Raw genomic sequence first — 189818 nt, forward strand, 5'->3', positions numbered from 1 at the left:
GGGGGGACCCTGTGGGAGAGTAGGACGCCGCCGAACAATCTTTGACGGGAATGCCCTGCACCAGGATTTATTCTGGTGCAGGGCATTTCTGCGTTTCAGGGCCATTTCAAAGTCCTATGCGGTAGCCGACCGGTCTTCGTCGGCTACACGCAATCGGGCTCCTGGTCCGCTATCAGAGGCGTCCCGCTGCCTTCAGCGCGAGATATGCATCTGCGAGAGCTGGAGCCAGTTTCTCCGGGGTGGCATCCACAACGGTGACGCCATGCCTCTGCAATTGCTCCGCCGTACGACGTCGCTGTGCCTGTGCCTGAGTGCCGGCGGCGGCCTCGTAGACCGCGTCCACTGTGCCCCGTCGCGTACTCATGCTTTCGACATGGGGATCGGCGACGGAGGCGAGGAGGACCGTGTGGCGTTTGGTGAGCTGAGGGAGGACGGGAAGGAGTCCCTCCTCGATGGGGGCGGCGTCGAGACTGGTGAGAAGTACGACGAGCGATCTGCGCGGCGCGTTCCTCAGTGTGGCCGCGCTGAGACCGCGGGCATCCGTCTCGACGAGCTCTGGTTCGAGCGGGGCCAGCGCGTTGACCATTGTCGGCAGGACATCGCCCGCGGAACGGCCCTGGACCTGGGCGCGTACACGGCGGTCGTAGGCGAGGAGGTCCACGCGGTCGCCTGCTCGTGAGGCGAGCGCGGTGAGGAGGAGCGTGGCGTCCATGGCCGCGTCGAGGCGCGGGACGTCGCCGACCCGGCCGGCCGATGTGCGGCCGGTGTCGAGGACGACAAGGATGTGCCGGTCGCGTTCTGGGCGCCAGGTCCGTACAGCGACGGTTGACTGGCGGGCGGTGGCACGCCAGTCGATGGACCGGGTGTCGTCGCCGGGAACGTACTCGCGGAGGCTGTCGAATTCGGTGCCTTCGCCACGGGTCAGCACGCTGGTACGGCCGTCCAGCTCGCGCAGTCGGGCGAGCCTGGACGGCAGGTGCTTGCGGCTGGTGAAGGGCGGCAGCACTCGCACCGTCCACGGGACGTCATGGTTGCCCTGGCGGGCCGCCAGGCCCAAGGGACCGTACGAGCGCACGGTCACGCGTTCCGCGCGGCGGTCGCCGCGGCGGGTCGGGCGGAGGGACGTGGTGAGCCGTCGGCGTTCACCTGCCGGGACGGTCAGCTTGTGCCGGGACGCGGCCTGTTCGGTTCCGGCGAACCAGCTGCTGGGGGGCCAGGCGTCGCGCAGATGGGCGCGGAGCCTGCGGCCCGAAGGGTTGGTGACGGTGAGATGGACTTCGGCGCCTTCGCCGAGTCGAACAGACGTATCACCACTTCGGGTGAATCGGAGCGTTCGCACTGGTGCGGCCAGGGCGTAGTCGCACAGAATTGCTAGCGAGAGCGGCGCATTGACGGCAAGGATCCCCGCCCAGCCGGGGGCGTAGATACCGACGGGGAGAGTGCCAAGGGCCGCGAGGAGTGCGGTGCGTCCGGTGAGAGCCACGGTTCACCGCCTCATCGGGGAACGGGGACATTGGCGAGGATCGCGGTGATGACGGAGTCGGCGGTGACCCCTTCCATCTCGGCCTCGGGCCGCAGTTGGATGCGATGGCGGAGTGTGGGGAGAGCCAGGGCCTTCACATCGTCCGGGATGACATAGTCCCGGCCGGTGAGCCAGGCCCAGGCGCGGGCGGTGGAGAGCAGGGCAGTGGCGCCTCGCGGGGAGACGCCGAGTGAGAGCGAGGGGGATTCACGCGTGGCACGACAGATATCGACGACATAGCCCGCGATCTCGGGTGAGACGGATGTCTTGGCTACGGCGTCGCGTGCCGCGTCCAGGTCGGCCGGCCCGGCGGCGGGCCGTACCCCCGCGGCCTGGAGATCACGAGGGTTGAAGCCTTCCGCGTGGCGGGTCAGGACGCTGATCTCGTCGTCGCGGGACGGCAGCGGCACTGTCAGCTTGAGGAGGAAGCGGTCGAGCTGGGCCTCGGGGAGCGGATAGGTGCCCTCGTACTCGACGGGGTTCTGGGTGGCGGCGACAAGGAATGGATCGGGGAGCGGGCGCGGGGTGCCGTCGACCGTGACCTGGCGCTCCTCCATTGCTTCCAGGAGTGAGGACTGGGTCTTGGGCGGCGTGCGGTTGATCTCGTCGGCCAGCAGCAGATTGGTGAAGACAGGGCCGGGCTGGAAGGAGAACTCGGCGGTCCTGGCGTCATAGACAAGGGATCCGGTGATGTCGCTCGGCATCAGATCCGGGGTGAACTGGACGCGCTTGGTGTCGAGTTCCAGGGAAGCGGCAAGTGCCCGTACCAGAAGGGTCTTCGCGACGCCGGGGACTCCTTCGAGGAGGACATGGCCGCGGCAGAGAAGGGCGACGACAAGCCCGGTAACGGCGGGGTCCTGGCCGACCACCGCCTTCGCGATCTCGGCGCGTAGGGCCTCCAGGGAAGCGCGGGCGCTGTCCGTGTTCTCGGCCTTCTCGGAGTTCTGGGTGTTCCCGGCGTTCTGTGTGGTCGGAGCACTCATGAAGTGCGTACCTCTCTTTCGAGGGCGTCGAGTTGGTCCGCCAGGCGGACGAGAGCGGCGTCGTCGGCCGGGACCGGGCCGAAGAGCAGAGTGCGCGGGTCCTGGGCGGTGTCCGCGAGGTGCGAGGCGACGGCCGGGATCAGGGACTCGGGCGAGTGTGCCTCGGTGGCTGGGACGCCGAGGAGAGGTGCGAGGCGGTCGCGGGTCGCCGAGCGCAGGGCCGATGCCGCGTGGTCCCGGGCGTTCGCCTTGCGGTAGAGGCGGGCGCGGCCCTCGGTGGACTCGGAGGCCCGGATGGCGACGGGAAGCCGTTCGGCCACGAGAGGGCCCAGCCTGCGGGCGCGCCAGACGGCGGCGAGCACCGCGGCGAGGAAGAGCTGGAAGGTGCCCCAGAGCCAGCCTGACGGGATCAGATCGAGGAAGCCGCTGTCGCCGCCGTCCCCACTGTTGTCGCCGCTGCCCTGGGAGGCAGAGGCATCACTGAGTGAAGGGAGGTACCAGACGAGATGAGGCCGGGAGCCCAGGAGTTGCAGGGCGAGCGAGGCGTTGCCCTGCTTGTCGAGGCGGTCGTTGTAGAGAAGATCGGGGGAGCCGAGCAGGACGGTGTCACCGGCATCCGTATCCGTGTCCGTGCCTGCCCCTGTTTCCGTGTCCGTATCTGTTTCTGTGGCGGGGATCCTGAGCAGGGTGGGCACACCGTCACTGAGGTAGCAGCCGTCGGCGTCGGGCGAGTCGGTGACGTATCGCTCGCCGCCGATGTCGACGGTGCCCGCGCGGGCGGCGGTGGGCAGCGAGCAGCGCGGGGCTCGTGCGGAGACGGGCGCGGGTGCGCTGGTACGGACACCGGGGGCCAGTATGTCGACCGAGGGCGGGCCGGCGCCGAGGTGGACGGTGCGGCCTCCCGAGAGCGCGGTCGTGTCGTGCAGGAGCCACTGCTGGTGAGGGGTCAGCAGATCGGGATTGGTGACAAGGAGCGTGGTGTCAGGGCCGGTTGCGGCCGTGGCCTCGTCCAGTGTGGTGACGACATCGATGGACACGCCGCTGTTCCTGAGCAGCTCGGCGGCGGCGCGGCTGCCGTACTGGTCGGCGGAGCGGGGGTCGAGGCGGCCGTGCCGGTCTCCCGAGGTGAGTGCGGCCATCATGATTCCGGCCGTCAGAAGGATGGCGAGTGCGAGGAGCAGTCCGCGGGCTCGGGTCCAGATCTGGCCGGCGGTGAGGGAGAGCGATGTGGAGCCGGTCGGGGAGGTCACTCGGCGGTTCCTCCGGATGCGGTGCTCAACTGCGGCTTCGCTCGTTCCAGATCGAGATCGAGTTCACGCAGACGCAGATATGTCCGCTGGTCGGCGCTGCGGCCTCCGTATGTGACGTCGTCGAACTCGCCCGCGGCGGCGCGGAGTCGGTCGGCGTGGTCGGGGAGCGGGCGTCCGGCCTCGGCGGCGGCTTCGTCGGCGGTGCGGCTGGGGCGCGGGTCGAGCAGTGCTCGTTCCTCCAGGGACCGGACGATGGCGCGCATCCGCTCCTGGACGGCCTTGTTCCAGCGCTCGGCGGTTGCGTGTGTTTCGGCGGCGGCACGGTGTTCGGCGGCGCTGCGCGGTCCGTCCTCGAAGAGCGAGCCGGCCGAGCCGGGTATGCGGCGAGGTGTGCCCAGCCGCCACCACAGGGCGGCGAGGAGGGCCACCACGACCAGGACGACGACGGCCAGGCCGAGCGGACCGCCGGGAGCGACGCCTGACGCGGCGTTGAGGAGATCGCCGATCCACTCCCAGAAGCGGTTGATCGCGCGCTGGAGAAGGTTCGGGTCGTTCTCGTGGTACATCGGCTTGGACAGTTCGCGCTCCGCCGCTTCCCGGGCGGGGACGCGCGGGGTGTCCACCGGTATGTCGTTGCTCAGGCGTATCAGCAGCCGTGCCGATGTCGCTCCCCCCGTGATGGACACCGCATCAGCTCCTGGAAGGGCCGTGGCCCGGCTGCTGGGAGCCGTAGCCCGGTACGCCCGCGGCCCGCGCCAGTTCGAGGTCGAGGGCCTCGCGGCGGATGCGCTGGTCCACGTAGAGGAGAACGGTCACACCGGCGGAGATCGGATAGGTGATCGTGGTGGCGACCACGGTCCCGATGCCGGTGATGATCAGGAAGGGCCAGCCGAGATCCGTACCGGTGCCGGAGAGCAGGCCGTCGAGACCACCGCCGTCCACCGCGGCGGCGAGGATGCCGAAGGGCACGGCGATGACCAGCGTGACGAGGAAGGTCAGCACGAGAGTGAGCAGGAGGATGCCGAAGGTGCGCCACCAGGCGCCTGCCACGAGCTTGGCGGAGCGGCGCAAGGACGCCATCACGCCCCGGCGTTCCAGCATGAGCGCGGGCGAGGCGAGGTTGAAGCGGACCATCAGCCAGATGACGACGGCGACGCCCGGGAATCCGCCGAGCAGGGCGAGCGCGGCTCCCGCGGCCGATCCCAGCAGCACGCCGGGAAGGACGCTGATCGTCATGATGGCGGTGCTCATGAGGAGCAGCAGCACGGTCAGGCCGAGGAGCTGGGGGAGCCGGGGCCGGGCTTCGCGCCAGGCCTCGGAGAGTGTGACCGGACGTCCCAGCACGGAGCGGCTGATCACCACGGTGAGTATCGAGGTGGTGAAGAGGGTGCCGATCACGGTGAGGGCCAGCGACGGGACGAGCGAGACAAGGCTCTGCTGCACCGAGTCGGCGGCCTGGTTGAGGGCCTCCGAGGGGCTCGCGTCGGGGTCGATGGCCACCGGCTCGGGAAGGAGATAACGCTGGACGAGGATCTCGGCGATCTGGGAGACCACGGCGACGGCGAGGGTGACGCCCAGCACGGTCCGCCAGTGGGCGCGCAGCGTGGAGACGGCGCCGTCCAGGATCTCGCCGACGCCGAGCGGGCGCAGCGGGATCACGCCCGGCTTGGCGGCGGGCGGCGGGCCCCAGCCGTAACCGGGCCCGGGGCCTCCGCCGTAACCCGGTCCGCCGCCGTATGCGGGCCCGCCCCAGCCCGGCGTCGGCGCCGGCTGCTGCGGTGCGGGTCCAGTGCCGGGGGCGCTGGGCGGGGACCACTGCCCGGCCGGCGGCTGGTCGGGCGACCACTTCGGGGCGGAGCCGGTGTCGTCGGCGGGCCCGGCGGGCCTGGGCACGCTGGTGTCCTGGCCGTCGGACGGGGCGGATCCGGGCGAGGCCCAGCCCGGAGTGTCGTTCACGGTCGTCCACCTCGTGGATTGGTTGCGGGACCGGCTCGGCGAGCCGGCGTTTCGACGGTGCCTGTCCGCGGAGCGGGGTGGCGGGCTGGCAGCCATCGTGCCACGCGTTGGCTCTGGGCGGGTCGGGGGCCGTATCTCCTTCTCACGTCCGTGCTTGCCTTCATTGTCCGTGCCGTAGCGGGCAGACTGAGCGGATGGTTGATCAGTACGCACAAACCCCGGTCGGCGCGGAGCCGTCCATGCTCCCCTCGATCCGCTGGGACGAGCCGCCGGAAGGGCCCGTGCTGGTGCTTCTCGACCAGACGAGACTTCCGGTCGAGGAGGCCGAGCTGGTCTGTACGGATGTGCCCGCGCTGGTACGGGCGATCCGAACGCTGGCGGTGCGGGGGGCGCCGCTGCTGGGTATCGCGGGCGCCTACGGTGTGGCGCTGGCCGCGCTGCGGGGCTATGACGTGGAGGACGCGGCGACACAGCTCGCGCAGGCGCGGCCCACCGCGGTGAACCTCGGGTACGGAGTGCGGCGGGCGCGTGACGCGTACCGTTCGGTGGCCGAGAGCGGGGCCGGTCTGGAGCAGGCGGCAGCGGCCGCGCTCGCCGAGGCCAGGCTGCTGCACCGGGAGGATGCCGAGGCCAGCGCGCAGATGGCGGAGTTTGGGCTTACGCTCCTCGATGAACTGCTGCCGGGTGGCGGCCACCGGATTCTGACCCATTGCAACACCGGAGCGCTGGTCTCGGGCGGGGAGGGCACCGCGTTCGCCGTGGCACTGTCGGCCCACCGGGCCGGGCGGCTGCGGCGCCTGTGGGTGGACGAGACCCGTCCGCTCCTCCAGGGAGCCCGGCTGACGGCGTATGAGGCGGCTCGCAGCGGGATGGCGTACACATTGCTCACGGACAACGCGGCTGGTTCGCTGTTCGCGGCGGGGGAGGTGGACGCCGTTCTGATCGGGGCCGACCGGATCGCCGCCGACGGCTCGGTGGCGAACAAGGTGGGGAGTTATCCGCTCGCCGTGCTGGCCAAGTACCACCATGTGCCGTTCGTCGTGGTCGCCCCCACCACGACGATCGACCTCGACACCCCGGACGGGGCGTCGATCGAGGTCGAGCAGCGATCGGGACAGGAAGTGACGGAGGTCACGGCGCCGCAGACCGCGGTGGCGGGAGTGGAGGCGGGGAGTGGGATGCCGGTGGCGCCGCTGGGAACACAGGCGTACAACCCGGCCTTCGACATCACGCCACCGGAACTGGTGACGGCGATCGTCACCGAAAAAGGCGCGCTGTCCCCGGTGACCGGGGCCGGAATCGCGGAGCTGTGTGTCAGGTCACGCCAAGGTAACGATGAGCTAATGGGATGATGTCGATATGAAGGGACGCGTCCTTGTCGTCGATGACGACACCGCACTGGCCGAGATGCTCGGGATTGTGCTGCGTGGTGAGGGTTTCGAGCCGTCGTTCGTAGCGGACGGTGACAAGGCACTTGCCGCTTTCCGGGAGACCAAGCCGGATCTGGTGCTGCTGGATCTCATGCTGCCCGGTCGGGACGGTATTGAGGTGTGCCGGCTCATCAGGGCCGAGTCCGGGGTTCCGATCGTCATGCTGACGGCCAAGAGCGACACGGTCGATGTGGTGGTGGGGCTGGAGTCGGGGGCCGATGACTACATCGTCAAGCCGTTCAAGCCCAAGGAGCTGGTGGCCCGTATCAGGGCGCGGCTGCGCAGGTCCGAGGAGCCGGCGCCGGAACAGTTGGCGATAGGCGATCTTGTCATCGATGTGGCCGGTCACTCGGTGAAGCGGGACGGGCAGTCGATCGCCCTGACGCCGCTGGAGTTCGATCTGCTGGTCGCGCTGGCACGGAAGCCGTGGCAGGTGTTCACGCGTGAGGTGCTGCTGGAGCAGGTGTGGGGCTACCGGCACGCGGCGGACACCCGGCTGGTCAATGTGCATGTCCAGCGGTTGCGCTCCAAGGTCGAGAAGGACCCGGAGCGTCCGGAGATCGTGGTGACCGTCCGTGGTGTCGGTTACAAGGCAGGGCCGAGCTGACATGTCCGGCGGCAGCGCTGCTCCGAAGCCCGGGGAGCCGGGAGTCCGTGCGGGGCGCTCTGCCGGCCCGGGACGGGTGTTCTCGTGGTTCGGTCGGCTCTTCCAGAGCGGCCGGCTGCTTCAGGACGGCTCGCCGGGCGGACCGGTGCTGCGGCTGCTGGTGCGCTGGGTGAGACGGCCGCTGCTGCCCGCCGTACGGCTGTACCGGCGCAATATCCAGCTCCGGGTCGTCGCCGCCACACTGCTGATGTCGCTCGGCGTGGTGCTGCTGCTCGGCTTTGTCGTCATCGGCCAGGTGCGCAACGGTCTGCTCGAAGCCAAGGAGAAGGCGGCCCAGAGCCAGGCGGCGGGCGGGTTCACCGTGGCGAAGGAGAAGGCCGACGCACCGGCCGCGCCCGGTGGCCGGGACGGCGACGGGACGAGCGGCAAGTCGGGCAGGAACTCCGTCAACTGGCGCTCCGACCTGGTCGAACAGCTCGCCAGCGGCGGCCCCGGTGCCTTCAATGTGGTGGCGCTGAGTCCCGAAGCGCAGAATGTGGTCTCCACCAACCGCGCGCCCCGGGTCTCGGGTGGAGTGGATTTCGCCAGCGTTCCCGCGGATCTGCGCTCCGCCGTGGCGCGCGGAACCGGACCGTACGAGACATACGCGCAGATCAGATATACCGGTGCGACCGAGGACCGGGAGCCGGAGCCGGGGCTGATCGTCGGCAAGCGGCTGAACGATGTCGACGGCAACGCGTACGAGCTGTACTACCTCTTCCCGCTGACCCAGGAGGAGCAGTCGCTCAATCTGGTCAAGGGCACGCTCGCCACGGCAGGGCTCTTTGTGGTCGTGCTGCTCGGGGCCATCGCCTGGCTGGTGGTGCGGCAGGTCGTCACACCCGTACGGATGGCCGCGGGCATCGCCGAGCGGCTCTCCACCGGCCGTCTTCAGGAGCGGATGAAGGTTACGGGCGAGGACGACATCGCCCGGCTCGGCGAGGCGTTCAACAAGATGGCGCAGAACCTCCAGCTCAAGATCCAGCAACTGGAGGAGCTGTCCAGGATGCAGCGGCGGTTCGTCTCCGACGTCTCGCACGAGCTGCGTACGCCTCTGACGACCGTGCGGATGGCCGCCGATGTCATCCATGAGGCACGCAGTGACTTCGATCCCGTGACGGCGCGCTCGGCCGAGCTGCTCGGTGACCAGCTCGACCGTTTCGAGTCGCTCCTGTCGGATCTGCTGGAGATCAGCCGTTTCGACGCGGGCGCGGCGGCGCTGGAGGCCGAGCCGATAGATCTGCGGGTTGTCGTACGGCGGGTGATCGGCGGCGCCGAGCCGCTGGCGCAGGCCAAGGGCAGCAGGATCCGTGTGCTCGGGGACGAGCAGCCCGTCGTCGCCGAGGCCGACGCACGCCGTGTGGAGCGGGTGCTGCGCAATCTGGTCGTCAACGCCGTCGAGCACGGCGAAGGCCGGGATGTGATCGTACGGATGGGAGTCGCGGGCGGAGCCGTCGCGGTCGCCGTGCGTGACTACGGAGTGGGACTCAAGCCCGGTGAGGCGACCCGGGTGTTCAATCGCTTCTGGCGGGCCGATCCGGCGCGCGCCCGTACCACCGGAGGCACCGGCCTCGGCCTGTCGATCGCCGTCGAGGACGCGCGGCTGCACGGCGGCTGGCTCCAGGCATGGGGCGAGCCCGGCGGCGGCTCGCAGTTCCGGCTGACGCTGCCCCGTACGGCCGACGAGGCGCTGCGCGGCTCGCCCATACCGCTGGAGCCCGAGGACTCCCGGCGCAACCGCGAGCGGGCAGGCGCCCATGATCTCAAGGAGAGCGCGCACCGGCTGGCGAGCGTGCCCGTCCAGCAGCGCGTGGAACGTCCCGCGCTGCCCGGGGCGCCGGGTGTGCCGCCGCCCGTGCCCGCCGTGGCGGTGGACCCGGCGGCGATGCCGGGCAGCGGCGCGCGCGTGGTGGCGCGCCCCGCCGAGGAGCCGCTCTCCGGCAACGGTCCCGGCGCCGGGCACGGCCCTGGTGAGTCCGGCGATTCCACCCAGCAGGTTACGGAGCGGGAGGACACGATTCGTGGGCGCTGACCGCCGTCGGTACGGCCTGGGACGGGTGATGCGCGCGCCGGCCCTGCTGGCGACCGTCGCCGTGCTGCTGGCGGGATGCGCGTCGATCCCGGACAGCGGTGATGTGGAGCCGGTGAAGGCCTCGCCGCCCGGTGAGTCACAGGTGCGCGTGTACGCCGTGCCGCCTCGGGAGAAGGCCGGGCCCGACGAGATCGTCGACGGCTTCCTGGAGGCCATGACCAGTGACGATCCCGACTTCGCGATGGCCAGGAAGTATCTGACGAAGGAGGCGTCCAGGGACTGGAAGCCGGGCGAGAGCACGACCGTACTGCGCGCCGCGCCCGATCCCGCCCCGGTCAAGGAGCCGCCCGCCGGCGCCGGTGACACCGGTCGCACCTATCCGCTGTACGGAGACCGGATCGCCGATGTGGACTCCGCGCACGCCTATCAGCCGGTCGGGCCGACGCCGTACAACGGAACGATCCATCTCGTGCAGGAGAAGACCGGTGCGGACACCAAGGAGTGGCGCATCGACAGCCTGCCGCCGGGACTGGTGCTCGGTGAGTCGGACTTCCAGCGCAACTACCGCTCCATGAACAAGTATTACTTTGCCTCGGGAGAGAACTGGCTGGTCGCGGACCCGGTCTACATCCGGCAGCGAATAGACCCCACGACACGGATGGATCCGGTCACCCAGGCGGTGAAGGTCCTGCTCGACGGACCGACGCACTGGCTGAAGCCGGTGGTCGATTCGCCCTTCCCTGCCGGTACGGCCCTTCAGAAGGGCACCAGATCGCTGGAGTTCGACGACCGGAACGCGCTGAAGGTGCCGCTGAACGAGAAGGCGTCCAAGGCAGGACGCAGCCAGTGCCGCAAGATGGCGGCGCAGTTGCTCTTCACGCTGCGGGACCTGACCTCCACGCCGGTCAGTCAGGTCGAGTTGCTGGCGGACGGATCCTCGCTCTGTGTGCTCAGCGGCGACCAGGCCGAGGAGTTCGCGCCCGACCGCACCACAGGGCGTCCCGACAACCCGTACTTCGTCGACAGCGCCGGGCGGTTGTCGACGCTCCACATCGGCGCCGACGAGAGCGTCGACCCGGTTCGTGTCGTCGGGCCGTTCGGCAAGGACGGGCCGAAGCTCGGCTCGGTCGCGGTCGCGCGCGACGAGAAGCACGCGGCGGGCGTCTCGGAGGACGCCAAGACGCTCCATGTGGCTTCCATACTCTCGGACGGCGAGTTGGGCGATCCGCTCGTGGAGAGCAAGGGCGCACGCCCGCAGGACCGGCTGTCCGCGCCGAGTTGGGACGGACACGGAGATCTGTGGATCGCCGACCGGGATCCCGGGCAGCCGCGTCTGCTGAGGTTCGAGGAGGGCACGGGCGCGCCGCGGCCGGTCACCATCGACGGGCTGGGCGGCGCGCGTATCGAGGCGCTGCGCGTGTCGGCGGACGGTGTACGGATCGCGATGCTGCTGTCCGAGGACGGGCGGACCACCTTGCGGATCGGGCGGGTGGAGCGGGACGGCTCCGGGCCCGAGTCCGAGGTGTCCGTGAGAGGACTCCAGCCCGTGGCGCCGCAGATGGAGTCGGTGACGGCGGTGTCCTGGGCAGGGCCCAGCCGGCTGGTGGTGGTCGGCAAGGAGTCCGGCGGTGTGGAGCAGGTGCGCTACATCCAGACCGACGGTTCGACCTCGGCGGCCGGCGTGCTGCCGGGACTGTCCCCGGTGACGGCGATCGCGGCGGCCGACGACGACCGGCAGCCGCTGGTGGCCGACACCCAGGAGGCCGGGATCGTGGGGCTGCCCATGGGAGCGAACTGGCAGACGATGGTCGAGAGCGGCTCGTCACCGGTCTATCCCGGCTGACCGTGCCCATGAGGCCCGCCGGGAGCGGGCCGGTGCATACCTCCACGTCGGCGGGTGTGTACGGGCAGTGGCCGCCTCGGCCGGAGCGGATCGCCACGGCCCCGGGCTTTACCGAAACCAGTTATCCACAGGGGTGGCCGGGCGCCTCCGACATTGACACAGTGGGTCCCATGCGGGGGTGGTGGCGCGAGATCACCGGCCTGGTGCTGCCGGTCGCCTGTGGCGGATGCGGCAGCCCCAGGACGCCGTTGTGCGAGGAGTGCGGACGGGCGCTGTACGGGACGTGGCCGTGCCGGGTGCGGCCGGTTCCCGAGCCGGTGGGACTGCCGGTGGTGCACGCGGCGGCGCCGTACGAGGACGCCGTACGGGCCGTTGTGCTGGCGCACAAGGAACGGGGCGCGCTCGGGCTGGCCGCACCGCTGGGCCGTGCCCTGGCCGGAGCCGTGCGGGCCGCCGCGCCGTCCGGTACGGGAGTCGGACCGCTGCTGCTCGTGCCGATGCCGTCCGCGCGGCGTGCGGTCGGAGCGCGTGGCCATGACGCGACGCGCCGGATGGCGCTGGCCGCCGCGGCTGAGCTGAGGCGCGCGGGCCGGCCGTGCCGGGTGCTGCCGGTGCTGCGGCAGCGACGCGCGGTGGCGGACCAGGCGGGTCTCGACGCCCGTCGCAGACGGGTGAATCTCTCAGGCGCGCTGGAGGTGGCCGGCGGAGGCGCGCGGCTGCTGGCGGGCGGCCGGGTGGTGCTGGTGGACGATCTCATGACAACCGGTTCTTCGCTCGTCGAGGCGGCGCGGGCACTGCGTGCCGCAATGGGCTCCGGCATTCCGGGATACGTACAGGTGAGCGCGGCAGTTGTGGCCGCGCCGCCCCTGTCCTTCGAAATAAACCGGAACTGATCGGGATCTTGCATCGTTGCTGGTAAACAGGGAAGAAAAAGACCTGAACAGAGGTACATGCCGGTAGCGGGTGCCGACACCCGTCCGGGAGGGCTATGTTCGGTTATGAGGAATGGCGCAAGCCATGACTCACTGAATGCACTGGTCTGCTCGGCGTTTTCAGAACCTCGAAACTTCGGGGGGTGGGGATCATGCCGACGGGGGAGGAGGAGGTGAAAGTCGCCAAGTCCGAGGCTCCGGTGACTACTGGGGTCTGGTGCAACAGGGAGTAACTCCGCAATGAGGCGGAGTGATCCGGGAACGGAGTTCTGCGTGGACATCGTCGTCAAGGGCCGCAAGACCGAGGTGCCCGAGCGGTTCCGCAAGCACGTGGCCGAGAAGCTGAAGCTGGAGAAGATCCAGAAGCTCGACGGCAAGGTGATCAGCCTCGACGTCGAGGTGTCCAAGGAGCACAACCCGAGGCAGGCCGACCGGTGCGACAGGGTGGAGATCACGCTCCACTCCCGTGGCCCCGTGATCCGTGCGGAGGCGGCTGCGGCCGATCCGTACGCGGCGCTCGATCTGGCCACCGGCAAGCTGGAGGCCCGGCTGCGCAAGCAGCACGAGAAGCGTCACAACCGGCGTGGCAATGGGCGGCTTTCGGCCGCCGAGGTCGTCGAAGTCGTTCCTGACGTGGCTCAGTTGAACGCCAACGGCCAGACCGCCGCGGAACAGGCGGCTGCCGAGGCCGTCCCCACCACCAGGATCGGCACGCTGGAGGTACAGGGCGACGGACCTCTGGTGGTCCGGGAGAAGAACCATGTGGCGGCACCGATGACACTCGATCAGGCGCTCTACGAGATGGAGCTGGTCGGGCACGACTTCTATCTCTTCGTCGATTCCGACACCAAGGAACCCAGCGTCGTCTACCGGCGCCACGCATACGACTACGGTGTGATCCACCTCAGGACGGACCCGTTCGCCGGTTCGGAAGCCGGCGGCGCGGGCGGCGCCCTCGGCGGCTGAGCCGTCGCCCGCACGCGACTGACGGACGGGCCGGAGGCCGGCTGGGAGTCCGGCCGAAATATGTGCTCCGGTGGTGCCCCTGAGCGCCCCCCGCGCCTCAGGGGCACCGGCGTGCGGACCGAAGGGTCACCGCTCTGTCATCCAGGCATGAAATCATGGCGTCGCAAGCCAACAAGTGGTCTGCGAACTGCGGTTGGCCGGCTCTTATGAATTCGGGCCACGGCCTTCAGGGGGAGGAACGATGGCGGACAGCTTCGGACCGGTGCACAGCGCGGACGATGCCGACGACACGGTCGGCGGCGCCCGGTCCGACGCCGACACGGAACGGGGCGGCTCCCGCAAGGAGCCCATCCGGGTCCTTGTCGTGGACGACCATGCCCTTTTCCGCCGTGGACTGGAGATCGTCCTCGCCCAGGAGGAGGACATCCAGGTCATCGGCGAGGCCGGCGATGGCGCGGAGGCCGTGGACAAGGCCGCCGATCTGCTGCCGGACATCGTGCTGATGGATGTACGGATGCCCAAGCGCGGCGGTATCGAGGCCTGTACCTCCATCAAGGAGGTGGCCCCCAGCGCCAAGATCATCATGCTGACGATCAGCGATGAGGAGGCCGACCTCTACGACGCGATCAAGGCGGGCGCCACCGGCTATCTCCTCAAGGAGATCTCCACCGACGAGGTGGCCACCGCCATTCGCGCCGTGGCCGACGGACAGTCACAGATCAGCCCGTCCATGGCGTCCAAGCTGCTGACCGAGTTCAAGTCGATGATTCAGCGCACCGACGAGCGCAGACTCGTTCCCGCGCCGCGGCTGACCGACCGTGAACTGGAAGTCCTCAAGCTGGTGGCCACGGGAATGAACAACCGTGATATCGCCAAGGAGTTGTTCATCTCCGAGAACACCGTGAAGAACCATGTCCGCAACATCCTGGAGAAGCTGCAATTGCACTCCAGAATGGAGGCCGTGGTCTACGCGATGCGGGAGAAGATCCTGGAGATCCGCTGAGCGGTCACCGAGCGGCCACTTGAGCGGTCGGACGGCAACCGGACGGCGGTCAGACGGCGGTGAGCGCGTCGGCCAGAGGGCCGCGCAGCTCCGGCGCGTCCTCCTGCTCCACCCGTATCCGCTCCACCCGGACGTCCGAGCAGCCCACCCACTCCGCCGCTTCCCGCAGCGCCTGGGCCATGGGAAGCACGGCTTTGCCGGTCGCCAGGGACACCTGCTTGGCCACCAGCGTCTTTCCCTCGCGCGCCGGGTCGACACGCCCGAGCAGCCGGCCGCCGGAGAGCAGCGGCATCGCGAAGTAGCCGTAGACCCGCTTGGGCTTGGGCACATAGGCCTCCAGCCGGTGCGTGAAACCGAAGATCCGCTCCGTGCGCGCCCGCTCCCAGATCAGCGAGTCGAACGGCGACAGCAGCGTCGTACGGTGCCGTCCCCGGGGAGCGCTCGCCAGCGCCTCGGGATCGGCCCAGGCGGGCTTGCCCCAGCCCTCGACCGTCACCGGCACCAGCCCCGAATCCGCGACCACGGCGTCGAACTGCTCGCCCTTGAGCCGGTGGTAGTCCGCGATATCGGCACGCGTGCCGACACCGAGCGACTGGCCCGCGAGCCGGACGAGCCGGCGCAGGCACTCCCTGTCGTCCAGATCGTCATGGAGGAGCGCGTCGGGAACGGCACGCTCCGCCAGGTCGTACACCCGCTTCCAGCTGCGCCGGCCGGTGCACACGACCTCGCCGAACATCAGCGCGCGCTCGACGGCGACCTTGGCCTCCGACCAGTCCCACCACGGACCGCCGTTCTTGGCGCCGCCCAGCTCCGTGGCCGTCAGCGGGCCCTCCGCGCGCAACTGCTTGATCACCGCTTCGTACGCGCCGTCCGCCAGCTCGTGGTACCAGTGCGGGCGGGCGCGGTAGGCGCGGCGGCGGAAGGCGAAGTGCGGCCACTCCTCGATGGGCAGGATGCACGCCGCATGGGACCAGTACTCGAACGCGTGCGGGCTCGGTGACGGCCCTCCGGCGGGCGCGGGCGTCCAGTAGGCGTCCTCGACCGTCCTGCGGCCGACGGCGCCCAGCCGCGCGTACGGAATCAGCTCGTGCGACCGCGCCAGTACCGAGATGGTGTCGAGCTGGACGGCGCCGAGATGGCGCAGCACGCCCCGGACGCCGCCGCGCCGGTCGGGCGCGCCGAGGAATCCCTGGGCGCGCAGCGCTATACGGCGTGCGTCGTCGGCGGACAGCTCGGCGGGTGGTGCAGTCGTCATGGTCGGCACGATAGACGGCGCCACTGACACTCAGGGCCGGGCGGGTACGTCCGGAGCCTGGGCGGAACCATTTCCGGCCTCGGACGAGGCCCGTGCCGTATCGGCCGCCCGCACGGCCTGCGCGGGCAGATACGGATGCGCGCTCGGCAGCCCCACATCGGACGGCAACAGTGCGCCTATCCAGCAGTCACGCAGAGTGCCCTTGTTGAACAGCCCTGCGCGCAGCACGCCCTCCACCACGAAACCGGCCTTCTCCGCGACGGCGCGCGAGCCCGCGTTGCCGACCTCGGCACGCCACTCCACCCGGTCCACGCCCGCCTCCGTAAAGGCCCAGCGCGACAGCGCCGTCACCGTCTCCGCCGTGTAGCCGCGGCCCCGGTGCTCCTTGGCCGTCCAGAAGCCGATCTCCCAGGTGCCGGAGCGAGGGTGGTGCAGCGCGACCGCGCCGATCACCGGGCCGCCGCCACGCGGCTCCACGGCGAAGGTGTACTCGGTGTCGTGGAGCCAGCCCTCCGGGGCGAGCCGGCCGATGTAGTCCTCCGCGTGCCGGCGTTCGTACGGCGAAGGGACCGTCGTCCACCGCTGGATGTCCGGATCCTGGCAGGCCGCGAAGATGTCCTCGGTGTCGGCAGATGCCGGCGGGCGCAGCCGCAGCCGCTCCGTCGTGAGAGTGAGGGGTTTCATGCCGGAATTCTGCCGGGCTGGTACCACCTGTCGCGAGTACTTTTCTTCCCGCACCGGCACCTTCCACGGGTCCCGCGCGTTCTCGTTTCGGGCGACAACAGGTCCGCCCGACGGCGGCCCTCCCGGCACGGGCGGGTCCTCGCTTACGATGGCCGTTGCGGTGGGGCCCGCCTGCCGTGCCCGCGCCCGTGTCCGTATCCGACCCACGTGCCAGGCCCGACCGGCAAGGAGACCAACCTCAGTGTCCGTCTTCAACAAGCTCATGCGTGCAGGCGAAGGCAAGATCCTGCGCAAACTGCACCGCATCGCGGACCAGGTCAACTCCATCGAAGAGGACTTCGTGAGCCTCTCCGACGCCGAGTTGAGGGCGCTCACCGCCGAGTACAAAGAGCGCTACGCCGACGGCGAGAGCCTGGACGACCTGCTCCCCGAGGCCTTCGCGACCGTACGCGAGGCGGCCAAGCGCGTCCTCGGCCAGCGTCACTACGACGTCCAGATGATGGGCGGCGCCGCGCTGCACCTCGGCTATGTCGCCGAGATGAAGACCGGTGAGGGCAAGACCCTCGTCGGCACGCTGCCCGCCTATCTGAACGCGCTGTCCGGCAAGGGCGTCCACCTGATCACGGTGAACGACTATCTGGCCGAGCGCGACTCCGAGATGATGGGCCGCGTCCATAAGTTCCTGGGCCTCGAAGTCGGCTGCATCCTGGCGAACATGACGCCCGCGCAGCGCCGTGAGCAGTACGCCTGCGACATCACGTACGGCACGAACAACGAGTTCGGCTTCGACTACCTCCGCGACAACATGGCGTGGTCCCAGGAGGAGCTGGTCCAGCGCGGCCACAACTACGCGATCGTGGACGAGGTCGACTCGATCCTCGTGGACGAGGCCCGTACGCCGCTGATCATCTCCGGCCCCGCCGACCAGGCCACCAAGTGGTACGGCGACTTCGCCAAGCTGGTCACCCGGCTGACCCGGGGCGAGGCGGGCAATCCGCTCAAGGGCATCGAGGAGACCGGCGACTACGAGGTCGACGAGAAGAAGCGCACCGTCGCCATCCATGAGCCGGGCGTCTCGAAGGTCGAGGACTGGCTGGGCATCGACAATCTGTACGAGTCGGTGAACACCCCGCTGGTCGGTTATCTGAACAACGCCATCAAGGCCAAGGAACTCTTCAAGAACGACAAGGACTATGTCGTCATCGACGGCGAAGTCATGATCGTGGACGAGCACACCGGCCGTATCCTCGCCGGCCGCCGCTACAACGAGGGCATGCACCAGGCGATCGAGGCGAAGGAGGGAGTGGACATCAAGGACGAGAACCAGACCCTCGCCACGATCACCCTCCAGAACTTCTTCCGCCTCTACGGCAAGCTCTCCGGTATGACCGGTACGGCCATGACCGAGGCCGCCGAGTTCCACCAGATCTACAAGCTGGGCGTCGTGCCGATCCCGACGAACCGGCCGATGGTCCGGGTGGACCAGTCCGATCTGATCTACCGCACCGAGGTCGCCAAGTTCGCCGCGGTCGTGGACGACATCGCGGAGAAGCACGAGAAGGGCCAGCCGATCCTGGTCGGCACCACCTCGGTCGAGAAGTCCGAGTACCTCTCGCAGCAGCTCAACAAGCGCGGTGTCCAGCACGAAGTGCTCAACGCCAAGCAGCACGACCGGGAGGCGACGATCGTCGCGCAGGCCGGCCGCAAGGGCGCCGTCACCGTCGCCACGAACATGGCCGGCCGTGGTACGGACATCAAGCTCGGCGGCAACCCCGACGATCTGGCCGAGGCGGAGCTGCGCCAGCGTGGTCTGGACCCCGTCGAGCATGTCGAGGAGTGGGCCGCGGCCCTGCCCGCCGCGCGGGAGAAGGCCGAGCAGGCCGTCAAGGCGGAGTTCGAGGAGGTCAAGGACCTCGGCGGGCTCTATGTCCTCGGCACCGAGCGGCACGAGTCACGCCGTATCGACAACCAGCTCCGCGGCCGGTCCGGACGTCAGGGCGACCCGGGCGAGTCCCGGTTCTATCTGTCGCTCGGCGACGACCTGATGCGGCTGTTCAAGGCGCAGATGGTCGAACGCGTCATGGCCATGGCCAATGTGCCGGACGACGTGCCCATCGAGAACAAGATGGTGACGCGCGCCATCGCCTCCGCCCAGTCGCAGGTCGAGCAGCAGAACTTCGAGACGCGTAAGAACGTCCTGAAGTACGACGAGGTGCTCAACCGGCAGCGCGAGGTCATCTACGGCGAGCGCCGCCGCGTCCTGGAGGGCGAGGACCTGCATGAGCAGGTGCGCCACTTCATGGACGACACGATCGACGCGTACATCCAGGCCGAGACCGTCGAGGGCTTCGCCGAGGAGTGGGACCTGGACCGGCTGTGGGGCGCCTTCAAGCAGCTCTACCCGGTGAAGGCCACCATCGAGGAGCTGGAGGAGGCGGCCGGCGACCGCGCCGGGATCACCGCCGAGTTCATCGCGGAGTCCATCAAGGACGACGTCCACGCGCAGTACGAGGAGCGGGAGAACCAGCTCGGCTCGGACATCATGCGCGAGCTGGAGCGGCGCGTGGTGCTCTCCGTCCTGGACCGCAAGTGGCGCGAGCACCTCTATGAGATGGATTACCTCCAGGAGGGCATCGGGCTGCGCGCGATGGCCCAGAAGGACCCGCTGGTCGAGTACCAGCGCGAGGGCTTCGACATGTTCAACGCCATGATGGAGGGCATCAAGGAGGAGTCCGTCGGCTATCTGTTCAACCTGGAGGTCCAGGTCGAGCAGCAGGTCGAGGAGGTCCCGGTGCAGGACGCGGCCGAGCGTCCCTCGCTCTCCAAGCAGGACGCGGTGGCCGCGGGCACGGCCCGGCCGGAGATCCGCGCGAAGGGTCTCGACGCGCCGCAGCGGCCCGACCGGCTGCATTTCTCCGCTCCCACGGTGGACGGCGAGGGCGGCATCGTGGAGGGCGACTTCCAGAACGCGGAAGGGCCCACCCGGTCCACGACGGACGGGCTGACGCGTGCGGAGCGGCGTAAGGCGCAGAAGGGCGGCGGCAGCGGCGGCCGTCGTCGCAAGAAGTAACAAAAAGCGCAAGAAGTAAGAGCAGGCCGGAGCGACGGGCCAGGGCGCGCACGCACTGTGCGCCCCGGCCCGTCGTCGTACCCGTACCGCTTTACGTTGCTTCACGCCGTTCGGCTCAGTTCTGGCCGGTGCGTTCGCCGCCGAGTTCGACGGCGGCGCAGCGCCAGCGGAGATCGGCGCTCTGCTCCAGCCGGAAGGCCATGGCGCGGACCTGCTCGCCGGCGGCGACGCTGGCGCAGGCCTCGACCACACCGGGCCGAGGCTGGAACCCGTGGCAGGTACGGATGACGGGAAGTACGCCCCGGGCCCTGAGCGGCGTGCCGGGCGCGAGCCGGACGAGCTGCTCGTATGCCTCTCCGATGGTCTGGCCGAGCATCCAGTGCACCGGGCGACGGCCGCTGAGGACGGCGAGCAGGCGCTCCGCGAAGAGTTCGTGCGGGCTCACGTGCCGGCTCTGCTGTGGCCGTACGGTGCCGGGCCTGCGCTGGTCGCGCCTGCCCGGAGGCCGTGCCCCGGCGACGGTCCTGGCCGCGGCGCGGTCCGCCCTGGCGCCGCTGGGAGTGGTGGATGTCACGCGCGCGGTGGTGTCGGTCGTCTTCACGTTCACGCAGATCGCCCCCGTTCTGCCCGTCCGGTCCGATACCGGTCGGTAACTTCTGGTGTGGGATCTTTTACGGGGCCTGAGGTGACGCCCGCAAGGCGGGTACGCCGACGGCGCGCGCGACGCCGGAATCACCTATCCGAGTGATCCGGGCGCGCTCCTGGGCCTGCGAGCGGGACACGGCGCGGTCCTCGGTGGACGCCTGGGAGCTTGTGAGCGTCACCCCGAAGAGGGACTCCCGGACGTATCCTGAGTGCTCTCCCGACGATGAAAGCGGCCAACCTCATGCGCGTCTATGTCCCCCTGACCCTGTCCGGTCTCGCAGAGGCGCACAAGACGGGCGAGGTCGGACCCGGGCCGCTGCTCGCGTATGCCGTGACTCCGGGACTGCGCGAGTGGTACGTCTCCGACGACATCGAGGAGCTGGAGTACGCGGCCCTGAACCGGGCCGCCGCCGCCTCGCTCCGGCTGCTCGCCGCGGATCCGGGCGTGGGACGGCGGCGAGTGGTCCTCGCGGCCGACGTGCCCGACAGGGAGGCTGTGTCGGACCCGGACCGCGGACTGGACGCCGGCGCGCTGGGCGAGGTGCGGATCGCCTCGGCGATCACGCTGACGAAGGCGGCGGCGGTGCATGTCGACTCCGACGAGGCGGAGGAGGACGTGTCGGCCGCGGCGGCGGCGCTGGGCGCGGCGGACCACGGCGACGACGACGCCCAGTTCACGGTGGACGGCGCGGAGGACCACGAGCTGCTCTGGTACGGAGTCCAGGAGATCCCGAACCTCATCGGCTGAGTACCGGGCACCGCGCGCCGGGGCCGGTTATCCACAGGCAGGGCTCGGTCCGGGCCGTTGTCGGACCCGGCCGGTACGGTTTCTGCCATGGGGAAGCAGAACACGCATCTGGTCTGGGACTGGAACGGCACGATTCTCGACGACATCGACGCGGTCATCGGGGCGACCAACGCCGCCTTCGCGGACATAGGCCTGGAGCCCATCACGCTGGACCGCTACCGCGAGCTGTACTGCGTACCGATCCCGCGGTTCTACGAGCGACTGATGGGCCGCCTGCCGAGCGACGCGGAGTGGGTCGTCATGGACGAGGCCTTCCACCGGTACTACACGGAGCGGCGCGCGGCGTGCGCGCTGACGGAGGGTGTCGAGGAGCTGCTGACGCAGTGGCGGCTGGCCGGCCGCAGCCAGTCGCTGCTGAGCATGTACGGGCACGAGGAGCTCGTTCCGACCGTCCGTGGATACGGGATCGAGAGCCACTTCCTCCGGGTCGACGGGCGCAAAGGACCGTCCGGCGGCAGCAAGGCGCTGCACATGGAGCGCCATCTGACCGCGCTGGCGTCCGTCGGCGCGATATCCGCCGAGTACACGGTGGTCATCGGCGACGCGGTCGACGACGCGGTGGCGGCGGCACATGTGGGCGCCCGCGCCGTGCTCTACACCGGCGGGACGAACAGCAGGGCCAGTCTGGAGGCGGTGGGCGTTCCGGTGGTGGACACGCTGGCGGAGGCGGTCGCGACGGCACAGAGCCTGTGACGCGCTGAAGCGCCGCCGCCCGCGCCTGCCGGCTCGGCCCTGGTCCGTACCCCGGGTCCGTACCGCCCTGGTCCGGTCGGCGTGGCCCAGCCCAGGCCAAGCGGGCTCAGGTCACCGGCGCCTTCGCCCGGAGGATCGTGAGGAATTCCCGCATCCAGGCCGAGTGGTCCGGCCAGGCGCGGGCGGAGACGATATTGCCGTCCACGACCGCCTCGCTGTCCTGGAAGGTGGCGCCCGCCGCCTGCATGTCGAGCTCCAGCGCCGGATACGCGGTCACCCGGCGGCCGGCCAGCTCGCCCAGGGCGGCGGTCAGGAGCGGGCCGTGGCAGATCTGCGCGACGGGCTTGTCGGCGTCGAAGAAGGACTTGAGGATCTTGCGCAGCTCCGGATCGGCCCTGAGGTACTCGGGAGCGCGGCCACCTGGGATGACGACGGCGGCGTACTGTGTGGGATCGACCTCGGAGAAGGCCAGATCGGCGGGGAAGGTGTAGCCGGGCTTCTCGGTGTAGGTGTCGAAGCCGGGCTCGAAGTCATGGACCACGAACCGGAGCTTCTTGCGGGAGGGCGCCGCGATATGGACCTCGTACCCCTCCTCCCGCAGACGCTGGTAGGGATAGAGCACTTCGAGGGACTCGGCGGCGTCGCCGGTGACGATCAGAACCTTGGCTGCCATGACTGCTCCCGGAAAGGGTGGGTCGATCTGTCCATCTGTCGACCAGTGTCGTCCTGCCGACCGCTTCCCGTCCCGGTCGGCGCGGTCCGTGTCGCTGTCCAGAGTGTCAAACTTATTGGCCCTCTTTTGTACACATGCGGCTCATGACGGCTCCCCGGTGAGGAGCGATAACCTTGGGCGGTGATCAGCGCGATAAGCCGTGGGGGCAGTGAGGCCCTCCGCCCGTGCCCGGAGCGCCACAGCGTCCGGGTGATCGCTGATCACCAGGGTCCGGACCGGCCGCCAAAATTGGCCAATAACGCCCCGGACATCTCTCATCGCGGCATAACGTCGACCTCGACCGGAAACCCCGCGTCGTGGCGTTGCGTCGCTTCCTTCACCTACGTCACGCAACGGCGCGCGACAGGAGCCAGAGGACATGCAGACCAAGCTGGACGAAGCCAAGGCCGAGCTGCTGGAGCAGGCGGCTCGGGCCGCTGAGAACAGCCCGGCGGGGTGGACCGGGGGGCTGGGGGGCGGCCCCCGGAAGGACGAGGCAGCGGCCGGGCCTCATGGCGAGGGCCACGAGGGCGGTCCCGGCGGTCCCGGCGGCCTCCTCGGCGGCGGCAACGGTGCCGGTGCCACGGGAGCTCCCGCGGGTCTCGGCCAGGGCGCGCTGCGCGCGTACCTCCAGCGTTACTACCTGCACACCGCACCCGAGGACCTCACCGACCGCGACCCGGTCGACATCCTCGGCGCGGCGCTTTCCCACTACCGGCTGGCGGGACACCGTCCCCAGGGAACGGCCAGCGTCCGGGTGCACACCCCGACGGTCGAGGAGAACGGCTGGACGTGCAGCCACTCCGTGGTCGAGGTCGTCACCGACGACATGCCGTTCCTGGTCGACTCCGTCACCAATGAGCTCTCCCGGCAGGGCCGCGGTATCCACGCGGTGATCCACCCGCAGGTCGTCGTACGCCGTGATGTCACCGGCAAGCTGATCGAGGTGTTCCCCGAAGGGAGCGAGACCGCGGCGGGCCTCGCGCACGATGTGCTCGTCGAGTCCTGGATCCATGTCGAGATCGACCGCGAGACCGACCGCGCCGATCTCAAGCAGATGACCGCCGATCTGCTCCGCGTCCTGTCCGACGTCCGTGAGACCGTCGAGGACTGGGAGAAGATGCGCGACTCCGCGCTGCGCATCGCCGAGGAGCTGCCCACCGAGCCGACCGCCGACGATCTGCGCGACCAGGAGGTCGAGGAGGCCCGTGAGCTGCTGCGCTGGCTCGCCGCCGACCACTTCACCTTCCTCGGCTACCGCGAGTATCAGCTCACGGACGCGGACGCCCTGTCCGCCGTGGCGGGCACCGGCCTCGGCATCCTGCGCTCCGACCCACGGCAGAGCGAGGACGACGACCATCCGGTCAGTCCCTCCTTCAGCCGGCTGCCCGCCGACGCCCGCGCCAAGGCCCGTGAGCACAAGCTGCTCGTCCTCACCAAGGCCAACAGCCGCTCCACCGTGCACCGGTCGGGCTATCTCGACTATGTCGGTGTGAAGAAGTTCGACGACAAGGGCAATGTCGTCGGCGAGCGGCGTTTCCTCGGGCTCTTCTCCTCGGCCGCGTACACCGAGTCCGTACGGCGTGTCCCGGTGATCCGGCGCAAGGTCGCCGAAGTGCTGGAGGGCGCGGGCTTCTCGCCCGACAGCCACGACGGCCGCGATCTGCTCCAGATCCTGGAGACCTATCCGCGCGACGAGCTGTTCCAGACACCGGTCGACCAGCTCCGCTCGATCGTCACCAGCGTGCTCTATCTCCAGGAGCGCAGGCGGCTGCGGCTCTATCTGCGCCAGGACGAGTACGGGCGCTACTACTCGGCCCTCGTCTATCTGCCGCGCGACCGCTACACCACCGGTGTCCGGCTGCGGCTGGTCGACATCCTCAAGGAGGAACTGGGCGGCTCCAGCGTCGACTTCACCGCCTGGAACACAGAATCGATTCTTTCCAGGCTCCACTTCGTGATCCGGGTTCCCCGTGGCACCGAGCTGGCCAAGCTCACCGACGCCGACACCGACCGGATCGAAGCCCGGCTGGTCGAGGCCGCCCGTTCCTGGTCCGACGCCTTCGGCGAGGCGCTGAACGCCGAATGCGGCGAGGAGCGCGCCGCCGAGCTGCTGCGCCACTACGGCAACGCCTTCCCGGAGGGATACAAGGCCGACCATTCGCCGCGCGCCGCCGTCGCCGATCTGGTCCATCTGGAGGCCCTCGACAAGGAGGAGTCGGACTTCTCGCTCTCCCTGTACGAGCCGGTCGGCGCGGGCCCCGGCGAGCGCCGCTTCAAGATCTACCGCTCGGGCGAGCAGGTCTCCCTCTCCGCCGTCCTTCCCGTGCTCCAGCGGCTCGGTGTCGAGGTCGTCGACGAGCGGCCGTACGAGCTGCGCTGCGCGGACCGTTCGACGGCGTGGATCTACGACTTCGGTCTGCGGATGCCGCTGGGCGGCGCGGACGGCGACTATCTCGCCGATGACGCCCGCGAGCGCTTCCAGGACGCCTTCGCCGCGGTCTGGACGGGCGCGGCGGAGAACGACGGCTTCAACTCCCTCGTCCTGAGCGCCGGTCTGGACTGGCGGCAGGCGATGGTGCTGCGCGCGTACGCCAAGTATCTGCGCCAGTCCGGCTCGACCTTCAGCCAGGACTATATGGAGGACACCCTCCGCAGCAATGTCCACACCACCCGGCTGCTGGTCTCCCTCTTCGAGGCCCGGATGTCGCCGGAGCGCCAGCGCGCCGGTACGGAGCTGACCGAAGCGATGCTGGAGGAGCTCGACGGCGCCCTCGACCAGGTCGCGAGCCTGGACGAGGACCGGATCCTCCGATCCTTCCTGACTCTGGTCAAGGCCACTCTCCGTACGAACTTCTTCCAGAAGGCGAGCGCGGGCAGCGACAGGAGAGGCCGGAGGAACCAGGGCGCCGGCTACCACAGCTATGTGTCGATGAAGTTCGACCCGCAGGCCATCCCCGATCTGCCCGCGCCCCGGCCGGCGTTCGAGATCTGGGTGTACTCGCCGCGGGTCGAGGGCGTGCATCTGCGTTTCGGCAAGGTCGCCCGCGGTGGTCTGCGCTGGTCCGACCGGCGTGAGGACTTCCGTACGGAGGTCCTCGGCCTGGTCAAGGCGCAGATGGTCAAGAACACCGTGATCGTGCCGGTCGGCGCCAAGGGCGGCTTCGTCGCCAAGCAGCTCCCCGATCCGGCCGTGGACCGGGACGCCTGGCTGGCCGAGGGCATCGCCTCGTACAAGATCTTCATCTCGGCGCTGCTCGACATCACCGACAACCTGGTCGCGGGCGAGGTCGTGCCGCCGGCCGATGTGGTCCGCCACGACGAGGACGACACCTATCTGGTCGTCGCCGCCGACAAGGGCACCGCGAGCTTCTCCGACATCGCCAACGAGGTCGCGCTCGCCTATGACTTCTGGCTCGGGGACGCCTTCGCCTCCGGCGGCAGCGCGGGCTACGACCACAAGGGCATGGGCATCACGGCCCGTGGCGCCTGGGAGTCGGTGAAGCGGCAGTTCCGTGAGCTGGGCCATGACACGCAGTCCGAGGACTTCACCGTCGTCGGCGTCGGTGACATGTCCGGCGATGTGTTCGGCAACGGCATGCTGCTCTCCGAGCACATCCGGCTGGTCGCGGCCTTCGACCACCGGCATATCTTCCTCGATCCGCACCCGGACGCGGCCACCTCGTACGCCGAGCGCCACAGGCTGTTCGAGCTGCCGCGCTCCTCGTGGGCCGACTACGACAAGCGGCTGCTGTCGCAGGGCGGCGGTATCCATCCGCGTACGGCCAAGTCGATCCCGGTCAACGCGCATGTACGCGAGGCCCTGGGGATTCAGCCGGGTGTCACCAAGCTGACGCCCGCCGAGCTGATGAAGGCGATCCTCCACGCCCCGGTGGACCTGCTGTGGAACGGCGGGATCGGTACGTACGTCAAGGCCTCCACCGAGTCGAACGCCGATGTCGGCGACAAGGCCAACGACGCGATCCGTGTCAACGGCGAGGATCTGCGGGTCAAGGTCGTCGGCGAGGGCGGCAATCTCGGACTGACCCAGCTCGGCCGGATCGAGTTCGCACGGCGTGGCGCGGGCGGTGAGGGCGGCAAGGTCAACACCGACGCGATCGACAACAGCGCCGGTGTGGACACCTCCGACCACGAGGTGAACATCAAGATCCTGCTGAACGGGCTGGTGACGGAAGGCGACATGACCGTCAAGCAGCGCAACAAGCTGCTCGCCGAGATGACCGACGAGGTCGGTGCGCTGGTGCTGCGCAACAACTACGCGCAGAACACGGCCCTCGCCAACGCCGGCTCCCAGTCGCCCTCGCTCCTCCACGCGCACCAGCGGTTCATCCGCCGGCTGGAGCGGGACGGACATCTCGACCGGGCGCTGGAGTTCCTGCCGACCGACCGGCAGATCCGGGAACTGCTCAACACGGGCAAGGGCCTGTCCCAGCCGGAGCTGGCGGTGCTGCTCGCGTACACCAAGATCACGGTGGCCGACGAGCTGATCCACACCGACCTGCCGGACGATCCGCATCTGCGCAAGCTGCTGCACGCGTACTTCCCGTCGGAGCTGCGTGAGCAGTTCCCGGAGCGGATCGACGGGCACGCCCTGCGCCGGGAGATCGTGACGACGGTGCTGGTCAACGACACCGTCAACAGCGGTGGTTCGACCTTCTTGCACCGGCTGCGCGAGGAGACCGGCGCCTCGATCGAGGAGATCGTCCGGGCGCAGGCCTCGGCCAGGGACATCTTCGGTCTCGGCGCGGTCTGGGACGCCGTGGAGGCGCTGGACAACAAGGTCCCGGCCGCCGTCCAGACCCGGATCAGGCTGCACTCGCGCCGGCTGGTCGAGCGCGGTACGCGCTGGCTGCTGGGCAACCGGCCGCAGCCGCTGGAGATCACCGGCACCATCGAGTTCTTCGCGGCGGGAGTCGAGCGGGTCTGGGCGCAGCTGCCCACGATGCTGCGCGGCGCGGAGATGGAGTGGTACCAGCGCATTCTGGCAGAGCTGACCAACGCGGGCGTTCCCGAGGAGCTGGCCGTACGGGTCGCCGGATTCTCGTCCGCCTTCCCGACGCTCGACATCGTCGCGATCGCGGACCGTACCGGACAGGATCCGCTCTCCGTCGCCGAGGTGTACTACGACCTCGGTGAGCGGCTGCGGATCACCCAGCTCAGGGACCGGATCGTGGAGCTGCCGCGGGCCGACCGCTGGCAGTCGATGGCGCGGGCCGCGATCCGCGAGGACCTGTACGCGGCGCATGCCGCGCTGACCGCGGATGTGCTGACCGTGGGCAACGGGAACTCGACGCCCGAGGAGCGCTTCACCGCGTGGGAGCGGAAGAACGCGGCGATTCTCGCGCGTGCGCGGGCGACGCTGGAGGAGATCCAGAGCTCGGACGCGTTCGATCTGGCGAATCTGTCGGTCGCGATGAGGACGATGCGGACGCTGCTGCGGACGCATCGCTGACGGGACGGGTACGGCCTGTCGGCGGGGAGCCGTCCGGGCTGAGACGTTGGGGACGGCTGGGCGGGTGACGCCCGTTCGGGTGAATTCCGGTCCGGCCGTCCGGCGGTGCCCGGCCGAGGACAGAGGAGAGGCGCCCGGCGTCCGGCTCAAGCCGAGCCGGGCGCCTCTCTCCGTGTCCCGGTCCACAGCCGTCTGCAGGCCAGCAGCGCCGCTGCCAGCAGAAGTCCGTTTCTGAGCGCCATCACCACACAGCCCAGCGGTGTGACCGCCATGACGTCCAGATACAGCACCGGATAGCCCACGGCGCTGAGGACCGTCGCCGGGAGCAGCAGCAGCGCGACCGGACGCTGGCCGGTCGCGCGCGAGGTGAGACAGACCGCGGCCAGGCCCAGCAGCCAGATCAGATACTGCGGGCTGATCACCCGGCTGGTGACGGTGAAGAGCAGTACGGCCGTCAGCGCCGCGTCGAAGGGAGTGGCCGTCGTCCAGCGGACGGCGCGCACCCGCCACAGCAGCAGCCAGCAGAAGGCCGACGCGGTCAGCAGCAGGGCGGCCAGGGCCACGGTCCGCACATGCGGGCCGGTGAACTCGAAGGCGCCGTAACGGTATTCGACACTGCCCGACCAGCCCGCCAGCCGGGCCAGGGAGAGCGCGGTGCCGCCGAGCGACTCGATCTGGATGCCCCGGCCGCCCTGCTGGCGCAGAAAGTCCAGCGGGCGCGAGAGATTCAGCGCGAGAACGCCCAGCAGCGCGAGAGCGCCGACCGTGGCGGAGATCCAGGCGGCACGGGTGGTACGGCCGCGAGGCGTGCCCAGCAGAGTCAGCGCCGGCCAGACCTTCACCATCGCGCCCAGCCCGGCGAGCATCCCGCCGATCAGAGGATGGCGGCGGACGGTGAGCAGGGCGAGTACGGCGAGGGCGGTGGCCTGGACGTCGTACCGTACGAGCGGAGTGTGCAGCAGCAGCGGCAGTCCGCACACCCACAGCCAGACGCCGGCGGCCGACGATCCGGCGCCGCGCCCGGCCCGCCTCAGCGCGAGCGTGATGACCGCGTCGGAGAGCAGGGCCAGGGCGACGAACGCCTGGAAGTACGTCAGCCACGGCAGCAGCGCCGGAGAGAGCAGCACAGCTCCGGCGCCCGGCGGATACTGCCAGGTCACATCATCGAGCGGATACGAGCCCAGCTTGAGCTGCTCGTACCAGTGCCGGTAGACGCCGTACACCTCGCGGCCGACCGCGCCCACACCGAGCGTGTCATGCAGGATCAGCCAGAGCATCGCGAGCCGTGTCAGGGCCCAGACGGTCCAGACGGCCCAGATGGCGCGGGCGCGGTCGGTCCAGAGGAGGCGGGCGATCCGCGGGATACGGGCGAAGTCGCGGGCGCGGGCGGAAGCACGGTCGGAGCCGTGTGCGGACGGATGGAGAGGCGTACGGGCGGACGTGGGCTCGGGGGCGCCGGCCGTGCCGGTCGGACGGTTCGTCATCGACCGGCACATTAACCCGAATTGGCGCTGTTTCCGGTGTTATTTCTTCTTTCCGGTGAACTCCTCGTACGCCGCGACGACCTCCGCCGCCGGACCGTCCATCCGCAGCGTCCCCGACTCCAGCCAGAGCGCCCGGTCGCAGGTCTCGGTGATCGTCTTGTTGCTGTGGCTGACGAGGAAGACCGTGCCCGCCTCCTTGCGGAGTTCGGCGATGCGCTGCTGGCTGCGGCGCTGGAACTTGGCGTCGCCGGTGGAGAGCGCCTCGTCGATCAGCAGGACCTCATGGCTCTTGGCGGCGGCGATCGAGAAGCGCAGCCGGGCGCCCATGCCCGAGGAGTACGTCCGCATCGGCAGCGAGATGAAGTCGCCCTTCTCGTTGATCCCGGAGAACTCCACGATGTCGTCGTAACGCTCCCGTACCTGCTCGCGCGACATGCCCATCGCCAGCCCGCCGAGGATGACATTGCGCTCGCCCGTCAGATCGCTCATCAGCGCCGCGTTGACGCCGAGGAGCGAGGGCTGGCCTCGGGTGAAGATCCTGCCCTTCGTCGGCGGCAGCAGCCCGGCGACGGCCTTGAGCAGTGTCGATTTGCCCGATCCGTTGGAGCCGATCAGACCGATCGCCTCGCCCTTGTACGCGGCGAAGCTGACACCTCGTACGGCATGCACCTGGCGCGCGCCGGGCGTGCTCCGGCGCGAGACGATCCGGCTCAGGGCAGAGGTGGCACTGCCCCGGCCGCCCCGGGTGCCATGGACCGTATAGCTGATGTGGACCCCGTCGGCGACGACGGTGGGAACAGGTTCGGTGACGGTGGGTCCGGCGCCGTCAGGGATGCGTTCAGCCACGTCCGTACTCCTCCTCGGCCTTCCAGAAGAACAGGAATCCGCCGATCCCGGCGAGCAGAGCCCAGCCGAGGGCCACGGCCCAGATATGCGGCGGCAGCCGGTCGGCGGTGAAGCTGTCGATGAGCGCGAAGCGCATCAGATCGATATAGACGGCGGCGGGATTGCACTCCAGGGCCACCGTGACCCAGTGCGGCACCCGGTCGCCGCCGGCCACCTTGTCGACGCTCCACATCACACCCGACGCATACATCCAGGTGCGCAGGACGAACGGCATGAGCTGGGCGATGTCCGGAGTCCCGGCCGCCAGCCGCGCCACGGCCATCGAGATCCCGGTGTTGAAGAGCGACTGGAGCACCAGGACCGCCGGCACCAGCAGCCAGCTCGGCCTCGGGTACTGGCCGAAGCAGACCAGGATCACCGTGAGCGCGCCCATGGAGAAGAGCAGCTGCTGGAGCTGCTGGAGGGCGAGCGCGATCGGCAGGGCGGCGCGCGGGAAGTGCAGGGCCCGTACGAGACCGAGATTGCCGGAGATCGCACGGGTGCCCGCCATGATCGAGCTGGAGGTGAAGGTCCAGATGAAGACGCCCGTGACCAGGAACGGAACGAAGTCCGGCACACCGTCCTTGGTGCCGAGCAGCACACCGAAGATGAAGTAGTAGACCGCCGCGTTGAGCAGCGGAGTCATGATCTGCCAGATCTGGCCCAGCTTCGCCTGGCTGTACTGCGCGGTCAGCCGGGCGGTGGCGAAGGCGGCGATGAAGTGCCGCCGTGACCAGAGGCCGCGGAGATACTCGGGCAGCGTCGGCCGGGCGCCGCTCACGGTCAGTCCGTGGCGGCGGGCGAGGGCGGTGAGGTCGGTCTCGGTGCCGGTCACGGTGCCGGTCCCGGCATTGAGCCGGGGTTGGGTGCGAGGTGGAGGCGCGGAGTCCGGAGTCCGGTTCGGGCCCTGGACCGGTTCGGCTGGTGCGGTCGGTGTGATCGGCTGGCTCACAGAGGTCGGCTTTCGACGTCGGCTGGGACGGCGCTACAGCGCTGAGGGGGGCGCTCGGAGAGAGCTGAGACCGAGCTGCGACGGAGCTGCGACGGAACGAGTCCGTATCGTCGTGACGCCCAAGGTAGGACGGAGTACGTCGCGACGCAACCGTGTCGTCGTGACGCCGTGGTGACGCTATGCTCGGTGTCCATGACCACGGACCCCCGCACCTCACGCCGTGTCCCCGCGGGAGCCGCCGTGCTCCGGGAGGATGTGACCGACGCCATCCGCGCCGCCGTCTTCGAGGAGCTGGCCGCGGTCGGCTTCGCCCGGATGTCCATCGAGGGCATCGCGCGCCGGGCCGGTGTCGGCAAGACCGCCGTCTACCGCCGCTGGAAGTCGAAGCTCGCGCTCGTCCTCGATCTGGTCTCCGCCTTCGCGGCGCAAGGGCTGCCCGCTCCCGCGACCGGTTCGCTCTACGGTGATGTGCGCGCCCTGCTGGAAGTGGCCTCCCATGCCCTGCGCCATCCGGTCGCCTCGCAGGTCATCCCCGATCTGCTGGTGGAGGCGGCCCGTCATCCCGAGATCGCCGACGCGATCAAGACGGCGCTGCTGGACGGACAGCGCGGTATCGCCACGGTGATCGTCCGTGAGGCCGTCGAACGCGGCGAACTGCCCGAGGGCGCGGACGCCGACCGGGCCCTCGATCTGATCGTCGGACCGCTCTACTGGCGGCTGGTGGTGGTCCGCGGTGATCTGCCCAAGGGATATCTGGACGATCTGGCGGCCTCGGCGGTGGCGGCGGTCCGGCACGGCTGACGCGCTGCACGGCTGAGGCGCCGGGACGTGCTCGTACCTCTCTGTATGTATGCCCTATACGTGCCCGGGCAACGGCGCCGGAGCGCGCTCCTCCAGAGGGAGCGGCACCGGCAGGCCCGCCGGCTCGCCGAGGAAGACATGCCGTACGACACGCTCCGCCGCGTGCCCGTCGTCGTACGGGCAGAAGCGCGCCCGGAACGCGGTCCGCACCTGGGCGGAACGGGAGCCGCGCCAGTGGCCGGAGGTGAAGATGTCGATCAGCTCGTCCTCGTCGCGCGCGACCACGCCCGGCGGAAAGACCAGCGGATCGACATACAGACCTCGGGCCGCCTCGAACGCCTCGCGGTCGTCGCAGTGAAGGACGATCGGCCGGTCGAGAACGGCGTAGTCGCACATCAGCGACGAGTGGTCGGTGAGCAGCACGTCGGAGGCGAGACAGAGAGTCTCGACCGACGGATGGTCCGACACATCGAGGATCCTGGGATGCGGCGTGTGCGGCAGAGGCGCGCCGTACGCGGGATGGGCGCGGGCCAGCAGGACATGGCGCGGTCCCAGCGACCGCACCACCCGCTCCAGATCGAGCGCCGTGCGCTGGCTGTACCGGTAGTCGCGGTACGCCGGCGCGTACAGGACGGCGGTGAAGCCCTCCGGGATGCCCAGCGTTTCGCGCAGCCGGGCCACATCGGACGCCGTGGCCCGGTGGAAGACATCGGTGCGCGGACTGCCGTACTCCAGCGTGGTGGCCGTGGACGGCCGGGTCCGTTCGTGGATCAGGGTGGAGTGGCGGTTGGCCGAGAGCGAGTAGTCCCAGCGGGCGGCGTCGGCGAGCAGGAGGCCGAAGTCCGTGTCGCGCGCCGCCGCCGGGCGGTCCAGCAGATCGAGCCCGGTCGACGCGAGAGGTGTTCCCCGGTGCGTCTGAAGCAGGATCTGGCCTCGCCGTTTGATCAGCCGGGCATCGAAACCGCTGTCGCCGACGAGATAGCGGGAGCGGGCGAGCGCCGTCCAGTGGGCGAAGCTGCCGGGACGCAGTCGGCGGGTGCCGGTCGGGACGGTGTGCTGGTGTACGGGATCGGTGATCCAGGCGGTGCGGATGTGCGGCGCCAGCTCCCGCACCTTCTCCTCGATGGCGGCGGGATTGCCCGTGTAGCCGCCGTGGCCGCTGTGGCTGCTGGGACCGCCTCGGCTGCCGCGTGCGCCCGGCGCGTACGCCGTGAAGACCGCGCGGTCCGCACGGAGCGGAAGCCGTCGCTGGATGCCGTAGTGGAGCCGTAGCGCGACGGCTCGTACGGTACGGAACAGTCCGGCGGCGGCCCGGCCGAGGCGCCGGCGCAGCCGGTCCGCGAACCGAAGCATCCGGTAGGTACGGTGTGCGCCGAGTCGCAACAGCAGATGTTCCGTGCGCCGGTCGGCGCCCGGCACGCGGTAGCGACGGTGGTGAGCGCGGGCGCGCCGGAAGAACTCGGCCTGGTCGCCGTGCTTCCACGCACCACCCGTCCATGCGCCGTGCTTCAACGCGCCGTCCGTCGCCGCGCCGTTCATCGCCGCGAGATGCCCGAAGGCGTCGAGCATCCGCCGGTGGAGCACCGGCCGCCAGCGGGCCAGTTCGGGCCGCGTGTCGACCAGGGCGAAGAGCCGGTCGTACGGCTCGAAGAGATCCAACTGCCCGCGCCCATCAGGCAAGACGTCCGGAGAGACGCCCGGGAAGAGGCACTGCCCGGGAATCCGGTACGGCTCACGCTCACGCACACAGACCCGGTCCAGCGTGACGATCGACGCGGCCGTCATCAGCGCCGTACAGATCCACGCGGTGTCGCCGTGGCTTGCGGAGGGCCCGGAGGGAGAGGCGAAACCTTCCCGCACGAGGAACTCCCGCCGACAGGCCAAGTGCGGGCCCGCGAGCTCCCAGGTCAGCAGAGCGGGCCGGTCGGTCAGCCGGAAGGGCGCGGGCCCTTCCTCGGCGAGCGGAGAGCCCTGGCCCTGAGGCCGGCCCTGAGGTTGGGCGGGCAGGGTGGGCCGGGCGGTGTCGCGTACGGTCTCGCCCGACCAGCGCGTACGGACATGGCCGTACACCAGGACGTCCGGGCCGTCCGTCTCCTTGAGCCGGTCCGCGATCGACCGGAGCGCGTCGGGTACGAGCGTGTCCGTACCGTCGAGAAAGATCACATAATCGCCGGTGGCCCGGGCGACCCCGGCGCGACGGGCAGGGCCCGCGCCCGAGCGCTCGGGCAGCCGGACCGCGATGATCCGGTCGTCCCGGGCGGCGCTCTCGCCGATGAGCGTGCCGCAGGCGTCGGGCGAGCGGTCGTCCACCGCGATGAGTTCGAGATCGTCGTAGGACTGGGTCAGTACCGACTCCAGACACTCCGTCAGATACGCCTGGACCATGTACGCGGACACGATGACACTGAACCTGGGCATGGTCCGGGAACGGCCGGCAGGGTGACGGGGTTACGCCGGACGGGGCATACGGGCGAATCGCTGAACGCGTGTGCCGCGTCGCGCGCGGTGCTGGACGGAGGTGCTGGACGGCAGTCGGGGAGGGCCGGCCGTCCCGTGACCGGCCCTCCCCGGGCTTCTCCGTACGGTGACCGATGCCTGAGGCCGCCTACGGACATACAGCGACGGCTACTTGACGGCTCCCGCCATCACGCCCGTCACGAACTGCCGCTGGAACGCGAAGAACACGACCAGCGGAATCACCATTGAGACAAAGGCGCCGGGCGCCAGCACATCGATGTTGTTGCCGAACTGCCGTACCTGCTGCTGGAGCGCGACCGTGATCGGCGGGCTGTCCGAGTCCGCGAAGATCAGCGCGACCAGCATGTCGTTCCAGACCCAGAGGAACTGGAAGATGCCGAGCGAGGCGATCGCGGGACCGCCGAGCGGCATCACGACCCGGGTGAACAGCCGTATCTCGCCCGCTCCGTCGAGCCGGGCCGCCTCCAGCAGCTCCTTCGGGATCTCCGCGAAGAAGTTCCGCAGCAGGAAGATCGCGAAGGGAAGGCCGAAGGAGACATGGAAGATGACCACGCCGAAGGTCGTCTCGAAGATGCCGATGGCGCCGAACAGCTTCGAGACCGGCACCAGCGCGACCTGCACCGGGACCACCAGCAGTCCCACGACCACCAGGAACCACCAGTCGCGGCCCGGGAAGTCCAGCCAGGCGAAGGCGTATCCGGCCAGCGAGCCGATCACCACGACCAGGACGGTCGAAGGGACGGTGATCAGGATCGTGGAGAACAGCGAGTTGGTGATCGTGTCGTTGTCGAGGAGCCGCGAGTAGTTCTCGGTGGTGAGCTGCGCGGGCGCCGTGAAGACCTGCCACCAGCCGCTTCCGGCGATGTCCGCGGAGTCGCGCAGCGAGGAGAGCAGCAGTCCGATCGTCGGCATCAGCCAGAACAGGCCGACCAGGATCAGAAAGACCCGCATCGCGCCGCCGCCCGCACGGGCCGCGATCCGGCCGGCGAGAGGCTGCCGCGCCTTGACCGTCTCATTGTTCGTGGTCATCGGCGCGTCTCCTTCCGCATCCGCCGCACGTTGCTGTGCTGTCCCGGGGGACGACCCCCGGACCCCCGGCAGTGCGCCGAGGTGGGGAGACAGTCGGCGTTCATCGGCGTGTCTCCCTTCGCATCCGCCTGACGTTGAAGAGCATCACCGGGATCACCAGCAGGAGCAGCAGTACGGCGATGGCGCTGCCGACGCCGAGATCCGCGTCCGTGCCGAACGACGAGCGGTAGAGCTGGAGCGCCAGTACGTTCGCGTCGTCCTGGGACGAGCCCGGCGCGATGATGAAGACCAGGTCGAAGATCTTCAGCACATTGATCATCAGCGTGACCATGACGACCGCGAGGACCGGTGCCAGCAGCGGCACGGTGATCCGGCGGAAGACCTGCCACTCGTTGGCGCCGTCCACCCGGGCGGCCTCCATGAGCTCCCTGGGCACGCTCGCCAGTCCCGCCGCGATCAGCACCATCGCGAATCCGGCCCACATCCACAGATAGCTGCCGATGATGGCCGGAGTGACCAGCGAGGGACCGAGCCAGTCCACGCCGTTGTACGGCTCCCTGAAGTTGGCCTCGGGCAGTCTGAGCTGTGCTCCGTCGGCCGCCGCGGGCAGGCTGAACGTACCGTCCGCGCCGGCCGTCGCCGAGGCGACCACCTTGCCGTCCTTGACGGCCTCCACCTTGATGCCCTTGAGGCCCAGTTCCTGGGCGTCGATGACATTGGGTTTGCCGCCGCCGCCCCGGGTGAAGTCCAGCCAGACGGTACCGGTGACCTGGCCGTCCTGCGCCGTCGCCGCCTTGGCGGGCACCGCGTCGGAGGGCATCTTCGCCGGGGCCACACCCACCAGCGGCAGCTGGACCACGCTGCCCGCGCTCACCGGCTCCTTGGTGATGAACGCGCCGCCGCCCGCCGACTCCAGCGGATGGACCGGCAGCGGATGGGCGTTGGGGAAGCCCGCCGACTCGTTGAACGTGTCGTGCACGCCCACCCAGACCGCGTTCGCGACACCGCGGTCCGGATCCTGCTCGTACACCAGCCGGAAGATGATGCCCGCCGCGAGCATCGAGATCGCCATCGGCATGAAGACGATCAGCTTGAACGCCGTGCCCCAGCGCACGCGTTCGGTGAGTACGGCGAAGATCAGCCCGAGAGCCGTGGCGACGGTGGGCGCCACCACCACCCAGATCGCGTTGTTCTGGACCGCGGTCAGGATGGTGTCGTCGGTGAATATCTCCACATAGTTGTCGAGCCCGGCGAAGTTGTCGCCGGACTTGTCGAAGAAGGACCGGTAGACCGAGAACCCGATCGGGTAGACCACGAGCGCGCCCAGCAGCACCAGCGCGGGCAGCAGAAAGCCGGCCGCGACGAGTTTACGTGTGCCTGTCACGCTCTTGCGTTTACGTGTGCCGGGGGGCACCTGCACGGTGCCCCCCGTCGCCGCCGACGTCATCGCGTCAGCTCTGGTACGCCTTGGCCGCGTCCGACTCCAGCTTCTGCTGGGCCCCCGCGACGTCCTTCGGGTTCTTCAGGAAGTCCTGGAGGGCCTTCCACTCACCCTTGCCGGGCGTACCGCCGAACGACTGCGGCATCTGGTCCGACATGTCGAAGCGGACGTCGTCGCCCGCGGCGATCAGCGCCTTGGCGATGTCGCGCTGGACGTCGTTCGGGTACGCGGCCGTGTCCAGGGACTTGTTCGGCGAGACGAAGCCGCCCGACTCCGCCCAGATCTTCGCGGCGTCCGTAGAGGCCAGGAAGGTCAGCAGCGCCTGCGCGCCCTTGCTGTCCTTGAGCGCCACGGCCGCGTCGCCGCCGGTCACCACCGGCGCGTCGGGACCGACCGCCGGGAACGGGAAGACCTTGGCGTCCGTACCGATCTTGGCCTCGGTCTCGGCGATGTTGATACCGACGAAGTCGCCCTCGAAGACCATCGCGGCCTTGGGCTGGTCGCCGCCGGTGAAGGTCTGGGTGACGGAGGCCGGGAACTCGGTCTGGAGCGCGCCGTCCGCGCCGCCCGCGATCAGGGCCGGCTTGCCGAAGAGCTGGCCGAGCGTGGTCAGCGCGTCCCGTACGGAGCCGTCGGTCCACGGGATCTTGTGCTGGGCGAGCTGGTCGTACTTCTCCGGGCCCGCCTGGGAGAGATAGATGTTCTCGAACCAGTCGGTGAGCGTCCAGCCGTCGGCGCCGCCGACCGAGACCGGAGTGACACCGGAGGCGGAGATCGTCTCGGCCGTGGACAGGAACTCGGGCCAGGTCTTGGGCACCGACGCGCCCGCGTTCTCGAACGCGGCGTTGTTGTACCAGACCAGCGACTTGTTGGCGGCCTTGAAGTAGACGCCGTACTGCTCGCCGTCCACCGCGCCGAGGTCCTGCCAGACCTTGCTGTAGTTCTCGGTGAGCTGGGCCTTCGCCTCGGCGCCGACCGGCTTGGCCCACTTCTTCTCCACGGCCTGCTGGATCGCGCCGACCTGAGGCAGCATCGCCACGTCCGGAGGGCTGCCACCGGCGATCTTCGTACCGAGGAAGTTGACGATCGGGTCCTGCGCGGGCACGAAGGTGACCTTCGCGCCGGTGCGCTTCTCGAACTCCGTCAGAACCTTGGTGAAGTTCTCCTGCTCGGGTCCCGTCCAGACAGCCGCCACCTGGATGGTCTCGCCGTCGAGCTTGGGCAGTTGGACGCTTGCCGCGGCGGGCTCCTTGCTCGTGCCGCCGTCCGAGCCCTTGTCGTCGCCCGAATCGCCGCCGCAGCCGCTGAGGGCCACGGCACCGACCGCGACGATCGCCACCGCCGCCCTGCGGCTGTTCCAGCCGCCTCTGCCCGTGCCGAGTGCCTTGCGTGCCCTACGAGTTGTGCCCATCACTGCCCCGTCTCTGTCCTGGTGCGTACGGATCTACGCGTGTGGAACGGCGTCGCGGCCGTGACGTTGGCGGCGCTGCACTCGTCCCGTGCGCACAGTCCTACGCGCGGTGACCGGGCGCCGCAATACCGCTGTCGGTGCCAACTCGGTGATCGTGATGGGCTCGTGACGTCGGGCGATGTAGAACGACGGACGTAAAGGGATCTTCAGGGTTTCCCGGGTGAGCCGGGGACGGTCATGGGTGAGCCGGGGTCAGTGGGGCGACAGGGACGGCGTCGACCGAGCGCGCGGCCCGGTCGAGCGCGCTGGCGAGCAGCGCGAGATCCGTCGGTCCGTTGCCCAGCTCCCTGACCGGCCGACGGGCCGGTGGATCGCCCATCCGCTCCCACTCGACCAGCACCACCGTGGGCCTGAGCGTCGCCGTGCGCGGAATACGTCCGGTGACCCGGCCGCCCTGGAACGGAGTGACCCGGCCGTCCGGATGCCCGAGCCGGCCACGGCCCGGCGCCGGATCGTCGGGCGAGGGCGCGACGGGCGGCGCGTCCAGCACGACGCGCAGCCGCGCGCCCTGCGCCAGTTCCGTGTCGACCGTGCGCTCGGGACGCGCCGAGGCCGCCACGAGATGCACTCCGAGCCGCTCGCCGTCCCTGGCCACGGCCTCCAGGGCCCGTACGACGGAACCGGCCGCCGGCCGGCCCGGGCTGCCGAGCGCGGGCGCGACCAGGGCGTCGAAGTTGTCGACGAGCACCACGAGCCTGGGCAGCGGAGGCAACGGAGGCAGTGGCGCGGGCCGCTGTCCGGGAGCCGAACGGCCCATGGTGGTACGGAGTCTGAGCGTGCCCCGGGCGGGAGAATCCGGCTCGCCACGACCGTCGCCACGCGGCCCGTCACCGCGCTGTCCGGCGCCCTGAGATCCGGCGCCATGAGCGCCATGAGTCCCGTCCGCACGTGATCCGTCCGGCTGCTGTTCCGGCTGGTCGGCGCGTGACTCGCCGCGCCGTACGGTCCGTTGCTCGGCGGCGCTCGGCGCGCGCTGGCCGATCAGCCGCTCCGACACCTCGCGCGCGTCCTGCTCGCCGTGCCACTCGGCGAAGTGCGCGGAGCCCAGCAGCTCGGCCCGCCGCTTCAGCTCGGCGCCCAGCGCCTGGGCGAACTCCCGCATCCTGACCGGGTCGGAGGCGACGAGATGCTCGGTCACATGCGGCAGTTCCGTACAGACCGAGAGCCCTTCGCCGCGCTCGCCGCCCGCGCCGTCGACCAGCAGCAGTCCCAGCCGGTCGGGCCGGGCCGCCGCCGCGAGCGAGGCGGCGACGGAGCGCAGCAGCTCCGTACGGCCGCTGCCCGCCGGGCCCTCGATCAGCAGATGCGGGCCCTCCTCCGTGAGATCCACGCTCAGCGGGCCGCGCGGCCCGGCGCCGAGGACCGCCGTGCAGTCGCCCGTACGGTCCGCCGCGGACGCCCAACGGGCCATCAGCGACGCGGGAGTGGCCCGCGCGAGGCCCAACTCGTCGAGCAGCCGGGCCGATCGGGGCAGCGCGGCCGTGGGACGGCCCCGGCCGCCGGCCGCGGCGGCGCGCAGCGGCGCCAGCGCCCGGCCGAAGCGCTCCGCCCAGGCCGGTGAGACCGCGTCCACCACCGCGACCGTGCCATGTCCCGCGGGCTGGCCGACGGCCGTCCTGAGCACCCGCAGCGAGGTGGCCACATCGCCGCTCAGCAGGGCGACGGCCCCGCACTCCCGGAACGGGAGCGAGGCCGCGCACGCCATCTCGTACGTCGCGGAGACCGGAGAGTGCGGCGAGGCCACCGGAGTCTCGGCGAGACAGAGGACATGGACACCGGCCGCCGCTCCGGCGCCCGCGAGCTGCGCCGTGGACTCGCGCAGTGCGGCGGAGCCGGGATCGCCGTCCACGATCACCAGGGTGTACGGGCCGTCGTGGCGGGCCGCCGCCTCCGTGATGGTCCAGGGATCGGCCGAGGCCCAGCCGGGCCCGAGCGGGCCGTCGTCCAGCCGGCGGGTCAGCTCCGCCGTCCTCGCGCCCGCCTGGTCCCGGTCGAAGGCGAGCAGCAGCCGGCAGTCCTGGCCGTGCGCGGGCCGCACATGAGGGAGCCAGCCGAGCCAGCCCCAGTCCTGGACGCGCTCCTCGACGGTGCGGGCGCGGTCCGTGGAGATCAGCACGATCTCCAGATCGGCGGGGGAGTGCAGCGCGGCGAGCTGGGCCACGGTCCAGCGGGCCATACCGGTCAGCCGCTCCCGGGGGCCCGCGAGGGCGAGCGAACCGGCCTCGCGCAGCCCGACCGTCACCGGCGCGGCGGACAGCGGTCCCGCGGCGCCGGAGGCCGGGCGGTCCGCCGTGCCCAGCCGGACGACGAGCGCGTCCGGATGGCGGCAGTCGCGCTCCCAGAGCCGAGGTCCTGGCCCGAGCGCGGTCAGCAGCACGGCGGCCGGGTCCGGACAGGGCTCGGCGAGCGGCGCGCGCCCGGCGCCCGCAGCGGATCCTCCGGGGCCGCCGTGGGCGGCTTCCGGCAGCTCTTCGTCCCGGGCGCCGGTCAGCCGCCGCGCCCAGGCGCCTATGCCGCCACGGCGGCGGGCCGCCGCCTCGGGTGATTCGGTGCCGCGCGTGGGAGTGGGCTGCCGGCGCGCTCCGGACGTACGGCTGTGGGAGTGCGGGCCGTCCTCGGCCGGTCCCGCGCCCGGCTGCCAGGAGCCGCCCTCCGCCTGGTCCGGTGCGGTGGGCCTGCTGTGGGCGCCGTCCGGAGCGTCCTCCATACGGCCGCGGAAGCCGTAGTGCGTATCGGCGCTGCGCGGGTCGGGCACGCGCGGCGCGCCCGGCGGATTGCCGTACTGCGGGCCCAGGATCCGGCTGGAGGCGCCGGCCGGCACCGAGCCGCCGTAGCCACGGGCCGTATGACCTTCGCCACGCCCTTGGGCCTCCGCGTCCGCGTCGGCGGCCGGTCCCGGTCCTGCTCCCGGTCCCGCGCTGTCGCGGGCGCCGGGCGCCGGGCCGCCGTGCGCGGGAGCGGGCTCGCGCAGACCGCTGCCGTACTGCGGGCCCGGTGAGGCGCCCTCCGGGCCGTATCCCGAGCCGTCCGTGCCGAATCCGCCCGTGCCGTACGCGCCCGTCGCCGGACCGCTCCCGGTGGCCGAGCCGTACGGAAGCCCTCCCGGGCCGTCCGTACCGGCGGAGTCCTGAACGCCCGCCGCGCCGGGCCCGCCAGGGCCGCCCGGACGGACGATCCGCAGATGGCCCTCGCCGTCCGGCGCCGTGGGCAGCGCGGCCGGAGTCCCGCCCGAGGTGAGCCGGAGCACGGACTCGCCGAGCCGCAGCAGCGCGCCGGGCGCGAGCGGCACCGGGCGGTCGCCGACGGCGGCGCCCTCCAGCGTCGTGCCGTTCGTGGACCCGAGGTCGGCGACGGAGACCCGGCCGTCGTCGGCGACCGTCACCGCGCAGTGGATCCGTGACACGTCCGGGTCGTCCAGCGGGACGTCGGCATCGGCGGAGCGGCCGATCCTGATCCGTCCGCCATGGAGAAGATGCACTCCGCCCGCGTCCGGGCCCGCCACCACATGGAGCTGGGCCGGCGCGTCGTCCGCGGGCGCGTCGTCCTCACCGGGGACCTGGAGCGAGAGCACCGCGCCGTCGATCAGCGGCGGCTCGCCGAGCGTGCGGCGCTGGGCGTCGAGCCGCTCCCGGCCCGCGTACAGCACGACGGCGCCGGAGGCCTCCGGGCCCGAGACGGCGGTGGCGAGGGCGGAGGCGACGGCGGCCAGCGCCGTCCCGGCCGGGGCGGTGACGAGCACGTCGCACGCGCGTCCGGCGGCATGGCCGCCGCGCGGCGCGAGGACGGTCAGCCGGATCTGCATCGCCGTCAGCGGTCCCTTCTGCGCGGGGTGCCCGACAGGGGGACGCTCTGTGATTCCCCCCACCACGCACGGACGCGTCGCCCGGTACAGGTCGGCACGGACGGTGCGGCCCCCCAAACTCCACACCTTCGCGTGCTGGGGGCATCCTCGCATCTGCCAGTGACAACACGCCCGGCGACCGAGGGCAAGTGATCTTGAATGGTCGGCTGTTGGCGCAAAAGTGCCTGCCGGTTCATCGGTTCGGGACGGCTTGTGACCATCCGTGACGCCCTCCGACCTGCTGTTCGGCAACCATCCGCCGTATGTGAGCGTCTTTCCTCCGAACACGACCGGTGCGGGACAGGAAGATGACCGGCCGGTGATCCCTTCCGTGATCCGTTCGGCGACCCGTTCGGGCGGTCTAAAGTGGGTCGGAAGCCCGGGACGCCCGGAGCCACGGATGACCACGACCAGCAGGGAGCGCATGACGTGCGGCCGGTAGGCAGCAAGTACCTGCTCGAGGAGCCGATCGGACGCGGCGCCACGGGCACCGTCTGGCGCGCCCGTCAGCGGGAGACCGCGGGTGCCGAGGCGGCCGTGGCCGGCCAGCCCGGCGAGACTGTCGCGATCAAGGTCCTCAAGGAGGAGCTGGCGAACGACGCGGATGTCGTGATGCGCTTCCTGCGCGAGCGCTCCGTACTGCTCCGGCTCACCCATCCCAATATCGTCCGCACCCGCGATCTGGTCGTGGAGGGCGATCTCCTCGCGCTCGTCATGGACTTGGTCGACGGTCCCGATCTGCACCGCTATCTGCGGGACAACGGGCCCTTCTCACCGGTCGCGGCGGCCCTGCTGACCGCCCAGATCGCGGACGCGCTCGCCGCCAGCCACGCCGACGGCGTCGTGCACCGGGACCTCAAGCCCGCCAACGTCCTGCTCAAGGACGACGGCGCCGGAATGCACCCGATGCTCACGGACTTCGGCATCGCCCGGCTCGCCGACTCCCCGGGACTGACCCGTACGCACGAGTTCGTCGGCACTCCCGCCTATGTCGCGCCCGAGTCCGCCGAAGGCCGCCCGCAGACCTCCGCCGTCGACATCTACGGCGCGGGCATCCTGCTGTACGAGCTGGTCACGGGCCGTCCGCCGTTCGCCGGCGCGACCGCGCTGGAGGTGCTCCACCGCCATCTCAGCGAGGAGCCCCGCCGTCCCACCACCGTGCCCGAGCCGCTGTGGACGGTCATAGAGCGCTGTCTGCGCAAGGATCCGGCCCAGCGGCCCAGCGCCCAGAACCTCGCCCGCGCCCTGCGGACCGTCGCCGCCGGTGTCGGAGTGCACTCCACACCCGCCCAGGTCGACGCGGCGCTGGGAGTCGGCGCGCTGCTCGCGCCCGATCCGGCGCCCGCGCAGGTGCCGGATCTGCCCGGCGCAGCCGATCCGACACAGGTCCTGCCGAGCAACGCGGCCTCGTACGATCCGAACGCGGCGACCAGCGTCATGCCCTCCAGCGGCGCGGGCCCCGGCGGCCCCGGATTCGGCCGGCCGCCCGGCGCCGCCGATCCGACGGCGGTCATGCCGCCCGTACCGCCGCGTCCCGACGGGACACCCGAGCCCGAGAGCCCGCATCCCTGGCAGAGTCAGCTCCAGGCGGCGCGCGACCGCAACGAGCAGACGCAGGTGCAGTATCTGGACCCGGACCAGGACCCGCTGCGCCGCCGTCCGCAGCGCCCGCAGGCGCCCAGGCAGCAGCCGCCGCCAGCGCCGCCCGCGCGTCAGCAGCGGCCCCAGCGCCAGGCCCAGCCTCCGCAGCGGTACGCGCCTCAGCCGCCTCAGCCTCAGCAGCAGCGGTACGCGCCGCCTCAGCAACAGCAGTACGCTCCTCCCCAGCCGCCGCCTCAGCAGCCGGCACCGCGTCCGCCGCGCGAGCCGCGGCAGCGCGGCGCGAATCCGATGCGGATTCCCGGTCTGGGCTGCCTCAAGGGCTGTCTGTTCACGCTCGTCCTGCTCTTCGTCGCGGGCTGGCTGATCTGGGAGCTGACACCTCTTCAGGACTGGGTCGCCGAGGGCAAGAGCTACTGGACGGCGATAAGTGACGCGTTTTCGACGGTGACGGACTGGTTCTCGAAGCTGGGCGGTTCGGACCCGGGCTCCGGCTCGGGTTCGGTACCGGGGCAGTGATCCCAGGGGGGACAACCCCCGGGATCCCGTACGTAACGCCCCGATACCCGCGTACTTTGATGGGCAACGCCAGCCGCTGAGGGAGCAGTCTTGGCACGGAATATCGGCAGCCGGTACACCGCCCATCAGATTCTTGGGCGGGGCAGCGCGGGCACGGTGTGGCTCGGGGAAGGGCCCGAAGGGCCCGTGGCCATCAAGCTGTTGCGTGAGGACCTCGCCTCCGACCAGGAGCTGGTCGGACGCTTCGTACAGGAGCGCACCGCCCTGCTCGGGCTCGACCATCCCCGGGTGGTCGGCGTCCGCGATCTCGTCGTGGACGGCAACGATCTGGCGCTGGTCATGGAACTGGTCCGCGGCACGGATCTGCGTACCCGTCTCGACCGCGAGCGCCGGCTCGCGCCCGAGGCCGCGGTCGCGATCATCGCCGATGTCGCCGACGGTCTCGCCGCCGCGCACGCGGCCGGGATCGTCCACCGCGACGTCAAGCCGGAGAACATCCTGCTCGACATGGAGGGCCCGCTCGGCCCCGGCGGCGCGCACCCGGCGCTGCTGACCGACTTCGGCGTCGCGAAGCTGATCGACACCCCGCGGCGCACCAAGGCGACCAGGATCATCGGTACGCCCGACTATCTGGCGCCCGAGATCGTCGAGGGCCTGCCGCCGCGCGCCGCCGTCGACATCTACGCGCTGGCCACGGTCCTGTACGAGCTGCTCGCGGGCTTCACCCCGTTCGGCGGCGGCCACCCCGGGGCCGTACTGCGCCGGCATGTCACCGAGACCGTCGTCCCGCTGCCCGGTATCCCCGAGGAGCTCTGGCAGCTCCTCGTCCAGTGCCTGGCCAAGGCCCCGGCCTCCCGGCTGCGCGCCTCCGAGCTCGCGGCCCGGCTGCGCGAACAGCTCCCCATGCTCGCGGGCATTCCTCCGCTGGACGTGGACGAGCCCGACACGGAGCCCACCGAGCCGCCCTCGTACGAGGAGCCGGGCCCGACGGGCCCCGAGGAGCCGCGCCGCCGCGGCGCGGTCCCGCTGGTCCAGGGCGCGGCACCCGACTCCAACCGCGACACCCACACGAGCATGCGCGTCCCGGGCCCGGACGAACTGGCAGGCGGCGCCCGAGGCACAGCCCGCGCCCCTCGCTCCCCGGGCCAACGCCGCCCGGGCTCGGCCCGCCACAAGGCGGAGACGGTACGCAAACGCCGACTGACCTTGGGCGTGGTCTCGGTAGCGGTGGTCCTGCTGGTAGCCGCAGCCAGCTGGCTGGCTGTGTTTTTTTGAGGCTCGGTTCGCCTCCGGGCGCTTTATGCCACTGTCGACGGTCGACCGTGCTCGATTCGCTCGTACCTCGCGAACCTCCGCGCGCTCTCCCTTTCGACAGCGGCGCGCCCTTCGGCTCACTCGCCGGCGGGCGTGGGCGGCGGGGACGTGTCCGTATCCCAGGGCGGCCGGGGTGACCGGGACCCGGGGGAGGCCCACCCCGGTGGCGCGGGTTACGGAGGCGTGCCGGCCCAGCACGGACGCCGGCGAGTGAGCCGAAGGGGCGCGTCGGTGCCGAAAAGGAGAGCGCGCGGAGGCCCTGAGGAACGAAGGGTCGAGCACGGTCGACTGTCGGCACCGACATAAAGCGCCCCGGAGGCGAACCGAGCCTCAAATAAAGAGGAGCTACGCTGGGGGCGTGGCAGTCGTCGATGTATCCGAAGAGCTGAAGTCCCTCTCCTCGACCATGGGGTCGATCGAGGCCGTCCTGGACCTCGACAAATTGAGGGCCGACATCGCCGTGCTGGAGGAGCAGGCCGCGGTCCCGTCCCTCTGGGACGACCCGGAGGCGGCGCAGAAGATCACCAGCAAGCTCTCGCACCTCCAGGCCGAGGTCCGCAAGACGGAGGCGCTCCGCGGGCGGATCGACGACCTCGAAGTGCTGTTCGAGCTGGCCGAGGCCGAGGACGATCCGGACACCCGGGCCGAGGCCGAGTCCGAGCTGGAGTCGGTGCGCAAGGCGCTGGACGAGATGGAGGTCCGTACGCTCCTGTCCGGTGAGTACGACGAGCGCGAGGCGCTGGTGAACATCCGGGCCGAGGCGGGCGGCGTCGACGCCGCGGACTTCGCCGAGCAGCTCCAGCGTATGTATCTGCGCTGGGCCGAGCGGCACGGCTACGGCACCGAGGTCTACGAGACCTCGTACGCGGAGGAGGCCGGCATCAAGTCGACCACCTTCGTCGTCAAGGCGCCCTACGCGTACGGCACGCTCTCCGTGGAGCAGGGCACCCACCGGCTCGTCCGTATCTCGCCGTTCGACAACCAGGGCCGCCGGCAGACCTCCTTCGCCGGTGTCGAGGTGCTCCCGGTCGTGGAGTCCAGCGACCATGTCGAGATCGACGAGTCCGAGCTGCGCGTGGATGTCTACCGTGCCTCCGGTCCCGGCGGACAGGGCGTCAACACCACGGACTCCGCGGTCCGTATCACGCATCTCCCGACCGGCATCGTCGTCTCCTGCCAGAATGAGCGCTCCCAGATCCAGAACAAGGCGAGCGCCATGAATGTCCTCCAGGCGAAGCTGCTCGAACGCCGTCGCCAGGAGGAGCAGGCGAGGATGGACGCGCTCAAGGGCGACGGCGGCAACTCCTGGGGCAACCAGATGCGTTCGTACGTTCTGCATCCTTACCAGATGGTCAAGGACCTGCGGACGGAGTTCGAGGTCGGCAATCCGCAGGGCGTGCTCGACGGTGAGATCGACGGTTTCCTGGAAGCGGGAATTCGCTGGCGCAAGCAGCAGGACAAGTAGATTCGCGCTTTGTCGACAAGGGAACTGCCGCCTACAGGGCGGCAGTTCCCTTTTTCGTCACAGTTGGAGCCTTGCGCGCGGACAACTGACGCGATAACGGTCATCGCACGCGCAACCGCCTTGACGCGTATATGAAAACTCGGAAAGCTGGCGCGCGGCATGCGTATTCCGAGGCGCGTGCGACCGGGGACGGAGCACCTACAGCCCCCCATGGCCGCCGCGCCGGACGCTGCACCACTGACGAATGAGCTACTGGGGGTAGCAAGCAGATGACCAAGAAGACGCGGATCCGCGTGGCACGTGTGGCCGCCGGCGCGGTGATCGCCGCGGGCGCCTCACTGACCATCGCGGGCGCCGCTCAGGCCGTGGGTATCGGAGTCTCCGCCGATGTCGGCCTCATCGGTATCAACGAGGACCCGCCGCCGACCAGCGAGCCGCCGACCGTGATCCCGGACCCGCCCACGAGCGAGGAGCCGACCCCGCCCACGCAGGAGCCGGAGCCGCCCACGAGCGAGGAGCCGACCCCGCCCACGCAGGAGCCGGAGCCGCCCACCAGCGAGGAGCCCACTCCTCCCACCGAGGAGCCCGAGCCCTCCACCGACCCGACGTCCGACCCGTCCACGGACCCGACCGACGACCCGGGCAACGGGACCGTCACGGGCGGTAACGGTGGCGGCGACAACGGCGCGGGCACCTGCACCGTCGACCTCGACGGCGCCGAGTGCGTCGACAACACCGACACCGACAGCGCCGGCTCCCAGCCGGTGCAGCAGGGTGCGGCCAAGGAGGAGCTGGCGGAGACCGGCGCCGCCGAGACCTCGTTCCTGCTGATCGGCGCCGCGACGATGATCGCGGGCGGTATCGGCTTCCGGATGCTGCCGCGTCTGGTGGGCGGTGGCCGTACCGCCGTCTAGGCGCGTACGGAACGCACGGAACGCACGGACAGGACAGAAGCGCAACAGGACAAAGCCAGAGGGGCCCGGACGCCGGTCAAGGCGTCCGGGCCCCTCTGTGCGCCTTGAGTGGGCCCGTGCCGTCCGCGCCGCGCCCTGCCGTGCTCAGGCGGGCTGGTGCGCGGCGACCAGCGCCACCGCCGCCACCAGCAGGACGAGCAGCGTCAGCAGAGCCACCGGGCTCAGGCCGCCCAGGGGGCCCTGCTGCTGAAGCCGCTCCCTGTTGGCGCGGCAGACGCGGCATCGGCCCTCGCTGACGGGCCCCGCGCAGTTGGCGCACACCAATCGGTCGTAGGTCATGCGCATTCCTCCTCACCGCGCGGCGGAGCCGCAGCCAGTGTTCACTCCGCTCAACGCTCCGGGAAACACGACCGTTCCCCGACCCACTGTGCCAGTTCCCGGCGTTTTCGGCTCGGCCGACGGCATTCCGGCGGGCCCACCACTGCTGGCGGCCACGGCGCATCCGTGATAAAGCGCCGCAAGACCGGACGTACCACCACTGCCCCTCCTGTCCCAACCCCGGACGCGGACTGCGCGGCCCTGTCCGCTTCGCGTAAGGTCTCGCTCACCTACTCCCTCACTCCCCACACCCACTCCCGTACTCCCGTATCTCCCGGCCGACCGTGCGTGGTGCATCCCGTGATCCGATTCGACAATGTCTCCAAGACCTATCCGAAGCAGAACCGCCCGGCCCTGCGCGATGTCTCCCTCGAAATCGAGAAGGGAGAGTTCGTCTTCCTGGTCGGCTCGTCCGGTTCCGGCAAGTCGACCTTCCTGAGACTGCTCCTGCGCGAGGAGCGCACCAGCCACGGCATGGTGCATGTCCTCGGCAAGGACCTCGCGCGCCTGTCCAACTGGAAGGTGCCGCAGATGCGCCGCCAGCTCGGCACCGTGTTCCAGGACTTCCGGCTGTTGCCGAACAAGACCGTCGCCGAGAACGTGGCCTTCGCCCAGGAGGTCATCGGCAAGTCCCGCGGCGAGATCCGCAAGTCCGTCCCCCAGGTCCTCGACCTCGTCGGTCTCGGCGGCAAGGAGGACCGGATGCCCGGCGAGCTCTCCGGTGGTGAGCAGCAGCGCGTCGCGATCGCGCGGGCCTTCGTCAACCGTCCGCTGCTGCTGATCGCGGACGAGCCGACCGGCAACCTGGACCCGCAGACCTCCGTCGGCATCATGAAGCTGCTGGACCGTATCAACCGCACCGGCACCACTGTCGTGATGGCGACCCACGACCAGAACATCGTCGACCAGATGCGCAAGCGCGTCATCGAGCTGGAAAAGGGCCGGCTGGTGCGCGACCAGGCACGCGGCGTCTACGGCTACCAGCACTGAGTGGCTGCCAGCACGGGTGTCCGGCGGCACTGAGCGGCTGCCGGCACCGAGCACCGAAAGCTGAATCGAAAGCTGAAAGGACGCCATGCGCGCCCAGTTCGTCCTGTCGGAGATCGGCGTCGGTCTCCGTCGCAATCTCACGATGACCTTCGCCGTCATCGTCTCCGTAGCCCTCTCGCTGGCCCTGTTCGGCGGCGCGCTGCTCATGCGCGACCAGGTCAGCGTGATGAAGGACTACTGGTACGACAAGGTCAATGTCTCCATCTTCCTCTGCAACAAGAACGACGCGGCGACCGCGCCCAAGTGCGTCAAGGGCGCGGTCACGGGTGAGCAGCGGAAGCAGATCGAGACCGATCTGAAGAAGATGGACATCGTCGAGACGGTCCATTACGAGACGGCCGACGAGGCGTACAAGCACTACAAGGAGAAGTACGGCGACTCCCCGATCGCCGGCTCGATCACTCCGGACCAGATGCCCGAGTCCTTCCGGGTCAAGCTTGAGGATCCCGAGAAGTACAAGGTCGTCGCGACTGCCTTCGCGGGCCGGGACGGTGTGGAGTCCGTCCAGGACCAGCGGGACATCCTCCAGAATCTCTTCGACCTGATGAACGGTATGAACTGGGTCGCGATCTGGGTGATGCTGCTCATGCTGGTCATCGCCCTGATGCTGATCGTCAACACCGTACGGGTGTCGGCGTTCAGCCGCCGCCGTGAGACGGGAATCATGCGGCTGGTGGGCGCCTCCAGCTTCTACATCCAGATGCCGTTCATCATGGAGGCGGCGTTCGCCGGGCTGATCGGCGGGACGGTCGCCTGCGTCATGCTGCTGCTGGGCCGCTACTTCCTGATCGACAACGGTCTCGCGCTCGCCGAGAAGATGCAGCTCGTCAACTTCATCGGCTGGGACGCCGTGCTCGCCAAGCTTCCGCTGGTGCTCGCGATCGGTCTGCTGATGCCCGCCGTGGCCGCTTTCCTCGCGCTGCGCAAGTACCTCAGGGTGTGACAAGCGCCCCTGGCCGCGTCGGGGCAAGCTCCCTTGGACTGTCCGGTGTTGTCCTAGACTCAACGCCATGTCGGGTTCCGAGTCGCACCATAGATCCCGCGGTTTCCGCCGCGGGGCCGCCCTGACATTGCTGTTCGCGAGTGTCCTCGCCACGGCCGCCGCGACGGACTCGCTGCCGCGCGCCGAGGAGAAGACCGCCCGCGTGCCCACCAGGACCGTCGCCGCCACGGCCGACCGCGACGAGGTCGCCAGGGCGGCGGCCGAGGCCATGGCCGACGGGAAGTCCGCGACGGAGGCGGCCGAGGAGGTCGTCAGCCGCAGTGGCGACCGCTGGGGCGCGGTGTATGACAAGGAGCGGTACGAGGAGTTCGAGCAGGCCCTCGACGGTACGTACACCGGCGTCGGGATCGGCGCCAGGCGCACGGCCGACGGGCTGATCGAGGTGACCCGGGTCCAGCCCGGCGGCCCGGCCGCCAGGGCCGGTATCGGGCCCGGCGACATCATCAGGACCATCGACGGCGCCGGTGTCGCGCGGCGGCCGGTGACAGAGGTCATGGCGCTGCTGCGCGGCGGTACGAAGAGCCCGGGGGCCGGATCCACGGCCGGGACGAGATCCGGGTCCACGGCCGGGACAGGAGCCGGTACAGGATCCGGATCAGCCAAGGGATCCGGCTCGGACACCGAGGGATCCGCGTCCGCCGCCGTCGGGACCACCGTCGTCCTGGGACTGGAGCGGGACGGCCGCTCCTGGACGAAGAGCCTGCGCCGCGCCAGGCTCGCCACCGAGTCCGTCACGGTGGACCGTATCGCCGACGGTGTGCTGCGGATCACGGTCGAAGCGTTTACCAAGGGCTCAGGCAAGCAGGTACGGGACGCGGTCCTCGGTGCGCCGGAAGGCATCGGCATCCTGCTGGATCTGCGCGGCAACGCCGGAGGGCTGGTCACCGAGGCCGTCACGGCCGCCTCCGCCTTTCTCGACGGCGGTCTGGTCGCCACGTACGACATACGCGGTGAGCAGCGCGCCCTGTACGCGGCTTCCGGCGGTGACACCGGCCGGCCCGTGGTGGTGCTGGTCGACGGCGGCACGATGAGCGCCGCCGAGCTGGTCACCGGCGCCCTCCAGGACCGCGGCCGGTCCGTCACGGTCGGTTCGCGCACCTTCGGCAAGGGCTCGGTCCAGATGCCGAGCCGGTTGCCCGACGGCTCCGTCGCCGAGCTGACCGTGGGCCATTACCGCACTCCGGCCGGCCATGGCGTGGACGGCCGGGGCGTCACTCCGGATCTGCTGGTGAGCGAACGCGCCCAGGAGCGGGCCACGACCGTACTGAGCGGTCTCGGCGGCACGCAGTAAAGAAGTTGCGCCGAGGTGCGAAAATGGCGGGACTATGGCTAAGGAAACAGGGCGCAAACTGATCGCGCAGAACAAGAAGGCGCGGCACGATTACCACATTCTCGACACCTATGAGTGCGGTCTCGTGCTGACCGGCACCGAGGTGAAGTCCCTGCGCCAGGGACGGGCCTCACTGGTGGACGGTTTCGTCCAGATCGACGGGCACGAGGCCTGGCTGCACAACGTCCATGTGCCCGAGTACAGCCAGGGCACCTGGACCAACCACACCGCCCGGCGCAAGCGCAAGCTGCTGATGCACCGCGCCGAGATCGACAAGCTGGAGTCCAAGTCGCAGGAGTCGGGCCATACGGTCGTGCCGCTGGCCCTGTACTTCAAGGACGGCCGGGCCAAGGTCGAGATCGCGCTGGCGAAGGGCAAGAAGGAGTACGACAAGCGCCAGACGCTGCGCGAGAAGCAGGACCGCCGCGAGACGGACCGCGCGATCTCGGCGGTCAAGCGCCGCCAGCGGGCCTGAGCGCCCGGGCCGGACCGGGCCTGAGCGCCCGGCCGGGACTCCTCCGGCGCAATACGCTGGCACCGTCGCGCGCTGATCACGTACGATGGGGGCGCACCCCACAGCGGGTGTGTGCTCACGATTGAAAAATCAACATGGGGATGATCGGTTTCGACAGCGGATGTCGAAGCAGGGGAAGCGAGCCGAGGAAGCGGCAATGATCTCGTTAACCATATGTCGCAAACAATAATCGCCACTTCTAAGCGCGATTCCTCCGCCTTCGCCCTCGCTGCCTAATCAGCAGCTAGCGAAGACTCCGCGGAGTGTCAGCCCGGGGCTGTTCCCGACCCGGATCCTGGCATCAGCTAGGGAACTAAACCACTGAGCCCGGTCACGGGGAGCAGCGGGAAATCAAACAGTGACTGAGCCCGTCGGAGACTTGTCCGCGTGATCTCCGGGGCTGAGAAAAGCGAAGCGGACTGCGCTCGGAGAAGTCCTGGTTCCGCACCGTTGGACGCGGGTTCGATTCCCGCCATCTCCACAATTCCCATGTGAACACGGACTGAGGCCCCACTGCTCCGGCAGCGGGGCCTCAGTCATGCCCGGGAGCGTGCCCGGAGCCGCGCGACGAGATTGCGCGCGAAGGCGAAGGTACGGGCGCGTGGGCGGTGGCGTGGGCGGTGGCGCGAGTGGGGTGTTCTTGGGGGCGCGTACGGGGCGTAGCGCTGGGCCAGGACCAGGGTGTGGCCCGTCACGGTCAGCAGTGGTGGTTCGGGTTCGGGTGTGTGCGGCATGCGTTCAGCCTCGGGGCTCCCGGTGTTCCCGGTCCAACACCTGGTCAGCGGCTATTTACGCGGCTGTGTTGTGGATCGTGTGCCGGCCGCTGTTCAATGCGGTGTGTTCCGAGATATCGAGCCACGGTTGCTCCGGGCCTTCACCGTTGTCGCGGAGGAGTTGCACTTCACGCGCGCCGCCGCCCGTCTGTATGTCGCCCAGCAGGCGCTCAGCCGTGATGTGCGGCGGCTGGAGCGGGAGTTGGGGACCGAGCTGTTCGTACGGACGACTCGGCAGGTGACGCTGACGGCCGACGGCGAGCGGCTGTTGCCTTATGCCCGGCGGGTGTTGGACGCGCAGGAGGAGTTGCTCGCGGCTTGTGCGGGTGGCGCGCGGGCGCTGCTTGTCGATCTCAACAGTGAGGGCATGGTTTCCGGCCGGGTGCTGGAGCGGGCCCGTGAACTCGCCCCGGAACTCGATCTGATGGCCCGGTTTCTGAGCGGACTCACCGGCGCCGCCGCCGAGATGCTCGCCGGGCGGCTCGATGTCTCGTTCGGCCATGTCGGCGGGCTCACGCCCGGACTGCGCTCCGGTCTCTCGTATCAGCTCGTCCGGTACGAGCGGCTGGCCGTGCTGCTGCCGTACGATCATCCTCTCGCCGAGCGCGCGGAGGTGGCACTCGACGCGCTCAGCGGTGAGAACGTGTACGCGGGCGCGGGCAATCCGGGGACCCAGGAGTGGACGGAGCTGGCGCGGGAGCTCTTCGCCGGGCGCGCCGTCGGGATCGCGCCGCCGGCGCCGATGGCGGTGGGCGCCGAGGAGTTCCGGCGGGTGATGGCCAAGACCCGTGCGCCCGTGCTCACCGTGGTGGATTTTCCGGAGCTGCCGGGAGCCGTACTGCGTCCGCTGGTCGATCCCGTACCACTGTCGCCGCTGTCGCTGGTGTGGCGGAAGGGACTGAATCACCCGGGAGTGGACGCGCTGCGTGCCGCCGCCACCGAACTCGCTGAAGAGGAAAATTGGCTTGATCTGTTCCCTGGAAGCTGGCTTCCCGCCGGCTCGCCGCCACTGTCACCGGACTGATGCACGGCAACCTCCGAAGCTGAACTCCCGGGCCACCTCACTGCGCTACATTCGTGGCCCGGGTGCGGTGTGGTAGGGGGGTACTCGGTCCGAGTGGGGGCTCGGCCGCCGCAGTGATATCCAGCCAGCCGCGTGGGACACCCAAAAACATTCAGTGGTGGGGGATGTGCCTAGCACAGTGGACAAATGGCAAGAAGATGCCCGAACAGGGCATACGCATGAGCCGAACGATGTCACGATCGAGCTCGACGGCGTGGGCCGTCAGCTCTCCGAACTGCCCACGGGCACCCATCCCGCGCAGGAGTCAGGTCCCGCGCGGGAAGCCGGTCCCGAGCTCTCCGACGGCCCGGTGTTCGTCGACGCCAGCGGCCGTCGCAGCAAGACATTCCGCCGGGCGGGCTGGATCGTGGCCATCGCCTGTGCCTGCTACGCGGTGACGCTGGTCGTCGCTCTGATCGGCGGCAGTTCCAGCGCGCCCTGGCTTCAGATACCGGGCCTCGCCGACGAGAAGAAGTCCGACACCGTCGAGATACAGCCCACGCCGACGACCAGCGCGTCCGTCGGCGCGACGCCCGGCGCACCGGGTGTCACCACTCCCTCGCCGACCGACTCGAACGGCGAGTTCGTGCCACAGCCCTCGGAGAGCGTCAGCACCGACGCCTCGGGCAAGCCGGTACCCGGCACATCCGCTTCGTCGAAGCCGCCCGCCGATCCGGCCGGAGGTACGGGCGGCACCAAGCCCGATCCGGAGATACCGCCCGGCACCGGCGGCAACCCGGGCGGAGACAGCGGAGGCACCGGCGGCGGGCCGTCCACCGGGACATCCCCGGATCCGGACCCGCCGTCCACCGGGCCCAGTTCGCCGCCCGTCGAGACACCGCCGGTGGAAGGCGGTCAGCCGGAAGGCGGCCAGCCGATGGCCATGGAAGGCACGCGCTAGATGACCCACACCGGCAGACCCGCCGACGGATCCACCGGCAGCCGGCCCACGCGGAAGAGCGGCGGCCAGGCCCGTCACAACGCCCGCCACACCAAGGCCCCGCGCGTCAGACGCCATCGGCTGCCCATGCGCTATCTGCTCCCGTCGCTCATCCTCGTCGCGCTGTTCGCGATGCTGATGCTGCGCGGTTATGTGCACAGCGAGATCCTCGCCGACCACCGTGTACGCGAGTCGGTCGACGCCGATCAGGTGCCCGAGCGGATCCTCAAGGGCGGGCCGGTCATCGACGCCCGCGGCGCCGCTCCTCCCCGAGCGCTGAACATCCCGGACCACAGGCTCGTCCTCACCTTCGACGACGGCCCGGACCCGGTGTGGACTCCCAAGGTCCTCGACAAGCTGAAGGAGTACGACGCCCACGGCGTCTTCTTCGTCACCGGCACGATGGCCTCGCGCTATCCGGCGCTGGTGAAGCGGATGGTGGACGAGGGCCATGAGATCGGCCTGCACACCTTCAACCATCCCGACCTCTCCTTCCAGACGAAGTCGCGGATCGACTGGGAGCTCTCCCAGAACCAGCTCGCGCTCGCCGGCGCCGCCGACATCCGCACCTCGCTCTTCCGGCCGCCGTACTCCTCGTTCTCGTCCGCCATGGACAACAAGTCCTGGCCGGTCGCCGAGTACATCGGCAGCCTCGGCTACATCACCGTCCTCGACAGCACCGACAGTGAGGACTGGAAGCGTCCCGGCGCCGATGTGATCAGCCGTAACGCCACTCCGAAGGGCGGCAAGGGCGCGATCGTGCTGATGCACGACTCCGGCGGCGACCGCTCACAGACCGTCGAGGCGCTCGAGCACTTCCTGCCGAAGATGCAGGAGCGCGGATACGAGTTCACGACCGTCACCGAGGCCCTCGGCGCGCCCAGCGCCCATACGCAGGTCACCGGCATGGCCCTGTGGAAGGGCAAGGCCTGGGTCGCCGCCGTCGCCCTCTCGGACGACATCACCGGTGTGCTGGTCGTCGGGCTCTCCGTGATCGGTGTGCTGGTCTTCGCACGGTTCGGTCTGATGCTGGTGCTCTCCTTCGCGCACGCGCGCCGGGTGCGCCGCCGCGGCTTCACCTGGGGGCAGCCCGTCACCGAACCGGTGACCGTGCTGGTGCCCGCGTACAACGAACGCGAGTGCATAGCCAATACGGTGCGTTCGCTGATGGAGAGCGACCATCCCGTCGAGGTCATCGTCATCGACGACGGTTCGACCGACGGGACCGCGGACATCGTCGAGGCGCTCTGGCTGCCCAATGTCCATGTCGTACGGCAGGTGAACTCCGGCAAGCCGGCCGCCCTCAACAACGGCATCGCGCATGCCACCCACGATCTGATCGTGATGATGGACGGCGACACCGTCTTCGAGCCGTCCACCGTCCGTGAACTGGTCCAGCCCTTCGGTGATCCGCGCGTCGGCGCCGTCGCGGGCAACGCCAAGGTCGGCAACCGCGACAGTCTCATCGGCGCCTGGCAGCACATCGAGTATGTGATGGGCTTCAACCTCGACCGCCGTATGTACGACATGCTGCGCTGCATGCCCACCATCCCGGGCGCGGTCGGCGCCTTCCGGCGCGAGGCGCTGGAGCGGGTCGGCGGGATGAGCGAGGACACCCTCGCCGAGGACACCGACATCACCATGGCCATGCACCGCGACGGCTGGCGTGTGGTCTACGCCGAGCGCGCCCGTGCCTGGACCGAGGCGCCGGAGTCGGTGCAGCAGCTCTGGTCGCAGCGGTACCGCTGGAGTTACGGCACGATGCAGGCGATCTGGAAGCACCGCCGCGCCCTGGTCGAGCGCGGTCCCTCCGGGCGCTTCGGCCGCGTCGGACTACCGCTGGTCTCGCTCTTCATGGTGCTGGCACCGCTGCTGGCGCCGCTGATCGATGTGTTCCTGCTGTACGGCCTGGTCTTCGGCCCCACCCAGAAGACCGTCGTGGCCTGGCTCGGCGTACTGCTCATCCAGGCCGTCTGCGCCGCGTACGCCTTCCGGCTCGACCGGGAACGGATGACCCATCTGATCTCGCTGCCTCTCCAGCAGATCCTCTACCGGCAGCTCATGTATGTGGTGCTGCTCCAGTCCTGGATCACCGCGCTCACCGGTGGCCGGCTGCGGTGGCAGAAGCTGCGCCGTACCGGAGTGGTGGAGGCGCCGGGCTCGATCCCGGGCCCGCGCGGGCGCGGTGCCGATCGGAGGCCCGTCGCGTGAACGCTCATTCCGTCGGTACCCGAGCCCATGCGCGGGACCAGGCCGCTCCGGCGGCCGGCGGGCGGGACCGCTATCTGGACCTGCTGCGGGCGGTCGCGCTCGTCAGAGTCGTCGTCTTCCATGTCTTCGGCTGGGCCTGGCTGACGATCCTCTTCCCGTCCATGGGCGTGATGTTCGCGCTCGCCGGATCCTTGATGGCCCGGTCCCTCTCGAAGCGGCCTCCGTGGAGCGTCATCCGCGGCAGGCTGCGCCGGCTGCTCCCGCCGGTGTGGGCGTTCGCGCTGGTCGTCGTACCGCTGATGTTCGTGCTGGGCTGGCGGCTGGCCAGGGAGGAGGGACTGTGGTGGTTCCTCAGACTGGCCAACTACATCGTGCCGTTCGGCGCTCCGCCGTACCCGTACGAGAGCGGTTCCCCGAGCGGTCTGCTGGAGGAGACGTGGGCCGAGCAGGCGGCCGGTCCGCTCTGGTACATCCGCGCCTATCTCTGGTTCGTCCTCGCCTCGCCGCTGCTGCTGTGGGTGTTCCGCAAGGTGCCCTGGGCGGCGCTGCTCCTCCCGGTCGCGCTCACCGCAGTCCTCGGCTCGGGCCTGGTGGAGATTCCGGGCGAGACCGGTGAGGCACTCTCCGACTTCGCGGTCTACGGCGCCTGCTGGGTCCTCGGCTTCGCGCACAACGACGGCGCGTTCCGTAAGGTCCCGCGCTACATCACGGTCTCGCTGGCCGCCTTCACCATGGCCTTCGCCCTGTGGTGGGCCTCGGGCCATCTCACCGACGAGGGCTGGAACCTGGACGAGATCCCGCTCGCCCAGGCGATGTGGTCGCTGGGCTTCTGCGCGATCCTGCTCCAGTACTCACCGTCGTGGCGGGAGCTCCCGGGCAGGCTCGGACAGTTCGACACGGTGATCACGCTCGCCAACAACCGTGCGGTGACGATCTATCTCTGGCACAACCTGCTGATCATGGCGACGGTCCCGCTCATCGACCAGCTCTGGAACATCCCGGGGATCGACGCGTACTCCGCCGAGCTGGACTCCGCGTACACGGCCCTGATGCTGGTCCTGGTCTGGCCGCTGATCGCCCTGATGATCCTGGTGATCGGCTGGGTCGAGGACGTGGCGGCGCAACGCGCGCCACGGCTGTGGCCGAACGGAGCGAAGGAGGCCCGGGAGCGCGCAGCCCTGGACTGATGTCCGAGGCCGGCGTGCGGGGCCGGTCTGCGGGAGGCCTGTGCCCGGGGCCGGGCCCGGGCTCGGGCTGTCGGCTGTCCGGAGCCGGCATACGCCTGCCGGCTGTCCGGGGCCCGTGTACAGCTCCCGGCTGTCCGGGGTGGGCCGATGATTCGCCCTGTGTTCACCGTCCCAACATCCTGAGCTCATCAACTGTCGACAGCATCGCCCTACTCGACCGGTCGTTCCGTTGGAAGTTTCCCGAGGAGCACGTGTGAAGATCCTCCGCAAGATCTCGTCAAGTGTGAGTGCCACCGGGAAGCCGGGGTCCGGCCGGCCGGCCGCGTCGCTCGGGACCCGGATACGGGATCTCGACGAGGCGAACCGGCGGACCGCGAAGGAGGCCGTCCGCGTCCGGCCGACCACGACCACCGAGATCCTCAATACCCACCGCAAGGCGTTTCCCTACCAGGGATGGGTGGAGATCGACTCCGGCTTCTGTCCTCCGTTCGTCATGTTCTGCGCGAACGACGAGGCCGTAGCCCTCGACACCGTCTGGAACGGCCGCTTCGGCTACGAGATGGGCAGCCTGTACCACTGGAGCCGGCTGGCCGCCGCCAGCCGTACGGTGCTCGACGTCGGCGCGCACGTCGGCTACTACGCGATGATCGCGGCCCTCTCCAGCCCCAAGGCCACCGTGCACGCCTTCGAGCCGGTGCCTCCGATCCACGCCAGGCTGGCCATCAACCACCGGGCGAACGGTCTCAAGAATCTTGTGCTGCACCAGAAGGGCGTCTCGGACGAAGGCGGCCGGGCGGACATCAACATCCGCTTCCCGCTGGCGAATCTGCTCTCCACCGGCTCCTCGCTGGAGGAGTTCGCCAAGCCGCTGGCCAGCGCGTTCACCGCGCGTATCCAGCTCGTCACGCTGGACGAGACGCTCGGGGACACATCCGTCGACCTGATCAAGATCGACGTCGAAGGGCACGAGCCCAGCGTCCTGGAGGGAGCGCAGCAGCTCATCAAGCGCGACCGGCCCGTCATCATTCTCGAAGCCCTGGCGTCGACGCCGATGGACGAACTCACCGGGCCTTTCGCGGATCTCGACTACACGTTCCGCTGGATCTCGGAGGAGGACCAGCGGCTCGTCCCGATCGCCGAGGGACGTCCCGGCAAGAGCCGGAATCTGATCTTCGCGCCGCGGGAGAACGAGTACGCCTGACGGTCCGGGCGCACTTGGGCCCGCCCGTACCCGGGTCCGGCCGTAGCTGGGCGGTATACCTTCGCCGGGCGCGGGCAGAGGTGGGCCGTGGGAGCCCGGTCGTTCGTTACAGCGCGGAAATGCCCGTGAACCGGGCCTGTCACGCGCCGTTGACAGTCTCGGTCGCCCGGCGACCGGGAGGAGCGGCATGGACGGCCGACGGCACGGCCCTCTCGCGGGATTCACGATCGGCGTCACGGCCGCCCGGCGCGCCGGTGAACTGGGCGCGCTGCTGCGGCGGTACGGCGGTTCCGTCGTCCACGCGCCCGCGCTGCGGATCGTGCGGCCCGCCGACGACACCGAACTCCTCGCCGTCACCAAGGAACTGATCGACGGCGTCCCCGATGTGGTCGTGGCGACGACGGCGATCGGCTTCCGCGGCTGGATCGAGGCGGCGGACGGCTGGGGCCACGGCGAGGAGCTGCTGGCCTGTCTGCGCGCGGTCGAACTGCTCGCCCGCGGGCCCAAGGTGAGAGGCGCCATCAGGGCCGCCGGGCTGGTGGAGGCCTGGTCGCCCGGCGCCGAGTCGATGGCCGAGGTGCTCGCCCGGCTGCTCGGCGAGGGCGTCGAGGGCCGGCGGATCGCGCTGCAACTGCACGGCGAGCCGCTGCCCGGATTCGTGGAGTCGCTACGGGCCGGCGGCGCCGAGGTTGTCGTCGTACCGGTCCACCGCTGGATGCCGCCGGAGGATCTCGCGCCGGTCGACCGGCTCATCGACGCGACCGTCGCCCGCTCCCTGGACGCCGTCACCTTCACCAGCGCGCCGGCCGCCGCCTCGCTGCTGTCGCGCGCCGGCGAGCGCGGCCGGCTGGCCGCGCTGCTCGACGCCCTGCGCCACGATGTGCTGGCCGCCTGCGTCGGGCCCGTCACCGCGCTGCCGCTCCAGGCGTGCGGGATCGACACCGTACAGCCGGAGCGCTTCCGGCTCGGACCGCTCGTCCAGGTACTGAGCGCGGAGCTGCCCGCGCGTGCCCGCGCGCTGCCGGTCGCGGGCCGCCGAGTCGAGATCCGTGGCCATGCCGTGCTGGTCGACGGCGAGCTGCGGCCGGTGCAGCCCGCCGGGATGGCGCTGCTGAAGGCCCTGGCCCGTCGGCCCGGCTGGGTGGTCTCGCGGGCGGAGCTGCTGCGCGCGCTGCCGGGCGCGGGCCGTGACGAGCACGCCGTGGAGACCGCGATGGCCCGGCTGCGGACGGCGCTGGGCGAGCCCAAGCTGATCCACACCGTGGTCAAACGCGGCTACCGGCTGGCGCTGGACCCGGCGGCCGACGCGAAGTACGCGGACGCGTGAGCGGGCGTGGGAGCCGGCGTGTGAGCGGACAGGCGAGCGGACAGGCGAGCCGGGCCCGGTGACCGGCTGAGCGGGAGCGCGCGTACGGGCGGTGCCGGGACGCGCGACACGGCTGTGGTCCCGGGACACAGATGGCTACGGGTGTTGTCCGTGAGGCCTTCTGGTACTTCGCGGTGCCGTCGGTACCGTACGAAGAATGGCGCTCCACTCCTCCATCCGCCTCAGACCTTCGGGCCCGGACGACGCCGAACACGTCGTCGAGGCGCTGGTCCGCAATCGCGACCATCTGCGTCCCTGGGAGCCGTACCGTCCCGCGGACTACTTCACCGCGCGGTTCCAGGCCGACCGGCTCGCCGATCCCTCCGCGCGCCGCTGGCTGCTCGCCGACGGTACGCGCGTCGTCGGTGAGGCGACGCTGTCGAACATCGCCCTCGGCGCCTTCCGCAGCGCGATCCTCGGCTACTGGATCGACGCCGCGTATCTCAACCGCGGTCTCGCCACCCGCACCGTCGAGGAGGTCTGCCGCGCGGCCCGCGACGAGCTGGGCCTGCACCGCGTCGAGGCGGGCACGCTGCCCGCCAACGCGGCCTCGCAGCGGGTGCTGCGCAAATGCGGTTTCGAGCTGTTCGGGACCGCGCCGCTCTATCTTCATATCGACGGAGAGTGGCGGGACCATCATCTCTTCCAGCGCATCCTGCACAACGGCCCGCCGAACTGAGCTCCTTGGGTTCCCTGCCGGTAGCAGGGGTTCCGGCCGCGTTCGGGGGCAGGCACTCTGAGAGGGAACGCACCCGACCGGTGAACCCGAGGCGGTGACAGGCACATGACGGCGGGCATGAGCTCGTACGAGTGGCGGTTCGACTCCGGGCGCGTCTGCCTGGATCTGGTGGCCACGGCGGAGCCGACCTCCAGAGGATGGGAGCAGCTCGACGGCGCGGTGTCGCTGCGCAGATGGCTGGTCGGCGCCGGGCTGGTGCCGAAAGGAACTCCGCTGCGGGCCGTGGACGCCTGCTGGGTCCGGTCCTTCGCCGAACTGCGCGACGGCGTCGGGCAGTTGGTACGGGCCCAGATCGACGGCCGGGACGCGGCGGGCGCCCTGGAACAGGTCAACGCGCTGGCCGCGGTGGCGCCGCCCGGGATCAGGGCCGTACGGGACGAGGACGGCGCGCTCGTACGGGCGCTGAGCGCCGAGCCCGAGTGCGGCGCGCTGCTGGCGGCCGTGGCCAGGGACGCGGTGGAGCTGCTCACCGATCCCGCGGCACGGGCCAGGCTCCGGCAGTGCGAAGGTGACACCTGCGGGCGCGTCTATCTGGACACCTCACGAGGGCGGCGGCGCCGCTGGTGCTCCAGCGAGGTCTGCGGCAACCGCGAACGGGTGGCCAGGCACCGCCGCAGGGCGGCCCTCTCCCGGGCCTGAGCCCGCGCCTGAGCCGCTCCGTCCGGGCCGCCGAGCGGCTTCCGGTCCGCCAAACGCGATTTTCAGCCAACTCCGCACGGTGTGAACACAGGCAGCGCACAGATTCCATGCAGAGCCCACACACTTCCTGCGCGGCTTCTCCATGGATTCCGCATGGGTCCCGGACCGGGGCGAACCCGTCCCAGGTCGCCCAGCCTTCCCCGTAAAAGATCTTGAAAGTTTTTCCGGTCCCGTTGAGTGACCGCACGCGGGCGTCCGTAGTGATGAGGGAGAAGCAGCCATCAAGGTCTCGACCGGGAGGTTCAGGTGCGCAAGGATGCGGCCGTGGCCGAAGACCGACCTCACCGGGCCCGGCACCGGAGCGAGGTACCGCGCACCAATGTCTCCGTCCCCGACGAGGAGTTGATGCGAGCCCTCTACCGGGAGCACGCAGGACCGCTGCTCGCCTATGTACTGCGTCTGGTCGCGGGCGACCGTCAGCGGGCCGAGGATGTCGTGCAGGAAACGCTCATCCGTGCCTGGAAGAACGCCGGCCAGCTCAACCGGGCGACCGGCTCTGTCCGACCCTGGCTGGTGACGGTCGCCCGGCGTATCGTCATCGACGGTCACCGCAGCCGGCAGGCCCGGCCGCAGGAGGTCGACCCGTCGCCGCTGGAGGTCATGCCCGCGGAGGACGAGATCGACAAGGCGTTGTGGCTGATGACGCTCTCTGATGCGCTCGATGATTTGACCCCTGCTCACCGGGAAGTCCTGGTGGAGACGTACTTCAAGGGGCGCACGGTCAACGAGGCCGCCGAGACGCTCGGCATACCCAGCGGCACGGTGCGTTCACGGGTGTTCTACGCGCTGCGTTCCATGAAGCTCGCGCTGGAGGAGAGGGGGGTCTCGGCATGACCACGCATGAGCAGTACGGACTGGGCGACGAAAGTACTGTGCACGAAGCCGTCGGCGCGTATGTCCTCGGCATTCTCGACGACGCCGAGGCCACCGCCTTCGAGGCGCATCTGGCCGGCTGCCGCATCTGCGCCGTCAACCTGGAGGAGTTCTCCGGGATGGAGCCGATGCTGGCCATGCTGGCGGACAGCCCGGACCCGTTCGCCGGGCCCGGCTCGCTCGGCGCGCCCGGCACGCTCGGCTCACTGGCGCCCGTGGTGCCGCTGGCGGAGCTGCCGACACCGTCCGTCTCCGTACAGCCGAGCCCGCAGCTCCTCGGGCGGCTGGTGGACGAGGTCGCGGCCAAGCGCGCCCAGCGCAGGCGCCGGGGGATGTATCTGGTCGCCGCCGCGGCGGCGCTGATCATCGGCGGTCCCGTGGTGGCCGTCACCGCCGCCGGAGGCGACGGCGGGACGAGCAGTCAGGCCGGAGACCCGCATCCCACCAGCCCGGCCGAGGACGCCTTCTTCAACCACATGCCGGACAAGGTCTGGGCGACGGACGCCACGACCAAGGTCAGCGCGACGATCGGCATGGAGCCGAAGGGCTGGGGCACGCACACGGTCCTGGAGCTCAAGAATGTGAAGGGTCCGCTCAAGTGCAGTCTGGTCGCCGTGTCCAAGACGGGCGAGGAGGAGGTCGTCACCTCCTGGTCGGTGCCGAAGTGGGGATACGGCATCGCCGACAGCCCGAACAAGGTCTCCAAGAGCCCGCTGTACGTCCACGGCGGCACGGCCATGGACAGCAACGACATCGATCACTTCGAGGTCCGTACGTTCGACGGCGAGCGACTGGTGGAGGTCGACGCCTGACATACCGGCCCCCCTTCGCGTACGGTTGACGGCTGCCCGACGCACGTTATGAAGGGGGCCCCGGTGGCCGCGCAGGATGCCGCTGTTCAATCCGCTGGACCAGCCGTCGATCCGGTATGCGACACGGGGCACGACTCCGTACGCGACCGTGAGATCGACGGCGAACAGCGCCATCTGGACCAGGTGTACCGCCGCCTGGAGGAGAAGATCCACGAGGCGGAGTTCCTGATGCACGACGCCGCCAAACGGGGGCAGGTCGGCACACCGGGCGCGCTCGCCGAGCGCGACGCCCAGGTCTTCCGGGCCGGGATCCATCTCAACCGGCTCAACAACGAGTTCGAGGACTTCCTCTTCGGACGGATCGATCTGCTGCCCGGCAAGGACGGCCAGAAGGGCCCGGACGGCGCGTACACCTCGGTCGAACCGGCCGACGACGCGATCAGGTCGGACCGTACGGCCGATATCGCCGAGACGCTGCACATCGGCCGGATCGGTGTCCTGGACTCCGACTACTCGCCGCTGGTCATCGACTGGCGCGCGCCGGCCGCCGCGCCCTTCTACCGCTCCACACCGGTCGATCCCGGCCGGGTGGTACGGCGCAGGGTGATCCGGTCCAAGGGCCGCAGGGTGCTCGGTGTCGAGGACGATCTGATGCGTCCCGAGCTGACGGCGTCGCTGGACGGCGCGGCGCTGCCGGTCATCGGTGACGGTGCGCTGATGGCCGCGCTCGGACAGGCGCGCAGCCACACGATGCGGGACATCGTCTCCTCGATCCAGGCGGAGCAGGACCTTGTGATCCGGGCGCCGGCCGCGTCCGTCACCGAGGTGTCGGGCGGCCCTGGCACCGGCAAGACGGCGGTGGCGCTGCACCGCGCCGCGTATCTGCTCTACCAGGACCGGCGGCGGTACGCGGGCGGCATCCTGGTCGTCTCGCCGACGCCGCTGCTCGTCGCGTACACGGAGGGCGTGCTTCCGTCGCTGGGCGAGGAGGGCCAGGTTGCGATCCGCGCGGTCGGCTCGCTGGTCGACGGCGCGGAGGCCACGGCGTACGACGAACCGGCCGTCGCCCGGGTCAAGGGCTCGGCGCGGATGCTGAAGGTGCTGCGCAAGGCGGCGAGAGGAGCGCTGGAAGGCGCCACGGCGACGGCTCCCGGTGGCCGTGGCGGTGGCGGCCGTGGCGGACGGACCGGCCACGCGGTGAGCGCGGGCGCGGGTGCGCTCACGGGACAGCTCGCCTTCGGTGAGGTGGCCGAGGCGGCCGAGGACGCCACGGAGGCCGAGGACACCGCGTACGCCGACGGCGTCGGCGCGCGTGGCGGCCGTGGCGGCGCGCCGGTGCGGCTGCGTGTTGTCGCGTTCGGCCGTCGGCTGGAGCTCGAAGCCGACGAGCTGCGCCGTATCCGCGAGTCCGTGCTCGGCGGGACCGCGCCCGTCAATCTGCTGCGTCCGCGCGCCCGCAGACTGCTGCTGGACGCGCTGTGGACGAAGTCCGGCTCGGCCGGGCGCCACACCGATCCCGAGCTGGCCGCCGAACTGCGCTCCTCCTTCGACGAGGACGTCACCTCCGAGGACAGCTTCATCGCGTTCCTCGACGCGTGGTGGCCCGAGCTGACGCCGCGCGGAGTACTTGCCGCGATGGCCGACGAGCGGCGGCTCGCCCGCTGGTCGCGCCGGATCCTCAACCAGGGCGAGACCCGGCGTCTGGCGCGCTCGCTCAAGCGGCTGGGCGCCGACGGCAAGGGCCCGCTCTCGGTCCACGACGTGGCGCTGCTGGACGAGCTGGAGACACTGCTCGGCACGCCCGCGCGTCCCAGGAAGCGCCGTGAACTCGATCCGCTGGACCAGCTCACCGGTCTGGAGGAGCTGATGCCGCAGCGCGAGGAGTCCCAGCGCGAGCGGGCCGAGCGGCTGGCGGCGGAGCGTACGGAGTACGCGCATGTCATCGTCGACGAGGCGCAGGACCTCACGCCCATGCAGTGGCGGATGGTCGGCCGCCGCGGCCGGCACGCCACCTGGACGGTCGTCGGTGACGCGGCGCAGTCGTCCTGGTCGGATCCGGACGAGGCGGCGGAGGCCCGTGACGAGGCGCTCGGCACCCGGCCGCGCCGCCGCTTCACCCTGACCGTGAACTACCGCAACCCGGCCGAGATCGCCGAGCTGGCGGCGAAGGTCCTGGCCCTCGCGATGCCCGGGATGGAGTCCCCGAGGGCGGTGCGCTCCACCGGCGTGGAGCCGCGCTTCTCCGTCGTGCAGGACGGCGATCTCGCCGAGACCGTACGGGCCGAGGCACGGCGGCTGCTGGACCGCGTCGACGGCACGGTCGGCGTCGTCGTCGCCATGAACCGGCGCGAGCAGGCGGCGCGCTGGCTGGCCGGGCTCGGCGAGCGCGTGGTGGCGCTGGGCAGCCTGGAGGCCAAGGGACTGGAGTACGACGCGACGGTCGTGGTCTCGCCCGCGGAGATCGCCGACGAGTCACCGGCCGGGCTGCGGGTGCTGTACGTGGCACTCACCCGGGCGACCCAGCAGCTCACGGTCGTCTCGACGGCCCGCGACGAGCCGGACCCGGAAGGAGCACCGGACCTGCTCCGGGATTGATGACAAGTCAAGTCGCTCCGGAGGAATCACTTCCCGGGGTGGTTTGTTAGATTGGGTACGGCACCGGCTCGATCCAAGCCCCCGGGCCCAACCTTCGTCGCTTCGAGCGACCACTTGCCGCGAGGCGAGCATGGCGGGTCGGTGCCACCTAGTTCTTCACGTACTTCTTCTTCACGTACTTCTTCACATGAAGACGTTTCAGGATGTACTTCTTCGCGTTCGCACCACACTTCTGTCAGCGGGCCTTCACCAGCCATTGGTGGGGGCCTGCTTCTGTTGGGCGTGCCGCTGTTAGGGTCTCCCGCATCGTGGAAGGCGCCTTCCGGAGGTAGGGGTCTTTACCCGCTACCCGGTGGTAGGTGCGACCATCGGTACGCGCCGCCGGGACATCGGTCCGGGCGGAGCGGCACAGCGGCTAGGGAAAGCAGAGGAACTCGGTCATGGCAACGGCGCCCAGCGTCTCGTACTCGATGACGGTCAGGCTGGAGGTGCCCGCGAGCGGTACCGCGGTCTCCCAGCTCACCACGGCCGTGGAGTCCTCCGGCGGCTCTGTGACCGGTCTTGACGTGACCGCCTCCGGCCACGAGAAGCTGCGGATCGACGTCACGATCGCCGCGACCTCCACGGCACACGCGGACCAGATCGTCGCGCAGCTCCGCGGGATCGAGGGCGTTGTTCTGGGCAAGGTCTCCGACCGTACGTTCCTGATGCACCTCGGCGGCAAGATCGAGATGCAGTCGAAGCACCCGATCCGCAACCGTGACGATCTCTCCATGATCTACACACCGGGTGTGGCGCGTGTCTGCATGGCGATCGCCGAGAATCCCGAGGACGCCCGCCGGCTGACCATCAAGCGCAACTCCGTCGCGGTCGTGACCGACGGTTCCGCCGTGCTCGGCCTCGGCAACATCGGCCCCATGGCCGCGCTGCCGGTCATGGAGGGCAAGGCGGCCCTCTTCAAGCGCTTCGCCGGTATCGACGCCTGGCCGCTCTGCCTGGACACCCAGGACACCGACGCCATCGTCGAGATCGTCAAGGCGATCGCGCCCGGCTTCGCGGGCATCAATCTGGAGGACATCTCCGCGCCGCGCTGCTTCGAGATCGAGGCACGGCTGCGCGAGGCCCTGGACATTCCGGTCTTCCACGACGACCAGCACGGCACCGCGATCGTGGTGCTCGCGGCGCTGACCAACGCGCTGCGTGTGGTGGGCAAGGCCGTCGAGGACGTACGGATCGTGATGTCCGGCGCGGGCGCCGCCGGTACGGCCATCCTCAAGCTGCTGATCGCGGCGGGCGTCAAGCACGCAGTGGTCGCCGACATCCACGGTGTGGTGCACGCGGGCCGCGAGGATCTGGTGGAGGCGGCCCCGGAGTCACCACTGCGCTGGATCGCCGACAACACCAACCCCGAAGGCGTCACCGGCACACTGAAGCAGGCCGTGGTCGACGCGGACGTCTTCATCGGTGTCTCGGCCCCGAACGTGCTGGACGGCGACGATGTCGCGGCCATGGCGGACGGCGCGATCGTCTTCGCGCTCGCCAACCCGGATCCCGAGGTGGACCCGGCGATCGCGCGCGAGACGGCGGCCGTCGTGGCCACGGGCCGCTCCGACTTCCCGAACCAGATCAACAACGTGCTGGTCTTCCCCGGTGTCTTCCGCGGTCTGCTGGACGCCCAGTCCCGTACGGTCAACACGGAGATGATGCTGGCCGCGGCGTCCGCGCTGGCGGGTGTCGTCACCGAGGACGAGCTGAACCCGAACTACATCGTGCCCTCGGTCTTCAACGACAAGGTCGCGGGCGCGGTGGCGGGCGCGGTGCGCGACGCGGCCAGGGCAGCCGCGGGCGGTGTGACGACTCCCACGTCGGTCTGACCCGTACGCCGGCGCCCGCACTCCGGGACCGTACGCCGGGGTCGCACGTCGGGTCCGTACGCCGGGGCTCGCGCCCCGGGTCCCGGACGGACCGGCGGCGGCGAGCCCGTAACCGGGTATCCGCCCAGGTGGCGCACGGCTGTGGCGCTTCCCACGTACGCCCGCGCCCGGCGCGTCGCGATTCGCCGGGCCCCACGGGCCCCTCTAGGGTGGCGGACCATGAGCCCCGCCGCTCCAGGGAGGTTTTCAGGGCCTTCGGGGGGTTCAGGGCTCCAAGGCTCCAAGGAGTCTCCACAGAGTCCACGGAACGTCACGACGACGAGGCAGTGGCGCTTTTCGTGTGACTCCGGAGGGTGCCGGATTGGCTTTCCCGCCGCTGGTGGGGGCAGGATGCGTATTCGGGCGCGAGGGTCTGTCAGCAGACCCGGGTCCGGGGACTGTCCGAGGGCCCTGGCAGCATCGGCTTCGATCTCACGCCTCACAGGCAAGAAGAACACGGGAGTAACAACATGAACCGCAGTGAGCTGGTGGCCGCCCTGGCCGACCGCGCCGAGGTGACCCGCAAGGACGCCGACGCTGTGCTGGCCGCTCTCGCCGAGACGGTCGGCGAGGTCGTCGCCAAGGGCGACGAGAAGGTCACCATCCCCGGCTTTCTGACCTTCGAGCGCACCCACCGTGCCGCTCGCACCGCTCGTAACCCGCAGACCGGTGACCCGATCCAGATCCCGGCCGGTTACAGCGTGAAGGTCTCCGCGGGCTCCAAGCTCAAGGAAGCCGCCAAGGGCAAGTAAGACGCATCCACAGCATCCATAGGCAACGCTCAGGGGCGGCCACCCGGACCGGGTGGCCGCCCCTGGGTGTGCCGGACTTCTTCCCGCCGGGCCGGATCCGGTCCAGCCGGTCCGGTCCGGCCGGATCCGGCGAGGTCAGACGAGCGCGCCGCCCGGCAGCTCGACCTTCGCGCCCAGCTCCACCAGCTTCTCCATGAAGTTCTCGTAGCCGCGGTTGATCAGATCGATGCCGTGCACCCGGGAGGTGCCCTGGGCCGCCAGGGCCGCGATCAGATACGAGAAGCCGCCGCGCAGGTCGGGGATGACCAGATCGGCGCCCTGGAGCCGGGTGGGCCCCGAGACGACCGCGGAGTGCAGGAAGTTGCGCTGGCCGAAGCGGCAGTCGGAGCCGCCCAGGCACTCGCGGTAGAGCTGGATGTGCGCGCCCATCTGGTTGAGCGCGGAGGTGAAGCCGAGCCTCGACTCGTACACCGTCTCGTGGACGATGGAGAGACCGGAGGCCTGCGTCAGGGCCACCACCAGCGGCTGCTGCCAGTCGGTCTGGAAGCCGGGATGCACATCCGTCTCCAGCGCGATCGCGTTGAGCGAGCCGCCCGGATGCCAGAAGCGGATGCCCTCGTCGTCGATCTCGAAGGCGCCGCCGACCTTGCGGTAGGTGTTGAGGAAGGTCATCATCGACCGCTGCTGTGCGCCGCGCACGAAGATGTTGCCCTCGGTGGCCAGCGCCGCCGACGCCCAGGAGGCCGCCTCCAGACGGTCCGGGATGGCCCGGTGCGTATAGCCGTCGAGCCGGTCGACACCGGTGATCCGGATCGTCCGGTCGGTGTCCATCGAGATGATCGCGCCCATCTTCTGGAGCACACAGATCAGATCCTCGATCTCCGGCTCCACCGCGGCGTTCGACAGCTCCGTGACGCCCTCGGCCAGCACGGCCGTCAGCAGCACCTGCTCCGTCGAGCCGACCGACGGATAGGGCAGCCGGATCTTCGTACCGCGCAGCCGCTGCGGCGCCTCCAGATACTGGCCGTCCGCGCGCTTCTCGATCGTCGCGCCGAACCGGCGCAGTACGTCGAAGTGGAAGTCGATCGGCCGGCCGCCGATGTCACAGCCGCCGAGACCCGGGATGAAGGCATGGCCGAGCCGGTGCAGCAGCGGACCGCAGAAGAGGATCGGAATACGCGACGAACCCGCGTGGGCGTCGATGTCGGCGACATTGGCGCTCTCGACATGCGTCGGATCGAGGATCAGCTCGCCCGGTTCGTCGCCGGGACGCACGGTCACGCCGTGGAGCTGGAGCAGTCCGCGCACCACCCGTACATCGCGGATGTCCGGCACATTGCGCAGCCGGCTCGGGCCACTGCCGAGCAGTGCGGCGACCATCGCCTTCGGCACCAGGTTCTTCGCGCCTCGGACCCGGATCTCGCCCTCCAGCGGAGTTCCGCCGTGGACAAGCATTACATCGTCTGTGCCGGTCATGAATCTCGCGTTCCGGAGTGGGCGGGCAGGTGGCCAAGGAAAAGGGTAAGGGGCCGGGCCCCCTGTGCCGTAAGGCCCGGGACAGAGCCGGTGCGGAATGGAATCCGGTACGACACATACCGTTCCCGGTCCCTCGCGGACGGTCACCGGCCGCGACCTTTCCGGGCCGTGCGCTCCCGCTGCCGCCGTGCGCCCTGAGCTGCGCGCACGCGGACCGCGCCGGGCATACCCCGTGGAGCGCGAAGATGCGGGATCATGTGTCGCATGACGGAGGTGTCCTCGCTCACAGGGCGGTTGCTCGTCGCGACACCCGCCCTCACCGACCCGAATTTCGACCGCGCGGTGGTCCTCCTGCTCGATCACGACGAGGAGGGCTCACTCGGCGTGGTCCTCAACAGGCCGACGCCGGTGGACGTCGGAGACATTCTGGAGCCCTGGGGCGAGTTGGCGGGCGAGCCCGGTGTGGTCTTCCAGGGCGGTCCGGTCTCGCTCGACTCGGCGCTCGGGCTCGCCGTCATCCCGGGCGACGACGGACCGCTGGGCTGGCGCCGGGTGTACGGCGCGATCGGCCTGGTCGATCTGGAGACTCCGCCGGAGCTGGTCGCGCGGGCGCTCGGCTCGCTGCGGATCTTCGCCGGCTACGCGGGCTGGGGCCCGGGCCAGTTGGAGGCCGAACTGCGTGAAGGCGCCTGGTACGTCGTGGAGTCGGAGCCCGGCGATGTGTCGTCGCCGCGTCCCGAGCGGCTCTGGCGGGCGGTGCTGCGACGGCAGCGCAGTGAGCTGGCCATGGTCGCGACATACCCGGACGATCCCTCCCTCAACTGACTCTTCGTAAGGGCACCGGCCGAGGTGCGGTCGGCGTGTCGGCGCGATGTGTGAGCGTACGGATGCGGAGTGCATGGACCCGGAGCCTCCGATACCGGCCCTTCGTGGGTACCCTTGGCTCCCATGAGCACTCTTGAGCCCGAGCGCGGGGCAGGTACGGGCACCCTCGTGGAGCCGACACCACAGGTGTCGCACGGCGACGGCGACCACGAGCGCTTCGCCCACTACGTCCAGAAGGACAAGATCATGGCGAGTGCCCTCGACGGCACTCCGGTGGTCGCACTGTGCGGAAAGGTCTGGGTACCGGGGCGCGACCCCAAGAAGTATCCGGTCTGTCCGATGTGCAAGGAGATCTACGAGTCCATGGGTCCCGGCGGGGACAAGGACAAGGGCAAGGGCGGTAAGGACAAGAGCAAGAAGTAACGGCTGGTCCTCCGTCGCCGACGGCCCCCGGGGCGCGCACCTGTGTGCGTCCCGGGGGCCGTCGTGCGTTTCCGGCCGTCGCCGCCGCTGTTTCGCCGCCGTGTCCGCTGCAACGAAATGGTTGAGACCACTTGTCGGCGTGATCCAGCCATGCCTAGTCTCCTGCGTGTTGTGCAGCACGAAACGCGCGTTGCGCATGCTGCAACGCCAACTCGTAGGGACTCCGGATGAAGCTTTCTGCCCGTACAGCCGCCCGTACAGTGGCCACAGGTGCCCGCACAGTTGCCACGATCGCGGCTCTCGCGCTCGCCGGCCTCACCGCCACCGCCTGCGCGCCGCAGACCTCCGACACCAGCGCGACCAAGGACGAGAAGAGCGGCACCCTGCGCGTCTGGCTCTTCCAGGAGGTCAGCAACAAGCCCAAGGAGCAGGTCGTCGACGCGGCCGTCGCCGCCTTCGGCAAGGAGCACAAGGACACGAAGGTCGAGATCGAGTACATCCCGGTCGAGACCCGCGCCCAGCGCATCAAGGCCGCGTTCAACGACCCGAAGAGCGCGCCCGATCTGGTCGAGTACGGCAACACCGACACGGCCGGATATGTGAAGGACGGCGGACTCGCCGATGTCACCGCGGAGTTCAACGCCTGGGACGAGGCCAAGGACACCGATCCGACGGCCAAGCGGTCCGTCACGGTGGACGGCAAGATCTACGGCGCGCCGCTCTTCGTCGGTGTGCGCGCGCTCTACTACCGCACCGATGTCTTCAAGGAGTTGGGGATCGGGGTCCCGGACTCCCAGGCCGAGCTGATCTCCACGGCCAGGAAGATCCACAAGGCGAAGCCCGAGCTGTACGGGCTCGCGGTCGGCGGCGCGTACACCTACGGCGCCATGCCGTTCCTCTGGGCGAACGGCGGTGAACTCGCCGAGGAGAGCGGCGGTACGTACAAGGCCGCGGTCAACAGCCCGGCCGCCCGCAAAGGCATCGAGGCCTACACCTCCCTCTTCGGCGGCGACAACTGTCCGGCCGCCAAGTGCGCCTCGATGGGCGGCAACGCGACGGTGACGGCCTTCGCCTCGGGCCAGGCCGCGATGGCGATAGGCGGTGACTTCAGTCACGCGGCCGTCGAGGCGGGCTCGGTGAAGGGCAAGTACGCGGTCGTGCCGCTGCCCGGTGTCACGGCGGGCTCGGTCGCGCCGGCGTTCGCGGGCGGCAACAACATCGGTGTTCTCAAGAGCAGTTCGCACCGGACGCTCGCGGTGGATCTGCTGAAGTCGCTCACCGGCAAGGACACGCAGGCCAAGCTGTTCGACGCGATGGGCTTCCTGCCGACGTACACGGATGTGCTGGCGGACTCGGCGAAGAAGGAGCCGTTCGTCGAGCCCTTCGTGCGGACACTGGGCGCGGGCGCCAAGTTCGTTCCCGCGTCGCCGGGCTGGGCCCAGATCGACTCCTCGCTCGTGCTGCCGACCATGTTCCAGGAGATCGTCAGCGGCCGTAAGGACATCGCCACGGCGTCCGACGAGGCCGCGAAGAAGATGGACGCGGCCTTCGCGTCCGCGAGCTGAGCGCGATGACGAACCGCACCGACGGCCCGGCGGCGCTCATAGCCGCCGGCCGTAAGGGCTCACGGCCGGGCCCCCGGCGCGCTGGCGAGGGAGGCTGGACGCCCTGGCTGTATCTCGCGCCCGCCCTTGTCGTCCTCGGCGGGCTGCTGGTCTACCCGATCTACCAGCTCGGTCTGATCTCCTTTCTGGAGTACACCCAGGCCCAGGTCAGCGGTGGTGAACCCACCACCTTCAAGGGCTTCGGCAACTACGCGGAGCTCTTCGGCGACAGCCAGTTCTGGCAGGTGCTGCTGGCGACCGTGGTCTTCGCCGCCGCGTGCGTCCTCGCCACGCTCGCGGTGGGCTGCGCGCTCGCCGTGCTGCTGACCCGGGTCCGGGCCCTGCCCCGGCTCGCGCTGATGCTCGCCGCCCTCGGCGCCTGGGCCACTCCGGCGATCACCGGCTCCACGGTCTGGGTCTTTCTCTTCGACCCGGACTACGGCCCCGTCAACCGGCTGCTGGGGCTCGGTGACTTCTCCTGGACGTACGGCCGTTACAGCGCCTTCATGCTCGTGCTGCTCGAAGTTGTCTGGTGCTCCTTCCCGTTCGTGATGGTGACCGTCTACGCGGGCATCAAGGCGGTCCCGGGCGAGGTGCTGGAGGCGGCCTCCCTCGACGGCGCCTCGCAGTGGCGTATCTGGCGGTCCGTCACCGCGCCGATGCTGCGGCCGATCCTGCTGGTCGTCACCATTCAGTCGATCATCTGGGACTTCAAGGTCTTCACCCAGATCTATGTGATGACCAACGGCGGCGGAATCGCCGGCCAGAATCTCGTGCTCAATGTGTACGCCTATCAGAAGGCCTTCGCCTCCTCGCAGTACAGCCTGGGCTCGGCGATCGGTGTGGTCATGCTGCTGATTCTGCTGGCGGTCACACTCGGCTATCTGCGACTGATCCGGCGCCGGGGAGAAGAACTGTGAACCTGCTCCGTATTCGCCGTCCCTGGCGGCTGGCCGCCGAGGCATCGGCCCTTGTCATCGCCGTGATCGTGGCCTTTCCGCTGTACTGGATGGTCCTCTCGGCGGTCAAACCGGCGGGCGAGATCCAGTCCACCGAGGCCCGTCCCTGGACGCTCTCGCCGTCGCTCGACTCCTTCCGCCGCGTCTTCGAACAGCAGGAATTCGGGCGGTACTTCCTCAACAGCCTGGCGGTCGCGGGCACGGTCGTGATCGTCTCCGCGCTGATCGCGTTTCTGGCGGCCACGGCGGTGACCCGCTTCCGCTTCCGATTCCGTACGACGCTGCTGATCATGTTCCTCGTCGCGCAGATGGTGCCGGTCGAGGCGCTGACCATCCCGCTGTTCTTCCTGATGCGGGACGCCGGGCTGCTCAATACGCTCGGCTCGCTCGTCCTGCCGCATCTCGCCTTCTCACTGCCGTTCGCGGTGTGGATGCTGCGGGGATTCGTCAAGGCGGTGCCCGAAGCGCTGGAGGAGGCCGCGTACATCGACGGCGCGAGCCGCACGCGGTTCCTGTGGCAGATCCTTTTTCCGCTGGTCTTCCCCGGGCTTGTGGCGACGAGCGTCTTCTCCTTCATCTCGACCTGGAACGACTTCCTCTTCGCCAAGTCCTTCATCATCAGCGACACCTCCCGGTCGACGCTTCCCATGGCGCTGCTGGTCTTCTTCAAACCGGACGAGAACGACTGGGGCGGCATCATGGCCGCGTCCACCGTGATGACCATTCCGGTGCTGGTTTTTTTCGTACTCGTACAGCGGCGCCTGGTCTCCGGACTCGGCGGCGCGGTCAAGGATTGAGGACGCACGAGATGGATCCGATCCCGAGCCTGATCCCGAATCCCCGGCGGACCGCTCCCGCACCGCCGGGAGCCGGTCCTCTCCCGCTCGACGGCCGGACGGTGATCGAGGCGGCGCCCGGTACGGAGGGCACGGCCCGCTGGCTCCGTACGGCCGTGGGCGCCGCCACCGGGCTGGCGCTTCCCGACGGCCCCGGCACCGGCGGCTCAGGGCGCTCAGGCCGCTCCGGCCACGGCAGCCGGATCGTCCTCGGCATCAGCCCTGATATCGCACGGGAGTCGGGCCCCGAGGGCTACCGGATCGCCGTCGACACGGAGGCGGTCCGTATCGACGGCGGCGGGCCCGCCGGTGTCTTCTGGGCAGCGCAGACTCTCCGTCAGCTGCTCGGCCCCGACGCCTACCGCGCCGCGCCCATCGCTCCCGGGCGCGCGTGGACCGTGCCGCCGACCGTCATCGAGGACGCGCCTCGCTTCGCCTGGCGAGGGCTGATGCTCGATGTGTCACGGCACTTCATGCCCAAGGACGGCGTCCTGCGCTATCTCGACCTGCTCGCCGCCCACAAGCTGAATGTCTTCCACTTCCATCTCACCGACGACCAGGGCTGGCGCGTGGAGATCAAGCGCCATCCACGGCTGACGGAGGTCGGCGCCTGGCGCTCGCACACCAAATGGGGCCACCGCGCCTCGGAGTTGTGGGACGAGAAGCCGCACGGCGGTTACTACACCCAGGACGACATCCGCGAGATCGTCGCGTACGCCGCCGAGCGGCATATCACCGTCGTCCCCGAGATCGATATCCCGGGCCATTCGCAGGCGGCCATCGCCGCGTATCCGGAACTCGGCAACCCCGATGTCATCGACACGACCTCCCTCGCCGTCTGGGACACCTGGGGCATTACCGCAAACGTACTCGCCCCCACTGACAACACCCTCCGCTTCTACGAGGGCGTCTTCGAGGAACTCCTCGACCTCTTCCCGCTGTCCTCGTCGCCGTTCTCGCCGTTCATCCACATCGGCGGCGACGAGTGCCTCAAGGACCAGTGGCGGCGCTCCCCGGCCGCCCAGGCCCGGATGCGGGAGCTGGGACTGGCCGACGAGGACCGGCTCCAGTCCTGGATCGTCAGGCACTTCGACCGCTGGCTCGCCGACCGCGGCCGGCGGCTGATCGGCTGGGACGAGATCCTGGAGGGCGGGACGACGGAAACGGGCCTGACGCCGGGCGCCGCCGTGTCGTCGTGGCGCGGATACGCGGGCGGGATCGCCGCCGCCAAGGCGGGCCACGACGTGGTCATGTGTCCCGAGCAGCAGGTCTATCTGGACCACCGTCAGGCGGCGGGCGAGGACGAGCCGATGCCCATCGGATATGTCCGCACCCTGGAGGACGTCTACCGGTTCGAGCCCGTACCGCCGCAGCTCACCGCGGCGGAGGCGGCCCATGTGCTCGGCGCCCAGGCCAATGTCTGGACCGAGGTGATGCAGGACCGCTCACGCGTCGACTACCAGGTCTTCCCGCGGCTGGCCGCCTTCGCCGAGGCGGTATGGTCCTCGCTCCCGGCGCCCGTGGAGCGGGATTACGCCGATTTCGAACGGCGGATGGCCGGGCATTACCGGCGCCTTGACGCACTCGGAGTCGAATACCGCCCGCCCGGCGGCCCGTTGCCATGGCAGCGCCGGCCCGGTGTGCTCGGACGCCCGATCGAGGGGTCGCCGCCAAACGTGTGAGCACGGACGGCAGCCGGGCGTCCCGAGCCCTTGCCCCTGGGATCGTGGCCGTACGTGTGACCGTACGTGGGATAAGTCGTACAAGGAACGCCGAAGAGTGGCATTCCGTATGTGACGGCGAAGAGGTGTGAAACCGGACCTTCCCCCTGGTGAGGGACGGATCCGCCCTTCGCGGACCCTCGCGTCGGCGGGCCCGGAAGATGTGCCAGAGTTGCCACGTCCGGGCTGTGAGCACGTACGGTACGGCAACACAGGCGGGACACCGGGACACCGGAAAGGGGTAGCCGGGTTGACCACGCACGCACCGCAGACCGCGCAGTCCGTGACGCTGCCGTCCTCGCTCGACGAGGCCGTGGCGGCGCTCACGGAGATGCCCGCCGCCGTGCCCGTCGCGGGTGGCACCGATCTGATGGCGGCCGTCAACAAGGGCCAGCTCAGGCCCGCGGGCCTCGTCGGCCTCGGCCGGATCAGCGAGCTGCGCGGCTGGCATTACCAGGACGGTCATGCCCTGCTCGGTGCCGGTCTGACACACGCCCGGATGGGCCGGCCCGACTTCGCGGCCCTCATCCCCGCGCTCGCCGCGTCCTCGCGCGCGGCGGGCCCGCCGCAGATCCGTAACGCGGGCACGCTCGGCGGCAATATCGCCACCGCGGCCCCGACCGGCGACTCCCTGCCCGTGCTGGCCGCCCTGGAGGCGGACCTCGTGGTCGCGGGCCCCGGCGGCGCGCGCCGTGAGATCCCCATCTCGCATCTGCTGGCGGGCCGGGAGATGCTGGCGCCCGCCGAGCTGATCGGCTTCGTACGGGTGCCTCTGCTGCACGCTCCTCAGGTCTTTCTGAAGGCGACGGGACGGACCGGTCCCGGCCGGGCCACCGCGTCGGTCACCGTCGTGCTCGATCCGGCGCGGCGCGGAGTGCGCTGTGCGGTCGGCGCGATCGCGCCGATGCCGCTGCGCCCGCTGGAGGCCGAGCGCTGGATCGGCTCGCTGATCGACTGGGACGGCGCGCGCGGGCTCACGCAGGAGGCGCTCGCCGCCTTCGGCGAGTACGTCGCCGCCGCGTGCATCCCGGATCCGGCGCCACCGGCCGATGGCGGAGAGGCGCCGCCGGTGTCGCCCGCCGTGCAGCATCTGCGGCGTACGGTCGCCACGCTGGCCCGACGAGCACTGGGGAGGGCGCTGTCGTGACCACCAACGAGCACGCCGACAACGCCGCTAATTCCGGCAACGCCGGCAACGCCGCTTCCGACGGCGGGATCGCGCGTGGGCCGGGCGGCTGGCAGCCGGTCCCGCAGGGCGGCGAGTACGACGGCGAGTCGACCGCGTTCGTACAGCTCCCTCCGGAGGACGGCCAGGACGCGCCGCTGGCCGCGCCGGGGCACGGATACGTACCGCCTCAGATCACGCCGCTGACGCCCGCGGAGGACGCGGGAGGCGGCGTACGGTGGCCGGACCCGCGGCAGGACGGCGGAGGGCAGTTCCAGGCGTCGTACGGGCAGGGCGGCGGCTACGACCCGGGGCTGACCGGACAGTGGAACTTCACCGGGAACGGGAACGGCGCGGGCGCCGGGGAGAGCGGTGGAGTCCCCGCCGAGTCCGCCGGCTCCTCCGAGCTGACCGGCCAGTGGACGATTCCGGTCGCGAACGGTGATCTTCCGGATGAATCGGGCGAGTTCAGTACCTCGATGCTGGCCGCCCAGTGGGGCGGCGGCAGCCCGCCGGCGACTCTGCCGGGCGGCGCGGCGGCCCCGTGGGCGACGGAACAGGCCGACGCTCAGGGCGTGCCGCTCCCGAACGAGCAGCCTGTGTCCGCCGAGGGACATGACCCGTCGGCCCACGACCCGGGCCCGGGTATCGAGGCCGAGCACGAGCACGTAGCGCCGCCCGAGCCGGAGGCCCTGCCGGAACCGGAGCCCGAGCCCGAGCCGGAACCCGAGCCGCTGACCAGCAGCAGCGACAGCGCCGAACACCCTGCGGGCTCCTACGTCCTGCGCGTCAACGGCGCCGACCGTCCCGTCACCGACGCCTGGATCGGCGAGTCCCTCCTGTACGTGCTGCGCGAGCGCCTCGGCCTCGCGGGCGCCAAGGACGGCTGCTCCCAGGGCGAGTGCGGCGCCTGCAACGTCCAGGTCGACGGCCGGCTCGTCGCCTCCTGTCTCGTACCCGCCGCCACCGCGGCCGGATCCGAGGTCCGTACGGTCGAGGGACTCGCCGCGGACGGCGAGCCCTCCGACGTCCAGCGGGCGCTCGCCAAGTGCGGCGCGGTGCAGTGCGGTTTCTGTATCCCCGGCATGGCCATGACCGTCCACGATCTGCTGGAGGGCAATCACGCCCCCAGCGAACTGGAGACCCGCCAGGCGCTCTGCGGCAATCTCTGCCGCTGCTCCGGTTACCGCGGCGTGCTCGACGCGGTGAACGAAGTCGTCGCCGAACGGACCGCGAGCGCGGAGGCCGCAGCCGTGGCCTCCGAAGAAGCCCGCATCCCGCACCAGGCACCCCCAGGGGCCGGCAGCGCCCAGCCCCCGCACTCGCCCGACGGAGGCATGGCGTGAGCAACGACGCGGCCACCGGGGCCCAGGCGCTCGACGCTCCTCAGCAGGAGCCTCCGGCGCACGGCCTCGGAGCATCCCTCTCCCCGGCCGACGCGCGCGCGAAGACCGAGGGCACGTTCCCGTACGCCGCCGACCTATGGGCCGAGGGCCTGCTGTGGGCGGCGATCCTGCGCTCTCCGCACCCGCACGCGCGTATCGTCTCGGTCGACACCGCCGCCGCGGCCGAGATGCCGGGCGTACGGGCCGTCGTCACCCATGAGGACGTGCTCGGCGACTCCGCGTACGGCCGCCGTGTTGTCGACCGTCCCGTCTTCGCCTCGGACGTCGTACGCCACCACGGCGAGGCGATCGCCGCGGTCGCCGCCGACCATCCCGACACGGCACGGCTCGCCGCCGCCGCGATCGCCGTCGAGTACGAGGTGCTCGATCCGGTCACCGATCCGGAGAAGGCCTTCGCCGCCGAGCCGCTGCACCCGGACGGCAATCTGATCCGCCATATCCCGCTGCGCTACGGCGACCCGGAGATCACCGGCGAGGTGGTCGTGGAAGGGCTGTACCGCATCGGCCGCCAGGATCCGGCGCCGATCGGCGCGGAGGCGGGCCTCGCCGTACCGAGACCCGACGGCGGCGTCGAGATCTACACGGCCTCCACCGATCCGCACACCGACCGCGATCTGGCCGCCGCCTGCTTCGGTCTGGATCCGGAACGGGTGAAGGTCGTCGTCACCGGTGTGCCCGGCGCCACCGGCGACCGCGAGGACCCGGGCTTCCAGATCCCGCTGGGCCTGCTGGCGCTGCGTACCGGCTGCCCCGTCAAACTCGCCGCGACCCGCGAGGAGTCCTTCCTCGGCCACGCCCACCGCCATCCGACGCTGCTGCGCTACCGACACCACGCGGACGCCGAAGGCCGGCTGGTCAAGGTCGAGGCCCAGATCCTGCTGGACGCGGGCGCGTACGCGGACTCCTCGTCCGAGTCGCTCGCGGCGGCGGTGGCCTTCGCCTGCGGCCCGTATGTCGTACCGCACGCCTTCATCGAGGGCTGGGCCGTACGCACCAACAACCCGCCGTCGGGCCATGTGCGCGGCGAGGGCGCGATGCAGGTCTGTGCCGCGTACGAGGGCCAGATGGACAAACTGGCCGCCAAGCTGGGCATCGATCCGGCCGAGCTGCGGATGCGCAATGTCCTCGCCACCGGCGACATCCTGCCCACCGGACAGACCGTCACCTGCCCGGCCCCGGTGGCCGAACTGCTCGGCGCCGTACGGGACTTCCCGCTGCCCGCGCTGCCCAAGGATACTCCGGAGGCGGCCTGGCTGCTGCCCGGCGGCCCGGAGGGCGCGGGCGAACCGGGCGCGGTACGGCGCGGAGTGGGCTACGCCCTGGGTATGGTCCATATGCTCGGCGCCGAGGGCGCGGACGAGGTCTCCACGGCCACCGTCAAGGTCCATGACGGTGTCGCCACGGTGATCTGCGCGGCCGTCGAGACCGGACAGGGCTTCTCCACGCTCGCCCGGCAGATCGTCCAGGAGACGCTGGGCATCGAGGAGGTCCATGTCGCCTCGGTCGACACGGACCAGCCTCCGGCGGGCCCGGCCGCCCACGGCCGGCACACCTGGGTCTCGGGCGGCGCGGTCGAGCGGGCGGCGAAGATGGTCCGTACGCAGCTCCTCCAGCCGCTGGCCCACAAGTTCGGCATGTCCACCGAGCTGCTCCAGATCACCGACGGCAAGATCACCTCGTACGACGGTGTGCTCTCCACCACGGTCACGGAGGCGATGGACGGCAAGGAGCTCTGGGCGACGGCGCAGTGCCGTCCGCATCCCACCGAGCCGCTGGACGAGTCGGGCCAGGGCGACGCCTTCGTGGGACTGGCCTTCTGCGCGGTCCGCGCGGTCGTGGACGTCGACATCGAGCTGGGCTCGATCCGGGTGGTCGAGATGGCCGTGGCCCAGGATGTCGGACGGGTGCTCAATCCGGCGCAGTTGGCCACCCGTATCGAGGCCGGCATCACCCAGGGCATCGGTACGGCCCTGACGGAGAACCTCCGTACCAACAGAGGTCTGGTCCGCCGTCCCGACCTCACCGGCTACGCGCTTCCGACGTCCCTGGACGCACCGGACATTCGCATCGTGAAACTCGTGGAAGAACGCGACGTCGTGGCGCCCTTCGGCGCCAAACCGGCCAGCGCGGCGCCGGTGGTCACCTCCCCGGCCGCGGTGGCCTCAGCGGTGCGCGCCGCGACGGGCCGCCCGGTCAGCCGTCTGCCGATCCGCCCGCAGGCGGCGGTCGCGGTTCCCAACGCGTAGTGCCGTAATCCGCGTTGCAGCTGCAAGGCCGGGATGCGTACTGTCGTAAGCGCTCGCTACAGTGATCTCCGTAGGTGCGTTGGACGGGGCAGACGGGGCGACGGGGGAGACGTCGATGGCGGAGGACGACGGGACGGGACGGCCGGTGTATCCGGGGCTGCCCGTGGAGAGTGCGGCGAGCGGCGGGAGCGGCGGCGGAGGCGGGTCCGCGGACCTGAATGTCGACGCGTCGGAGCTGATCAAGTTCAAGAACCGGGTGGACGGGCTGCTGACCAGGCTTGACAACTCGTCGGCGGCGCCGACGGAGATGGCGGGCGGACGAGTCGCCAGGGCGGACCTCGGCACGGGCTTCGGCGAGGCCGACGAACTGTACGGGGTCTACCGCAAGGTGCACAGCGAGCTCCAGAATCTCTCCAAGGGCCTGGCCGGCCAGATCGAGGCCCTGGGTATCGCCGTCGACGGCTCCCGCAAGGGATACGAGAACATCGATGACGAGATCAAGCTGCGTATGCAGCGCATCAGCCAGGACGCGCAGCGGCAGTGGGAACGCCGCGAGCAGGAACGGCGCGAGGAGCGGGAACGGACCACGGACGATCAGTCCGCGGGAGGCGGCGGGGACTCGTCGGGCGGAGCTTCCTGACGTGATGCCGTCGGCTGTCGCGATGTGGGGAGCGCACGGAATACGGGGCACGCGGGGAGCACGGGGAAAGAGGGACCGGAGTCATGCTTGAGAACAGCGGGGGCGGGGGATCGCCCGCAGGGACCACCACCAACTTCGAGGCGCACACGCATCAGGAACTGCGGAACATGATCGCCGCCGCGAACCCTGACACCCTCAAGAGCCACGCCGATCTGCTGTCCGAAGCGGCGACGGTCATCAGCGACATCGGCGAAGATCTCAGGACATACATCACCTCGGTGGACTGGCGGGGCGAGGCGGGCGAGGCATTCGAGGAATGGGGCGACCAGACCTGGAAGGCCACCCTGCTGCTGGCGGACTACAGCGCGGTGGGCGCGACCTGGATGGGCGACGCGGCCCAGACCCTCAGGGAGGTCAAGGCCGGCCTGCCGCCTGTGGACACTTCGGCGCAGAGCAACCTCGAAGCGGCCAGGGAGTTCCACAACGATCCCGATTCGCGGACGATCGCCTCGGAGGCGCGGGCCAAGCTCAACGAGGACCATGCGGAAGCCGTTCAGCAGATGAACAAGCTCGCGCAGTCGTACTCGCTGTCGTCGTTCGTGATCGGGGCACAGGAACCGCCGGTGTTCCCGCCGCCGCCGGGGACGTTCGTGCCGACTGGACGGTACGACTTGAATGAGGACGCCTCCTGGTCCGGGGGGTCTGCGGGCGGTGGTGGCACGTCCGACGGTTCCGTCTCATCGGCTCGCCACGCCGCGACGGAGAGCCGGGGACCGACAATGCAGGGAGTGAACCCGGAGATCCGGACGTATCAGCCGACGCCGTCGCGGGACATTCCCGTGGGCATGGAGATCGACAGCGTTGCCACGCTGCCGCCGACCCAGCTTCCTCCGACCGGCACACCGAGTGTGGTCCCTCCGGCAGGTCGCCCCGACAGTACGGTCATGCCTCCGGTCGGAGTGATTCCGCCCGCGTTCGGCGGCTCTCCGTCACCGGCGCCCGGCGGAGGCCGGGTCGGCGGTGTCCGCCCGCCCTCGCTCTCCGGGCAGTCGCCGCTCGCCGGTTCCTCGGGCGCGCGGATGCCACGGGACAGCGGCATCGTCGGCGGCCGTCCCGTACCGCCGCAGGCTTCCGGCCGTCCCACGGGCGGAATCCCGCGCGGCACGGTCGTGGGCGGTGAGGCGATGCACGGCCGTCCGCCGATGGGCGGCGCGACCGGTGGCGCGATGGGCGGTGGCGCTGGCGCTTCCGGCGGTACGGCCGGTGGGCGGCGGCTGGCGGGCGAGACCGGTGGCATGGTCGCCGGCCGGTCGCAGCAGCCCGGGACGACCGGTGGCCGGCCCTTCACGCCTGGTGGCTCGGGCCTGGTCCGTGGTGCCGGAGCGGACGGCGGAGCCCGTTCCTCGCAGGCCGGACGCGGTGGCATGGTGCCGCATTCCACGCAGCGGCCCGGTCGCCGTCCCGAGGACGAGGACGGACAGCGCCCCGACTATCTGACAGAAGACGAAGAGACCTGGCAGCAGGGCGGCCGTCGTATCGTGCCGCCGGTCATCGACTGAACCGTCGCCATCCGCCCCTGCCCGAATCCGGTGAGAAGGACCGTACATGCGCGCCAGCAGCATCCGAACCACTCGGTGGAACGTGCTCATATCCGGCTCTCTGGGCCTGCTGCTGGCGGGCGTGGCGGCCACTCCGGCCCACGCCGAGACGGTCCGCTCCAGACAGTGGCACCTCGATGTCATGAAGGCCGAGGAGATGTGGCGGACCAGCACGGGCGAGGGCGTCACGGTCGCGGTCATCGACTCGGGCGTCGATCCCGAACCTGACCTCGACGGTCAGGTGCTGCCCGGCAAGGACTTCTCCGTGAAGCCGGGGGACGAGCGGGATGACTTCGGCAACCATGGCACGGGCATGGCGGCCCTGATCGCGGCCACGGGCAAGAGCCACGGCGGAGACGGTGCGTTCGGTCTCGCTCCCGGGGCGAAGATCCTTCCCATCAGAGTGGATCTCAGCGCTGGTAGGCGGGGCGACGAGAAGCAGGCCGAGGCCATTCGGTACGCGGCAGATTCGGCGGCGAAAGTCATCAATATCTCGCTCGGCAGTCCTTACGACGGCCCCGCTGTTCGTGAAGCCATCAAGTACGCGCTGGGCAAGGGCAAACTCATCTTCGCCGCCGTCGGCAACGACGGGCAGTACGGCGCCACCCAGTACCCCGCGGCAACACCGGGCGTCGTCGGTGTGGGAGCGGTGGACAAGGACATCAAGGCAACGGAGGCATCACAGGTCGGGCCCGAGGTGGACTTGGCCGCCCCCGGCATCAACATCATCACCGCCTGCGCGGGTGCGACCGGCCTCTGCAATGCCGGCGGCACCAGTGACGCCACCGCCCTCACCTCTGCCTCCGCCGCCCTCATCTGGTCCAAGTACCCGGACTGGACGAACAATCAGGTGCTGCGCGTCATGCTCAACACCGCCGGCGGCCCGACCAGCGGCGCCGAGCGGAACGACTACGTCGGGTACGGGATGGTCCGCCCCCGGATCGCCCTCACCGACCCAGGCGATCCCGGGCCGGCCGATGAGTATCCGCTGCCCGACCTCGCGGCAGCGGCCTCCAAGGCGCCTTCGCCCGAAGCCTCGGCGTCCCAGGAGGCGGGCAACGGTGACAAAACCGAGCAGCCCGCACCGGCCGCCGTGTCCGACGGCGGTGGCAACACCGGGCTCTGGATCGGTCTGGGCATCGGCGCGGCCCTGCTCATCGGCGCGGCCGTCGCCGTACCTCTCATCCGCTCCCGCCGCCGCGCCGCCGCACCTCCGCAGCAGCCTCCGGCCTTCGCGCCCGTCCCGCACCAGCAGCCTCCGTACCCGCCCCAGCAGCCGCCGCAGTACGGACCGCCGCAGTACGGACCGCCGCCCCAGCAGTATCCGCAGCAGCAGCCGAATCAGGCACCACAGCAGTACCCGCCGTACGGTCCACCGCGGCCATAACGGATTCGCGTCGCCGTCTCGGCTCTTTCAGTTCGGTCTCAACCTTTTCAGTTCATTCAACGGGGAAGCCATGTCGTTCGACGAGGAGTGGGCATCCGCCCGCACTGATGCCACAGCCAACACCGCCATGCGGCTGAACAGAGTTCCCGACGACGGGCCGGCCGGCGGGAGCAGCGCCGATCTGAGCGTCAGCCAGGACAAGCTCGGGGAGATTGGAAGCGCGGCGTATGCGCTGCACGGACGGCTCAAGTCCGACGGCAACCACGCCGCCGGCAGCACTTCCGACGCGGCGACGATGATGACCGTCAACAACTTCCGTACCGGCGCCGCGATGCGGACCGTCCATGACACCTGGAACTCGCAGCTCAGCACACTGCTCGACGCGTGCGCGAATATCTCCAACCACCTGGACTACAGCGCGGCGTCGCACGCGCGAGAAGAGCAAGAGATCACGGCCGCTCTCGCGGCGTCCAGGATAAACGAGTACTTCAAGTAGCTGCGGGGTAGTGATGCTGACCTTCAACGATGTGTACCACGCTCCGCTGGACAAGCTGAAGTCGGCGGCGGACGACTGGTCGGAGATGACCACCAAGCTGGAGACGCTCGCCGAGGACGCGCGTACGACCATGGCGGCCAAGGCCAAGGACGACTACTGGCGAGGCGTCAACGCCGAGGTCACCAAGCCGTTCGTGGACAAGACGGCCAAGGAGTTCGACGACGCGGCGAAGGCGGCCAAGGGCATCAAGCTGATCCTGGCGGACGGCTACGAGGCGTTCAAGAAGGCCAAGGACGACCTCAAGAAGCTCATGGACACGGACGCACCGGCCCAGGGCCTGGTCGTCACCGCCCACGGCCGGGTCGAGGCCCGGTATCCGCTGGAAAAGGACCAAGGCGCCCGCCACGATCCCGACTTCAGCGAGATGCTGCGCACGCAGAACAACAAGATCGACGCCATGCAGCGCCGTATCGACGCCGTCGTGGAGACGTGCGACGACGCCGATGTGGCCACGGCCAACGCGCTCACGGCGAACATCACCGCCGATCAGCACAACTTCAGCGCGCCCAGGTACGACAGCCTGGACGCCGAAGAGGCACAGCGCGCCGTCGACCTGGCGAAGAAGGGCCGTGATCTCACCCACGCCGAGCTCCAGCAGCTCAACGAACTGCTGGCGGACAATCACTCGTCACGCGAGTTCTCCCGGACCTTCTACAACGGTCTCGGCCCCGAGGGATCGCTGAAGTTCTTCGGCCAGTTGGCCACGGACACCTACGACTACTCCGAACTCGACGAGGAACGCCTCAAGGACGTCCAGGCGCTTCAGCGGAATCTGGGACTCAACCTGGCCACCGCCACCGGCCCTACGGGCGAGAACGACCCGTGGACGCAGAAGTGGTCCGAGGACATGCGACGGCTCGGCACCGAGCGCATTCCGCTGATCAGGAACGACATGAATCCGCCGTTCGGATATCAGCTCCTCGGCGGGATCATGCGGTACGGCAACTACGACCCGAAGTTCCTGAACCCGATAGCCGAGCATGTGGTCCAGCTGCACCAGAAGGACCCGTACATGTTCGCCGACACGAAGTCGATGGGCGGCTGGCAGAAGAACCTCTTCAATCCGTCCGGTGTGAACGGTTCCGGTTACGATCCGGTCGTCGGCATGCTGGAGGCGCTCGGGCACAGTCCGGAGGCGTCGAAGCAGTTCTTCTCCGCCATTCCCACGGCCTACAACGAGGACGGCACCGTCAACACGGGTGCTGACGCAAACCTCGGCAAGGGCAAAGATGGTTATCCCATCGAGAGCTACCTCGACTACTTCGCCAGCGAGGAGTACGAGTCGTTCCCCGACATCGACGGTCATGATCCCGACGACGCGGCCAAGTCCGTGGCGTACATGCCGGACGCACTGGGCCATGCCCTGGAGTCCGCCACACTCGGTTATTCCTGGGACAGCCCGGATCCGAACGCCGTCCGGGACGGGACGAATGCCACCATTATGGAAAAGGTTGCCGAAAAGTACGGTCAGGACCCAGGCCTGCTCAAGCACCAGGAGGCGCTGGCGGACAGCATGGGCCACATGGGAGCCGGCTACATCGACGACATCAACTGGGCGCTGGAAGAGAACTTGGACGGCAGTATCTTCGCGCCGGACAAAAACCCGGACGCCCATGCCGAGTTCGGCCGGGACGACGCCCGCCAATTTCTCAGCTCCCTGGGCCAGCACCCCGACGCGTACGCGTCCGTCACCACCGCCGAGCGGATCTACACCACCAGCATGCTGGAGGCACAGGTGGGCCCGGACGGCCGGCCCGACCAGGGCGCGGCGCGGGCAGCCGTGGGCGTCGGCGCCGAGGTCCAGGGAATGCTCGACCAGTCGCGTGCCGACCAGGTCGAGGCGGAGGGCCTGAAGCTGCACGAGGAGTACGAGAAGGCACAGCAGCAGCGGTCCGCCTGGGTCGAGTTCGGCGCGACCTCCGCGATCGCCGCCGGAGTCGCGTTTCTACCGGCCACCGCCGCCGTCGGAGCGGCGGCCATCCTGGTGCCGCTGGCCGTCGACACGGGCAGCGGGGCGCTGGAGCAGATCGCCGGTCAGGTCATCGGCGACTGGTCGGACGGTTCCATCGACAAGCACAAGGAAAAGATCGAAGAGCTGACCCGGGAGGAGAAGACGACAGTCTTCCGGGCCGGTGAGCACAGTGCGGAGGCGCCCATGAAGCATTTCCGCGACCAGCACGGCATCGATATGAACAGCGAATTCGGCAGGGATCTCCGGGACTCCGTCGATCTCGGTTATGCGAAGGGCAATGACCGGGAGAACCAGCAGGGAAATGATCCCGAGACCGGCTGAGACAAGAGAAAGAGCGAGATCTGTGAGGATACGGAACACCGCACGGACCGTGGGTGTCGTGCTGGCATTCGGCCTTGGTGTATCGGCGTGCGGCGGCGGCGAGAGCGAGGAGCCTCTCCACGTCGATGCCGGGAAGCTCTGTGATTCCGTGTTCTCCGATGATGCGGTGGCTTCCGTGGAGTCCGCGATCGGCGACACGACCTTCTGGCGCAACGGTGACGGCGCGCTGGACAGGGTTGCCGCCAAGCTCAAGGATCTCTACGCGGACGGGCAGAGCGTGTACACCAGTGCCGGCGAATTCTGCAAGATCAAGGGCAAGAAGCGTGGTTCCGGGAACATGAACATCAGCTTCGGCTTCTACAAACCGGAAGACGTCTTGGACAACCGCCACTCGGCGAGCCAGCGGCTCTACGAACTCGGTAAGCAAGCCGTGGCCGGAGCCAAGAATTCCTCGCTCCGCTTCGAGTGTGTGAGCCCCCAACTGGACGGCTCGGACAAGGATCCCGCACGCATCGTGGGCCTGATGAGCTTCAGGGAGCGTGACGTGCCGGAAAGTCAGGCCCTGCGCGAGGACAATCTCACCGTCCTCCACGCGGCCTCATTCGCCCTGGCGAAGAAGCTGGAGTGCGAGAACAACGGAGGGCTTCCGCAGAAGGCGGTACTCCAGCCGAAGCCCGAGCCCGATCCTTCCCAGGAGTCGCCGTCGGCGTACAGCTGAGGATCTCGCCGTTTTCCGCCCGGACGGGTTTCCCGTCCGGGCGGGACAGTGGAGGCCGTGGCGGGAATCGAACCCGCGTAACTCGCTTTGCAGGCGAGTCCCTGAACCACTCGGGCACACGGCCGGGTCTCCGGCATGTTCTTCGGTTTCTTGGATTTCTTCGCCGGTCTCCTGTTGCTTCACTCGACCGTAGAGCGGCGGCGGGCCGGGCTCAAGGCGGGTGGCGGTGGTGCAACGCGACTGCCACACTCCGTTCACGGTCGTACGACCAAGGGACCAGCCCGGATCCGTCGCCTGACAGGGATCAACCAGGGAATAGGCCCTTACTCTGTGCCTATGACCACCCTGGAACCAGGCGACGCCGATGTCGCTCCCGTCGACCGTGACGCCGTGCTCCCGACGTCCGACGAGGCCCATGGCAAGGGTGGTGTCCTGGGTCCCGTGCACCGGGCCCTCAGTATCGGCATCGTCTCCGTCGTCCTGCTGATCGCCTTCGAGGCGACCGCCGTCGGTACGGCCATGCCGGTGGCCGCGCGGGAGCTGCACGGGATCGCGCTGTACGCCTTCGCCTTCTCCGCGTACTTCACCACCAGCCTCTTCGCCATGGTGCTCTCCGGGCAGTGGGCCGACCGCAACGGGCCGCTCGCGCCGCTCGCCACCGGGATCAGCGCCTTCGGCGCCGGGCTGCTGCTCTCCGGTACGGCGGGCACGATGTGGCTGTTCATCGTCGGCCGCGCCGTCCAGGGACTCGGCGGCGGGCTGGTCATCGTCGCGCTGTACGTCGTCGTCAGCCGCGCCTATCCGGAGCGGCTGCGGCCCGCGATCATGGCCGCGTTCGCCGCGAGCTGGGTGATCCCGTCCGTCGTCGGGCCGCTCGCCTCCGGCACGGTCACCGAACATCTCGGCTGGCGCTGGGTCTTCCTCGGGATACCGGCCCTGATCGTGCTGCCGCTCGCGCTCGCCCTGCCCGCGATACGGCGCATGGCCTCCGGGCCCGCCGATCCCTCCGCGCCGCCCGTCGCACTCGACCGGCGCAGGATCCGGCTCGCGTTCGGGATCTCGCTGGGCGCCGGGCTGCTCCAGTACGCGGGCCAGGAGCTGCGCCCGCTCTCCCTGCTCCCGGCCGCCGCCGGCGCGGCGCTGCTCGTCCCCGCGGTCCTCGGGCTGCTGCCCGGCGGCACCTGGCGGGCGGCGCGCGGACTGCCGTCCGTCGTGCTGCTGCGCGGTGTGTCCGCGGGCTCCTTCATCGCCGCCGAGAGCTTCGTACCGCTGATGCTCGTCACCCAGCGCGGACTGTCGCCGACGATGGCCGGGCTCTCGCTCGCGCTCGGCGGCGCGACCTGGGCGCTCGGTTCGTACATCCAGTCCAGACCGCGTATGGAGCCGTACCGCGAACGGCTGATGGCGGGCGGCATGGTGCTGGTCGCCGTGGCCATCGCGACCGCGCCGAGCGTGCTGATCGAGGCCCTACCGGTCTGGATCGTCGCGATCGCCTGGGGCGTCGGCTGTCTCGGCATGGGCGCGGTGATCGCCTCCACGAGCGTGCTGCTGCTCAAGCTGTCCTCGCCGGAGGAGGCGGGCGCGAACTCCGCCGCGCTCCAGATCTCCGACGGACTGTCGAACGTCCTGCTGCTGGCGGCGGGCGGCGCGGCCTTCGCGGCCCTGGGCGGCGGCGCGGTGGGCGGCCACACCGCCTCGGCCGTGACCGACGCCGGCACGGCGGGCTCGCACCCGGCGGCCTTCGCGGCGGTGTTCCTGCCGATGGCGGTGGTGGCGCTGGCGGGGGTATGGGTAGCGGCGCGCGTACGGACGCGATAGCCGGTACCACACTGGCCCCATGGGGTAGTACCATTCTGGTATGGCAATGAACCTGCGTCTTCGTGACGATCAGACCGAGGCCCTCAAGCAGCGTGCCGAGCAGGAGGGCACCAGCATGCACGCCATACTGCTGAGGGCCGTGGACGACTACCTGGCCAGGACCGCCCACGAGGCGATGGTCAGGCAGACGGCCAAGGAGCAGGCGGCCAAGTGGAGTGAGCTGATGGAGCGGCTCAAGTGACGTATCTCTATCTGTCCGCGGAGGACGTCCTGGTTATCGCTGATCACGCTTGCGATGACATGCAGGTCGTGGTCCGGGACGCCGGACTGCTGGAGTCGGCGGTGCACCGCCCCTCGGCGGCCATGTTCGGCGAAGAGGCGTACCCGGATCTGCTCGACAAGGCCGCTGCGCTCTTGCAGTCTCTTGCCATCAACCACCCGCTGGTCGACGGCAACAAGCGCACCGCCTGGCTGTCTTGTGTCACGTTCCTGGCCATGAACGATGTGTCTCTGCGTCCGGACATCGACGCGGCGGAGCGGCTGGTCATCGCCGTGGCCACCGGGGAAATGGACGAGGTGAAGGCGATCTCGGAATCGCTCAGGGAGTTGCTCGCGCCCGAGGTGTGACAGGCGTCGCACCTGCCCGCGCGAGGCCTCGTGTGTACGAGGACCGGGCCATCCCGCCGGTAGGGTGGCCCGGTTGTCGTACGTAAGCCCACCGCCCACGTCCCGACCGGCGAACCGGAGACCGTGACTACTACCGCCTCCTCCCACCACCTCTCACCCGCCTTTCCCGGCCGCGCGCCCTGGGGTACCGCCAACAAGCTGCGTGCCTGGCAGGAGCGGGCTCTTGGCCGATACCTCCAGGAGCAGCCGCGTGACTTCCTCGCCGTCGCGACACCCGGCGCCGGCAAGACGACCTTCGCGCTGACGCTCGCCTCCTGGCTGCTGCACCACCATGTCGTCCAGCAGGTGACCGTCGTCGCGCCGACCGAGCACCTGAAGAAGCAGTGGGCGGAGGCGGCGGCGCGCATCGGGATCAAGCTCGATCCCGACTACAGCGCGGGACCGCTGAGCAAGGAGTACGACGGCGTCGCCGTCACCTACGCGGGCGTCGGAGTACGGCCCATGCTGCACCGCAACCGGTGCGAGCAGCGCAAGACCCTGGTCATCCTGGACGAGATCCACCACGCGGGCGACTCCAAGTCCTGGGGCGAGGCCTGTCTTGAGGCGTTCGAGCCCGCGACCCGCCGGCTCGCGCTGACCGGTACGCCGTTCCGGTCCGACACCAATCCCATCCCTTTCGTGGCGTACGAGGAGGGCAACGACGGCATCCGCCGCTCGGCCGCCGACTACACGTACGGATACGGCAACGCCCTCGGCGACGGAGTCGTCCGTCCCGTGATCTTCCTCAGCTACAGCGGCAATATGCGCTGGCGCACCAAGGCCGGTGACGAGGTCGCGGCCAAGCTCGGCGAGCCCATGACCAAGGACGCCATTTCGCAGGCGTGGCGCACCGCGCTCGATCCGCGCGGCGACTGGATGCCGAATGTGCTGCGCGCCGCCGACCAACGTCTCACCGAGGTGCGCAAGGGCATCCCGGACGCGGGCGGACTGGTCATCGCGACCGACCAGGACTCGGCGCGCGCGTACGCGAAGCTGATCCGTGAGATCACCGGTACGAAGGCCACGGTCGTCCTCTCCGACGACACCGGCGCGTCGAAGCGCATCGACGACTTCAGCGCGAGCGAGGACCGCTGGATGGTCGCGGTCCGCATGGTGTCGGAGGGCGTCGACGTACCGCGTCTCGCGGTGGGCGTGTACGCGACGACCATCTCGACGCCGCTGTTCTTCGCGCAGGCCGTCGGCCGTTTCGTACGGTCCAGACGCCGTGGCGAGACCGCGTCCGTCTTTCTGCCCACCATCCCCAATCTGCTCGGGTTCGCGAGCGAGATGGAGGTGGAGCGCGACCACGTACTCGACAAGCCGAAGAAGAACGGCGAGGAGGATCCCTACGCCGAGTCCGAGAAGGAGATGGCGGAGGCCGAGAAGCTACAGGACGAGGACACCGGCGAGCAGGACATGCTGCCTTTCGAGGCGCTGGAGTCCGACGCCGTCTTCGACCGGGTGCTGTACGACGGCGCCGAGTTCGGGATGCAGGCGCATCCGGGCAGCGAGGAGGAGCAGGACTATCTCGGCATCCCCGGACTGCTGGAGCCCGACCAGGTGCAACTGCTGCTCCAGAAGCGGCAGGCACGGCAGATCGCGCACAGCCGCAAGAAGCCGGACGCCGAGGCGGATCTGCTGGAACTGCCCGCCGAGCGACGGCCGGTGGTCTCCCACAAGGAGCTGCTGGAGCTGCGCAAGAAGCTCAACACGATGGTCGGCGCGTATGTCCATCAGAGCGGCAAGCCGCACGGAGTGATCCATACGGAGCTGCGCCGGGTGTGCGGCGGGCCGCCGAGCGCCGAGGCGACGGCGGGACAGATCCGGGAGCGGATCGCGAAGGTACAGGAGTGGGCCACCCGGATGCGGTGAGCCGAGTGCGGTGAGCCGGACGCGCTGAACTGGACGTGACGAGCTCGCCGTTGTGGTGTCCCTCCGAGCGGTGTCCGAGCCGTAAGGGACGTTCGTCGGACAGCGCTCGCTGACACCGTTGTCAGCCGGAACGGTCACCCGGCATAGCGGGAGCGATCACCGCAAGTCACCACTCTGCCGACTTCACGTCCGAACAGGGAGCAACTGCCCTTCTCTGACCGGATTCTGGACGAGCCCTTCCGCTCAGCGGTGCCTCTCGCTACTGTCCCCGAAATGTAAACGCCCCGTGGCTGCTCAGCCGCAGAGCGCAGTCGGCACACCAAGAGCTGCCGGAGACTTCTCCGCGCGCCGCCGACGGGACCCCGAAGGGAGAGGGCGTCGTGACCGCGGAGACCTCCCAGACGCTCGACCGGGGACTGCGCGTCCTCAAGCTGCTCGCCGACACCGACCACGGTCTGACCGTCACCGAGTTGTCCAACAAGCTCGGTGTCAACAGAACGGTCGTCTACCGGCTCCTTGCCACCCTCGAACAGCATGCGTTGGTCCGCCGCGATCTGGGTGGCCGGGCCAGAGTGGGCCTCGGTGTGCTGCGCCTGGGCCGCCAGGTGCATCCGCTGGTACGGGAAGCCGCGCTGCCCGCTCTGCGCTCGCTCGCCGAGGACATCGGCGCCACCGCGCATCTCACGCTCGTGGACGGTGCCGAGGCGCTGGCCGTCGCGGTGGTGGAGCCGACCTGGACCGACTACCACGTCGCCTACCGGGCCGGATTCCGTCATCCGCTGGACCGCGGCGCCGCGGGCAAGGCGATCCTCGCCGCCCGCAGGACCGTCCTCACCGAACCGCGCTGCACGCTCACCCATGGCGAACTGGAGGCGGGCGCCAGCGGTGCCGCCGCCGCGCTGGTCGGTGTGACAGGGATAGAGGGCAGTGTCGGAGTCGTGATGCTCGCCGACTCCGTACCGGAACGGGTGGGCCCGCGCGTTGTCGACGCGGCCAAGGAGGTCGCGGACGCCCTGCGCTGAGGCGACGGTCCCGGGCCGAGGCGACCACGTACGTCCTGCCCGGCACGTACGCCCCGCTCGGCGCGGTCGCCCGGCACGGTGCGTGCGGGAGCCACGGACCGGGAGCCACGGGCCGGCCTGTCCTCCCGGCAGATACATTGACACCGTGCTTTCTCGTCTCTCTCGTCTCCCGCGTCCCGGCTTTCTCGCCCTCTGCGCCCTCCCGATCGCCGTGCTCTTCGCCGTCGTCGGTGTCGCGCCGCTGCCGTACGCCGTGGCACAGCCCGGGATGACCGTGGACGTCCTCGGCACCGACAAGGGCCGGCAGGTCATCACCATCGGCGGGACGTCCACCCGCACCACCGAGGGCCAGCTGCGGATGACCACGATCGAGGCGACGGGACCGTCCGCCGATGTCGATCTCGGCGATGTGGTCGACGGCTGGTTCCGCGCGGACCGGGCCGTACTGCCGCGCGAGGCGGTCTATCCGTCCGGTGAGTCCGACAAGGAGATCGAGAAGCACAACGTCCAGGACATGGTCCAGTCGCAGAACTCCGCGACCACCGCGGCGCTCGGCTATCTGGGCAAGGACCCGGCCTCGGTCGACGTCCGTCTCCATCTCGCCGATGTGGGCGGTCCCAGCGCCGGGCTGCTCTTCGCGCTCGGCATTGTCGACAAGCTGGGCGGTGACGGCTCCGGCGGCGATCTCACCGGTGGCCGCACCATCGCCGGTACGGGCACGATCACCGACGACGGCGATGTCGGCCCGGTCGGCGGAGTGTCCCTCAAGACGCAGGCGGCCGGCCGCGACGGCGCGACCGTCTTTCTCGTACCGAAGGCCGAGTGCCGCGACGCGCGCGCCGAGCTGCCCGGCGGGATGCGGCTGATCCCGGTCACCACGCTCAAGGGCGCGGTGTCGGCCCTGCGCTCACTGGAACAGGGCGGCGACGTACCGGGCTGCTGACACGGCCCGGCAACTGCCTCCCGTCACCGCGATCCGTGCGATCGGGCGGCTGAATCCGCTGCCGCCTGTTCCACCAGAGGGATGATCCGCAGCGGTACGGGATTCTCCATGACGATCGCCGTGGCGGCCCGCACGATGCCCTCGAAACCGACCACCCGGTCGATCACCCTCTGGAGATCCGCGTTCGAGCGGGCCACGAGCCGGCACAGCATGTCGCCCTGGCCGGTGGTGGTGTGCAGTTCGAGCACTTCTGGGACGGTCGCGAGATGGGCGCGTACGTCCGCGCCCTGGCCCTGCTTGATCTCCAGAGTGGCGAAGGCCGTGACCGGATAGCCGAGCGCGGCCGGATCGACGGTCGGGCCGAATCCTCTGATGACACCGTTCGACTGAAGCCGGTCGAGACGTGCCTGTACGGTCCCGCGCGCCACACCGAGCCGGCGCGAGGCCTCCAGTACTCCGATCCGCGGCTCGCGCGCCAGCAGCACGATGAGCCTGCCGTCGAGCCCGTCGATACCGGCTCCCGTCGCCGCGCCCGTACCTCCGCCCGCACCGGTACCTCCGCCCGAGCTCCCGCCCGTACCCCCGCTTGGACCCATGCCCATGGTCCGCCCCCTTCTCGCCTTCGCGTGTCGCCCGTCCTGCCCATAGTCATCCTGTGCAGATGGCCCTCCCATTCTCGCGATCCGCTGCGCATACTGCCCAGTGAATACGCGAACTGTTGCGCACCTTGTGGAACGGCGGGACGCTGAGGCCATGGCTGACACCTCGATGAACACCGACACCGCTCCCGACACCGCGCGTGAGGCCGATCCCTTCCCGGTCAAGGGCATGGACGCCGTCGTCTTCGCCGTCGGCAACGCCAAGCAGGCCGCGCACTACTACTCCACGGCCTTCGGCATGAAGCTCGTCGCCTACTCCGGTCCGGAGAACGGCAGCCGGGAGACGGCGAGTTACGTCCTCACGAACGGCGCGGCCCGCTTTGTGTTCACCTCTGTCATCAAGCCGTCCACCGAGTGGGGCCGCTTCCTCGCCGGGCATGTCGCCGAGCACGGCGACGGTGTCGTGGACCTCGCCATCGAGGTGCCGGACGCGCGCGCCGCGTATGCCTATGCCACCGAGCACGGCGCCCGCGGTGTCCAGGAGCCGTACGAGATCAAGGACGAGTACGGCACGGTCGTCCTCGCCGCCATCGCCACCTACGGCGAGACCCGCCACACCCTGGTGGACCGCTCCGGCTACGACGGTCCCTATCTGCCGGGCTTCGGCGCCGCGGACCCGATCGTCGAGCCCGCCGCCAAGCGCACCTTCCAGGCCGTCGACCACTGTGTGGGCAATGTCGAACTCGGCCGGATGAACGAGTGGGTCGGCTTCTACAACAAGGTCATGGGCTTCACGAACATGAAGGAGTTCGTGGGCGACGACATCGCCACCGAGTACTCCGCGCTGATGTCGAAGGTCGTCGCCGACGGCACCCTCAAGGTGAAGTTCCCGATCAACGAGCCCGCGATCGCCAAGAAGAAGTCGCAGATCGACGAGTATCTGGAGTTCTACGGCGGGGCCGGCGTCCAGCACATCGCGCTCGCCACGAACGACATCGTCGCCTCCGTACGGGCCATGCGGGCGGCGGGAGTGCAGTTCCTCGACACGCCCGACTCGTACTACGACACGCTCGGCGAGTGGGCGGGCGAGACCCGGGTGCCGGTCGAGACGCTGCGCGAGCTGAAGATCCTGGTCGACCGGGACGAGGACGGCTATCTGCTCCAGATCTTCACCAAGCCGGTCCAGGACCGGCCGACCGTCTTCTTCGAGATGATCGAGCGGCACGGCTCGATGGGCTTCGGCAAGGGCAACTTCAAGGCGCTCTTCGAGGCGATCGAGCGCGAGCAGGAGAAGCGCGGCAACCTCTGATCCAAGGTTGCGGCCAGGACACGCCGTTGCGGCCGAGACGCGCCCCGATCGACGCGACACGCGACGCGGCCCCACGGAAGCCCGAACCCGGACTCCTCCGTGGGGCCGTGGCCCGCCCGCTCCGGCCGTTCCTGTCGTTCCGTCCGCTCAGACCGTGCCCGCGACGGTCGGCGCCTGTGCCGGTGCCGGGAACGGCGACGGCGAGGACACCGGCGGCTCCTGCACGTCCGGCGTCCGCATGCCCGGAGCCTGTGTGGCCTGCCCCTGTGTGTCCCGCGCCTGTGTGTCCGGCCCCTGCATGTTCGGAACCTGTGTGTCCTGGCCACGCGTGTCCGGCGCCCGCATGTCCTGTCCCTGCATGTCCTGCCTCTGCACGCCCTGCTCCGGCACGCCCTGCTGTCCCCGCATGTTCTTCGGCACGCTCCTCGGCCCGCCGCCCGACACGTTCCCCAGCATGTCCAGCGCCTCCCGGGCCTTCGGCACGAGCAGCGGTGAGAAGTACGGATTGATCCGCAGCGCATCCCCGATATGGCGGCGGGCCGGGCCGTACATTCCCAGCGCCCGCTCGATCTCGCCCAGGTGGTACGAGAACAGCGCGCTCCGCAGCCCTTGGCCCGTCGCCTTCCGCGCGTATGTCAGCGCCTCGTCGCTCCGGCCCGCCCGGTGCAGCGCCCAGGCCAGTGCGTCCGCGACGTACATGTTCCGGTGCGACCGCGTCCACTCCGCCGTCAGCCGGACCACGGCTCCCTCCGGATTCCCGTGGTCGGTCTCGAAGCGGGCGAGGACCAGTTCCTCGTTCACTCCATGGGCCTGCGCCTTCTCGACGCGCTCCCGCAGCCACTCGTACTGCGTCTGCGCGTCTCCGGTCAGGCCCTCCGAGTCGTACAGCTCGCCCAGCTCCAGGGCGTACCCGGGCAGCGGCAGCTTGTCGAGCGCCGTGTCGTAGACCTGGTACGCCTCGTCCGTCCTGCCCAGCGCGGCCAGCGCCCTCGCGCGCCCGGCCAGGGAGGCGGGATGGTCGCGCGCCGCCGCGAGCGCCGCGTCGTAGTGGCCCAGCGCCTCGGCCGGCTTGCCCTGGTCCCAGGCGAGCCGGCCCAGCATGTGCAGCGCCTCCGCCTTCTCCTCCGGTGTGACGGCCCGCTCCGCCGCCTCGGCCGCCTTCGCCGCCGCGTCCGCATGCCGGCCGCTCTCGTGGTAGAGGACCGCGGCGCGCTCCAGCACCGGTGTCCCGGAGCGCAGCTCCTTCAGCCGGTCCAGCGCCTCGCCCGCCGCCTTGTACTCGCCCAGACCGCTGTACGCGTCGACCAGCACCGGATACGGAGTCCAGTCGTCGGGCCGCTGCTTGCGTACCGTCTCGCCCCATTTCTTGGCGGTGGTGAAGTCGTGCCGCGCGTTGGCGAGCCGGGCCAGGCCCACCAGCGCCGCCGGATTGCCGTACTCGGCGGGCTCGCCCGCCTTGCCGTCCTCGCCGGGCCTGCCCGGCCGGGCCGCGACGGCCCGCTCGTCTGCCTCCGCTACCGTCGCGAGCGAACGCTGAAGTGCCTGGTCCGCCTTGGGGTAGTACGCCGAGTTCCCCTGCCGCGCGCCGCTTTCCACATACGCCGCGCCGAGCACCGCCCAGGCCTCGCCGTCCTTGGGATGGGTACGCAGCCAGGCCTCCCGGTCGCGGATGAGCGCGGTCAGGTCCGGGATCGAGGCCGGCGCTCCGGCGCCCGCCGCGGCCATCGCCCGCGCCTCTGGAGTCAGCACCGGCCGCTCATGGTCGGCGGGTACGAACAGCAGGACGCCCCCGACCAGCGCCGCGCCCACCCCTGCGGCCATCGCCGCCCTTCTGACGTGTCTGACCTGCTCTGTTTTCATGGGGTTCATGGTGATTACTGTGCGTCCATATGAAGAGCACACCAGTGCTTCCCGCTGTGGATCGCAGACGGGTTCACACCGATGGCCCCGGATGCGAGTCTGGGATCATGGATGATCTGGATTCCCAGGACGACCTCGTCGTACGGCTCCGGTCCGGGCTTCCCGCCGAAGCCCTGATCACCGACCCGGACATCACGGCCTCCTACGCGAATGACATGGCGAGCTTCTGCGAGGCGGGCACACCGGCGGTGGTCGTGCTGCCGCGCTCGGTGGAGCAGGTCCAGCACGTCATGCGCACCGCGACCGCGCTGCGCGTTCCCGTCGTACCGCAGGGCGCTCGTACGGGACTGTCGGGCGCCGCCAACGCCTCGGACGGGTGCATCGTCCTCTCCCTGACCAAGATGGACCGGATCCTGGAGATCAGCCCGGTCGACCGGATCGCCGTGGTCGAGCCGGGCGTCATCAACGCCACTCTCTCCCGCGCGGTCGGCGAGCAGGGCCTCTACTATCCGCCGGATCCGTCGAGCTGGGAGATGTGCACCATCGGCGGGAACATCGGCACGGCCTCCGGCGGGCTGTGCTGCGTCAAGTACGGCGTCACTGCGGAGTATGTCCTCGGCCTCGATGTCGTCCTCGCCGACGGCCGGCTGCTCACCACCGGCCGCCGTACCGCCAAGGGCGTGGCCGGCTATGACCTCACGCGGCTCTTCGTCGGCTCGGAGGGCAGCCTCGGCATCGTCGTCAAGGCCGTCCTCGCGCTCAGGCCCAAGCCGCCTCAGCAGCTCGTGCTGGCCGCGGAGTTCGCCTCCACCGCCGCCGCGTGCGACGCGGTCTGCCGGATCATGGAGCGCGGACACACTCCGTCCCTGCTCGAACTGATGGACCGTACGACCGTCCACGCCGTCAACGCGATGACCAATATGGGCCTGCCCGACACCACCGAGGCCCTCCTCCTGGCGGCCTTCGACACACCGGATCCCGCCGCCGATCTGGCCGCCGTCGGTGAGCTGTGCGCCGCGGCCGGCGCCACCGAGGTCGTGCCCGCCGAGGACGCGGCCGAGTCGGAGCTGCTGCTCCAGGCCCGGCGGCTCTCGCTCACCGCGCTGGAGACCGTGAAGTCGGCGACGATGATTGACGATGTGTGCGTACCGCGCACCCGGCTCGCCGCGATGCTCGACGGCACGGCGGCCATCGCGGAGAAGTACGGCCTCACCATCGGCGTCTGCGCCCACGCGGGCGACGGCAACACGCACCCTGTCGTCTGCTTCGACCAGACGGATCCGGACGAGTCCCGGCGCGCCCGAGAGTCCTTCGACGAGATCATGGCGCTCGGTCTGGAGCTGGGCGGCACGATCACCGGTGAACACGGCGTCGGCGTACTGAAGAAGGAGTGGCTGTCGCGCGAACTGGGCCCGGTGGGCGTGGAGTTGCAGCGCGGCATCAAGCGTACGTTCGATCCGCTCGGTCTGCTCAATCCCGGCAAACTCTTCTGAGCCCACGGCCGCTGAGCCCACGGCCGCCGGCCCTCCCCGAGCGGCCACCGGTCAGGCCTCACCGTCCGTCGAACCGTCGGACGGCCAGGGATCCCGGAGCCACAGATCATCCGCAGGAGTGGCGGCGAGCAGCTCGGCGAGACCGTCGTCCATGCCGAGCTGCCCGCTCTCCGTACCGGGAGGCACGATCCGCAGCGTCCGCTCCACCCACGCGGACACCGCCGCCGAGGGCGCCTCCAGCAGCGCGTCACCGTCGGGCGAGGAGAGGGCCACACAGAGAACGCCGCGCCCGGCGACCTTCGTCGGCCAGATCCGTACATCGCCGTGCCCGCACGGCCGGAACACGCCCTCCACCAGCAGCTCACGGGCGAAGGTCCATTTGACGGGTGTCTCGGAGCCGATGTGAAAGGTGATGTGCACGGCGTACGGATCGTCCGTACGGTACGTCAGCCGGGCCGGTACGGGGATGCCGCGCTCGGGCGACAGCACCAGGCGCAACTCCAGATCGCGTTCCACGACGGTAGGCATGAGCGGCACTTCCTCTCCTGACGGGACGGCCCTGCGACGGGCCCGTACCAGGAGAGAGGCGCCACCTCGCCGGCTATGACGCGACTTCCGGCGACGATTTCGAAGCTGTTCACGCGGGAGCCCTCCACGCGGGAGCCCTTCGCACGCGAGCTGTTCACGCGAGAGCTGTTCACGCGAGGTGCCGTTGACGGCTATCGCACGCCCATCGCCGGGTCATGGGCGCTCCGCACCCTTCAGAGGTTCCTCTGTACGCAGGATCTACCCAGGAAGGTTTCGCATGCGGAGCACAGGCAGCAGATTCTCCAGGCGTCACACGGTCGCGGCGGTGGCGACGGCCGCCGTCGCGCTGACCGCGGCCGTGGTCGTCCCGGCGCAGGCGGGCCCGTCGACCGCCGAGGTGGCGGCGAAGGCCGAGACGCCCGTCCTCTTCGACGACGCGGCCGGCGGCGATGCCAGCGCCGACGATCCCGCGATCTGGCGCGATCCCGCGAACCCGGCGCGCAGCCTGGTGCTCGGCACCGCCAAGGTCGGCGGTCTGCGCGTGTACGACCTGGCGGCGCGCGAGGTGCAGTCGATCCCGTCACCGGCGGCTCCGGGCCCGGACGACATGCCCGGCCGGCTGAACAACGTGGATGTCGTGGACGGCACCGATCTGGCCATCGCCACCGACCGCGGCCGTGACAAGCTCGTCATCTACCGCATCGACCCGGATCGCCGCTCGGGCCCCGTCACCGACATCACGGCCGCCGACGCCTCGCCGTACATCTTCTCCGCTGACCAGGACGAGGTGAACGAACAGGCCACCGCGTACGGTCTCGCCTCCTGGAAGGACCGGAGGACGGGCCGTGTCTACGCCGTCGTCACCCAGGAACTCACCAACCAGGTCGCGCTGCTGGAGCTGACGAAGCCGGTCCACGGAAAGATCGGCTACCGCAAGATCAGGACGATCGGCTTCCCGACCACCTTCAAGCTGCCCAACGGCGGGACCTGGACGCCCTGCGAGGAGCCGGGCGAGCAGGCCTATCTGGAGGGCCTGCGCGTCGACGCGGCCAACGGCGTGCTGTACGCGGGCCAGGAGGACGTCGGCTTCTGGCGGATCAACGCCGACCTCACCGGCCGGCCGACGCTGGTCGACAAGGTCAAGGACTACGGCGTGCCGTACACGCAGGATCCCGAGACGGGCGAGTGCGTCGCGGGCGAGGACCCGGGCTTCGGCGGGCGCCGTCTCGTCGCGGACGTCGAGGGCATCACGCTGCTGGAGCAGCCCGGTGGCGGCGGCTATGTGGTGGTCTCCAGCCAGGGTGACAGCACCTTCGCCGTGTACGACCGTGACCCGGCGAAGGGCAACGCGTACAAGGCCGGTTTCCGGGTCGGCGCGGGCCACGGGCCCGGCGCGGTCGACGGCGCCGACGGCACCGACAGCCTGGACATCGTCAACAAGTCGTTCGGCGCGCGGTATCCGCAGGGACTCGCCGTGTTCCAGGACGGCGAGGACAGCCCTGAGGTGACCGGTCCCGACGGTGAGCCGCGCGAGGGCTCCAACTACAAGTACGTCGATCTGCGGGACCTGGCCAGGGCCACCGGTCTGCGCCTGCGCTGACGGGCTTACGGCCCGCCGGTTCCTTCCACACGTCCAGCCCAGCCTTTCCGCCCTCTTCCCCTTCTCTTCTCTCTTCCCGCCCCCGTCCGGCGCCCGGTCCGCGCCCGGACGGGGGCGTTCGACGTCCGGCCTTTGGCACTGGCGCCCGGCCCTTCGTGCAACCTTCGTACAACTTGTCGAACACTTCTTGGCCCACATCCTTTCGAATGCGGTCTTTCTGCTGTTCTCCTTCTTCAGGCATCTGAGTTCTTCGTTAATGTCTTCCTTGGCTGAACATGGTGTGAGTGAACGGAGTTGGGGTCAGTGGCTACTCCTCCTGGTGACGGCGGGAACGTACCCCGGGAAGGGTTCTACCCAGACCCGTCCATCCCCGGATACGTCCGGTACTGGAACGGCGCCGCCTGGGTGCCCGGTACGAGCCGGCCCGCGCCTCAGGGCGACGGGACGACGCCAGGAACTCCCGCCGCTCCTGGCGCCTCCGCCGCGCCCTTCGTGGACGAGACGGGCCCGGTCTTTCTGGACGAGGAGCCGCCCGGAGGGCCTCGGCCGGAGCCGGCGTCCGTCTGGCAGGCCGACGCCTCGCGGCAGACCGGCTTCGGCGGTGAGCGCGACGAGCGTGTCTCCTGGGGAGCGGGCGGCCAGGATCCCCGTATCCCCGGGCCCGCGTCACCGCCCTCGCCCGGTCCCGGCCGTCTTCCGGCGCTGCCCGCGGGCAGCGGCTCCTCCGCGCCGCACCACGAGGTCCCGCCGCCCGTTCCCGGCGATCCGACGGGCGGCGCGCTGCCCGGCGTACGGGCACTCGGGCCCGGTACGGACGACGACGCGCCGTCCTCCGAGGGCGCGGTCGCGCTCCGTGCCATGCGACGCGGCGTCAGGCCGGGCGCCGGGCCCGGAGCGGAGCCGAACCGGCCGGACGCGGACCAGGACTCCGGTGCCGATACGGGAAGTCCGACGGGCGCGCGTGACACAGGACAGCCGCCTGTGGACAGCACCGTCGCTCTCCGCGCCCTGCGTGCCGCCCGGCGCGCCAAGGATGACGACGCTGCCGCCGGTGGCGCGGCAGGCCGGACGGGCCAGGCCGAGGGCACGATGGCGATCCGCGCGCTGAACCAGGGCGCGTCCAGTACGGGCACGGCACTGCCCGCGCGCCGCCAGCCCCAGTCCCAGCCGCCATTCCAGCCCCAGCCTCAGCTGCCCTCCCAGCCGACGCCCGGTCAGATCGGCACACCACAAGGGCCGGCCGCGCCCGCCGCCACACCGGTCTCCTCCGGCGCCGGCGGTGGCGCCGCCTCCTGGGCCCAGCAGGTCCACCAGCTTGCCCAGCCCATGACGCCCGGCGGCCCCGACCAGCCGGTCGTGCCCTGGAAGCCGCCGGTCGACGATCCGTTCCTCCAGGCCGCGCGGGCCCAGGCCGCGGCCAGGCCCGCGGGACTCGCCAAGCGGTTCGTGGCCCGGCTGATCGACTCCGTCGTCCTGGGCGCGCTCGTCGGCGCCGCCGCGCTCCCTCTCTTCTCCAGGGCACGTACGCATATCGACGCCAAGATCGAGGCGGCCGAGCGGAGCGGTGAGACCGTCACGGTCTGGCTGATCGACGCCACGACGGCCGGTTATCTCGGAGCCGCGCTGGTCGCGCTGCTGGTCCTCGGCGTGCTGTACGAAGCGCTGCCGACCGCCAAGTGGGGACGGACGCTGGGCAAGAAGCTCTGCGGTCTCGAAGTGCGCGACATAGAGTCCCACGAGGCCCCGGGCTTCGGCGCCGCGCTGCGCCGCTGGCTCGTCTACGGCGTCCTCGGCGTGCTCGTGGTGGGCATCGTCAATGTGCTGTGGTGTCTGGTCGACCGGCCCTGGCGGCAGTGCTGGCACGACAAGGCGGCCCGTACCTTCGTAGCCGGCTGACCGCCGCGGACCGGGCGTCCCGGACCGAGCCCGCCGCGGACCGGGCCCGTCTCAGACCGAGCGTCCCGGACCGGGCGCCTCCCGGACTGCTCCGAACGGCGGGTGATCCGTTGCGGGCCTCTTTCCCGCGCGGTGCACTGCCCCCATGAGCAACGATCAGCCGCCGCCCGGCCAGTCACCCGACGACGACCCGTTTCTGAAGAGACCACAGGGACCGCCGTCGTCGGAAGGCCCATCGGGAGGCCCGTCGTCGGAAGGCCCGCCCGGTCCGCCGGGAGGCCCGCCGCCCGGCTCGCCGTACGGCGCTCCCTATGGCTCTCCCTACGGCGGCGACAGCGGTCAGCCTCCGGGGTCTCCTTATGACCAGGACCGGAACGCCTATGGCGGAAGCCCGTTCGGCGGTACGGATCCGCTCGCCGGAATGCCACCGCTCGCGCCCTTCGGCAAGCGGCTCGCGGCGCGGATCATCGACGCCCTGATCATTTTCATTCCGCTGGCCATTCTGTCCGGCTTCTTCGGAAACTGGCACGCACAGGCGAACAGCAGCAATTGGGGCGACTTCACCAACCAGGTGAATACGGGAACACAGTGGCTCTGGTCGGTCATCTCCGTCGTGGCATACGTCGGCTACGACACCTTGATGACCAGGAAAACCGGGCAGACTCTCGGTAAACGCTGGATGAAACTGCGTGTCGCGATGCTCAACAACGGCGCGGTGCCCGACACCGGCAGCGCGCTGCTGCGCGCGATCGTGCTCTGGCTGCCGGCCCTGCTCTGCTGTCTGGTCGTCTGGTGGGCCGTCATCATCCTGAGCATCCTGGTCAGCAGGCCCTACCGGCAGGGCCTGCACGACAAGGCCGCGAGGACGGTCGTGGTGGTGGCGACGGAGCAGCAGCCGGGCCGGAACACGCGCCGGGACTCAGCGGCGCAGTGAGGGCTGCACCCGTGTCTCCCCGCCCCGGCGCACCCGCGCGGCGGGCGCCTCGGTCTGCGCGGATCCGGCGGCGGCCGAACGCGCCGCCGCCCTGGCCCGGCCCGGCGCGGGCACGGTGAGCGTGACCAGCAGGCCCAGGGCGAGTGCGGCGATCCCTATCACCACGACACCGGCGCCGGTGGTGATACCGGAGACCAGCAGCATGACGACCGTGGAACAGACGACGGTGGCGGAACCATAGGCGAGCTGTGCGGCAGTAGGACGCGGCATGGCGGAATCCGTCCTCGGAGCATCGGGTTCGGGGGGTGTCTCGCGTATTTCGCACGTAGTCGCAAGCGGGGGGCGGCAGTTGCGAATAGCTCGCACTGCCCATCGACTCTACGACGGGAGATGCCCGGGAGGAACGGGTAGTAAGCGTGACCTAACGCACGGTGTCGCGGCACAGGGGGCGCATCGAGTCACACCGTCCGTCAAAGGGCTTGAATTGTGCGCCTGTTGTCCGAATTCCTCCGTGTCCGTGCGGTCCGGAGAGCGGAACCCGGGCCGCCGTATAGTGCAGTTGACCAGTGCAAGTCAAGGTCTGTCTTTTCTTCCTTAACTCCGGTCGAATGTCGTCACTTATGACGCAGACGCGCGCGGATCCCTCACTCCCGGTCCGCGGATCGCGTGCGCCGGGGAGGAAAAGCATCAAGTGATCAGAAACCGACGGGCGAGAAGAATGTCCGCGGTGGTCGTGGCTCTGGCCGCGACCGCCGCGACGGCTTCGGCCTTCACCACGGCCCAGGCCGAGGACAACCCCGCATCCGGCCCCGCGGGAATCGAGCGCCGTGATCCGGCGCCCCAGAAGGGGCAGGTCGAACACGACCTGGAAGGCCCGTTCAGCAAGCAGCAGTCACAGGAGCGCGAGGCCGCGCTCGAACAGGTCATCTCCGGCGAGGCCAAGGTCGAGAAGCGCGGCGGCTCCAGCGTCGTCAAGCTCGGCGGCAAGAAGTACGTCGAGCTGGGCCGCGAGAAGACCGACAAGATCTTCACCATCCTCGTGGAGTTCAGCGACACGGTCGACAACACCACGATGTACGACCGGGACGGGGCCGGCCCCCTGCCGCCCGTCGTGAAGTACGGCGGCACGCCCGGCCCGCAGCACAACGAGATAGCCGAGCCCGACCGCACGGTGGACAACTCCACCGCCTGGCAGGCCGACTACAACCAGGCCCACTTCCAGGACCTGTACTTCGGTACGGGCACCGACGCGAACGGCCGGCCGAAGGACTCGCTGAAGACCTACTACGAGAAGACGTCCTCCGGGCGCTACTCGGTCGACGGCACGGTCTCCGACTGGGTCAAGGTCCCGTACAACGAGGCCCGTTACGGCTCCAACTACTGCGGCTCCAGCACCTGCTCCAGCGCCTGGGACGCGGTGCGTGACGGCGTCACCGCCTGGACCGCGGACCAGAAGGCCAAGGGCAAGACGGACGCGCAGATCAAGTCGGAGCTGTCCGCGTACGACCAGTGGGACCGTTACGACTTCGACGGCGACGGCAACTTCAACGAGCCCGACGGGTACATCGACCACTTCCAGGTCGTCCACGCGGGCGAGGACGAGTCGGCCGGCGGCGGCGCCGAGGGTACCAACGCCCTGTGGGCGCACCGCTGGTACGCGTACGGCACCAGCGCCGGCACCACCGGCCCGGCGAACAACAAGTCGGGCGGTACCCAGATCGGTACGTCCGGCATCTGGGTCGGCGACTACACCATGCAGCCGGAGAACGGCGGACTCGGTGTCTTCGCCCATGAGTACGGCCATGACCTGGGCCTGCCCGACCTGTACGACACCGCGGGTGGTGACAACTCCACCGCCTTCTGGACGCTGATGTCGTCGGGCTCCTGGCTCGGCACCGGCAAGGACGCGATCGGCGACCTGCCGGGCGACATGACCGCCTGGGACAAGCTCCAGCTCGGCTGGCTCGACTACGAGCAGGCCAAGGCCGCGACCAAGTCCGACCACCGGCTGGGCGTCTCGGCGTACAACACCAAGAACCCGCAGGCGCTCATCGTCGACCTGCCCAAGAAGCTCAAGACCACGACTGTCGTGAAGCCCGCCCAGGGCTCCAAGCAGTGGTGGAGCGACATGGGTGACGACCTCAAGAACACCCTCACCCGTCCGGTCGACCTGACCGGCAAGTCCTCGGCTTCGCTGGAGCTGCAGGGCTGGTGGGACATCGAGGCCGAGTACGACTACCTGTACACCGAGGTCTCGACCGACGGCGGCGCCAACTGGACGGTGCTCGACGGCACGGCCGACGGCCAGCCCCTTCCCCGTGACGCGGCCGACAAGCCGTCGCTGACCGGTGTCTCGGGCACGAACAAGCACCTCGTCTACCCGCTGGACGCCTACGCGGGCCAGAAGTTCGACCTGCGCTTCCGCTACCAGACGGACGGCGGAGTGGCCCCGAAGGGCTTCACCGCGGACGAGATCACCCTGACCGCGGACGGCGCGACGGTCTTCTCCGACAATGCCGAGGGCGACGACGCGGGCTGGACCGCGAACGGCTTCTCGCGCATCGGTGAGGGCTTCACGCAGGAGTACGAGCAGTTCTACATCGCCGAGAACCGTCAGTACGTCTCGTACGACCGCACCCTCAAGGTCGGCCCGTACAACTTCGGCTTCACGGTGCCGAACGACAACAAGGTGGAGCACTTCCCGTACCAGCCCGGTCTGCTGATCTGGCTGTGGGACACCTCGCAGAAGGACAACAACACCAGCGTGCACCCGGGTGAGGGTCTGGTCCTGCCCATCGACGCGCACGCCACTCCGCTGCGGTGGGCGGACGGCACGCTGATGCGCAGCCGCATCCAGGCGTACGACTCGACCTTCGGTCTGGCCCGTACGTCCGCTCTGACGCTGCACAAGGCGAACGTTCCGGTCCAGGTTCCCTCGCTGCCCGCGGCCACCGTCTTCGACGACCGCAAGGGCACGTACTGGTACGCGGACAACCCGCTCGCCAGCGTCAAGGTTTCTGACACCAACACCAAGATCAGCGTCGTCAGCGAGTCGCCGGAAGGCCAGACGATCCGGGTCAAGGTTGCTCCTTCCGACAAGTAACCGGAAGTAACCGCAGGTCAAAGCATGATCGGCCGTCGCCCTCTAGCGGGCGGCGGCCGATCGTGTTTAGGTGCGTCCTACGGTTCTCTTATTGACAGGATGTCTCACGGGGGAGATGAAGGACATGGCAGCCGGAGGCTTCAGCAAGCTCCCGAACGGCACGGTGGTGGTGGCACTGACCCTGCCCAGCCCGGCGGCCGAGGGCGGTACGGTACGCGTCCTCGTGCACGCGGCCAACCGCGCCCGCGCCCTGACCAGGCTGCGGAATCTGGGGCTGCGCGCGGTGTATCTGCGCGGCAACGCGGCGCCGCCGACACCGGACGAGATCACCGCGGTGCTGCACCACCCGGACGGTCTGCTGTGGCGCACCACACCGGAGTGCCGCGAACAGCTCTGGCAGCCGATACGAGCACTCCTGCGCCCGGCGGCGGGCCCGGCGAGCGCGGGTTACCCGGGGTACTAGAAGGTCCGGGGCCAGGGCCCGCGTACGGGTGGCCCCAGGAGGGCTCTACGCGCCGTCGCCGGGCCTCTGGCCACCGGGGTGTCGCCGGGGCGCGCGGAGCCGTCGGAGGGCGCCTCAGGCGTGCCGCGCGGGGCGGGCGGAGTCAGACGGGCCGTGACCACCGGCTCTCGCCGGACAGCTCCACTCCCGCCGCCCGCATCTCCTCCAGCGCCCGCTCCGTGGTCTCGACGGCCACGCCCGCCGTCAGATCCAGCAGCACACGCGTGGCGAAGCCCTCACGGGCCGCGTCCAGTGCCGTCGCCCGGACGCAGTGGTCCGTGGCGATACCGACCACATCGATGTCCGTGACCTCACGCGCCCGGAGCCAGTCCGCGAGCCCGACACCGTTCTCGTCGAGTCCTTCGAAACCGCTGTACGCGCCCGAATACGCGCCCTTGTCGAAGACCGCGCCGATCGCGCCGGAGGCGACGGCCGGCGCGAAATTGGGATGGAAGCCCGCGCCCTCCGTACCCGCCACACAGTGCACCGGCCAGGTGGTGACGAAGTCGGGGCTGTCCGGAGCGTGGGCGAAGTGGTCGCCCGGGTCGATGTGATGGTCCCGGGTGGCGACCACATGCCGGTATCCGGCGGAGGCCTGGCCGATCAGATCGGTGATGGCGGCGGCGACCTCGGAGCCTCCTGTCACCGCCAGACTGCCGCCCTCACAGAAGTCGTTCTGTACGTCCACGACGAGCAACACGCGGTGCATGACGGTCATCCTTCGAGGGAAGTGCGGGCGAGCGGCGGGCAGGGCCAGGGGAGAGGGCGTCGGCCGGACGAGCGGCTGAAAGGTGTGCTGAGCCTAGAGACTCCGCCACCGTCGCGGGAAGAGCCGGACATCCGCCACCACCGCCCCGCACGCCTCATCCATGTACTCGGTTCATCTGTATTCGGCTCATATGTACTCGGTCGGGATCACCGGCTCACCACGGGAGAGCTGCGTCGCCGACACCGGCAGCGCGGCCCGCGCCGCGAAGTGCCGGGACCGCGCCACATCCAGCGGTTCCCGGGCCACGATCTCGCCGCCCTTGACGAGCTGCACCAGAAGCTGCCGGTCCAGCAGGTCCGCCGGCACCGCGCCGGTGCCGAGCACCTCGGCCTCGGCGTAGCCCTGCGCGTCCATCCGCCGCGCGGCCCACTTGCGCCCGCCCACCGAGGTCTTCCCGCCCAGCGACTTCTTCGCCACCGGCTGGAGCGGCGCCTTCGGATCCGCGGACGCGGCGCGGGCAACGATCTTGTAGACCATGGAGCAGGTCGGCTGACCGCTGCCGGTGACGAGCTGGGTGCCCACGCCGTACGAGTCCACCGGCGCCGCCGCCAGCGAGGCGATCGCGTACTCGTCCAGGTCGGAGGTGACCACGATCTTGGTGTTCACCGCGCCCAGCTCGTCGAGCTGCTGCCGTACCCGGTGCGCGACCAGCAGCAGATCGCCGGAGTCGATACGGACGGCGCCCAGCTCGGGCCCGGCGATCTCCACGGCGGTCCGTACGGCCTCGGGCACGTCGAACGTGTCGATCAGCAGTGTCGTACCGCGGCCGAGCGCGTTCACCTGCGCCTGGAAGGCGTCGCGCTCGCTGTCGTGCAGCAGGGTGAAGGCGTGCGCGCTCGTGCCCACCGTCGGAATGCCGTACCGGAAGCCGGCCGCCAGGTCCGAGGTGGTGTCGAAGCCGCCCACATACGCGGCGCGCGCCGCGGCGACCGCGGAGAGCTCGTGCGTACGGCGCGCGCCCATCTCGATCAGCCCGCGCCCGCCCGCCGCCGCCGACATCCGCGAGGCCGCGGCGGCGATGGCCGAGTCATGGTTGAGGATCGACAGGATCACGGTCTCCAGCAGCACGCACTCGGCGAAGGAGCCCTCCACCCGCAGGATCGGTGAGCCCGGGAAGTAGACCTCGCCCTCGGGATAGCCCCAGATGTCGCCGCCGAAGCGGTACGAGGCGAGCCAGCCGAGCGTCTCCTCGTCGACGATCCGGTTGGCCCGCAGGAAGCCGAGGACGTCCGTGTCGAAGCGGAAGTTCTCCACGGCGTCCAGGACCCGTCCGGTGCCCGCCACCACTCCGTAGCGGCGGCCCTCGGGCAGCCGCCGGGTGAAGACCTCGAAGACCGAACGGCGGTCGGCCGTACCGGCCTGGAGAGCCGCTCGGAGCATCGTCAGCTCATACTGATCGGTGAAGAGCGCGGTCGACGGGACATCGACCGGCAGTCCAAGATCCGCTGTGTTCATAACAAGAATTCTACCCTGCCCTCTCGTCAGAGTGACGATTTCTGCGTGGCCGTTTGTGCGACACGCCGTCCCTGGTGGCAGCATGGGTCATGTGACGCTGTGACGTGGCAGAGCCATGACCCGGCAGAGAAGCCCGGCAGAGAAGAAGGTCGTCCGGAACCGTGAGTGTTGCTCCCACTGAGATCGAACGCCCCGAATCGGCCGAGGAGACCTTCGCCGTCCCGGAACCCGATGTGCCGTGGGTGACGATCGTCCACAACGATCCCGTCAACCTCATGAGTTATGTGGCTTACGTCTTCCAGACCTATTTCGGCTACCCCAAGGACAAGGCGCACCGACTGATGCTCGACGTCCACCACAAGGGCCGCGCGATCGTCTCCAGCGGCAGCCGCGAGGAGATGGAGCGCGATGTGCAGGCGATGCACGGATTCGGGCTCTGGGCCACTCTCTCCCAGGACCGGATCTGATGGCCGGCCAGTTCGAGGCGATCCCGGGCGGCGGCGCGGCCGTCGCACTCGACGAGGTCGAGATCTCGATCCTGCGCTCACTGGCCGTACAGCTCCTGGAGCTGATCGGGCCCGGTGACGAGCCTGCCCAGGGCGAGGATCCGCTCGCCTCGCTCTTCGCCGAAGGCCCCAGCGAGCCGCCCGAGGATCCGGCGCTGGCCCGGCTCTTCCCGGACGCGTACGGCGATGACGACGACGAACTCAAGGAGTTCTCCGCCGAGTTCAGACGGTTCACGGAGAACGATCTGCGTGGCCGCAAGCGCGAGGACGGGATGGCGCTGGTCCGTACGCTGGACGGGCTCGCCTCGGCGGGCGAGGGCGGCGCCGTGCTCAAGCTGACGCCCGACGACTGTCTGCACTGGCTCGGCGCGCTCAACGATCTGCGGCTGACGATCGGTACGCGTCTGGAGGTCACGGACGAGGACGAGAGCGACGAGCTGTACCGGCTGCCGGACTCCGATCCGCGCAAGCCGATGGTGATGGCGTATCTCTGGCTCGGATCGCTCCAGGAGTCGCTCGTCGAAACGCTGATGCCCTGAGGGCCCGATGCCTTGAGGGCCCTGATGCCTTGAGGGGCTGCCGCCCGTTCCTCCGTCCGGGTGATGTGACACCGAGGAACCGGCCCGCCCGGATCTTCCGGGCCCGCGGCGCCGGGATGTCATACGGCGGTCCCCGTCCGGCCCTCTTCCGTACGCTCAACTGACGCTCAATTCGGCATAACGATCACGTCACCGCTCCGGCGACCTTTGCGGTTCGCGGCCTGATTCCTCCACTTCTTCCTGTGGGCTGTGCCACAGAACCGTCCGCCGGTGACCCCTGTCGCCGTGATAAATCTTCACGGCCCCCCGGGGACTCCACCCCTGTCCCCGGGGGTGCCTTCGCCGGCCGACCGCCGGCGGCACTCCATCCGTATCCGGGGGGATCACGAACCGGTCCGCGGCCGACGTCCGGCGCTGATCGGTATGGAGAAAGGGCGCACGACATGACCTCTGCCCAGGTCGACAAGGAATACGGCGGTGACCACGCCACGGCAGGACCCACCGGAGACGGCCCGGCCGAAGAGGGCTACGAACGGGGACTCGGCAGCCGCCAGGTCCAGATGATCGCCATCGGCGGCGCGATCGGTGTCGGACTCTTCATGGGCGCCGGAGCCAATATCGCCAAGGCGGGCCCCAGCATCATCCTCATGTACGCCCTCGCCGGCGTCGTGATCTTCTTCATCATGCGGGCGCTCGGCGAACTGCTGCTCTACCGGCCGGTCTCGGGCTCCTTCGCGGAGTACGCCCGTGAGTTCCTCGGCCCGTTCTTCGGCTTCGCCACCGGCTGGACGTACTGGCTGATGTGGGTCGTCACCGGGATGGCGGAGCTGACCGCCGCCGCGATCTACATCCACTTCTGGTTCCCGCAGATCCCTCAGTGGGTCAGCGCGCTGGTCTTCCTGGTGGTCCTCTTCGGCGTCAATCTGATCTCGGTGAAGATCTTCGGCGAGGTCGAGTTCTGGTTCTCGATGATCAAGGTCACCGCGATCATCGGCATGATCGTCATCGGTCTGGGCGTCCTCACCATCGGCTTCTCGGACGCCGGTGAGACCGCCGCCGCCTCCAACCTCTGGGCACATGACGGGATCTTCCCGAACGGCATCGGCTCCAGCCTGATGACTCTTCAGGGCGTGATGTTCGCCTATCTCGCCGTCGAGCTGGTCGGTGTGACCGCGGGCGAGTCCGAGAATCCCGAGAAGACGCTGCCCAAGGCCATCAACACACTGCCCTGGCGCATCATCGTCTTCTATGTCGGCGCGCTCTCCGTCATCCTCGCCGTCGTCAAGTGGACCGAGTTCTCCGCGGGCAACAGCCCGTTCGTGCACGCCTTCGAGAAGATGGGCATCCCGCTCGCGGCCGGCATCGTCAACTTCGTCGTACTGACCGCCGCGCTCTCCTCCTGCAACTCCGGGATGTACTCCACCGGCCGGATGCTGCGCGACCTCGCCGCCAACAGCGAGGCGCCCACGGTCTTCGGCAGGCTCAACTCCCGTAAGACGCCGGCCCTCGGCATCACCGTCTCCGCCGTGCTGATGGGCATCGGTGTGGTCCTCAACTATGTCGTCCCGGAGAAGGCCTTCGGCTATGTGACCTCCGTGGCCACCGCGGCCGGCATCTGGACCTGGATGATGATTCTGGCCAGCCATATCCGCTACCGCCGCGGTGTGGAGGCGGGCCGGCTGCCGGCCTCGTCCTTCCCGGCGCCGGGCGGCGCGCTCTTCAGCTGGGTCGCGGTGGCCTTCCTGGCGCTCGTCACCTGTCTGATCGCGTACGACAAGGACGCGCGGGTCTGTCTGTATGTGGCGGCGGTCTGGGCGGTGGGCCTGGCGGCCGGCTGGCAGTTCCTGAAGCGGCGCGACCCGGCGATCGCGGAGCGCGCCCAGCGGGAGTACGCCTCGGCGGCGGACTGACCGTACAAGCCTGACCGTACGGTTCGGCTCGTGCGCGTACGGGCCCGTATACCGCGGCCGTACGTCTGTCGGCCCTCGGATTCACTGATCCGAGGGCCTTCGTGGCCCGTCGGCACCGGCCCGTCTCCGGTCCGGCGCGGCCGTTTATATTCTCCTCATGCTCACCATCACCCAGGCCCTGCACGACCAGATCGTCGCGCACGCGCGAGCCGACCATCCCGACGAGGCCTGCGGAGTGGTCGCGGGCCCGGCGGGCAGCGGACGGGCCGAGCGGTTCATTCCCATGCTCAACGCAGCACGCTCGCCCACCTTCTACGAGTTCGACTCGGCGGATCTGCTCAAGCTCTACCGCGAGATGGACGACCGCGACGAGGAGCCGGTGATCATCTACCACTCGCACACCGCGACCGAGGCCTATCCGTCCCGTACGGACATCACCTACGCCAATGAGCCCGGCGCCCACTATGTGCTGGTCTCGACGGCGGACACGGACGACACGGGCCCGTTCCAGTTCCGCTCGTACCGGATCGTCGACGGCGAGGTCACCGAGGAGCCCGTCGAGATCGTCTGAGAGACTCACGGCTGAACCAGGGCGGCAGGACCCAGGAAGCCGGTGCGAAACCGGCGCGGTCCCGCCACTGTGACCAAGCTCCGCTTGGCAGCCAGGAACTGACCTGCCGCCCTTCTCCCACCAGCCAGGGGACGCGGAAATCCCCCGGAGGAGGCCCAGCCGTGTCTGTTCCGTCCCGGCGCCGCCGTGCGCTCACGCCCGCCGTCATATCCGCCGCCGCGATCGCCGTACTGCTCCCGCTCGCCGCCTGTGGCACCACCACGGACGCCGCCGAGCCGGCGGACGGCGGGCCCGCCGCGAAGGCCGCGCCCGGCTTTCCGTACACCGTCACCAACTGCGGTGTGACGACCACCTACCAGGCGCCGCCGAAGCGTGTGGTCACCATGAACCAGCACGTCACCGAGGTCATGCTCGCGCTCGGCCTGGAGAAGTCCCTGGTCGGCACCGCCTATCTGGACGACCGGATCCTGCCCGCCTACGAGAAGGCGTACAAGAGCGTCCCGGTCCTCGCCGAGGAGTATCCGTCCAAGGAGAGACTGCTCGCGGCGAATCCCGACTTCGTCTACGGCGGATACGCCAGCGCCTTCGACGCCAAGGACGGCCGCAGCCGCGACGATCTCAAGGCGGCCGGTATCAACACCCGGCTCAATCTGGAGAACTGCGCGGACGGCACGACCTCGATGGACGACGTCTACCGGGAGGTCGAGGAGACCGGCCGCACCTTCGGCGTCCAGGACCGCGCCGAGCAGTGGATCGCGGACGCACGCACCACCGTCGCGTCCACCGCCGACGAGCTGAAGGGCGTCGCACCGCTCTCCGTCTTCGTCTACGACAGCGGCGACAAGACCGCTTTCACCGCGGGCGGCAAGGGCATCGGCAATGAGCTGATCGAGCTGGCCGGCGGGCGCAATGTCTTCGCCGACCTCGACAAGTCCTTCGGCGACGCCACCTGGGAACAGGTCGTCGCGCGCGAGCCCGAGGTCATCGTCATCTACGACTACGGCGCCACCACCGTCGCACAGAAGAAGAAGCGCCTGCTGGAGGACCCGGTCCTCAAGGACATACCGGCCATCAGGAACCAGCGGTTCGCCGTCATGCCGCTCTCGGACGTGGTCCTCGGCGTACGGGCACCGGCCGCCGTCGAACGCCTCGCGGCCCAGCTCCATCCCGAGTCCGTGAAGTAAGCGCCGCCATGACACGCGCCACCGCGCCCGCCCGTGCCCACGGGCGGCTCCGCCGCACCCTGGTGCTCGGCTCCCTGGCCGCCGCGCTCGCCGTCGCCGTCGTCGCGGGCCTCGCACTCGGCTCCGTACGGATCCCGCCCGGTCAGGTGATCACGATCCTGACCGGCCGCGCGGAGCCCGGCCCGTTCCGCACCATCGTGCTCGACGTACGGCTGCCGAGAGTGCTGCTCGGTGTGATCGTCGGCGCCGGGCTCGCCGTCGTCGGCGCCGTCCTCCAGGCGCTCGTACGCAACCGGCTCGCCGATCCGTTTCTGCTCGGCATCTCCTCCGGCGCCTCCACCGGCGCCGTGCTGGTGCTGGTCCTCGGCATCGGCGGCGGAGTGACCACCACCGTCGCGATGCCGGCCGCCGCCTTCGCCGGCGCGCTCCTCGCGCTGGCGCTGGTGTACGGGCTGGCCCGGCGCGGCTCCACGATGACCGGCGGCGGGCTCGTGCTCGCGGGCGTCGCCGTCTCGTACATCCTCTCCGCGCTCACCACCCTCATCCTGGTCGTCTCCGCCAGGCCCGAGCACTTCCAGGAGGCGCTGTACTGGTCGCTGGGCGGCCTCGGCAGCGCCCGCTGGGCCACGCTCGTACCGCCCGCCGTCGCGCTCACCGCCGGGACCGCCCTGCTCATGGCGCTGGCCAGACCGCTCGATCTGCTGCTGGCGGGCGAGGAGGGCGCGACCGTGCTCGGTCTCGACACCTCGCGCTTCCGCGCCGCGGTCTTCGTCCTCGCCTCCCTGGTCACGGCCGTGATGGTGGCCGCGAGCGGCGCGGTCGGCTTCATCGGGCTGCTGGCGCCGCACGCCGCCCGGATGGCCGTCGGCGCCGGTCACCGGGCGCTGCTGCCCGTCGCGGCGCTGGGCGGAGCGGTCGTCCTGGTCGTCGCCGATCTCGCGGCCCGTACCGTCGCCGCGCCGCAGGACATCCCGGTCGGTGTGCTCACCGCGCTCACCGGCGGGCCGCTGTTCCTGTGGCTGATGCGCCGCCGCCCGGAAGGAGCGCCCGTATGAGCGCCTCCACTGGTGCCCCCGCAGGCGCCTTCGCAGGTGCCGCGAGCGCCTCGGAGCGGACGTCCGTACCCGCCGCCGAGCTGCGCGTCGAAGGGCTGTCGTACGAGACCGGCGGACGGCTGCTCGTCGACCGCGCCGAGCTCACCGCCGCGCCGGGCGAGACCGTCGGACTCGTCGGCCCCAACGGCAGCGGCAAGACCACCCTGCTCCGCTGTGTGTACGGCACGCTCCGGCCCACGGCCGGACACGCCCTCCTCGACGGCGACGATCTGCACACCATGACCGCCAAGGCGCGGGCCCGCCGCGTCGCCGCCGTGCCGCAGGACGGCCGGCTCGACTTCGAGCTGACCGTCCGTGAAGTCGTCGCCATGGGCCGCTCGCCGCACAAACGCTTCTGGGAGGCCGACACCGCCGCCGACACCGCGCTCACCGACACGGCCCTCGGCCAGGTCGGGATCGCCGCCCTCGCGGACCGGGCCTTTCCCTCGCTCTCCGGCGGCGAACGGCAGCGCGCGCTCATCGCCCGCGCGCTCCTCCAGCGCCCGGCCCTGCTCGTACTCGACGAACCGACCAACCATCTCGACATCCGCCACCAGCTCGATGTCCTCACGCTGATCAGAGCCTCGGGCACGACCAATCTGCTCGCCCTGCACGATCTGAACCTCGCCGCGTACTACTGCGACCGTATCCATGTGCTCCAGCACGGCCGGATCGTCGCCTCCGGAACACCGCGCTCCGTACTGACTCCCGAGCTGCTCGCGACGGTCTACGGAGTGACCGCCGAGGTCACCACCCATCCGGTCACCGGCGCTCCGACCATCGTCTATCTCCCGCCGTCCGCCTGACGAACGCCGAACGTCCGCCATACGAGAACGCATACCGGGACGCGGACCGGGAATCGATACGATGAACCCATGGTTTTCACCGACGTGAGCGACAAGACGCCGAGCACCCCGCTGCTCGTGGCGCGGCTGCACGTCGACCTGTGCCGCCTCGCCAGTGCCATCTGTCCCGACAGCGCCGCCGGCTGAGCGACCAGCCACAGCCCCCGGGCGCTCCTCACCGTACCCGCCGTCCTCCGCACAACCCCCTCGCGCGGGGGCCCGAGCCGCGCGCCCGTCACGCCATCTCCCGACAGGAGCCCATGCCATGGCCATCGAGGTCCGCATCCCGACCATCCTCCGCACTTACACCGACGGCGCGAAGGCCGTCGAGGGCAGCGGCGACACGCTCTCCGAGCTGTTCGCCGACCTCGAGACCCGGCACGCCGGAATCCGGGAGCGGCTCATCGACCCGGCCGCGAACAACCAGCTCCGCCGGTTCGTGAACGTCTACCTCAACGACGAGGACGTCCGTTTCCTCGACGGCGTCTCCACCAAGCTCGCCGACGGCGACAGCGTCACCATCCTGCCCGCGGTGGCCGGCGGCGCGCTCGAAGCGATCCCGGTCTGATGCGGTACGACTCCCCGCTGGCGGCGGTCGGCAACACTCCTCTGGTACGGCTCCCGAGGCTGTCCCCGTCGGACGACGTGCGGATCTGGGCCAAGCTGGAGGACCGCAATCCGACCGGCTCCGTCAAGGACCGGCCCGCCCTCCATATGGTCGAGCAGGCCGAGAAGGACGGACGGCTCACTCCGGGCTGCACCATCCTGGAGCCCACCAGCGGCAACACCGGTATCTCGCTCGCCATGGCGGCCAAGCTCAAGGGCTACCGCATCGTCTGCGTCATGCCGGAGAACACCTCCCAGGAGCGCCGCGACCTGCTGACGATGTGGGGCGCGGAAATCGTCCCGTCGCCGGCGGCGGGCGGCTCCAACACGGCGGTACGGGTCGCCAAGGAGCTGGCGGCCGAGAATCCCTCGTGGGTGATGCTCTACCAGTACGGCAATCCCGACAACGCGGGCGCGCACTACGCCACCACGGGCCCCGAGATCCTCGCGGACCTGCCGTCCGTCACCCACTTCGTGGCCGGGCTCGGTACGACGGGCACGCTGATGGGTGTCGGCCGCTTCCTGCGCGAACAGAAGCCCGACATCAAGATCGTCGCCGCCGAGCCGCGCTACGACGATCTCGTCTACGGGCTGCGCAACCTCGACGAGGGCTTCGTGCCCGAGCTGTACGACGCGTCCGTACTGACCACCCGTTTCTCCGTCGGCTCGGCCGACGCGGTCACCCGTACCCGTGAACTGCTCCAGCAGGAGGGCATCTTCGCGGGCGTCTCGACCGGCGCCGCGCTGCACGCGGCGATCGGCGTCGGACGCAAGGCGGTCAAGGCGGGCGAGAGCGCCGACATCGTCTTCGTCGTCGCGGACGGCGGCTGGAAGTACCTCTCGACGGGCGTCTACACGGCGGCCACCACCGAAGAGGCGATCGAGACACTGCACGGCCAGCTCTGGGCGTAACGCCGGGCCCGGCTTCCGGTGTGACGTACGGCCTTCCGGCGTGACGTACGGCTGGACACGGCCGTAATGCCGGGCCGGGCACGGCCCTGACGCCGGGCCGCAGCCGGGCACCAGCCGTCCGACGCCACTCTCGATTTCCGGAGCCCGCAACCGGCCTCCGCCCGATCCGGGCCGGAGGCCGGACGTGTGTCCGGACGCGTGTACGGGCCCGTCCCGACGCCGCCGTCCTCCCACCGTCACCCGGCCATCACCGTCCATCCGAACCGGTGACAGCGCAGGTGAGTTCTCCCACAACGGACCGCTGTGGAGGAGCGACCAGCCGTTTCGCGCTTTACGCTCGACAAACCGCACAACCCCCGTCGCCCCCCTTCCACGCCACGGAGGTTCACGCTCCATGAAGCTCACCGTCGTCGGCTGTTCGGGCTCGTTCCCCTCCGCGGGATCCGCCTGCTCCAGCTACCTCCTAGAGGCCGACGGCTTCCGGCTGCTCCTCGACATGGGTAATGGCGCCCTTGGCGAGCTGCAGCGCCATGTTGGTCTCTACGACCTCGACGCCATCTTCCTCAGCCATCTCCACGCGGACCACTGCATCGACATGTGCGGCTACTTCGTCGCCCGCTACTACCGGTTCGACGGCGGACGCTGCGACGCCATCCCGGTCTACGGGCCCGAGGGCACCGAGCAGCGCCTCACCACGGCCTACGCGGACACTCCGACGGACAAGTCCATGAGCGAGGTCTTCGACTTCCACACGCTCAAGCCGGGCTCCTTCGACATCGGTCCCTTCTCGGTCCGTACGGAGAAGGTCGCGCATCCCATAGAGACCTTCGCCATCCGTATCGAGCACAGCGGCCGGTCTCTCACCTACTCCGGTGACACCGGCGTCTGCGAGCCGCTGGTCGAGCTGGCCGAGGACACGGACCTCTTCCTCTGCGAGGCGGCCTTCACCTACGGCAAGGAGGACATCCCGGGCCTCCATCTCAACGGCCGCGAGGCAGGCGCCCACGCCGCCCGCGCCCGGGTGCGCAGGCTCGTCCTCACGCACATCCCGCCCTGGACGGACGGCGAACAGAATCTGGCCGATGCCCGCGAGGTGTACGCGGGCCGCGCGGAACTGGCCGTTCCCGGCGCGGTGTACGACATCTGACTGGCCGGCAGTTCCTGTCCGACAGCGCGGCGGCCCCGCCGTTCCTGAGAACGGCGGGGCGTACGGGACGGATGAGAGGCCTGCTCGGCCTACTTGGCCTCGGCCTTCCGGAGCTCGGCGAGTTCCTCGTCGGACTCACGGCCCGGCGTCGGGATGTTGAACTTGACGATGGCGAAGCGGAACAACGCGTAGTAGACAGCCGCGAAGCACAGGCCGACCAGCACCAGCCCCCACGGATTTGTCGCGATACCGAGGTTGAGGCCGAAGTCGACCGCGCCCGCCGAGAAGCCGAATCCGTCCTTCATCCCGAGCGCCCACGTCAGGGCCATGGAGACACCGGTCAGCACCGCGTGGATCGCGTACAGCGCCGGCGCGATGAACATGAAGGTGAACTCGATCGGCTCCGTCACACCGGTGACGAACGCGGTGAGCGCCAGCGAGAGCATCATGCCGCCGACGGCCTTGCGGCGCTCGGGCCGGGCGCAGTGCGTGATCGCGAGACAGGCCGCGGGCAAGGCGAACATCATGATCGGGAAGAAGCCGGTCATGAACTGCCCGGCCGTCGGGTCGCCCGCCAGGAAGCGCTGGATGTCGCCGCTCTTGCCCTCGTACGTACCGGCCTGGAACCACGGGAACGAGTTCAGCAGATGGTGCATACCGACCGGGATCAGCGCGCGGTTGGCGATCCCGAAGATGCCCGCGCCGACGGCGCCCGAGCCGACCAGCCACTCGCCGAGGTTGTGCAGACCCGTACCGAGGACCGGCCAGATATAGCCGAAGGCGATACCGATGATCAGACCGGCGAAGGCGGAGAGGATCGGTACCAGCCGACGGCCGCCGAAGAAGCCCGCCCAGTCCGGCAGCTTCGTCCGGTGGAACCGCTGGTACAGCAGGGCGACGACGATGCCCATGACGACACCGCCGAGGACCTTCGCGTCGACGGGCGCGTCCACCATGACGACCTTGCCGTTCACGGCGGTCGCCACTTGGGGCAGATTGGAGTCGGTGAAGGTGCCCAGGACGTTCTTGAAGACCAGATAGCCGGTGACGGCGGCCAGCGCGGTCGAGCCGTCCGACTTCTTGGCGAAGCCGATCGCGATGCCGACGGCGAACAGCAGCGGCATGTTGTCCAGGATCGCGTTGCCGCCGGCCGCCATAAAGCCCGCGATCTTGGTGATGAACGCCGGGAACGACTCACGGCCGAGCATGTCGGTGTTGCCGAGGCGCACCAGCAGGGCGCCGGCCGGCAGTACGGCCACGGGCAGCATCAGAGAGCGGCCGATGCGCTGCATCACCGCCATCGCCCGGCTGCTCTTCCGCGCCGCGGGATCCTGCTGCGCCGCGGAGGCGACGTCGGCCGTACTCATCAAGCTCCTCCAACCAATGCCCGGACGCGGCGCGCGCGGCCACGTGGTCTACACCACTCAGTGGTGTAGACCTTTTGTAACACGGTGTGGGTTGCACAAGGAACCTGCGAAAACTGTGGCCTGGGCCATAGCGGCCAGCCATGGCCGCCCGCTATGGCCGCCCGCTATGGCCCAGGCCATGGCCGGACCTCACGGCTTGGTGTTCTGCTGCTCGATCTCGCGCTCCAACTCCTCGGGCTCCCGCCCGGGCGTCGGAATGTCGAACAGCGTGATCGCGGCGCGGAAGACCACGTAGTACACCACCGCGAAGCAGAGCCCGATCGGAATGATCAGCCAGGGCTTGGTGTCGAGATGCCAGTTCACGACATAGTCGATCAGACCGGCCGAGAAGCTGAAACCCGCGTGCACGCCCAGCCCCCAGGTGATCGCCATCGACGCGCCCGTCAGCAGCGCGTGCGCTCCGTACAGCAGCGGCGCCGCGAACATGAAGGAGAACTCCAGAGGCTCGGTCACTCCCGTGACGAACGAGGTCAGCGCGACGGAGAACATCAGCCCGCCGACGCGCTTGCGGTGCTCGGGGCGCGCGCAGTGCGCGATGGCGAGCGCGGCGGCCGGCAGCCCGAACATCATGACCGGGAAGAATCCCGACATGAACTGGCCCGCCGTCGGATCCCCGGCGAAGAACCGCGTCAGATCGCCCATGACGACGGTGCCGTCCGGCTCGGTGTACGTACCGGCCTGGAACCAGAAGAAAGTGTTCAGGAACTGATGCAGGCCGATCGGAATGAGCAGCCGGTTGGCGAGCCCGAAGATGCCCGCTCCCCATGCGCCCAGATCGATGAGCCGCTTGGCGAACGCGGTCAGCCCGTCCCCGACCGGCTCCCACAGCAGCCCGAAGACCACGCCGAGCAGTGTGCAGAGAAAGGCCATCAGGATCGGCACCAGACGGCGGCCGTTGAAGAAACCAAGCCAGTCGACCAGTCTCGTACGGTGGAAGCGCTGCCAGACGACCGCCGTGAGCAGCCCGATCAGGATGCCGCCGAGCACACCCGGATTCTGCGGGACACCGTCGGGCCGGTCCTTGGTCACCGAACCGCCGACCGGGAAGGCGGCCAGGACACCGTGGTAGACGAGAAAGCCGACGACGGCGGCGAGCGCGGTCGAACCGTCCGCCTTCTTGGCGAAGCCGATCGCGACGCCGATGCAGAAGAGCAGCGGCAGCCCGAACGCCCCGTCCAGAACGGCGCCGCCGCCCAGGCTGAGCACCTTCGCGGTCTTGTCCCAGAACGGTCCGTGCAGATAGGCGGAGAACAGATTCCCGAGGCTGACCAGCAGTCCCGCGGCCGGCAGCGTGGCCACCGGGAGCTGAAGGCTCCGCCCGATCTTCTGAAGCCCCTGGAACAGCCCGTTCCACCACTTCCTCGCCGGTGGCGGCTCGGGCGCTGCAGTGCTGTCGCCGCTCATCGGGTCCTTCCGTCTGGTGGCGGTGGCGGTGCCCGACTGGTGTAGACCAGTTGCGGTAGGCTCGCGGGGCCGGCCGGTCGCGGGCGAGGTGCCGGTGATCGTCATCATTGGGTACGACGTGAAGGTGCGCCCGCGAAGATGGTCCAACTGTGCGTTACCGTGACGAAGCGGTACGAAAGTGACAGTGAGCGACAGTCAGGGAGAACACCATGGCCACCAAGGCTGAGAAGATCGTCGCCGGGCTCGGCGGGCTCGACAACATCGAAGAGGTCGAAGGCTGCATCACCCGCCTCCGCACCGAGGTCGTCAACCCGGACCTCGTCGACGAAACCGCTCTCAAGGCCGCCGGGGCGCATGGCGTCGTCAAGATGGGCACCGCGATCCAGGTCGTCATCGGCACGGACGCGGACCCCATCGCCGCAGACATCGAAGACATGATGTAAGAGGTTTTTTGAGGGCTCGGTTCGCCTCCGGGGCGCTTTCTGTCGATGCCGACGGTCGACCGTGCTCGATTCGCTCGTTCCTCGCGAACCTCCGCGCGCTCTCCCTTTCGGCACCGACGCGCCCCTTCGGCTCACTCGCCGGCGGTCGTGCTGGACCGGCACGTCTCCGTAACCCAGGCTGCTGTGGTGGGCCCATGCGGGTTCCGGTCACTTCGGCCGCCTGGGTTGCGGACCTGTTCTGGCTGTTGTCGGCCGCTGGCGAGTGAGCCGAAGGGCGCGCCGCTGTCGAAAGGGAGAGCGCGCGGAGGGTCCCGAGGTACGAGGGACCCGAGCACGGTCGACCGTCGACAGTGGCATAAAGCGCCCGGAGGCGAACCGAGCCTCAAAAAAGAGGGGCCCGGAGGCGAACCGAGCCCTCAAAAGACAGCAGGAAAGCCCTTGCCTATAGGCTCGCTGCATGTCACGAATCGACGGCCGCACCCCCGAACAGCTCCGTCCCGTCACCATCGAACGCGGATGGAGCAAGCACGCCGAGGGCTCCGTCCTCATCTCCTTCGGTGACACCCGGGTCTTCTGCACCGCCTCCGTCACCGAAGGCGTCCCGCGCTGGCGCAAGGGCAGCGGCGAAGGCTGGGTCACCGCCGAGTACTCGATGCTGCCCCGCTCCACCAACACCCGCGGCGACCGCGAATCCGTACGCGGCAAGATCGGCGGCCGTACCCACGAGATCAGCCGGCTCATCGGCCGTTCCCTGCGCGCAGTGATCGACTACAAGGCGCTCGGCGAGAACACCATCGTTCTCGACTGCGACGTCCTCCAGGCCGACGGCGGCACCCGCACCGCGGCGATCACAGGCGCGTACGTCGCGCTCGCCGACGCCGTCGCCTGGGCCCAGGGCAAGAAGATCATCAAGACCGGCCGGCGCCCGCTCACCGGCACCGTGGCCGCCGTCAGCGTGGGCATCGTCGACGGCGCGCCTCTCCTCGACCTCTGCTACGAGGAGGACGTCCGCGCCGAGACCGACATGAACGTCGTCTGCACCGGCGACGGCCGCTTCGTAGAGGTCCAGGGCACCGCCGAGGCCGAGCCCTTCGACCGCAAGGAGCTCAACGCCCTCCTCGACCTCGCCACCATGGGCTGCACCGACCTCGCGGCACTCCAGCGCGCGGCCCTGGAACAGACGCTGTAACCAGCACCCGAAAGGGCGGCGGGCCGACACCGGCAGGGCAAGCCCGGAAGGTCAACTCCACTGAGGGGAAAGGCAACCGGGAGGACCCGCGCGGCGTCTCCCACCGCACGGGCGCACGGACAGAACCGTGCGCCCGTCCGCACCCTGGGGAGGAACCCGCGCCATGTCCGCGCCCATACGCCGACGCCGCATCACTCTGATTTTTGCCGCCGCAGCCCTGGCCCTGCCGCTCACCGCCGGCTGCGGAGCCCTCGACAAGGCGATGGACTGCGTGGCTGCCGCCGACGCCATCACCACCAGCGTCAGCAACCTGGAACAGGCCGTCTCCAGCATCGGGGACAACCCGCTCAAGGCGGACGAGGCCCTCGACGACATCGACGCCGAACTCGACAGCCTCAAGGACAAGACCGACAACGCCGACCTCAGCAAGGCCGTCGACAACCTCGGCAAGGGAGTCGACAGCGTCCGTACAGCCATCGAGAACGGCGATGAGACACCCGACCTCGCACCCATCTCCGACGCGGCGGCAGAGATCGGCAACATCTGCACCCCCTGACGGGCACACCGGGCGGCACCGGATACTGAGGGCATGACCCGCCTCATCCTCGCCACCCGGAACACCGGGAAACTCACCGAACTCCGGGCCATCCTCGCCGACGCGGGTCTGCCTCATGACCTCGTCGGCGCGGACGCGTACCCCGACATCCCCGACGTCAAGGAGACCGGCGTCACCTTCGCCGAGAACGCGCTCCTCAAGGCCCACGCCCTCGCCGACGCCACCGGCCTCCCCGCCGTCGCCGACGACTCCGGCCTCTGCGTCGATGTCCTCGGCGGCGCGCCCGGCATCTTCTCCGCCCGCTGGGCAGGCACCCACGGCGACGACACGGCGAACCTGAACCTGCTCCTCGCCCAGCTCGCCGACATCCCGGCCCCTCACCGCACGGCCCACTTCGCCTGCGCGGCAGCCCTGGCGCTCCCGGACGGCACTCACCGAGTAGCCGAGGGCCGCCTCCTGGGCACCCTCCGCACCACCCCCACAGGCACAGGCGGCTTCGGCTACGACCCGATCCTCCAGCCGGAGGGCGACACCCGCACCTGCGCGGAACTGACCGCGACAGAGAAGAACGCCATCAGCCACCGAGGCAAAGCCTTCCGAGCCCTGGTCCCAGCGGTGCGGGAGCTGCTGGGCTGAGCCGATACGCAGAAGGGCCGCCCACGGATCGTGGGCGGCCCTTCGTCATGTGCGGCCGGTGGGACTCGAACCCACATGGGCGAACCCAGAGACGCCTAAAGCCTCCGCTTATTCCAGTTCAGCAACGGCCGCCAGCCACTGGCCATCATAGCGGGCCGGTGGCTGGGTGGACATGTGAGTGTGGGCTAAGTCCTGGTCCTGCTTCTCTCTCGGCGGTCACCACCCCGGCACCAGGTGGTCGTTATCGCATGACAGTTGGGGCACAGCAGCCGGAGGTTCTCGGCCCGGTTGTCGCTCCAGTCACCGCTGATGTGATCGACCTCAAGTGTCATGGGCTTCCCCAGCCACTCGGGCCCGGTCCCGCAGCGAGCGCACCTCTCGGCGATGCCGATTTCGAGCAGGCATCGACGTAGCATCGCCGTCTTGGTGCGTCTGCGTCCGTCGTGCTTCACCAGAATCTGCTCCGCGGTTTTCACCGGGATCGGGCCCTGCTTGCCTCGTTGATGTGCCTGTCCGAGGAAGTGAGACGTGTCGATTTCGTCCTCCTCGACCCACTGGTGGAAGAGGGTGCGCATACGCGTGTTGTCCGGCTGCTGCAAGCTGCGCAGGGTGGCGGCTATCGAACAGGACTGATTGACGGCCTTCTGCAATTCGGTCGTGGTCGGCCGGGCTGCAGCGCCGCTCCTCCGTTGGCGTGGGAAGTGCGAGACGTCGATGCCCAACTGCTCGAACCGTTTGTACAGATGCCGCCGCAGGTTTCTGTAGGGCCGCGTGCCCAGGAAGGCGATTACCTCATCAATGTCGGCGCACTTCGTCGCCGCATCGGCCAGTCGCTCCCGTGTGTACCGATTGCTCTCGGCCATCAGTTCCCACCGCCGAGCCGAGAGGTTGCCGTACGAGCGGCTCTGCGGGGCCCACCACTTCTGCGGTACGTGTCAGTCGTGGAGTGGCAGTTGGGGCACAGGAAGCGCAAGTTCTGGATGCGATTGTTGCGCCAGTTCCCGTCGATGTGGTCCACCTCAAGGGGAAGTGGGTGCCCCTGCCACATCGCCTCGCAGCCGCAGAGCGCACAGCTTTCCGGCAACCCGAGTTCGAGCAGTGCTTGCTTGAGCCGCCAACTGGGTGCGCGGCGTGCATGGGCCGAGTTGTCCTCGATCAGGATCTCTTGGGCCGACCGAGGGCGCCGGTTGCCGGGCCTGGTTCTCGTCTGCCTGTATGGATCGAAATGCGAGGTGTCGATGCCCAGAGCCTTGACCCGACGGCTGATGTGGGTGTGTTGGCCGCCGACGAGTTCAACTCCGAGGCGGCGCAGTACCTCGTTCATGTTCGTGGACGCCGCGACGGCGGATTCGAGTATCTCCTTCGTCCATCGCGCCCCCTCGCGCTCGAAGTGCGAGGTGTCGACCTCTAGTTTCTTCATCCGCTCGGATATGTACCTGCGCCGCGACGAATTCTTCGGATCGACTCCGAGCTTCGTCAGTGCCTCCGGCAGCGTCCTTGACGAGCTCGCCGCCTGTATGAGGCGCTCCTGTGTGTACTGGCTCACCCGCATGGTGGTTCATTCCCCTTTGTGCGGCCACGTGTTCATGGCGTCGCACTGGATAACGAACCAAATATCGGATGGTCACGTCCGGAAATCGGATCGGAGTTGCGCCGCTTCCGCTTCCGTCGCGACCGACGGTGGCGAGCCCGGCAAGGGGAGTTGGGCCGTTTCCTTTGTCAGGGCTACCGCCAAAACCCCCACCAGCGCCGCCGCCATCGCGTAGTACGCCGGGGTCAGGTTGCTGCCGGTGGCGCTGATCAGGGCCGTGATGACCAAGGGAGTTGTACCGCCGAAGACCGAGACCGCGACGTTGTAGCCCACTGAGAGCGCGCCGTAGCGGACCTCTGTCGGGAACAGCGCCGGGAGCGCCGCCGACATTGTGCCGAGGAGACAGACCAGCGACAGGCCCAGCATCAGTACGCCCGCCGTGATCGCCGGGACGCTGCCCTGGCCGATCAGCAGGAAGGCCGGCAGCGAGAGGAGGAGGAAGCCGAGCATGCCGGTCATCAGCAGCGGCTTGCGGCCTAAGCGGTCGCTGAGGATGCCGATCCGGTTGATGATCAGCAGCAGGAACGCCATCACGCCCAGCAGGATGAGCAGTCCATGCGTGTCGCTGTAGCCCAGCTCGTCGGAGAGATACGTCGGCATGTACGACAGCAGCATGTAGTCCGTGACGTTGTACGCGCCGACCAGCGCGACGCACAGGATCAGCGTCCGCCAATACCGCCGGAAGATCTTGGCAAGGTCGCCCTTCACCGTGGTCGTCACCGCCCCCGGCGCCAGCCGCTGGAACGCTGGCGTCTCGTCCAGCCGTAGCCGCAGATACAGACCGACCAGCCCCAGCGGGCCCGCGATCAGGAACGGCACGCGCCATCCCCATGCCTCCATGGCGTCCGCGCCGGTCCAGGCGTGCAGCGCGGTGACCAGTCCTGCCGCGCCGATGTATCCGGAGAGGGTGCCGAACTCCAGGAAGCTGCCGTAGTAGCCCCGGCGTTTGTCGGGCGCGTACTCGGCGATGAACGTGGACGCGCCGCCGTACTCGCCGCCGGTGGAGAAGCCCTGGACCAGCCGGAAGAGGATCAGCAGGACCGGCGCCCAGAAGCCGATCGCCGTGTACGAAGGGATCAGACCGATGGCGAAGGTACCGATCGCCATCATGATCATCGTCAGCGCGAGCACCTTCTTACGGCCGATCCTGTCGCCCATGGGGCCGAAGACCATGCCGCCGACCGGGCGTACGAGAAAGGCGACGGCGAAGGTCGCGAAGGAGGAGAGCAGCTGGACCGTGGAGTTCCCGGACGGGAAGAAGACCTGTCCGAGCGTCACGGCCAGATAGCTGTAGAGGCCGAAGTCGAACCACTCCATGGCGTTGCCCAGGGCGGCGGCCCTGACCGCCCGTCTGACCATGCGCTCGTCGGTGACGGTGATTTCGGTGACTTCGACCGCGCCCGGGTCGGCCTCCTCGTCGTGCTCATCGCCGGCCATGGCGCGGGTCCCTTCCTCGGGCGAACGTGTTCAAACGTGTCCAAGGGAACCTTCTGCACGGTCATGGCGACGGCAAACCGAAGTCCCACTCACGTGGGACCCCGGTCACGCGGCCCTGGTGCCAGGCGTCCGTCAGATGCCGAGATCCTTGATGATCTTCGCCACATGGCCGGTGGCCCGCACGTTGTAGAACGCGTGCTCCACCTTGCCCTCCTCGTCGACGACGATCGTGGAGCGGATCACGCCGGTCACGGTCTTGCCGTACGACTTCTTCTCGCCGAAGGCCCCGTAGCTCTCCAGAACGCCCTTGGCCGGATCCCCGACCAGCGTGACCTTGAGGTTCTCCTTCTCGCGGAACTTCGCAAGCTTCTCCGGCCTGTCGGGCGACACACCGATCACGTCGTATCCGGCGTCGGCCAGCAGACCGAGATTGTCCGTGAAGTCGCAGGCCTGCTTGGTGCAGCCCGGAGTGAGGGCGGCGGGGTAGAAGTAGACGATGACCTTCCGGCCCTTGTGGTCCGCGAGCGAGACGTCCTTGCCGTCCGCGTCGGGCAGGGTGAAGGCGGGGGCGGTGTCGCCGGGGCTGAGTCGCTCGCTCATGGTTCTCCTCGATGGAGGTCGGGTGTACGTGGCCGAGCGTAATCGGGGGTGCCGTCGGGTGCGGCGACGGCGAAGCTGACAGACTGTCGAGGAAGTACTGCTGAAGTACTGACGAAGGACTACCGGACACGACGACGGAGGCAGCGCGGTGTCGGATTCCAGGACCCCGGCGCAGATCGAGGCGGACATCGTCCGCAGGCGCGGGCAGCTTGCCGAGACGCTGGACGAGATCGGGGTGCGGGTGCATCCGAAGACGATCGTCGGCGACGCGAAGGCCCGGGTGGTCTCCAGTGTGGATCACACGGCCGGACGTGCGTTCGTCGCGGTGAACAGGGTGGTGTCGGGGGCCCGGGCGCCGTTCATCGGACTGGACGGCGGGCCGCGGCTGGAGCGCCTGGTTCCGGTGGCGCTGATCGCGGTCGGCGTCGTGGGGCTGCTCACGGTGTCGATGCGGCGGCGCAAGCGCTGACGACGGCGCCGAGGCCGACGGCGCGGCGGCTGACGCGCGTCGGCCACCGCACCGAGGCCGTGGCCAGCCGCACCGAGGCCTACGGCGCCGACGGAGCCTGTGGCGTACGGCTTACCCCTGTGGCGCCCGGCGCGGGCGTAAGCAGGTAGGTTCTGAGTCGTGAGCGAGAAACCCCACAGCCAGCACGACAAACTGCCCATCCGTATGCTCCATGACCGTGTCCTGGTCAGGACGGACATCCCGGAGGGCGAGCGGCGCTCGTCCGGCGGCATCGTCATTCCCGCGACGGCGGCGGTCGGCAGGCGGCTGGCCTGGGCCGAGGTGGTGGCCGTGGGGCAGAACGTACGGACGGTGGAGCCCGGTGACCGGGTGCTGTACGACCCCGAGGACCGGGCCGAGGTCGAGGTGCGCGGCGTGGCGTACGTACTGATGCGGGAGCGCGATCTGCACGCCGTCGCCGCCGACCGGTTCGAGGGCTCCGAGGACTCCACCGGGCTCTATCTGTAGCCGTTGTAGGTGCCGTAGCCGCTGTAGTCGGCGCGTGGCCGTCCATGGAAGCCGCTGGTTCTGCCGATGCCGACGGTTCCGTACCTGGAAGTGGAACCGATGCCTCCAGGGACGGAAGCGCCGCCGTAACCGTGCTGCTGCGACGTCTGCGCACGCGCTGATCCCTGGACCTGCCCTTGGCCCGATGTCTGGCCCGTACGGTCCGTGCGCTCCGCGCGGTCCGGACGCGCCTGCGACCCTGACCCTGATTCCTGCTGTTGTCCCGGGGCGCGGGCGGCGCCGCCGCCGTGTCCGCCCGTAGGGCCATGGGCCGGGACTCCGGGCCGGGCCACGGACCAGCCCTCCGACCGCCCTTGTGGCGCCTGCTCCTGCTCTTGCTCCTGTCCAGGCCCTCCGTCGCCGGATCCTCCGTCGCCGGACCCGTCCCCGTCGCCGTTCTCGTCCCCGTCCGGCCGGCCCGCGGTGTCGCCCGGCGCTCCGCCGCCGAATTCGCCGAACGGATCCGATCCGTCCTCCGGTGAGAGCATCTCCTCCGCTCCGTCGTCCATCCGCAGATCGAAGTCCTCGGTCCGGGTGTCCCTGAGGGCGGCGGCCGTGAACCGGCCCCAGATCTCGGCCGGCGGTCCGCCTCCGTTGATACGGGGCTGGCCCAGCGCGCCGTACAGCGGTCGGTGCGCCGCGGTCTTCGGATCGGCGCCCATCATCGCGACGACCGTGGCCAGGTTCGGGGTGTAGCCGGCGAACCAGGCGGCCTTGTCGTCCTCCGCCGTGCCCGTCTTGCCCGCCGCGGGCCGGCCGGCTGAGAGCGCCGCGGTGCCCGTGCCGCCCTCGACGACACCGCGCAGCACCGCGGTGGTGGTGTCGGCGGCCTCGCGGCTGATGACCTGCCGCGGTTCCCGGTGGGGCAGTTCGACCTTCGTACCGTTCCTGCTGACCTTCTGGACCAGGGTGTAGGTGCCGTGTCTGCCGTGGTTGGCGAGCGTCGCGTACGCCTTCGCCATGTCGAGCACGCTGGCGCTGGCCGGGCCGAGCGCGATGGACGGGGAGGCCGTCAGATCGGGTGTGTTGCTGGGCAGGCCGAGGGCGATGGCGGTGTTTCTGACGGTGGCCGGGCCGATGTCCTGGGCGAGCTGCGCGTAGACGGCGTTGACGGACTTGTCGGTGGCCTCGCGGAGGGAGAGCGGACCGTAGTTGATGTCGTCCTCGTTCGCCGGCGCGTAGCCGGTGGGCCCGTCCACGCCTTCGACCATGCGCTCGTTGTTGCCGTCGTAGACGGTGTTGGGCGTGATGGGCTCGCCGTACCGCGTCCGGGAGTTGTTCTCGACGGCGGCGGCGAGGACGAACGGTTTGAAGGTGGAGCCGACCTGGTAGTCGCGGCGGGTCGCGTTGTTGACGTACTGCTTGGTGTAGTCGATCCCGCCGTACATGGCGACGACCTTGCCGGTCGTGGGATCGACGGAGGCGCCTCCGATCCGGACATTGCGGTCGGCCGCGCGGCCGGTGTCGAGACGGCTGAGGACGATGTCGTCCACGGCCTCGCCGAAGGCGTCCTGCTTCTCCCGCTCCAGCGTGGTGGTGATGCGATGGCCGCCGGCGGCCAGGGTGCGCTCATCGATGATCTTGTTGCTGACGAGATACTCCTCGACGGCCTGGACGACATAGCCGCGCTGTCCGGAGAGCCCGGTGCTGGAGTGTCTGATCTCGCCGGGTACGGGGAAGGCCAGCGTGGCGCGGACGGCCGGTTTGAGCCAGTGCTCCTTGACCATGCCGTCGAGGACATAGTTCCAGCGGGCCTCTGCGGCGGGCCGGTTCTCCGGGTGGACGACGACGTCGAAGTCGCTGGGCGCGTTGAGCAGCGAGGCCAGATAGGCGCCCTCGGCGAGGTTGATGTCCTCGATGTCCTTGCCGTAGTAGGCCTGGGCGGCGGCCTGGATGCCGTAGGCGTTGCGGCCGAAGTAGCTGGTGTTGAGATAGCCCTGGAGGATGTTCTTCTTGCTCTCCTCGCGGTTGAGCTTGATCGCGATGAAGAGTTCCTTGCCCTTGCGTACGACGGTCTGTTCCTGGCCGAGGTAGTAGTTCTTGACGTACTGCTGGGTGATGGTGGAGCCGCCCTGGGTGCCCTTGCCGGTGACGGTGTTCCAGATGGCGCGGACCATGCCCGCGGGATTGACGGCGGGTTCGCTGTAGAAGCCGCGGTCCTCGGCGGCGAGTACGGCTCGCTGGACGGCCCTGGGCACCTGGGCGAGCCGGATGTTCTCGCGGTTGATCTCGCCGTCGCGGGCGAGCTGGGTGCCGTCCGCGTAGAGATACAGATTGGACTGGAGTGTGGCCGCGGTGTTGGCGGCCGGGATGCCGACGAGGTGGTAGCCGGCGATCAGGCCGCCTCCTAGGAGGAGCGTCCCGAACAGGAGTGTGCCGAGCAGCGCCCGCCTGGTGGGGACGAGCCGGCGCAGACCGGTACGGGGACGAGGGGTACGGGGACGGCGGGGACGCTTCCGCGGCCGGCTCTTTCCGTCCGGTGGGAAGCGGGAGATCTCGGGGGCGGGGGCCGAGGGGTCCCGTGGGGCCCAGCCCTGCTGCTGTGACACGTGCTGTGACACGTCTGACACGTCTGACACGTCGCTCATAAGTGTGGAGACTCCTCGGCCGCGGCCGGGGGATTCGCCCTCTCCGGCATAACGGTGTCGTATCAGGCGATTCGCGGTGCGGCCCCGAGAAACGCGGTGCGGCACCAGGAAGCCCCCTGAAACAGGGCCAGAACGGATGAGCGCTTCGGCCGGAACGGATGCGCCGTCGGCCGGAACGGACGAGCGCCGCTGTCCCGGCCGACGGGTCGCGGCGGTCCGATAACCGGTCGCGGCGGCTGATCCCGGTGGGCTAGGGTCGTGCGCTTTGGTGCCGGGTGCCGGGTGCCGAGTGGGGCGTTTCGCATGGTGGCGACGGCGTACCGATAGCGCGGATGCGCGGATGACACGGATGATGCGAGGGAGCTGGGGTGTGGTGCGGCTGTATGTCGTGGTGGCCGCGGGTGGGTTCCGGCGCTATGCCACATACCGTGTGGCGACCTTGGCGGGAGTGTTCACCAATACGGTCTTCGGCTTCATCGTGGCGTACACCTATACGGCTCTCTGGGACGAGCGTCCGCGGCTCGGTGGTTACGACCTCTCCCAGGCCGTCACGTATGTGTGGCTCGGCCAGGCGCTGCTGATGACCTGCGCCATGATGGGCGGCGGTTTCGAGGACGAACTGGTCGAGCGTATCCGTACGGGTGATATCGCCGTCGATCTCTACCGGCCCGCCGATCTCCAGCTGTGGTGGATGGCCGGGGATCTGGGCCGTGCCGCTTTCCATCTGCTGGGGCGCGGGATCGTACCGATGGTGCTCGGCGCGTTCGCCTTCGAACTGGCGCTCCCCACCGATCCGCTGACCTGGCTGGCGTTTCTCTTCGCCGTGCTGCTCGGTGTGATGGTCAGCTTCGCGATCCGCTTTCTCGTCGCGCTCTCGGCGTTCTGGCTGATGGACGGCGCAGGGGTGGCCCAGATGGCGATGCTGGCCGGGATGTTCTTCTCCGGGCTGCTGCTGCCGCTCAATCTCTTCCCGGGTCTGCTGGGCGAGGTGGCGCGGGCGCTGCCCTGGTCCTCGCTGCTCCAGGTCCCGGCGGATGTCTTCCTCGGTACGCACACCGGATGGGATCTCGCCGGAGCGTACGCGTTCCAGGCGGGCTGGGCGCTGGCGCTGCTGGCGGTGGGACGGCTGCTCCAGACTGTCGCGACACGGAGGGTGGTGGTCCAGGGTGGCTGAGGAAGCGGCGGCGGCCGGGGTGTCGTCTTCGGAGGCGTCTGCTGAGGCGCGTGCTGAGGCGTCTGTAGAGGCATTCCCGTCTGTGGAGGCATCTCCGGAGGCGTCCCCGGAGATGCCTGCGGAGGTGTCTCCGGAACGGTGGATTCCGCGGCACTCGCGGCGGGCCGCCGTACAGGACGGGCTCCGGGCGTACGGCCTGATCGTTGCGATGTGGATGCGCTCCACGATGGCGTACCGCGCGTCCTTCGCGATGACGGCGTTCGGGAACTTCGCGGCGACCGCCTTCGACTTTGTCGCGATCCTGCTGATGTTCGCCCATGTGGACGCCCTGGGCGGCTACTCGCTGCCGGAGGTCGCGTTTCTGTACGGGACGTCCGCGACCGCGTTCGGCCTCGCGGATCTGCTGCTCGGCTCGATGGACCGGCTGGGCCGGCGGGTGCGGGACGGCACGCTCGACACGCTGCTGCTGCGGCCCGTACCCGTACTGGCCCAGGTGGCGGCGGACCGGTTCGCGCTGCGCCGGCTCGGCCGGGTCACGCAAGGGCTGCTGGTGCTGGTCTATGCCCTAGTGGCGCTGGACATCGACTGGACGCCGGTACGGGTGCTGATGCTGCCGATGATGGTGGTGAGCGGCGCGGCCATCTTCTCGGCGGTGTTCGTGGCGGGCGCGGCGTTCCAGTTCTGGGCGCAGGACGCGGCGGAGGTGCAGAACTCGTTCACGTACGGCGGTACGACGCTGTTGCAGTACCCGCCGACGGTCTTCGCGAAGGACCTGGTGCGCGGGGTCACGTTCGTGGTGCCGCTGGCCTTCGTCAACTGGATGCCGGCGCTGTATGTCCTGGGCCGCGAGGACCCGTTGGGGCTGCCGGACGCGGTCGCGTTCCTGCCGCCGGTGGTGGCCGGGGTGAGCTGCGCGCTGGCGGGACTGGCGTGGCGGGCGGGGCTGCGTACGTACAGGAGTACGGGGAGCTAGGGACCACGGGGAGCCAAGGGCCGTCCTTTTGAGCAGGCGGGCCGGATCAGGGCCGGATCAGGGAGCGTTGATGAGTACGAGTACGGACGGTGACGCAGGTGGCGGTCACGCGGGCGGTGACGCAGGTGGCGGTGACGCCGACTTCATCGAGCTGGACGGCATCGAGAAGGTCTTCGACGTACGGCGCAGAGCGGGCCTGCTGCGCCGCGAGAAGCATCAGGTACGGGCCGTCGACGGCATCAGTTTCCGGGTGCCGCGCGGCGAGATGGTCGGCTACATCGGCCCCAACGGCGCGGGCAAGTCGACCACCATCAAGATGCTCACCGGCATTCTGACGCCGAGCGGCGGACGGCTGCGGGTCGCGGGCATCGATCCGTCCCGGGAGCGTACGCGGCTGGCGCAGCGTATCGGCGTGGTGTTCGGGCAGCGCACCACGCTCTGGTGGGATCTGCCGCTGATCGACTCGTACCGGCTGATGCACCGGATGTACCGCGTTCCCGACGCGCGGTTCCGGGTGAATCTGGAGCGGTGCGTCGAACTCCTCGATCTGGCCGAGCTGTTGGACGTACCCGTACGGCAGCTCTCGCTCGGCCAGCGGATGCGCGGCGATATCGCGGCGGCGCTGCTCCACGATCCCGAGGTGCTGTATCTGGACGAGCCGACCATCGGGCTCGATGTGGTCTCCAAGGCCAAGGTCAGGGAGTTTCTGCGGGATCTGAACGCGGAACGCGGCACGACCGTCCTGCTGACCACCCACGATCTGACCGATATCGAACAGCTCTGCAAGCGGGTGATGGTCATCGACCACGGCCGGCTGCTGTACGACGGCGCGCTGGCCGGGCTGCACGAGGTCGGGGAGAGCGAGCGGACGCTCGTCGTCGATCTGGAACGCGAGCTTCCGCCGATCGGACTGCCCGGTGCGCGGACGGTCAGGGTGGAGGGACCGCGGCAGTGGCTCGCCTTTCCCGCGACGGAGTCGGCGGCGCCGCTGGTCGCCCGGGTCGCGGCGGAGTATCCGCTGGTCGATCTGTCGGTGCGGGAGCCGGACATCGAGGCGGTGATCGCCAAGATGTACGTCGATCGATCAGCCGTGTGACGCGGGCCCTGGTGGTGACTACTCTGCTGCCATGACGAGTGAACGGCCTGATCCAGGTCCCGGTCCCAGTCCGAGCTCCAGTCCCGGTCCCGGTCCTGATACGCGTGCCTCCGATGCGGAGCGGGAGCAGGTCGCGGAGCGGCTGCGCGAGGCCGTGGCCGAGGGCCGGCTCGACATGGAGGAGTTCGACGAGCGCCTGGACGCGACGTACAAGGCGCGTACGCATGGCGAGTTGGTGCCACTGGTACGGGACCTGCCCGCGCCCGGTACGGCGACGGATGTGACGCTCGCGCCCTCGTCGGGCGGCGGCGTGAGCACCTGGTCGGACCGGATCGGCAAGGAGCGGGCCACGTCCAAGGGCGCCTTCGCGTTCTGGGGCGGCTTCGGGCGTAAGGGCACCTGGACGGTGGGCCGGAAGTTCACGGCGGTCGTCCTTCAGGCGGGCGGCGAGATCGATCTGCGCGAGGCGCGGTTCGAGGACCGCGATGTGGTGATCCGCTGCTTCACGGTCATGGGCGGTGTCCATGTCACCGTGCCGCCGGACATGGATGTCGAGGTCAGGGGCTTCGGCTTCATGGGCGGCTTCGGCGAGGTGGGCGATGCCGAGATCAGTCCGGGATCGCCACGGGTGATCATCACCGGGTTCGCGCTGATGGGCGGCGTCGGGGTGGAGCGCAAGATCAGGGAGTCGGAGAAGCGCCGGCTCAAGGAGGAGCGGAAGCGGCAGAGGCTGGAGAAGAAGGACCGCAAGGAGCTGGACTGACGCCGTACTGACACCGGTACGCGCGGTACGTGCCGTCCGCGTCAGCCGTCCGCCGTCCGCCTCGGAAGCGGGCGAGACCGCTCGCACCGCAGTGCCACCACCCTCAGGCAGCGCCCTCATCAGTGCCCTCATTCGCGCCCTGAGCAGGGCCGTGAGCCGAGCGGCTGATACGTCGGCGTACCTCGGCGCAGAGACATATCCGATATCGCGCGGGAACTCGACGCGCGCCTCGGGAGTACCTCAGACAGGGACAATGTGTCAGGGCGGGCTCGCGGGCACGACGCGTACGCGGACGGATGGAGCGGAATGGAACGTACGGATCCGGAGAAGGCGGCGGAAGCCGACGACGGCGGTGCCGGGGCTGACGGCGCGGGACCTTCGGGGCCGCCCGCGCTGCCCGGCGGCCCGGCCGCGTCCGCTGCCTCCGGCGCGTCCGGTGGGCCCGCTGCCGTAACCGGTGCGTCCGACGGACCCGGTACGTCCGACGATCCCCGTACGCCCACCGCACCTGGCGGCCCCGGCAAGCGCTCCACTCTGAGCGCCACCCTCGGCTCCTTCTCGTACACGGCCGCCGACGAGGAGAAGCGCCGCGGCGTCCGCCGTATGAAGACCACCGCCACCGGTCTGCTGCTGCTGGTCGCCGTGATCTACGTCCTCGCCACTTGGGCGAAGAACGCCGGCGCGGGCGGCTGGACCGGCTATGTCGCCGCCGCGGCGGAGGCGGGCATGGTGGGCGCGCTGGCCGACTGGTTCGCGGTGACGGCGCTGTTCAAGCATCCGCTCGGCGTGCCCATCCCGCACACCGCGATCATCCCGAACAAGAAGGACCAGCTCGGGACCTCACTGGGCTCGTTCGTAGGAGAGAACTTCCTCTCGGCCGAGGTGGTACGGACCCGGCTGCGCGCCCTCGCCATCGGCGGCCGGCTCGGTACATGGCTGGCCGAACCGGCCCATGCCGACCGTGTCACCGCCGAGCTGTCCACGGCGCTGCGCGGTGCGCTGAGAGTCCTGCGGGACTCCGACGTACAGGCGATCGTCGGCGAGGCGATCACCCGCCGCGCGGACGCGGCCGAGGTCGCGCCGGGCCTCGGCAAGACTCTGGCGAGAATCGTCACCGACGGCTCGCACCACCGCGCCGTCGATCTGATCTGCGTCCGCGCGCACGACTGGCTGGTGGAGCACGCGGACTCGGTGATGGACGCGGTCCAGGGCGGTGCGCCGGGCTGGACGCCCCGATTTGTCGACCGCAAGGTGGGTGACCGTGTCTACAAGGAGCTGCTGCGCTTCGTCACGGAGATGCGCGACATGCCCGACCATCCGGCGCGCGGCGCCATCGACCGCTTTCTGCGGGACTTCGCCGTGGACCTCCAGTCGGACACGGAGACCCGGGCCAGGGTCGAGCGGCTGAAGTCGGATCTGCTGGCGCGTCCCGAGGTGCAGGACATCATCGCCTCCGCCTGGGCCTCCGTACGCGCGATGATCATGTCCGCGGCGGAGGACGACCGGAGCCAACTGCGTCTGCGCGCGCGTGCCTCGCTGCTCTCCCTGGGCGCGCGGCTGGCGACGGACGGCCGGCTCCAGGGGAAGGTGGACGGCTGGATCGAGGACGCGGCGGGATATGTCGTCTCCACGTACCGCGGCGAGATCACGTCCCTGATCTCGGACACGGTACGGAGCTGGGACGCCGCCGACACCTCCAAGAAGATCGAGGCGCACATCGGCCGGGACCTGCAGTTCATCCGGATCAACGGCACGGTGGTCGGCGCGCTGGCGGGGCTGCTGATCTATACGGTGTCGCACGTGCTGGGAGCGTAAGGAACCCGGCCTCATGAAAAAGTGCTGGGCGCGTGATCCGGACCATGTCGTCCGTTCACGCGCCCAGCCACCATGGGGGAGTTGCCGTTAAGTACGCGGCCGGGACCCGGGGTGTTCAACGCGTACGAAAAAACTCTTCTGCCGGGGCCGGGTCCAGGGCCCGGCCCCGGCCCCGGGCCTCCGTCACTCCCCGCCGCGCCGCGTGGCGGCCCAGGACGTGACCGCCCACGAGGTCGCGGCGACGGCGCCCGCCACGGTGAAGACGGCGGGCCAGGCGCCGATCTTCTTGGCCAGCGGATGCGAACCGGCGAAGGCGGCGACGTACGCGGCGCTCAGCCCGACCGCGGCCTTCGTCCCGCCGGTCCGCTGCCACTCGCGCGCGGCCACGGCGCCGGCGGCGGCGAGGGCGATCCCGCCGAGGGGACGCTTCTTGGTCCACCGGGCGATCCCGTATCCGCCGGCGAGCCCGCCCGCCGCCGCGCCTGCGGCGATGGCTGCCGTCGGAATCCTCGCCGCCGCTGTCGCCGCTCCTGCGCCCACGCCTGCCGCTGTTGCCATGTCCGCCGCCTTCGCCGCTCTTCGGGTCTGCGCTGACATGACCGAGCCTAACCAGACCAGCCGGAGCGGCATGGGTCGGACGATATGCCCGGAACGCAACCGAGGACACAAGAGATCGTCACAGCCCATCGGCGCATGTCCACTTCCCGTCGGTCCTGGGCAGTGAATCCCCATGCCCAGGACCACCGCCGCCGACGCGGCCATCGCCAAGCTGTCCCATACGCAGATGCGCCTGGCGACGACTCGCCAGCTACGCGCCACCGGCCTCGCCGCCAGTACCGCCGCGGGCCGCTGCGCGCCGGGCGGACCGTGGCAGCGCCTGCTGCCCGGCGTCGTCCTGATACAGACAGGCGAACCCGATCCACGCCAGCGGCTGCTGGCCGCGGTCCTCTACGCGGACGCCGGGACGGCCGGCCTCTCGGGTGCGAGGGCGGTCCTGACGGGCGAGGCGGCGCTGTCGGTGTACGGAGTACGAGGCGCGACGGCCGAGTGCGCCGACGTCCTGATCGGCGCGCGCCGAGGTCTGCGGGACAGATCGTACGTACGGCTGCGCCGCACCAGCCGCTGGCCGCCGACGCTGCTGGTCAACGGCATTCCCTGCGTACGTCCGGTCCGCGCCGCGTCCGACTTCGCCGCCCATGAACCGTCCACGGAGCGGGTACGCGCGATCCTCGCGACGACGGTCCAGACCTGTAGCTGCCACCCGGAGGACCTCCGCGCCGAACTCCGCGCCTCCCACGCCCTGCGCAATCCGGCGGTCGGCGCGGTCCTGGACGAACTCCGCGTGGGCACCCGCTCCATCGCCGAGGGCCAGGCCCGCGACACCCTCCTCGCCGCCGGCCTTCCTCACCCACTCTGGAACCCGGTCCTCCTCACCCCGAGAGGCACCTTCCTCGCCCGCCCGGACGCCTACTGGGCCCACGCGGGCGTAGCCCTGGAAGTCGACTCGGAGGAATTCCACCTGGGCATCACCGCCTACCGCACCACCCTCCGCCGCCGCCTCCTCCTGGAAGCCCACGGAGTAGACGTGATCAGCGCAGTCCCAGCCCTGATCCGCGACCACCCCGAAGAACTGGTAGCCGCAGTCCGCACCAAACTCCACCAAGCCAAATCCCGCGAATCCCTCCCCAACGTAATCATCCGCCCATACCTCTGACCACCCCACCCACACGGGCGCAACGAGCAGGCCGTTCAGCCGAGTTGCTGACAACACAGAGCGGCGACGAACCCCGCCCATGCGTCCCGCTGTACGGCGAGGAGAGGCCCCTGCGGCCTCTTCGAGTCACGCACACCGACGCCAACTTCCGTCAGGTCTGCCACCTCTACACACTCGCCGCCTGCGCCGTTGCTGTAGCTGCTCTTTCGCCATGGGGAGGCTATGGGGAGCTGGGTCATCGGGCGTGATCCTCCAAGGCTGACTGGATCAGCGACAGTGATTGCTGTGGGCTCAGGGCGAGGGCTCTGAGATGGTCGAACGCCTTCGTATAGATGCTTACGTCCGCCGGGAGTTCGAGGTAGATCGAGTCCGTCAAGCCTTCTCGATAGACCACGTCGGGATCCTCCTGCTCAGGAAAACCAAGCACGGTAAAGGGGCCGGTGCTTGGATAAGCTCCTGCGTCGTACGGCAGGACCTGGACCGTCACGTTCCCCAACCGGGTCATTTCCAGCATACGTTCGAGCTGTCCGACCATCACCTGACGGTTCCCGATCACCTGCATGACCACGCTCTGGTGCACTACAGCCCAGAAGTCGAGCGCAGGGGCCTCGGTGAGCAACTGCTGGCGTCGCATCCGCACATCAACGAGCCGCGGGATCTCCTCATGCGCCAGATCCGGAGTGACACGGCTCAACTCGGTGGCGTACTGCGGCGTTTGAAGCAGTCCGGGAACGAACTCGCCTTGGTATGTACGCAGATTGGCAGCAGCCTGTTCGAGCCCTACGTACACAGAGAACCATGATGGGATGGCATTCCCGTGGGCGTGCCACCATCCTTTGGTCTTCGACTCCTTGGCGAGAGACTTCAGCAGCTCACGCAACTCGTCGGACGTGCCGTAGAAACGGCACAGGGCATCTACGTCCGATGGCTGCACCCGCCCCTGGCCCGTCTCCATGCGATTGACCTTGGAGCCGCTCCAGTCGAGTGCCTTGCCCACTTGATTGCAGGTCAACCCTGCGTCGTCACGCAGCTTCTTGAGCTCGATCGCCAGCCGACGGCGCCGCGCAGTAGGTGACCCGGCCACTTCAACTCCCTGTTGGATAGCGGAAGTCCCATCCCATCGGAAGGGGCATGGTTCGCCAATCACTCGTTGGGGGGAATCCTGGCGTGCACATTGCATGGCGGGATACGCCGATGCCATCCTCGCATGGTGCGCAACTCTGTGTGCGCGTAAAACTTCGAAAGGTGAGGGCCATGTCGACTGATCATCATGGCTGCATGCAGCGAAAGCCCTGGGAGGTTCCCTTCTTGGCGGAGTCGAGGGAGGTGGTAGGCCTGCGTCGTGTGGTCCGCATGCACCTGGGATTCTGGGGGTTGTCGGAAGTCATCGCGCCGGCTCAGATCTGCGTCAGCGAGTTGGTCGCCAATGTCATCAGGCATGTGGGTCGGGGGACGCCGACAACGCTCATGGTCTCGATGCGGGGTACACGTGTGCGCATTGAGGTCCGCGATCCGGAGACTCGCGCTCTTCCAACGCTGATCGCTGCAGAATCGGACGCTGAATCGGGTCGCGGAATGATGCTGGTGGATGAACTGGCGGACCGATGGGGCGTGCTCCTCGGAGCAGATTCGAAGATCGTGTGGTGTGAGCTCGCCACGACACTGACCTCGCCGTTCGGCCATACGGACAGTCCGCAGGTCACGCGAGCTGAAGCTCTTCTGGCGTCCCGCGGTGTAGGGCATCCCACTGATTCCGAGTCGAGCCATCCGTTCTCGGTCGTCATGGTGGAACAAACGGTCATCGAGGTGATCGCCGATCTTTTCCACTGGCTCCGCGCTCACGGCTGTGACCTCGAAGACGTCCTGGACCGCGCCCAGACTCGATTTGAGGTAGCACTTGACGAGGCAAGTTGAGACATTTCAAGCCACTAAGCGCTTATTTTCAGCCACGCGTTTCAATGACGTGAAGCAAATGATCAGAATTGATCACCCGGCAGGCAGCATGTATGCATGTCTGCGTACAGAGCTACCTTCGGGCACATCGACGGCATCTCCCCTGGAGCTCATTTTGACTCCCGTGTTGATGTCAAGAAAGCCAAGCTCCACAAGGCCGAACGAGATGGGATCTCGTGGGGACGTGACGAGGAAGGTCAGCGAGCAGCAGATGCGATTGTGCTGAGCAAGGGCTACGAGGATGATCGCGATAGTTGGAACGAGGTGCTCTACACCGGAGCTGGCGGCCGAGACGAGAACACTGGACGCCAGGTAGAAGACCAAACCTGGGACAACCCAGGGAACGCGGGCCTTCGGCGCAGTCAAGTCAAGGGATACCAGATTCGCGTCATCCGCGGGGCCACGGGTGAGCGGATCTATTCACCCAGCAGTGGGTATCGATATGACGGGCTCTATGAGGTCGTGGACTCTGCGCTTGAGGACGGCAAGGCGGGGTTCAAGATCTGTCGGTTTACGCTGCGCCGCCTTCCTTTCGATAAACAAGAACTGGTCCCCATGGCGCAGCAAGTCCGGGATGCATTCGATGGCTCTCCGCCCAGGAAGACCGCAACTGTTGAGCGCATTGTTCGGGACACTTCAATGGCTCGACGTGTAAAGCAGTGGTACGGGCACACCTGCCAAATATGTAGGATTGCTCTTTCGGTCGGGCCGAATGGATTGAGCTATGCGGAGGGGGCTCATATTCAGGCATTGGGATGGGCTAGTGGCGGTCCGGATATTGATGGAAACATCCTATGCCTGTGCCCCAATTGTCATGTCAGGTTGGACCGTGGTGCGATTTACCTGACTGATGCTCTAGATGTCATTGATCGCTACTCTAGTGGCGAAACATTGCCAAAGATAAGGCTAACAACGGTGGACCAACACCGAATTCAGAAGAGGTTCGTTCGGGCCCACCGTCGTTTTTGGAAGATAGTGGACGGGGATTCTTAAACGGCGGCGATGGCGGAGTAGGTCCAGACGTCCGCAGGGAGTGGTGTGTGGAGCTTCCAGGTGATGCCCATCGGTTTGCTGCCTTTGTGTGACACATAGTCGGCGGGGCCGAGCAGCATCCAGGGCTGGGCGCCGCCGATGTCTGTTTTCTTGTAGCGGCGGACAAAGAGCAGCACATGAGATCCGTTTGCTTGGTGGGACTGGTAGCGGACGCCCGTGGGTGAGGACTCTGATGTTTGGTTCTGCGACTCCCAGTGGAAAAGAGTGTCGCTCATCGCGTAGTCCTTGTATCGAGTCTGCGGTGAGAAGTCCTTCTCATCTTTTTCAAGGGTGATGAGGAGAGCATCGGTCTTGGCCTGATCGCACCAGCGCACGCCCTCGCGGAAGTGGCCCGGCATCAGGCTGTCGATGGTGGACTCGCCTAGTGCTGCAAGGATTTCCTCACGGCTATAGGACGCGTGCACTCGCAGAGGCAGGTCCCTATGTGCACCAGCAAGGGCAGGCGTGACATGCTCAAGGTGATCTAGGCCATGAGCGAGGATCTGGCGCAATTCGCTTCGTACGGCCGGCTGGTGGCGTAGTGATGTGAGGCCGGCTTGGTAGGAGTTGAAGCCGCCCAATGGCCAGAGTGTGAAGAAGAGCATTCGTGCGTAGGAGCGTTCCAGCTCGGTGAGTTCGTCGTAAGACGGTGCGTCGTCCTCTAGCAGTTGGGTGTAGGCGGCGGCTCGGGCCGGATCATCTACATGGAGGAAGGCTGACGCTCGCTTCAGCAACGCTGCCTCGCCGTCAGGTGCCGGGTCGGGCAGGAGGTTCGCTCGACGCAGTAGTGCGGTCCAGGAGTGGTTTGCTCCTCGGTAGAGCTCCTTGATCTCACGGCCGCTTTCTGTCAGATATGCAGCTAGTTCCGGCTCGCCGAATTGCCGCACTTCATTGGCGAGTTGAGCTACATTCACACTGATCTGTGTGCGAATGTTTTCAATGATGAGTTCCTTGGCCTTTGGCTCAAGGATGATCTGGCAGCCTGACGGTAGTTGCGGAAAGTCATGCTCAATGGCTGAGACAAGGCGGTTTCGAGTGAGATTTGTGAGAGAGTGAAACTGCTCCTCGAAGCGGAACTCCTTACGGTGTTGACCGATGAAGTCCAGTACGGTGAGGACCGCCTTCCCTTCGCAGCGGCGTAGGCCCCGTCCGAGCTGCTGCAAGAAGACCGTGGCACTCGATGTCGGGCGCAGGAGAAGGAGCGTGTCAACATCGGGGATATCGAGACCCTCGTTGAATAGATCCACGGAGAAAATTACTTGCAGTTCGCCGGCCCTCAGCGCACTCAGTGCAGAGCGGCGTTGGTCAGCCGGAGTTTCGCCCGACAAGGAAATGGCGTTCAGGCCGGCTTGCTGGAAGAATTCCGCCATAAAGTGTGCATGAGCTACAGATACGCAGAATCCCAGCGCGCGCATACGACCTGGATCGGTGATCTTATCCTCTACTGCTTTCACCACTAGTCGAGCGCGAGCGTCATTTCCCGTGAAGAGGTTGCTGAGTGCGGTGGTGTCGTATGTGCCGCGCTTCCATTGGATTGCAGTGAGATCTGTGGTGTCTGTGATCCCAAAGTAGTGGAAGGGCGAGAGAAGGTCATTTTCTAGAGCTTCCCATAGGCGCATCTCGGCGGCGATGCGCCCGTCGAAGAACTCGTCCTGAATGTTCAAGCCATCCATACGCTCAGGAGTCGCTGTCAGGCCAAGGAGCTCAATGGGTGTGAAATAGTCGATGATCTTACGATAGGTTGGAGCCGTGCCATGGTGGAATTCATCAATCACAACGATGTCGAAGTGATCGCGGGCAAGTCTTTCTAGGGCACGAGCATTAAGGGACTGGACGCTTGCGAAGACATGGTTCCAGTCGGATGGGATTTCGCCAGTGAAGAGCCATTCGCCAAAGTTCCCGTCATCGAGAACGCCTTGATAGGTACGGAGTGACTGTTCCAAGATCTCCTTGCGATGAGCGATGAAGAGGAGACGTAGATCTCGCCCCAGCTTTCTGCGTAGCGCCTTGTAGTCAAGCGCGGCCATGACCGTCTTGCCCGTGCCTGTCGCAGCCACCAGGAGATTGCGATGCCGGTCATGGACATCCCGTTCCACCTGAAGGCGCTCCAACATGTCCTGCTGGTGCGGATACGGGCGTACCTCCAGCCCTGACAGGGTGATGCTCCGACCGCTGGCGCCCGTAGTAGTGCCGCTTGCTTCCCGTAGAGCCGCATCCAGGCGATCCCCGTGAATCGCAGGGTCGTACGCTTCGAAAGCAGCCTCGCTCCAATAGGAGTCAAAGGTGGCCTCGAACTTCTTCATGACATCCGGGGTCGCGACCGATGAGAGGCGGACATTCCACTCAAGACCATCGAGGAGTGCTGCCTTGGAGAGATTCGAGCTTCCGACGTACGCCGTGTCGTATCCAGAGCTCCGTCGGAAGAGCCAGGCCTTAGCATGGAGACGGGTGGAGCGAAGCTCGTAGTTGACCTTCACCTCGGCGCCAAACTCCTGGACCAGTCGATCCAGAGCCCGTCGTTCAGTGGCACCGATGTAGGTGGTCGTGATGACTCGGATAGGGACGCCACGCTCGTGGGCCGTGCGGAGAGCACCTTCAAGAACGCGTAGTCCATGCCATTTGACGAAGGCGCAAAGCAGGTCGACTCGATCCGCAGTGGCCAGTTCCGCGCGGAGTTCAAACCCGAGGTTGGGATCCTCGGGAGAGTTTGTGAGCAGGGCGGTGTCGGAGAGAGGAGTGGCCGGGCGGATGGCGTAGACCCCCGGTGCCTCTTGTTCTGCGATAGCCATGAGCTGCCGAGGACCTTCGGCCACCATGTCCACCCACTCTTTTGCGCCGGCCAAAGTGCTGACCGAATCGAGGATGTGGTTGGCAGCGTGGACACGCTCGGTGTCAGGCAAGCCCCGCAGGACGCGCCGGACTGTGTCGGCAACATGTCGGGCCAGGACATGAGGTGCGGATTCGACGCCCACTTTGGCATCGATCGCTCGCCATCCCGTGCCTTCCATCTGCTGGAGACGGTCTTCGAGCCGCAGCGTGATCAGTTGCTCGTAGAGTCCGGTTGCCGGAGATTTGTCGTCCAGCGCGTCCGTCATCCATGGTCCCTTCATCGAAGCCGCAAGTTCGATTTTGATTTTTGCAGCAGCCACTGACATTCCACCGATGAAGGGAACTACGGCAGGGCCCAGAGGTCCGGCTCAGTTGGTGCCGTGGCAGTTGCGGTAGGGCTTGGGTGAGGTGCACCAGCAGGGGGCGTTGCGGGGTGGGGGCCAGGGGGTGGCTCGGCCTCGGGCGGCGAGGGTGGTGGCGTATTGGGGGAGCAGGGCGGTGTTGGAGGGCGAGGACTGTTCGGAGGCCGCGAAGGCTTCGTACGAAGGGACCGTGGCTGTGACGATGCCCAGGTTGGGGGTGCCGGTGGCGGCCAGGTCGCGGAGGGCGGCTTCCAGTTGGGAGAGATGGGCCTCGTGGGAGGGGTACTCGGAGGCCAGGGTGGGGTACGCGGCGAGGAGTTCGGTCAGTTCCGGCTTCGGCCAGTGGAGGACCGCCACGGGGAACGGCCGGGACAGGGCCGTGCGGTAGGAGCCCAGTTCGGCGCGGAGGCGGGTGATCTCGGCCTGGAGTTCGGCGGGATTGTCGGAGCCCAGGGACCAGAGGCGTTTGGGGTCGTGCAGCTCGTCCAGGGAGACCGACGAAGGGTGGACACGGTCGGCGAGGGCGTCCCAGTCGTCGTGGTCCAGGCCCAGCAGTCGGCGGACGCGGTGGCGGCCGATCAGCAGGTTGTGGGTCGGGTAAGGGACCTCTTCGCCCGGGGTGAGCAGCAGATTGAGAGCCGTGGTGAAGGCGTCGTGGGCCGCGGCCAGTTCGTCGTGTGACTCCAGCGTCTCGGCCACGATCTCCCAGGGCGCCGGGTCCAGCGGCGCGGCGGAGCGCAGACCGTCGATGATCGCGCGGGCCTCGGCCTCGTGTCCGTACTCCCAGAGGTTGGCGGCCTTGAGCGCCTTCACCAGTTGAGGGTGGTCGGGCGAGCCCGCGAGAAGGGTGTCGTAGAGGCCGGTGGCGCGGTCGCGGTCACCGGCCAGTTCCAGATGGGCCGCGGCCTGGAGGAGCAGGGGCTCGTGATCCTCGGGGTACTGGGCCGCCGTACGCAGTAGGCGCTCGGCTTCCGTGGGGTGGTCGGCAGGCATGTCGGGGCGCATGCTGCACACCGTACTGCTGTACGGGATACGGGCGGAGAGGAGGCCGCGCCCGGTGCGGCCCTACGGTTCTGAGGTACGTGGACGCCGTCATCCTCCGGACCGTTGGTCTTGGGCTGCCGGCTGTTCGGGCGGTGATCTGGGGTGTGATTCCGGCGGCACGCCCGCCCCTGGCTCCGCCGACGGTCCGCGCCCCAGACATCGGGTCGATTCCGCCGCGCGGCGCGCGATTTCGCGAGTACGCGGCTGCGTGGCTGCGCGGCCGTGCCGGTGTGAGCCGGGCTCTGGTCCGGCCCTGCCGACTGCTACAGCCCCTTGAGGTCGATCGTGTATAACGGCTGAAGCGGCATTTGTCGTACGAGCAGTCGGATGAGGACGGGACGAGAGGAGCAGGCCATGGTCCGCAGCGCGCTTCGGCTGCTGCGTCCCGCCGGGCTGTTGCTCTTCCTTCTTACCGAGGTCCTGCTGATCGACGCGGGCAGTCTCTCCGCCGCCGTCGCGCTCGCCGCCACCGCCGCCGCGGGCTCAGCCCTCGCCGTCTGCGCCGTCATCAGTGCGCGCTCCGTGCCGGCCCACCCGCCGCACCGGGTACGGACGGCCATCCGCGACCGCGAGCAACGCACCGCCTTTCTGCCGCAACGGGATCCCGACGCCTCGGGCCGTACCCGTCCCCGAGCACCCGGCCGCCGCCCGGCGACGGCCGCGTGGGCATAGGGGCTCAGGCGTACAGGGATATAGGGGCATAGGGGCAGACCGCTTTCGGTAGCCCTGCCGCCGCTTGCGTTATCCCCGTAACCCTCCGCGTAACCCCCTCCCACGGGTCGTCATGCCGAATCGCCGCCTCATGGCGGACCAGCGGCGCCGCGCGTATCGCGGCCGGCCGCTCCCGACCGGCACGACGAGACCCCACGGAGGGCTCACCTTGTCTGCTTTCTCTGCTTTCATGTCTGTTTTCGCCGACCTGGTCACAGGTCTCGCCGATCTGCTCCAGCCGCTCTTCCACGCGGGCGCCACCGCCGCGGCGATCGTCCTGTTCACCGCCTGCGTACGGCTCGTGGTCCACCCGCTCTCCCGCGCGTCCGCCCGTGGCCAGAAGGCCCGTACCAAGCTCGCCCCGCAGATCGCCGAACTGCGCAAGAAGCACGGCAAGAATCCCGAGCGCATGCAGAAGGCGATCATGGAACTGCATGCCAAGGAGAAGGTCTCGCCGCTGTCCGGCTGTCTGCCCAGCCTGGCGCAGATGCCGGCGTTCTTCCTGATGTACCACCTCTTCTCCAACCGGACGATCGGCGGCGAGCGCAACGAACTGCTCGGCCACTCCCTCTTCGCCGCGCCGCTCGGCGACCGCTGGACCGACGCCCTCGCGCACGGCGGGCTGTTCGGTGGAGCCGGGCTCGTGTATCTGGCGCTCTTCGCGATCGTCGCCGCAGTCGCCACCTTCAACTTCGGGCGGATGCGGATCCAGCTCGCGAACGCGCCCGCGATGCCGGCCGGGCCCGACGGACAGCAGGTACCTGGCATGGGCGCGATGACGAGGATGATGCCGCTGCTCTCCTTCGCGACGCTTTTCACCGTGGGCGTGGTGCCGCTGGCGGCGGCGCTGTACGTGGTGACGAGCACGACCTGGACGGCGGTCGAACGCTACTTCCTCTACTACCGGGGCATGCCGGTGGCGGCTACGGTGCCGGCCGCCGCGGCATAGGCGCCGGGCCGCTGCGCGGCGAGTGCACGCCACCGTTGCGTAGGGGATATGGAGGTGGGGATGGTTCTGGTGGGAGCGGTGACGGGGCGGCGGGGCGGCTCGGGAGATCCTCGTGAGGTCGGAGGGAGGCCGGCCGGAGGTCCAGGGTATGAACTGGGTCTTGCGGAGTGATCCGATGTCTTGGAGGATCGACCAATCCCCCGATGGCCACGCCCATCGGCTTGGCAATGCTCGACCAGAGGGAGACAGACGATGAAGCTGCTGCGTGTCGGTACGGCGGGGGCCGAGCGCCCGGCGCTGCTTGATGAGGACGGGACGACCCTGAGGGATCTGTCCGCGCTGGTCACGGACATCGACGGGGCCCTGCTCGCCGATGAGACCGCGCTCGACCGGATCAGGTCGGCCGCCGCCTCCGGCGAACTGCCCGTGCTCGACGGCGACGGCGTACGGATCGGGCCGCCGCTCGGCCGGATCGGCAAAATAGTGTGCATCGGGCTGAACTACCATGATCACGCGGCCGAGACGGGCGCGGAGATACCGAGCGAGCCGATCATCTTCTTCAAGGCGCCGGACACAGTGGTCGGACCTGAGGACACGGTCCTGGTGCCCCGGGGCAGCACCAAGACCGACTGGGAGGTCGAGCTCGCGGTCGTCATCGGGCGGACCGCCCGCTATCTGGACTCGGTGGAGGAGGGCCTCGCGCATGTGGGCGGATACGCGATCTCGCACGATGTCTCCGAGCGCGAGTTCCAGATAGAGCGCGGCGGTACATGGGACAAGGGCAAGAACTGCGAGACGTTCAACCCGCTGGGGCCCTGGCTGGTGACGGCGGACGAGGTGCCGGACCCGCAGGCGCTGCCGCTCAGGCTCCGGGTGAACGGAGAGCTCCAGCAGAACGGGACGACCGCCGACCAGATATTCGGCGTGGGCGAACTCGTGCGGTACGTCAGCCAGTTCATGACGCTGTACCCGGGCGATGTCATCAACACGGGGACGCCGGCGGGAGTGGCGCTGGGCAAGCCGGAGCCGAAGCCGTATCTGCGGGCGGGCGATGTGGTGGAGCTGGAGATCGAGGGACTGGGCGTCCAGCGCCAGGAGTTGAAGGACGCGTAGCGCCTTCGGCGGGAGGCGCGGGACGGGGCTGGAGACGCCGGTCGGACGAGCTGGGCGCGTCGAACGAGCCGGTGTCGTCGGACGAGCTGGAGGAGCGGGCCAGGCCGGAGATGTCGGACGGGCGAGCCGAGGTCGTCGGACGAGCGGGCCAGGCCGGAGGCGTCGGACGAGTTGGAGAGGCCCGGGGCGGGGCGGTGTGCGCGCCGCCGCCCCGCCCCGGATGCCGGATCAGCCGTGCAGGCGCTCCAGTGCCTCCACCACCATCGCGTGGTCCTCGGCCTGCGGCAGGCCCGAGACCGTGACCGTGCCGACGATGCCCGCGCCCTCCACCGCGAGAGGGAACGAGCCGCCGTGGGCCGCGTAGAGGTCCGGGTCGAGGCGGGAGGACTCCTCGAACGTACTGCCCTTGGCCCGGAAGCGGGTGCCGACGAGGAACGAGCTGGCGCCGTACCGCTCCACGACCCGGCGCTTACGGTCGATCCACGCGTCATTGTCCGCCGACGAGCCCGGGAGCGCGCAGTGGAAAAGCTGCTGTGCGCCTCGGCGGATGTCGATCGCCACCGGCGCGTTCCGCTCACGCGCCAGCTCGACCAGCAGAGTGCCCAGGGCCCAGGCGTCGTCATAGGTGAAGTGACGCAGCGTCAGGCGGGCTTCCTGCGCTTCGAGTTCGGCGACCGTGGGCGCGGGATCCGGCTCGGGTACGGGAGTCGGCCGGGGCTCGGGTGCGGGGGCGCTCATGATTGCGTCTCCATGGTGATCGTGGTGCCTTCCTGGGCCGAACGGCGTGCCGCCTCCAGTACGTCGAGCGTCGACGCGGCCTCGTAGGCCGTCACCGGAGGCGCGATGCCCTTGCGCAGTGCGGTGGCGATTCCCGCGTAGTAGGCCGGATAGTCGCCGGGCTCGGTCTCCACCGGGTGGCCGCCTCCCGTGAGTGGTGACTCTCCCGCGCCGATCCGTCCCCACAGTGATTCGGGCTCCACGCCCCAGCTCGTGTCCGTGCCCGGCCGCCGGCCCTCACGCAGGTCGGCCTCCTGCGGATCGAGTCCGTACTTCACATAGCCGGCCGACGAGCCGAGCACGCGGAAGCGCGGGCCGAGCTGGGCGGTGGTGGCGCTGGCGTACAGATGGGAGCGGACACCGGTGGTGTGGGTGATGGCGATGAAGGTGTCGTCGTCGGTTGCGGCGCCGGGACGGCGTACGTCCACCTCCGCGTACACCCGTTCCGCCGGGCCGAACAGGACCAGCGCCTGGTCCACGACATGGCTGCCGAGGTCGTAGAGCAGCCCGCCGATCTCCTCGGCCGCGCCCGACTCGCGCCAGCCGCCCTTGAGTTGGGGACGCCACCGCTCGAAACGGGATTCAAAGCGCTGTACGTCGCCCAGCCGGCCGGTGTCGATGAGCCGGGCGAGGGTGAGGAAGTCGTTGTCCCAGCGGCGGTTCTGGAAGACGGAGAGCAGCAGCCCGCGCTCCTCGGCGAGTGCGGCCAGTTTGCGGGCCTCGGCGGCGGTGCCTGCGACGGGCTTGTCCACGACGACCGGCAGTCCGGCTTCGAGAGCGGCCGTGGCGAGCGGGACATGCGTCTTGTTGGGCGAGGCGATGACGATCAGGTCGAGCGTGTCGGCGCGTTCCCACAGCTCGTCGGGCGACGCCGCGAACCGTATGTCCGGGAATTCGGCGCGCGCCTGCTCACGGCGCTCCGGGTTTCCGGTGACGACGGTGTCGAGGACGAGCCCGTCCGTGGCGGCGATCAGCGGGGCATGGAAGACGGAGCCCGCGAGGCCGTAGCCCACGAGTCCGACGCGCAGAGGAGGGCCGGTGCGGGCGCCAGTCAAGGTCATGGCACCACTTAAGCAACGGCGTTGCCAAAGTGCAACCACAAGGGACAATGGCGGACGTGGAGAGAAGAAACGGGGATGTCGGAGGAGCGGCCGGAAACGGTTCCGGAACCGCTTCCGGAGCGGGCGCGGGCGTCGGCGCCGGTTCGGCCGGTGCCGGTTCCGGAGCAGGCGGTTCCGGAGCGGCCGGTGCCGGGACCGGTGCGGGAGCCAATCTGCCGGCGCTGCGCAGCTACAACGCCGCGCTGGTGCTCGACCTGCTGCGCGCGGCGGGCGACGGCGGGATCAGCAGACTGGAACTCGCCGAGCGGACCGGGCTCACTCCGCAGGCGGTCAGCAAGATCACGGCCAGACTGCGTACGGAAGGCATGGCGACGGAGGCCGGCCGCCGTGCCTCCACGGGCGGCAAACCGAGGACCGTACTGCGGCTGGTGCCGACCGCCGCGTACGCGGTCGGGCTCCATCTCGACCGCGACGAGCTGACGGCGGTCCTGGTCGATCTGTCCGGCGCGCTGGTCGCCGTACGGACGGCCCCGCTCGACCTCGGCGCGGGAGCGGAACGGGTGGTCGAGACGGCGGCGGTGCATGTGGACGCCGTACGCGCGGAGGCGCTGCGAGCCGGGTCCGTACGGGCCGAGTCGGTTCGGGCCGAGCCCATACGACCGGAGTCGGTACGGCCGGAGGATGTACGAGCCGAATCCGTACGGGCGAGCGCGCGCTACGGCGTACGGCGTGATGCGCGGCCCAGCGGCGGAGCCGGTGCCGGATCCGGTGCCGGCGCTGGCGCGTGGCCGGACGACGTTCCCGGTGTGCGGGAGCCCGGCGCGCGGGCGGTCGCCGTTTCGGGTACGTGGGCCGACGGGCGGCCGGGTGTACGGGATGTGCTCGGCGTCGGCGTCGCCATGCCTGGGCCGCTGGACCACCGCACCGGAGTGCCCGGACGCGTCACCGGCTTTCCGCAGTGGGCGGGATTTCCGCTGCGCGAGGCGCTCGCCGCCCGGCTCCAGCTTCCCGTCGTACTCGACAAGGACACCAACGCCGCCGCGCTCGGCCTCGCGCTGCGCGGCTCGGGCGACTCCTTCGCGTATCTCCATCTCGGTACGGGCCTGGGCGCCGGGCTGGTGCTCGGCGGCGCGCTGCACCGCGGTGCCCGTACCGGCGCCGGGGAGTTCGGGCATCAGGTCATCCAGCTCGACGGCCCGTCGTGCGACTGCGGTAACCGTGGCTGCATAGAGGCGCTCTGTCTCGCCGCCGTCGCCCGTGGCGAACCGGCCGAGGCGGCGCGGGTGCTCGGTGCCGGAGCGGCGAACCTCGTCGGGCTGCTCGACATCGACCGTGTCCTGCTCGGCGGGCGGACGATCGCCGCGCACGAAGAGTGTTTCGTCCGAGGTGTGGGCGCCGTCGTGGCCGAGCGCGCCAGAGGCGCGGTCGTCCCGGTGGCGGCGGCCGACGGCGGCCCGTATCCGGTCGCCGAGGGAGCGGCGCAGCTTGTCCTCGCGCCCGTCTTCGGACATCGGCGGGCGCTGGAACTGGGCTGATGGGGTTGTTTGTGTGATTTTCGGGCCGTCCAGGGCCGTGGCAGCCAGGACGGGTGGCGGGCGCATGGCAGCGTCGGAGGATCCGGTGGCGATCGGACCGACGAGGGAAACGCGTCCCGACCGTCGGTCCGTCCCTCCGCCAGCCGGACCGCCCACTCGATCACCTGTCCGCCCCGCCCACTCCGACTGCCCGCCCTACTCCGACCATCCGCCCCGCCCGACCGCCGCGCGATCAGCAAAGGCCCTGTCACCCATGCGACTGCGTCACGCCCCCGCCACCGGAGTCACCGCAGCCGTTCTGGCCGTCGCCGCCATGACCATCGCTCCGACGGCGGCTGCCTGCGCCCCGCCCAGAGGCGCGCTCACCTCCACGCAGGCCACGACGCCCGCGCCCGTACCCGCGCCCACATACGCGTCCTCCCTGACGAACAGGCGCGAGCCGAGGTGCGGCAAGGTCTCCGACCCCGAGTTCCCGATCACCACCCATATCCACGGCGGTCCGGACGACTACCGGCCAGGTGGTTCCGCGGGCACCTGGTCGCTCGATCTCACCAACACCACCAGCGAGGTGTGCCGGGACATCCACCCGGTGCTCGTCCTGGTCGACCGGCACCGGGCGCTCAATGTCTCCCAGCTCACGCTGGAGATCACCGACGGCGAGGGACGCTGGCGGACGCTGCCGCTGGAGAAGACCGAGCGGGACGAGATCATCGGCGTACTGGACGACGGTTCGCCGGGCCTCGCCGTACCGGCCGGCCGCACGGTCAGCGTCCGCGCGCGGCTCGCGTTCGCCGCGGGCACGGAGCCGAACAAGATCATCGTCACGGCCGCGACCGTTCAGCGGCGCGGCAGCGACGGCGACTGGGTCGGCGAGTCCAACGCCTATCGCCTCTCCCTCCGCGCGGGCGCCGGTGACGGTGACCGCGGCGGCCACCGAGGCGGCGCGGGCCAGGGCAACGGTGCCGCACACGGCGACAGCGGCGGCGGCCCCGGAGCGAGCGAGCAGGGCCGTACCGCCCCGCGTACGCCCGCGCCCACCGCCGGGCATCCCGCTCCCGGCGACCGGCCGCCCGGGTCCCCGCCCGGGTCCCAGCAGTTCGCCCGTACCGAGTCCGACAGCGATCTCCTCGGCCGTACCGCCGCGTTCGCCGCCCTGCTGACGGCCGGAGCCGTACTCGCCGTGGGCGTCAGGCGACTCCGTACCGACCGTACCGACCGCGCTGTCCGTCCGGACCGTACGAACGGTAACGACCAGCTCTGAGGCCCTACAGCTCGATGCCCCGCCGCGCCCCCCGACCTCTCGCCGAACCCCTCGCCGAACCTCCCAGGCCACAAAGCGAGTTGACGGACGTCCCGATCCTCCGTGCCACTCACACCCACAGGGCCGTCCGCAGCCGCGCCGACGGCCCTCCGCTCAGGCCGTGGACGCTTGTACCGTCCGCGCCACGCCCTCGTTACGCTGGGCGGGTCGGACCATATGGAGTATTGGCCACCGCAGAGCGGAGAACAGTCCAGTGGCAGAGCGCAAGCCGATCGAGTCGTGGCTCACCGACATGGACGGTGTGCTCATACACGAAGGGATTCCGATCCCCGGCGCCGCCGAGTTCATCAAGCGACTGAGAGAGTCGGGCAAGCCCTTCCTCGTCCTCACCAACAACTCCATCTACACACCGCGCGATCTCCAGGCACGGCTGGCCCGGATGGGACTCGACGTACCCGTCGACAACATCTGGACCTCGGCGCTCGCCACCGCCAAGTTCCTGGAGGCCCAGCGTCCCGACGGCACGGCCTATGTCATCGGCGAGGCGGGACTGACCACCGCGCTGCACGACATCGGCTATATCCTCACCGACCACGAGCCGGACTATGTGGTGCTCGGTGAGACCCGTACCTACAGTTTCGAGGCGCTGACCAGGGCGATCCGGCTGATCAACGGCGGAGCGCGGTTCATCTGCACCAATCCCGACGAGACGGGACCGTCGACCGAGGGCCCGCTGCCCGCGACGGGCGCGGTCGCCGCGCTGATCACCAAGGCCACCGGCAAGGACCCGTACTTCGCGGGCAAGCCGAACCCGCTGATGATGCGCACCGGGCTCAACGCGATAGGCGCGCACTCCGAGACCAGCGCGATGATCGGCGACCGGATGGACACCGATGTGCTGGCCGGTCTGGAGGCGGGCATGGAGACGTTCCTGGTGTTGACCGGGATGACGAATCCCGCCGATATCGATCGCTATCCCTTCCGTCCCTCCACGGTCGTTGACTCGATCGCCGATCTTGTGGATCGCATCTGAGCACGTCAGCGAGGGATGCGGCGCGTTAGCCGCGCGCTGCGGATGCGGAAGGCCGTCGCACCGGTGAGTCTCTGAGTATCAGGAGGTTCACGATGCGTTCAGGGTTGCCCCGTCTCCGTGCCGTGTGGGTGGCCGCCGCCGTCCTGGTGGCCGCGCCGGTCCTCGGTCTCACCGTGACCCGGGCCCATGACTCCGTCACCCAGGCCCATGAGTCCCTGGCCCAGGCCCAGGACTCCGTACGAGGCGCTCTCACGCCGTCGGCCGTCGCGCCCGGCGGCGCGGCCGGATCCGGTCGCGAGGACGCCGGGCCCGCCGGATTCTACGGACCTGCCGGATCCGCCGGATCCGCCGGATCAAATGGCTCTGTCGGCGGATCTGCCGGATCTACGGAATCCGGCGGCCCTGCCGGCCCCGCCGAATCCGCCGAGCCTCTGGGCCCCTTGGGACCTCCGAGACCCGCCGAGCCGGCCGATTCGGCCGGGCCCGGCACCTCGCACGCGGTGGTCGGGCTCATCCTGGCGGGCGTGGCGGCGGTCGCCGTCGCCGGCCGCTGCCGCCCCAGTGCCTCGAACCTGCGGTCTTCCGCCGTACGGCTGCGACCGTGGCCCGGCCGTCAGGTTTATCGTCCACGGCGTAAGGGCCCCGTCTGATGCGGCTGTCACAGCTCGCCCACGAAGAGGAACGATCCGTCGGAGGGCCGGTACCGGTATGCCAGGATTGGTGACGGCCCGTCGCGACTGATCGGCGGGCAGTGCGTACAAGGCAGGCAACGCACGGCACGCCAACGCACGGCACGCCAACGCACGGCACGCCAACGCACGGCACGGCAACGTACGGCATGGCACGGCAAGGCAGGGCCCGAGCGCGCCTGGGGAGGGCGGTCTCGGGCACAGTGCATCAAGGGGGAGTGGATGTACGGCAGTTATTCCGGTCGCGGTGCGCGCGTCCGTGCGGTGCTGAAGGCCGGAGCGGTGGGTGCGTCGGCGGGCGCGGTACTGCTGCTGGCGGGCTGTTCCTCCGACGGCGACGGCGGCGGGAACGGCGGCGGTGACGGTGACGGCGGTACGAAGGTGTCGCCGATAGGCCAGCGGCCCAAGGCGGAGGCACCGTACTGGGTCAACCCGGACGGCACGGCGGCCCGTCAGGTCGCCGCGTACACCGGTAAGGGCGACACCCGGAGCGCCGCCCTGATCAGGAAGATCGCCGAACAGCCGGTCGCCGAGTGGATCGGCCCCGACACTCCGGAGGCGCAGGCCAAGGGCTTCACCGAGGCGGCCACGAAGGCCGACCGGGACGCCCTGCTGGTCCTCTACAACATTCCGCACCGCGACTGCGGCCAGTTCTCCAAGGGCGGCGCTTCGGACGGCAACGCGTACCGGGCGTGGATCGACCAGGTAGCCAAGGGCATCGGCGACCGCCGCGCCACGGTGATCCTGGAGCCCGACGCCGTACTGCACCTGGTGGACGGCTGCACGCCCGATCAGTTCCACGAGGAGCGGTACGACCTGATCAAGGGCGCCGTCAAGCGGCTCAAGGAGCAGCCGGCCACCTCGGTCTATCTCGACGCCGGCAATGCGGGCTGGCAGTCGCCCGACGCGCTCTTCGAACCGCTCCAGTGGGCGGGCATCGCCGACGCGGACGGCTTCTCGGTCAATGTCTCCAACTTCTATCCGACCGCGGCGAGCGCGGACTTCGGCAAGCGGCTCTCCGAGAAGGTCGGCGGCAAGCCGTTCGTGATAGACACCAGCCGCAACGGCAACGGCCCGTACACCGAGGGCGATCCCGGCGAGAACTGGTGCAATCCTCCCGGCCGCGCCCTCGGCGAGGCGCCGACGACCGACACCGGCGATCCGCTGGTCAAGGCGTATCTGTGGGTGAAGCGTCCCGGAGAGTCGGACGGCGACTGCAAGGGCGGGCCCAAGGCGGGCGACTGGTATCCGCAGTACGCCCTGGACCTGGCGCGCAATACGAAGTAGCCGCCCGATACGAAGTGATGAAGTAGCCGCGCGGTACTAAGCAGTCGCCTAAGACCAAGCGGCTACGGGATCTCCACCCACACGCCCTCGGACGGCGTGCCCTTCTCGTCCGTGACGAAGAGCATGTACCAGCCCGACGGGACCAGCGCGTCGTTCCGCTGCTCGAAGACGCCCGGCTTGGTGTTGGCCTGGTCGGAGTAGAGCGGATCCGAGCCGAAGATCAGGACCCGGCCGTCGGGCAGCAGGACCGAGCCCGAGTGGTAGTTGCGCCCCACCGCCGGTCGGCGACCCGCTTGTACGTCGCCGACTCCGGGTCGTACAGCCGCGCCTGGAGGACGTCCGAGCCGCCGCGCCCTCGGTAGTCCTCGGAGCCGCCGGTGATCAGTACGGAGTCGTCGGGCATCAGCGAGGCGCTCGGATAGCGCGTGCCCTTCTCCAGCGCCGGCCCGTCCTTGAACCGGGGCTCCAGGTCCTTGAGATCGACCAGCCGTGACTTCTCGCTTTCGCGCGGTGGGCGCCCTTGGGCTGGTTCCACTTCGCTACGCCCTTGCGGGAGAAGTGGTGCACTCCGAGATGGGCGCAGACCTTTTTGACGGCCGGATCGTCGCCCTCGTCCAGCAGCCAGACATGCATAGCCCTCGGTGGCGGATCCTGACCGCCGCCTCCAGTGTCTTCGTCACCATCTCCAAGGGCTCCTTGCCCGGGACGAAGGAGGTGAGGAAGGCCACGCGGGTGCCGCTCTCCGGTACGACGGGAACGGGATCGCGTGCCACCAGCGTCGCGTGCGCGTTGGAGAGGACATTCATCGTACGGAACAGCTCGATCAGCCCGATCGAGACGAGCATCACGATGTCGAGGACGAGAAGCGTGTCGTTCTTGAGGTTCGGATCGCGCTCGGTCCAGTGCTGAGGCTGCATCAGCCAGGCGAAGAGCCCGAGCGAGAGCAGCGGCGCCGCGCCGAGCAGCAGGGCGGCCCGGATACGGTGCGGCTCCTGGGAGAGCAGCGAGCGGTACTGGGCGGTGGGCGCGTACTGAGTCGTGATCGATCCGTGGATTCGCCCGTGTGCCGGGGCTTGATCAGGTGGATCGTCTTGCGTGACGAGGCCAGCGGGTCGGCCTGGACGGGCGGCAGGTTTACGAAGAAGGCGGTGATCTCTCTGATCGCCTGGTCGTCCAGGCGCTTCTCCTTGACCTTGACCAGGAGCTTGCGGACCTGGGCGGTGACGTGGTTGTAGGGCAGGGTGATGGCGTGCTTGATGCAGGTCGAGAGCCAGTTGGCCAGCTGGAGGCCGTCCAGCTCGACCTGGTTGGGGTGCGCCGGCTCGCCCAGTTGTGCATGTAGCGGATGAGATCGAGCTCGGTGTAGCCCACGTCGCTGGTCAGGCCGATCTCGCGGCAGCCGCCGAGGAGCTTGTGGTCGTCAAGCTTGGAGAGGCTGGCCTCGTCCTTGAGCTCCTTGCGTTTGCGCAACTCGAGGACCGTCTCGTCAGAGGTAGTTCAGGGCGGCGTCGAAGTGAGAACGAGAAACCTGGTGCGCCCCTGACAGTGACCAGTTCCCGGATGTTCGACGGGGTGGCGTGCGATCGCACGCCACCCCGCTTGCCGTAACCTCTTTCCTCAGACGAGGATAGAAATTACGTGTACCGCCAGCTCTACAGGGTCATTGCGTTAGACCCATTGCCCTTTCCCCTTGTTCGCTTTCAATTTATGCTTCTTGACCTTGTCTTTACAGAAGCGGCATGCGGTCTCTTTGGCCTTCCCGTAGGTCCAGGCCGTGATCTTTGTGCCGAGGCTTCTTCCGACCGTATTGTTGTACTGGTCGGTCCTGGAGTCCCGCTTTGCCGCATCACTTTTTCCTGCAGCCTTCTCGTGGGCATTGCCAAGAGCCTTGGCCAGATATGAACCGACCGCCCAGGTCAGCATCGCCTGCCAAATGCAGTGGCGGTATGCATTCTGTTTCGGATCGGTCGCGTACCTCTTCTTGGCTTCACTTAGGGCCCAGCGTGTGATGTAGGCCATGTCTGCACACCACAGCAAGAACAGGGCACATATCGCAGCCTCTGGAATGAGTCCGCCGATGCTGTAGTTTCCGCTGATGTCGTAGCAGTTCACCGGGTCGGCGAAGCAGTAGTCGTAGGAGCTGGCGTTGCCTCCGAGGACTCGGTCGACGGAAAGGAAGCGTCCTGTGGCCGAGTCATAGAGGCGCACCCCCATGAGCGTGACAGTGCTTGGGGTCTCGGAAGAGCGCTGCTTTCCGCCGAGCCAGCCGTAACGGGCGGGATCCGTTCCGGGCAGGCGGTTGCCGTACTCGTCGTAGCTGTTGACGACGGGAGTGGTGGCGTCCACCAGGGGAATTTGGGTGGTTATGTCACCGTGGATGTTGGCGAGTTGGAGGACTACGTCACCAGTGGTGCCAGTGGTGGCGATCAGATCCCCTGTCAGGTCTGTCAGGGTTCGGGTGATTTTGCTGTCGCCCTCGCTGATCCACGTGGGGTTGTCTCCGTCTGCCCCGTAGTGGTTGCGCTTGGTCGCCGTGGTCGCCCAGGTCCCGTTGTCGTCCTGGCTCTCGGTCGTGTGCGAGGCGAGCCTTCCGACTGCGTCCAGGTTCCAGGTGGTGCGCTCTCCGCGTGCCGTGATCTGGCGGACCAGGTCGTTGGCGTAATAGGCGTTCTGGGCACCGCTCGTCTGGGCAGTGGTGCGGCCGAAAGCGTCATAGACGGTGCCGGCGGCAATCAGCCGGTCGGCGCTGTCGTAGGCGGAGTTGACCGTCGTGGTAGTGGGGGCTCCTCCATCGACGTCGTCGACTGCGGTCACCAAGGACGTGCGGTTGGTGTTGTCGTCAAACCCGTAACTGCGGTGGGTGGTGACGCCGGTTTGGGTGTCATCGGCCTTGGTCAGGCGGCCGGCTGCGTCGTAGGAATATTCCTGGTACGCACCGCCGCCGGTGTAGGTGGTGCGGGATACGACCTGGCCGTGAATGTTCTGGCTGATCGATTCACCCTGGACGGTCCATCCCGACTCCCAGTGCCAGTAGCGTGAAGTCTCGCTACCCGTGGGGTCAAGGTTGAATTCGACGTCCATGTTCCAGGGCAGCTTTTGCTTGTAGAGGCGGCCGTCAGAGTCGTAGGAGCCGGTGACGTCGCCGATGGTTCCCATGACTGAGTCGTGCATCCGGGTCGGCAAGCCGCTCAGGCTTTCGTAGCTGTACGTAGTTTCCGAGGGGGACGAGTCGGATCTCCGGGTCACTCGGTCACTGGCGTCGTACTCGGTACGCGTTATGTTGCCTGCGCCGTCGTCATACGAGATCTCACGGCCGAGCTTGTCGGCGACGTGGCGAACTGTGGTAACCCCATCAGAGACGCTGGCTACCTGCCCGTTCTCAGGATCGTACGTGATGGTCTGAGTCGGTACTGCGGTGCCGACTCCCCCGCTGATCTGATTCTGCTTTCCTCGCCCGGCCGCGTCGTAAGTGGTCACAGTGGTGCGTGTGGCGCCGTTGCCGGTTTCGGTGACCTTGGTGACGTTGCTCCAGCGGTCATATTCGAAGGTCTTGGTGGGCAGCTCGTCGGGGTTCGAGCCCCCTCCTGTGATTTTTCCTGCCGGGCCGCTGGAGCACAGGAGGTCTGCCCATTCCGGACGCCCTGAACAAGTACCACTCCCGCTGGCAGACCAGTACTGGGACACGATTGTCCCTGCATCTGTCCCGTTGGACTTGGGCTGAATGTTCTTGATGGTTCGGCCCTGGGCATCGAATACGGAAGAACGGGTCAGCTTGAGCCCGCTCGGGTCCGTAACCGTGCTGGTGGGAAGACCCTTCGCCCAGTCGTAACTGGTCGCAGTGGTACGGATGTCACCGTCGTTCGGGTAGCCCTCGACAGATGCACCGGTCGTGGTCGTGGTCGGCTGGTCAAAGACCAGAGCAGACCCATCGGTGGGACGGCCTTCGTCGTATCGGGTAACGGTGTGTTCACGTGCGGGCACCTGGGTGCCTGCCGGAATGTTGGGGCTGTCGGCGTCGCCCTGGAGCTGCTTGGTCAGGGTGACCAGGTGAAGCGGTCCGTACTGTTCCAGCTGCCGCCTGCCGTCCGCAGAATATTTTGCGACCGTGGCCAGCTTGTACGCTCGTTCAGCCGACGAATCGGCGAGAATGCCAAGTTCGCTCTGCGTGTTGACCTGATAGTCGGCATTACCGAGCGCAAGCTCTCGGTTGGTGGCCCCCAACTCGAAAACGACGTTGCCGAACGGGTCGTACTGAGTGGTGGCCAGGTGTCGGCCGGGCAGGCCGGTGTTGACCTGGAGTCCGGAGGCGTTGGTGTAGGTAGTGATCGCCTTGTCGTAATCGCCTGCGCCGAGGCCGCTTCCGCTGTGGGAAGCGGGCACCTGGTCGGCGGGGAAGATGGCGGTGGCATCTGTCGGCGTATCCGTCTGTCCCCACGACTTGGCGTCGGACGGAGAGACTTGGTTCGGCGCCGCGGTGCCGGAGAGCGGAACATCATAGACAAGGGAGACGGTCCCGTTGCCGCCGTCGGTCTCGTCCTTGCTGCCCGGCTTCAGCGTCGGCCGTGACACCGACAGCAGCATGCCGTCGCCGGCCACGGCGCTGGAGCCCGCCTTGCCGTACTTGAACGTCCACGGCAGCTCGCTCGACATGGTCTGGGTAACCACACGGCCCGCGCTGTCGTAGGTGTAGGCCGCCTTCAGCACCGGGGAGACCCGCGGGTCCCACTGCTCACGCAAGCGTCCCGAGGCGTCGTAGGCGTAACTCGATATCACCGTGGCGGTGGCGCTCGTCGCGCCGGGGTCGGTGGACCACAGGCGGATGCGGGAGACCTGTCCGGCGTAGTCGCCCAGCGTGCTACCGGTCGCCGTGGTCGTGGTGGCGTACTGGTACTCCAGGATCCGGCAGCCCTTGGTGGAGGGGGTGCTCGCGCAGGTGTCGTTGCTCACCGCCGAAGTGGGAGCGATCGCATACTTCGGGCGGGCCAGTACGGTGCTGCCCACGGTGACCTTCTCCGAGATCAGAGAGGTGGTGGAATTCTCCGTCGAGAGAGAACTCTTGGAGAACTGCCAGGTCGTAGCGGCCGCGTCGATCTTGGTGAACTGCGAAGTGGTACCTTCGGTGTCCTTCAAGGTGAAGGAACCCGTCAGACTGCCGGTCAGAGTCAGGGCCTCAGCCCCTTCCTCAGGCCTCCAGCCGCCGCCGCTCGTCGCGGTGAACCCGGTCTCTTCACCGTCTATGTCCACCACCGCAACAGAAGTGTTCGAGGTCTTCCGTATATACAACGACTCGGTGGCGGAGAGCTCCGCGGCAGTGCCTGCGGTCCATTGCGGACCGAATATGGCGACCTGTCCTTCCTGCTGGCCGCCGTCTGCAGGACGGCGTGATGACGCGGTGCGGCTGGCGGTCAGGCCGAATTCCGAACTGTCGGTCGCGGACAGGACGAAGTCACCGGTGAGCATGTTCACATCGCCCGGACCAGCAGTCTGGGTCGGCGCAGCCCCCGCATTGCGGTCCACGGTGATGGAGGTGGCGGGGGAGGCGTCGGTGCTCGTGCCGTCGGTGAAGACCGCGCGGACGTCGATCGGGCCGTCCTCGGCGAGGCTGTCGGTGATGTTCCACACCAACTCCTCGGGCAGGCCGCCGGTCACCGCCGCCGGCCAGGCGGGGAAGGCCGAGTTGTCCGCCTTACGGCGCACGTCGGCGACGGGGACGTCCTTCCAGGTGTCGGTCTCACCGCGCCGGTACTGGTAGCGCACCCCGGTGTCGATGGTCTTGCCCTGGCCGGTCAGCACGGTCCGCCGCGCCGGGCGGTCGCCTTGGGCCGGGGTGAGCAGCGCCGCACCCGAGCCCGCGTAGAAGGTGAAGGTGGTGGTACCGGAGACGTTGCCGGCGGCGTCCTTGGTACGGGCGGTCAGGATGTGCTTGCCCGCGCGGAACGCCGGTTCAGCTGTCACGGCCGTGCCCGTGGTGGCGATCGACTGCCAGGCTCCGCCGTCCAGCTGCCACTGGACTTCCTTCACGTCCGTGGTCGGCGGGGTAAGGGTAAAGCTGCCGGTGAAGTCGCCGCTGCTGTCCGGAGTGCCGGCCCACTGCCCGGCGGGGAAGTCGGTAGATGCCACCGCGGTCGTGGCGGGGGCGGTGGTGTCCACGGTCAGGGTGCGGAAGGCCGACCAGGCGCTGGTGGCAGAGCCGTCACCGGCCCGCACCCGCCATTTGTACGAGCCTGCCGCAAGCGCGGCGGGGGTCCAGTTGGCCTGGGCACCGGAGGCGACCGCGGCGCTGCTGCCGGTGCGCAGAGCGGACATGCCGGTGGAGGTCCACACCTCGTAGTCGAGGGTGACCTGCGAGCCGTCGCCGTCCAGGGCCTTTGCCGACAGCGTCGGGGTGGTGTCGTTGGTGGCGGCCGCACTGGCCGGGGCTATCAGTGTCGGCACCCCGGGAACCGAGTTGTAGGTGACCGACAGATAGGGGGTGCTGGAAGCGGCGTTGCCGGAGTTGAACCGCTTCCAGCCGTATGGGTCAGCCTCGTCCGTGGCCCGCAGCCCCAGGTGGTTGGTGTTGCTGCCGTTCGCTGCCCACGCCTGGGCCAGTGAGGTCACGTCCGCGCTCACCCAGCCGTCGTTGCAGGCACTGGAGAAGCCCTTGGTCTGGGTACTGGTGGCGTACTTCGTCCCCCAGGTCGGCTGCGCCGTCCACCGCGAGGAGGTGCTCGCGGCCCCGGTGGACCACACCTCCCAGTCCTTGGCCGTGCAGGACCACGAGTGGTACTCGAACAGGTTCAGTTTCGCCGCGGTGACCTGCTTGCCTGTGACGTTCTTCATCGGGAACGACAGGAACGACCGCGCCACCTGCGAGGAGCCGTTGTTGCCGAGCTTCAGGTCCGTCGAGGCGGACTGGTCGGTGGTGTACCCCTCCTGGACGAAGGTGTCGAAGCTCGCCCCCACGTTGATCGCGGGGTCGATCGTCACCGGGAACTGCGTCGAGGCATCGGCCAGGAACTTCGCGTCCGGCGTCAGGGTCAGGGTGACGGTGTCGCCGTTCTGCGCCACCTTCACCGCCACCGACGCGGTGTGTGTGCGCTCGCCGGACTTCTTATCCACCTGCGCGTCCCACATCACCGGCGCGGGCAGGACCCCCACGGCCTTGCCCCTGGCGTCGGCGAAGGAGACCGAGCCGTCCGCGTTCGCCTTCGCAGTCAGCCCCTTGGCCGTCAGGCTGTAGGCGATCGCACCGCTCGCGTCCACGGCGGAACGTTCCTTCAGCTCAAGGAACTGCTCATAGCCGGTCCGCGTCGACTCGATCAGGAGGTCTGTCGAGGGGAGGGCGTTTCGATAGCGGGCAATGTTGTTCTCCTCGCCCTCGATCGCCGGCGTGGGCAACGCTCCGTACCAGCCCAGCTGCAGTTGCTGCCCGGTCCGGCCTTCCAGCGTCACCAGGGGAACACCGGCCGAACCGGTCTTCTCACCAACGCTCTTCAGCCCCTTGGGGGCCGCGCTCTTGCCGGCCAGACGCAGCCCGTGCGGATGCCGCCGAGCCCCGACCGAACCGTCCGACAGCTTCTCCAGGGAAACATCGACGTTCTGCCACGCTCCCTGGTCGTCCCGGAACCGGATCGGGCCGACGTACGCCTCCTCGGTCACCGAACCGTTCGGGTTCACATACACCGTGGACGTCTCGGTACGGGCGTCCAGCGCCTCGATCCGACGGTTCTGGATCTTCGCTTTCAAGCGGGCGGCAGCCACCGACCCGGCAGTTGCCGACCCGAGGTCCTTTGGTGGCTTGCCCTTGTCGGCAGGGGCGGCTTCAACTCCCACGCCCGCTGCCACATTGGCGGTTCCGACCATCACGGCGGACTCGAACGCCATCGCCAGCACGACTGCTGCAACCACCGGGCGCAGGCGTCTCAGCTGAGTCAAGGGAAGGAAGGGCTGGACGGACGGTGCGTCCGGTCTCCGCCCTGGTCTGAGGAACGTGCCTATCAAAGCTCACTCCTTGCGACGGTGCGGGTGTATCCCGCATTCACACGAAGATCTTCACACGTAGCGCACAGGTGTCAATGCGTTCCGTAGCGGGGCGAGCACCTCCCCCACCGGAGAGGTACTCGCAGCGTCCTGCGCGAACCTTCGAGTCGCCAGGCATGCAAGAAGGGGCATTCATGACGATATTGATCACCCCGGGTACGCGATACGCGCCGTCAATTTTTACTAGACCTTTAGTATCGCCACAGGTCCTCCGGGCATGGAAATGCCTGTATAAATCCTTACACTGCATCAGATCTGTCTGTTTCACGCACTGTTGCTTCTCCTGGCACAGGGACTGGCCCCGGAGGGTGGGCGAGGTCGGAGATGGCTGTGACGCGATCGGTGGGGGAGGGTGGCCACCTGGCGTGACGACGCGGCGGAGTCCGTCCGTGCTCTTGGTGTCTGAACGTGCCAAGGGATGGCTTGCAGGATTTGAGCGGAACGTCGCTGTCGCCGCAACGCGGGCGGCGCTTCACCCTGGCTGTCCAGTGATGGACTGACAGTCCTGGATGCGTGAATGGTCCCCCCCACCGACTGTGGCCCTGGGGGCCGCATCGGGCACCGGTTCGGTAGAGGTCCGCACAGACCCCGCAGGAGACTCGCAGCAGCCTCCGGCCCTCCTTTGCCGCTGCCTCCGAAGTTGCCGCCTCAGGAGGAACTCACCCGTCTTGCCGATGCTCTGGAACGGAAAGACTCGTGATCATCAGCCAATAAGGGAACGCCCTGCGGCAGGTCCGTGGGGCCAAGTCGACTGGCCGCCGCGCGAGTTCGGTTGAGGCGGCTGAGAGCGCGGCCACCCCGTTCGGGATGCTATGCAGGCGGCCTCACCAGCGGAGACAGAGGCGGATCTTCCGGGAGCTGTAGCCCTTATCGGCGATCACCTGGTCGGGCCGGTCCCGCGGGCGGGCCCGACCCAAAGGGCATGCGGGCGCAGGCGTTACAGCCCGGCAGAACGAGGCCCCGGTCGGCCGTTCGTCGCAGTACAGATGGATCTCGAGGGCGTGCGCAAACTGGATACCCAGACCCCGGCTCCCTCTGCATAGCGGGTCGGCTTCAGTCCGAGCAACTGGTCGTAGAACCGTCTGCCGGGGAGGTGATGGCCACACGGTAGCCGGATCCAGAGCTGAATTCAGGCCCGGGCTTGCGCCCTTCCATATCGAGGATTTCCGCGGTCAGGAAGTAGACCTCCAGCGTCGTCGTGCTGTCCCCCTTGCCGAGGGTGAAGCACAGATCCGCAGGCCGTTCTACTGTCGACGACTTCGCGTAGGCCTGAGACAGCTCCCAGCCATCGCGCTTCGCCGCCGCCCGGTAGTACGGGATCACTTCGGCCTTGTCACCGGGGAATACGTAGGTCCGGTTGGCGAATACCCACGCATCGCCGCTGTCCGCCCAGCAGCCGGAGTCAAGATCCTCGAAGCCCTGAGGTGCGACGGTTCCTTCGGGCCGGGAGTCGAGGATGTCTTGAGACTCCAGCTCCTTGACCCGGCTCTCGGTGTTCTCGCAGCCTCGGTCGAGCCCGGCGTCAAGAACGGAGCATCCGGTGAGAACTCCGGCCACTGATGCAACCGTCAGCAACAGCGCGGCACAACGGCCGGTCCCCGCACGAAATGCCAAGCCGACTCCTGTGGTTGGGATGTCAATATAGACGGACCTACGCCCCGGCACGAAGAGTGCATGGCCGGTCACACTAACATGCTTTCTCCAGGCTGGGCGGCTGGTTCACACAACCATCGGACCAGGGACGTCGCCTCCATTAGGCGCGTATTGAGTCGTGATCAATGGGTGGTCCTGGCGAGGTTTTTGATCGAGATCACCGAGGCGTGCGGGTGGAGGCCGGCGAGGTAGCTCTCTGGTGTCTTGTCGTATGGCGCTGTCCGCCGCTTCTGAGGTGTGAAGGACAGGAAACAGTGGCCATCCGGTTGCACCCGCCCATGGGGGCATTCCCCCGCGCCGCGTCCATCCAACTGTTCGGACCGCGTGCCCCATTGGAGTCAATGCGTTCAGGATAGGTTGTCCGACCGAGGTCGTGATCGCAAGGGAGAGAAAGGCCGGTTGTCGATCGTTTGGGCGATTTGATAGGCCGGTACGGTCGGTGTGTTGGCGAGCATGCGCCAAAGCGTCACCGGTTGTTGGAACGAGCGAAGCCCCCTCATCCGCGATGAGAGGGCTTCTGCTGTGCGTGCGCCGCCAGGGACTCGAACCCCGGACCCGCTGATTAAGAGTCAGCTGCTCTAACCAACTGAGCTAGCGGCGCCTGCTGACCTGGAGAACTCTACCGGACCGGGAGAGGTGCCCCGACCATTTGATGGCTGTTGCGGCCTGTCGGATTGTCTTTTCTTCCCCTTGATCCGTCAAAATGCGATTTGTCCGGACAGATGGGACACTGGCCCGCCGATCGCATCGGAAAGATCTTGATGAGTGTGGAGGGGAACGCATGACCGTCCCGGTCTTCGAGGAGTACGAGCCGGCTCGCGACTGCGCCTGCGCCGGATGCGCGGAGCGACGGCGCGCTCTGGCCAGGGGCCTGCCGGTGCGGGCGGGCGGCCATCCGGCCGTACACGGCGCCCGGCGGGCACTGCTTCTGGCCACGGCGACGGGCGTCGCTCTCGGTACGACGGGGACGGTCGCGGGCATGGACACGGGAACGGCGTGGGCGGCGGCCGGGCGGCCGGCGGACATGACACGGGACACGACGGCGCTCGCGGCATCGGCGGGCACGGGCGTCCATACGGGCGTGGGCGTACCTACGGGCACGGGCGTGGCCGCCGGGCCGAGTCCGGCGACTCCGCAGGGCGGCAGCGCCCCGCTCTACGGGCGACCGCTGCCGGGCCCCGGATCGCACCGGTACGCGACGGCGCTGCGCAGATCCACCCGGGCCGACATCATCAACCGCGCCAAGCGCTGGGCGTCGGCGAGAGTGCCGTACAGCCTGGAGAAGTTCTGGTCGGACGGTTACCGCCAGGACTGCTCCGGCTTTGTCTCGATGGCCTGGAACCTCGCGGGGAACGAGTGGACGGGCACGCTGGCGCGGTACGGCGTGGAGATCGACCGGGAGGAACTCCAGCCCGGCGACATGCTCCTCTTCCACAATCCGGCCAGCCCGATCAAGGGCTCGCACGTCACGATCTTCGGCGGCTGGACCGACTACACGCACTCCTCCTACCTGGCGTACGAGCAGGCCCAGCCGCACGCCCGTCGCCGGCCCACGCCGATGGCGTACTGGAGCAACTCCGGCCGCTACGTCCCGTATCGCTACCGAGGGCTGGCCGAGAACGATGACGCCAAGGGACGACCGGGCGTGGGCGCGGGGACAGGGACGGGGACGGGCGCGTCGGCGTTGTATCCGGGCGCGGGAGCGTTCGGGCCCGGCGCCAGTAACGCGTACGTCGGACAGCTCGGCCGGATGCTGGTGCGGCGTGGCGGCGGACGTTTCTATGCCCATGGGCCGGGACCTCGGTGGAGCGAGGCCGACCGGCGCGCCACCCAGGCGTTCCAGCGCGCGCAGGGCTGGCGCGGCGCCGAGGCGGACGGGCGGCCGGGCCCGGGAACCTGGCGGTATCTGGTGAAGGGCCTCGGCAAGGACATCCCGGCGGCGGGCGCGGGCGAAAGCGGCGGCCGTCCTGGTGGTGGCGGCCGTCCCGGTGGCGCCGGTGGCGGTGGTGGCGGAGGCGGTACGTCGGGGCGGGTGCCCGCGTATCCGGGCGCCCAGCACTTCCGGCCCGGCAGCAGCAGTACGTATGTCGAGCTGCTCGGCAAGCAGCTCATCAGAAAGGGCTTCGGCAGGTACTACACCTCGGGCCCGGGACGGGTCTGGACCGAGGCGGACCGGCGCAATGTCGAGGCGTTCCAGCGCGCCCAGGGCTGGCGCGGTGCCCGAGCCGACGGATACCCCGGCCCGGGGACCTGGCAGCGACTCTTCGCATGACGGAGGCAAGGATGACGACGACGACCTCGCACCCGAACGACGAGGACCCGGCGCCCGCCGTGCCTCCGGCGGACGGCGGGCGCTCCCTGAACGTTCCGGATGTTCCGGACGCTCCCAACGCTCCGACGCCGGACGGGAGCGGCACATCCGTGTCCGCCGCGCCGCCGGCGCCGTCGGACGACGGGCCCTTCCCGGCGGCTCCGGCCGTCACACCCGGCAGCGGCGGTGGCACGACACCGGCTGTCCGCTCGGCGCGCTCGGTGTTCGGCGCCGAGATGTGGGTACCGACCGCGACGGTGAAGCAGCCGGAGCCGGACACCGCGTCGTCCGCGGATGACGCGGAGACGGTCGAGTACGCCGCTGTGGGCTATTCGGCACCGGATCGGGCACCGACGGGAGGTTCGGTGACCGCGCCTCTCGTCGCGCAGACCGCGCGGAGTTCGGTCCGTACGGGAAGCGCCCTGGACACGGGCGTGGGACCGGGCGCGGGCGACGGACGCGGCGACACGAAGCCGTCCACGTCCACGGACAGAAATGGGGATACGGACCCTGGGCCGACGAAGGACACGGCGAGGGCGGCCGGTCCTGGCGGTGCGGAGGCGGGCGAATCGTCCGTCGAGCCCGCGATCCGCAGGCAGCCGGGATCGACGGGCCGCCCGGGCGGTGGCGACACTCCTCGGTGGAGCCCGCTCATCGTCGGGGAGTCCACCCAGGAGATCCCGGTCCATCTGCTCTTCCGCGACGAGCCGGCCGGTGTCCGGCCGCCCACCGTCGTCGGACGGCGCTTGGGGACCAGTGAGCAGCCTCGGGTACGGCGGGTGCCGCCGCCCGTGCCCGCCGGGCCGGCCGTATCCGCTGTATCCGCCACGCCCGCCGTCGTGCCCGCGTCCAAGCCCAAGCCCGCGCCCGTGGCCGTACCCGCGGCGCCGCTGCGGCCCGCGCCGCCCGTCGATCCACGGCTCGCCGAGCGGCCCGGGCCCGTACTGCCCGGCTGGGTCGCCTCGCTCGTCGGGCTCCTGACGCTGACCGCGTGCGCGGCGCTGCTGTGGTGGGTCGGCGCCGTACCGGACGCGGTGGCGCGACTGCTCGGGCTGCGGCCCGAACCGGACCGTGGCATCGGGCTCGGCCAGTGGGCCCTGCTCGCGTTCGGCGGCACCGTCGTGGTTTTCGCCTTCGGCGGACTCGGCCGCGGCCAGGTCGGCCAGGCCTGGGTGCTGACGCTCTTCGGTGACTACCGGGGCAGTGTGCGCCGTACGGGACTGCTCTGGGTGAGCCCGCTGTTGGTGCGCCGCAAGGTGGACGTACGGCTGCGGCACTGGCGCAGCGAGCCGATGCCCGCGGTCGACTCGAACGGCACCGCGCTGCGGGTCGTCGTCCTGGTCGTCTGGCGGGTCAGGGACACCGTGCGCGCGGCCCTCGGCGTCCGGGACCACGAGGAGTATCTGCGTGAGCAGGTGGAGGCGGCGATGGCGCGGGTGCTCTCCCAGCTGCCCGCCGACGCGTTCCACGACGAGGCGCCGACCCTGCGCAACGCGGAGGCCGTCGGTGACGCGCTCACCCGTATGCTCTCGGCCGAGTGCCGGCCCGTCGGCGTCGACGTCTTCTCCGCGCAGCCGACAGGGATCGAGTACGCGCCGGAAATCGCAGCTGCGATGCAGCGGAGCCGGATCGCGGCGCTCGACGCCAGGCACCGGGACAGTGTGCTCACCTCGGTGGTGGACGCGGTGGACGACACGGTGCGCCGTCTGACCTCGCGCGGGCTGGTCGAACTGGACGACTACGAGCGCAAGGTGCTGGTGAAGGACCTCACCGTGGCCTTCTACACCGGGCGGCAGGGCATCGGCGAGAGGCTGTAATTGGTCTGGACCTGGCTCGTACTTGTTATGGACACGGTCAAGTTCCGTTAATACTCTAGAGCTTGGTCTAGACCGCAGACTGTTCTCCCCTGCACGCGTGCAGTACGGCTCACCGAACTCCCCACGTTCTCTGGAGCGAAGCATGCGAAAGAAGATAGGCGCGGCCGTGGTCGGCCTCGCCGTGGCGGGCGTGTCCCTGCTCGCCACCAGCAGCGCAAGTAGCCACGGCTACACCGACTCACCCATCAGCCGTCAGAAGCTCTGTGCCAACGGCACGGTGACGAACTGCGGCAACATCCAGTGGGAGCCGCAGAGTGTCGAGGGGCCCAAGGGCTTCCCGGCCGGCGGTCCCGCTGACGGCAAGCTCTGCTCGGGCGGCCTCGGCCAGTTCGCGCAGCTCGACGACCCGCGCGGCGGCGCCTGGCCGACCACCAAGGTCTCGGGCGGCCAGAGCTACAACTTCCGCTGGCAGTTCACCGCCCGGCACGCCACGACCGACTTCAAGTACTACATCACCAAGAACGGATGGAACTCGTCCGCGCCGCTCACCCGCGCGGCCCTGGACACCCAGCCGTTCCTGACGGTGCCGTACAACAACCAGCAGCCGCCCGCGACGCTCTCGCACTCGGGCAACCTGCCGTCGAGGTCGGGCCGGCACATCATCCTGGCGGTGTGGACCATCGCCGACACGGGGAACGCGTTCTACGCCTGCTCCGACGTCCAGTTCTGACGACTCCGACCGTTCTGACGGCTCTGACGCGTGGTCAGTAGCCAGTAGCCGGACGAGTCGTAAGAGATCGTAAGAACCTCGGGAGGCGCGGCGCCGTGCGGTCCGCCGCCGCGCGGACCGCGCCTCCCGAGGCACACGCTCCGACGCGCCCGTACGCCTGTAGGCCCGTACGCCTGTACGGCCTGACGCGCGCCCGGTGTCCCGGTGAGGGCCGGCCGGGAACCGGGCAACTGGGGACGGAACCGTCAACTGGAAGCATTCAGAGGCGAGTTCGGTGTGAGAAGGGTTTGCCTCCGCCGGGATTTGGGGGACCATTCCCGCGGCGGTCATCGCGCGTAGACCCGTGCGACAGCCGTGCCCTTCACGCTTACGGCGCTCCATGCCGACCAAGGCAGGGAGCGTTCCCCCCATACCCGTCCGGAGGTTGTTCCGTCATGCGCAGACGTCTGGCTCTTCCGCTCGCCTCGGCCGTACTCGCCCTCGCCGCTTCCCTGTTCACGGCCACCTCGGCCACCGCCGCGCCCGCGGACAAGCCGCAGGTCCTCAGCAGCTGGACCCAGGAGTCCGCCAGCAGCTACAACTCCTTCTTCGCGGCCCGGGGCAACCAGGGTGCCTGGTCGGCCTACGGCTTCGACTGGTCCACGGACTACTGCTCGTCCTCGCCGGACAATCCCTTCGGCTTCCCTTTCCAGAACGCCTGTGTGCGCCATGACTTCGGTTACCGCAACTACAAGGCGGCCGGTACGTTCAGCGCGAACAAGGCCCGGATCGACTCCGCCTTCTACGCGGACCTCAAGCGTGTGTGCGCGAAGTACTCGGGCGCGACGAAGGTGTCCTGCGACGCCCTGGCGTGGACGTACTACCACGCGGTCGACATCTTCGGTGTGAGCCCCATGGTCGACGGCTCGCGCTCGGTCGCCTGAAGTCCGCCGGTGGCCTGAGGCCTGTCGGCAGACTGAGGCCGCAGGACCGTCAGCCTTACGACAACAGGGCCCCTCGCTTCCGCGAGGGGCCCTGCCCTGTCTGTGCGCCGCCAGGGACTCGAACCCCGGACCCGCTGATTAAGAGTCAGCTGCTCTAACCAACTGAGCTAGCGGCGCCTGCCGACTCGAAAATAATACCCGGTGGTCCGAGGTGCTCCGGACCAGGCGCCACGGTTCTGAATCGTCAGTCCTGGACTGTCAGCCCTGGATCGTCAGTGACAGCGCCATCGGGGCCGCTCTGCGGTTCAGCGTCTCCGCCGCCGAGCGCAGCCGGTGCGCGTACTCGACCGGGAGCGAGAGCGCCAGACAGCCCACCGTGGAGCCCGCCGTGAGCGGGACCGCCGCGCAGACCGTTCCGACCGCGTACTCCTGGAGATCGAGCACGGGAACCGTCGGCGGCCGGCTGTCCAGCCGGGAGAACAGCAGTCGCTCGCTGGTGATCGTCCGGGAGGTGAAACGGGCGATCTTATGGCGGGCGAGATGCTCCCGGCGGCCGTTCCGGTCGAGCTGCGTCAGCAGACACTTGCCGATCGCGCTGGCGTGGGCCGTGGAGCGGAAGTCGACCCACTCGTTGACCGCGGGCGTCAGCGGGCCGTCGGCGATCTGGGTGACCTTGATCTCGCCGTCGATGTACCGGCTGAGATAGACGGCCGCGCCCACGGAGTCGCGCAGCTCGTCGAGGGACTCCTGAAGCCTGGCCTCCAGTGCCTGCCGCCGGGCGTGACCCGAGCCGAGCAGCGCCAGCGAGTCACCGATCACATAGGCACCGTCCGCGACCCGCTCCACATATCCCTCGCGCCGCAGCATCGAGAGCAGCGGCGCGAGATGTCCGCTCGGCAGTCCGCTCTCCCGGGCGATCTGGACATCGGTCACTCCGGCGCCGCCGTACTTGGACACGGCCTCCAGAACGCGCAGGACGTACCGCACCGAGTGGAACGGCGCGGTCGGCTCCGGCTTCAACGCCACGGTTCCGCCCTCCCCAGGCCCTGCCTCACGTACTGCCTTGAGTACTGCCTCGTGTCCCGCCTCGCGTCCTGCCTCGTGTCCTGTCAGGCTGTGACCGCGAGCTCACGCTTTTCCGCTCACCACGATAGCCGCGAACAGCCCTGTACGGGCCGCCTGTTGGCCACAGGAAATACGCGAGAGTTTCACAGGACCGCCCCAAGGAACTCGCGCGTCCGTTCGTGCTCCGGCGCCGAGAAGATTCTTTCCGGCGGCCCGGACTCGATGACCGTGCCGGAATCGAACATCAGGACCTCGTCGGAGATGTCCCGGGCGAAGTTCATCTCATGGGTCACACAGAGCATCGTGATGTCCGTGGTGCGGGCGATGTCCCGCAGTACGTCCAGCACTCCGGCGACCAGTTCCGGATCGAGTGCCGAGGTCACCTCGTCCAGCAGCAGGATCCGCGGTCGCATCGCGAGCGCGCGGGCGATCGCCACGCGCTGCTGCTGGCCGCCCGAGAGCTGGGCCGGCTTCGCCTCGCAGCGGTCGCCGAGGCCCACCAGATCGAGCAGCTCACGGCCGCGCGCCTCCGCCTCGTCCCGGCTCAGACCGAGCACCCGGACCGGCGCTTCGGTGACATTGCGCAGCACGGTCATGTTCGGGAAGAGATTGAACTGCTGAAAGACCATGCCGATGTTCTTGCGTATCTCGCGGACCTCCTTGGGGCCCGCCGGAAAGAGCTGGTCGCCGCTGACGGTGATGGTGCCCTCGTCAGGCCGTACCAAGGTCATCAGCAGCCGCAGAATTGTGGTCTTGCCGGAGCCCGACGGGCCGATCAGAGTGACATGTTTTCCAGGCCGTACGGAGAAACAGAGGTCGTCCAGGACGGTGTTCTTGCCGAATCTCTTGGTGACCTTGTCGAAACGGATCAGTTCATCGGTGTTCGCGTTCAGGTTCGGGTTCGGGTTCGTGGGAGGGAGGTCAGCGGACAAGACGGCGCTCCAGGGCTCGCATCAGAAGTGAAGCCGGGTAGGCGATGAGGATGAAGGCGATACCGACCACGGTCAGCGGTTCGGTGTACTGGAAGGTGGACGCGCTCTCCAGCCGGGACTGCTGGAGCATCTCCAGCACACTGATCCCGGCGAGCAGCGGTGTGTCCTTCAGCATCGAGATGACGTAATTCCCGAGCGCCGGCACGATCCTGCGGATCGCCTGCGGCAGGATCACCGCCGTCCAGGTCCGGCCGGTGGGCAGGCTGAGCGCCGTGGCCGCCTCCCACTGTCCGGCCGGCACCGCGTCGATCCCGGCCCGGTAGACCTGCGCCGTGTACGTCGAGTAGTGCAGCCCGATCGCGATGGTCCCGGTGGTGAGTCCGGAGAACTGCACGCCCCACTCGGGCAGGACGAAGAAGAAGAAAAAGAGCTGCACCAGCAGCGGAGTGTTCCGGATGAATTCGGTGACGGCATGGACCGGCCACCTTACGAAACGTGTTTCCGCCCGGAATCCGATCGCCCAGAGAAGACCGAGCGTGAACGAGAGGAGTGAGCCGAGCACCAGCACCTGAAGAGTGAGAAGCAGGCCGTCCCAGAAACGAGGCATGAAGTCCGCGACCGCGGACCAGTCCCAGCCGTTCACCGGGCACCTCCCGATGTGGTGACGATGCCTGTTCCGGCCTTGGTCTTCCGTTCCAGCGCTCGCATTCCACGGGTGAGGACAAAGGCGAGCACAAAATAGATCACCAGCGTCACCGAGTAGATCTGGGCACTCTCCTGAGTGGCCAGCCGCACCAGATAGGCGGCGAACGACACATCGGCCACACCGAGCAGGGAGACCAGCGCGGTGCCCTTCAGCAGTTCGACGAGCAGATTGCAGAACGGCGGGATCATCTCCGGCACCGCCTGCGGCAGCGTGATCAGCCGCAGCCGCTGCCAGGGTGTGAAGTTCAGCGCGATACCCGCCTCGCGCTGTGCCGGAGCCACCGAGTTGAGCGCGCCGCGCACGACTTCGGCGCCGTACGCTCCGTAAGACAGTCCCAGCGCCAGCACTGCCGCCCACATCGGGACGAGCGCCCAGCCGAACAGGCCCGGCATGACGAAGAAGAGCCAGAACATCAGCACCAGCGCCGAGGTGCCCCGGAAGATCTCGGTGTAGCAGCCCGCCAGAAAGCGGACCGGGCGTGCGCGGTGAGTACGGGCCGTTCCGACGGCGAAGGCGACGACGGTGGCCAGCGCGGCGCTGTACAGCGTGAGTTGAACGGTGATCCAGATGCCCGGAAGCATCCACTGTGTCCAGAGGCCGGCTGTCATGCGCACAGCTCCTCTGCCGTCAGCGTGGTCATCTCCGTCTCGGTGAAGCCGAACGGCCGGAGAATACGGAACAGTTCGCCGCTCTTCTTCATCCGGTGGATCTCGGTGTTGACGGCATCACGGAGATCCGTGTCGGTGGGCCGGAAGGCGAAACCGCCGCCGTCGATCTTCTTCTTTCCGTCCACGACCGGAGCGAACGGTTCGGTCGCCTCGGCCTTGCGGCTCTTCTTCACCACGCTCCGGCCGGTGAGCGCCGTACCCGCGAAGACATCGACACGGCCGGACTCGACGGCGTTCAGCCCGGCCACCGGATCCTGGAGAATGACGATCTCCTTCTCCGGCACTCCGGCGGATATCGCATAGTCGATCTCCGCGTAGCCGGTGCCGGTGGCGAATGCCGCTCCGGTCCGCACCACATCCTGGTACGAGCGCAGCCCTTTCGGGTTCCCTTTGGGCACGATGAACGCGTCGAGCATCTGGTATTCGGGATCGGCGAAGATGACCTGGGCGCAGCGCTCCTTGTTGATATACATCCCGGCGGAAACCACATCGAACTGCTGGGAGTTCAGCCCGGGAATCAGCGAGGAGAAATCGGTGGCCACCGGCTGTACGCCCGCGACACCGAGCCGCTTGAAGATCACCTTGGCGAGTTCCACCGCCTCGCCCGTGAAGTCGCCCTTTTCGTCGATGAATCCGTACGGCGCCTCACCGGCGATTCCGAGCCGCACCGTGCGCTGCGACTTCAGCCGGGCGAGAGTGTCACCGGAGGGAATACGGCTGCATCCGGCGGTGCCGACCGTGCCGGCGGCGCCGAGCACCGCCGTACCCAGCAACAGCGAACGGCGTCCCAGGGACGGCCGCTCTGTCGTTTCCGTCGTTTCTGCCGTTCTTCTCTTCTTGTGCTCCGGTGGTGAGGCCATGGCCGCGCGGCTACCCGGCTTCATTCGGATCATGCGTCCTTGACTCGGCCGATCAGACGAGGACCATGGGGACATGACCGACCGATTTGTGACTGTGTCGCTGGACAAGCGCGGGATCGAATGCACCGCGAAACTCCTGGATGACCGGGCTCCGGTCACCTGCGCGGCGGTATGGGAGGCACTGCCGCTGGGCTCGGACGTCTATCACGCGAAATACGCCCGCAATGAGATCTACGCGCTGTTCCCGGCTTTCGCCGCCGAGGAGCCACCGCTGGAGAATCCGACCGTCACTCCCATTCCGGGCGATCTCTGCTACTTCACCTTCTCCGAGACGGAGCTGGGCACTTCGTCGTACGGCTATGACGAGCAGGCCGTGCGCGGTCGCCGTACGGTCGTGGATCTGGCCCTCTTCTACGAGCGCAACAATCTGCTGATCAACGGCGACATGGGATGGATCCCGGGCATCGTCTGGGGCTCGGTGGTGGACGGCCTCGACCGGATGGCCGAGGCCTGCCAGGATCTGTGGCGCGCGGGCGCCATCGGCGAAACGCTCAACTTCCGCCGGGCCTAGTGCTGTGACTGGCTGCTGCCGCCCGGTGCCGGGATTCGCGCCGCGCCCGACTCGTACAGCGCGTGTGCCGCGCGCATGACCAGTGCGTCATGGTGCCGGGCGGCGACAAGCTGCACTCCGATCGGCAGTCCGTTCGCGTCCACTCCGCACGGCACGCTCGCGGCGGGCTGCTGCGTCAGATTGAACGGATACGTGAACGGCGTCCAGCCCGTCCAGCGGTGCAGGCCCGAGCGCGTCGGCGTCTCCGCGCCCGCCTCGAACGCGGTGATCGGCAGCGTCGGTGTGACCAGCAGGTCGTACGACTCATGGAATCGGCCCAGCCGCCGTCCCAGCTCCATCCGCGCGTCCACCGCCGCCAGATAGTCCAGTGCGCTGTAGCGCGCGCCGGTCGCGCAGATCTCGCGCAGCCCGGGATCGAGAAGCTGCCGCTGGTCCTGGTTGAGCGGCTGCACCAGCCGGGCCGCGCCGCTGAACCACAGCGTGTGGAAGGCCTCCACCGGATCGGTGATGTCCGGATCGGCCTCCTCGATATACGCGCCGAGCTCGGCGAGCCGGCTCACCGCGTTCCGTACGGCGGAGGCCACCGCGGGCTGTACGGCGACCTGACCGCCGAAGGAGGCGGAGTACGCGATCCGCAGCCCGTGCACACCGTCGGCCAGTGAGTCGCTCAGGGCCGGAGCCGGCGCGAGCTGCGACCAGTCCCGCCAGTCCGCGCCGCTGATCACATCCAGCAGCAGCGCGGCGTCCGCGGCGTCCCTGGTCATCGGCCCGGCGTGGGCGAGCGTGCCGAACGGGCTGGACGGATAGACCGGCACCCGCCCGTACGTCGGTTTGAGCCCGAAGATCCCGCAGAAGGACGCCGGGATACGGATCGAGCCGCCGCCGTCCGTACCGATCGACAGCGGGGCCGCGCCCAGCGCCACCGCCGCCGCGCTGCCACCGCTGGATCCGCCCGCCGTACGCGAGTGGTCGTACGGATTACGGGTCACTCCGGACAGCGGCGAGTCCGTGACGCCCTTCCAGCCGAACTCCGGTGTGGTCGTCTTGCCGACGAGAACCGCGCCGTGCTCCCGCATCCGCGCCACGGCCGGCGCGTCCTCGTCCCAGCGGCCCTCGGGCCGTACGGTCCTCGAACCGCGCAAGGTCGGGCCGCCGCGCTGGAGGAAGATGTCCTTCACCGAGACCGGCACACCGTCGAGCAGCCCTTGTGGCTCTTTCTTGCGCCACCGTCCCGCCGACTCCTCCGCCTGGGCGAGCGCCGACTCGGCGTCCACCCGGACGAAGGCGTTGACCAGCGGCTGGACCGCCTCGATGCGCTCCAGCACTGCACGAACCGCCTCGACCGGCGAGAACTCGCCCTGTTCGTAGCCGACGAGAAGCTGCCGCGCGGTGAGGTCGGCGAGGCCCTCCGGATCGGAGGGGACGCGCGGGACGTGCGGGGCGTGCGTGGCCTGCGGCTCGGTCCGGTGCGTGTGATCAGTCATGCATGGGGACGTACCCACGTTTCTTGTCCACCACGTTAGGGAGCGGCTTTCCGGCGGCCCAAAGTTCATACAATTCCACGAACTGTGCGCCCAGGCGGTCGCGCCAGCCGACCGTGTCACCGCTCATATGCGGGGACACGATCAGTCCGGGCACGTCCCACAGCGGGCTCTCCGGGTCCAGCGGCTCCTGCTCGAAGACATCGAGCGCCGCGCCCGCGATCCACCGCTTGGACACCGCGGCGATCAGATCGCTCTCCACGACGAGCTGTCCTCGTCCCACATTGATGAAGTGCGCGGAGGGCTGCATCAGCCCGAAGAGCCGCGCGTCGAACATCCCGCGCGTCGCGTCCGTCAGCGGCGCCGCACTGATCAGCCAGTCGGCCCGGGTCACCAGCCGGTCGAGCTGCTCGGGACCGTGCACGCCGGGACGGGCCGTACGGCCGGTGACCGCCACCGTCACTCCCAGTTTCCGCAGCGTCTGGGCCACGGCCCGGCCGATCGGGCCCGCGCCGATCACCACGGCCCTGCTGTCCGCGACCCGGAGCGCCTCGCGATGGCGCCAGCGGCGCTGACGCTGGAGCTCCAGCGTGCCGGGCAGGTCCTTCGCCATGGCGAGCACCAATCCGGCGACATATTCGGCGATGGGTTCCTCGAAAATGCCCCGGGCATTGGTCACGACCGTGTCGGAATCGATCAGCTCGGGACAGAGCAGCCGGTCCACACCCGCGCTCGCGGTATGCACCCAGCGGGGCCGCGGGCCCTTTCCCGGCCATGCGTTCCTTACCGTGTCGGAGGTGAAATCCCACACCAGCAGAACGTCGGCGAGCGGGAGTTGGGCCGCGAGGCCGCTTTCGTCCGAGTGGCGGATACGCGCCTTGCCGGTGAGCCGGCCGAGACGCGGCGGAGGATCCGCCTCCAGAACGAGGAGCGTGGGTGCTGGCATGGCAAGAAGCCCTTCTGCCGGAACCGGTCGGGCGGTCTGCGGATGGGTCTGCTGACGGGTTTGCGCGCGGGGCTGATGGTGCGGTTGATTTCCACCGGGGAAAATCCGTGCAACGTCTGAGATGGGCGGATTGACCACGCTTGCACCTGGCTCTTACCGTCGTCAATAACAGGCTAAGGGGGCCCGTCTTGCAAGTCTCCTTTCTGGGTGGACCACAACCGCAGCGTGGAGTGGGTGTGGTCGCCCCTTTCGATTTCGCCCTTGATCGCGAATTGTGGCGCTGGGTGCCCGACGACATCTCGCTGCGCGTGACCAGGACGCCGTATGTGCCCGTCGAGGTCTCCCTCGATCTGGCCAGGCTGGTCAGCGAGCACGAGACGCTCGGTGAGGCCGTACGGGCACTCGGCGCATCCGAGCCCGAGGTGATCGCGTACGCCTGCACCTCGGGCAGTTTTGTCGGCGGACCGGCCGGTGAGCGCGCCATGTGCGAGGCGATGACCAGGGCGGGCGAGGTGCCCTCGCTCACCACGACGGGAGCCCTGGTCGAGGCGCTGGAGGAGCTGGGCGCGAGCAGGATTGCGCTGGTCACGCCCTATACGGAGTCGGTCACCCAGGCGCTGGAGGACTATCTGGCGGAGGTCGGGGCAACCGTCACTGGGCGCGCCTTTCTGGGCCTGACGCGGCACATTTGGAAGGTGCCCTATCGCTCGGTCGTGGACATGGCGCGCGAGGCCGTCGTCGGGTCGGCGGACGCGCTCTTCATCAGCTGTACGAATCTGCCGACGTATGACGCGATTCCGCAGTTGGAGGCGGAGCTGCGGATGCCGGTGCTGTCCGCCAACCAGGTGACGATGTGGGCGGCGCTGCGCAGGCTCGGGGCGCACGCGGTCGGTCCGTACCAAGGGCTGCTGCTCGACCGCCGCGAGGCGGGCGAGGCGCACTACGTACGCGAGGTGCGGGACGCTCTGGACGCGCGGGACGCGTACGAGCAGCCCAGCGAGACACGGGAGGTGTCCATACCGTCGATACAGGCCCTGCCGCCGGTGGTGCCGATGGGACCGGTCGCGCCGATCGGACCGATGGGGCCCGCCATATCACCCGCGTCACCCGTGTCACCCGCGTCATCCGCATCATCTGTGGAGCCGCTGCCCGAATCGTCCACCGAGTCCCTTCCGGAGCCGCTGCCTGATGAGTGATGAGTAAGGAAGGCTGGACATGACCACCGTCGGATTCCTCTATCCCGGACACTCCGCCGAGGACGACTATCCACGCATGGAGGCGCTGTTCGGCATCGACATCCGGCTGGCCGTCGTCCACACCGACATCGGTGAGGACGCCCACCGCGTCGACGCGCTGATCGAGATGGGCTCGGCGGACCGGCTCGCCGAGGGCGTGGCGGAGCTTCGGCTGGCGGGCGCCCAGTCCGTGGTCTGGGCCTGTACGAGCGGGAGCTTCGTGTACGGGTGGGAGGGCGCCCACGAGCAGACACGCACCCTGGCCAGGGCCGCCGGGCTGCCGGCGTCGAGCACGTCGTTCGCCTTCGTCCACGCCGTACGGGAGCTGGGCGTCGAGCGGGTCGCCGTCGCGGCCACCTATCCCGAGGATGTCACCGGCTACTTCACCGCCTTCCTCAAGTCGGCCGGGACCGAAGTGGTCGCGGACCGGGCCAGTGGGATCATCACGGCGGCCGAGGTCGGCACCTGGGGATGGGACCAGGTGCTGGAGCTGGCCCGCGCGGGCGACCATCCGGACGCACAGGCCGTCCTGCTCCCGGACACGGCCCTGCACACGGCGGCGTATGTGCCCGAGCTGGAGGAGGCGATCGGCAAGCCGGTCCTGACCGCGAACCAGGTGTCGGTCTGGGAAGGGCTGCGGCTGGCGCAGCGCAGGGTGTGGGCACCGCGGCTCGGCACGCTGTTCGCGAGCCGGGAGTAGCGGGCACCGCCGGGCGGGCATGACCGCGCGGGAATAAACAACCGGGCACGAAGCCACCGGGCAGGAATAACCGGAGAGCCCCTCCTGTTGCAGCCCTTCTGTACGCGTGTACGCACTTCCGCGCAGAAGGGTCAGACCGGTGGACGACCACGACACGAGCCGAGGCACGACGGACGCGATTCGGGGTACGGCACAGGGCACGGCCCCAGTGCCTCTCTCCGTACTGGACCTGGTCACGGTGGGCAAGGGCTCCACCGCCGCCGAGTCGCTCCGTACGAGCGTCGCGCTGGCGCGGCTCGCCGAGAGCAGGGGCTACCACCGGCACTGGGTCGCCGAGCACCACTCCATGCCGGGCGTCGCGTCCTCGTCGCCCGCGGTGATCCTCGCCCATCTCGCCGCCCACACCGAGCGCATCAGGCTCGGCTCGGGCGGTGTGATGCTGCCCAACCACGCGCCGCTGGTGATCGCCGAGCAGTTCGGCACGCTGGAGGCGCTCGCTCCCGGCCGTGTCGATGTGGGCCTCGGACGCGCGCCGGGCACCGACGGGGCCACGGCGGCGGCGCTGCGCCGCTCCGACGGGCTGCACGAGGGCGCCGACGACTTTCCGCAGCAGCTCACCGAGCTGACCCGGTTCCTGGACGACGACTTCCCCGACGGCCATCCGTACTCCCGTATCCACGCCGTCCCGGGGCCGGTCCAGGGGCCCACCGCCCGGCCGCCGATCTGGCTGCTCGGCTCCTCCGGCTTCAGCGCGCGGCTGGCCGGTGTGCTGGGACTGCCCTTCGCCTTCGCCCACCACTTCTCGGCGCAGAACACGATCCCGGCGCTCGATCTCTACCGTGAGAGCTTCCGTCCCTCCGAGGTGCTGGACGCTCCGTACGCCCTGATCGGTGTCGCGGCCATGGCCTGTGACGACGAGCGCGAGGCCCGTCGCCAGGTGCTCACCGGCGCCCTCTCGATGGTCCGGCTGCGCACCGGCCGCCCTGGGCTCGTGCCGACGCCGGAGGAGGCGGAGGCGTATCGGTTCAGCTCGTTGGAGCAGGAGTTCGTGAACACCTGGCTCACCAATATCGTCCATGGCACGCCGGACGCGGTACGGGACGGTCTCAACGACCTCCAGAAGCGCACCGGCGCCGACGAGTTGATGATCACCGCCAATGCCCATGGCGGCGAGGCGCGGCTGCGCAGCTACGAACTCATCGCGGACGCCTACGCCCTGCCCGTCTGAGACGAGGGTCACACTCTCGGGAAAGGCGCGGACCGCGCCCGCCGGTCGGACCTCCGGCCGGATCAGGCCTTCTGCGCGCCCGCGCCCGCCGCGATCATCTCCGCGATCCGTTCCGGCGCCACCGGGCGGGAGAAGAGCCAGCCCTGGCCCGTGTCACAGCCGATCCGCTGGAGACGGGCCGCCTGGCCCGAGGTCTCCACACACTCCGCGGTCACCGTCAGCCCCAGCCGGTGGGCGAGCTGGACCAGCGCCTCGACAATCGTCTCGTCCGCCGGATTCGGATGGACGCCCTCGTCGTACCGGAAGCCACGGACGAACGAGCCGTCCAGTTTGAGCACCGAGACCGGCAGCCTGCTCAGATACGCGAGATTCGAGTAGCCGGTCCCGAAGTCGTCGATGGCGATCCGTACGCCCATGTCGCTCAGCGCCTGGAGCGCCTGGAGCGGCCGGCCCGCCGAGCCCATCACCGCGGACTCGGTCAGCTCCAGTTGCAGCAGATGCGGCGCGAGTCCGGTCTCCGCCAGGATCTCGGCCACGTCCGCGACCAGATCGGAGTCCCAGACCTGGCGTACGGCGACATTGACGCTGACGAAGAGCGGCCGGGCGTGCGGATGGCCGAGCTGCCACTGTCTGGCCTGGCGGCAGGCCGTACGCAGCACCCACCGGCCGAGCTGCACGATCGAGCCGTCCTCCTCGGCGATTCCGATGAACCGATTCGGCGCGAGTGTCCCGAATTGCGGATGGTTCCAGCGCACCAGCGCCTCCACGCCGCGTACCACTCCGTCGGCCATCCCGACCAGCGGCTGGTACTGGAGGACGAACTCCTCGCGCTCGACCGCGGGACGCAGCCGCGAGGTCAGAGCCTGCCTTGTCATCCGGTGGGCGTTGCGCTCCGGGTCGAAGAGCGTCCAGCGGGCCTTGCCGTCGGCCTTCGCCCAGTACAGCGTGGTGTCGGCGGCCTGCATCAGACCGGTCGGCGTGGTGCCTTCTGCGGCCCGTTCCACGACGCCGATCGAGGCCGAGACCGAGAGCCGCTGCCCGGCCAGATCGAAAGGGCGCTGGAGCGCGGTGAGTACGGAGCGGGCGAGATCGGCGAGCTGTTCCGTGCCGATGGAGTCCTCGACCAGGATCGCGAACTCGTCGCCGCCGAGCCGGGCGACCAAGTGGCCGCCGCTGCGCGTGTATCCGTCCTGGTCGGCGCATTCGGTGAGACGGGTGGCGACGGCGGCGAGCAGCCGGTCGCCGGTGCGGTGGCCGAGAGTGTCGTTGACGGCCTTGAAGCCGTCGAGATCGAGGTAGCACAGACCGATCCGCCCTGTTCTGCCATCGCCTCTTGCATCGCCGTACGGGCCCCGGGCATAGGCTCCGGCGTCGTACGTCCCGCTCGTCCCGCCGCCGTATCCGGCCGCCGCCGAGGTCTCCAGCGCGGAGGCGAGCCGTTCGAAGAACAGCGTGCGGTTGGGCAGCCGCGTCACCGGATCGTGCATCTGGAGATGGCGCAGCCGCGCCTGGAGCTCGCGACGGTCGCTGATGTCCGCGATCGACAGCAGCGCGGTGCTGCTCTCCGGTACGGGCGCGACGGTGACCTCGGCCCAGAGCGTCCGTCCGTCGGAGTGCTTGAGCCGGCGTGTGCAGCGGAAGTGGGCGCGGCGGCTGTCCAGCACCGCGCGATAGGCGTGCCAGGTGCGGCCGTCCGAGGCGAGATCGACAAGGTCGGCGGCGGACTGGTCGAAGAGCGCGGCGCGCTGGGTGCCGAGGAGGGCGGCGAGCGCGTCGTTGGCGCTGATGACGGTGCCCTCGTTGTCGAGGACCGCCATGGCGAGCTGGGCGGCGTGGAATGCGGCGCGGTAGTCGCGTCCGTCCACGGCGGTGTCGCTGACTCTGCCGATGGGATGACGCTCCGTGATCGAATCCTTGGCCGGTTCATGGACCGTCTCACCGGCCGGAGGCCCGTCGCCGCCGTGCGCGGCGACCGCCGCATGGCGCTGCCGGTGCGGCCCTTGCGGCCCTTCGGAGGTTCCGCTCACGGCTCGCTCCCGCGGTGCAGTCGTGTCGTACAAGTCGTACCGAGTGGTCGGGACGGCCGGCCAGGGAAAGTGTGCCGATCATAGAGGGCGGCCGGGTGGCCGTTCCAGCTCCGGTGGACGGAACGCGAGCGTCAGGCGCCGGCGGTCCGCCCTCGGGCGATCGTTTCTGCCTGCCTGTGGCCCGGTCGGCCCTGCCGTGAGGCCCTGTGACTTTCCGTGACCCGTCGGGGTGTCGGACAGAACGCGTGACACTCCTCACCCGTGTGGGGCAGCGGAACAGGGCGTATCACCATAAAACGGCACAGTGTGGGTGAGGTATCCCCTAACCGGAGCCGGAGGTCGATGTGGAGCGTCCGCAGCCATCGGCGGGAGTGGACCGGCCCCGCCTGCGCAGTACCGCGGCCGGCTTCATCTCACTGATGGCGCTCGCCGCCATGGCGCTGGTCACCGGGCCCGCGGCGGACGCGGTCGCCGAAGGGCCCTGCGCGCTGACCCGGACCTCCGCCCATCACTCCCTCGGTCTCGACACCTGGAACGGTTCCTATCCGCGCCCGGACCGTCCGCTCGACGCGGTCATGGTCTTTCTCTCCTTCCCGGACTCCAAGAAGCTGCCCGATCCGGCGGAGCTGGCGGCCGATCACTTCCCGGCCACCAGCCGCTTCTACGAGCAGGCCTCGTACGGGAAGTTCACGCTGCGGGCGCATCCGAAGCTCCAGTGGGCGCGGATGCCGCACGCCTCCACCGAGTACGGGATGCGGCGCGACTGGGAGCCGGCCCGGCGCACGGCCTATCTGCGGGACGCGCTGGCCACCGCCGATCCGCTGGTCGATTTCTCGCGCTACGACGTCGTCTATCTGGTCGCCGATCCGGAGGCTCCCGGTGTCGACTCCGACGCCACGAAGGTGGTCAACTTCGAGCAGCCGATGAAGGCGGACGGTACGGAGATCAAGCGCATCGTCACCGTCTTCGAGCGCCATCCTCCGGACCGCAATGTGCTGGCTCACGAGACCGGGCATGTCTTCGATCTGCCGGATCTCTACCACCGGCCCGTGGACGGCAAGGGCGACTGGGACACCTATGTCGGCGACTGGGATGTGATGGGCAGCCAGTTCGGGATGTCGCCGGATCTCTTCGGCTGGCACAAGTGGAAGCTCGGCTGGCTGGACCGGAGCCAGGTGCGGTGTGTCGGATCGACGGGTACGAGTCTGCTCAGCCTGGAGCCGATCGCCGCCGCGCCGTCGGTGGCCGGGAGTACGGGGACGAGGCTGGCGGTCGTCAGGACCGGTGACAACTCCGCCCTGGTCATCGAGGCGCGCGCGGCGACCGGCAACGATCTCCACACCTGCACCGAGGGCGTGCTGATCTACCGGGTGCGCGGCGGTACGGCGTCGGGCGGCGGCCCGGTCGAGGTGGTGGACACGCATCCGCACAGCCAGGCCTGCTGGGACCAGTCGGTGTATCCGCCGCTCGCGGACGCGCCGCTGGGCGTCGGCGAGACGTTCACGGTGCCGGGAGAGCGGACGAAGGTGGAGGTGGCGGACCGTACGGCGGGAGGCGCCTGGACGGTCAAGATCACGCCGCACTCGTGAAACGCCGCGCTCGTGGGCGGAACACCGAGCGGAAAACGAAGAGGCCCTTCGCTCTCACGAAGGGCCTCTTCCGTCGGTGCGCCGCCAGGGACTCGAACCCCGGACCCGCTGATTAAGAGTCAGCTGCTCTAACCAACTGAGCTAGCGGCGCCTGCTGACGTCGTAGACCTTAGCACCAGGATCGGCGGGAGGAAAAATCGATATACGCGAGGCCGCTCGGGGGCCGCTCCCGGGGCGTTTTCGGGCCGTTTCCGGTGGTCAGGAGGTGCTCAGGAGCACGACTGCGGCTGGCGCTCCGCCGTGGTGGCGGCCGTCCTGGGCCGAGGTATGGGCCCGGTCCCGGCGCGGGCGGTCCTCGCCGTCGCACGGGCCGCCCGTACACAGGCCCAGAGCAGGACCTCGGGTCCCGGGAGCCAGGGATGGCGGGTGTCGGGAGCGACCACCCAGCGCGGTCCCGAGGCGGCGCCGGGCGCGAGCGGCGGTACGGTCACGGCGTCGCCCACGCCGTGGCAGAACAGCGGCGGCGGGACCGGCGCCGCCGCCGGTCCTTCGGCTCCCGTACCGCTCCACTCCTCCCAGGAGAGCAGGGCCGGCAGCCGCTGGGCGGTGCCGGGCGCGGCGAAGAGGAGCGTACGGCCGCGGTACGCGGCGACCGGCCCGGAGCCGGGCCCCTCGGACCACAGCCGCTCCAGCATCCGGCGGCCGAAGACCCAGGGGACGTTCACCACGTCGAAGACGGAGCCGCAGGACAGTACGCCGGGAGCGGTCGGCCGGGCGGCCCAGTGCGAGAGCGTGGAGCGGGGATACGGTCCGGAGGAGGCGAGCCAGTCCGCGCCGGCCGGCGTGATCTGCGCGGTGTGCCGGCGGCCCTCGTCACGGAGGAGGGCGAAGATGTCGGCGCGTCGCTCGTCGTCGCCCGTGCCGGGACTCAGCGGGGATTCATCTCGTAACCATGCGCTCATGGCAGTCAGGTCTACCGCCAGTAACGCCACCGCTCCGGAGAGTTCGGCGAAACCGGGACAGCGGCACCGGGCGAGGAGTAGCCTGCCCTCCGGCATATGCCCATGGGATGCATGAGCCTCCGCCGCCACTCCGGCCGCCCGCGCCACTCCGGACACGGACACGGCCTCGCACCTGCGGTCGTATGCCGGTCGTATGCCGGACCGGTGCGCTAGGTGTATTGATCACGAGCGTTGTTGACACGTGCCGGTGCTTGATCATGGCGAAGACCTCCGGTGTGGTGGAGCTGTCTAGGACTGCACCGCA

Annotated in this window: 154 protein-coding genes, 5 tRNA genes, 1 other RNA gene, 2 pseudogenes and 1 riboswitch; of the genes and pseudogenes, 104 read left to right on the forward strand and 58 right to left on the reverse strand. The window is 69.2% G+C overall.

What is annotated here, in order from left to right:
• Positions 1-172: 172 nt before the first annotated feature.
• Genes ACFV6H_RS29700 through ACFV6H_RS29720 form a run of 5 tightly spaced genes read right to left on the reverse strand, consistent with a single transcriptional unit; the run spans position 173 to position 5711 of the window.
• Complete coding sequence (locus tag ACFV6H_RS29700; RefSeq protein ID WP_385548262.1) at positions 173-1483, reverse strand: DUF58 domain-containing protein; 1311 nt, start codon at positions 1481-1483, stop codon at positions 173-175.
• An 11-nt stretch (positions 1484-1494) separates the two neighbouring features.
• On the reverse strand, positions 1495-2505 hold the full coding sequence (locus ACFV6H_RS29705) for an AAA family ATPase (protein WP_385548264.1): 1011 nt from the start codon (positions 2503-2505) through the stop codon (positions 1495-1497).
• Positions 2502-3755, reverse strand: a complete 1254-nt coding sequence (locus tag ACFV6H_RS29710; RefSeq protein ID WP_385548267.1) for a DUF4350 domain-containing protein — start codon at positions 3753-3755, stop codon at positions 2502-2504. Before ACFV6H_RS29710 ends, ACFV6H_RS29705 begins: the two co-directional genes overlap by 4 nt.
• Positions 3752-4441 carry a DUF4129 domain-containing protein gene (locus ACFV6H_RS29715; protein ID WP_385548270.1) on the reverse strand — a complete coding sequence of 230 codons (690 nt, stop codon included), beginning with the start codon at positions 4439-4441 and terminating at the stop codon, positions 3752-3754. Before ACFV6H_RS29715 ends, ACFV6H_RS29710 begins: the two co-directional genes overlap by 4 nt.
• A 4-nt stretch (positions 4442-4445) precedes the next feature.
• Positions 4446-5711, reverse strand: coding sequence for a hypothetical protein (locus tag ACFV6H_RS29720; protein ID WP_385548273.1), 1266 nt, complete (start codon positions 5709-5711; stop codon positions 4446-4448).
• Between the two features lie 194 nt (positions 5712-5905).
• Here ACFV6H_RS29720 and mtnA point away from each other — a divergent pair, with 194 nt between their 5' ends.
• From mtnA to ACFV6H_RS29755, 7 genes are all read left to right on the forward strand, one after another.
• Positions 5906-7063 carry an S-methyl-5-thioribose-1-phosphate isomerase gene (gene mtnA / locus ACFV6H_RS29725; RefSeq protein ID WP_384794255.1) on the forward strand — a complete coding sequence of 386 codons (1158 nt, stop codon included), beginning with the start codon at positions 5906-5908 and terminating at the stop codon, positions 7061-7063.
• A gap of 7 nt (positions 7064-7070) precedes the next feature.
• A complete protein-coding gene (gene mtrA / locus ACFV6H_RS29730; RefSeq protein ID WP_028804982.1) occupies positions 7071-7748 on the forward strand; it encodes a two-component system response regulator MtrA in 678 nt (225 codons plus the stop codon).
• 1 nt (position 7749) lies between these two features.
• On the forward strand, positions 7750-9819 hold the full coding sequence (gene mtrB, locus ACFV6H_RS29735) for an MtrAB system histidine kinase MtrB (protein ID WP_385548278.1): 2070 nt from the start codon (positions 7750-7752) through the stop codon (positions 9817-9819).
• The gene (locus tag ACFV6H_RS29740; protein WP_385548281.1) at positions 9809-11662 is read left to right on the forward strand and encodes an LpqB family beta-propeller domain-containing protein; all 1854 of its coding nucleotides are present in this window, start codon (positions 9809-9811) and stop codon (positions 11660-11662) included. The genes mtrB and ACFV6H_RS29740 overlap by 11 nt, the downstream gene beginning before the upstream one ends.
• A gap of 170 nt (positions 11663-11832) precedes the next feature.
• Positions 11833-12555: a ComF family protein gene (locus ACFV6H_RS29745; RefSeq protein ID WP_385548284.1), complete on the forward strand. Its 723-nt coding sequence runs from the start codon at positions 11833-11835 to the stop codon at positions 12553-12555.
• Positions 12556-12867: 312 nt separating this feature from the next.
• Positions 12868-13560, forward strand: coding sequence for a ribosome hibernation-promoting factor, HPF/YfiA family (gene hpf, locus ACFV6H_RS29750; protein ID WP_093603986.1), 693 nt, complete (start codon positions 12868-12870; stop codon positions 13558-13560).
• A gap of 241 nt (positions 13561-13801) precedes the next feature.
• Positions 13802-14563 carry a response regulator transcription factor gene (locus tag ACFV6H_RS29755; protein ID WP_093603980.1) on the forward strand — a complete coding sequence of 254 codons (762 nt, stop codon included), beginning with the start codon at positions 13802-13804 and terminating at the stop codon, positions 14561-14563.
• A gap of 49 nt (positions 14564-14612) precedes the next feature.
• On the opposite strand, the gene ACFV6H_RS29760 is transcribed toward ACFV6H_RS29755, so the two are convergent.
• Both ACFV6H_RS29760 and ACFV6H_RS29765 read right to left on the reverse strand, forming a co-directional pair.
• Entirely contained in the window at positions 14613-15818 is a 1206-nt protein-coding gene (locus tag ACFV6H_RS29760; protein WP_385548288.1) for a winged helix-turn-helix domain-containing protein, read from the reverse strand.
• A 30-nt stretch (positions 15819-15848) separates the two neighbouring features.
• Positions 15849-16502: a GNAT family N-acetyltransferase gene (locus ACFV6H_RS29765; RefSeq protein ID WP_385548291.1), complete on the reverse strand. Its 654-nt coding sequence runs from the start codon at positions 16500-16502 to the stop codon at positions 15849-15851.
• 241 nt (positions 16503-16743) lie between these two features.
• On the opposite strand from ACFV6H_RS29765, the gene secA reads away from it, so the two are divergent.
• The gene (gene secA, locus ACFV6H_RS29770) at positions 16744-19572 is read left to right on the forward strand and encodes a preprotein translocase subunit SecA (protein ID WP_384987642.1); all 2829 of its coding nucleotides are present in this window, start codon (positions 16744-16746) and stop codon (positions 19570-19572) included.
• A 115-nt stretch (positions 19573-19687) separates the two neighbouring features.
• Here the strand turns inward: secA and ACFV6H_RS29775 are convergent, their stop codons facing one another.
• Positions 19688-20146 carry an Rv3235 family protein gene (locus tag ACFV6H_RS29775; protein ID WP_385548586.1) on the reverse strand — a complete coding sequence of 153 codons (459 nt, stop codon included), beginning with the start codon at positions 20144-20146 and terminating at the stop codon, positions 19688-19690.
• A 312-nt stretch (positions 20147-20458) separates the two neighbouring features.
• On the opposite strand from ACFV6H_RS29775, the gene ACFV6H_RS29780 reads away from it, so the two are divergent.
• Both ACFV6H_RS29780 and ACFV6H_RS29785 read left to right on the forward strand, forming a co-directional pair.
• Positions 20459-20965 carry a DUF6912 family protein gene (locus ACFV6H_RS29780; RefSeq protein ID WP_384987645.1) on the forward strand — a complete coding sequence of 169 codons (507 nt, stop codon included), beginning with the start codon at positions 20459-20461 and terminating at the stop codon, positions 20963-20965.
• Positions 20966-21052: 87 nt separating this feature from the next.
• Entirely contained in the window at positions 21053-21718 is a 666-nt protein-coding gene (locus tag ACFV6H_RS29785; protein ID WP_385548295.1) for an HAD family hydrolase, read from the forward strand.
• Between the two features lie 106 nt (positions 21719-21824).
• Here ACFV6H_RS29785 and ACFV6H_RS29790 read toward each other — a convergent pair whose 3' ends face one another.
• Complete coding sequence (locus tag ACFV6H_RS29790; RefSeq protein ID WP_384778586.1) at positions 21825-22391, reverse strand: DJ-1/PfpI family protein; 567 nt, start codon at positions 22389-22391, stop codon at positions 21825-21827.
• A gap of 418 nt (positions 22392-22809) precedes the next feature.
• On the opposite strand from ACFV6H_RS29790, the gene ACFV6H_RS29795 reads away from it, so the two are divergent.
• Positions 22810-27903, forward strand: a complete 5094-nt coding sequence (locus ACFV6H_RS29795; RefSeq protein ID WP_385548298.1) for an NAD-glutamate dehydrogenase — start codon at positions 22810-22812, stop codon at positions 27901-27903.
• Between the two features lie 146 nt (positions 27904-28049).
• Here the strand turns inward: ACFV6H_RS29795 and ACFV6H_RS29800 are convergent, their stop codons facing one another.
• Genes ACFV6H_RS29800 through ACFV6H_RS29810 form a run of 3 tightly spaced genes read right to left on the reverse strand, consistent with a single transcriptional unit; the run spans position 28050 to position 31107 of the window.
• Positions 28050-29387 (reverse strand): glycosyltransferase 87 family protein, encoded by a 1338-nt coding sequence (locus ACFV6H_RS29800; RefSeq protein WP_385548301.1) that lies wholly within the window; start codon positions 29385-29387, stop codon positions 28050-28052.
• A 39-nt stretch (positions 29388-29426) separates the two neighbouring features.
• Positions 29427-30233, reverse strand: coding sequence for an ABC transporter ATP-binding protein (locus tag ACFV6H_RS29805; protein ID WP_384778580.1), 807 nt, complete (start codon positions 30231-30233; stop codon positions 29427-29429).
• The gene (locus ACFV6H_RS29810) at positions 30226-31107 is read right to left on the reverse strand and encodes an ABC transporter permease (protein WP_385548304.1); all 882 of its coding nucleotides are present in this window, start codon (positions 31105-31107) and stop codon (positions 30226-30228) included. Before ACFV6H_RS29810 ends, ACFV6H_RS29805 begins: the two co-directional genes overlap by 8 nt.
• A gap of 309 nt (positions 31108-31416) precedes the next feature.
• Here ACFV6H_RS29810 and ACFV6H_RS29815 point away from each other — a divergent pair, with 309 nt between their 5' ends.
• Positions 31417-32025 carry a TetR/AcrR family transcriptional regulator gene (locus tag ACFV6H_RS29815; RefSeq protein WP_385548307.1) on the forward strand — a complete coding sequence of 203 codons (609 nt, stop codon included), beginning with the start codon at positions 31417-31419 and terminating at the stop codon, positions 32023-32025.
• A gap of 54 nt (positions 32026-32079) precedes the next feature.
• Here ACFV6H_RS29815 and ACFV6H_RS29820 read toward each other — a convergent pair whose 3' ends face one another.
• The 5 genes from ACFV6H_RS29820 to ACFV6H_RS29840 all read right to left on the reverse strand — a co-directional run bounded on the left by ACFV6H_RS29820 (position 32080) and on the right by ACFV6H_RS29840 (position 42246).
• A complete protein-coding gene (locus ACFV6H_RS29820) occupies positions 32080-34443 on the reverse strand; it encodes a CDP-glycerol glycerophosphotransferase family protein (protein ID WP_385548310.1) in 2364 nt (787 codons plus the stop codon).
• A 207-nt stretch (positions 34444-34650) separates the two neighbouring features.
• Positions 34651-35532: a carbohydrate ABC transporter permease gene (locus ACFV6H_RS29825; RefSeq protein ID WP_093593913.1), complete on the reverse strand. Its 882-nt coding sequence runs from the start codon at positions 35530-35532 to the stop codon at positions 34651-34653.
• 100 nt (positions 35533-35632) lie between these two features.
• The gene (locus ACFV6H_RS29830; RefSeq protein WP_385548314.1) at positions 35633-36979 is read right to left on the reverse strand and encodes a carbohydrate ABC transporter permease; all 1347 of its coding nucleotides are present in this window, start codon (positions 36977-36979) and stop codon (positions 35633-35635) included.
• Between the two features lie 4 nt (positions 36980-36983).
• The gene (locus ACFV6H_RS29835; protein WP_385548317.1) at positions 36984-38384 is read right to left on the reverse strand and encodes an ABC transporter substrate-binding protein; all 1401 of its coding nucleotides are present in this window, start codon (positions 38382-38384) and stop codon (positions 36984-36986) included.
• A gap of 235 nt (positions 38385-38619) precedes the next feature.
• Complete coding sequence (locus tag ACFV6H_RS29840) at positions 38620-42246, reverse strand: FHA domain-containing protein (RefSeq protein WP_385548320.1); 3627 nt, start codon at positions 42244-42246, stop codon at positions 38620-38622.
• Positions 42247-42714: 468 nt separating this feature from the next.
• On the opposite strand from ACFV6H_RS29840, the gene ACFV6H_RS29845 reads away from it, so the two are divergent.
• From ACFV6H_RS29845 to ACFV6H_RS29860, 4 genes are all read left to right on the forward strand, one after another.
• A complete protein-coding gene (locus tag ACFV6H_RS29845) occupies positions 42715-44403 on the forward strand; it encodes a serine/threonine-protein kinase (protein ID WP_385548323.1) in 1689 nt (562 codons plus the stop codon).
• A gap of 90 nt (positions 44404-44493) precedes the next feature.
• Positions 44494-45678 (forward strand): serine/threonine-protein kinase, encoded by a 1185-nt coding sequence (locus ACFV6H_RS29850; protein WP_385548326.1) that lies wholly within the window; start codon positions 44494-44496, stop codon positions 45676-45678.
• Between the two features lie 397 nt (positions 45679-46075).
• Complete coding sequence (gene prfB / locus ACFV6H_RS29855; protein ID WP_093605013.1) at positions 46076-47182, forward strand: peptide chain release factor 2; 1107 nt, start codon at positions 46076-46078, stop codon at positions 47180-47182.
• A gap of 269 nt (positions 47183-47451) precedes the next feature.
• Positions 47452-48096, forward strand: a complete 645-nt coding sequence (locus tag ACFV6H_RS29860) for an LPXTG cell wall anchor domain-containing protein (protein ID WP_385548330.1) — start codon at positions 47452-47454, stop codon at positions 48094-48096.
• Between the two features lie 144 nt (positions 48097-48240).
• Here ACFV6H_RS29860 and ACFV6H_RS29865 read toward each other — a convergent pair whose 3' ends face one another.
• Complete coding sequence (locus tag ACFV6H_RS29865) at positions 48241-48435, reverse strand: hypothetical protein (protein ID WP_066943440.1); 195 nt, start codon at positions 48433-48435, stop codon at positions 48241-48243.
• 339 nt (positions 48436-48774) lie between these two features.
• On the opposite strand from ACFV6H_RS29865, the gene ftsE reads away from it, so the two are divergent.
• From ftsE to ssrA, 5 genes are all read left to right on the forward strand, one after another.
• Positions 48775-49464: a cell division ATP-binding protein FtsE gene (gene ftsE / locus ACFV6H_RS29870; protein ID WP_046503740.1), complete on the forward strand. Its 690-nt coding sequence runs from the start codon at positions 48775-48777 to the stop codon at positions 49462-49464.
• A gap of 85 nt (positions 49465-49549) precedes the next feature.
• On the forward strand, positions 49550-50467 hold the full coding sequence (ftsX, locus tag ACFV6H_RS29875; RefSeq protein WP_093604294.1) for a permease-like cell division protein FtsX: 918 nt from the start codon (positions 49550-49552) through the stop codon (positions 50465-50467).
• Between the two features lie 67 nt (positions 50468-50534).
• Positions 50535-51818 carry a S41 family peptidase gene (locus ACFV6H_RS29880; protein WP_385548334.1) on the forward strand — a complete coding sequence of 428 codons (1284 nt, stop codon included), beginning with the start codon at positions 50535-50537 and terminating at the stop codon, positions 51816-51818.
• Between the two features lie 34 nt (positions 51819-51852).
• Positions 51853-52332, forward strand: coding sequence for an SsrA-binding protein SmpB (gene smpB / locus ACFV6H_RS29885; protein WP_066943406.1), 480 nt, complete (start codon positions 51853-51855; stop codon positions 52330-52332).
• Positions 52333-52468: 136 nt separating this feature from the next.
• Positions 52469-52855: a transfer-messenger RNA gene (gene ssrA / locus ACFV6H_RS29890) on the forward strand.
• Between the two features lie 52 nt (positions 52856-52907).
• Here ssrA and ACFV6H_RS29895 read toward each other — a convergent pair.
• Positions 52908-53105, reverse strand: a complete 198-nt coding sequence (locus ACFV6H_RS29895) for a hypothetical protein (RefSeq protein ID WP_385548338.1) — start codon at positions 53103-53105, stop codon at positions 52908-52910.
• Positions 53106-53208: 103 nt separating this feature from the next.
• Here ACFV6H_RS29895 and ACFV6H_RS29900 point away from each other — a divergent pair, with 103 nt between their 5' ends.
• From ACFV6H_RS29900 to ACFV6H_RS29960, 13 genes are all read left to right on the forward strand, one after another.
• Positions 53209-54168, forward strand: coding sequence for a LysR family transcriptional regulator (locus ACFV6H_RS29900; protein WP_385548341.1), 960 nt, complete (start codon positions 53209-53211; stop codon positions 54166-54168).
• A 166-nt stretch (positions 54169-54334) separates the two neighbouring features.
• Positions 54335-55108, forward strand: a complete 774-nt coding sequence (locus tag ACFV6H_RS29905; protein WP_385548344.1) for a hypothetical protein — start codon at positions 54335-54337, stop codon at positions 55106-55108.
• A gap of 126 nt (positions 55109-55234) precedes the next feature.
• Positions 55235-57358 carry a bifunctional polysaccharide deacetylase/glycosyltransferase family 2 protein gene (locus ACFV6H_RS29910; protein WP_385548589.1) on the forward strand — a complete coding sequence of 708 codons (2124 nt, stop codon included), beginning with the start codon at positions 55235-55237 and terminating at the stop codon, positions 57356-57358.
• Positions 57355-58545 carry an acyltransferase gene (locus ACFV6H_RS29915; RefSeq protein WP_385548347.1) on the forward strand — a complete coding sequence of 397 codons (1191 nt, stop codon included), beginning with the start codon at positions 57355-57357 and terminating at the stop codon, positions 58543-58545. Before ACFV6H_RS29910 ends, ACFV6H_RS29915 begins: the two co-directional genes overlap by 4 nt.
• Before the next feature lie 253 nt (positions 58546-58798).
• A complete protein-coding gene (locus ACFV6H_RS29920; RefSeq protein ID WP_384987682.1) occupies positions 58799-59746 on the forward strand; it encodes an FkbM family methyltransferase in 948 nt (315 codons plus the stop codon).
• 187 nt (positions 59747-59933) lie between these two features.
• Complete coding sequence (locus ACFV6H_RS29925; RefSeq protein ID WP_385548351.1) at positions 59934-61073, forward strand: uroporphyrinogen-III synthase; 1140 nt, start codon at positions 59934-59936, stop codon at positions 61071-61073.
• 196 nt (positions 61074-61269) lie between these two features.
• Positions 61270-61791: a GNAT family N-acetyltransferase gene (locus ACFV6H_RS29930; RefSeq protein ID WP_384987686.1), complete on the forward strand. Its 522-nt coding sequence runs from the start codon at positions 61270-61272 to the stop codon at positions 61789-61791.
• A 105-nt stretch (positions 61792-61896) separates the two neighbouring features.
• Positions 61897-62490: a CGNR zinc finger domain-containing protein gene (locus ACFV6H_RS29935; protein WP_385548354.1), complete on the forward strand. Its 594-nt coding sequence runs from the start codon at positions 61897-61899 to the stop codon at positions 62488-62490.
• A gap of 306 nt (positions 62491-62796) precedes the next feature.
• The gene (locus ACFV6H_RS29940; RefSeq protein WP_093602753.1) at positions 62797-63384 is read left to right on the forward strand and encodes a sigma-70 family RNA polymerase sigma factor; all 588 of its coding nucleotides are present in this window, start codon (positions 62797-62799) and stop codon (positions 63382-63384) included.
• On the forward strand, positions 63381-64235 hold the full coding sequence (locus tag ACFV6H_RS29945; protein WP_385548358.1) for a zf-HC2 domain-containing protein: 855 nt from the start codon (positions 63381-63383) through the stop codon (positions 64233-64235). Before ACFV6H_RS29940 ends, ACFV6H_RS29945 begins: the two co-directional genes overlap by 4 nt.
• A gap of 63 nt (positions 64236-64298) precedes the next feature.
• A complete protein-coding gene (locus ACFV6H_RS29950) occupies positions 64299-66830 on the forward strand; it encodes a HelD family protein (RefSeq protein ID WP_385548361.1) in 2532 nt (843 codons plus the stop codon).
• Between the two features lie 440 nt (positions 66831-67270).
• Positions 67271-68704 (forward strand): NAD-dependent malic enzyme, encoded by a 1434-nt coding sequence (locus tag ACFV6H_RS29955; RefSeq protein WP_384987694.1) that lies wholly within the window; start codon positions 67271-67273, stop codon positions 68702-68704.
• Between the two features lie 509 nt (positions 68705-69213).
• Positions 69214-69495: an HU family DNA-binding protein gene (locus ACFV6H_RS29960; protein WP_004571953.1), complete on the forward strand. Its 282-nt coding sequence runs from the start codon at positions 69214-69216 to the stop codon at positions 69493-69495.
• Positions 69496-69630: 135 nt separating this feature from the next.
• Here the strand turns inward: ACFV6H_RS29960 and murA are convergent, their stop codons facing one another.
• Positions 69631-70971, reverse strand: a complete 1341-nt coding sequence (gene murA, locus ACFV6H_RS29965; protein WP_066953870.1) for a UDP-N-acetylglucosamine 1-carboxyvinyltransferase — start codon at positions 70969-70971, stop codon at positions 69631-69633.
• Between the two features lie 264 nt (positions 70972-71235).
• On the opposite strand from murA, the gene ACFV6H_RS29970 reads away from it, so the two are divergent.
• From ACFV6H_RS29970 to ACFV6H_RS30040, 15 genes are all read left to right on the forward strand, one after another.
• Positions 71236-71796 carry a YqgE/AlgH family protein gene (locus tag ACFV6H_RS29970; protein WP_093591856.1) on the forward strand — a complete coding sequence of 187 codons (561 nt, stop codon included), beginning with the start codon at positions 71236-71238 and terminating at the stop codon, positions 71794-71796.
• A gap of 123 nt (positions 71797-71919) precedes the next feature.
• A complete protein-coding gene (locus ACFV6H_RS29975; protein ID WP_066953876.1) occupies positions 71920-72219 on the forward strand; it encodes a DUF3039 domain-containing protein in 300 nt (99 codons plus the stop codon).
• A gap of 227 nt (positions 72220-72446) precedes the next feature.
• Positions 72447-73784, forward strand: coding sequence for an extracellular solute-binding protein (locus ACFV6H_RS29980; protein ID WP_385548369.1), 1338 nt, complete (start codon positions 72447-72449; stop codon positions 73782-73784).
• A gap of 5 nt (positions 73785-73789) precedes the next feature.
• Positions 73790-74743 (forward strand): carbohydrate ABC transporter permease, encoded by a 954-nt coding sequence (locus ACFV6H_RS29985; RefSeq protein ID WP_385548372.1) that lies wholly within the window; start codon positions 73790-73792, stop codon positions 74741-74743.
• Positions 74740-75579 carry a carbohydrate ABC transporter permease gene (locus ACFV6H_RS29990; protein ID WP_385548375.1) on the forward strand — a complete coding sequence of 280 codons (840 nt, stop codon included), beginning with the start codon at positions 74740-74742 and terminating at the stop codon, positions 75577-75579. Before ACFV6H_RS29985 ends, ACFV6H_RS29990 begins: the two co-directional genes overlap by 4 nt.
• Positions 75580-75590: 11 nt before the next feature.
• A complete protein-coding gene (locus tag ACFV6H_RS29995) occupies positions 75591-77300 on the forward strand; it encodes a beta-N-acetylhexosaminidase (RefSeq protein ID WP_385548378.1) in 1710 nt (569 codons plus the stop codon).
• Between the two features lie 289 nt (positions 77301-77589).
• Positions 77590-78486: an FAD binding domain-containing protein gene (locus ACFV6H_RS30000; protein WP_384778503.1), complete on the forward strand. Its 897-nt coding sequence runs from the start codon at positions 77590-77592 to the stop codon at positions 78484-78486.
• Positions 78483-79850 carry a (2Fe-2S)-binding protein gene (locus ACFV6H_RS30005; protein ID WP_385548382.1) on the forward strand — a complete coding sequence of 456 codons (1368 nt, stop codon included), beginning with the start codon at positions 78483-78485 and terminating at the stop codon, positions 79848-79850. The genes ACFV6H_RS30000 and ACFV6H_RS30005 overlap by 4 nt, the downstream gene beginning before the upstream one ends.
• On the forward strand, positions 79847-82156 hold the full coding sequence (locus ACFV6H_RS30010; protein WP_384778497.1) for a xanthine dehydrogenase family protein molybdopterin-binding subunit: 2310 nt from the start codon (positions 79847-79849) through the stop codon (positions 82154-82156). Before ACFV6H_RS30005 ends, ACFV6H_RS30010 begins: the two co-directional genes overlap by 4 nt.
• Before the next feature lie 115 nt (positions 82157-82271).
• Entirely contained in the window at positions 82272-82796 is a 525-nt protein-coding gene (locus ACFV6H_RS30015; RefSeq protein WP_384986506.1) for a hypothetical protein, read from the forward strand.
• Positions 82797-82879: 83 nt separating this feature from the next.
• A complete protein-coding gene (locus ACFV6H_RS30020; protein ID WP_385548387.1) occupies positions 82880-84355 on the forward strand; it encodes a hypothetical protein in 1476 nt (491 codons plus the stop codon).
• A 46-nt stretch (positions 84356-84401) separates the two neighbouring features.
• A complete protein-coding gene (mycP, locus tag ACFV6H_RS30025) occupies positions 84402-85781 on the forward strand; it encodes a type VII secretion-associated serine protease mycosin (protein WP_385548390.1) in 1380 nt (459 codons plus the stop codon).
• A 70-nt stretch (positions 85782-85851) separates the two neighbouring features.
• Positions 85852-86277 carry a hypothetical protein gene (locus ACFV6H_RS30030; protein WP_385548393.1) on the forward strand — a complete coding sequence of 142 codons (426 nt, stop codon included), beginning with the start codon at positions 85852-85854 and terminating at the stop codon, positions 86275-86277.
• 13 nt (positions 86278-86290) lie between these two features.
• A complete protein-coding gene (locus tag ACFV6H_RS30035) occupies positions 86291-88630 on the forward strand; it encodes a hypothetical protein (protein WP_385548396.1) in 2340 nt (779 codons plus the stop codon).
• Between the two features lie 166 nt (positions 88631-88796).
• Positions 88797-89348, forward strand: coding sequence for a hypothetical protein (locus tag ACFV6H_RS30040; protein WP_385548399.1), 552 nt, complete (start codon positions 88797-88799; stop codon positions 89346-89348).
• Between the two features lie 49 nt (positions 89349-89397).
• Here ACFV6H_RS30040 and ACFV6H_RS30045 read toward each other — a convergent pair.
• Positions 89398-89472: transfer RNA gene (locus ACFV6H_RS30045), tRNA-Cys, on the reverse strand.
• 212 nt (positions 89473-89684) lie between these two features.
• On the opposite strand from ACFV6H_RS30045, the gene ACFV6H_RS30050 reads away from it, so the two are divergent.
• From ACFV6H_RS30050 to ACFV6H_RS30075, 6 genes are all read left to right on the forward strand, one after another.
• Positions 89685-91166: an MFS transporter gene (locus ACFV6H_RS30050; RefSeq protein WP_385548402.1), complete on the forward strand. Its 1482-nt coding sequence runs from the start codon at positions 89685-89687 to the stop codon at positions 91164-91166.
• A gap of 40 nt (positions 91167-91206) precedes the next feature.
• Positions 91207-91407 (forward strand): ribbon-helix-helix protein, CopG family, encoded by a 201-nt coding sequence (locus ACFV6H_RS30055; RefSeq protein WP_046500098.1) that lies wholly within the window; start codon positions 91207-91209, stop codon positions 91405-91407.
• A complete protein-coding gene (locus ACFV6H_RS30060; protein ID WP_384778472.1) occupies positions 91404-91793 on the forward strand; it encodes a type II toxin-antitoxin system death-on-curing family toxin in 390 nt (129 codons plus the stop codon). Before ACFV6H_RS30055 ends, ACFV6H_RS30060 begins: the two co-directional genes overlap by 4 nt.
• Positions 91794-91916: 123 nt before the next feature.
• Positions 91917-93704 carry a DEAD/DEAH box helicase gene (locus ACFV6H_RS30065; protein ID WP_385548407.1) on the forward strand — a complete coding sequence of 596 codons (1788 nt, stop codon included), beginning with the start codon at positions 91917-91919 and terminating at the stop codon, positions 93702-93704.
• Between the two features lie 380 nt (positions 93705-94084).
• Positions 94085-94726: an IclR family transcriptional regulator gene (locus tag ACFV6H_RS30070; RefSeq protein ID WP_066953917.1), complete on the forward strand. Its 642-nt coding sequence runs from the start codon at positions 94085-94087 to the stop codon at positions 94724-94726.
• 145 nt (positions 94727-94871) lie between these two features.
• On the forward strand, positions 94872-95669 hold the full coding sequence (locus ACFV6H_RS30075) for a S16 family serine protease (protein WP_385548411.1): 798 nt from the start codon (positions 94872-94874) through the stop codon (positions 95667-95669).
• A 23-nt stretch (positions 95670-95692) separates the two neighbouring features.
• Here the strand turns inward: ACFV6H_RS30075 and ACFV6H_RS30080 are convergent, their stop codons facing one another.
• A complete protein-coding gene (locus tag ACFV6H_RS30080) occupies positions 95693-96265 on the reverse strand; it encodes an Lrp/AsnC family transcriptional regulator (RefSeq protein WP_385548592.1) in 573 nt (190 codons plus the stop codon).
• Positions 96266-96437: 172 nt separating this feature from the next.
• Between ACFV6H_RS30080 and hppD the strand changes: the two genes are divergently transcribed.
• A complete protein-coding gene (gene hppD / locus ACFV6H_RS30085) occupies positions 96438-97577 on the forward strand; it encodes a 4-hydroxyphenylpyruvate dioxygenase (RefSeq protein WP_385548595.1) in 1140 nt (379 codons plus the stop codon).
• 147 nt (positions 97578-97724) lie between these two features.
• On the opposite strand, the gene ACFV6H_RS30090 is transcribed toward hppD, so the two are convergent.
• A complete protein-coding gene (locus ACFV6H_RS30090) occupies positions 97725-99437 on the reverse strand; it encodes a tetratricopeptide repeat protein (protein ID WP_385548414.1) in 1713 nt (570 codons plus the stop codon).
• Positions 99438-99544: 107 nt separating this feature from the next.
• On the opposite strand from ACFV6H_RS30090, the gene ACFV6H_RS30095 reads away from it, so the two are divergent.
• Positions 99545-100930 (forward strand): FAD-binding oxidoreductase, encoded by a 1386-nt coding sequence (locus ACFV6H_RS30095; RefSeq protein WP_384778455.1) that lies wholly within the window; start codon positions 99545-99547, stop codon positions 100928-100930.
• A gap of 51 nt (positions 100931-100981) precedes the next feature.
• Here the strand turns inward: ACFV6H_RS30095 and ACFV6H_RS30100 are convergent, their stop codons facing one another.
• Complete coding sequence (locus ACFV6H_RS30100) at positions 100982-101458, reverse strand: SsgA family sporulation/cell division regulator (RefSeq protein WP_384778452.1); 477 nt, start codon at positions 101456-101458, stop codon at positions 100982-100984.
• A 277-nt stretch (positions 101459-101735) separates the two neighbouring features.
• On the opposite strand from ACFV6H_RS30100, the gene ACFV6H_RS30105 reads away from it, so the two are divergent.
• The 3 genes from ACFV6H_RS30105 to ACFV6H_RS30115 all read left to right on the forward strand — a co-directional run bounded on the left by ACFV6H_RS30105 (position 101736) and on the right by ACFV6H_RS30115 (position 105888).
• Positions 101736-103058, forward strand: coding sequence for a phytase (locus tag ACFV6H_RS30105; protein ID WP_385548419.1), 1323 nt, complete (start codon positions 101736-101738; stop codon positions 103056-103058).
• A gap of 303 nt (positions 103059-103361) precedes the next feature.
• Positions 103362-104954: an RDD family protein gene (locus ACFV6H_RS30110; protein ID WP_385548422.1), complete on the forward strand. Its 1593-nt coding sequence runs from the start codon at positions 103362-103364 to the stop codon at positions 104952-104954.
• Between the two features lie 145 nt (positions 104955-105099).
• Positions 105100-105888 carry an RDD family protein gene (locus tag ACFV6H_RS30115; protein WP_385548425.1) on the forward strand — a complete coding sequence of 263 codons (789 nt, stop codon included), beginning with the start codon at positions 105100-105102 and terminating at the stop codon, positions 105886-105888.
• Here the strand turns inward: ACFV6H_RS30115 and ACFV6H_RS30120 are convergent.
• Positions 105874-106158 (reverse strand): hypothetical protein, encoded by a 285-nt coding sequence (locus ACFV6H_RS30120; RefSeq protein WP_385548428.1) that lies wholly within the window; start codon positions 106156-106158, stop codon positions 105874-105876. The two genes, ACFV6H_RS30115 and ACFV6H_RS30120, sit on opposite strands and share 15 nt — an antisense overlap.
• Positions 106159-106606: 448 nt before the next feature.
• Between ACFV6H_RS30120 and ACFV6H_RS30125 the strand changes: the two genes are divergently transcribed.
• The gene (locus tag ACFV6H_RS30125) at positions 106607-108991 is read left to right on the forward strand and encodes an immune inhibitor A domain-containing protein (protein ID WP_385548431.1); all 2385 of its coding nucleotides are present in this window, start codon (positions 106607-106609) and stop codon (positions 108989-108991) included.
• Between the two features lie 124 nt (positions 108992-109115).
• Positions 109116-109454, forward strand: coding sequence for a hypothetical protein (locus ACFV6H_RS30130; RefSeq protein WP_384778434.1), 339 nt, complete (start codon positions 109116-109118; stop codon positions 109452-109454).
• 142 nt (positions 109455-109596) lie between these two features.
• On the opposite strand, the gene ACFV6H_RS30135 is transcribed toward ACFV6H_RS30130, so the two are convergent.
• Both ACFV6H_RS30135 and ACFV6H_RS30140 read right to left on the reverse strand, forming a co-directional pair.
• Entirely contained in the window at positions 109597-110202 is a 606-nt protein-coding gene (locus ACFV6H_RS30135; RefSeq protein WP_385548435.1) for a nicotinamidase, read from the reverse strand.
• A 186-nt stretch (positions 110203-110388) separates the two neighbouring features.
• Positions 110389-111717, reverse strand: a complete 1329-nt coding sequence (locus tag ACFV6H_RS30140; RefSeq protein ID WP_385548439.1) for a nicotinate phosphoribosyltransferase — start codon at positions 111715-111717, stop codon at positions 110389-110391.
• Between the two features lie 161 nt (positions 111718-111878).
• Here ACFV6H_RS30140 and clpS point away from each other — a divergent pair, with 161 nt between their 5' ends.
• The 11 genes from clpS to ACFV6H_RS30195 all read left to right on the forward strand — a co-directional run bounded on the left by clpS (position 111879) and on the right by ACFV6H_RS30195 (position 121031).
• The gene (gene clpS, locus ACFV6H_RS30145) at positions 111879-112184 is read left to right on the forward strand and encodes an ATP-dependent Clp protease adapter ClpS (RefSeq protein ID WP_093601698.1); all 306 of its coding nucleotides are present in this window, start codon (positions 111879-111881) and stop codon (positions 112182-112184) included.
• On the forward strand, positions 112184-112762 hold the full coding sequence (locus ACFV6H_RS30150; RefSeq protein ID WP_093601700.1) for a DUF2017 domain-containing protein: 579 nt from the start codon (positions 112184-112186) through the stop codon (positions 112760-112762). Before clpS ends, ACFV6H_RS30150 begins: the two co-directional genes overlap by 1 nt.
• A 443-nt stretch (positions 112763-113205) precedes the next feature.
• The gene (locus ACFV6H_RS30155) at positions 113206-114672 is read left to right on the forward strand and encodes an amino acid permease (RefSeq protein ID WP_384986482.1); all 1467 of its coding nucleotides are present in this window, start codon (positions 113206-113208) and stop codon (positions 114670-114672) included.
• A 157-nt stretch (positions 114673-114829) separates the two neighbouring features.
• Complete coding sequence (locus ACFV6H_RS30160; protein ID WP_384778417.1) at positions 114830-115243, forward strand: Mov34/MPN/PAD-1 family protein; 414 nt, start codon at positions 114830-114832, stop codon at positions 115241-115243.
• Between the two features lies 1 nt (position 115244).
• Positions 115245-115365, forward strand: a riboswitch (cobalamin riboswitch).
• Between the two features lie 39 nt (positions 115366-115404).
• Positions 115405-116427 carry an ABC transporter substrate-binding protein gene (locus ACFV6H_RS30165; protein WP_385548444.1) on the forward strand — a complete coding sequence of 341 codons (1023 nt, stop codon included), beginning with the start codon at positions 115405-115407 and terminating at the stop codon, positions 116425-116427.
• Positions 116428-116435: 8 nt separating this feature from the next.
• On the forward strand, positions 116436-117482 hold the full coding sequence (locus tag ACFV6H_RS30170) for a FecCD family ABC transporter permease (RefSeq protein WP_385548447.1): 1047 nt from the start codon (positions 116436-116438) through the stop codon (positions 117480-117482).
• Positions 117479-118327: an ABC transporter ATP-binding protein gene (locus tag ACFV6H_RS30175; RefSeq protein ID WP_385548450.1), complete on the forward strand. Its 849-nt coding sequence runs from the start codon at positions 117479-117481 to the stop codon at positions 118325-118327. The genes ACFV6H_RS30170 and ACFV6H_RS30175 overlap by 4 nt, the downstream gene beginning before the upstream one ends.
• A 69-nt stretch (positions 118328-118396) precedes the next feature.
• Positions 118397-118513: a putative leader peptide gene (locus tag ACFV6H_RS30180; protein ID WP_363085678.1), complete on the forward strand. Its 117-nt coding sequence runs from the start codon at positions 118397-118399 to the stop codon at positions 118511-118513.
• A gap of 118 nt (positions 118514-118631) precedes the next feature.
• Positions 118632-118934 carry a MoaD/ThiS family protein gene (locus tag ACFV6H_RS30185; protein WP_385548455.1) on the forward strand — a complete coding sequence of 101 codons (303 nt, stop codon included), beginning with the start codon at positions 118632-118634 and terminating at the stop codon, positions 118932-118934.
• The gene (locus ACFV6H_RS30190) at positions 118934-119884 is read left to right on the forward strand and encodes a PLP-dependent cysteine synthase family protein (RefSeq protein WP_384986478.1); all 951 of its coding nucleotides are present in this window, start codon (positions 118934-118936) and stop codon (positions 119882-119884) included. Before ACFV6H_RS30185 ends, ACFV6H_RS30190 begins: the two co-directional genes overlap by 1 nt.
• Positions 119885-120278: 394 nt before the next feature.
• A complete protein-coding gene (locus ACFV6H_RS30195; protein WP_384986477.1) occupies positions 120279-121031 on the forward strand; it encodes an MBL fold metallo-hydrolase in 753 nt (250 codons plus the stop codon).
• Between the two features lie 89 nt (positions 121032-121120).
• Here ACFV6H_RS30195 and ACFV6H_RS30200 read toward each other — a convergent pair whose 3' ends face one another.
• Together ACFV6H_RS30200 and ACFV6H_RS30205 are read right to left on the reverse strand one after the other, a co-directional pair.
• Entirely contained in the window at positions 121121-122398 is a 1278-nt protein-coding gene (locus tag ACFV6H_RS30200) for a PTS transporter subunit EIIC (protein ID WP_385548459.1), read from the reverse strand.
• Positions 122399-122587: 189 nt separating this feature from the next.
• A complete protein-coding gene (locus ACFV6H_RS30205) occupies positions 122588-123862 on the reverse strand; it encodes a PTS transporter subunit EIIC (protein ID WP_385548463.1) in 1275 nt (424 codons plus the stop codon).
• A gap of 209 nt (positions 123863-124071) precedes the next feature.
• On the opposite strand from ACFV6H_RS30205, the gene ACFV6H_RS30210 reads away from it, so the two are divergent.
• The 4 genes from ACFV6H_RS30210 (at position 124072) to rdgB (ending at position 126686) form a co-directional block, all read left to right on the forward strand.
• Positions 124072-124305, forward strand: a complete 234-nt coding sequence (locus ACFV6H_RS30210) for a glucose PTS transporter subunit EIIB (protein WP_046508435.1) — start codon at positions 124072-124074, stop codon at positions 124303-124305.
• 457 nt (positions 124306-124762) lie between these two features.
• Entirely contained in the window at positions 124763-125494 is a 732-nt protein-coding gene (gene rph, locus ACFV6H_RS30215; RefSeq protein WP_384986474.1) for a ribonuclease PH, read from the forward strand.
• Between the two features lie 163 nt (positions 125495-125657).
• Entirely contained in the window at positions 125658-126050 is a 393-nt protein-coding gene (locus ACFV6H_RS30220) for a hypothetical protein (RefSeq protein WP_385548467.1), read from the forward strand.
• Positions 126051-126083: 33 nt separating this feature from the next.
• Positions 126084-126686, forward strand: a complete 603-nt coding sequence (gene rdgB / locus ACFV6H_RS30225; RefSeq protein WP_385548470.1) for an RdgB/HAM1 family non-canonical purine NTP pyrophosphatase — start codon at positions 126084-126086, stop codon at positions 126684-126686.
• A gap of 50 nt (positions 126687-126736) precedes the next feature.
• Here rdgB and ACFV6H_RS30230 read toward each other — a convergent pair.
• From ACFV6H_RS30230 to bcp, 5 genes are all read right to left on the reverse strand, one after another.
• Positions 126737-126818: transfer RNA gene (locus ACFV6H_RS30230), tRNA-Leu, on the reverse strand.
• Positions 126819-126871: 53 nt separating this feature from the next.
• The gene (locus ACFV6H_RS30235) at positions 126872-127549 is read right to left on the reverse strand and encodes an HNH endonuclease (protein ID WP_385548473.1); all 678 of its coding nucleotides are present in this window, start codon (positions 127547-127549) and stop codon (positions 126872-126874) included.
• Entirely contained in the window at positions 127549-128238 is a 690-nt protein-coding gene (locus ACFV6H_RS30240) for an HNH endonuclease (RefSeq protein WP_385548477.1), read from the reverse strand. Before ACFV6H_RS30240 ends, ACFV6H_RS30235 begins: the two co-directional genes overlap by 1 nt.
• Positions 128239-128310: 72 nt before the next feature.
• Entirely contained in the window at positions 128311-129714 is a 1404-nt protein-coding gene (locus ACFV6H_RS30245; protein ID WP_385548480.1) for an MFS transporter, read from the reverse strand.
• Between the two features lie 132 nt (positions 129715-129846).
• Entirely contained in the window at positions 129847-130314 is a 468-nt protein-coding gene (gene bcp / locus ACFV6H_RS30250) for a thioredoxin-dependent thiol peroxidase (RefSeq protein WP_093601927.1), read from the reverse strand.
• A 148-nt stretch (positions 130315-130462) separates the two neighbouring features.
• Here bcp and ACFV6H_RS30255 point away from each other — a divergent pair, with 148 nt between their 5' ends.
• Together ACFV6H_RS30255 and ACFV6H_RS30260 are read left to right on the forward strand one after the other, a co-directional pair.
• A complete protein-coding gene (locus tag ACFV6H_RS30255; RefSeq protein ID WP_385548484.1) occupies positions 130463-130783 on the forward strand; it encodes a DUF3618 domain-containing protein in 321 nt (106 codons plus the stop codon).
• 204 nt (positions 130784-130987) lie between these two features.
• Positions 130988-131290, forward strand: coding sequence for a co-chaperone GroES (locus ACFV6H_RS30260; protein ID WP_046506547.1), 303 nt, complete (start codon positions 130988-130990; stop codon positions 131288-131290).
• On the opposite strand, the gene ACFV6H_RS30265 is transcribed toward ACFV6H_RS30260, so the two are convergent.
• A complete protein-coding gene (locus tag ACFV6H_RS30265; RefSeq protein ID WP_385548487.1) occupies positions 131281-133917 on the reverse strand; it encodes a transglycosylase domain-containing protein in 2637 nt (878 codons plus the stop codon). The two genes, ACFV6H_RS30260 and ACFV6H_RS30265, sit on opposite strands and share 10 nt — an antisense overlap.
• 373 nt (positions 133918-134290) lie before the next feature.
• Here ACFV6H_RS30265 and ACFV6H_RS30270 point away from each other — a divergent pair, with 373 nt between their 5' ends.
• From ACFV6H_RS30270 to ACFV6H_RS30290, 5 genes are all read left to right on the forward strand, one after another.
• Positions 134291-135091 carry an ABC transporter permease gene (locus tag ACFV6H_RS30270; RefSeq protein WP_385548598.1) on the forward strand — a complete coding sequence of 267 codons (801 nt, stop codon included), beginning with the start codon at positions 134291-134293 and terminating at the stop codon, positions 135089-135091.
• Positions 135092-135203: 112 nt separating this feature from the next.
• On the forward strand, positions 135204-136064 hold the full coding sequence (locus ACFV6H_RS30275) for an ABC transporter permease (RefSeq protein WP_385548490.1): 861 nt from the start codon (positions 135204-135206) through the stop codon (positions 136062-136064).
• A gap of 70 nt (positions 136065-136134) precedes the next feature.
• Complete coding sequence (locus ACFV6H_RS30280) at positions 136135-137160, forward strand: ATP-binding cassette domain-containing protein (RefSeq protein ID WP_385548493.1); 1026 nt, start codon at positions 136135-136137, stop codon at positions 137158-137160.
• 31 nt (positions 137161-137191) lie between these two features.
• Complete coding sequence (locus ACFV6H_RS30285; RefSeq protein WP_385548496.1) at positions 137192-137923, forward strand: DUF1707 domain-containing protein; 732 nt, start codon at positions 137192-137194, stop codon at positions 137921-137923.
• Positions 137924-138229: 306 nt separating this feature from the next.
• Positions 138230-139738, forward strand: coding sequence for a DUF445 domain-containing protein (locus ACFV6H_RS30290; RefSeq protein WP_385548499.1), 1509 nt, complete (start codon positions 138230-138232; stop codon positions 139736-139738).
• Between the two features lie 183 nt (positions 139739-139921).
• Here ACFV6H_RS30290 and ACFV6H_RS30295 read toward each other — a convergent pair whose 3' ends face one another.
• Positions 139922-140296: a hypothetical protein gene (locus tag ACFV6H_RS30295; protein WP_385548502.1), complete on the reverse strand. Its 375-nt coding sequence runs from the start codon at positions 140294-140296 to the stop codon at positions 139922-139924.
• Between the two features lie 172 nt (positions 140297-140468).
• On the opposite strand from ACFV6H_RS30295, the gene ACFV6H_RS30300 reads away from it, so the two are divergent.
• A complete protein-coding gene (locus ACFV6H_RS30300) occupies positions 140469-141452 on the forward strand; it encodes a hypothetical protein (RefSeq protein WP_385548505.1) in 984 nt (327 codons plus the stop codon).
• Positions 141453-141487: 35 nt separating this feature from the next.
• On the opposite strand, the gene ACFV6H_RS30305 is transcribed toward ACFV6H_RS30300, so the two are convergent.
• Together ACFV6H_RS30305 and ACFV6H_RS30310 are read right to left on the reverse strand one after the other, a co-directional pair.
• Positions 141488-141691: a DUF397 domain-containing protein gene (locus tag ACFV6H_RS30305; RefSeq protein ID WP_385548508.1), complete on the reverse strand. Its 204-nt coding sequence runs from the start codon at positions 141689-141691 to the stop codon at positions 141488-141490.
• A complete protein-coding gene (locus ACFV6H_RS30310; protein ID WP_385548511.1) occupies positions 141688-142536 on the reverse strand; it encodes a helix-turn-helix domain-containing protein in 849 nt (282 codons plus the stop codon). The genes ACFV6H_RS30305 and ACFV6H_RS30310 overlap by 4 nt, the downstream gene beginning before the upstream one ends.
• A gap of 170 nt (positions 142537-142706) precedes the next feature.
• On the opposite strand from ACFV6H_RS30310, the gene ACFV6H_RS30315 reads away from it, so the two are divergent.
• Positions 142707-143366, forward strand: coding sequence for an ATP-binding protein (locus tag ACFV6H_RS30315; RefSeq protein ID WP_385548514.1), 660 nt, complete (start codon positions 142707-142709; stop codon positions 143364-143366).
• Between the two features lie 96 nt (positions 143367-143462).
• Complete coding sequence (locus ACFV6H_RS30320; protein ID WP_385548517.1) at positions 143463-144398, forward strand: YDG/SRA domain-containing protein; 936 nt, start codon at positions 143463-143465, stop codon at positions 144396-144398.
• On the opposite strand, the gene ACFV6H_RS30325 is transcribed toward ACFV6H_RS30320, so the two are convergent.
• Together ACFV6H_RS30325 and ACFV6H_RS30330 are read right to left on the reverse strand one after the other, a co-directional pair.
• Positions 144395-147532, reverse strand: coding sequence for a DUF3427 domain-containing protein (locus ACFV6H_RS30325; protein ID WP_385548601.1), 3138 nt, complete (start codon positions 147530-147532; stop codon positions 144395-144397). The two genes, ACFV6H_RS30320 and ACFV6H_RS30325, sit on opposite strands and share 4 nt — an antisense overlap.
• A gap of 102 nt (positions 147533-147634) precedes the next feature.
• On the reverse strand, positions 147635-148633 hold the full coding sequence (locus ACFV6H_RS30330; RefSeq protein WP_385548520.1) for an SEC-C metal-binding domain-containing protein: 999 nt from the start codon (positions 148631-148633) through the stop codon (positions 147635-147637).
• Between the two features lie 393 nt (positions 148634-149026).
• On the opposite strand from ACFV6H_RS30330, the gene ACFV6H_RS30335 reads away from it, so the two are divergent.
• From ACFV6H_RS30335 to ACFV6H_RS30345, 3 genes are all read left to right on the forward strand, one after another.
• A complete protein-coding gene (locus ACFV6H_RS30335) occupies positions 149027-149344 on the forward strand; it encodes a DUF6412 domain-containing protein (protein ID WP_370748363.1) in 318 nt (105 codons plus the stop codon).
• Between the two features lie 229 nt (positions 149345-149573).
• The gene (locus ACFV6H_RS30340) at positions 149574-150332 is read left to right on the forward strand and encodes a YidC/Oxa1 family membrane protein insertase (RefSeq protein ID WP_385548524.1); all 759 of its coding nucleotides are present in this window, start codon (positions 149574-149576) and stop codon (positions 150330-150332) included.
• A 252-nt stretch (positions 150333-150584) separates the two neighbouring features.
• Entirely contained in the window at positions 150585-151445 is an 861-nt protein-coding gene (locus ACFV6H_RS30345) for a fumarylacetoacetate hydrolase family protein (RefSeq protein WP_384778335.1), read from the forward strand.
• Positions 151446-151673: 228 nt separating this feature from the next.
• Here ACFV6H_RS30345 and ACFV6H_RS30350 read toward each other — a convergent pair whose 3' ends face one another.
• A complete protein-coding gene (locus ACFV6H_RS30350) occupies positions 151674-152183 on the reverse strand; it encodes a heme-degrading domain-containing protein (protein WP_384778333.1) in 510 nt (169 codons plus the stop codon).
• Positions 152180-153283, reverse strand: coding sequence for a Gfo/Idh/MocA family oxidoreductase (locus tag ACFV6H_RS30355; RefSeq protein WP_385548529.1), 1104 nt, complete (start codon positions 153281-153283; stop codon positions 152180-152182). The genes ACFV6H_RS30350 and ACFV6H_RS30355 overlap by 4 nt, the downstream gene beginning before the upstream one ends.
• 56 nt (positions 153284-153339) lie before the next feature.
• Here ACFV6H_RS30355 and ACFV6H_RS30360 point away from each other — a divergent pair, with 56 nt between their 5' ends.
• The 5 genes from ACFV6H_RS30360 to ACFV6H_RS30380 all read left to right on the forward strand — a co-directional run bounded on the left by ACFV6H_RS30360 (position 153340) and on the right by ACFV6H_RS30380 (position 159088).
• Positions 153340-154818 carry an ROK family protein gene (locus ACFV6H_RS30360; RefSeq protein WP_385548532.1) on the forward strand — a complete coding sequence of 493 codons (1479 nt, stop codon included), beginning with the start codon at positions 153340-153342 and terminating at the stop codon, positions 154816-154818.
• 253 nt (positions 154819-155071) lie between these two features.
• The gene (locus ACFV6H_RS30365; protein WP_385548535.1) at positions 155072-156079 is read left to right on the forward strand and encodes a hypothetical protein; all 1008 of its coding nucleotides are present in this window, start codon (positions 155072-155074) and stop codon (positions 156077-156079) included.
• A gap of 253 nt (positions 156080-156332) precedes the next feature.
• Positions 156333-157112, forward strand: a complete 780-nt coding sequence (locus ACFV6H_RS30370; protein ID WP_093593485.1) for an HAD-IIA family hydrolase — start codon at positions 156333-156335, stop codon at positions 157110-157112.
• Between the two features lie 92 nt (positions 157113-157204).
• A complete protein-coding gene (locus ACFV6H_RS30375) occupies positions 157205-157762 on the forward strand; it encodes a hypothetical protein (protein ID WP_385548539.1) in 558 nt (185 codons plus the stop codon).
• Positions 157763-158023: 261 nt separating this feature from the next.
• Positions 158024-159088: a glycoside hydrolase family 6 protein gene (locus ACFV6H_RS30380; RefSeq protein ID WP_385548542.1), complete on the forward strand. Its 1065-nt coding sequence runs from the start codon at positions 158024-158026 to the stop codon at positions 159086-159088.
• Between the two features lie 62 nt (positions 159089-159150).
• On the opposite strand, the pseudogene ACFV6H_RS30385 reads toward ACFV6H_RS30380, so the two are convergent.
• From ACFV6H_RS30385 to ACFV6H_RS30405, 5 genes and pseudogenes are all read right to left on the reverse strand, one after another.
• Positions 159151-159608, reverse strand: a pseudogene (locus ACFV6H_RS30385) (galactose oxidase-like domain-containing protein); the annotation flags it as partial.
• Positions 159575-160440 (reverse strand): annotated as a pseudogene (locus ACFV6H_RS30390) (hypothetical protein); the annotation flags it as partial. The pseudogenes ACFV6H_RS30390 and ACFV6H_RS30385, both read right to left, overlap by 34 nt.
• Before the next feature lie 316 nt (positions 160441-160756).
• The gene (locus tag ACFV6H_RS30395; protein ID WP_385548545.1) at positions 160757-167005 is read right to left on the reverse strand and encodes a DNRLRE domain-containing protein; all 6249 of its coding nucleotides are present in this window, start codon (positions 167003-167005) and stop codon (positions 160757-160759) included.
• Positions 167006-168163: 1158 nt separating this feature from the next.
• Positions 168164-168667: a hypothetical protein gene (locus ACFV6H_RS30400; protein ID WP_385548548.1), complete on the reverse strand. Its 504-nt coding sequence runs from the start codon at positions 168665-168667 to the stop codon at positions 168164-168166.
• Positions 168668-169290: 623 nt separating this feature from the next.
• Positions 169291-169364, reverse strand: a tRNA-Lys gene (locus tag ACFV6H_RS30405).
• A 180-nt stretch (positions 169365-169544) separates the two neighbouring features.
• Here ACFV6H_RS30405 and ACFV6H_RS30410 point away from each other — a divergent pair.
• The 4 genes from ACFV6H_RS30410 (at position 169545) to ACFV6H_RS30425 (ending at position 174544) form a co-directional block, all read left to right on the forward strand.
• Positions 169545-171035 carry a peptidoglycan-binding protein gene (locus ACFV6H_RS30410; protein ID WP_385548550.1) on the forward strand — a complete coding sequence of 497 codons (1491 nt, stop codon included), beginning with the start codon at positions 169545-169547 and terminating at the stop codon, positions 171033-171035.
• Positions 171036-171046: 11 nt separating this feature from the next.
• Positions 171047-172891, forward strand: a complete 1845-nt coding sequence (locus ACFV6H_RS30415) for an SPFH domain-containing protein (protein ID WP_385548553.1) — start codon at positions 171047-171049, stop codon at positions 172889-172891.
• Between the two features lie 142 nt (positions 172892-173033).
• The gene (locus tag ACFV6H_RS30420; RefSeq protein ID WP_093602418.1) at positions 173034-173621 is read left to right on the forward strand and encodes a lytic polysaccharide monooxygenase; all 588 of its coding nucleotides are present in this window, start codon (positions 173034-173036) and stop codon (positions 173619-173621) included.
• Between the two features lie 434 nt (positions 173622-174055).
• Positions 174056-174544 carry a phospholipase gene (locus ACFV6H_RS30425; protein ID WP_384778307.1) on the forward strand — a complete coding sequence of 163 codons (489 nt, stop codon included), beginning with the start codon at positions 174056-174058 and terminating at the stop codon, positions 174542-174544.
• Between the two features lie 103 nt (positions 174545-174647).
• Here ACFV6H_RS30425 and ACFV6H_RS30430 read toward each other — a convergent pair.
• The 6 genes from ACFV6H_RS30430 to ehuB form a co-directional block, all read right to left on the reverse strand.
• Positions 174648-174721: transfer RNA gene (locus ACFV6H_RS30430), tRNA-Lys, on the reverse strand.
• 81 nt (positions 174722-174802) lie between these two features.
• The gene (locus ACFV6H_RS30435) at positions 174803-175570 is read right to left on the reverse strand and encodes an IclR family transcriptional regulator (RefSeq protein WP_385548557.1); all 768 of its coding nucleotides are present in this window, start codon (positions 175568-175570) and stop codon (positions 174803-174805) included.
• Positions 175571-175752: 182 nt separating this feature from the next.
• Complete coding sequence (locus ACFV6H_RS30440; RefSeq protein WP_385548560.1) at positions 175753-176541, reverse strand: amino acid ABC transporter ATP-binding protein; 789 nt, start codon at positions 176539-176541, stop codon at positions 175753-175755.
• On the reverse strand, positions 176531-177148 hold the full coding sequence (gene ehuD / locus ACFV6H_RS30445; RefSeq protein WP_384986513.1) for an ectoine/hydroxyectoine ABC transporter permease subunit EhuD: 618 nt from the start codon (positions 177146-177148) through the stop codon (positions 176531-176533). Before ehuD ends, ACFV6H_RS30440 begins: the two co-directional genes overlap by 11 nt.
• 32 nt (positions 177149-177180) lie before the next feature.
• Positions 177181-177855 (reverse strand): ectoine/hydroxyectoine ABC transporter permease subunit EhuC, encoded by a 675-nt coding sequence (gene ehuC, locus ACFV6H_RS30450; protein ID WP_385548563.1) that lies wholly within the window; start codon positions 177853-177855, stop codon positions 177181-177183.
• Positions 177852-178799: an ectoine/hydroxyectoine ABC transporter substrate-binding protein EhuB gene (ehuB, locus tag ACFV6H_RS30455; RefSeq protein WP_385548566.1), complete on the reverse strand. Its 948-nt coding sequence runs from the start codon at positions 178797-178799 to the stop codon at positions 177852-177854. Before ehuB ends, ehuC begins: the two co-directional genes overlap by 4 nt.
• A 49-nt stretch (positions 178800-178848) precedes the next feature.
• Here ehuB and ACFV6H_RS30460 point away from each other — a divergent pair, with 49 nt between their 5' ends.
• Entirely contained in the window at positions 178849-179346 is a 498-nt protein-coding gene (locus ACFV6H_RS30460; RefSeq protein ID WP_384778294.1) for a DUF3830 family protein, read from the forward strand.
• Here the strand turns inward: ACFV6H_RS30460 and ACFV6H_RS30465 are convergent.
• Together ACFV6H_RS30465 and ACFV6H_RS30470 are read right to left on the reverse strand one after the other, a co-directional pair.
• Complete coding sequence (locus tag ACFV6H_RS30465) at positions 179343-180830, reverse strand: amidase (RefSeq protein WP_385548570.1); 1488 nt, start codon at positions 180828-180830, stop codon at positions 179343-179345. The two genes, ACFV6H_RS30460 and ACFV6H_RS30465, sit on opposite strands and share 4 nt — an antisense overlap.
• A complete protein-coding gene (locus ACFV6H_RS30470; RefSeq protein ID WP_385548573.1) occupies positions 180823-181773 on the reverse strand; it encodes a D-2-hydroxyacid dehydrogenase in 951 nt (316 codons plus the stop codon). Before ACFV6H_RS30470 ends, ACFV6H_RS30465 begins: the two co-directional genes overlap by 8 nt.
• A 188-nt stretch (positions 181774-181961) precedes the next feature.
• Between ACFV6H_RS30470 and ACFV6H_RS30475 the strand changes: the two genes are divergently transcribed.
• The 3 genes from ACFV6H_RS30475 to ACFV6H_RS30485 all read left to right on the forward strand — a co-directional run bounded on the left by ACFV6H_RS30475 (position 181962) and on the right by ACFV6H_RS30485 (position 184936).
• Positions 181962-182969 (forward strand): decarboxylase, encoded by a 1008-nt coding sequence (locus ACFV6H_RS30475; RefSeq protein ID WP_385548576.1) that lies wholly within the window; start codon positions 181962-181964, stop codon positions 182967-182969.
• Between the two features lie 19 nt (positions 182970-182988).
• Positions 182989-183708, forward strand: coding sequence for a decarboxylase (locus tag ACFV6H_RS30480; protein ID WP_384987503.1), 720 nt, complete (start codon positions 182989-182991; stop codon positions 183706-183708).
• A 139-nt stretch (positions 183709-183847) separates the two neighbouring features.
• Positions 183848-184936 (forward strand): LLM class flavin-dependent oxidoreductase, encoded by a 1089-nt coding sequence (locus ACFV6H_RS30485; protein ID WP_384987501.1) that lies wholly within the window; start codon positions 183848-183850, stop codon positions 184934-184936.
• A gap of 62 nt (positions 184937-184998) precedes the next feature.
• On the opposite strand, the gene ACFV6H_RS30490 is transcribed toward ACFV6H_RS30485, so the two are convergent.
• On the reverse strand, positions 184999-186963 hold the full coding sequence (locus tag ACFV6H_RS30490) for a putative bifunctional diguanylate cyclase/phosphodiesterase (RefSeq protein ID WP_385548580.1): 1965 nt from the start codon (positions 186961-186963) through the stop codon (positions 184999-185001).
• A gap of 344 nt (positions 186964-187307) precedes the next feature.
• On the opposite strand from ACFV6H_RS30490, the gene ACFV6H_RS30495 reads away from it, so the two are divergent.
• Complete coding sequence (locus ACFV6H_RS30495) at positions 187308-188552, forward strand: M6 family metalloprotease domain-containing protein (protein ID WP_384987497.1); 1245 nt, start codon at positions 187308-187310, stop codon at positions 188550-188552.
• A 77-nt stretch (positions 188553-188629) separates the two neighbouring features.
• Here the strand turns inward: ACFV6H_RS30495 and ACFV6H_RS30500 are convergent.
• Positions 188630-188703 (reverse strand) — tRNA-Lys (locus ACFV6H_RS30500).
• A gap of 118 nt (positions 188704-188821) precedes the next feature.
• Positions 188822-189514, reverse strand: coding sequence for a hypothetical protein (locus ACFV6H_RS30505; protein WP_385548583.1), 693 nt, complete (start codon positions 189512-189514; stop codon positions 188822-188824).
• Positions 189515-189818: the final 304 nt, after the last annotated feature.

The sequence above is a fragment of the Streptomyces sp. NPDC059743 genome, assembly GCF_042732975.1.
In the GTDB taxonomy this organism is placed as follows: Bacteria; Actinomycetota; Actinomycetes; order Streptomycetales; family Streptomycetaceae; genus Streptomyces.

Bases quoted from the DNA above. Each gene is read 5' to 3' on its own strand.
- ACFV6H_RS29705 (WP_385548264.1), bottom strand. From the start codon at position 2,505: ATGAGTGCTCCGACCACACAGAACGCCGGGAACACCCAGAACTCCGAG.
- mtnA (WP_384794255.1), top strand. From the start codon at position 5,906: ATGGTTGATCAGTACGCACAAACCCCGGTCGGCGCGGAGCCGTCCATG.
- mtrA (WP_028804982.1), top strand. From the start codon at position 7,071: ATGAAGGGACGCGTCCTTGTCGTCGATGACGACACCGCACTGGCCGAG.
- mtrB (WP_385548278.1), top strand. From the start codon at position 7,750: ATGTCCGGCGGCAGCGCTGCTCCGAAGCCCGGGGAGCCGGGAGTCCGT.
- ACFV6H_RS29745 (WP_385548284.1), top strand. From the start codon at position 11,833: ATGCGGGGGTGGTGGCGCGAGATCACCGGCCTGGTGCTGCCGGTCGCC.
- ACFV6H_RS29755 (WP_093603980.1), top strand. From the start codon at position 13,802: ATGGCGGACAGCTTCGGACCGGTGCACAGCGCGGACGATGCCGACGAC.
- ACFV6H_RS29760 (WP_385548288.1), bottom strand. From the start codon at position 15,818: ATGACGACTGCACCACCCGCCGAGCTGTCCGCCGACGACGCACGCCGT.
- ACFV6H_RS29765 (WP_385548291.1), bottom strand. From the start codon at position 16,502: ATGAAACCCCTCACTCTCACGACGGAGCGGCTGCGGCTGCGCCCGCCG.
- ACFV6H_RS29780 (WP_384987645.1), top strand. From the start codon at position 20,459: ATGCGCGTCTATGTCCCCCTGACCCTGTCCGGTCTCGCAGAGGCGCAC.
- ACFV6H_RS29785 (WP_385548295.1), top strand. From the start codon at position 21,053: ATGGGGAAGCAGAACACGCATCTGGTCTGGGACTGGAACGGCACGATT.
- ACFV6H_RS29790 (WP_384778586.1), bottom strand. From the start codon at position 22,391: ATGGCAGCCAAGGTTCTGATCGTCACCGGCGACGCCGCCGAGTCCCTC.
- ACFV6H_RS29795 (WP_385548298.1), top strand. From the start codon at position 22,810: ATGCAGACCAAGCTGGACGAAGCCAAGGCCGAGCTGCTGGAGCAGGCG.
- ACFV6H_RS29800 (WP_385548301.1), bottom strand. From the start codon at position 29,387: ATGACGAACCGTCCGACCGGCACGGCCGGCGCCCCCGAGCCCACGTCC.
- ACFV6H_RS29815 (WP_385548307.1), top strand. From the start codon at position 31,417: ATGACCACGGACCCCCGCACCTCACGCCGTGTCCCCGCGGGAGCCGCC.
- ACFV6H_RS29820 (WP_385548310.1), bottom strand. From the start codon at position 34,443: ATGCCCAGGTTCAGTGTCATCGTGTCCGCGTACATGGTCCAGGCGTAT.
- ACFV6H_RS29825 (WP_093593913.1), bottom strand. From the start codon at position 35,532: ATGACCACGAACAATGAGACGGTCAAGGCGCGGCAGCCTCTCGCCGGC.
- ACFV6H_RS29830 (WP_385548314.1), bottom strand. From the start codon at position 36,979: ATGACGTCGGCGGCGACGGGGGGCACCGTGCAGGTGCCCCCCGGCACA.
- ACFV6H_RS29835 (WP_385548317.1), bottom strand. From the start codon at position 38,384: ATGGGCACAACTCGTAGGGCACGCAAGGCACTCGGCACGGGCAGAGGC.
- ACFV6H_RS29840 (WP_385548320.1), bottom strand. From the start codon at position 42,246: ATGCAGATCCGGCTGACCGTCCTCGCGCCGCGCGGCGGCCATGCCGCC.
- ACFV6H_RS29860 (WP_385548330.1), top strand. From the start codon at position 47,452: ATGACCAAGAAGACGCGGATCCGCGTGGCACGTGTGGCCGCCGGCGCG.
- ACFV6H_RS29865 (WP_066943440.1), bottom strand. From the start codon at position 48,435: ATGACCTACGACCGATTGGTGTGCGCCAACTGCGCGGGGCCCGTCAGC.
- ftsX (WP_093604294.1), top strand. From the start codon at position 49,550: ATGCGCGCCCAGTTCGTCCTGTCGGAGATCGGCGTCGGTCTCCGTCGC.
- ACFV6H_RS29880 (WP_385548334.1), top strand. From the start codon at position 50,535: ATGTCGGGTTCCGAGTCGCACCATAGATCCCGCGGTTTCCGCCGCGGG.
- smpB (WP_066943406.1), top strand. From the start codon at position 51,853: ATGGCTAAGGAAACAGGGCGCAAACTGATCGCGCAGAACAAGAAGGCG.
- ACFV6H_RS29895 (WP_385548338.1), bottom strand. From the start codon at position 53,105: ATGCCGCACACACCCGAACCCGAACCACCACTGCTGACCGTGACGGGC.
- ACFV6H_RS29910 (WP_385548589.1), top strand. From the start codon at position 55,235: ATGCGCTATCTGCTCCCGTCGCTCATCCTCGTCGCGCTGTTCGCGATG.
- ACFV6H_RS29925 (WP_385548351.1), top strand. From the start codon at position 59,934: ATGGACGGCCGACGGCACGGCCCTCTCGCGGGATTCACGATCGGCGTC.
- ACFV6H_RS29930 (WP_384987686.1), top strand. From the start codon at position 61,270: ATGGCGCTCCACTCCTCCATCCGCCTCAGACCTTCGGGCCCGGACGAC.
- ACFV6H_RS29935 (WP_385548354.1), top strand. From the start codon at position 61,897: ATGACGGCGGGCATGAGCTCGTACGAGTGGCGGTTCGACTCCGGGCGC.
- ACFV6H_RS29945 (WP_385548358.1), top strand. From the start codon at position 63,381: ATGACCACGCATGAGCAGTACGGACTGGGCGACGAAAGTACTGTGCAC.
- ACFV6H_RS29955 (WP_384987694.1), top strand. From the start codon at position 67,271: ATGGCAACGGCGCCCAGCGTCTCGTACTCGATGACGGTCAGGCTGGAG.
- ACFV6H_RS29960 (WP_004571953.1), top strand. From the start codon at position 69,214: ATGAACCGCAGTGAGCTGGTGGCCGCCCTGGCCGACCGCGCCGAGGTG.
- murA (WP_066953870.1), bottom strand. From the start codon at position 70,971: ATGACCGGCACAGACGATGTAATGCTTGTCCACGGCGGAACTCCGCTG.
- ACFV6H_RS29970 (WP_093591856.1), top strand. From the start codon at position 71,236: ATGACGGAGGTGTCCTCGCTCACAGGGCGGTTGCTCGTCGCGACACCC.
- ACFV6H_RS29975 (WP_066953876.1), top strand. From the start codon at position 71,920: ATGAGCACTCTTGAGCCCGAGCGCGGGGCAGGTACGGGCACCCTCGTG.
- ACFV6H_RS29980 (WP_385548369.1), top strand. From the start codon at position 72,447: ATGAAGCTTTCTGCCCGTACAGCCGCCCGTACAGTGGCCACAGGTGCC.
- ACFV6H_RS29985 (WP_385548372.1), top strand. From the start codon at position 73,790: ATGACGAACCGCACCGACGGCCCGGCGGCGCTCATAGCCGCCGGCCGT.
- ACFV6H_RS29995 (WP_385548378.1), top strand. From the start codon at position 75,591: ATGGATCCGATCCCGAGCCTGATCCCGAATCCCCGGCGGACCGCTCCC.
- ACFV6H_RS30015 (WP_384986506.1), top strand. From the start codon at position 82,272: ATGGCGGAGGACGACGGGACGGGACGGCCGGTGTATCCGGGGCTGCCC.
- ACFV6H_RS30020 (WP_385548387.1), top strand. From the start codon at position 82,880: ATGCTTGAGAACAGCGGGGGCGGGGGATCGCCCGCAGGGACCACCACC.
- mycP (WP_385548390.1), top strand. From the start codon at position 84,402: ATGCGCGCCAGCAGCATCCGAACCACTCGGTGGAACGTGCTCATATCC.
- ACFV6H_RS30030 (WP_385548393.1), top strand. From the start codon at position 85,852: ATGTCGTTCGACGAGGAGTGGGCATCCGCCCGCACTGATGCCACAGCC.
- ACFV6H_RS30035 (WP_385548396.1), top strand. From the start codon at position 86,291: ATGCTGACCTTCAACGATGTGTACCACGCTCCGCTGGACAAGCTGAAG.
- ACFV6H_RS30050 (WP_385548402.1), top strand. From the start codon at position 89,685: ATGACCACCCTGGAACCAGGCGACGCCGATGTCGCTCCCGTCGACCGT.
- ACFV6H_RS30055 (WP_046500098.1), top strand. From the start codon at position 91,207: ATGGCAATGAACCTGCGTCTTCGTGACGATCAGACCGAGGCCCTCAAG.
- ACFV6H_RS30080 (WP_385548592.1), bottom strand. From the start codon at position 96,265: ATGGGTCCAAGCGGGGGTACGGGCGGGAGCTCGGGCGGAGGTACCGGT.
- hppD (WP_385548595.1), top strand. From the start codon at position 96,438: ATGAACACCGACACCGCTCCCGACACCGCGCGTGAGGCCGATCCCTTC.
- ACFV6H_RS30090 (WP_385548414.1), bottom strand. From the start codon at position 99,437: ATGAAAACAGAGCAGGTCAGACACGTCAGAAGGGCGGCGATGGCCGCA.
- ACFV6H_RS30095 (WP_384778455.1), top strand. From the start codon at position 99,545: ATGGATGATCTGGATTCCCAGGACGACCTCGTCGTACGGCTCCGGTCC.
- ACFV6H_RS30100 (WP_384778452.1), bottom strand. From the start codon at position 101,458: ATGCCTACCGTCGTGGAACGCGATCTGGAGTTGCGCCTGGTGCTGTCG.
- ACFV6H_RS30105 (WP_385548419.1), top strand. From the start codon at position 101,736: ATGCGGAGCACAGGCAGCAGATTCTCCAGGCGTCACACGGTCGCGGCG.
- ACFV6H_RS30115 (WP_385548425.1), top strand. From the start codon at position 105,100: ATGAGCAACGATCAGCCGCCGCCCGGCCAGTCACCCGACGACGACCCG.
- ACFV6H_RS30120 (WP_385548428.1), bottom strand. From the start codon at position 106,158: ATGCCGCGTCCTACTGCCGCACAGCTCGCCTATGGTTCCGCCACCGTC.
- ACFV6H_RS30125 (WP_385548431.1), top strand. From the start codon at position 106,607: ATGTCCGCGGTGGTCGTGGCTCTGGCCGCGACCGCCGCGACGGCTTCG.
- ACFV6H_RS30130 (WP_384778434.1), top strand. From the start codon at position 109,116: ATGGCAGCCGGAGGCTTCAGCAAGCTCCCGAACGGCACGGTGGTGGTG.
- ACFV6H_RS30135 (WP_385548435.1), bottom strand. From the start codon at position 110,202: ATGCACCGCGTGTTGCTCGTCGTGGACGTACAGAACGACTTCTGTGAG.
- ACFV6H_RS30140 (WP_385548439.1), bottom strand. From the start codon at position 111,717: ATGAACACAGCGGATCTTGGACTGCCGGTCGATGTCCCGTCGACCGCG.
- ACFV6H_RS30150 (WP_093601700.1), top strand. From the start codon at position 112,184: ATGGCCGGCCAGTTCGAGGCGATCCCGGGCGGCGGCGCGGCCGTCGCA.
- ACFV6H_RS30155 (WP_384986482.1), top strand. From the start codon at position 113,206: ATGACCTCTGCCCAGGTCGACAAGGAATACGGCGGTGACCACGCCACG.
- ACFV6H_RS30160 (WP_384778417.1), top strand. From the start codon at position 114,830: ATGCTCACCATCACCCAGGCCCTGCACGACCAGATCGTCGCGCACGCG.
- ACFV6H_RS30170 (WP_385548447.1), top strand. From the start codon at position 116,436: ATGACACGCGCCACCGCGCCCGCCCGTGCCCACGGGCGGCTCCGCCGC.
- ACFV6H_RS30175 (WP_385548450.1), top strand. From the start codon at position 117,479: ATGAGCGCCTCCACTGGTGCCCCCGCAGGCGCCTTCGCAGGTGCCGCG.
- ACFV6H_RS30180 (WP_363085678.1), top strand. From the start codon at position 118,397: ATGGTTTTCACCGACGTGAGCGACAAGACGCCGAGCACCCCGCTGCTC.
- ACFV6H_RS30185 (WP_385548455.1), top strand. From the start codon at position 118,632: ATGGCCATCGAGGTCCGCATCCCGACCATCCTCCGCACTTACACCGAC.
- ACFV6H_RS30190 (WP_384986478.1), top strand. From the start codon at position 118,934: ATGCGGTACGACTCCCCGCTGGCGGCGGTCGGCAACACTCCTCTGGTA.
- ACFV6H_RS30195 (WP_384986477.1), top strand. From the start codon at position 120,279: ATGAAGCTCACCGTCGTCGGCTGTTCGGGCTCGTTCCCCTCCGCGGGA.
- ACFV6H_RS30200 (WP_385548459.1), bottom strand. From the start codon at position 122,398: ATGAGTACGGCCGACGTCGCCTCCGCGGCGCAGCAGGATCCCGCGGCG.
- ACFV6H_RS30205 (WP_385548463.1), bottom strand. From the start codon at position 123,862: ATGAGCGGCGACAGCACTGCAGCGCCCGAGCCGCCACCGGCGAGGAAG.
- ACFV6H_RS30210 (WP_046508435.1), top strand. From the start codon at position 124,072: ATGGCCACCAAGGCTGAGAAGATCGTCGCCGGGCTCGGCGGGCTCGAC.
- rph (WP_384986474.1), top strand. From the start codon at position 124,763: ATGTCACGAATCGACGGCCGCACCCCCGAACAGCTCCGTCCCGTCACC.
- ACFV6H_RS30220 (WP_385548467.1), top strand. From the start codon at position 125,658: ATGTCCGCGCCCATACGCCGACGCCGCATCACTCTGATTTTTGCCGCC.
- rdgB (WP_385548470.1), top strand. From the start codon at position 126,084: ATGACCCGCCTCATCCTCGCCACCCGGAACACCGGGAAACTCACCGAA.
- ACFV6H_RS30235 (WP_385548473.1), bottom strand. From the start codon at position 127,549: ATGGCCGAGAGCAATCGGTACACACGGGAGCGACTGGCCGATGCGGCG.
- ACFV6H_RS30240 (WP_385548477.1), bottom strand. From the start codon at position 128,238: ATGCGGGTGAGCCAGTACACACAGGAGCGCCTCATACAGGCGGCGAGC.
- ACFV6H_RS30245 (WP_385548480.1), bottom strand. From the start codon at position 129,714: ATGGCCGGCGATGAGCACGACGAGGAGGCCGACCCGGGCGCGGTCGAA.
- bcp (WP_093601927.1), bottom strand. From the start codon at position 130,314: ATGAGCGAGCGACTCAGCCCCGGCGACACCGCCCCCGCCTTCACCCTG.
- ACFV6H_RS30260 (WP_046506547.1), top strand. From the start codon at position 130,988: ATGCTCCATGACCGTGTCCTGGTCAGGACGGACATCCCGGAGGGCGAG.
- ACFV6H_RS30265 (WP_385548487.1), bottom strand. From the start codon at position 133,917: ATGAGCGACGTGTCAGACGTGTCAGACGTGTCACAGCACGTGTCACAG.
- ACFV6H_RS30275 (WP_385548490.1), top strand. From the start codon at position 135,204: ATGCCTGCGGAGGTGTCTCCGGAACGGTGGATTCCGCGGCACTCGCGG.
- ACFV6H_RS30280 (WP_385548493.1), top strand. From the start codon at position 136,135: ATGAGTACGAGTACGGACGGTGACGCAGGTGGCGGTCACGCGGGCGGT.
- ACFV6H_RS30285 (WP_385548496.1), top strand. From the start codon at position 137,192: ATGACGAGTGAACGGCCTGATCCAGGTCCCGGTCCCAGTCCGAGCTCC.
- ACFV6H_RS30290 (WP_385548499.1), top strand. From the start codon at position 138,230: ATGGAACGTACGGATCCGGAGAAGGCGGCGGAAGCCGACGACGGCGGT.
- ACFV6H_RS30295 (WP_385548502.1), bottom strand. From the start codon at position 140,296: ATGGCAACAGCGGCAGGCGTGGGCGCAGGAGCGGCGACAGCGGCGGCG.
- ACFV6H_RS30300 (WP_385548505.1), top strand. From the start codon at position 140,469: ATGCCCAGGACCACCGCCGCCGACGCGGCCATCGCCAAGCTGTCCCAT.
- ACFV6H_RS30305 (WP_385548508.1), bottom strand. From the start codon at position 141,691: ATGACCCAGCTCCCCATAGCCTCCCCATGGCGAAAGAGCAGCTACAGC.
- ACFV6H_RS30315 (WP_385548514.1), top strand. From the start codon at position 142,707: ATGTCGACTGATCATCATGGCTGCATGCAGCGAAAGCCCTGGGAGGTT.
- ACFV6H_RS30320 (WP_385548517.1), top strand. From the start codon at position 143,463: ATGTCTGCGTACAGAGCTACCTTCGGGCACATCGACGGCATCTCCCCT.
- ACFV6H_RS30325 (WP_385548601.1), bottom strand. From the start codon at position 147,532: ATGACGGACGCGCTGGACGACAAATCTCCGGCAACCGGACTCTACGAG.
- ACFV6H_RS30330 (WP_385548520.1), bottom strand. From the start codon at position 148,633: ATGCGCCCCGACATGCCTGCCGACCACCCCACGGAAGCCGAGCGCCTA.
- ACFV6H_RS30335 (WP_370748363.1), top strand. From the start codon at position 149,027: ATGGTCCGCAGCGCGCTTCGGCTGCTGCGTCCCGCCGGGCTGTTGCTC.
- ACFV6H_RS30340 (WP_385548524.1), top strand. From the start codon at position 149,574: ATGTCTGTTTTCGCCGACCTGGTCACAGGTCTCGCCGATCTGCTCCAG.
- ACFV6H_RS30345 (WP_384778335.1), top strand. From the start codon at position 150,585: ATGAAGCTGCTGCGTGTCGGTACGGCGGGGGCCGAGCGCCCGGCGCTG.
- ACFV6H_RS30350 (WP_384778333.1), bottom strand. From the start codon at position 152,183: ATGAGCGCCCCCGCACCCGAGCCCCGGCCGACTCCCGTACCCGAGCCG.
- ACFV6H_RS30355 (WP_385548529.1), bottom strand. From the start codon at position 153,283: ATGACCTTGACTGGCGCCCGCACCGGCCCTCCTCTGCGCGTCGGACTC.
- ACFV6H_RS30365 (WP_385548535.1), top strand. From the start codon at position 155,072: ATGCGACTGCGTCACGCCCCCGCCACCGGAGTCACCGCAGCCGTTCTG.
- ACFV6H_RS30375 (WP_385548539.1), top strand. From the start codon at position 157,205: ATGCGTTCAGGGTTGCCCCGTCTCCGTGCCGTGTGGGTGGCCGCCGCC.
- ACFV6H_RS30380 (WP_385548542.1), top strand. From the start codon at position 158,024: ATGTACGGCAGTTATTCCGGTCGCGGTGCGCGCGTCCGTGCGGTGCTG.
- ACFV6H_RS30410 (WP_385548550.1), top strand. From the start codon at position 169,545: ATGACCGTCCCGGTCTTCGAGGAGTACGAGCCGGCTCGCGACTGCGCC.
- ACFV6H_RS30415 (WP_385548553.1), top strand. From the start codon at position 171,047: ATGACGACGACGACCTCGCACCCGAACGACGAGGACCCGGCGCCCGCC.
- ACFV6H_RS30420 (WP_093602418.1), top strand. From the start codon at position 173,034: ATGCGAAAGAAGATAGGCGCGGCCGTGGTCGGCCTCGCCGTGGCGGGC.
- ACFV6H_RS30425 (WP_384778307.1), top strand. From the start codon at position 174,056: ATGCGCAGACGTCTGGCTCTTCCGCTCGCCTCGGCCGTACTCGCCCTC.
- ehuD (WP_384986513.1), bottom strand. From the start codon at position 177,148: ATGCCTCGTTTCTGGGACGGCCTGCTTCTCACTCTTCAGGTGCTGGTG.
- ehuC (WP_385548563.1), bottom strand. From the start codon at position 177,855: ATGACAGCCGGCCTCTGGACACAGTGGATGCTTCCGGGCATCTGGATC.
- ehuB (WP_385548566.1), bottom strand. From the start codon at position 178,799: ATGAAGCCGGGTAGCCGCGCGGCCATGGCCTCACCACCGGAGCACAAG.
- ACFV6H_RS30460 (WP_384778294.1), top strand. From the start codon at position 178,849: ATGACCGACCGATTTGTGACTGTGTCGCTGGACAAGCGCGGGATCGAA.
- ACFV6H_RS30465 (WP_385548570.1), bottom strand. From the start codon at position 180,830: ATGACTGATCACACGCACCGGACCGAGCCGCAGGCCACGCACGCCCCG.
- ACFV6H_RS30470 (WP_385548573.1), bottom strand. From the start codon at position 181,773: ATGCCAGCACCCACGCTCCTCGTTCTGGAGGCGGATCCTCCGCCGCGT.
- ACFV6H_RS30480 (WP_384987503.1), top strand. From the start codon at position 182,989: ATGACCACCGTCGGATTCCTCTATCCCGGACACTCCGCCGAGGACGAC.
- ACFV6H_RS30505 (WP_385548583.1), bottom strand. From the start codon at position 189,514: ATGAGCGCATGGTTACGAGATGAATCCCCGCTGAGTCCCGGCACGGGC.